Here is a 230686-nt window from a genome sequence, read left to right as displayed (position 1 = left end):
AGTCAAGCTGGGCATCTACCCAGGCTTTGGCGGCACCGTTCGCCTGCCGCGTCTGATCGGCTCGGACAATGCCATCGAATGGATCGCCTCGGGCAAGGAAAACCGCGCTGAAGACGCCCTGAAAGTGGGTGCCGTCGATGCCGTGGTCGCGCCTGAACTGCTGCAGGCCGGTGCTCTGGACCTGATCAAGCGCGCCATCAGCGGTGAGCTGGACTACAAGGCCAAGCGTCAGCCCAAGCTCGAGAAACTCAAGCTCAACGCCATCGAGCAGATGATGGCCTTCGAAACCGCCAAGGGTTTTGTCGCCGGTCAAGCCGGCCCGAACTACCCGGCCCCGGTCGAAGCCATCAAGACCATCCAGAAGGCTGCCAACTTTGGTCGTGACAAGGCCTTGGAAGTCGAAGCTGCCGGTTTTGCCAAGTTGGCCAAAACCTCGGTCGCCGAGAGCCTGGTCGGCCTGTTCCTGAACGATCAGGAGCTCAAGCGCAAAGCCAAGGCCCACGACGAGATCGCTCGTGACGTGAAGCAGGCCGCCGTACTCGGCGCCGGCATCATGGGTGGCGGTATCGCCTACCAGTCGGCGGTCAAGGGCACGCCGATCCTGATGAAGGATATTCGCGAGGAAGCTATCCAGCTGGGCCTTAACGAAGCGTCCAAGCTGCTTGGCAAGCGCGTCGAGAAAGGCCGCCTGACCCCGGCGAAGATGGCCGAAGCTCTCAACGCCATTCGCCCGACCTTGTCGTATGGCGATTTCGCCAACGTCGACATCGTCGTCGAGGCTGTGGTCGAGAACCCGAAGGTCAAGCAGGCGGTGCTGGCCGAGGTGGAAGGGCAGGTCAAGGAAGACGCGATTCTGGCGTCGAACACCTCGACCATTTCGATCAACTTGCTGGCCAAGGCGCTCAAGCGTCCGGAAAACTTCGTTGGCATGCACTTCTTCAACCCGGTGCACATGATGCCGCTGGTCGAAGTCATTCGTGGCGAGAAGTCCAGTGAAGTGGCTGTCGCCACCACGGTGGCCTATGCCAAGAAAATGGGCAAGAATCCGATTGTGGTCAACGATTGCCCGGGCTTCCTGGTCAACCGCGTACTGTTCCCGTACTTCGGTGGCTTCGCCAAGCTGGTCAGCGCAGGCGTCGATTTCGTGCGTATCGACAAGGTCATGGAAAAGTTCGGCTGGCCGATGGGCCCGGCCTACTTGATGGACGTGGTCGGCATCGACACCGGCCACCATGGTCGCGACGTGATGGCAGAAGGCTTCCCGGACCGCATGAAGGACGACCGCCGCTCCGCCGTCGACGCCCTGTACGAAGCCAATCGCCTGGGTCAGAAGAACGGCAAGGGCTTCTATGCCTACGAGACCGACAAGCGCGGCAAGCCGAAGAAAGTCGCCGATGCGTCCGTGCTGGACGTGCTCAAGCCGGTGATCTTCGAGCAGCGTGAAGTCAGTGACGAGGACATCATCAACTGGATGATGGTGCCGCTGTGCCTGGAGACCGTGCGTTGCCTGGAAGATGGCATCGTCGAAACTGCAGCCGAGGCGGACATGGGCCTGGTCTACGGCATCGGTTTCCCTCCCTTCCGCGGTGGTGCGCTGCGCTACATCGATTCGATCGGTGTCGCCGAGTTCGTTGCCCTGGCCGACAAGTACGCCGATCTGGGTCCGCTGTACCACCCGACTGCGAAGCTGCGTGAGATGGCCAAGAACGGCCAGCGCTTCTTCAACTGAACGGCCACGAGCTAGAGCGAGATTATTGATATGAGCCTGAATCCAAGAGACGTGGTGATTGTCGACTTCGGTCGCACGCCGATGGGCCGTTCCAAGGGTGGCATGCACCGCAACACCCGTGCCGAGGACATGTCGGCGCACCTGATCAGCAAGCTGCTGGAGCGCAACGACAAGGTCGATCCGAAAGAGGTCGAGGATGTGATCTGGGGCTGCGTCAACCAGACCCTGGAGCAGGGGTGGAACATCGCGCGCATGGCGTCGCTGATGACCCCGATCCCGCACACTTCCGCTGCGCAGACCGTCAGCCGCCTGTGCGGCTCGTCGATGAGTGCGCTGCACACCGCTGCCCAGGCGATCATGACCGGCAACGGCGATGTATTCGTGATCGGTGGTGTCGAGCATATGGGGCACGTCAGCATGATGCACGGCGTCGACCCGAACCCGCACCTGTCCTTGCACGCTGCCAAGGCTTCCGGGATGATGGGCCTGACTGCGGAGATGCTCGGCAAGATGCACGGCATCACCCGTGAGCAGCAGGACCTGTTCGGCCTGCGTTCGCACCAGTTGGCCCACAAGGCCACGGTCGAGGGCAAGTTCAAGGATGAGATCATCCCGATGCAGGGCTACGACGAGAACGGCTTCCTCAAGGTCTTTGACTACGACGAAACCATTCGCCCCGAGACCACCCTCGAGGGCCTCGCTGCGCTCAAGCCGGCGTTCAACCCCAAGGGTGGCACTGTCACCGCTGGCACCTCGTCGCAGATCACCGACGGTGCCTCGTGCATGATCGTCATGTCCGGCCAGCGTGCCATGGACCTCGGCATCCAGCCATTGGCCGTGATTCGTTCGATGGCAGTAGCCGGTGTGGATCCGGCGATCATGGGTTATGGGCCGGTGCCTTCGACTCAGAAAGCCCTCAAGCGCGCGGGTCTGACCATCGCCGACATCGATTTCTTCGAGCTCAACGAAGCCTTCGCCGCACAGGCCCTGCCAGTGCTGAAGGATCTGAAAGTGCTCGACAAGATGGATGAGAAGGTTAACCTGCACGGCGGCGCCATCGCCCTGGGTCACCCGTTCGGTTGCTCCGGTGCGCGGATTTCCGGCACTCTGCTCAACGTCATGAAGCAGAATGGCGGTACGCTGGGTGTTGCGACCATGTGTGTCGGCCTGGGTCAGGGTATCACCACTGTCTTCGAACGCGTCTGATCGCTTCGCAGGACAGCAGCCGGGGCCTTGTGCCCCGGTTTTTGTTTTTTACAGGATTTGTTCAAGAGGGTGGGCAGCATGCAGATACAACCAGGCGTATACCGGCATTACAAAGGGCCTGAGTACCGTGTCTTCAGCGTTGCGCGGCACTCGGAGAGCGAAGAGTGGATGGTGTTCTACCAATGCCTGTATGGTGACTATGGGTTTTGGGTGCGGCCACTTTCGATGTTCCAGGAGTCGGTCGAGGTTGACGGCGAGCAGGTGCCACGCTTTGCTTTGGTCAAGGCCGAAGAGGGGCTTGCGGCACTGGCCGGGAAGCCTCGCGAGTGAACGACCGCGCTTGACCTCACTCTTTTGCCACTATATATAGCGGTGCCGCGTCCGGCACCTGACGCGTTTTTCATCTTCAGATTCAGGAATACTCCGATCCATGGGCAAATCGCTGGTCATTGTGGAATCCCCGGCCAAGGCCAAGACCATCAACAAGTACCTGGGCAGCCAGTACGTGGTGAAGTCGAGTATCGGCCACATCCGAGACCTCCCCACCAGCGGTTCGGCCAGTACGGCCAAGGAACCGGCGGCCAAGCGCGGCAAGACCGCGAGTGAGGCTCCGGCGCTGACGCCGAAGGAGAAAGCCCGGCGCCAACTGGTGGCGCGCATGGGTGTCGACCCAGAGGCCGGCTGGAAGGCCAAGTACGAGATCCTTCCCGGCAAGGAGAAGGTGATCGACGAGTTGCGTCGTTTGGCCAAGGATGCCGACACCATCTATCTCGCAACCGACTTGGATCGCGAGGGGGAAGCCATTGCCTGGCACCTGCGCGAAGCCATCGGGGGAGACGACAGCCGCTACAAGCGCGTGGTGTTCAACGAAATCACCAAGAAGGCCATTCAGGAGGCGTTTTCGCAGCCTGGGGACCTGGATATCGCCCGGGTCAATGCCCAGCAGGCGCGGCGCTTCCTCGACCGCGTGGTGGGCTACATGGTTTCGCCGCTGCTTTGGTCCAAGATCGCCCGTGGCCTGTCCGCCGGCCGTGTGCAATCGGTGGCTGTGAAGCTGGTGGTCGAGCGGGAGCGCGAGATCCGTGCGTTCAATCCCGAAGAATACTGGGAGGTCCATGCTGACCTGGGCACGGCGAAGAACGCCAAGGTGCGCTTCGAAGTGGCGCGCGAGAACGGTGAAGCCTTCAAGCCGTTGAACGAAGCGCAGGCCATGGCGGCGCTGGAGAAGCTCAAGACTTCCAGCTACAGCGTGATCAAGCGTGAAGATCGCCCGACCAGCAGCAAGCCATCGGCGCCCTTCATCACCTCGACCTTGCAGCAGGCGGCAAGCAACCGCCTGGGCTTCGGGGTGAAGAAGACCATGATGATGGCCCAGCGTCTGTATGAAGCCGGCTACATCACATACATGCGTACCGACTCGACCAACCTGTCGACCGATGCCGTTGAAATGGCGCGCAGCTACATCGAAAGCGAGTTCGGCAAGCAGTACCTGCCGGCCGCTCCGGTCGTCTACGGCAGCAAGGAAGGCGCACAGGAGGCGCACGAAGCGATTCGTCCCTCCGACGTCAACACCCACCCGAGCAAGCTCAGTGGCATGGAGCGTGATGCCGAGCGCCTGTACGAGCTGATCTGGCGCCAGTTCCTGGCCTGCCAGATGCCACCGGCGCAGTACCTGTCCACGAGCGTCACCGTGGCGGCTGGCGATTTCGAGTTGCGTGCCAAGGGCCGTATTCTCAAGTTCGACGGTTACACCCGTGTGCTGCCACAACAGGCCAAGCCGGGCGAGGACGATGTGCTGCCGGAAATGGGGCAGGGCGAGACGCTCAAGTTGATCCAGCTCGACCCAAGCCAGCACTTCACCAAGCCGCCGGCGCGTTTCACCGAGGCGAGCCTGGTCAAGGAAATGGAAAAACGTGGTATTGGTCGTCCGTCGACCTATGCAGCCATCATTTCCACCATCCAGGACCGCGGCTATGTGACCCTGCACAACCGCCGCTTCTATTCCGAGAAGATGGGCGACATCGTGACCGAGCGCTTGTCCGAAAGCTTCTCCAACCTGATGGACTACGGCTTCACCGCCGGCATGGAAGAGAATCTCGATGACGTGGCCCAGGGCGAGCGTGACTGGAAAAACGTGCTCGACGAGTTCTACGGTGATTTCAGCAAGAAGCTGCAGACAGCAGAGTCCAGCGAAAACGGCATGCGAGCCAATCAGCCGACCTTGACCAACATTGCCTGCAAGGAATGCGGTCGGCCGATGATGATCCGCACCGCCTCGACCGGGGTGTTCCTGGGCTGCTCGGGTTACAGCCTGCCGCCCAAGGAGCGCTGCAAGGCCACCGTCAATCTGGTGCCGGGTGACGAGATCGCAGCTGACGACGAGGGTGAATCCGAGTCGCTGGTGCTGCGTGGCAAGCACCGCTGCCCGATCTGCTCGACGGCGATGGACGCCTACCTGCTCGACGAGAAGCACAAGCTGCATATCTGTGGTAATAACCCGGATTGCCCTGGCTACGAGATCGAAGAGGGTAGCTACCGCATCAAGGGCTACGAGGGGCCGAGCCTGGAATGCGACAAGTGCGGCAGCGAGATGCAGCTCAAGACTGGCCGTTTCGGCAAGTTCTTCGGTTGCACCAACCCGGCGTGCAAGAACACCCGCAAGTTGCTCAAGAGCGGCGAGGCTGCGCCACCGAAGATGGACAAGGTGGACATGCCGGAGCTCAAGTGCGAGAAGGTCGACGACACCTACGTGCTGCGTGACGGCGCTTCGGGGTTGTTCCTGGCGGCCAGCCAGTTCCCGAAAAATCGCGAGACCCGTGCGCCGCTGGTGCTGGAAATCATCCCGCACAAGCATGAGATCGATCCGAAGTATCACTTCCTCTGCGATGCACCGCAGAAGGATCCGGACGGTCGTCCGGCGGTGATTCGCTACAGCCGCAAGACCAAGGAGCAGTACGTGCAATCCGAGGTCGATGGCAAGCCGACAGGCTGGAAGGCGTTCTACGACGGCAAGGCGTGGAAGGTCGAAGACAAGCGCTGATTCGTCGGTGTTGCAATTGGGGCCGCTTTGCGGCCCCAATCATTTATGATGCAGCTATTCGCCTTGCTGCCCATGGGAGGTCATCCGAAATGGCCCAGGAACTCTATACCCGCACCAACCAGAAACTGTTCTTTGCAGGCCTGGCTCTTGAGTCCATGGCCAAGGCCGAGCAGAGCCAGGCCATGAATGCCCAGGGCCTGATCCAGGCTGAGCGTGAGGCGGCGGTGTTTCATTTGTATGGGGCGTTGCTCGGGCTGTGCCATGAGATTGCCGGCTTCTATCGTCTGCCCCAGGCGAACGCCGCGCGTGCAGAGCTGTTGCTTGACGATGAAACCCTGAAGACCGTCGCCATTCCGGAAATGGCCGAGATGCTTGAGCTGGCACGCCAACCGCAGACCTGGCTGGCGCAGTTGATCAAGGCTTATGCCGATTTGTTCCAACCACCGGTCGCGAAGAAAGTCGCCAAGACAGATGTCACCCAGCCGTTGATCCAGGCTGTCAATCTCGATGAAGTCGAGGATGTCGTGCTGTCTCGGGCGGAGTTGGAGCGCTGGCGGCAGGACCTAAAAGGGCTTGTAAGACGTTTCCGAGAAGCGTTGAGTGAGTGCTGACAGTCGGCGCGGCTGGTACACTACTCGCCTTTCGTGAACAGCAGGCCCTTTATGTCAACGTCCTTTCTAGAAATTGTCGAATTGCCTGATGGCCGGATCGAACTGCGCCGTGCCGAGGACGAGGGTTCGCTGGTTACCCTGGATTTCTCCGAAGATGCCAAGGCATTTCTTCAGGGGCAGCATGTAGAAGTGGCCAAAGCCATGCTCAGCGTTGGTGTGCAGATGGCAGGTAAGCTGGTCGAAGGTGACTTCGAGCGAGATGAAGGGCCGCGGGTTTTGCACTGAACACGCCAGTTGGGCCATCACTGCAGTGCGTCACAGGCAAAGCCTGGACATCAGCCGAGGCGGATGTTCAGGCTTTGTGCATTTCCGCAGGTGGCGGCACGAACGAGCTGTTGGCGGATGCTGGCATTGACGTTGCCGAGCCAGCTGACCACCGTGTGGCTATGACCCAGGCGCAGCGCTTCGCAGGCCAGTTGCAGGGCGCTCTGGTTGCTTCCGGGTTGCAGTAGCAGGATGCGTTCGCGATTAAGGCCGGCGTCACGTAGCCAGGTTTGCGTGAGGCTCGCCGGCGGCGCGATCAGTGTCAGCCAGCGTGCGTCATCTTCTTCGCTCAGCTCGCGCAGGATAGGGGCCAACAGGCTCTGGCAGTGCCCTGGCGCGCCGCGCAGGGACAATTCACTGAACAGTTCTGGTTGGCCGGGCTTGCGCGACTGCTCGCGACTTTTCAGGCCTGGCAGTACCGGCTGTGCGAGAAAGGCTTCGAACAATGGCAATTGTGCGGGCTGCGATAAATGGGCGGACTGCTGCATGACGCCTCCTGGATCAGCGGCGAATGACGCCGACGCTCAAGCCCTCGATCACCAGTTCCTGATCTTTCAGGTCGACTTCGATGGGGGCGAATTCGGGGTTTTCGGCAATCAGCCAGACCTTGCTGCCCTCGCGCTTGAAGCGCTTGACGGTCACTTCGTCACCGATGCGGGCGACCACGATCTGGCCGTTGCGGGCTTCGCGGCAGGTGTGCACGGCGAGCAGGTCGCCGTCGACGATGCCGATATCCTTCATGCTCATGCCGTGAACGCGCAACAGGTAGTCGGCGCGAGGATGGAAGAAGGCTGGATTGATATTGCAGGATTCCTCGATGTGCTGCTCGGCGAGGATCGGGGCACCTGCTGCAACACGGCCGATGATCGGCAGGCCGCTGTCGTCAGGCTTGGCTTCGAGACCAGGGATGCGAATGCCGCGGGAGGCGCCTGGTGTCATCTCGATGGCGCCCTTGCGCGCCAAGGCCTTGAGGTGCTCTTCGGCGGCATTGGGCGATTTGAACCCTAGCTCTTGTGCGATTTCTGCGCGGGTAGGCGGGAAGCCGTTGTCTTCAAGGCAACGTTTGATGAAGGCCAGGATCTCGGCTTGGCGTGGCGTCAGTTTCAGCATGGCGAGTGGCTCTGTCTTTTTATACAGTGACTGGGATTATATACAGTACAAGGCCTGCTGCAAGCACCACGCTTGAAGAAAATCGCCTCGGTCTTCCGAGCGTCGTGCCCAGCCCTTGATATTTGTGGCTTGCAGCTTGAGCCCCAGCGCTTTAAAAAGGGCGACCGTCGGGTCACCGAACCTTGACATGCGCGTGCTTGAAACGTATGTTTCAAACAACTGTTTGTCAGGCGGATAAGTCATGGCCCAATCGGAAACCGTTGAACGCATTCTCGATGCTGCCGAGCAGCTGTTCGCGGAAAGAGGTTTCGCGGAAACTTCGTTGCGTTTGATCACCAGCAAGGCCGGGGTCAACCTGGCGGCGGTGAACTACCATTTCGGCTCCAAAAAGGCGCTTATCCAGGCGGTCTTCTCGCGCTTCCTCGGTCCGTTCTGTGCCAGCCTGGAGCGTGAGCTCGAGCGCCGTCAGGCGCGCCCCGAGCAGAAGCCGACGCTCGAAGAACTGCTGGAGATGCTGGTGGAGCAGGCCTTGGCCGTGCAGCCGCGCAGCAACAACGACCTCTCGATCTTCATGCGCCTGCTGGGCTTGGCCTTCAGTCAGAGTCAGGGCCACCTGCGCCGCTATCTTGAAGACATGTACGGCAAGGTGTTCAGGCGCTACATGCTGTTGGTCAACGAAGCGGCACCGCGTATTCCCCCCATCGAGTTGTTCTGGCGCGTGCATTTCATGCTGGGTGCCGCGGCGTTCAGCATGTCCGGTATCAAGGCGCTGCGCGCCATCGCTGAAACCGATTTCGGCATCAACACTTCGATCGAGCAGGTCATGCGTCTGATGGTGCCGTTCCTCGCCGCCGGCATGCGTGCCGATAGCGGGGTAACCGACGAGGCCATGGCGGCCGCTCAACTGCGGCCACGCAGCAAGAGCGCAGTCACCGGCGCGCCAGCCAAGGCCTGAACACTGGGCGGGGCAGGGCGCTTCGGCTAAGCTAGCGCCCATGCCCGACCTTGATTTCCTGCACATCTCCCTCGCTGACCAACGCCTTTACGGATTTTCCCGGGGGACGTTGTGCGTGCGCCTGGACGTTTCCACTGCGCGTCTGGGGGCGGGTGAACTCAAGGGTTCTGGCTGCACGCCGCGTGGCCTGCATCAGGTCAGGGCGAAGATCGGCGCTGGATTGCCGCAAGGGGCTGTGCTCAGCAGCCGACGCTGGACCGGTGAAGTCTGGTCGCCCGCCTTGCACGCGCAATCTCCAGGCCGTGACTGGATCCTCACCCGCATCCTCTGGCTCAGTGGCTGTGAGCCAGGCGTCAACCGCCTGGGACGGGTCGATACCTTTCGTCGCTACATTTATCTGCACGGCACGCCGGACAGCGAACCGCTGGGCGTGCCGTTGTCCCATGGCTGCGTGCGCCTGCGCAACCGCGAGCTTTTGGACCTGTTCGAGCGCGTGCCGGTCCATTGCCCAGTGCGCATAAGCGAGGCTGCCTGCCCGCAATGGGCCTCTCTGGATATTCAATGAAGGACACCCTATGACTGCCAGCCTGCAAGGCTCCCTGATGGTGGATATCGCCGGTCAATGGTTGACCGCCGAGGATCGTCACCTCCTGCGCCAGCCCGAAGTGGCCGGTCTGATCATCTTTGCCCGTAACATCGACAGCCCACGCCAGGTGCGCGAGCTGTGCGCCTCGATCCGTGCTATTCGTCCTGACCTGATCCTGGCGGTCGATCAGGAAGGTGGTCGGGTCCAGCGTCTGCGTCAGGGCTTCGTGCGTTTGCCGGCCATGCGTGCCATTGCCGACAATGCCAACGCTGATTACCTGGCCGAACAATGCGGTTGGCTGATGGCCACCGAAGTTCTGGCGGTCGGCCTGGACCTGAGTTTCGCACCGGTACTGGACCTTGATCACCAGCGCAGCGCGGTCGTTGGCAGCCGTGCCTTTGAAGGGGATCCGCAGCGTGCCACGCAACTGGCCGGTGCCTTCATTCGTGGCATGAACACGGCTGGCATGGCGGCTTGCGGCAAGCACTTCCCTGGGCATGGCTGGGCGGAAGCCGATTCGCACGTGGCGATCCCCACCGATGAGCGCAGCCTGGAGCAGCTACGCCAGGCTGATCTGGTACCGTTCACTCGTCTCAGCGGCCAACTGGCAGCGGTGATGCCGGCGCATGTGATCTATCCGCAGATCGACAACCAGCCGGCGGGCTTCTCGCGGCGCTGGCTGCAGGACATCCTGCGCGGCGAGCTGGGCTTTGAGGGGGTGATCTTCAGTGACGACTTGTCCATGGCTGGCGCGCATGTGGTGGGCGATGCCGCCAGTCGCATCGAGGCAGCGCTGAGTGCCGGTTGCGACATGGGGCTGGTGTGCAATGACCGAGCTGCGGCGGAACTCGCGCTGAGTGCGGCGCAGCGCTTGAAGGTGCGGCCGTCGCCGCGCATCGCCGGAATGCGTGGGCAAGGCTTCGCACGCACCGACTATCGCCAGCAGCCGCGCTGGCTTGAGGCGCTGGGGGCGTTGAAGGACGCGCAGCTGGTGGATTGACCGCGGTGTTCCCTTCGCGGGCAAGTCGGGACGCGAAGGGGACGCCCCGGATTCAGCGCCCTCGCTTGCCCGGCAGCGGGGCGAACAGTGCCTCGATTTCTTCATCCCCCAGCCGCCACTGACCGGCCTGCCCGCCATCGAGCAGACCGGCCGCCAAGGCGGCTTTCTCTTGCTGCAACTGCTGGATCTTCTCTTCCACCGTGCCGCGGGTGATCAGCTTGTAGACGAACACTGGCTTGTCCTGGCCGATACGGTACGCGCGGTCGGTGGCCTGGTTCTCGCTGGCCGGGTTCCACCAGGGGTCGTAGTGAATCACCGTATCGGCAGCGGTCAGGTTCAGGCCTGTACCACCGGCCTTGAGGCTGATCAGGAACACTTCGCTGTCGCCGTTCTGGAACTGTTGAACCGGCGCGCGGCGATCGCGGGTGTCGCCGGTCAGCAGGCTGTAGCGAATGTCGCGCTTTTCCAGTTCCTGCTCGATCAGTGCGAGCATCGAAGTGAACTGGGAGAACAGCAGCACTCGGCGACCTTCGCTGAGCAGTTCCTCGAGCATTTCCATCAAGCTGCCCAGCTTGCCCTTGTCGGCTTGATTGCCCTTGGCTTCCACACCCTTGACCAGACGCAGGTCACAGCACACCTGGCGCAGCTTGAGCAAGGCATCGAGGATGACGATCTGGCTGCGTGAGGCGCCATTGCGGGCGATTTCATCGCGCACCTTCTTGTCCATGGCCACGCGCACCGTTTCGTAGGTGTCGCGCTGTGCATCGCTGAGGTCCACCCAGTGAACCATCTCGCTCTTGGCCGGCAGCTCTCGGGCCACCTGCTCCTTGCTGCGGCGCAGCAGGAAAGGGCGTACTCGGCTGGCCAGGTGGGCCAGCCGCTCGCGGTCGCCATGACGTTCGATGGGGGTGCGGTAATCCTGGTTGAAGCGTTTCTGATCGCCCAGCCAGCCGGGCATCAGGAAGTGAAAGATCGACCATAGCTCACCCAAGTTGTTCTCCATGGGGGTGCCTGTCAGGCAAAGGCGCTGGTTGGCCTGCAGCTCCCGGGCGGCCTGGGCGGCCTTGCTGGTACTGCTCTTGATGTTCTGTGCTTCGTCCAGCACCAGCACGTGCCAGGGTTGGGCCTGCAATGGCTCGAGGTCGCGTGGCAGCAGGGCGTATGTGGTCAGGATCAGGTCGTATTCGTGCAGTGCACCAAAGAACCGGGTGCGTCCGGGGCCGTGCAGGGCCAGAACGCGCAGATTGGGTGCGAAGCGCTGTGCTTCGTCCAGCCAGTTGGGCACAAGGCTGGTGGGCATCACTGCCAGGGCTGGATGGTTCAGGCGCCCGGCTTCTTTTTCCAGCAGCAGATGGGCAAGGGTCTGCAGGGTCTTGCCCAGACCCATGTCGTCGCCGAGGATGCCACCGGTGCCCATCTCGCGCAGGGCTTGCAGCCAGTTCAGGCCCTGCTGCTGGTAGGGGCGCAAGGTCGCGGCCAGCCCCCTGGGTGGCTCGACCTCCAGGTCACGCGCATCGCGCAGGCGCCGGCCGAGATCGCGCAGTTGTTCGCCACCTTCCCATTGCAGGGGCAGGTGCTCGATATCGTTCAGGCGTGCCGCATCGGCGCGCTCCATGCGCAACGTCGGCCCGCTGGCATCCTCGTGCAGATACAGCTCGCCGAGGGTGCCCATCACTGCCTTGATCCGGCCGTAGGGCAGGGCGACCCGCATGGCCGGGCTGTCCAGGCGACCACGGTTGAGGTCGATCAACAGGTGTTCATCGTCGCCGCGCCGCGCAAGTTCGCTGGGGCGCAGCAGTTCGGGGCTGCTGCGCAGCAACTGCAGGACGATCGGCAGCAGGCTGTGGCGCTGGCCGTCGACGACGATGCCCAGTTCCAGATCGAACCATTCGTGGCCGGGGGCTTCCTGAATGTTGGCGTACCAGTCTTCCACGTCGTGAAGGTTGAAGGCGAAGTCACGGTGGACGTCCACCTTCCAGCCTGCCTCGCGCAGTCGCAGCAGGTCTTCGCGGGCGAAGCGCAGCCAGGTCTCGTCGTCGGGCAGTTGGAACATTTCGCCGGCGCTGTCGGGCAGGGCCTTGCTCTGACGTGTGGCAGGCTTGAAACCGAGCTTGTGCAGGGTGTCGCGCAGGCGCTTTTCATGCTGTGGCTGGCGGCGAATATGCTGGCTGGTACTGTCCACCAGGCGGCTCAGCGGCTTGTCTTCGGGGCCGCTGGCGCGCAGCCCGTCGTAGTCGAACGACAGCGCCGCGCGATGCTGCATCTGGCGCTGCATGCGTCCGGTCTTGGGCGTGTAGGCGCTGAATTCCAGGCTGCCAAGGGTGAGGTGTGGTGTGGGCTCGATGTTGTCGAGCAGTTCCTGCTTGACCGTTGTCGGGGTCGGCAGTTGGTGGTTCAGGGCGTTGAGCTTGTGGCTGAGTGGCACGATCAGGTGTTCCGGTACATCGGGTGCGAGCGAGAGCTGGATGGCGGTGTGCGGGTCGAGACTGTGGGCGACGGTACCGACTTCTCTGGTCATGACGTCGAAGTAAAACAACGGCACCAGCGGCAGGACGCAGAGCAGCGGTTTGTCGGCGTTGTACCACATGCCGCGGTATTCGCCGCTGTCCAGGCGCACCCAGCGAAATTCCGCCTGGCGCTCCTGGCCGCGGCGCAGCAGCGGCAACTCGTCCATGTACATCAGGCGTCCGGTTTCCAGCACCCGTTGCAGTAGCTCGCCGCCTTCCTGGCCTTTTAGCACGTAGCCGCGCTCCTGGCCGTAGGGGGCGTTCTGTGCGGACAACTGGCGCAGGATGCGCAGGTCTTCTTCCTTGACGAACTTGGGCGGCTCGTAGAGCAGTTCATACAGCGATTGCACCCGGCTGTAGCGTATGTCGCCATCGGTGCGAGTGCCCTTGCGCACGCGCAGGGCGCAACCTTGATCGCCCAGCAGCATGAGCTGGTAGCAGACCATGCGGCCGCGTTTGTCTTCGTCAGGCTGGCGTGGGGTGGCGCGTTGCTCGAGGCCCTGCAGCCAGTGTTGCAGGTGGTGCGGCAGGTGATCGCTGGCCGCCGGTTGTGCCGCATGGCGGTGGGCTAGCGTGTAGAGCACGGCGGCGCAGTGCTTGCAGTTCTCGCCGACCGGGCAGGTGCACTGGCCGCGAACATGACAGTGTCCGGCGGAGTTGAAGGTGATGGTGATCCGCTGACGATAACGGTTGTCGCCGTTGCCGCTGCAGGTTGCCTCGATGCGTGCGTCGCCGTGGGAGAGAATCTCTACCCTGCCTTGCTCGGAATAGCGCTCACCGCGCTGCAGAGCGCCGGCGTCGAATTCGCGCTTCCAGCTCGGGTTTTCCGCAACCTGCTTCTGCACGTCACTCACGTGTCACTGCTCCATCATCTCCGGGTCCATCGTTGGCAGCTTGCGCATGCCAGCCGGTGCGACCCTGATCAGCAGCGCCAGGTGGCCCCCGTCGAGGAAGGTCAGCTGGCCGTTTGTCACGTTGCTGTTGCTTTGCTTGAATTGCTCGCTGCGCAGCACGCTGCCATTGCCGTCCAGGTCGTTGACCCAGAAGTTGGCCTCGATGCGGATGAAGCGGCCCTCGGCGATGCTCAGGTTGCCCTCGATGGGGAAGTGCCCGAACTGCTCGTCACCGGCGCCCACGGCGATGCGGCTGGGCTCGCTGCCCACCTGCTGCTGCCAAGCCTTGTGCAGCAGCACAGTGTAGTCGGCAGTGGCTTGCAGGCGGGTGGCTTCGTCGACCAGTGCCGGTGGGCGTTCGGCATCCTTGGCCAGGCGTGGGGCGCCGGCGCTCCAGTTCTCGGGGGCGAACGGGCTGGTCACGGCAGGCACTGCATTCTGCCGCAGGAGGAGGATTTCCACCTGATAAGGGCCTTCGGCGAAGGCCGTCACTGGCGCGATGAGCGACAGCAACAAGGTCAGGCAACGAATGGCACGCATGGAGCTTCCTTAATTTGACTGTGGGGCCAGGCGCTCGAACAGCGCCTCGAGGGTGTTGAAGCGTTCTTCCGGGCGTTCCATCGGCACCAGGAAGCGGAACTGGGTCGCGCCTTCGAACTTGTAGCGCTTGGGCTGGCCCTGGATCAGCTTGATCAGGGTCAGTGGATCGACCGGCGTTTCGGCCTCGAACTCGAGCTTGCCGCCATTGGGGCCGGCATCGACCTTCTTGATGCCAAGCTTCTCGGCCTGCAGCTTGAGCAGCGTCAGGCGCATGAGGTTCTTGGTCGGCTCGGGCAGCAGGCCGAAGCGGTCGATCATCTCCACCTGCAGGTCCTTGAGGCCTTCCTCGTCGGCCGCCGAAGCGATGCGTTTGTACAGGATCAGGCGGGCGTGCACATCGGGCAGGTAGTCCTCGGGGATCAGCGCCGGCAGGCGCAGGTTGATCTCCGGGCCGCCGCCCAGTGGTTGCTCGAGATTGGGTTGGGTGCCCTTGCGGATCGCCTTGACCGCACGTTCGAGCATCTCCATGTAGAGGGTGAAACCCACTGCCTGGATCTGCCCGCTCTGGCCTTCGCCGAGCAACTCGCCGGCGCCGCGGATCTCCAGGTCGTTGGTGGCCAGCACGAAGCCTGCGCCCAGGTCCTGGGTGTTGGCGATCGCCTCCAGGCGTTTCTCGGCATCGCCGCTGATCTGTTGGCGTGGCGGGGTGAGCAGGTAGGCGTAGGCCTGGTGGTGGCTGCGTCCGACCCGGCCGCGCAATTGGTGCAACTGGGCCAGGCCGAACTTGTCGGCACGTTCGATGACGATGGTGTTGGCACTGGGCACGTCGATGCCGGTCTCGATGATGGTCGAGGCAATCAGCACGTTGAAGCGCTTGTGGTAGAAGTCGCTCATCACCTGTTCGAGCTCGCGCTCGCGCATCTGCCCGTGGCCAATGCCAATGCGCGCTTCGGGCACCAGCTCGGCGAGATCGGCGGCGCATTTCTCGATGGTCTTCACGTCGTTGTGCAGGTAATAGACCTGGCCGCCACGCAGCAGCTCGCGCAGCAGTGCTTCCTTGACCGTGCTCTTGTTCTGCTCCATGACGAAGGTGCGCACCGACAGGCGTCGAGCCGGCGGGGTGGCGATGATCGACAGGTCGCGCATGCCGGCCACGGCCATGTTAAGGGTGCGCGGGATTGGCGTGGCGGTGAGGGTGAGGATGTCCACCTCGCTGCGTAGCGCCTTGAGCTGTTCTTTCTGGCGTACGCCGAAACGGTGCTCTTCGTCGATGATCGCCAGGCCCAGGTCCTTGAAGCGCACATCGTCCTGCAGCAGCTTGTGGGTGCCGATGAGGATGTCGATCTTGCCTTCGGCAAGGTCTGCGGCGGCGGCGGCCACTTCCTTGGCGGACTTGAAGCGGCTCATCACCTCGACCGTCACGGGCCAGTCGGCAAAGCGATCGCGGAAGCTGTTGTAGTGCTGCTGGGCGAGCAGGGTGGTAGGTACCAGGACCGCGACCTGGCGGCCGCTGTGCACCGCGATGAAGGCTGCGCGCATGGCCACTTCGGTCTTGCCGAAGCCGACATCGCCACACACCAGTCGATCCATGGGCTTGGCGGCGAGCATGTCGAGGCGCACGGCCTCGATGGCAGCCTGCTGGTCGGGCGTCTCTTCGAAGGGGAAGCCGGCGCTGAAGGTGGCGTAGTCGGCGGCCGGGTCGGCGAAGGCGTAGCCCTTGCGCGCAGCACGGCGGGCATAGATGTCGAGCAGCTCGGCGGCCACGTCGCGCACCTGTTCGGCGGCCTTGCGCTTGGCTTTCTGCCAGGCTTCGGAGCCGAGTCGGTGCAGCGGCGCCAGGGCGTCGTCGCTGCCGGTGTAGCGGGCGATCAGGTGCAGGTTGGCCACCGGCACATAGAGCTTGGCGCCCTCGGCGTATTCCAGGGTGAGGAACTCGGCGGCCTGGCCGTCGATCTCCAGGGTGGCCAGGCCCAGGTAGCGGCCCACGCCGTGATCGATGTGCACCACAGGGGCGCCTTCGCGCAGCTCGGTGAGGTTCTTGATGACTGCATCGTTGGCCGCTTCGCCGCGCTTGTCGCGACGTCGGCGCTGCATCACGCGCTGGCCGAACAGCGGGCTTTCGGCCACAAGGGCCAGGCTCGGGTCATCCAGCAGCAGGCCGTCATCGAGCGGGGCGATGGTGATCGCCAGGCGCTCGCTGCCCGTGATGAAGTCGGCCCAGCCTTCGACGGTGTGCGGGCGCAGCTTCAGGCGTTCGAGCAGCTCCAGCAGCACTTCGCGGCGGCCTGCCGATTCGGCGGTGAACAGCACCCGGCCGGGGAACTGGTCGAGGAAGTTCGACAGCTCTGCCAGCGGCTGGTTGGCCTTGGCTTCGATGGCAAGGTTGGGCAAGGCGCGGGCCGGGAAGCGCTCGCGGCCTGCGCCCTGTTCGATTTCGTCGGCGCTGACCACCACGCGCGGCCATTGCTTGAGGCGGGCGAAGCAGTCCTCGACCGGCATGAACAGCTCGGCCGGTGGCAGCAAGGGGCGGCTGAGGTCGCCGCGGCGCTCTTCGTAGCGCCCGCGTACGTCGTTCCAGAAGTGTTCGGCGGCCTGCTCGACGCCGGGCAGGGAGAATACCTGGGTGTCTTCCGGCAGGTAGTCGAAGAGTGTCGCGGTCTCTTCGAAGAACAGCGGCAGGTAGTATTCGATGCCGGCCGGAATGATGCCGCTGGTCAGGTCCTGGAAGATCGCGCTGCGCCGGAAGTCGACGTCGAAGCGCTCTCGGAAGCGGGCTTTGAAGCGTGTCACCTCATCCTTGTGCATGGGGAATTCGCGGGCCGGCAGCAGGCGGATCGAGTCGACCTTGTCGATCGAGCGCTGGGTCTCCGGGTCGAAGGTGCGCAGGGTTTCGATCTCGTCGTCGAACAGGTCGATGCGATACGGCGCCTTGCTGCCCATGGGGAACAAATCGATCAGCGCGCCGCGCACGGCGAATTCACCATGCTCGTAGACCGTGTCGACGCAGCGGTAGCCGCTGGCTTCCAGGCGGGTGCGCATCTGCTCGACGTCGATCTTCTGGCCCACGTCCAGCACCAGGCTGCTGCCCAGCAGGAAGCGGGTCGGGGCCAAGCGGTGCAGGGCGGTGGTGATCGGCACCACGAGAATGCCGTGGTCCAGCTGTGGCAGTCGGTAGAGGCTGGCAATGCGCTGGGAGATGATGTCCTGGTGCGGCGAGAACAGGTCGTAGGGCAGGGTTTCCCAGTCTGGGAACGGCAGCACCGGAAGCTGCGGGGCGAAGAAACGCAGCTCCTGTTCCAGGCGATCGGCGGCCTGGCTATCGGCAGTCAGCAGCAGGGTGAAGCGCCCGGCGCTGCTGGCGGCCTCGGCGATGGCGAGACTGAGGGCGGCACCTGGCAGGTTGCCCCAGGTTTGTTTGCCGGCCGTGGCCGACAGTTGCGGAAGGCGCAGAACTGACACGGAAGATCCGACTCCAAGCGTTGCGGCAAAGAGGTCAAGTGTACCGGCGACGCTGCTCGCTGTCAGGCTCGAAAGGGCATGACGGCTGGCTTTGCGGGTAGCGACAGGCGCTCATTGCCCGATACGCATCGGGGCGTCATAATGTAGCCCCTTTTTTCTGTCCCTACATGTGGAAGGTTCCCGTGACTCAGAAGCCCGACCAGTGTCTTGGTGAGTGGATCGATCGTGAAGCCCTGGCTGAAGCGATGATCCCGCTTATCGGTCAGCTCTACCGCAACAACAACGTGGTGAGCTCGATCTATGGCCGCAGCCTGATCAACCGTTCGGTTATCTCGATCCTCAAAGCCCATCGCTTTGCACGTCACCGTCAGACCGACGAGACCGAACTGTCCGTACACGAGACATTCCCCCTGCTCAAAGCCATGAGCGAGCTGAAACTGGGCGCCGCTTCGGTCGACCTGGGCAAGCTGGCCAACAAGTTCAAGCAGGAAGGCAACGGTCGCACTGCGGAGCAGTTCGTCCGTGAAGAGCTGGCTGAGGTGGTTGGCCAGCAGAACGCTTCGGCGCGCAAGGGCACCGACGTCGTCCTGTACGGCTTCGGCCGCATCGGCCGCCTGCTGGCGCGCATCCTGATCGAGAAGACCGGTGGTGGCGACGGCCTGCGCCTGCGCGCCATCGTCGTGCGCAAGGGCGCCGAAAACGACCTGGTCAAGCGCGCCAGCCTGCTGCGCCGCGACTCGGTTCACGGCCCGTTCGACGGCACCATCACCATCGATGAAGCCAACAACACCATCACTGCCAACGGCAACCTGATCCAGGTCATCTACGCCAAGAGCCCGAGCGAAGTCGACTACACCCAGTACGGCATCGACAACGCACTGATCGTCGACAACACCGGCGTCTGGCGCGATGCCGACGGCCTGGGCCAGCACCTGGCCTGCCCGGGCGCTGCCCGTGTCATCCTCACCGCACCTGGCAAGGGCGCGCTGAAGAACATCGTGCACGGCATCAACCATGGCGATATCGCTGCCGATGACAAGATCATCTCCGCGGCATCCTGCACCACCAACGCCATCGTGCCGGTGCTCAAGGCCATCAACGATCAGTACGGCATCGTCAACGGCCACGTCGAAACCGTTCACTCGTTCACCAACGACCAGAACCTGATCGACAACTTCCACAAGGGCAGCCGTCGCGGTCGTGCCGCGCCGCTGAACATGGTCATCACCGAAACCGGCGCCGCCACTGCCGCTGCCAAGGCACTGCCAGTGCTCAAGGGCAAGCTGACCGGCAACGCCATTCGCGTACCGACGCCGAACGTGTCGATGGCCATCCTGAACCTGAACCTGGAAAAGGCGACCAACCGCGAGGAGCTCAACGAGTACCTGCGCCAGACCGCCATGCACTCGGAACTGCACAAGCAGATCGACTACGTCAGCTCTCAGGAAGTGGTTTCGACCGACTTCGTCGGCTCGCGCCACGCCGGTGTGGTCGATGCCGAAGCGACCATCTGCAACGATAATCGTGTTGTCCTGTACGTCTGGTACGACAACGAATTCGGTTACAGCTGTCAGGTCGTTCGCGTGATGGAAGAGATGGCCGGTGTGAACCCGCCAGCGTTTCCACGCTGATAGGCTTGTAAGGCCATGAAAAAACGGGAACCTTCGGGTTCCCGTTTTTTTATGTCGTGTCTGTGCCGGCACTGCCACGGTAAACGCTGGTCCCACGGTAGACGCGGCACAGGCAACCGAGAGTCTGAATCTTGCGCAAAGCCTTGCTGTTTATCCTGATGCTGCTATCGGCCTGTGACCAGCAACCCACGCTGGAGCGCCTGGGCGGTCCGACCATGGGCAGCAGCTACAGCATCCAGTATGTTCGCAACCCCGGCGGCCCGGCGCCGGACCAGGTGCGCGAAGCTGTCGAAACCATCCTGCACGGTATCGACGCGTATTACTCCACCTACCGTGACGACTCTGTCGTCAGTCGCTTCAACCAGTTGCCGGCCAATCAATGCCTGACCATCCCGCAGGACATGCTCGAGCTGGTCACCTTCGGCCAGCACCTGGCGGATGTGAGCGAGGGGGCTTTCGACCTCAGTGTCGAGCCACTGCTCAACCTGTGGGGCTTCGGCCCGCAGGCGCGTCAGGAGCAGGTGCCCGATCCTCAGGCCCTGGCCTTGGCCCGTCAGCGCGTAGGTTATCGTCACCTGCACATCGATGGCGATCGCCTGTGCAAGGATGTCGCGCTGGAGCTGGACTTCAACAGCATCGCTGCCGGTCACGCCGTTGACCTGATCGCCGAGCGCCTGCGGGCGATGGGTGTCGACAGCTTTGTCGCCGAAGCCACCGGGGAGTTGCAGGCCGCAGGCCGCAAGCCTGATGGCGGCCCCTGGCGCATTGCACTGGAACTGCCGCGCGAGGATCGCCAGATCGCCCGCCAGGTAATTGCCATCGATGGCCTGTCGGTGTCGACCTCGGGTGACTACCGCAACTATTTCGAGGACAATGGCCGGCGGTATTCGCACACCTTCGATGCCCGTCTGGGGCGTCCGGTCGCCCACGGTCTGGCTGCAGTCACCGTGCTTGACCGCTCGGCACTGATCGCTGACGGTTACTCGACGTTGCTGCTGATTCTCGGGCCCGAGCGCGGCTGGGATTTTGCTGTGGCCCACGGCATCGCTGCCGTACTGGTGACCCGGGTCGAGGGTGGTTTCGTCTCCCGTTCCACACCCGGTTTCCAGCGGGTGTTGAAAGGCGGGTGAAAGGCAGGGCACGGATGATCGCGGCCAGGGAAGCGGCGAAATGACATGTAGTGCAGGCAAAGATGGCCTACGACGCGACCAAGGGTTAATGTGCGCGGCGTTCACGCTTGATTAGACTGCACCCGAATTTTTTCATGGCGCCCCGGCGACATGATGAGCCCCGCGGCCAGCCGGCCGGCGGGCCAGTTCTGAAGGAGTACGCATGGCTGTCTACAACTACGACGTAGTGGTGCTGGGTTCCGGCCCAGCCGGAGAAGGCGCGGCAATGAACGCCGCCAAAGCGGGGCGCAAGGTCGCGATGGTCGACAGCCGTCGCCAGGTCGGCGGCAACTGCACCCACTTGGGCACCATTCCGTCCAAGGCACTGCGTCACTCGGTGCGGCAGATCATGCAGTTCAACACCAACCCGATGTTCCGTGCCATTGGTGAGCCGCGCTGGTTCTCCTTCCCTGACGTGCTCAAGAGCGCCGAGAAGGTGATTTCCAAGCAGGTTGCCTCGCGCACCGGCTACTACGCGCGCAACCGCGTCGACGTGTTCGTCGGCACCGGCAGCTTCGCCGATGAGCAGACCGTCGAAGTGGTCTGCCCCAACGGCGTGGTCGAGAAGCTCAACGCCAAGCACATCATCATCGCCACCGGCTCGCGCCCTTATCGCCCGGCCGACATCGACTTCCACCACCCGCGCGTCTACGACAGCGACACCATCCTCAGCCTGAGCCACACGCCGCGCAAGCTGATCGTCTATGGTGCCGGGGTGATCGGTTGCGAATACGCCTCGATCTTCAGTGGCCTGGGTGTGCTGGTCGAATTGGTCGACAACCGAGGCCAATTGCTGAGCTTCCTGGATTCGGAAATCTCCCAGGCGCTGAGCTACCACTTCAGCAACAACAACATCACCGTACGCCATAACGAGGAGTACGAGCGTGTCGAGGGGCTGGACAACGGGGTGATCCTGCACCTGAAGTCGGGCAAGAAGATCAAGGCCGACGCCTTGCTGTGGTGCAACGGCCGTACCGGCAACACCGACAAGCTGGGCCTTGAGAACATCGGCATCAAGGTCAACAGCCGCGGCCAGATCGAGGTCGACGAGAACTACAGCACCAGTGTGCCGAACATCTATGGTGCCGGTGACGTGATCGGTTGGCCGAGCCTGGCCAGCGCCGCCCACGACCAGGGCCGTTCGGCGGCCGGCAGCATCGTCGACAACGGCAGCTGGCGCTTCGTCAACGACGTGCCGACCGGCATCTACACCATTCCGGAGATCAGTTCGATCGGCAAGAACGAGCAGGAGCTGACCCAGGCCAAGGTGCCGTATGAAGTGGGCAAGGCGTTCTTCAAGAGCATGGCCCGTGCGCAGATCGCCGGCGAGCCTCAGGGCATGCTGAAGATCCTGTTCCACCGCGAAACTCTGGAAATCCTTGGTGTGCATTGCTTCGGCTACCAGGCTTCGGAGATTGTCCACATCGGCCAGGCGATCATGAACCAGCCGGGTGAGCTGAACAATCTCAAGTACTTCGTCAACACCACCTTCAACTACCCGACCATGGCCGAAGCCTATCGGGTAGCTGCCTACGACGGTCTGAACCGGCTTTTTTGAGCGGCTCCGACCGGTGGCCTGAGCCGGTCGGGGAGACCGATTTCAGCCCTACCCGAGGGTGGTCTTGGCCAAACCGGGAAAGTCTGTAATCAGGCTGTCCACGCCAAAATCGGCGAGTCGGCGCATCAGCGCCGGCTCGTTGACCGTCCACACCGACACATGCAAACCCTGCTTCTGCGCCTTGAGCAGGCGTTCGGGGGTGCACAGCGTCCAGTTCAGCGCGAGCATCTCGCAGCCGTAGTTCTGTGCCACTTTCAGTGGGTCGAGCCAGGCGTATTCGGCAACCAGCCCACGCGCGATGTCGGGCACCAGTTCCTGCGCTGCTCCCAGCACTTCCCGCGAGCTCGAGGTGATGGTCACCTTGTCGAGCAGGCCGTATTGTTGTGCCAGCTCGCGAATGGCCAGCACCGTGCTTGCTGCACGGGTGCGCGAAGCACTCTTGACCTCCAGCTGCCAGTGGGCAAAGGCGCACTTCTCGAACAGTTCTTCAAGGCGCGGGATAGGGCAGGGCTGCACATGTCCGGGGCCGCCCTTGCGCGCGTCGTAGGTAACCAGGTCCGCTGCCGAGTGTTCGACGACCTTGCCGCGTCGGCCGGTGGTGCGCTTGAGGGTCGGGTCATGGATCACCATCAGCTCGTTGTCGGCCGACAGGTGCAGGTCCAGCTCGCAACGGTCGACGCCGTGCGACAGGCACTGGCGGAAGCTGGTCAGGGTGTTCTCGGGCGCTTCGCCCTTGGCGCCGCGATGGCCGTAGATCAGGGTCACGTTCGTTCCTTCAGGTCTAAAGGGAAAAGGCTCAGGATGCCGGGTCGTCGTGTTCGAGTTGCTGGCGCCGCTGTTGTTGCTGACGCTGCAGGATATAGCGGGCCAGGAGCTGGCGCTGGGCATCGGTCATGTCGATGAATTCGGTGCCAACCTCGAAGTCGCCTTCGGGACGTGGGTCGCAGTGGGTGACGCGGCCACGCAGCAGCAGGCCGTGGGCGCGAGGCATCAGTACCATCTTCACCTTGACCCGGGTGCCGGGCGCGATCTGCTGCGCCTGGGCGAATTCGACACCGCCTTCGGAGATGATCACCCGCTGCGGCTGGCCGATCTCGCCGATCAGCGTTTGTGCGACCACCGCGCTGAGCAGGTCGAGGCGTTTGTTCTGGGCGCGCAGGAAGGCGGCCAGGGTGCGGTCCTTGTCGCTGAGCTGGCGCAACAGGTGCTGGGATTCGAAGTCCGACAGGTGCAGCTCGCTGAGCAGGTTGAACAGTGGTGAATCATCCTGCAACAGTTCTGGTTCAAGGGCTTCGGCCGCGCTCAGGGGGCTGATTTCCAGTGCGATCCTGTCTTCGATGCGGTAGTATTCCCGGCGATCTTCTTCGTCTAATGTCGTCATGGCGAACCCATGGTTGCGGCGGTGGTCCGAGTGTAAAGCCGCCGTAGGCGCCTCGCCACCAGGACGTTCCCTTTCATCCGAACAAGCCCCGACATGTTCAGACCTCTCTTCGTATTCATCGGTACGCGTTACACCCGTGCCAAGCGACGCAACCATTTCGTCTCGTTCATTTCCCTGACCTCGATGATCGGCCTCGCCCTGGGCGTGGTGGTGATGATCGTGGTGCTGTCGGTGATGAATGGCTTCGATCACGAGATGCGCACCCGCGTCCTTGGCATGGTCCCCCACGCCACCATCGAGGGCGACCAGCCCATCGGCGACTGGCAGGCCCTTGCTCAACAAGTAAAGCAGAATCCGCACGTGCAGGCGGTCGCGCCCTTCACGCAGATGCAGGGGCTGCTTACCCATGACGGCAAGGTGCAGAAGATGCTGCTCAACGGCATCCAGCCGGACCGCGAGCGCGAGGTGTCGATCATCGACAACTTCCTGCAGCAGGGCAGCCTCGACCAACTGGCGCCCGGCGAGTGGGGCATCCTCATCGGTGACAAGGCCGCCACCAAGCTGGGCGTCAAGGTCGGTGACAAGGTCACCTTCGTCGCGCCCGAGGTGAGCATCACCCCGGCCGGGATGTTCCCGCGCATGAAGCGCTTTACCGTGGTCGGCACCTTCCACGTCGGCGCAGGCGAGATCGATGGCTACCTGGGGCTGACCAACCTCTCCGACCTTTCGCGCCTGCACCGCTGGAAGGCCGACCAGGTGCAAGGCCTGCGCTTGAAGTTCGACGACCTGTTCAAGGCACCGCGCGAGGCCTGGAGCATCGTCCAGCAGTTGGGCGAGCACCAGTACTACGCCCGCGACTGGACCCGCACCCAGGGCAACCTGTACCAGGCGATTCGCATGGAGAAGTCGATCATCGGCCTGCTCCTGCTGCTGATCGTCGCGGTGGCCGCGTTCAACATCATTTCCACCCTGGTGATGGTGGTCAATGACAAGCGCGGCGACATCGCCATCCTGCGTACGCTCGGCGCCACGCCCCGGCAGATCATGGCGATCTTCATGGTCCAGGGCACGGTGATCGGCGTGGTCGGCACGCTGATCGGCGCAGTGGTCGGGATCATCGCCGCGCTCAACGTCAGTGCGGCGATCGCTGGCGTCGAGACCCTGATCGGGCACAAGTTCCTCAATGCCGATGTGTACTTCATCGATTACCTGCCGTCGCAGATCATCGCCCAGGACGTGTGGATGGTCTGCGGTGCGGCGCTGGTCCTGAGTTTCCTCGCCACCCTGTATCCGGCCTGGCGTGCAGCGCGCACCCAGCCTGCAGAGGCGCTACGTTATGAGTGAGTCGCGCATGAGTGATAAAGCCGTACTGAGTTGCCGCAACCTGGGCAAGTCCTATGACGAGGGGCCGGAGTCGGTGCAGGTGCTGTCGGGCCTGAGCCTGGAGCTGCACCCAGGGGAGCGGGTGGCCATCGTCGGTAGCTCCGGCTCGGGCAAGAGCACGCTGCTCAACCTGCTTGGCGGCCTCGACACGCCAACCCAGGGCAGCGTCTGGCTGGCCGGGGAAGAGCTTTCGGCGCTCGGCGAGCGTGATCGCGGCCTGCTGCGCAACCGCGCCCTGGGTTTTGTCTACCAGTTCCACCACCTGCTGGCAGAATTCACGGCCCTGGAAAACGTCTGCATGCCGCTGCTGATCGGTCGTACACCCATCCCGGAGGCGCGCCAGCGCGCAGAGGCGCTGCTCAAGCGTGTAGGCCTCAGCCATCGCCTGAATCACAAGCCTGCCGAACTGTCTGGCGGCGAGCGCCAGCGCGTGGCGATTGCCCGTGCGCTGGTCAATCAGCCAGGCCTGGTGATGCTCGACGAGCCTACCGGCAACCTTGATCACCATACCGCGCTGGGTATCCAGGAACTGATGCAGGAGCTGTCGACGGCGTCGCGCACGGCGTTCCTGGTGGTGACCCACGACCTGAGCCTGGCACGCAAGATGGACCGTGTGCTGAGCCTGGAAGACGGTCGTCTGATCTCGATCTGATTGCATGGGGCCGCCTGCGCGGCCCCAATCCACTGTTCAACTGGGTGTTCGCGTACATGTTCAGACCCTTGCCCTTGTTCATCGGTGCCCGCTACACCCGTGCCAAGCGCCGCAATCACTTCATCTCGTTCATCTCCATGACCTCGATGATCGGCCTCTCTTTGGGCGTGCTGGCGATGATCGTGGTGTTGTCGGTGATGAACGGTTTCCAGCGTGAAATGAGCTCGCGCGTGCTGGGGCTGGTGCCGCATGCCAGCATCCTTGGCGTACAGCCGCTGGATAACTGGCAGCGTGTTGCCGAGGCCGCGCTGAAGAATCCGGCGGTGATCGCCGCGGCGCCCCTGACGGAAATGGAAGGCATGCTCTCCTACAAGGGGGCGATGCAGCCGATCCAGGTCAGCGGTATCGATCCGGCGCAGGAGGGCAAGGTCTCCATTGTCGGCCAGCATATCGTTCAGGGTGCCCTGCAAGCGCTGCAGCCCGGTGAGTATGGCGTGGTGCTCGGGGAGCTGACGGCGCGCCGTTTTCGCCTGAACACCGGCGACAAGGTCACCCTGATCGTGCCGGAAGTGAGCAGTGCGCCCGGTGGTATTACCCCACGCATGCAGCGCCTGACCGTGGTCGGCATCTTCAAGGTCGGCGCCGAGCTGGACGGTTCGCAGGCCTACATCCACATGGCCGACGCCGGCGAGATGCAACGCTGGGCACCGGGCCAGGTGCAGGGCGTACGCCTGAAGCTGCACGACCTGTACGCTGCGCCGCAGGTGTCCAAGGCGATCGCTTCGGGCCTGGGCGATGCCTTCCGCGCCGATGACTGGTCGCACACCCAGGGCAGCCTGTTCAGCGCGATGAAGATGGAAAAGACCATGATCGGTCTGCTTTTGTTGATGATCATTGCCGTGGCGGCGTTCAACATCATCGCCACCCTGGTGATGGTGGTGAACGACAAGGGTGCCGACATCGCGATTCTACGCACCATCGGCGCGACGCCGGCGCAGATCATGGGGACCTTCATGGTCCAGGGCAGCCTGATCGGTATCGTCGGCACCCTGATTGGCGGGGTGTTGGGCGTGATCGGTGCGCTTAACGTCAGCGCCATCGTCGGTTGGCTGGAACGCACCAGCGGCCAGCATATCTTCACCTCCGACATGTACTTCATCAGCAGCCTGCCATCGCAGTTGCAGTGGGGTGATGTCGCGATCATCTGTATCGCCGGCCTGGTGATGAGTTTCCTGGCCACGTTGTATCCGGCGTATCGCGCATCGCAGATCGAGCCTGCGATGGCATTGCGTTACGAGTGACGTCGTGGTCTGCGCATGAAGGTGGGCGCGATCCCTGCGCTGGCGCGAGCGTAAACGAAGCCCGCGCCAGCCGTTGCACTGCCTCAGCGCTTCGGGGGCAGGTCAATCACAAAGCGTGTCCATCCCCCTTCACAGTGGGCGTGAATCCCCCCGCCATGGGCCTGCACGATGGACCGGGTGATCGCAAGCCCCAGCCCCGCATGTTCGCTGCTGCCTTCATGGCGTGTCGGATCCTCTCGATAGAACCGGTCGAACAGGCGTGGCAGGGCCTGCGCCGCAATCGCGGGGCCGGTATTGGCGATCTCTATGTGCAGCCCCGGTGACAGCGTCACTTCGATGGTCCCGCCAGGTGGGGTGAAGCGCAGTGCGTTGTCCAGCAGGTTGGACATGGCCCGGCGCAGCATGTGCCGGTCGCCCTCTGTCTGTGCCTCACCGCGGCGTCGCAGGATGATGCCGGCATCTTCGGCCAGCGGCGCGTAGTACTCCAGCAGAGCATCGGTCTCGATCGCCAGGTCCAAAGCCTGTCGGCTGGGCATCAGCAGACCATGGTCGGCCTTGGCCAGGAACAGCATGTCGTTGACCATCTGCGCCATGTGTTGCAGTTCCTCGAGGTTGCCGTGAAGGGCTTCGCGGTACTCCTCCAGGCTGCGTGGGCGGGTGAGGGTGACCTGGGTGTGGGTGAGCAGATTTGACAGCGGCGTGCGCAGTTCATGGGCGATGTCGGCGGAAAAGGCCGAGAGGCGCTGAAAGGCATCGTCCAGGCGTTGCAGCATGGCGTTGACGGTGTGGCCGAGCTCGGCGAGTTCTTCAGGCAGTTGCGCCACTGGCAGGCGTGTGGTCAGCGAGCGCGCATTGACGCTGGCGGCCACCGCGCCCATCTGGCGCAACGGTTGCAATCCGCGGCGCGCAGCCCAGGCGCCGAGGAGGGCTGTAGCCAACGCGCAGAGCCCGACGGTCAGCCAGATCAACTGCTGCATGCGTTGTAGAAAGTGCTGGTGGTGGGTGATGTCGAGAAACAAGGTGACCTGGGCGTTTGGCAACGCCTGGCACAGGCTGCGGTAGTCCATGCCGTCACTGTGCAGGGTGGCCAGGCCCGGCTGACGGGGTTCCTGCGGCAAGCCTGTGCGGCTGTCGAACCACAGCGTACCGTCGTTGCCGCGGATACGCAGGGCCAGGTCCGACTGGTGGCTGAGCTCGCTGCGCAGCGTCGGCAGGTGGACGTCCAACGCGGTGCGGGAGTCGACATCGGCCAGGTGCGCACGCAATTGCGAGAGGCGGGCGCTGAGCAACTGCTGGTCGAGCTCGACGAAGTGACGTTCACTGGCATGGCTGAACAGCAACCCGGCGCTCAGCGACACGGCGGCGGTGCAGGCCGCGAACAGCAGGGCCAGGCGCCCGCTGAGGGAGAGTCGGGGCATCAGTCGTGGCGCTCCTCGAGCACGTAGCCCATGCCGCGCACGGTATGGATCAGCTTGTTGGGGTGGTTGTCGTCGATCTTCAGGCGCAGGCGACGGATCGCGACCTCGATCACATTGGTATCGCTGTCGAAATTCATGTCCCACACCTGCGAAGCGATCAGCGATTTGGGCAGCACCTCGCCCTGGCGCCGCAGCAGCAGCTCGAGCAGGGCGAATTCCTTGGCGGTCAGGTCGATGCGGCTGCCGGCGCGCTCGGCGCGGCGACGGATCAGGTCCAGGCGCAGGTCGGCCAGGGCCAGGGTGGTGTCCTGGGAGGGGCTGGCGCCGCGGCGCAGCAGGCTACGTACCCGGGCCAGCAGCTCGGAGAAGGCAAAGGGTTTGACCAGATAATCGTCGGCCCCCAGCTCCAGGCCATGGACGCGGTCTTCGACAGCGTCACGCGCGGTAAGGAACAATACCGGCGTGTCCAGCCCCGCCTGGCGCACCGCCTGAAGGATCTGCCAGCCATCCCGGCCCGGCAGCATGACATCCAGGATCAGCAGGTCGTGGTCGCCGGTGAGCGCGAGGAATTGCCCCGTTTCACCGTCATCGGCCAGTTCCGTGGCAAAACCGGCCTCGCTCAGGCCCTGGCGCAGGTATTGGCCGGTCCTGGCCTGGTCTTCGACGATCAGCAGTTTCATGCACTGTCCATTGTCAAAAAGGTAAGCGCACAAGCACTCCAGTTTTCATAGAACAGCCCGGAGTGTCGTGCCGCAGCATTGGCTCAAATGATACGTGACGATCGGCAAGCGCGCCCAAGCTGACAAACTTGTAATCTGCCTGTCAGCTAGCCGCCAGTCCCATGACCCTAGAGTGGCTCCATCTCTAGCGCACAAACCGGAGTTGCCATGAAACACCTGATCCTCGCCGCCACCCTTGCCGTGGCCAGCCTGCCGGTCTTCGCCGATGGCGCCAAGACCTTCGGCTTCGGCGAACCGGCGCCGGCCTCCAAGGCCACCCGTACCGTCGATGTGGTGCTCAAGGACATCGCCTTCGAGCCCAAGAGCCTGCAGGTCAAGGCCGGCGAGACGGTGCGCTTCGTGGTGATCAACGAAGGCAAGCTGGCTCATGAGTTCAACCTGGGTGACAAAGCCATGCACGTCGAGCACCAGAAGGAGATGGCGGCCATGGCGGGCATGGACCATGGCAACATGGCCGGGATGGACCACAGCCAGATGGGCCATGGCGGCAACGGGCATGATCAGGGCAACACTGTGCTGGTCCAGCCCGGGCAGCGCGCCGAGCTGACCTGGACCTTCCGCAAGTCGGCGCCCATCGAATTCGCCTGCAACGTACCGGGCCACTATCAGGCGGGCATGGTCGGTCAGTTGACCATCGAGTGACATCATCCCCAAGGCGGGGTGCAAAACCGGTAGAATGGCGCCATTCCCGCGCTCTCAGGTCAGATACATGCATCCCGCCGCCGAACACTCCCCGCTGGGCAAGTCCAGCGAATACATCGCCACTTACACCCCGTCGCTGCTGTTTCCGATCCCACGCACGGCTAAATGGGCCGAGCTGGGTGTGACCGCGCAGACCCTGCCGTGGCAGGGCGTGGACTACTGGAACTGCTTCGAGCTGTCGTGGTTGCTGCCCTCCGGCAAGCCGGTGGTGGCCATCGGCGAGTTCGCCATTCCGGCCGACTCGCCTAACATCATCGAGTCCAAGTCGTTCAAGCTCTACCTCAACTCGTTGAACCAGACGGTGTTCGCATCGAGCGGCGAGCTGCAGGCGTGCCTGGAGAAGGACTTGTCCGCTGCTGCAGGCAAGCCTGTGAAGGTTCAGGTTCGAACGCTGGGTGAGGTCGAGCAGCAGGGTGTGGTGGCCTTGCCGGGCCAGTGCATCGATGGGCTGGACGTGAGCATCAGCAACTACGAGCAACCGCAGCCTGAACTGCTGCGCTGCGACTCGCAGCGTATCGTCGAGGAAACCATGCACAGCCACCTGCTCAAGTCCAACTGCCCGGTCACCGGCCAGCCTGACTGGGGGAGTGTGGTGGTCGAGTACAAGGGGCGCGCGCTGGATCATGCCAGCCTGCTGACCTATCTGGTGAGCTTCCGCCAGCATGCCGACTTCCACGAGCAGTGCGTCGAGCGGATCTACCTCGACCTGCTGCGCCTGCTGCAGCCGGAGCATCTGACGGTGTATGCGCGTTATGTGCGTCGGGGTGGGCTGGACATCAACCCCTACCGCAGCAATCGGCCGATCAGTCCGAGCAACGGGCGGTTGGTGCGCCAGTAAGCGCAATGCTTGGGGGCGTTATACCCCCAGCGTAGCGCGAGGCCGCTCCCGCAGGTGATAACTGCAGGGGCGGCTCTTGGTGATGAAATCAGATCCCCATGCTGTGCAGCGAGTTGGCAATGCTGCGCAGCGTCGCCGTGAGGTCCGGGTGATCGGCTTCGAAACGCTCGATGGCCAGATTCACGCCATCGACCAGGTTGTTGTCTGGCGTGGCCTCTTCGAGCTTCAGTTGCGCTTCGATCTGTCGCGCTTCCTCATGCAGGCTGGCAAGTTCTTCTTCCGACAGCGGTACGTTTCGATCCAGTTGCTCGCGCAGGCTGTTCAGGCGCTCTTGCAATTCGCGGGCGGGCATTGGCTGTTCTCCATCAATGACTTGGCAAGCCATGGACCTCGGCGAAGCGGCAAAGGTTCTGGCCTGACCTCAAGCGTAATCCACTTGCTGGCGCTTTGCATGACCGGCATCAACGACGCTGTGTCAGGGTTTTTCACCCTTGCGTCGGCGCTGAGCGATGTCCGCAAGGCAGGTGTCCAGTGACTCCAGGTGGTCAATCACCGAGTGCACGCCCAGGCCGAACAGTTCGAGGGTAGCCTTGCCGCGGGCCAACTCCTGCTCCTGCGTGCTCATGGCTTGCCACCGACTCGATGCCAGGTTGCAGGAAGGGCTGCAGGCGGCAAGGCCGACCGTCCACAATCCGGCGTTCAGGGCCGACTGCAACAGGCGCGGCTCGCCACTGACCAGCACGCAGCCATCGAGGCGATCGCTGTTCAATGACATCAATGCCTGCCAGCAAGCATTCGGTGAGGGCCATGGTGAACCGTTGGCAACCTGGCCGGGCAGCCAGTCGGGGAGCACGCGGGCAAGGTGCTCGCCCTGATGGTCGCTCAGGTCGTCCAGCCAGATGCAAGGTACTTGCTGGCGCCGCAGTTGTTGGAGAGTGTCCAGGGCACCTGGGGCGGGTAGGGGGCTGCCGTTCGCGGCCTGGACCAGGCAGCCGCGCAGGCCGAACAGCACAGCAGTGAGGGCGGGCGCTTCGTGCATGGCAACATCCCTGAAATACACCGCAGGCTAAACGCCCTTCATGACGGTCGGATGACAGTTGGAAGATGAAACTCTTGTTCACAAAATGTTGAACAAAGGTGTGTAATGCTGGCTGCCTGCCAGATTGCCTTTATACTGGCGCACTATCCAGCAGCGCCTTCAGGCGGCTGCCACCGTGAAATCCGATGGAGAAACATCTATGCAGAGGATCGGTGCCGGTGTGATCGAGCGAATCACCCAGGCCTGTGTCTGTGCCACTCTGTTGCTGGCGCCTGTGGCCGCCACCCAGGCGGCCACCGAGGAAGATCCCTGGGAAGTGGTCAATCGACCGATCTTCAGGTTCAACGACACCATTGATACCTACGCCCTCAAGCCGTTGGCCCAAGGCTATCAGGCGGTCACCCCGCAGTTCCTCGAGGACGGCATTCACAATGTCTTCCTGAACCTGGGCGACGTCGGCAACCTGGTCAACAATGTCCTGCAGCTCAAGCCTCGCGCGGCAGGCATCGACACGGCGCGGCTGATCGTCAATACCACGTTCGGCCTGGGCGGCTTCATCGACGTCGGCACCCGCATGGGGCTGCAGCGCAACGACGAAGATTTCGGCCAGACCCTCGGCTACTGGGGCGTGCCCAGCGGGCCATACGTGGTCATTCCGCTGCTGGGGCCGAGCACTGTGCGTGACGGCCTGTCCAAGTACCCGGACTCCTTCACCGAACCCTACCGCTATATCGATCATGTACCGACCCGCAACTCGATCTTCGCCCTGGACGTGATCGACACCCGCGCCAGCCTGCTGTCGGCAGAGAAGCTGATGCAGGGCGACAAGTACATCTTCATCCGCAACGCCTACCTGCAGAACCGCGAGTTCAAGGTCAAGGACGGGGAAGTCGAAGACGACTTCTGAGTCAGGCAAGCAGAAGAAGGCGACCGCAAGGGTCGCCTTCTTCGTTTTGGCGCAGTGTGAAAGTGATGCACCGTACGTTCAGCTTCTCCCTGATTGACGGCACAATGGCCGTCGTTCTCATTCTCAAGGGTGGCTGGCCCCATGGCGGCATTCAAGCGCTCCGATCTGGCGGACCTGAACGTATTCTTCACCATTGCACGTCGCGGCAGTTTCGTCGATGCCGCCAACGAGCTCGGACTGACCGCCTCGGCGTTGAGTCATACGATGAAGAAGCTCGAAGATCGCCTCGAAGTCCGCCTGCTCAATCGCACCATCTGCTCGGTTGCACTGACCGCCGCCGGCAGCGACCTCATGCAGTCCCTGGCCCAGGGCTTCGAAGCCATCGGCCACGGCCTCAATGCCCTCGAAGACCACCGTAAGGCGCCCGTCGGTCGCCTGCGCCTGAACATTCCCCATGACGCGGGGCGCCTGCTGATCCTGCCGGTGCTTGATCGGTTCCTGTCGCGCTTCCCCCAGGTGCACCTCGATCTGGTGATGGACGATCGCATGCTCGACATCGTTGCCGAAGGCTTCGATGCCGGCATCCGCTTCGGTGCAACCGTGCCCCAGGACATGATCGCCATCCCGCTGACCGGCGCGTTGCGTTGGGTTGTGGTTGGCGCGCCGGCATACCTGGACAAGCACGGCCGGCCTACATCGCCCGCCGAGCTCATGCAGCATCGCTGCATCCAGATGCGTATCGGCGACGATTCGGTCTACCCCTGGGAGCTGGGTGACGGGGAACGGCAGGTGCGCATCGAAGGGCCGGGGCCGCTGCGCCTGAACGCCAGCGACATGGCCATTGGCACCGCAGTTGCGGGGTTGGGCCTGGCGTACTGCCTGGAAATGCGCGTGCGCGAAGAGCTGCGCAGCGGTGCGCTGGAAGTGGTGATGCCGCAATGGGCCTCCAGCGACGAGCCGCTGGTGATGTACTACCCCAGCCGCCGCCAGACGCCACCCGCCCTGCGTCAGCTGATCGAGCTGATTCGAGCCGATCAGGGCCTTTCATGAGCCTGGTCTGACCAAATGATGAAAATGGTTCAGCATGGCGCTGAGTTCTTTTCTGTCTGAAGTTCGCGCGTTTGCTGATTGAATGGATTCAGCGGTGGTCGCGCCGACAGGCTGCGCACTGCCTAGCATGTAACCAGACCAAGAGGTGAACTTGATGACTTATTTTGCCGATCCCGGTCGCTATGAGGGCGCCATGCCCTATCGTCGTGTTGGGCGCAGCGGCCTGGTACTGCCGGCCATTTCCCTGGGCCTGTGGCAGAACTTCGGCGGCGTGGATCAGTTCGAGACCGGTCGCAGCCTGCTGCGCCGAGCCTTCGACCGTGGTGTCACGCACTTCGACCTGGCCAACAACTACGGCCCGCCTGCCGGCTCCGCCGAAGAACACTTCGGGCGCTGGATGGCCCAGGATTTTGCCGCCTACCGCGATGAGCTGGTGATCTCCACCAAGGCCGGCTGGCACATGTGGCCGGGCCCTTACGGCGGCCCGACCGGCTCGCGCAAGCACCTGATCGCCAGTTGCGAGCAGAGCCTGCGACGCATGGGCCTGGATTATGTCGACATTTTCTATTCGCACCGGGTCGATGCCGACACACCGCTGGAAGAGACCATGGGCGCGCTGGCGCAGTTGCACCGCCAGGGCAAGGCCCTGTACGTGGGCATCTCCTCCTATTCGCCGGAATTGACCCGCGAAGCTTCAGCAATCCTGGCTTCTGAAGGCGTGCCGCTGCTGATCCACCAGCCCAACTACTCGATGCTCAACCGCGATATCGAGCAGGGCTTGCTCGGCACGCTCGACGATCTGGGTGTCGGCTGCATCGCCTTCTCGCCGTTGGCCCAGGGCATGCTCACCGACAAGTATCTGCAGGGCGTGCCAAGCGAATCGCGCGCCACCCGGGGTGGTTCGCTGCCGTCGCGCATGCTCGGCGATGACAACCTGGCGCGAATCCGCGGCCTCAACGACATCGCCCAGGCCCGCGGCCAGACCCTGGCGCAGATGGCGATCGCTTGGGTGCTGCGTGATTCGCGGGTGTCCTCGACGCTCATCGGCGCACGTACGCTGGCACAGCTCGACGATTCCCTCAATGCGGTGGGCAATCTGCAGTTCACCCCTGACGAGTTGGCCGCCATCGACCGTCATGCCACAGACGGTGGTGTCGACCTCTGGAGTGTGTCGTCGCACATCGGTCGTCGCTGAAACCTGATCTTCTCCAGACCTGCCCGCGAGTAGCCTCAGGCATTTACATCCTGTAATTGTCTGGCCGCTCAAGGGCTTTTCTATACCCAACCGTATGCCAAACGGCCCTGTCAAATAACCGCTGGTGATTAGCACAGCGAACTCGACCCTCGTATGCTTGAAACGCCCCGCGGATGGGAGTACCGTCTGCGCCTTACAGGGCACCACTGCGATTTGCCGGACAGGTTTTCTTGTCCTACACCTCAAAGAGAAGTGGTCACAGAGTATTCCAGTAGCCGTCCGTCGCCCTTGCCGATGTCCGCTACGCCAACCAATCGGCGCCGTTCGCCCACATGCAGAAAACCAGTGCAACGCTGCTGATCATCGATGACGACGACGTGGTCCGTGCAAGCCTCGCCGCCTATCTGGAAGACAGTGGCTTCAGCGTCCTCCAGGCCGGTAATGGCCAGCAGGGGCTCCAGGTCTTCGAAGAACACCAGCCCGACCTCGTGATCTGCGATCTGCGCATGCCGCAGATGGGCGGCCTCGAATTGATCCGCCGGATCACCGAGCACGCTCCGCAGTTGCCCGTGATCGTGGTATCCGGTGCGGGCGTCATGAGCGATGCGGTCGAGGCCTTGCGCCTGGGCGCGGCCGACTACCTGATCAAGCCGTTGGAAGACCTTGCCGTGCTCGAGCACTCGGTGCGCCGTGCGCTCGACCGTTCGCGCCTGGTGCTCGAGAACCAGCGCTACCGCGACAAGCTCGAAGCTGCCAACCGGGAGCTGGAAGCCAGTCTGCACCTGCTGCAGGAAGACCAGACCGCCGGTCGCCAGGTGCAGATGAACATGCTGCCGGAAAAGCCGTGGACTGCGGGCGATCTGTCGTTCGACCACCAGATCATTCCCTCGCTCTACCTCTCCGGCGATTTCACCGATTATTTCCGCGTCGACGAGCGCCGCATCGCCTTCTACCTCGCCGACGTGTCCGGCCATGGCGCGTCTTCGGCCTTCGTCACCGTGCTGCTCAAGTTCATGACCACCCGCCTGCTGTTCGAATTCAAGCGCAACGGCAAGATGCGCGAGTTCAAGCCGTCGCAGGTGTTGGCGCACATCAACCGTGGCCTGATCAACTGCAAGCTGGGCAAGCATGTGACCATGGTCGGCGGGGTGATCGACGAAGACACCGGCCTGATGACCTACAGCGTCGGCGGCCACCTGCCGCTGCCTGTGCTCTATACCCCGGGGCAGGCCCGCTATCTGGAAGGCCGTGGCCTGCCGGTGGGGCTGTTCGATGAAGCCACCTACCAGGACCATGTGCTCGAGCTGCCGCCGCGCTTCAGTCTCACGCTCATGTCCGATGGCATCCTGGACCTTTTGCCTGGGGATACACTCAAAGATAAGGAAGCGGCCTTGCCGGAAATCGTCAAGACCGCGGGGGGCAGCCTGGACGGGCTGCGCCAACGATTCGGATTGGCTACGCTTGGGGAGATGCCGGATGATATCGCCCTATTGGTGTTGAGCAGGAACCTTCAATGAGTACCGGTAGAATCCAGTTCGCCGAGCAGAGCGGTACCTTCGTGCTGAAATTCGTCGGTGAAGTGCGCCTGACCCTGTGTTCGGCGCTGGATGCGACGATCGAGAAGATCTTCACCGCACTGAATTTCTCGGCCATCGTCATCGACCTGACCGAAACCGAAAGCATCGACAGCACCACCCTGGGCCTGCTGGCCAAGCTGTCGATCCTGTCGCGGCAGAAGGTCGGCCTGCTGCCGACCGTGGTCACCACCAACCCGGACATTTCCCGGCTATTGCAGTCGATGGGATTCGACCAGGTATTCAACATCGTCGACCGTCCGCTGCCATGCCCGGATTGCCTGAGCGACTTGCCATCGCAGGATCAGAACGAAGAAGTGGTGCGCTCCAAGGTGCTGGAGGCGCACAAGATCCTCATGGGCCTGAACGACTCCAACCGCGAAGCGTTTCGTGATCTGGTGAGTGCGCTGGAGCGTTCCTGATTCGGCGCCAATGGCGCCCCGGGATCCGCTAGCGGTCCCTCTCACCACACCGCACGAACTCCGTCGCTTCATCGCCCTCGGCACTCAGCTGGACAACCCGCGCCGGCCGCCCCTGCTCGTCGAAGAATACCTGCCCCAGGCCCGCACCATTCCACAGCCGCTCCCCGGCCTTGCTTCGGCTTGGCACGCGCGGCACCACCTCCATCGATCGGCGCTGGGTGAACCAGTTGAGCGGCGAGCGCGGTGAGTACAGCCAGCGGTTCAGACGGTCGAGCACATCCAGCAGGCGCACTGGAAAGGTGTTCTTGATCCCGCTGCTGGTGACCTGCCACAGGTGTGGGCTGCGTTGGTGGTGGCGGATCAGCACTTCGTAGACGAATGAATAATGCACGTCCCCGGACAGGATCACATAGTGTCCCGGTGTGCGGGAATGGCGGAAGATATTCAGGATCACCTGAGCGGCGCCGCGATGGGCCATCCAGTTCTCGGCATCCACCAGCAGCGGGTAGCCCAGTGCAGTAAACACCCGCTGCACCGTCTCGATCAGCTTGACCCCGAAAATCGGCGCCGGTGACACGATGATCGCTGACGGATGATCGAGCAGGGCCTGCTGCAGTTCGCACAACGCTTCCCAGTCAAGCAGCCCGGACGGCTTGCCCAGCTTGCTTTCGCTGCGCCAGCGTCGGGTGCGGGTGTCCAGTACGCGTAGCGGTGGGTCGCTGGGCAGGTCGTACTGCCAACCTTGGAAACGCAGCAGATCGCCGATCAGTGTATCCAGGGCCTCACCGTCCAGTGCGCCCTGCGGTGCATTTGCAGTCAGTGCCTGCAATCCCTCGACCAGCGTTGTGCAGCCCTTGGGGTCGTTGCCCCAGCCTTGGCACAGCAGGTAGCCGAGCAGGGCGTTGCCGATGATCCGGCGCGAGAAGGGGTGGCCATAGGCGGTCTGCTCCCATTGCGCCGACAGGTTCCAGTCATCGGTGATGTCGTGGTCGTCGAAGATCATCAGGCAGGGCAGGTGCGCCATGACGCGCGCCACCTGGCCCAGTCCGTCGCGGAACGCCTCGATCAGCGGCAGTTCGTCCTGGTAGCGCTGCTGGCGCGTGACAGAGAGTCCTTCGGGCGCCTCCAGCCCCACCAGTGTCCAGGGTATGGGCGACCAGACCAGCAGGTACATGGCCATGACCTCGGCGAAGGTCACCAGATGATTGTCGGCATTGCTCGACGAGAAGATCGGCTTGCGCTTGCCCCGGAAGAAACGCCGGCGCAGCGGCTCATTGCCCTGCTGGGCTGGCAGCAGGTCGGCGCGATGGTAGTAGCAGGCGGGATGACGATAGAGCGCCTGGCCGCTGTCGACCAGCGCGCCGTCGAGAGGCTCGTCGAACAGCTTCAGGCGTTCGATCAAGCCGTGGATGGCCTTGAGGGTGGGGCCGGCCACATCGTCGGCATACACCTGGTCGCCGGTCATCATCAGCAGTGCCGGGCGTTGTTCAGGGGGTGGGTTGTCGAGCAGCAGGCGGTCGGCGCAGAGCAGGCCGTCGGCGGCGGGGTGATGGGGTTTGCGGCACGAGCCGTGCAGCAATGGATCGATACGCTTGCGCAACACGAAGCTCGGACGACTGGCACCTGGGTACAGCAGGTGCGGCGCCCAGTCGGCGATGCTCTGATCATTGTCCAGGTGCAGGTCGTACTCCAGCAGCACATCTTCGGGCAAGGGCTGGTCGAAGTGCAGGCTCAGCAGGTGTACATGAGCATGTTCGCCTATGGCGACGACCTGGCACTCCAGTTGGCTGCCGACGTGCGGGCAGTCCAGCACGAACTTGGGGTTCAGTGATCGTGAAGCGACCAGCCAGATGGCCAGGCGTTGCGGTTCCAGGCGGCGCAGTACGGGGCCGGCTAGGACGAGGGGGAGGGTGGTGGTCATTGCTTCCATCTGTTGGGAGGCTGCCGGCCCCATCGCGGGACAAGCCCGCTCCTACAGCAGCACCTATTCCGTGGCAGGGCACATGCTTCTGTGGGAGCGGGCTTTTACCGCGATGGGCCGGCAGCTTCTTTTTCGAATACACAAACGCAAACGGGCGGGAAATACTCAGTACTTCCCGCCCGTTCCACAACTCGGATATGTGTCAGCCTTTGTCGGCCATCAACGCCTCGAGCTTCTCCTGGTCGCGTGCAAACTGGCGAATGCCTTCGGCCAGCTTCTCGGTGGCCATGGCATCCTCGTTCATCGCCCAGCGGAACTGGCTCTCGTTCAGCACTTGCCTGGCTTCGCCGGTATTGCCCGGCTTGAGGATGCGCGGCAGCTCGCCTTGGTCGTCGCTCAACTGTTGCAGCAGTTCCGGGCTGATGGTCAGGCGATCGCACCCGGCCAGTTGCTCGATCTGCCCGACGTTGCGGAAGCTCGCGCCCATGACCACGGTGTCGTAGCCGTTGGTCTTGTAGTAATCGTAGATGCGTGTCACCGACTGCACGCCTGGATCCTCGGCGCCGACGTACTCTTTGCCGGTGCTCTTCTTGTACCAGTCGTAGATACGGCCCACGAACGGCGAGATCAGGAACACCCCGGCATCGGCACAGGCCTGGGCCTGGGCGAAGGAGAACAGCAGCGTGAGGTTGGTCTGGATGCCTTCCTTTTCCAGTTTCTCGGCGGCGCGGATGCCTTCCCAGGTGGAGGCCAGCTTGATCAGCACGCGATCCTTGGAAATGCCGGCAGCTTCGTACAGCGCGATCAGTTGGCGTGCCTTGTTCAGCAACGCCGGCTCATCGAACGACAGGCGTGCATCCACTTCGGTGGAGATACGCCCGGGGATGACCTTGAGAATGCCCGCGCCCACGGCCACCGCGAATTTGTCGCAGGCCAGGTCGACGTTGCCCTTGGCATCAGCCTTGACCTGTTTGAGCAGGTCGGCGTAACCCGAGATGGCCGCGGCCTTGAGCAGCAGCGACGGGTTGGTGGTGGCATCGACCGGCTTGAGGCGGGTGATGGCATCCAGGTCCCCAGTGTCGGCGACCACGGTGGTGAACTGCTTGAGTTGTTCCAGCTTTGAGGTCATGGGCGTGCTCTGTCCTGATGCTCTGTCCTGTGAGTGTCTTGACATTACCCGAGCCCTGGCGGCCACTCAAGGCCAAACACCGGCTAAGGCTATCCTGCGTCATGCGGGCGCGGGCTGGCCCCGCGATGGCCACATGGCAGCCCCTGGATGGGGCATCGACTCCCCCTTCGAGTCCAGCCCCCGCCCAGGGTTCCCCTAGCGTCCGGCCAGCAACTCTGCCGCTTGCTCGACCACCTTCAGCGGCTCGGCCGCCTTGTGAATGTCTGCCGACAGCAACTGGCGGAACCGCCGCGCCCCCGGGAATCCCTGGCCCAGGCCGAGGATATGCCGGGTGATGTGATGAATGGCCCCGCCGCTTTCTACATGCGCCACCAGATACGGCATCAGCCGCGCCATCGCCTCGCTGCGCGTCACGACGGGCGCGTCGCTGGCGAACAGTTGTTGATCCACCTCGGCCAGCAGGTACGGGTTGTGGTATGCCTCGCGCCCCAGCATCACGCCGTCGAAGGTCTGCAGGTGCGTGCGGCATTCGTCGAGGGTCTTGATACCGCCGTTGAGCACCAGCTCAAGGTCCGGGAAGTCCTGTTTCAACTGCGCCGCCACCTCGTAGCGCAGCGGCGGCACTTCGCGGTTCTCCTTCGGCGACAGGCCCTCGAGGATCGCGATCCGTGCATGCACGGTGAAGCTGCGACAGCCCGCGTCGCGCACCTGGCCGACGAAGTCGCACAGCTCGGCATAGCTGTCGCGGCCATTGATGCCGATGCGGTGCTTGACCGTCACCGGAATCTCGACCGCGTCGAGCATCGCCTTGACGCAGTCGGCCACGAGCGCCGGGTGGCCCATCAGGCAGGCGCCGATCATATTGTTCTGCACCCGGTCGCTGGGGCAGCCGACGTTGAGGTTGACCTCGTCGTAACCCGCCTCCTGCGCCAGACGAGCGCAGGCGGCGAGTTCAGCCGGGTTGCTGCCGCCCAACTGCAGGGCCAGCGGGTGCTCGGACTCGTCATGACGCAGGAAACGCGCCGCATCCCCGTGGAGCAGGGCGCCGGTGGTGACCATTTCGGTGTAGAGCAGGGCGCGTTGGGAGAGCAGGCGCAGGAAGTACCGGCAGTGGCGGTCGGTCCAGTCCATCATGGGTGCAACGCTGAACCGGCGGGAGGGTTCAGGGCGCGTGGTTTGTGGGTTTGAGGCTTGTGAAGCAGTGCGTTCGTTCAACGTATTCAGTACCGATTACCGACAATTTTGTCGCGTTGTACCCTTCGCTCGGGGCGCTGTACCAACAAAACAGCGACAGGAGGCGTTCAAGACGCCAGTTTACCAAGAGCACCACGTATTTGCCTGTATAGCCTTGCTTGCCGCGGCCCCGGTGGTCAGTCCGGTATGGAACCATTGCCTGCGAAACAACCTACGGCTTGGGTAGCTCCCAGCTGATTTTGCCGAACGTTCGCCTTAAGATAAGTTATTCGTCCCAACCAACCCGCGCCATGTCGAAACCCACAAACAGCCCGCACCGAAGGGAAGACTCATGCATCCATACGACATGCCCCAAGCCGAAGCGGAGAAGATTCACGTCGAAATCGCCAAACTGATGGCAGAGACTCGCAAGCTCAATGCCGAAGCAGGCAAATTGACCCGAGAAACCTTCTGGTACCCGATCGGCATCGCGACCGGTCTGGTGACAGCAGTGGCGGGCATCACCGCATTGACAATCAAGGCCTTTGCCTAAATCTCCGGCCCCGCAATCGCGGGGTCTCCTGCATCAAGGCCAATGGCCTGCATTTCATCAAATGGTCTACAAAGCTGGCGCCAGCGCCATCGATGGTCAAAGCTGCAGGTTCCCCTTGCATTGATAAAGGACTTCGCATGCCCATCCGACGCTCACCGATCGCCGCTGCCATCGCCTTGTCATTCCTGTCGTTTTCCGCCCTTGCCGCCAACCTGACTCCCGACGCGCTACTGAAAAAGGCCGAAGCCGAGCAGAAGGCCTATCTCGCGACCGTCAAGCAACTGGTCAATGTCGATACCGGAACCGGCCAGGCGCCGGGGCTGAAAACCGTCAGCGCTCTGCTGGTCGAGCGGCTCAAGGCGTTGGGTGCCGAGGTCAAGACCAGCCCTGCAAGCCCCTCGGCGGGCGACAATATCGTCGGCACCTTCAAGGGCACCGGCAGCAAGTCGTTCCTGCTGATGGTCCACTACGACACGGTGTTCCTGCCGGGCACCGCTGCCAAGCGGCCGTTCAAGGTCGAGGGCGAGCGTGCCTATGGTCCTGGCGTGGCCGATGCCAAAGGTGGTGTGGCGATGATCCTGCATTCGCTGAAGCTGCTGCAGGACGAGAAGTTCAAAGGCTTCGGCACCTTGACCGTACTGTTCAACCCGGATGAGGAAACCGGCTCCAGCGGCTCGAAGGCGATCATCGCGGAGCTGGCGCGCAAGCATGACTACGTGTTCTCGTACGAGCCCCCGGACAAGGATGCGGTGACGGTCGCGACCAATGGCATCAATGGCGTATTTCTCGAAGTGAAAGGCAAGTCTTCCCACGCAGGCTCCGCACCTGAGGCTGGGCGTAATGCCGCCATGGAGCTGGCCCACCAGATGCTGCAGTTGAAGGACCTCGGTGACCCGGCCAAAGGCACCACGGTCAACTGGACGATGGTCAAGGCGGGCGACAAGCGCAACATCATTCCCGCCAGCGCCACGGCCGAGGCGGACATGCGCTACTCGGACCTGAGCGAAAGTGACCGGGTGCTGGCCGACGCGCAACGCCTGGTGCAGAAAAAACTCATCGAGGGCACCGAAGTGACGGTGCGCCTCGACAAGGGCCGCCCGCCGCTGGCGAAGAACGCCGGCTCCGAGCAGCTGGCGAAAACCGCCCAGGCGCTCTATGCGAAGATCGATCGCAACATCGAGCCAATCGCTATGCGTTTCGGGACTGATGCGGGCTATGCCTACGTGCCCGGCAGCGAGAAGCCGGCAGTGCTTGAAACCATGGGCGTGGTGGGAGCGGGATTGCATGCCGATGACGAGTACATCGAGCTGTCGAGCATCGCGCCGAGGCTTTATCTGACAGTGGCATTGATCCAGCAATTGTCTGCGGCGGCGAAGTAAGCGCGCGTAGGATCAGGTGGTTATAGTCCTGCTGTCACTGACTACGCCAGTTTGATTTGCCGGGGTGTCTGCTTCGATGGCAAGTCGGGGCGCCGAACTGCCGCCCCTACAGGGGCGGGCAGTGTATTGCAGGCTATGTGGCCGCCGCAGTTACTCAAGGCGAGTGATTTCTGGCGACTTCCAGGTCGTTCATCAATGCTTTGGCCATGGCGCTCAGATATCTCAGGGCGACCATGGTCGCAGGCGTGATTGATTCATCACCCATTTCGCTCAGGTCGCGCACGCATCCCAGTAGTAGCGAGACTTCGTCGAAAGCCTGGCCGACGGGAATGCCGGGTTCCACGCGGAATATCCCTAGCGCAGTGGCGATGCCGGGTGTGGTGCCTTCATTCATCGGCAAACCTCTTTCACATCCGCCTCAGTGCATGTTCGATCAAGGCGCGAGCCGTTTCTGCGGCGTGCGCTGCGTTGGCGAGCATGTTCAGGCCAGGAGTACCGGCCAGGGCCCGGCAGTGCTCGTCGAGGGTTTCGCTGACGCCGCGCAACAGTTCGCTGGCGTGAGCCAAGGCGTCGGGCGGAATGAGGTCGGAATGGATGGAGAAGTAGCGGTTGTTGACGAGTTTGAGTCGGGGTGGATCGGGGACGATCTTTTTCATGGCTAACTCCCATTAAGCAAAGTAGCCACCTTCATCATCCCTCTCACAGGATAAGGGTGGCAGCGGTGCGTGGGGTGAGAGACCGGCGAGAGTTAGCAAAAACCGGCCAGGCAGAAGCCTGCCCACGCACTGCTGCCATAGCAGTGCCGCCAACTCTTCAGTAAAGCCGGGCTCTCACCCCCGGTCGCCATAAGGGCGACCCGGGGAAATTAGCCCTGATGCTTATCTTCAACAACAGAGAAACGGCTGCGTGCTGCGTAGGATAATTCCCAGGCGGCCTTGAGCTGAAGTATTGGCGGAGAGATTCGGAATTTTCTGGGGTGTAGTGGAGGGCAGCGGCGGTTCAGCGCCCCGACTTTTCCTGGGAACACGGGCGTAGCCCGTGCCTGGCAGCGCGGTGTTTTTTTCGCGGGCAAGCCCGCTCCCACAAGGCCCACGCAGGTTTTGACAACCTTGCATCGCAGGCCAGCAGGCGCGGGCAGCCTTGCCTCAGCCGTAGGCGAAGTTGTACTCCTCGTCGCGATCCTCCTGGGTGATCGGTCCGCCGGTCAGGTCGTACTTGTCCAGCACCGGCTTGAGCTCGCCGAAGAACTGGTCCTGCATCTTCTCGCGCTTGGCTACTTCGATGATCGGCAACACGATCCCGGCTACCAGCCCGATACCCGCCGTGGCCCAGCCCAGTACGCCGGAGAAGGCACCGGCGATGGCGCCGACATCGGCCAGACCGAACAGGCCCGCACCGCCTTCGATGATCGAGGTGATCGCCGCACCTGTGCCCAGCGCGCCGGTGGTCAGCGAGAAGCCGGCCCCGACCTTGTCACCGGCGAAGGCGCTGTTGACGCCGCTGATCAGGCCCAGCACGCCGCCGATGAAGCTGCCCGCACCGCCGATGACCTTGCCCAGGTTGCCCAGGCGGTTGATACCGTCGGTGTTCTGCACCATCTTGCCGGTCGGGAATTCGCCGATCGGCGCGGGTTTGGACGGATCGACCGGGGTAGGTTTCCAGACCATGCCATAACCGGCTTCCTTGGCGTACTTGGTGCCGCCCTCGATGATCAGGCCGGCGAATTGCATGCCTGCCGAAACCCGCGAAGCGTTGTCGGTCGGGCTGTTGCCACCGGTGGCGGAACGGGCAGCCAGCACACCACCGGCGAGCAGGGCGCTGCCGATGTGCAGCAGGCCTTGCTTGTAGGACTCGCTGACATTGAGCTTCAGACCGTCGATCGACTTGGGCAGGACGTCGCTGATCTTCTCGCCTTGGCGGTTGGTGTCCCACACCGAGCGCAGCATCGAGATCACATCCTGCGGGCGGATCGGCGTACCGCTGGAGTCCTTGAACATGTCCGGATCGTCGGCCATGGCCTTGTCGATGATGGCCTTGGCCTTGTTTTCATCGAAGTTGCCGCTGCCGTCGCCAAAGATATCCTTGAGCGTGGTGTTGTCGGCACCGTCGATCAGTGAATCGGACACTGCCTGGTTGATGCGCTGGCCGACTTCGGAGGCTTCCTGCGGCGTCACCTTGTCACCGAGGAACTCCTTGAACAGCGCGGCATTGGAGGCGTACTGGCCGATGACGGTCATCGGGTCGCCGCCTTTGGACAGGCCGTCCTCCAGGCCCTTGCCGTTGAGGATGTGCTCGCGGAAATACTGCTCGATATCCCCGGACTTGCCCGACTTGTCGGCGATCGATGCCAGGTCGACGTTGCCGTCGCCGCCCAGGGCGAGGTCGGTCAGGGTGGCATCGGTACCGGCCATGGCGAGGGCGTCGGGCAGCGACAACCGGTTGCCATTGGCATCCTTGGTGGCCAGGGCGGTGTTGATGATGTTGCCGCTGTTGATCTGGCTGTCCTGGCTGTGCTGTAGCGCTTTCTTCATCGCCGGGTCGGCGTTGATGATGTCGCGCATGCCCGGGCCCTGGTTTGCGGCCATGTAGGCCTTGACGTCCGCGTCGTTGCCCAGCTTGGAGATGGCATCGTCCAGCTGCTTCATGACCTTGGACTTGGTCGGGTTGAGGTGGTATTGGCTGTCGGCGGTGATACCGGCATACAGGTCGCCGTCGACCTTGTCGCTGGCCTGCAGGCGCGCACGCGCGTCGGTGATCTCCAGCATGGCCGCGGCCTTGGTCTTGCCGTCGTAGTTCTCGGGGTGCTCGAGCACGTCCTTGGTCAGCTTGGAGGTGTCCACGCCCGCCAGGGAGCCGCGAATCGAGGCGTTGCTGAGCATCATCAGCACGCCGTGGTCGTCCTTCGGCGCCTGGTTTTCCAGCCAGGCGCCGATGTTCTTCTGCTGGACGATGCCGTCGGAGGAGGCGGTCGCGGGGTGGTCGCCGGCCGAGTCCATCACGTGCCACATGCCCGGGTTGGACCAGTAACCGGCAGCGCCGGTCAGCTCGGGGCTCAGGCCGCTGTCGGACTTGATCGCGTTGAGGTTGTCGGTGGTCAGGCTGCCGTTGTTGGCACGCTGGTTGTCGCCCCACATGGCCGGGCCGGCGCTGCTGACCAGCGAGATGTTGGCCATGACGATGGCTGCGGACTTGGCGTTTTCCTTGGCCAGGTCGGAAGCGCCCGGGTTTTTCGAGAGAAACTTCGAATAGGAAGAGGAGGCAGCCGACAGATCCTTGTTCTGCTGGCTGATGAACTTGTCGACATCGGCGTGGGTGATGACCCCATCGCTCTTGCCCAGGCCCCCGCTGTCCAGGGCGTTCATCAAGCTCGGGCTGCCCGCCAGGTACTTGAGCGTGGCCTGCGCCTCGGGCGGCAGGTCGCTGGGTGGGTTGGCGAAGTCGATCTTGCGGTCGTGCAGGCCCCATTTGTCCCAGTTGTCGCTGAGCATCTTGGCGGCGGCGCGCGGACGCTCCAGGTCTTTTTCGGCCTGGGTGGGCTTGTCGCCGCCCTTGTTGCCGGTGATGGTGTCCCAGTCGCGCACACCGCTGGCGTACTTGGAGTTGTCGATCCAGCTGGTGTCGACCGCGCCGTCGACACCGAAGATGCCGTTGGACTCCTTGCTCATCGAGGCATAGAGATCCGGGCTGATGCCTTGGGAGACGATGATCTTCTCGCCGCTTTCGGTTTCGTAGCGGATCAGGCCGTGGCCCAGTTCCTCGGGCGTACCGATGGCCTTGATGCCATCGGCGGGCTCGTCGGCCTTGGCCAGGCGATAGCCTTCCTGCTCGCTCTTGTTGATCAGGGTGAGGGCTTCGCCGTCGGACTTCACCTGGTCGAACAGGGCATGGTTGGTCTCGTTGGCGACGATCACCTTGTCGCCGGACTGGGTTTCGTAGCGAATCAGGCCGGGGCCGACCTCGTCGGCAGGGCCGATGAACTTGTAGTCGTCCATGCCCGGTGGCACATCGCCGGCCTGGGCGATGCGATAGCCCTCGGCCTTGCTCTTGTTCAGGGCGTCCACGGCGTCGGTCTTGCTGGCCATGCCGTCGAACAGGTAGGGGGTCATCTGCTTGATGATGACGATGTCGCGCCCGTCGCGGGTCTTGAGGTCCAGCACGTTGTCGGAGAGCTTGGTGATCGAGGCGATGTTGGCCAGCGGGATGCCGGTGTTGCCGATATCGGCGAGGTTGGGATCGTTGAGGTGCTTGATGACTTCCGGGTCGTTAGTGGCCAGTGCGGCGGCGATTTCCGCTTCCTTCTTGTTGTCGACCGCGGCGGCGACGACGAAGCGTTTGTTGCCGGCCGGCGTGGGGTCTGGCGTGTCCTTGAAGTTGGAAAGCGAGCGGGTGACCGCAGTTTCGAAACGGGCGAGGGGATTGTCCGAGGACGTTGTGCCAGGGGCGTCGGTGTTCGAGGTTTTCATGGGGCCGGACCTAGTGATACAGGAGGATTCCGACGATAAGGAGGCAATAAGTCATATTTGTTTCAAATTGTAAAATAAACGTGCGAAGCGTGAGTTCATTATCGTTTTCACGCGTTTGCTAAATGATGTGATTGCCGCGGTGGAAGTTGTGAATTTAGTTGCCTGTCAAGTGAAGTGTTGTTTGGTAAATAGCCATTGTTGTCGGCAAGCTATTAACTAAGTGAAATGTTGTGAAATTACTCGTAACTATCTTTCCCGGATTGGCACTGCGCTTGTGGAGGTGAGCTTATGTGCAGTCTCGCATGCGTCGGTTTCAGGATGTGCCCTGTCGCTTGCACGCTACCGTTTTCGGCCAACGGTGCCATTCTTATCAGGATGTCCGACGACCGAGTGCGCACAGACGCACCGGCTTGGGCGAGGAGGGCGACCGTGACCCTGTGACCGTGACAGGCCCGGAACGCCGCAGCAGAACACCGCCGGACACCTGCCCGCACCCTCGGGCGGCTCCGGGTTGCCGAGGTCCGCTGTATGCCTGAAGAGACGCTTGACCTGCCCTTGATCCAGCGCGTGCTGGACAACCACAAGGAGGTGCCCGGCGCGCTGTTGCCGATCCTCCACGCCATCCAGCAAGGCCTGGGCCATGTACCCGATGAAGCAGTCCCCGAGATCGCCCATGCGCTGAACCTCAGCCTCGCCGAGGTGCGTGGGGTGATCAGCTTCTACCATGATTTCCGCACTTCGCCCCCGGCACGCCACACCCTGCGCCTGTGCCGCGCCGAGTCGTGCCAGAGCCGCGGCGCCGAAGCCCTGGCCGCGCAATTGCGCGAACAGCTCGGGCTGGACGACCATGGCACTACTGCCGACGGAGCATTGAGTCTGCGCCCGGTGTACTGCCTCGGCGCTTGCGCCTGCTCGCCGGCGCTGGAGCTGGACGGCCAGGTGCATGCGCGGCTCACGCCGGAGCGTCTGCAGGCTTTGGTGAACAGCTGCAGGGTGGAGGCGGGCGCATGATCAAGCTGTGTATTTCCTGCGATTCGCTGGCTCGCGCAGTGGGCTCCGACCAGGTCGCCGAGGCGTTCGAACGTGAGGCCGCGAAGCGGCAACTGCCGCTGCAGATCCAGCGCACCAGCTCGCGTGGCCTGTATTGGCTCGAGCCATTGCTGGAGCTGGAAAGCGCCGAAGGGCGCCTGGGCTTCGGACCGGTCATGCCCGAAGACGTGCCGGGCCTTCTGGAGGCCCTGGACAAAGGGGCTGAGCATCCACTGGCATTGGGCCCTGTCGAACAGATCCCTTACCTGAAGACCCAGCAGCGCCTGCTGTTTGCCCGCGCAGGCATCACCCGGCCATTGTCGCTGGATGACTATCAAGCCCATGGGGGCTTCGAGGGCTTGCGCAAGGCTGCATTGATGGACGGCGATGCAGTGGTTGCCGCGGTTCTGGATTCCGGCCTGCGTGGCCGAGGCGGGGCTGCGTTTCCAGCGGGTATCAAATGGCGCACCGTGCGCCAGGCACCGGCCGGGCAGAAGTACATCGTCTGCAACGCCGACGAAGGCGACTCCGGCACCTTCGCCGACCGCATGCTGATGGAAGGCGATCCGTTCCTGCTGATCGAAGGCATGATCATCGCCGGCCTCGCGGTCGGTGCTAGCAAAGGCTATATCTATGTGCGCTCCGAATACCCGGACGCCATTCGAGTGCTCGACGAGGCCGTGATGCTGGCCCGCGAAGCCGGTTATCTGGACGTCACCGGCAGCGGCGTGGCCTTCGAGCTCGAAGTGCGTGTGGGGGCTGGCGCCTATATTTGTGGCGAAGAGACGGCGCTGCTGGAGTCGATCGAAGGCAAGCGCGGCATCGTGCGCGCCAAGCCGCCACTGCCGGCGCTCGAGGGCCTGTTCGGCCAGCCGACGCTGGTGCATAACGTCCTGACCTTGGCTTCTGTGCCGATCATCCTGGCAAGAGGTGCAGCGTTCTATCGCGACTTTGGCATGGGCCGTTCGCTGGGCACCTTGCCGTTCCAACTGGCGGGCAACGTGCGCCAGGGCGGGTTGGTCGAGCGTGCCTTTGGCCTGACCCTGCGAGAGCTGGTCGAGGGGTATGGCGGTGGTACCGCCAGTGGTCGTCCGCTGAAAGCTGCGCAGGTCGGTGGCCCGCTGGGTGCCTGGGTGCCGCCGTCGCAGTTCGATACGCCGCTGGACTACGAGGCCTTCGCTGCCATCGGCGCGATGATCGGCCATGGTGGTGTGGTAGTCGCCGACGACACGCTGAACATGGCCGGCATGGCGCGTTTCGCCCTGCAGTTCTGCGCCGAGGAATCCTGCGGCAAGTGCACGCCCTGCCGCATCGGGTCGACCCGCGGCATGGAGGTGGTGGATCGCCTGATCGCCAGCAGCGACCCTGCTGCGCGCGAAGACCAGGCGCACCTGCTGCGCGATTTGTGCGACACGATGCAGTACGGCTCGCTGTGCGCCATGGGCGGGATGACCGCTTACCCGGTGGCCAGCGCCCTCAAGCACTTCCCCGCCGATTTCGGTCTGGCCAGCTCGGAGGCCGCGCAATGATCAACTATTTCGACCCCGCCAACAGCGACATCGACCTGGGCACGCCTGCCCGCGACAGTGAGCTGCAGGTCAGCCTGAACATCGACGGCCGTGCGATCAGTGTCCCCGCAGGCACCTCGGTGATGCGCGCCGCCGCGCTGCTGGGCACCAGCATCCCCAAGCTGTGCGCCACCGACAGCCTCGAAGCCTTCGGCTCGTGCCGCATGTGCATGGTCGAGATCGACGGTATGCGCGGCTACCCAGCTTCATGCACCACGCCGGTCAGCGAAGGCATGGTGGTGCGCACCCAGACGCCGCGCCTGGCCGACCTGCGGCGCAATGTCATGGAGCTGTACATCTCCGATCACCCGCTGGACTGCCTGACCTGCTCTGCCAATGGCAACTGCGAGTTGCAAACGGTCGCCGGCCAGGTGGGCCTGCGCGAGGTGCGCTATGGCTATGACGGCGCCAACCATCTTGACGAGGCCAAGGACGTCTCCAACCCGTACTTCGACTACGAGCCCAGCAAGTGCATCGTCTGCAGCCGCTGTGTGCGTGCCTGCGAAGACATTCAGGGCACCTTCGCCCTGACCATCAGTGGTCGAGGCTTCGAGTCGCGGGTGGCAGCGGCCGGTGGCGAGAATTTCCTCGCCTCCGAGTGCGTGTCGTGCGGCGCCTGCGTGCAGGCCTGTCCGACAGCGACCCTGACTGAGAAGAGTTTGGTCCAGCTCGGCCAGCCGGAGCGTGCGGTGATCACCACCTGCGCCTATTGCGGGGTGGGCTGCTCGTTCCGCGCCGAGATGAAGGGCGATCAACTGGTGCGCATGGTCCCGGACAAGAACGGCGGCGCCAACCACGGTCACGCCTGCGTCAAGGGGCGCTTCGCCTGGGGCTACGCCACCCACCCGGATCGCATCACCACGCCGATGATCCGCAAGCGCCTTGAAGACCCATGGCAGGAAGTCAGTTGGGATGAGGCGCTGGCCTATGCCGCCAGTGAGTTCCGACGCATCCAGCTCAAGTACGGACGCGACTCGATCGGCGGTATCACCTCCAGCCGTTGCACCAATGAAGAAGCCTATCTGGTGCAGAAGCTGGTGCGTGCCGCCTTCGGCAACAACAACGTCGACACCTGCGCGCGGGTCTGCCATTCGCCGACCGGTTATGGCCTGAAGCAGACCCTGGGCGAATCGGCCGGTACCCAGAGCTTCGACTCGGTCATGCAGGCCGACGTGATCCTGGTGATCGGCGCCAACCCGACCGACGCTCACCCGGTGTTCGGCTCGCAGCTCAAGCGCCGCCTGCGCCAGGGCGCGCGGCTGATCGTCATCGACCCGCGCCGCATCGACCTGGTCGACTCGCCCCACGCCCGCGCCGAGCTGCACCTGCAACTGCGTCCGGGCACCAACGTTGCCATGCTCAATGCCTTGGCCCATGTGATCGTCGATGAAGGGCTGCTCGACCAGGCCTTCATCGACGCGCGCTGCGAGAGTGCCGAGTTCACGCGTTGGCGTGAGTTCGTCAGCCTGGCCGAGAACTCACCCGAGACGCTTGGGCCGATCTGCGGCGTGCCTGCCGAGCAGATCCGCGAGGCGGCACGGTTGTATGCGGGCGCTGGCAATGCGGCGATCTACTATGGCCTGGGCGTCACCGAACACAGCCAGGGCAGCACGGCGGTGATGGGCATCGCCAACCTGGCCATGGCAACCGGCAACATCGGTCGCGAAGGCGTGGGCGTCAATCCGTTGCGCGGTCAGAACAACGTCCAGGGCTCATGCGACATGGGTTCCTTCCCTCACGAATTGCCAGGCTACCGGCATATCTCCAACGAGACCGTGCGCAGTGAATTCGAGCAGGCCTGGGGCGTTACCTTGCAGCCTGATCCTGGTCTGCGCATTCCCAACATGTTCGAGGCCGCGCTCGATGGCAGCTTCAAGGCGCTGTACTGCCAGGGCGAGGATATCGCCCAGAGTGACCCGAACACCCAGCACGTCACTGCGGCACTGATGGCCATGGAGTGCGTGGTGGTGCAGGACATCTTCCTCAACGAAACCGCCAAGTTCGCCCATGTGTTCCTGCCAGGCAGCTCGTTCCTGGAAAAGGACGGTACCTTCACCAACGCCGAACGCCGCATCTCGCGGGTGCGCAAGGTGATGGAGCCGCTGGCCGGCAAGGCCGACTGGGAGGCGACCGTGGCCCTGGCCAATGCCTTGGGCTACCGCATGGACTACCGGCATCCGTCCGAGATCATGGACGAGATCGCCCGCCTGACGCCGAGCTTCCACCGCGTCAGCTACGCGGAGATCGATCGTCATGGCAGTCTGCAATGGCCATGCAACGAAGCCGCGCCCGACGGCACCCCGACCATGCACATCGACCAGTTCGTGCGCGGCAAGGGGCGATTCATGCTCACCGGTTATGTACCCACCGACGAGAAGGTCAATGCCCGTTATCCGTTGTTGCTGACCACCGGCCGCATCCTCAGCCAATACAACGTCGGCGCCCAGACCCGTCGCACCCACAACGTTGCCTGGCACGATGAGGATCGCCTGGAGATCCACGCCAGCGATGCCGAAAGCCGCGGCATCCGCGACGGCGACTGGGTTGGCGTGGGCAGCCGTGCGGGGCAGAGCGTGTTGCGTGCGCGGGTCAGTGCGCGGGTGGCGCCGGGCGTGGTGTACACCACCTTCCACTTCCCCGAGTCCGGTGCCAACGTGATCACCACCGACAACTCCGACTGGGCCACCAACTGCCCCGAGTACAAGGTCACGGCGGTTGAGGTGGTGCGGGTGTTCCAGCCCTCTGAATGGCAGAAGCGCTATCAGCATTTCAGTGACGAACAGCAGCGCTTGCTCAAGGAACGGCGCCAGGCCGAGGGCCAGGAAAAAGCCGAGGTGCGCCGATGAGCAGTGACAACCTGGTCAAGATGGCCAACCAGATCGCCCACTACTTCGACAGCGAGCCGGACCGGGCGCTGGCGGTGCAGGGGGTGAGGCAGCACTTGCAGAATTTCTGGACCCCAGCGATGCGCCGGCAGTTGAGCGAATGGATCGAGTCCCATGCGGGGGAAGGACTCGATTCGAAGGTGCGGGAGGCGTTGGGGTAGTGATCTGGCCTCGGCATGACCCATGCCGAGGCCGCGCAGGCATTAGCCGTTTTCGCTATAATCGAACTTCCATCACCCCGTGAGAGGCGTTGAACGGTGAAAGGCATTAGCTTGGAAACCAAAAAAGCAGCTTGGGAAAAGACTCGCCGCTCGAACTACGCAGCCAGTCTGCGCCTTGAGGGTTTTGATGTCACGCCTGACTCCGCGGAGCGTAAGCTCCCGTCCAAGGAAGAGTTGTTGCGTCACTACCGCAAGCAGGCTTGATCCTTGGATAAGTAAGGTGTCGGACAGGACGCCTACTGTTATTCCGGTACGGTCGTCCTGTGCAATCTACTGGATCTTCGTGATGATTCAGCGCTTGCCAGGGCCGAGCGGGACTTTTCCGAGCTCGCCGCCAGCCAGCTCCCATTCGAGCTCCCTCCTTATGATCTTCCCTATCTCCAGAGGCTTCATCGCGCGCTTTTTCAGGATATTTATGCGTGGGCTGGAGAAATTCGCACGCTCGATATTTCCAAAGGCCACACGCGTTTCTGCAATATGAGTCGCATTGAAGCCGAAGCTTCAAAAGTATTCAGCAGCCTTGCAGGCAAAGCTGGTATGAGGGCTATTCGCGTGCGGATCTGATCCGCGCCGTGGCAGAAAGCTTTGGCGATTTGAACATGGTCCATCCATTTCGCGAGGGAAATGGGCGAGCTCAGCGGATTCTTTATGAACACGTGATCTTGAACGCGGGTTTTGAAATCGACTGGTGGTCGGTCGATCCTGATGAGTGGGTGGCTGCGAACATAGCGGCAGTTGTTTGCGATTATTCGCCGCTGGAAGCGGTTTTCGACAAGTGCATCGGGCGGACCATCATCGGCTTGTCGCCTGTTTAGTGTTCATGGCGACGCCCAACATGAAACCTCCGTCATCTTCGCCAACCCCGGCCGGTGCTAGGCTCGAGTAAATACTCGCCACGGAAACCCCACCATGGAAATGAACTGGCACCAGGCCCTGCAAGAGAGCCTGAGCTGGCTTGCAGTCGCTTCATTGATCACCCTTGTCGGCTTCACCGCCGCCGCTTTCCTGGCGGTGCGCTTCACTCGCTGGGGCCAGCAGTTCTGGCAACTGGCAGGCGATTACTTCAGCTTCAGGCGCAGTTGGCGTCCGCTGTTGGTGTTCGCCCTGCTGCTGTTCCTGGCGCTGTTCTCGGTGCGCATGAACGTGCTGTTCTCGTTCTGGTACAACGGTTTCTATAGCGCCCTGCAGGGCATGGACCAGACGGCGTTCTGGTACCTGCTCGGGGTGTTCGCGGTACTGGCAACCATTCATGTGCTGCGTTCTCTGTTCAACTATTACGTCACCCAGTCGTTCAACATCCATTGGCGGGTCTGGCTGACCGAGCGCCTGACCGCCGACTGGATGCACGGAGATGCCTACTACCGCGGGCAATTCCTCGAAGAGCCGGTGGACAACCCGGACCAACGTATCGAACTGGACGTCAACGCCTTCGTTACCGGCTCGGTGTCGCTGGCCCTTGGGGCAGTGAGTGCGTTGGTCTCGCTGGTTGCCTTCACCGGTATTCTCTGGGGGCTGTCGGCGCCACTGGCAGTGGCTGGGGTCGAGGTGCCACGGGCGATGGTGTTTGCGGTGTACGTCTATGTGCTCATCGCCACCTGGATCGCTTTCCGCCTCGGGCGGCCGTTGATTCGCTTGAATTTCCTCAACGAGAAGCTCACGGCGAACTTCCGCTACGCACTGATGCGCTTGCGCGAGAATGCCGAGAACATTGCCTTCTACCAGGGCGCGCAGGTCGAGCGGGGCACGTTGCTCGGGCGCTTCTTCGCCTTGATCGGCAATGTCTGGGCGCTGGTCTGGCGGAGCCTGAAGTTCAACGGTTTCAACCTGGGTGTCAGCCAGGTGGCGGTGGTGTTCCCGTTTATCCTGCAGGCGCCGCGTTTCTTCAGCGGAGCGATCAAGCTGGGTGACGTGATGCAGACGTCGCAGGCGTTCGGGCAGGTGCAGGATTCGTTATCGTTTTTCCGGGAGTCCTACGACACCTTTGCCAGCTACCGCGCGACCCTCGATCGTCTCACCGGTTTTCTCGATGCCAACCACCAGGCCAGCGAGCTGCCGCACGTGGCAACTCGCGAGTTGCCGCGGGCCCTGGATATCGCAGGTTTGCAGGTGCTGCGCCCGGATGGCCACCGGTTGATTGCCGACCTGAGCCTGAACCTGCAGGCCGGGCAGGCATTGCTGATCAAGGGGCCTTCGGGCAGCGGCAAGACCACGCTGCTTCGGGCCCTGGCGGGATTGTGGCCTTATGCAGAAGGGGCGGTCGCGAGGCCTTTGGGGGCGCAGGCGCTGTTCCTGTCGCAGCGGCCTTACCTGCCGTTGGGGGATCTGCGCACCGCCATCGCCTACCCGGCCCAGGTCGGTCAGGAGCAGGATGCACGGATGCAACAGGCATTGCGGCAAGTGAACCTGGCGCATCTGGCCGAGCGCCTGGAGGAAAGCCGCGACTGGACGCGCATCCTGTCGATCGGCGAGCAGCAGCGCCTGGCGTTCGCCCGAGTATTGTTCAACCAGCCGCACGTGGTGTTTCTCGATGAGTCCACTTCGGCGATGGATGAAGGTTTGGAACATGCCTTGTATTCGCTGCTGCGCAACGAAATGCCGGAAACCTTGCTGGTGAGTGTCGGGCACCGCAGCACGCTGGCTGGCTTTCACAGCCACCGGCTGGAGGTCGATGGAAAGGGTGGTTGGGCGTTGTTCGAGCAGGACGCGGTGGTGCTGTCCTGAGTATCGGCAGCAGATGAAAAAGCCCCCTGGCATCGCTGCCAGGGGGCTTTTTTCATGCGGCGCGGGCCTTACATGTTGGGGTAGTTAGGGCCGCCGGCACCTTCTGGGGTGACCCAGGTGATGTTTTGCGACGGATCCTTGATGTCGCAGGTCTTGCAGTGCACGCAGTTCTGCGCGTTGATCTGGAAGCGCTTGCTGCCGTCTTCCTGGGTGACCACTTCGTAGACCCCGGCCGGGCAGTAACGCTGGGCCGGCTCGTCGTACAGCGGCAGGTTGGTGGCGATCGGCACGTTCGGATCGGTCAGCTTCAGGTGGCAGGGTTGTTCCTCTTCATGGTTGGTGCTGGAGAGGAACACCGAGCTGAGCTTGTCGAAGCTGAGCTTGCCGTCGGGCTTGGGGTAGTCGATCTTTTTCGCGTCGGCAGCCAGCTTCATGCAGGCGTAGTCGGGCTTGGTGTCGTGCAGGGTGAACGGCAGCTTGCCGCCGAACCAGTTCTGGTCGACATAGTTGAACGCAGCGCCGAACAGTGGCCCGAACTTGTGCATGGCCGGGCCGAAGTTGCGGCTGGCGTACAGCTCTTCATACAGCCAGCTGGCCTTGAACGCCTCGACATAGCTGTTGAGGGCGTCGCCACCTTCGCTGCCGGCGAACAGGGCATCGGCCACTGCATCGGCGGCCAGCATGCCGGACTTCATCGCCGTGTGGCTGCCCTTGATCTTGGCGAAGTTCAGGGTGCCCAGGTCGCAGCCGATCAGCGCGCCGCCGTTGAACACCATCTTCGGCAGCGAGTTCAGGCCGCCCTTGCAGATGGCACGGGCGCCGTAGCTGATCCGCTTGCCGCCTTCCAGGTACTGGCTGATCACCGGGTGGTGCTTCAGGCGCTGGAACTCGTCGAACGGCGACAGGTAGGGGTTGGCGTAGGAAAGATCGACGATCAAGCCAACTACTACCTGGTTGTTCTCCAGGTGATAGAGGAACGAGCCGCCGGTGTTCTCTGCGCTCACCACATCCAGCGGCCAGCCGGCGGTGTGCACCACCAGGCCTTGCTCGTGCTTGCTCGGGTCGATCTCCCAGATTTCCTTGATGCCGATGCCGTAGTGCTGCACGTCGGCTTCGCTGTCCAGGTCGAAGCGCTTGATCAGCTGCTTGCCGATGTGGCCGCGGCAACCTTCGGCGAACAGGGTGTACTTGGCGCGCAGCTCCATGCCGGGGGTGTACAGGCCGTCCTTGGGCTGACCTTCGCGGTCGACGCCCAGGTCGCCGGTGACGATGCCACGGACTACGCCGTTCTCGTCGAACAGCGCTTCCTGAGCGGCGAAGCCCGGGTAGATTTCCACGCCCAGGTTCTCGGCCTGCTGGGCCAGCCAGCGGCACAGGTTACCCAGCGAGATGATGTAGTTGCCCTGGTTGTGCATGGTCTTGGGCACGAACAGGTCCGGCACCTTGACCGAACTGCCCTGGTCCTTGAGCACATAGATGTCGTCGCGCTTGACCTCGGTGTTCAGCGGGGCGCCGAGTTCTTTCCAATCGGGGAACAGCTCGTTCAGCGCGCGGGGTTCGAAGACCGCGCCGGAGAGGATGTGGGCGCCGACCTCGGAGCCTTTCTCGACCACGCAGACGCTGATCTCGTTACCGGCTTCGGCGGCCTTCTGCTTCAGGCGGCAGGCGGCAGACAGGCCCGCCGGGCCTGCCCCGACGATGACCACGTCGAATTCCATGTATTCGCGTTCCACAGGTTCTCTCCTACTCAAGGCTCATCGCGTTGCTTGTCTTATGGGTGTCGGATGCCCGCTCACGGTCGGGGCAGCTGTAGCCGTGCCGGTGGCGGACTACACCGTTTTGTCTTGGCCGCGCATTATATCTACACCACTTGGCGGGTCCAATACAAACGTTTGTTTGAATTTGCCGCAGCCCAGTAAAATCACAGGAGGGCGGCTGGAGGCTGGCCAATTTGCCGTATTGACCGGATTGGGTGTTACGGTCAAGATACGAGCGGTTTTACGCTCGCCGTAGGCTGACCGTCGGGCGCAGGTGCACCTCTAAAAACCAGGCGTAGAGCAGGGAATAAAGGCCGAAACCCTTTTTGTAGTGGAGTCTACACGCCACGACAGAAAATGACCCGCGGGTTTTGCCCCGCCAGTCCGTACAGGACTGATCGGTCATGGCAAATTTCGCTCGACCCGGAACGTTTTCAGAGGTGTCCTTGTACCCACGCGCATTCGCCGGGCACGCCCCAGGCGACATTCTTTTCACCGGAGAGTAACGAGGAATCCATGAAGGTTCTTGTAGCTGTCAAACGAGTGGTCGACTACAACGTCAAGGTTCGCGTCAAGGCGGACAACTCCGGCGTCGACCTTGCAAACGTCAAGATGTCCATGAACCCCTTCTGCGAAATCGCCGTGGAAGAAGCCGTACGCCTGAAAGAGAAGGGCGTTGCGACCGAGATCGTCGCCGTTGCCGTCGGCCCGACCGCCGCCCAGGAGCAACTGCGTACCGCCCTGGCACTGGGTGCCGATCGTGCCATCCTGGTCGAGACCAGCGAGGAACTGAACTCCCTGGCCGTGGCCAAGGCGCTGAAGGCCATCGTCGATAAAGAGCAGCCGCAGCTGGTCATCCTCGGCAAGCAGGCCATCGACAGTGACAACAACCAGACTGGCCAGATGCTGGCTGCGCTGACCGGCTACGCCCAGGGCACCTTCGCCTCCAAGGTCGAAGTGGCTGGCGATAAGCTGAGCGTCACCCGTGAGATCGATGGCGGCCTGCAGACCGTCGCGCTGAACCTGCCGGCGATCGTCACCACCGACCTGCGTCTGAACGAGCCGCGCTATGCGTCGCTGCCGAACATCATGAAGGCCAAGAAGAAGCCGCTGGAGACCGTGACTCCAGATGCGCTGGGCGTATCCACCGCCTCCACCACCAAGACCATCAAAGTCGAAGCGCCTGCTGCACGCAGCGCCGGTATCAAGGTCAAGTCGGTGGCCGAACTGGTCGAGAAGCTGAAGAACGAAGCGAAGGTAATCTAAATGACTATCCTGGTTGTCGCTGAACACGAGAACGGTGCCGTAGCCCCGGCCACCCTGAACACTGTCGCTGCTGCCGCCAAGATCGGTGGCGACGTCCACGTGCTGGTCGCAGGCCAGAACGTCGGCGGCGTAGCCGAGGCTGCGGCCAAGATCGCTGGCGTTGCCAAGGTGCTGGTCGCTGACAATGCGGCCTATGCCCACGCCCTGCCGGAAAACGTCGCGCCACTGATCGTCGAGCTGGCCAAGGGCTACAGCCACGTGCTGGCCCCGGCCACCACCAACGGCAAGAACATCCTGCCGCGCGTCGCTGCGCTGCTGGACGTCGACCAGATCTCCGAGATCGTCTCGGTCGAATCCGCCGATACCTTCAAGCGTCCGATCTATGCCGGTAACGCCATTGCCACCGTGCAATCGAGCGCTGCGGTCAAGGTCATCACCGTGCGTACCACCGGCTTCGACGCCGTGGCCGCCGAAGGTGGTTCGGCTGCGGTGGAAGCCGTTGCTGCTGCCCACGACGCCGGCAAGTCGGCTTTCGTTGGCGAAGAGCTGGCCAAGTCCGACCGTCCCGAGCTGACCGCCGCCAAGATCGTCGTTTCCGGCGGCCGTGGCATGGGCAACGGTGACAACTTCAAGCACCTGTACGCCCTGGCCGACAAGCTCGGCGCCGCTGTCGGCGCTTCGCGCGCTGCGGTCGACGCAGGCTTCGTGCCGAACGACATGCAGGTCGGCCAGACCGGCAAGATCGTCGCGCCGCAGCTGTACATCGCCGTCGGTATCTCCGGCGCGATCCAGCACCTGGCGGGCATGAAGGACTCCAAGGTGATCGTCGCGATCAACAAGGACGAAGAAGCCCCGATCTTCCAGGTTGCCGACTACGGCCTGGTTGCCGACCTCTTCGAGGCGGTGCCGGAGCTGGAAAAGCTGGTCTGATCCGAGCGCTTCACTTATAAAGAAGCCCGACCCTCGTTACAGGGGTCGGGCTTTTTTTTGCATGGCTGGCAAGGAGCAAGGTAATGGCGTTTGGCAGAACGGGTCGGTTGCTGACCTGCATGGTGGCCTTGATATCCTCGCAGGCGATGGCCGCCGGCAAGTGTGAAAAGCTGGTGGCCACTGGCAGCCCGGATGCGCCGCCGTACTCCTGGCAGGACCCGAAAGACCCCCGGCACCTGATCGGTGCCAATGTCGACCTGTTGCGCCAGGTGGCGGGCGAGTTGGGGGTGAGGGTCGAGGTGCTGCATGCCGGGCGCCGCGAGCAGGCGCTGGAAGAGGTGCGCAGCGGGCGCATGGACCTGTTGTTGGACACGCCGATGCAAGTCGGCCAGTTGACCGCGCTGGACTACATCCATCCCCCCCTGCAGCTCAACGAATACCTGGTCTGGACTCGCCATGATTCGGCATTGGATTTCGACGGTCCGGCGGATCTGGCCCGCTATCAGGGCAGCCTTTCGGAGAAGGCCCGGCTGACTCCGGCGTTCGAAGCGTTCGCCAAGTCCCAGCTCAAGCTGGTGCCTGCGCAGAATCTCACCCAGGCCTTCCAGAAGCTGGTGCTGGGGCAGGTCGACTACGTATTGGCGGGACGCTATTCGGGGATGGCCATGACCCAGAGCCTGGGCATGAGCAACGACCTCGTCGCGCGCGGCCTGCCGGTGGATCGTCCGGGGCTGTACCTGGCGGTGTCGCACAATTCGGCCTGTAACGATGCCTGGCTGCGTGGGCAACTGGCGAAAAAGCTGACAGAATTGCCGATCTCTGGCGCCTCCGAGGCGGTGCTGCAGCGGAATGTGGAGCGCTGGAAAGCGCAGATGCAGATGACCGGGGACGCCCCCAAACAGTAGGAAGAATGCGTGAGAATCCAACCACTGATCCTGGTCCTGGCTGTTGCAGCCCTGGCCGGTTGTGCCAACGATCCGGCTCCTCATGAGCAGATGCGCCTGTCCGAGCAGGCGCTGGAGCAGGCCAAGGCTGTCGGCGCGACTGAGCAGGTCGAGGCGTTCAAGCTGGCCGAAGACAAGTTCGCCCGAGCCAAGACCAACATGGTCAGCGAAGACTTTCGTGATGCGCGCATGCGCGCCGAGCAGGCCGAGCTGGATGCACGCCTGGCCGAGGCTCAGGTGTTGACCCAGAAAAGTGAAGAACAGTTGAAGGTGACCGAGTCGCGTATCAAGCGCCTGCGCAAGCAACTGGAGGTGCAGCCATGAGCCGTACATTCAAGCCCGGCGCTGCCCTGGTCGTGTTGGCGTTGGCCGTCGGTCTGCAGGGTTGCGCGAGCCAGCGCAGCGAGTCGGCGTTGGACGATGCCACGGCTGCGTTCCAGAAGGTCAAGGACAACTCCGACGTGCTGCGCAGTGCACCGCGCGATGTGATCCGTGCCGGTGAGTCGCTGGCGCGTGCAGAGCGCCTGGCCAGCTATGTCGGCAGCGGCACCGATGTACGTCACTATGCCTATCTCAGCCAGCGCTACAGCGAGATCGCCCGCGAGCACGCCAATCTGGCACTGAACCAGGAGCGCCTGGCCAAGCTCGATCTGGAGCGCCAGCGTCTGCAACTGGCGCTGCGTGAGGCGAAGCTGGCCAGCGTGCAGCAGCAGGGCAAGTGGGTCGAATCGCAGATCGCCGCCCTGGCATCGGAGCAGGCCGATCGCGGCCTTGTAATGACGCTGGGGGACGTGCTGTTCGACACCGGCGAGGCGGATCTCAAGAACTCCGCCAGTCGCACGGTGCTCAAGCTGGTGCAGTTCCTGCAGCTCAACCCGCGCCGCGTGGTGCGGATCGAGGGCTACACCGACAGCACCGGGGCGTCCGAAGACAACCTGAAGCTGTCCCGTGACCGTGCGCAGTCCGTGGCGGACATGCTGGTCGACCTGGGCATCGATGAAAAGCGCATCGAGGTCGAGGGGTATGGCGATCAGTACCCGGTCGAGGTCAACGCCTCGGAGCGGGGCAGGGCGCAGAACCGCCGTGTGGAGATCGTGTTCTCCGATGAGAAGGGCAAGCTCGCGCCGCCGCGCTGAGTGCTGTTCGGGTGCTGCCTGGCACCCGCGCTGACGGTTCGTCTGTTCGCCGCTGTCAAGCAAGTGTAATGTCGACTATTCTCGGAACTGTCCCAGTACACTTTGCAACTGTTACGGTATTCTGTCTCGACTGTGAGTCGTACAAGAACAACGAACCCGTCCGCGCTTCGAGAATCACCATGACCAACCTGCTGTTGTACCAGCGCATTGCCCAGCAACTGGCCGATGACATCCGTCGCGGTGTCTACCAGCCAGGCGAGCGCGTGCCTTCCGTGCGCAAGATGAGCGCCCAGCTCAATGTCAGTCATGCCACGGTGCTGCAGGCCTACGCCAACCTCGAGGATCAGGGGCTGATCCGTGCCCGCCCGCAGTCTGGCTACTATGTCCACCAGACGCCCGCCCTGACCGCGCAGACGCCGGATATCGCCCGGGTCGAGCGCCCTGGGTTGGTCACCCGGGCCAGTATCATCCAGCAAGTGCTCACTGAAGCGCGCCGCGATGGCGTGTTCCCGTTTGGCGCTGCTGTTCCCCATGTGGACTACCTGCCGGTTCGGGCCCTGCACCAGCAGATCGCCAAGGTGACGCGGTTCCACAGCCCGCGTGCCTTCAGCTACATGTTCAGCCCGGGGTTCGAGCCGCTGCGCCGGCAGATCGCCATTCGCATGCGTGACGCTGGCGTGCTGGTCGACCCGCGCGAGGTGATTGTCACCCATGGCTGTGTCGATGCCTTGCAAATGGCGCTGCGCGTGTTGACGCGTCCTGGCGACCTGATCGCCGCCGAGTCGCCGACCTACTATGGGCTGCTGCAGTTGGCGGACTTGCTGGGCCTGAAGGTGATCGAGATTCCCAGCGACCCGTCCACCGGCATCAGCCTCGAAGCGCTGCAATTGGCTGCCAACCAGTGGTCGATCAAGGCCCTGGTGCTGACGGCGCGCCTGAGCAACCCTCTGGGCGGGACCATTCCGGAAGAGCGGCAGAAACAGTTGCTGCGCCTGGCGTCAGACTTCGATATCCAGATCGTCGAGGACGATATCTATGGCGAACTGATGTTCGAGCAGGGGCGAACCAAGGCGCTGAAGGCGTTCGACCGGCTGGATCGAGTGATTTACTGTTCGAGCTTCTCCAAGACGCTGTCGCCAGGGGTTCGGGTCGGCTGGATGATTCCTGGGCGCTACCAGGACGAGATCCAGCGCTTGCAGACCTTCACCACGCATTCGGCCTGCAGTGTCACCCAGATGGGTGTGGCGGCCTATCTCGAGAATGGCGGCTACGACCGCCACCTGCGCTTCATTCGCCAGGAGTACCGCAAAAATCTCAGTGCCTATCAGCTGGCGGTGCAGCAGCACTTCCCGGACGGCACGCAGATGACTCGGCCTACGGGTGGGTTCATTCTCTGGGTCAGCCTGCCGGGGCGAGTCAATACCCAGGAGTTGCATGTGCGGGCGCTGGAGCAGGGCATCAGCATCGCGCCTGGTCTGATCTTCAGCAACACCGAGCAATTCAACCACTGCATCCGCCTCAATTGCGGGATTCCCTGGAGCAAGGAGGCAGAGCGGGCGGTGATGACCTTGGGGCTGCTGGCCCAACAATTGTGTCGAGAGTCCGCTGTCTCGATTTTGTAGCTTGTCATAAGGGCGGGGAACAGGGAGCATAGGCATTTTGATGCCATGCTCTTGATGCCCATGAATGCGTTTCGCCCGATTGCCCTGATCCTGTGTCTTGCGCTGCCCTGGTTGCCGGGTGCGTCGGTGCAGGCTGCGCAGGTGCAGGCCAAGAGCGAAGTCTCCCAGAGCAAGACCGCCAAACCGGCGGTCAAGACCCCGGCGAAGACGGCCAGTAAACCTGCAAGCAAGCCTAAGCCAAAGCCGAAGAGCAAGCCGGTCAGCAAGGCGGCGAGCAAGCCACTGCCCAATCCCAAGCTCGATCTGAGCCTGCCGACCGAGATGGTGAAGAACCTCAAGCCGGATGTCGGCAATGCCTCGTCGACGCGCAAACCCCTGCTGCCATCGATGTTCCCCGAAAAGCCCGCGTCCGATGACAGTCCGTTCCAGCTCAACGGCCGGCTCATCAGCAACGAAATGCAGTTGCAGTTGCGCAACGACAGTCGCCGTGATGTCGAGGGTGCCGCCATCGATTTCGAATTTCGCAACTGACTGCCGAGTCACCGCGGATTTCATCGGTTCGGTAATTTCAAACATATGTTTGAGCGGTTAGTATCCAGGGATGTCCGTCCCGTCCAGTTCCAGGGAGTCCAGTTGTCATGAAATGCCGCGAGGGCTGCGGTGCCTGCTGCATTGCCCCTTCCATCAGTTCGCCGATCCCCGGTATGCCCCAGGGCAAGCCGGCGGGCGAGCGTTGCCTGCACCTGTCCGTGGACTATCTCTGCGCCTTGTTCGGCAAGCCCGAACGGCCAAAGGTCTGTGGCGGGTTCAAGGCCGAGGTGGATGTCTGCGGCAGCGATCGCGACGATGCGATCAGGATCATTGGCTGGCTGGAGCAGATGACGGCGGCGTGACGTTTGGATCTTCGACAAAAGGAACAAGATGATGAGATCGATCAAGCGCGTTGTACTGCTGTGTGGCATGGGTGTCTTGCTGGCGCCGGCGGCCTGGGCCGAGAGCTGGCAGGTGGCCAAGGACGAGGAGGGCATCAAGGTGTCCCTCAGCGAGGTGTCGGATTCCAAGTACAAGGCCTACCGTGGGGTGACCGTCATCAAGGCGCCGCTGGCCAAGGTCAAGGCGCTGCAGGAGGATGTAGCCGGCGCCTGCGCCTGGGTGCATGAGTGCAAGTCGCAGAAGCTGCTCAAGCATGAGGGCGACCAGAGCTGGACCTACACCCAGTTCAATACGCCCTGGCCAGTGACGCCGCGCGATTCGATCCTGCGCGTGACCACGGTGCAGGAGGCCGACGGCAGCCTGACCCGCAAGCTCGAGGGCGATCCGAAGTACCTGCCGGAGGAGAAGGGCTTCGTGCGCGTGGCGCAGGTCGAGGGCTTCTGGAAGCTGGTGCCCAAGGGCGACAGCACCGAGGTGACTTATCAGGTGCACACCGAGCCGGGTGGTAGCGTGCCTTCGTGGTTGGCCAACAAGTTCGTGGTGGATGCGCCGTTCAATACGCTGAAAGGCTTGCGTGAGCGGGCCGAGAAGAACTGAGGTTCTCTCGTCGAATGGCCCAATGAAAAAGGCTGCCCGAGGGCAGCCTTCTTGCGTTCAGCCTGGGCGGCTTACTTGCGGTCTTTCAGTGCGGTGATGTCGCGCTGCGGCTCGCCGGTGTACAGCTGGCGCGGACGACCAATCTTGTACGGGCCGGAGAGCATTTCCTTCCAGTGCGAGATCCAGCCCACGGTACGTGCCAGGGCGAAGATCACGGTGAACATGCTGGTTGGAATGCCGATCGCCTTGAGGATGATCCCCGAGTAGAAGTCGACGTTCGGGTACAGCGAGCGCTCGATGAAGTACGGATCGGTCAGGGCGATCTCTTCCAGGCGCATCGCCAGTTCCAGCTGCGGATCGTCCTTGATGCCCAGCTCGCGCAGGACTTCGTCGCAGGTCTGCTTCATCACGGTGGCGCGCGGGTCGCGGTTCTTGTAGACGCGGTGACCGAAGCCCATCAGTTTGAACGGATCGTTCTTGTCCTTGGCCTTGGCGATGAACTTGTCGATGTTCGAGACATCGCCGATTTCATCGAGCATGGTCAGGACCGCTTCGTTCGCACCGCCGTGGGCAGGGCCCCACAGTGCGGCGATACCGGCGGCGATACAGGCGAACGGGTTGGCACCCGAGGAGCCGGCCAGGCGCACGGTGGAGGTGGAAGCGTTCTGCTCGTGGTCGGCGTGGAGGATGAAGATCCGGTCCATCGCCTTGGCCAGCACCGGGCTGATCGGTTTGATCTCGCACGGGGTGTTGAACATCATGTGCAGGAAGTTTTCTGCGTACGACAGGTCGTTGCGCGGGTACATCATGGGTTGGCCCATGGAGTACTTGTATACCATCGCTGCAAGCGTCGGCATCTTCGCGACCAGGCGCACGGCGGAGATCTCGCGGTGCTGCGGGTTATTGATGTCCAGCGAGTCGTGATAGAACGCCGAGAGGGCGCCGACCACGCCGCACATGACGGCCATCGGGTGGGCGTCGCGGCGGAAACCGTTGAAGAAGGATTTCAGCTGCTCGTGGACCATGGTGTGGTTCTTCACGGTGCTGACGAACTGGGCCTTCTGCTCTGCGTTCGGCAGTTCGCCGTTGAGCAGCAGGTAGCAGGTTTCCAGGTAGTCCGATTGCTCGGCGAGCTGTTCGATCGGGTAGCCGCGGTGCAGCAGCACGCCCTTGTCGCCGTCGATGTAGGTGATCTTCGACTCGCACGAGGCGGTCGCCATGAAACCGGGGTCGAAGGTGAAGTGACCGGATGCCCCCAACCCGCGGACGTCGATAACATCGGGACCAACGGTGCCGGTTAAAATGGGCAGCTCTACGGGGGCTGCGCCCTCGATGACCAACTGCGCTTTTTTGTCAGCCATGTGGCCTCCTATTAATGCTTGAAATCATCAGACAGACCCCCCACGCAGGGCCCGCACCACTATAGAGGGATAAATTCGAATGTCAATTTGCCTAAAGGCTGGTTGAAACACCCTCCAAGCCCATGATTTTCACGAAATTGCCGCCCGTTTACGCCTTTTGTTCGCTAAAGGCAATGCGCTATTCGGGCTAGCCCCTTACGTTGTCATAAGCAGCCTAACTGTCTATACTCGGCAGCCGACTCCCAGGGGCTTTCCAGCCCGCCCTGCTGGGTGTCGTGTTCTCTTCGGTGGTGGGTACCTGACCAGTACACTTACCAACAACTTTGCCCTGTTCGCTAGGGGCTCTTCAGTGTGAAAAAAGCCGTGAAAAGCCAACGACCTGTAAACCTAGACCTAAGGACCATCAAACTCCCGATCACCGCGTACACGTCCATTCTTCACCGTATTTCCGGCGTCATCCTGTTCCTCGGCCTTGCCATCATGCTGTACGCATTGGGCAAGTCGCTGGGTTCCGAGGAAGGCTTTGCCGAGGTGAAGGCGTGTCTGACCAGTCCGCTGGCCAAACTGGTGACCTGGGGCCTGCTGTCCGGCCTGCTGTATCACCTCGTCGCAGGTGTTCGCCACCTGATCATGGACATGGGTGTCGGTGAGACGCTGGAAGGCGGCAAGCTGGGCTCGAAAATCGTGATCGTCATCTCCGTGGTGCTGATCGTTCTGGCGGGAGTTTGGGTATGGTAACTAATGTCACGAACCTGTCGCGTTCGGGCCTCTATGACTGGATGGCGCAGCGCGTCTCGGCGGTCGTTCTCGCGGCTTACTTCATCTTCCTGATCGGCTACCTCGCGATCCACCCGGGCATCGACTATGCCCAGTGGCACGCTCTGTTCTCCAACAACGCGATGCGGATCTTCAGTCTGCTGGCACTCGTTGCCCTGGGCGCTCACGCCTGGGTCGGCATGTGGACCATTGCCACCGACTACCTGACGCCGATGTCGTTCGGCAAGTCGGCGACTGCGATTCGTTTCCTGTTCCAGGCGGTATGCGGCGTTGCGATGTTCGCTTACTTCGTCTGGGGTGTGCAGATTCTCTGGGGTATCTGATTCATGGCTAACATTCCAACCATTTCCTTCGACGCCATCATCATCGGTGGCGGCGGTGCGGGCATGCGCGCAGCACTGCAGCTGGCTCAAGGCGGCCACAAGACCGCAGTAGTCACCAAGGTGTTCCCGACCCGTTCGCACACTGTATCCGCCCAGGGCGGCATCACCTGCGCCATCGCTTCGGCCGACCCGAACGACGACTGGCGCTGGCACATGTACGATACCGTCAAGGGTTCCGACTACATCGGTGACCAGGACGCTATCGAGTACATGTGTCAGGAAGGCCCGGCTGCGGTTTTCGAGCTGGACCACATGGGCCTGCCGTTCTCGCGTACCGAAACCGGCCGTATCTACCAGCGTCCGTTCGGTGGCCAGTCCAAGGACTTCGGCAAGGGCGGCCAGGCTGCGCGTACTTGCGCCGCGTCCGACCGTACCGGTCACGCCCTGCTGCACACCCTCTATCAGGGCAACCTGAAGGCGGGCACCACCTTCCTCAACGAGTACTACGCCGTTGACCTGGTCAAGAACCAAGACGGCGCTTTCGTCGGTGTGATCGCGATCTGCATCGAAACCGGCGAAACCATGTACATCAAGTCCAAGGCCACCGTTCTGGCCACCGGCGGTGCGGGCCGTATCTACGCCTCCACCACCAACGCCCTGATCAACACTGGCGACGGTATCGGCATGGCCCTGCGTGCAGGCGTGCCGGTGCAGGACATCGAGATGTGGCAGTTCCACCCGACCGGTATCGCCGGCGCCGGTGTACTGGTCACCGAAGGTTGCCGCGGTGAGGGTGGCTACCTGATCAACGCCCACGGCGAGCGCTTCATGGAGCGTTACGCGCCGAACGCGAAGGACCTGGCTGGTCGCGACGTGGTCGCCCGTTCCATGGTCAAGGAAATCATCGCCGGCAACGGCGTGGGCCCGAACAAGGACCACGTACTGCTGAAGCTGGACCACCTGGGCGAGGAAGTGCTGCACAGCCGCCTGCCAGGCATCTGCGAGCTGTCCAAGACCTTCGCCCACGTCGACCCGGTGGTCGCGCCGGTTCCGGTCGTGCCGACCTGCCACTACATGATGGGCGGCGTTGCCACCAACATTCATGGCCAGGCCATCACCATGGACGCCGAAGGCAAGGATCAGATCATCCCAGGCCTGTTCGCTGTGGGTGAAGTGGCGTGCGTATCGGTTCACGGTGCCAACCGCCTGGGCGGCAACTCGCTGCTCGACCTGGTGGTATTCGGTCGCGCTGCCGGCCTGCACCTGGAAAAGGCACTGAGCGACGGCGTCGAGTACCGCGACGCGAGCGACACCGATGTCGACGTTGCCCTGAACCGCCTGAACAAGCTCAACGAGCGCACCACTGGCGAAGATGTCGCAAGCCTCAAGCGCGAGCTGCAGAGCTGCATGCAGAACTACTTCGGTGTATTCCGTACTGGCGAATACATGCAGAAGGGTATCGAGCAGTTGGCCGGCCTGCGTGACCGCATTGCCAACGTCAAGATCAACGACAAGTCCCAGGCCTTCAACACCGCGCGTATCGAAGCGCTGGAGCTGCAGAACCTGCTGGAAGTTGCCGAAGCGACCGCCATCGCAGCCGAAGCCCGTAAAGAGTCCCGCGGCGCGCACGCCCGTGAAGACTTCGAAGACCGTGACGACGAGAACTGGCTGTGCCACACCCTGTACTACCCGGGTGAGAAGCGCGTCGCCAAGCGTGGCGTCAACTTTGCGCCGAAGACAGTTCCTGCCTTCGAACCAAAAGTCCGGACTTACTAAGGGTGGCCGCTATGTTGAAAGTCGAAGTTTATCGTTACAACCCGGACACCGACTCGGCGCCCAAGATGGAGTCGTTCGACGTCGATACCGGTGGCAAGGACCTGATGGTGCTGGACGTACTGGCGCTGATCAAGGAGAAGGACGAGGGCTTCTCGTACCGTCGCTCCTGCCGTGAAGGCGTTTGCGGTTCCGATGGCATGAACATGAACGGCAAGAACGGCCTGGCCTGCATCACCCCGCTTTCGGGTGTGGTCAAGGGCAACAAGCTGGTCCTGCGTCCGCTGCCAGGTTTGCCGGTCATTCGTGACCTGGTCGTCGATATGAGCATCTTCTACAAGCAGTACGAGAAGGTGAAGCCATTCCTGCAGAACGACACTCCGGCTCCGGCCATCGAGCGTCTGCAGTCGCCGGAAGATCGCGACAAGCTGGACGGTCTGTACGAGTGCATCCTGTGCGCTTGCTGCTCGACCTCCTGCCCATCGTTCTGGTGGAACCCGGACAAGTTCCTGGGCCCCGCCGCGTTGCTGCAGGCCTATCGTTTCCTGGCCGACAGCCGTGACACCAAGACGCAAGAGCGTCTGGCGTCGCTGGATGACCCGTTCAGTGTGTTCCGCTGCCGCGGGATCATGAACTGCGTGAACGTCTGCCCGAAGGGTCTGAACCCGACCAAGGCGATCGGCCACGTACGTAACATGCTGCTGCAGAGCGGCACCTGATTCAAAAATGTTGCACCAGCAGTAAGCCGAAGCGCGGGTGGTGAGCCCGCGCCGAGGTAAAACCCGAGCAAGGGCCCAAAAAGCCCGCGCTCATTACCTATGAAGATATGAGACCAGCAGGGGCTTCCGGGCTGGTACCCGGAAAATCTGCAGGATCCAGGTGGCGTGGTTAGTCGCTGTGTTCGGACTTTTCCAGGTTTGCGTGGTTCTTGCCGATCCGTCCCCTAACCGAGGGTGACCAAGCATGCAAGAAAGCGTGATGCAGCGCATGTGGGAAAGCGCCCACCTTTCAGGTGGTAACGCTGCATATGTGGAAGAGCTCTACGAGCTCTACCTGCACGACCCTAACGCTGTGCCAGAAGAGTGGCGCACCTACTTCCAGAAGTTGCCCGCCGACGGCAGCACCGCTACCGACGTATCGCACTCTACGATCCGCGACCATTTCGTACTGCTGGCAAAGAACCAGCGCCGCGCCCAACCGGTTTCCGCCGGGAGCGTGAGCAGTGAACACGAGAAGAAGCAGGTTGAAGTGCTGCGACTGATCCAGGCCTATCGTATGCGCGGCCATCAGGCTGCCAAGCTCGACCCGTTGGGGTTGTGGCAGCGCCCTGCGCCTGTAGACCTGTCGATCAATCACTACGGCTTGACCAATGCCGACCTTGATACGACCTTCCGTGCCGGCGACCTGTTCATCGGCAAAGAGGAAGCGAGCCTACGCGAAATCTTCGAGGCGCTGCAGAAGACATATTGTCGCACCATTGGCGCCGAGTTCACCCACATCGTCGATTCCGAGCAGCGCAGCTGGTTCCAGCAGCGTCTCGAAAGCGTTCGTGGCCGTCCTGATTTCTCCGTTGACGTGCAGACTCACCTGCTCGAGCGCGTTACCGCGGGTGAAGGCCTGGAGAAATACCTGGGCACCAAGTACCCGGGTACCAAGCGCTTCGGTCTGGAAGGCGGCGAAAGCCTGATTCCGATGCTGGACGAAATGATCCAGCGTTCCGGCTCCTACGGCACCAAGGAAGTCGTGATCGGCATGGCCCACCGTGGCCGTCTGAACGTGCTCGTCAACACCTTCGGCAAGAACCCGCGCGAGCTGTTCGACGAGTTCGAAGGCAAGAAGATGAACGAGCTGGGCTCCGGTGACGTGAAGTATCACCAGGGCTTCTCCAGCAACGTCATGACCCCTGGTGGTGAAGTCCACCTGGCAATGGCGTTCAACCCGTCCCACCTGGAAATCGTCTCGCCAGTGGTAGAGGGTTCGGTTCGTGCCCGCCAGGACCGCCGCAACGACACTGTCGGCGACAAGGTCCTGCCGATCTCGATCCACGGCGACGCGGCCTTCGCAGGCCAGGGCGTGGTCATGGAAACCTTCCAGATGTCGCAGACCCGCGGTTTCAAGACCGGCGGTACCGTGCACATCGTGATCAACAACCAGGTCGGTTTCACCATCAGCAACCCGCTGGACGCGCGCTCCACCGAGTACGCCACCGACGTGGCCAAGATGATCCAGGCGCCGATCCTGCACGTGAACGGCGACGATCCGGAAGCTGTGCTGTTCGTGACGCAATTGGCCATCGACTACCGCATGCAGTTCAAGCGTGACGTGGTGATCGACCTGGTCTGCTACCGTCGTCGCGGCCACAACGAGGCCGACGAGCCGAACGGCACCCAGCCGCTGATGTACCAGCAGATCACCAAGCAGCGCACCACCCGTGAGCTGTACGCAGACGCGCTGATTCAAGCCGGTCGCATCGACGCCGAGCGCGCTCAGGCCAAGATCGACGAGTACCGCAACGCGCTGGACAACGGCCTGCACGTGGTCAAGAGCCTGGTCAAGGAGCCGAACCGCGAGCTGTTCGTCGACTGGCGTCCGTACCTGGGCCATGCCTGGACCGCGCGTCACGACACGCGCTTCGACCTCAAGACCCTTCAGGAGCTGTCGGCCAAGCTGCTCGAGCTGCCGGAAGGTTTCGTCGTCCAGCGCCAGGTCGCCAAGATCTACGAAGATCGCCAGAAGATGCAGGCCGGTGGCTTGCCGATCAACTGGGGTTACGCAGAGACCATGGCCTACGCCACTCTGCAGTTCGAAGGTCACCCGATCCGCATGACCGGCCAGGACATCGGCCGTGGCACCTTCTCGCACCGTCACGCGGTGCTGCACAACCAGAAGGACGCCAGCACCTACGTTCCGCTGAAGAATCTGTTCCCGGGCCAGCCGAAGTTCGAACTGTACGACTCCTACCTCTCTGAAGAAGCTGTACTGGCCTTCGAATACGGCTACTCCACCACCACGCCGAACGCGCTGGTGATCTGGGAAGCTCAGTTCGGTGACTTCGCCAACGGTGCGCAGGTGGTGATCGACCAGTTCATCACCAGCGGCGAGCACAAGTGGGGTCGTCTGTGCGGCCTGACCATGCTGCTGCCACACGGCTACGAAGGGCAGGGTCCCGAGCACTCCTCGGCGCGTCTGGAGCGCTACCTGCAGCTGTGCGCCGAGCACAACATTCAGGTGTGCGTACCGACCACGCCGGCGCAGATCTACCACCTGCTGCGTCGTCAGGTCATCCGTCCGCTGCGCAAGCCGCTGATCGTGCTGACGCCAAAGTCGCTGCTGCGCCACAAGCTGGCCATCTCGACGCTGGAAGATCTGGCAGAAGGTTCGTTCCAGACCGTGATCCCGGAAATCGATGCCATCGATCCGGCCAAGGTCGAGCGCCTGGTGCTGTGCAGCGGCAAGGTCTACTACGACCTGCTGGAAAAACGCCGTGCCGAAGGCCGCGAAGACATCGCCATCGTGCGTATCGAGCAGCTGTATCCGTTCCCTGAGGACGACCTGGTCGAGATCCTGGCGCCTTACACCAACCTCAAGCATGCAGTGTGGTGTCAGGAAGAGCCGATGAACCAGGGTGCCTGGTACAGCAGCCAGCATCACATGCGCCGTATCCTGGGCCGCCACAACAAGGCGCTGGTCCTGGAGTACGCCGGTCGCGACGCTTCTGCCGCGCCAGCCTGTGGTTACGCATCGAAGCACGCCGAACAGCAGGAAAAGCTGCTGCAAGACGCGTTCACTGTCTAATGCCTTCGCGCACCTGAAACCGAATTTAAGGAAACACTGATAATGGCTATCGAGATCAAAGCCCCAACCTTCCCGGAATCGGTTGCCGATGGCACCGTTGCCACCTGGCACAAGAAGCCGGGCGAAGCCGTCAAGCGTGACGAGCTGATCGTCGACATCGAGACCGACAAGGTCGTCCTGGAAGTCCTGGCCACCGCCGATGGCGTGCTGGGCGACATCGTCAAGGGCGAGGGCGACACCGTCCTGTCCGACGAAGTCCTGGGTTCGATCGTTGAAGGTGGCACTGCTGCTGCAGCTCCTGCTGCCGCCGCCGCTCCTGCTGCCGCTCCGGCCGCTGCTGGCGCCGACGCTGGCGAAGACGACCCGGTTGCCGCCCCTGCCGCGCGCAAGCTGGCCGAAGAGAACGGCATCGACCTGGCGACCGTTTCCGGTACCGGTAAAGGCGGTCGCATCACCAAGGAAGATGTGGTGGCTGCAGTCGCCAACAAGAAGTCGGCCCCTGCCGCACCTGCTGCCAAGCCGGCTGCTGCTGCCGCTGCTCCGGTTGTCGTCGCTGCTGGCGATCGCACCGAGAAGCGCGTGCCGATGACCCGCCTGCGCGCCAAGATCGCCGAGCGTCTGGTCGAAGCCCAGTCGAGCATGGCCATGCTGACCACCTTCAACGAAGTCGACATGACCGAAGTCATGGCCCTGCGTTCGAAGTACAAGGACCTGTTCGAGAAGACCCACAACGGCGTACGCCTGGGCTTCATGTCGTTCTTCGTCAAGGCTGCCACCGAGGCGCTGAAGCGCTTCCCGGCAGTCAACGCTTCGATCGATGGCAACGACATCGTCTACCATGGCTACGCGGACGTCGGCGTTGCCGTCTCCAGCGACCGTGGCCTGGTGGTACCGGTGCTGCGCAATGCCGAGTCGATGTCGCTGGCCGAGATCGAGAACGGCATCGCCACCTTCGGCAAGAAGGCCCGTGACGGCAAGCTGTCGATCGAAGAGATGACCGGCGGTACCTTCACCATCACCAACGGTGGTACCTTCGGCTCGATGATGTCGACCCCGATCGTCAACCCGCCGCAGGCCGCGATCCTGGGTATGCACAACATCATCCAGCGTCCGATGGCGATCAATGGCCAAGTGGTCATTCGCCCGATGATGTACCTGGCGCTGTCCTATGACCACCGCCTGATCGACGGCAAGGAAGCGGTAACCTTCCTGGTGACCATCAAGAACCTGCTGGAAGATCCGTCCCGTCTGCTGCTGGACATCTAATCACGCAGCTGCACGCTGCAGGCGACAGGCTCCCGACCGGAGCAGGTCGCCTTGCCGCGTGCGGCTTGTAGCTTGAAGCTGATAAGGAATCTTTTATGACCCAGAAATTCGACGTAGTGGTGATTGGTGCGGGTCCTGGCGGCTATGTTGCTGCCATCAAGGCTGCCCAACTTGGTCTGAAGACTGCCTGTATCGAGAAGTACACCGACGCCGAGGGCAAGCTGGCCCTGGGCGGCACCTGCCTGAACGTAGGTTGCATTCCTTCCAAGGCGCTGCTGGACAGCTCCTGGAAATACAAGGAAGCAAAAGAAAGCTTCAACGTCCACGGCATCTCCACTGGCGAAGTGAAGATGGACGTCGCCGCGATGGTTGGCCGCAAGGCTGGCATCGTCAAGAACCTGACCGGTGGCGTTGCCACCCTGTTCAAGGCCAACGGCGTTACTTCGATCCAGGGCCACGGCAAGCTGCTGGCTGGCAAGAAAGTCGAAGTCACCAAGGCTGACGGTACCACCGAAGTCATCGAAGCCGAGAACGTGATCCTGGCCTCCGGCTCGCGTCCGATCGACATTCCGCCGGCTCCGGTCGACCAGAACGTCATCGTCGACTCCACCGGCGCCCTGGAATTCCAATCGGTACCCAAGCGCCTGGGCGTGATCGGCGCTGGCGTCATCGGCCTGGAGCTGGGCTCGGTCTGGGCTCGCCTGGGTGCTGAAGTGACCGTGCTGGAAGCGCTGGACACCTTCCTGATGGCTGCCGACACCGCCGTCTCGAAAGAAGCTCAGAAGACCCTGACCAAGCAAGGCCTGGACATCAAGCTGGGCGCGCGCGTCACTGGCTCCAAAGTCAACGGCGACGAAGTCGAAGTCACCTACACCAACGCCGAAGGCGAGCAGAAGATCGTCTTCGACAAGCTGATCGTTGCGGTCGGCCGTCGTCCTGTGACCACTGATCTGCTGGCTGCCGACAGCGGTGTGAACATCGACGAGCGTGGCTACATCTTCGTCGACGACTACTGCGCCACCAGCGTGCCGGGCGTCTACGCCATCGGCGACGTGGTTCGCGGCATGATGCTGGCACACAAGGCCTCGGAAGAGGGCATCATGGTCGTCGAGCGCATCAAGGGCCACAAGGCTCAGATGAACTACGACCTGATCCCTTCGGTTATCTACACCCACCCGGAAATCGCGTGGGTCGGCAAGACCGAACAAGCATTGAAAGCCGAAGGCGTTGAGGTTAACGTGGGCACCTTCCCGTTCGCGGCCAGCGGCCGTGCGATGGCTGCCAACGACACCGGTGGCTTCGTCAAGGTCATCGCCGATGCCAAGACCGACCGCGTACTGGGTGTTCACGTGATCGGCCCATCGGCTGCCGAGCTGGTTCAGCAAGGCGCGATCGCAATGGAATTCGGCACCAGTGCCGAGGACCTGGGCATGATGGTCTTCAGCCATCCGACCCTGTCCGAAGCGTTGCATGAAGCAGCGCTGGCTGTGAATGGCGGTGCCATTCACGTGGCCAACCGTAAGAAGCGTTAATTATAAAAACCACGGCGGGCTGCCCGTCGTGGGTCTTGCGTGCAAGATCCACCGCGGAATGTCCGCCGGACCGGGCCACCGGAAAAATCCGGGGTTAACGGTCACAGGTGGCGCGGCTCTGGAAACAGCGCAGCGCCGAAGCGCAGTACCTAACGAAGACGGTAAAAAGCATGAATCTTCACGAGTATCAGGGTAAACAGCTGTTCGCTGAGTACGGCCTGCCAGTTTCCAAGGGTTTCGCTGTAGATACCCCTGAGCAAGCCGCAGAAGCCTGCGACAAGATCGGCGGTTCCGAGTGGGTTGTCAAAGCCCAGGTCCACGCTGGTGGTCGCGGTAAAGCGGGCGGCGTCAAGCTGGTTCGCAGCAAGGAAGACGCCAAGGCGTTCGCTGCGCAGTGGTTGGGCAAGAATCTGGTTACCTACCAGACTGACGCCAACGGTCAGCCAGTCTCCAAGATCCTGGTCGAATCCTGCACTGACATCGCCAAAGAGCTGTACCTGGGCGCTGTAGTGGATCGTTCGAGCCGTCGTATCGTGTTCATGGCTTCCACCGAAGGTGGCGTGGACATCGAGAAAGTCGCTCACGAAACTCCTGAGAAGATCCTCAAGGCTACCATCGACCCGCTGGTCGGCGCTCAGCCGTTCCAGGGTCGCGAGCTGGCATTCCAGCTGGGCCTGGAAGGCAAGCAAGTACAACAGTTCGCCAAGATCTTCGTAGGTCTGGCCAAGCTGTTCAAGGATCACGACCTGGCCCTGCTGGAAGTGAACCCGCTGGTGATCAAGGCCGACGGCGACCTGCACTGCCTCGATGCCAAGATCAACATCGATGCCAACGCCATGTACCGTCAGCCTAAGCTGAAGACCTTCCACGACCCGTCCCAGGACGACGCCCGTGAAGCCCACGCTGCCAAGTTCGAACTGAACTACGTAGCGCTGGAAGGCAACATCGGCTGCATGGTCAACGGTGCCGGTCTGGCCATGGGTACCATGGACATCGTCAACCTGCACGGCGGCAAGCCAGCCAACTTCCTCGACGTTGGCGGCGGCGCTACCAAGGAACGCGTTACCGAAGCGTTCAAGATCATCCTGTCCGACAGCAATGTCGCGGCCGTTCTGGTCAACATCTTCGGTGGTATCGTTCGTTGCGACATGATTGCCGAAGGCATCATCGGTGCAGTGAAAGAAGTCGGCGTGAAAGTACCGGTCGTTGTCCGCCTCGAAGGCAACAACGCCGAACTGGGCGCTAAAGTACTGGCAGAAAGCGGTTTGAACATCATTGCGGCAACCAGCCTGACCGACGCTGCTCAACAAGTTGTCAAAGCTGCGGAGGGCAAGTAATGAGCGTCCTGATCAATAAAGACACCAAAGTCATCTGCCAGGGCTTCACCGGCTCGCAGGGCACTTTCCACTCCGAACAAGCCATCGCCTACGGCACCAAGATGGTCGGCGGCGTCACCCCAGGCAAGGGTGGCACCACCCACCTGGGCCTGCCGGTGTTCAACACCGTCAAGGAAGCTGTGGAAGCAACCGGCGCTGACGCTTCGGTCATCTACGTTCCGGCTCCGTTCTGCAAAGACTCGATCCTGGAAGCGGCCTTTGGCGGCATCAAGCTAATCGTCTGCATCACCGAAGGTATTCCTACCCTCGACATGCTGGACGCCAAGGTCAAGTGCGACGAGCTGGGTGTCACCCTGATCGGCCCTAACTGCCCAGGCGTCATCACTCCGGGCGAGTGCAAGATCGGCATCATGCCAGGTCACATTCACTTGCCAGGCAAGGTCGGTATCGTTTCCCGTTCCGGCACCCTGACCTACGAAGCGGTCAAGCAGACCACCGACGCCGGCTTCGGCCAGTCGACCTGCGTCGGCATCGGCGGTGACCCGATCCCAGGCTCCAACTTCATCGACATCCTGAAGCTGTTCCAGGAAGACCCGAAGACCGAAGCGATCGTCATGATCGGTGAGATCGGCGGTTCGGCTGAAGAAGAAGCTGCTGCCTACATCAAGGCCAACGTCACCAAGCCTGTCGTTTCCTACATCGCTGGCGTTACCGCACCTGCGGGCAAGCGTATGGGCCACGCTGGCGCCATCATCTCCGGCGGCAAAGGCACTGCAGACGAGAAATTCGCTGCACTGCAGGACGCTGGCGTGAAGACCGTGCGTTCCCTGGCTGACATCGGCAAGGCCTTGGCCGAGCTGACTGGCTGGGAAGCCAAGAAGTAAGTAACACGCTATACCCCCCACGCGCACAGAGGCCACCTTCGGGTGGCCTTTGTCGTTCTGGGTCGTCCCGCGATGGGCCCGGAAATGACAACTCAGATTATTCGATCGGGCCCATAGGATTTTTCCAGCAGACGATGGTTTCAATCCGAGGATAATCCAGCCATCCTCGGTCACGCAGACGACAAACACATACGCACATCGGACAACCAGCACCATTGCAGTGCGTTTGCCCGGCAAATTCTGTAACCTACGCGTTCACTCTGTGCCCGTACCCCAAAAGGGAACGACACGCTAAACGGGTCTGGCTCATCAAGCCGGGCAGCATTTCCCTCATCCATGTGGAAATCCCTTCTCGAATCCCGATTTCAGCAGTGTGGTACTTCCTTAAATGAAAGTGTTAAAAGGCCAGGATATCCTGGCGCTTGGCTTTATGACGTTCGCGCTTTTCGTCGGTGCGGGCAATATCATCTTCCCGCCTATCGTTGGCCTGCAGTCCGGTCCGCACGTGTGGATGGCGGCGCTGGGCTTCCTGGTCACCGCCGTGGGTCTGCCAGTCATTACCGTGGTTGCCCTGGCGAAGGTCGGTGGCGGGATGGATGCCCTGAGCAGCCCGATCGGCAAGTTCTTCGGCGGCCTGTTGGCGGCAGTCTGCTACCTCTCGGTCGGCCCGCTGTTCGCTACCCCGCGCACCGCGACCGTTTCGTTCGAGGTGGGTGTGGCGCCACTGACCGGTGAAAGCCCGCTGGCGCTGTTCATCTACAGCCTGGTGTACTTCGCTGTGGTGCTGGCCGTGTCGATGTATCCGGGCAAGCTGCTCGATACCGTCGGTCGCTTCCTGGCACCGTTGAAGATCATCGCCCTGGCGGTGCTCGGCATTGCTGCCTTCGCGCTGCCAGCGGGCTCGATTGGTGACGCGCAGCCGGCTTACGTCGCAGCTCCGTTCTCCCAAGGCTTCATCAATGGCTACCTGACCATGGATACCCTCGGTGCCCTGGTGTTCGGCATCGTCATCGTCAACGCCATTCGCTCGCGCGGTGTGGAATCGCCCAAGCTGATCACTCGCTATGCCATCATCGCCGGCCTGATCGCCGGTGTAGGCCTGGCCCTGGTGTACATCAGCCTGTTCCGCCTCGGCGCCGGCAGCCATGAGATCGCTGCGAATGCGAGCAACGGTGCTGCGGTTCTGCATGCCTACGTGCAGCACACCTTCGGCTCGCTGGGCAGTGGTTTCCTGGCCGTGCTGATCGCGCTGGCCTGCCTGGTCACTGCCGTGGGCCTGACCTGTGCCTGTGCCGAGTACTTCAGCCAGATCCTGCCGCTGTCGTACCGCGCCCTGGTGGTGATCCTGGCAGGCTTCTCGTTGCTGGTCTCGAACCTGGGCCTGACCAAGCTGATCATGTTCTCGATCCCGGTGCTGACCGCCATCTACCCGCCATGCATCGTGGTCGTGGGCCTGAGCTTCGTGAAGGACCTGTGGAACTCGCCTGTACGCATTCTTGCGCCGGTCATGCTGGTTTCGCTGCTGTTCGGCATGGTCGATGCGATCAAGGGCAGCAGCCTGGCGCACATCCTGCCGGACGCGGTGGCGCACTTGCCGCTGAGCGAGCAGGGCCTGGCCTGGCTGGTACCTTCGGTGATCGCCCTGGCCGCGGCGGTGGTCTGTGACCGTCTGCTCGGCAAGCCACGCGAGGCGCTGGCCTGATGGGTTGAAGCCTGCAGCAGGTGCTGGCCACAAGCCCATTGGCACTTGCTGGGTGTTTGAACCCGAAGCCCCGTATCCGAAAGGATACGGGGCTTTTTGTTGGCAATGAGGTTTTCAGAGCCCAAGTGTGCCTTTCGGCGATGGCCAGCGTCGAATTCGGACTCTAATCTCTCTATGCACCGGCCTCGGAAACCCTGCATGACCTTCATCCAAAGCAATCTCCACAACCTGCTGGCCATCGCCTGGTTCGCGCTATGCTGGGGCGGCTACACCCGCTACGCCACCTGGAAGGGGCGCGACACTGCGTGCCTGGCCAGCGTCCTGCATCTCTACCGGGAAGATTGGATGCGCCGTATGTTGCTGCGCGACAACCGCATCGCCGACGCCAGCGTGATCGGCAACCTGGAGCGCAATGCCTCGTTTTTTGCCTCGAGCACCCTGATCATCCTGGCAGGTATCCTCACCGTGCTCGGCGCCTCCGATCGCGCGCTGTCGCTGCTGGCCGACCTGCCGCTGGTGCAGCAGGCCTCGCAGGGGATGTCGGAGATCAAGCTGCTGTGCCTGGCGCTGGTGTTCGTCTATGCCTTCTTCACCTTCAGTTGGTGCATGCGCCAATACAATTTCGCCGCGGTGTTGGTGGGTTCGGCGCCGATGATCGGTGAGCGGCAGGTCAGCGAGTTGGAGCGCAAAGCCTTCGCTTCACGTGCGGCGAGAGTGCTTTCGCTGGCGGCCAACCAGTTCAACCTGGGGCTGCGCTCGTATTACTTTGGCATGGCCATGCTCAGTTGGTTCGTCAGCCCGTGGATGTTCATGGTGCTGAGTATCGGAGTCGTATTCATTCTGTACCGCCGGGAGTTCCATTCCCATGTACTGGAAGTGATGGTCTTCACACCCACCGAAAGTATGCAAAGCGAAGCGGGCAAGGACTCTTCGGTAAATATGAATTGATAGACGCTAACTGAAGCGTTTCATCAGTTAATTGCAGGCACAAAAAAACCCGACGCGAGTCGGGTTTTTCCGTTCAGCATAATTACTGCTTGGCAGGTTCGGCCGGAGCAGTGGAAGGTGCCGGAGTGGAAGGCTGGGCTTCCTCGGCGGCTTTCTGCTGCGCTTCGGCCTGATCTTTGGCGGCTTCGGCGTTTTCCTTGGCGGCCTCGTTCACTTTATCCTGAGCCTCGCCCATCTTCTCCTGGGCTTGCTCGGCATGTTGCTGTGCGTCCTGGGCTTTGTCTTCGCTCGCCTTGTCGCAAGCAGCCAGGCCCATGGCAGCGGCCAGCATCAGAGCAAAAGCAAAAGGTTTACGCATGGGGTGTTTCTCCTTGGTGGAATAACTTACTTGAAACCTTCGAGTCCATCCGCCAGCCATAAGTTCAACGCAGGTTGCAGATATATAACACCCCGTTCTATATCGACTTTTCCGTTGATTTGTGAAATGTCGAGTCGGCAAGGAGTACGCGGACCATGAGTGAGACGGCCTTGATGGCGATGGCTGGACGTTTTCTTTCAGCGCTCAGGCATTGCCAGGTGTTGCAGATGCGTGTCCATCACGCTGATGCCGAGGGCATGACCCTGATACTGCCCTGGTCGGCAGCGATCGTTGGCAATCCACAGACTGGCGCTGTCCATGGCGGCGTGCTGACCACGCTGATGGACACCACCTGCGGCATGGCCACCCTATGTGTACTGCCGCAGTTCGAAGTCTGCCCGACCCTGGACCTGCGTATCGACTATATGCATCCTGCGCAGCCTGGCAAGGACATCCATGGCCATGCCCAGTGTTATCGCGTCACGCGTGATGTGATCTTCACCCGCGGCACGGCCTATCAGGACGATCCTGCTCAGCCGATCTGTCAGGTGGTCGGCACCTTCATGCGTCTTGGGCAGGAAGCCCGTGGTGGTATCCGTTTCGGCAGCGGCCTCAAGGAGGGCAGGGCATGATTCCCGAGGAAGTTCGCAAGCAGCTGACTCAGGCCCATGCCCGCGGCGACTATGCGCCGTTGCTGGCGCTGATTCCCTATGCCGGGCTGATCGGCATCGAATGCGAGCGCCAGGGCGATGATCTGCTGTTCCGCCTGCCGGCCAATCAGGACAACATCGGCAACCCTTTGCTGCCGGCCATCCATGGGGGCGTCATTGCGGGTTTCATGGAGCTTTCGGCAGCGCTCTATCTGCTGATTTTCAGCGAGAGCCTGAGCATTCCCAAGATCATCGATTTCTCCATCGACTACCTGCGCGCCGGGCACTACCGCGACACGTATGCCCAGTGCCAACTATGGCGCCAGGGCCGTCGAGTGACCAACGTGGCGATTACCGCCTGGCAAGGCGATCGCGACTCGCCTATCGCCACTGCCCGGGTGCATTTCAAGATCGAACCGCATAAGCCCTTGAAATAGTCGGACCTGCCCCCATCTGCTGAACATCTGCCCGGCCATGCGCAATTGCCGTCGGGTGCAATGACCAACAGATCGGAGTTTGAAGACGATGAGTGTGGAGACTCAAAAAGAAACCCTGGGCTTCCAGACCGAGGTGAAGCAACTGCTGCACCTCATGATCCATTCGCTGTACTCGAACAAGGAGATCTTCCTGCGCGAGCTGATCTCCAACGCCTCTGACGCTGCCGACAAGCTGCGTTTCGAAGCCCTGGCCAAGCCTGAGCTGCTCGAAGGCGATGCCGATCTGAAGATTCGCGTCAGCTTCGACAAGGATGCTGGCACCGTGACGCTGGAAGACAACGGTATCGGCATGAGCCGCGCCGATGTCATTGCGCACCTGGGTACCATCGCCAAGTCCGGCACCGCCGACTTCATGAAGAACCTAACCGGCGACCAGAAGAAGGACTCGCACCTGATCGGTCAGTTCGGTGTGGGCTTCTACTCTGCCTTCATCGTCGCCGACAAGGTCGATGTCTTCAGCCGTCGTGCCGGCGCACCTGCAGCCGAAGGCGTGCACTGGTCATCCAAAGGCGAGGGCGACTTCGAAGTCGCCACCATCGACAAGCCGCAGCGCGGCACTCGCATCGTCCTGCACTTGAAGAAGGACGAGCAGGAGTTCGCCGACGGCTGGCGTCTGCGCAACGTGGTCAAGAAGTACTCCGACCACATTGCCTTGCCGATCCAGTTGCCCAAGGAGCAGGCTGCTGCCGCCGAAGGCGAAGAACAGCCGGCCGAGGAATGGGAAACCGTCAACCGCGCCAGCGCCCTGTGGACCCGTTCGCGTACCGAGATCAAGGACGAGGAATACCAGGAGTTCTACAAACACATCGGCCATGACTTCGAGAACCCGCTGGCCTGGAGCCACAACAAGGTCGAAGGCAAGCTCGAGTACAACTCGCTGCTGTACGTACCGGCCCGCGCCCCCTTCGACCTGTACCAGCGCGAAGCGCCGCGCGGCCTGAAGCTGTATGTGCAGCGCGTGTTCATCATGGACCAGGCCGAGTCGTTCCTGCCGCTGTACCTGCGCTTCATCAAGGGTGTGGTCGACTCCAACGACCTGTCGCTGAACGTGTCGCGTGAAATCCTGCAGAAAGACCCGATCATCGACTCGATGAAGTCGGCCCTGACCAAGCGCGTATTGGACATGCTGGAGAAGCTGGCCAAGAACGAGCCCGAGCAGTACAAAGGCTTCTGGAAGAACTTCGGCCAGGTGCTGAAGGAAGGCCCGGCGGAAGACTTCGCCAACAAGGAGAAGATCGCAGGCCTGCTGCGCTTTGCCTCCACCCACGACGACAGCGGCGAACAGAGCGTCAGCCTGGCGGACTACCTGGCCCGCGCCAAGGAAGGCCAGGACAAGATCTACTACCTCACCGGCGAGTCGTATGCGCAGGTCAAGAACAGCCCGCACCTGGAGGTCTTCCGCAAGAAAGGCATCGAAGTGCTGCTGCTGACCGATCGCATCGACGAGTGGCTGATGAGCTACCTGAGCGAGTTCGATGGCAAGGGCTTCGTCGACGTCGCCCGCGGTGACCTGGACCTGGGCAAGCTGGATTCCGAAGAGGACAAGAAGGCCCAGGAAGAAGTCGCCAAGGACAAGGAAGGGCTGGTCGAGCGTCTGAAGAGTGCGCTGGGTGACAGCGTGGCTGAAGTCCGCGTTTCCCACCGCCTGACCGACTCCCCGGCGATCCTGGCCATTGGCGAGCAGGACCTGGGCTTGCAGATGCGCCAGATCCTCGAGGCCAGCGGGCAGAAGGTGCCGGATTCCAAGCCGATCTTCGAGTTCAACCCGACTCACCCGCTGATCGAGAAGCTCGACAGCGAGCAGAGCGAGGACCGCTTCTCGGAGCTGTCGCACATCCTGTTCGACCAGGCGGCCTTGGCTGCAGGTGACAGCCTGAAGGATCCGGCGGCGTATGTACGTCGCTTGAACAAGCTGCTGGTCGAGCTGTCGGCCTGAGTTCGAGCTTCATGAAAAAACCCGCTTCGGCGGGTTTTTTGTGCCCGTTCACACTTATCAATTACAGGCTCGCTTTTTTCTAATGTGACCTTTCTGGTAATCATGAAGATCGTCAGCATCGGCTAGCCTTTTGCACCGGGGTCCGTACACACTAGGGTTGTGATACGGAACAGTTCCAGGTTCAGGAGGAGTTTGATGAGCAAGGTAATCGTCGAGTCGCTGGTCTATCACGTTTCCGGCAGAGGCTATGAAAGCCGTCTGGTTTACGAGCCGGGGGCGTTGGGGCGACCAGGGCTGGTGATGGCGCCGAATTGGATGGGCATCGGCGAAGGTGCCGAGCGAATCGCCAAGGAAGTGGCCGAGAAGGGCTATGTGGTGCTGATCGCCGACCTGTATGGCCAGGGCGTGCGTCCGTCGAACGCCGATGAGGCCGGTGCGGCGATGATGCCACTGAAAAATGACCGCGCCGAGCTGCGCAAGCGCATGCAGGAAGCCCTGGCGCAATTGCTCGGGCAGTCCAAGGCGCTGCTGGCGCCGGGCAAGGTAGGTACCTTTGGTTTCTGCTTCGGCGGCTGCTGCGCCCTGGAGCTGGCGCGTACCGGCGCTGATCTGAAAGCGGCGGTGTCGTTCCACGGCACCCTGGACACGCCGAACCCTGAAGATGCCAAGCGCATCAAGGGCTCGGTGCTGGTGCTCCACGGTGCTTCCGACCCGCTGGTGCCCCAGGAGCAACTGCCGGCGTTCGAGGCTGAAATGAACGCTGCCAAGGTCGATTGGCAACTGTTGAGCTATGGCGGTGCGGTACATTCGTTTACCGACCCGAATGCCAACGTGCCGGGCAAGATGCAGTACGACCGTCGCACCTCGGAGCGGGCCTTCCGCGCGATGCACAATCTGCTGGAAGAAGTGTTTTCACACTGACGGTGTATTGGGGCTGCTATGCAGCCCTTCGCGGTCAAGCCCGCTCCCACAGGTGCAGCGCTGCTTGTCAGGGTTGCTCCACCCTTGTGAAGCGGGCTTGCCGGCGAACGGCCGCAAAGCGGCCGAACCTAGCGAGGTAGCTCGATCCGGGAGGTCTCCCCCGGCACCTGCGGCCAGTCACCTGCCGCCCAGCGTGCCCGGGCCTGTTCGATCAACTGCGGATCACTGGCAACGAAATTCCAGTTCATCCGCCGAGGTCCGTCCAGCGGCGCGCCGCCTATCAGCACCAACTGGCACTCGCCTTCGGCATACAGCTCCACTGCTTCGCCCTCTGGCAGCACCACCAGGCTACACGCCTCTACCTCGTCGCCGTTTAGCACCAGCTCGCCGTCGAGCAGGTACAGTGCCCGTTGTGCGTGCTCGTTCGGCACGATCAGCGAGGTTGCCGCCTGCATCTGCACCTGGGCGTAGAGGGTAGGAGAGAGCACCGGTACTGGCGACTCCAGGCAGAATCCGTTGCCGGCGATCAGGCGGATGCGTACCCCCAGGTTGTCACTCACCGGCAAGCTGCTTGCGGGGTGGTAGCTGTAGCTCGGATCGCCTTGTTCGTGCGTCTTGGGCGATGCCAGCCACACCTGCAGGCCGTGCAGCCGCGAGCCCTCGGCGAAGGCTTGTGCCGGCGTACGTTCCACATGTGCCACGCCGCGTCCGGCAGTCATCCAGCTGACGTCACCTGGCAACACGCGCTGGTTCGAGCCGAGGCTGTCCTTGTGCAGGATCTCTCCGTCGAACAGGTAGGTCAGGGTCGACAGGCCAATATGCGGGTGCTGGCGGATGTCCATGCCGTTGCCGGGTGCGTAGTCGGTTTCCAGCATGTGGTCGAAGAACACGAAGGGGCCGACGCTGCGGCACTGAGCCGATGGCAGCGGGCGCAGGATCGGTTGGCCCTCCACCGATTCGGCACGTGGGCGGATGATCAGGGGGCTGCTCATGGTCGGGCTCCGGACGGGCAGGGGGTGCGCCTAGCATAGCGGGTCGCGGCGGCGTGCTGAACCGTCTTGCAGCCGCGCGGGTCTACCCTGTTCCTGACTGGAACAAGGAAGCTGCTCCATGATTGCCAGAGTGCTGGCCTGCATCGTGTTATCCGGGTGCCTGTGCCAGGCGGCGCAAGCGCGCGACTATCGCTACAGTGACGCCCATCTGCATTACGTCGACTTCTTCCAGGAAACCGAAGGCATGCCTGCACTGCTGAAAGCCATGGACGAGGCCGGCGTCGAGCACGCGATGATTTCCGGTATCCCGGTGGCGAAAAAATGGCATGAGGATGAACCCAAGCGCCCACGCTATTACGCGGGCGACGACGCTGATGCCTACTGGTTCAGTGCTACCGATATCCATGTAGTGGCAGCGGTGCAGAAGTTGTCGGCCGAACAGCAGAAACGCTTTCATCCATTCCTGTCGGGTTTCAACCCGGTGGACAAGAACGCGGTCAGTCACATTGAGCGCATGCTCGACTTGCATCCGGGGTTCTGGCAGGGCATCGGTGAGGTGTTCACCCGGCATGATGACCTCACTGCACTGACCAGCGGAGACACGCCGAGAGCCAACAACGAAGCGATGACACGCATCTATCACCTGGCAGCCGAGCGTGACTTGCCGGTGCTGGTGCATTCGAACATCACCTCCAAGCGTGAGCGTAACCCATTGTACCTGGCGGAGATCGAGGAGCCGCTGCGCAATCACCCCCATACGCGTTTCATCTGGGCCCATGCCGGTACCAGCATGGAGATCCATCGTCACCAGACGCAGATGGACTTCATCCTGCCAACGCTTGCGCGCATGCTCGAGGCTTATCCGAATCTGTACATCGACCTGTCGTGGAGTGTACTGAAGCCCTATCTGCTGGATGAGCAGGGCCAGCCCCGCAAGGCGTGGCTGGCGCTGGTCGAGCGCTTCCCCGATCGATTCATGCTGGGTTCGGATGTGGTGGGCAAGTTCGGCAGTGTCGGCGAGCAGATGCACGGATTCGCGCCGTTTCTGGATGCGTTGCCTGAAGCCGTGGCGCGCAAGGTGGCGAGGGATAATTTCCTTGCGGTGCTGCCCAGGCAGCGTTGAACTGCCGACCCTTTCGCAGGCAACACAAATGAAAACGCCCCGAACCAGTCGGGGCGTTTTCGTTGTCGCAGCAGCGTCTTACTTGCCAGTCCAGCGCTTGAGCACCAGGGTGGCGTTGGTGCCGCCGAAGCCGAAGCTGTTGCTCATGACCGTGTCGATCTTGGCGTTTTCTTCGGTCTGACGCAGTACCGGCAGGTCGGCGACCTCTGGGTCCAGTTCGTCGATGTTGGCGGAGCCGGCGATGAAGTTGTTTTCCATCATCAGCAGGCAGTAGATCGCCTCGTGCACGCCAGCGGCGCCCAGCGAGTGGCCGGACAGGCTCTTGGTCGAGCTGATCTTGGGTGCCTTGTCGCCGAACACTTCGCGCACGCCTTTCATTTCAGCGACGTCGCCGACCGGCGTCGAGGTTCCGTGGGTGTTCAGGTAATCGATCGGGGTGTCGACGGTGGACAGCGCCTGCTGCATGCAGCGGATCGCGCCTTCGCCACTTGGGGCGACCATGTCGTAACCATCGGAAGTCGCGCCGTAGCCGACGATTTCGGCGTAGATCTTGGCGCCACGGGCCAAGGCGTGTTCCAGCTCCTCGACCACTACCATGCCGCCACCGCCAGCGATGACAAAGCCATCACGGTCAGCGTCGTAGGCGCGCGAGGCCAGCTCAGGGGTTTCGTTGCGCTTGGTCGACAGGGCGCCCATGGCATCGAACAGGAACGACTGACTCCAGTGCTCTTCTTCACCGCCGCCGGCGAAGACGATGTCTTGTTTGCCCCACTGGATCTGCTCCAGCGCGGTGCCGATGCAGTGTGCGGAGGTGGCACAGGCCGACGAGATCGAGTAGTTGATGCCCTTGATCTTGAACGGGGTAGCCAGGCACGCCGATACGGTGCTGCCCATGGTACGGGTGACACGGTACGGGCCGACACGCTTGACGCCTTTCTCGCGCAGGGTGTCCAGTGCTTCCATCTGGTTCAGGGTCGAAGCGCCGCCGGAACCTGCAACCAGGCCGGTGCGTGGGCTGGACACCTGCTCTTCGGTCAGGCCTGCGTCCTTGATCGCGTCCTGCATCGCCAGGTAGGCGTAGGCGGCGGCGTGACCGACGAAGCGATAGACCTTGCGGTCGATCAACTCTTCAAGGTTCAGGTCGATAGAGCCGGAAACCTGGCTACGCAGCCCCATTTCCTTGTATTCCGGGTTGTAACGGATACCCGGACGGCTGTTGCGCAGGTTTTCGGTGACGGTAGCTTTGTCATTGCCCAGGCACGAAACGATGCCCAGACCAGTGATAACGACGCGGCGCATGCGAATAACCCTTAGAAATTGTCAGTGGAGGTGAACACGCCGACCCGCAGGCCTTCGGCGGTGTAGATCTCGCGACCGTCGACGCTGACCGAGCCATCGGCGATGGCCATGTTCAGCTTACCTTTCAGGACGCGCTTGATGTGGATGTTGTAGGTGACTTTCTTGGCGGTAGGCAGCACCTGGCCGAAGAACTTCACTTCGCCCGAACCCAGTGCGCGACCGCGGCCCGGCAAGCCTTGCCAGCCGAGGAAAAAGCCAACCAGCTGCCACATGGCGTCGAGGCCCAGGCAGCCCGGCATCACCGGATCGCCTTCGAAGTGGCAGGCGAAGAACCACAGGTCTGGAGTGATATCCAGCTCGGCGACCAATTCACCTTTGCCGAACTTGCCGCCTTCCTCACTGATGTGGGTGATGCGGTCTACCATCAGCATGTTCGGGGCGGGCAGTTGCGCATTACCGGGGCCGAACAGCTCACCGCGACTGCAGCGCAGCAGGTCTTCCCGAGTAAAGGCGTGTTGTTTGGTCATGCGAGCTCCTCAATAACCCCCTGTGGCAGGGGATGAATCTTCCCGGCCAACCCGAAATCCTAGAGAGTCCGGGCGGCAGCCTACAGGTAGACTATTGCGTTGTGGTGAAAGTCACAGCGCACCTGGCAAAAGAAGTACAGGTGTGCACTGAAAGTTTTATTTTCAGGGCCAACGACGGCCCTGTCCAGTCTTTAAGACTGCCGCACTTTATCATTAATCGCCAGTCGCGGCTGTCCGGCCGGGCAACCAGCGCTGCAGAATGCGTTGCAGATCGGTACGTTTGAACGGTTTGCTCAGGTAATCGTTCATTCCTGCAGCCAGGCAGCGTTCACGATCGCCCTGCAGGGCATTGGCGGTCAAGGCGATGATCGGCAGTTGCGCGCCGTGCTGGCGGATGCGGCGTGTGGCTTCGTAGCCGTCCATCTGGGGCAGGCGACAGTCCATCAGGATCGCCGCAAAACTTTGCTGGCCCGCCATTTCCACCGCTTGCGCGCCGTCCAGTGCCACGCTGACCTCGAAGCCCAAGCTGCGCAGCATGGCTTCGATGACGCTCTGGTTGACCGGATTGTCTTCCACCAGCAGGACGCGCTGGCCGTCGCCACCCAGCAGTGCGTCATGCTCGTGACCGAGCAGGCGCGCTGCTGGCTTGCTCGACAGCATCAGAGGGACTTCCAGGGTGAAGGTCGAACCCATGCCCTCGCGGCTTTCGCCGCGCAACTTGCCGCCCATGCGCTCGGCCAGGGTACGGGCGATGGACAGGCCCAACCCGGTGCCGCCGTAACGCCTTGAAATAGAACTGTCGGCTTGCTGGAAGGCGACGAACATCGTTTCCAGGCGATCGCTGTCGATACCGATGCCGGTATCGCGGACCGCGCAGGTCAGCCAGAGCAGCTGACGGTCGAGCATTTGCCAGCGGGCCTCGATCTCCACTTCGCCGCGCTCGGTGAACTTCAACGCATTGCCTACCAGGTTCAACAGGATCTGGCGGATGCGTGTCGGATCGCCGATCACTTGCAGGCGGTCCATGCCCGGCGGCAGGTGCAGGTGCAGGGCCAGGTTGCGCTGTTGAGCGCTGTGCTGGAACGATTGCACGCTGCTGGCAATCAGCTCGCCAAGGTTGAAATCGATGTGCTCCAGTTCCAGGCTGGTGCGTTCGATACGCGAGAAGTCGAGGATGTCGTTGATCACCTTGAGCAGGTGGCCGGTAGACTCGCTGGCCACGGCCGTGTATTCGGCTTGCTCACCGGTCAGCGGGGTGGTTTCCAGCAACTGCAGCATGCCGAGTACGCCGTTCATCGGGGTCCGCAGCTCATGGCTCATCATCGCCAAGAAGTCGGACTTGGCGCGGTTGGCCTGCTCGGCCTCCTCGCGAGCCTGGGTCAACTGGGCAATGGCCTGGTTCTGCTCGTGGCTGGCCTGGTCCAGGGCGCTGGCAAGGTTGTTGATGTGGCGTGCCAGGTGGCCCAGTTCGCTATCGTCGACCACCGGTAGCGGGGCGTTGAACTCTCCCTGCTGGATGGCCTCGACCGCATGCCCCATGTCACTGATCGGCTTGGACAGGCTCCTGGCCAGGCGCCGGGCGAGAAGAAAGGTGAACAGCAAGGCGAACAGCGCGAGAATGCCGGCCTTGATCACGATCTCCTGTTGGCGTTCGCTGAAGGCGTCGTCGGACATGCCGACGATCACTCGCCCCAGGTAATCGTCGCCAATGCTGGGGGGCGTCTTGCCTTCCTGCAGGAAGTCGTTGTCCAGGCGGATCTGTTGCAGGCGAATGGGCGCCTGGAACACCTCGACGCGCTGGGCGCGGCTGACGCTTTCACCCGACTGCTCGACGTAGACCAGGATGTGGTTGCGGCTGTCTTGCACCTCGAGAAAACGCACGTGAGGGATGCTCAGGGTCGCCCGCATCAAGCTTTCGAGCACCTCGTTATTGCCTGAGATCACCCCGTATTCGGAGGCTGGCGCCAGTTGGTTGGCGATCAGTTGACCGGTGTGGTTGAGCTCCTGCCGCAAGTCCTGGATACGCACGAAGGTAAAGAAGCTGATCAACAGCAGGGTCAGCAGCAGCGCGGGCCCCAGGCTGATGATCTGGGTGCGTGTGTGGATGTCCCAGCTCAGGCGCTTGGTCATGGGGTGGGTTCTCCTTCGGCCAGGGCCAGGGCGGCGGCGTTCGGATCGATGGGTTCCAGGCCCAGGGCGCGGGCGACCTGCTGGTTGCCGCTGACCCCGTAGTGTTCGGGATAGAGACTACGGGGCCAGTGTGCCGGTGGCTGGTCGAGCAAGTCGTCGAGTACTGCCAGCCAGTCGTCCTGGTCGCTGTAGGTGCTCGCCAGGGCGCCAGCGCGAACGAAGCCGGCGTTGGGGCCGATCAGCGCCATCTGTCGGCCATAGCTGCTGAGCAGGACGTTCTTGGCGGTCTTGGAGTTGTACAACTCGGGATCGTCGATTCCCAACAGAACGTCGCTGTTGCCCAGCAGGTGCTGCAACGGGCGGCTGTCACGCAGGTCGGCCCAGTCCTGGGCGACGATCTCCAGACCCAGGCCACGCGCAGCCTGGCGCAGCTCATCGATCAGAAAGCGGCTGCCGGGGCCGTACAGCACGCCAATGCGTCGCGCTTGCGGTAGCAGGTAGCGGGTCAGGCGCAGTTGCCGTGGCAGTGGCGGGTCGCTCCACAGCAGGCTCAGGTAGGAGGGGCGCGACTTTCCCAGGCGCTGTTCGGCCTGCACGCGGCTGACCCGCAGGACCAGCGCCGCAGGACCTGCGGTTTCGCCCATGCGCCAGTCGAGTGCGACGTTGTCCAGCAGGATCAAGCGGGTCTCGGGTTTGAGCAACGCTGGCCGGGGCAGTTGCGCCACGGTCTGGAAGCGCACGTGGTCGTGAGGGCGGCGTGCCTCCAGTGCGGCGACGAAACTGCGCACACCGGGCTGGTCTTCGCTGCCCACCAGCAGGATTTCGCTGGCCGAAAGCGCGCCCATCGGCCACAGGCACAGCAGCAACAGGCGCAGCAGGCGCAGCATCAGAACTCCAGCTCCGCGCTGAAACTCAGGCGATGGCGGCTGTCGTAGCGGTTCTGCTCGATGGTGGTGGGCTGGTCGTCCAGCCGCTGCTGCCACAGCGCGGCGAGCTCCAGCGAGCTGCCATACACCCGCAGGCGCTTGGCCACGCGCAGGTCTATACGCTCGTAGCGGTATTGGTTGAGGGCGTCGTCACCATAATAGAAGAGGGCACTCGACCATCCCTGCCCCCAGTCGCGCATCCAGCCGGCCGAGCCGCTGTTGCGTGCGCTGAGGCGGCGGTCGTCGGGGTTGCTGGCCCAGGCGTCGACGTAGGCATACGTCAGGCGCAGACGGTCGCGCATGCTCAGGCGCCAGTCCAGTTGTGTCTCGGTGCCGCTGAAGCGGGACTTGTTGGCATTGCTGGCGATGTACTGGTTGTTCTTCAGCGGCTCGCTGATCATCCCGGTGATTTCGTCGTAGAACAGCTTGACGTCCAGGCTCAGGTCGATGTCCGCGAAGTAGCCGTTGTAGCCCAGCTCGCGCGAGCGCATGCGCTCCTGGTCGAGGTTGCCCGGGCCACGGGTCTTGACGAAGTATTCACCGTTCTGCAAACCCAGCGCGTTGGGCGTGAGGTTCTTGACCGTGTAGCTCCAGTTGACGTTGTTCTCGAACATGTCCGGCGAACGTACGGCCTCGGAGTACACCGCACGCAGGCCGTGGCGCGGGGTGATCAGGTAGTTGACCGCCACGCGCGGAGTCAGCGAGCTGCCGGACAACTCGCTGTCCTCGAACATGGCCCCACCCTGGAGGATCCAGTGTTCGTCGGCGCGCCATTCGAGCTGTCCGAACAAGCGCCAGGTGCGGTCGTCGAGGCTGCCGTTGAAGTAGGTCTGCGAGTCGGCACGGTCATAGCGGTAGTTGAAGCCGCTGAGCAGGCGCAGGGTGTCGGTGAGGCTCAGGGTATCCTGGATTTCCAGGTCGTAGCGGGTTTCGCGTGTGCTCTGGTCGACATCACCGCAGACTTCACGGTTACCGCCGTTGTCCCACTGGCTCTTGATCTGGTTGCGCAGGCTCTGCAATACCGGGTCGTTGTTGTTGGGCGGGTTGTTGGCGTTGCGCGCCACTTGTTCGGCGTAGTCTGGATTGAGTTGCCACAGCCGGGTCAACTCGGGGCTGAAAGCCAGCGTCGCATCGCAAGCACGCCATACCTGCTGGCGGTCGAACTGCTGCGCCGAGCCCTGTACGTACAGGCTGTGCTCGGGGCTGAAGTCGATGTTCCAGCGCACCGAGCCCGCGTAATCCTTGGCGTTGAGGTCGGCGTTGTCGCCACGCCCGGTGATGAAGGGGAACACCGGGGTATAGGTGTAGGGGCGTTGGTTGCTGCCTTCCTTGGCCGCCAGTTGCCATTCGAGGGTCTGGTCGGGCGCCAGGGTGTGGCTGGCGCTGAGGTTGAAGCGGGTCAGCCGGCGGCTGTCGCGGTAGTCCTGGCCGTACTGGTTCTTGTCGAAGCCATCGTCCTGCATGCCGGACATCGACAGGCGCAGATCGCCGCCTTCCCAGCCGAAGCCCTGGCTGGCATAGAAATCGTTGATGCCATCCTGGCCCTGGGTGATCTTCAGTCGCGTGCCGTGGCTGTCGGCGGGGCTGCGGGTGAGGATGTTGACCACGGCCATCAGGGCGTTGGCACCATAGCTGACGGTATTGGGGCCGCGGAACACCTCGATGCGTTCGATATCCTCGATCGCCAGCGGGATATCGCTCCAGTCCACGGTGGCGAGGCCTGCGCGGTACACCGAACGGCCGTCGATCAGCACCTGCATGCGCCGGGCGTCGTTGACGTTGCTGCCATGGTAGTTGACGGTCGGCTGGTTACCGGCGCCGTAGCCGATCATCATGCCGGGCACCAGGCGCAAAAGCTCGGGGATGTCTCGCGCGCCGCTGGCGCGGATCAGTTCGCTGTCGAGCACGGTCATGCTGCCGGGCACTGCGGCCGGGGATTGTTTCAGACGTGTGGCGGTCAGAACCTGCGGCAGGTCCTGGTTGTCGATGAACAGGTCATCGGCCATGGCCGAACCCCCGAGCAGGGCGGTCAGCAACAGCAGGCGGGGTGCAGGAGGCGTGCCTGGGAACACGTGACGGCCTTGTGTGCGGGATAAACCAGGCATGGTAACCGACCGTGGGGGTTTTTCCAGTGATCTGCGCTGGATTTGCCACCCTCTTTCGGATAAATCCCTTCTGGCAAGGCATGCGTGCGCGCGCCGTGCAGGCGGCTTTGCCTGTGAAGAGGCTGGTGCCGACACTGGTTCTGTAGCAGACGAGCCGTATAATGCCTGCGTCGCCACTCAACTTAATGGCTTTAACGGATTGAATATGACTGAACAGCAACCTGTTGCAGTTCTGGGAGGCGGGAGCTTCGGCACCGCCGTGGCGAACCTGCTGGCTGAAAACGGCAATCCGGTGCGTCAATGGATGCGCGACCCGGAGCAGGCCGAGGCCATGCGCGCCAACCGCGAGAATCCTCGTTACCTCAAAGGCATTCGCCTGCATGATGGCGTCGAGCCGGTCAATGACCTGCTGGCGACCCTGCAATCGAGCGACCTGGTGTTCGTCGCGCTGCCGTCGAGCGCCTTGCGCAGCGTACTCGCGCCACATGCCGAGCTGCTGCGCGGCAAGTGCCTGGTCAGCCTGACCAAGGGCATCGAGGCGCAGACCTTCAAGCTGATGAGCCAGATTCTCGAAGAGATCGCACCCCAGGCGCGTATCGGCGTGCTGTCCGGGCCGAACCTGGCCCGTGAGATCGCCGAGCATGCCTTGACCGCCACTGTGGTTGCCAGTGAGGACGAGGCGCTGTGCCAGCGCGTGCAGGATGTCCTGCACGGGCGCACCTTTCGCGTCTATGCCAGCGCCGACCGCTTCGGTGTGGAGCTTGGAGGCGCGCTGAAGAACGTCTACGCGATCATCGCCGGCATGGCCGTGGCGCTGGAGATGGGCGAGAACACCAAGAGCATGCTGATCACCCGGGCGCTGGCCGAAATGACCCGCTTCGCCGTGAGCCAGGGCGCCAACCCCATGACCTTCCTGGGGCTGGCAGGGGTGGGTGACCTGATCGTCACCTGCTCCTCGCCCAAGAGCCGCAATTACCAGGTCGGACATGCCCTGGGGCAGGGGTTGAGCCTGGAAGAGGCAGTCAGCCGCCTGGGCGAAGTGGCCGAAGGGGTGAATACCTTGAAAGTGCTCAAGGCCAAGGCTCAGGAAGTGCAGGTCTACATGCCGCTGGTGGCCGGGCTGCACGCGATTCTGTTCGAGGGGCGAACCCTGGCCCAGGTGATCGAGCACCTGATGCGTGCCGAGCCCAAGACCGACGTCGATTTCATTTCCACCAGCGGTTTCAACTGAGCCGTCAGCGGCTCCAAATCAGAGCAAGGAGCGACACATGAACGATACGCCCGAGCGCGCCCAGCGCGAGTCGATCATCCTGCGGGTGCTGTGGATGCTGGTGTTCCTGGTGGTCTGGCAACTGGCCGAGCTGCTGCTTGGCGGGCTGGTGCTGGTGCAACTGATCTACCGCCTGGTGTATGGCGCGCCGAGTGCCAGCCTGATGAACTTCGGCGACAGCCTCAGCCAGTACCTGGCGCAGATCGGTCGCTTCGGCACCTTCCACACCGACCAGAAACCCTGGCCGTTTGCCGACTGGCCTGGCCCCCGTGCCCCTGAAGGCGAGGCGCCGCATGCGGTTGCCCCGGCGCCGCACCCGGTGCGCGACGAGGAGCCCAAGCTGTGAAGCTGTGGATCCTGCGCCATGGCGAGGCAGAGCCACGGGCCAACACCGACGCCGAGCGTCGCCTCACGGCCCATGGTCGCGAGCAAGTGCTGCACAGCGCCGCACGACTGCTAGGCCAGCCGTTGCAGGCGATCATTGCCAGCCCTTTTGTGCGCGCCCAGCAGACGGCTGCGCTGGTGCATGACACCCTTGGTTTCATCGAGCCGGTACGCACCGTGCCGTGGCTTACGCCGGAAAGTCGGGTGGAGGAGGTCATCGCAGAGATCGAGCGGTTGGGGCTTGAACATGTGCTGTTGGTCAGTCATCAGCCATTGGTGGGCGCGCTGGTGGGAGTGCTGGAGCATGGGCATTTGCAGCAGCCAGCACATATGAGCACTGCGAACCTGGCAGAACTTGAAGGGGATTTGCCACCTCTCGGTGTGATGACATTGCTGAGACAGCGTGTCGCCCCCTGATTTTATCTTCAGGTCCTGCGCTTGCGTGGTGGGAGGCCGATAACGACGATGCATTCGGCCTTCTGTGTACGTAGTATGGATCCAGTGCGCCTCAGCGACTGAATATTCCCCAACCCACAGCTGTATCTCCACCGATATTCGTTGCACGCAAGGACACCCTGTTGCCGTTGGCAACGTCTATCGCATAGCGTCTGCCTGTTCCCGCCGAGTCCGCACTCCACGCCCGATCATTGATGCCTGGGTTGTTGTTGTAGCAAGCGCGCATCGCATCCCATTCTGCAAGCGTAGGTAATGTTCCACCTCTCTGCGCGGCCAGATCTCGGCACCAATACCACACATTGAACGAGCCCAGGCCTTCAACCCGCCTGACATTGGATACGGTCACCGGATAGCTGGCACGGGCACCGGCGGTATCGGTTACGATCACCTCCGCCGTCCCGCTGCCATAAGACACCGCTAGCCCCGTGGAAGCATTGACTTCGACCACGTTGCCGTTGCTCGTTGAGTAGGTATACGGTGGTTTCCCGCCGGAGGCGGTGCGCTGCACGAATGCATTGGGGGGTGGGTTGGTCACTGGGTTGGCGTTGCGGTGGATACTGCCATTGAGCGTCGCGGGCGACGTGTCGATAGTCAGGGGCGGAGTCACCACGTTGATCCGCAGGTTCACGGCAGGCGAGGGGACCGCCGCCCCTCCAGAGACTCGAGTGACCAGGTACTGCACAGCCACCGTTCTGCCCGCATTGGCGTCTACCTGAGCCTTGGGAACAGAAAACGTGAGCCGACTTACGCTGCCAACAGTCTGCGGGGCGCCAGCGATTCCCGCAAAAGTCACCGACACCACATCACCGATGGCCATGCCACCGTAGACTTCGACCAGGACGGGCAGGCCGGTGGAGGGGACGGCTTGAGGTGGTAGTACATCGCCTGGTGCCAGGGGAATGACCGGTCTTGCAAGGACCAGCTCCTGGATCCTGTGTACGGTCCATACATCAGACTCAGGATTGCCTGCGTAGAGGCCCCGGACTTTGAAGTCATAGGTCTTCACGCCCAAGCTTGTCAGTGTGCTTGTCCAACTGCCGTTCGCTGCGACAGGCTCGGGGCTTATCACGCTGGCGCCGTCGAGCACTTCGACCTGCTGGTTGGCTGATGCCTGACCGCTCAATACCAGGTTCGGCGAGGTCGTCGAGCTGCCGTGCGGCACCTCTAATCCGTTGTTGTCTTTCACGGAAACGATGGTGGGCCTGACCGCGATGATCTTCTCGAGCGTGTAGAGCACGTCCGGGAAAACTCGGGCCTGTCCCTCGTTGTTGCTGGCGTCGAATGTTACCGACACCGTTGCCGTGAGGCTGGAGCCATGCTTGAGCGCCTCCAGTTCGCTGCGTTGCAAGATCAGGTCCAGTCCTGCGGCTACCTGGTCCGCGGTGACCTCTGCGCCTCGGGCCAGGTAAAAGGTATGGGTCGAGCCATTTTCGAGGGTCCCGTCCAAGCGGACCCATACTCGTTGACCCACCGCGATCAATGGCCATGGTTCAACCTTGACCTGTGCATCACCGGTGAAGTTGTTGAGGTCGAGTACCTTGGTGGTTGCGTTGGCCTGGGGGATCACAGGCGCAGGCAAATGGGCTTGCGCCAGGGTTCCTACCGCCAGCAGCAGTGGCAAGGATAATTTCGCGGCCTGGCCACTGCGTACTACTGCGTAGCGCAGGGTGACCGTCTTGCCCTGGCTGGCAGCCACCACGCTGACAGGCGCCTGGAAATCGACATACCCAAATAGACTTCCGGGTTGTTGGTCGCTCTGCCAACTGTCTGCAGCAGTATTCCCGGCCCAGTCCGCCGCCAGAATGTCACTGGGTAGCATGGTCGGATACTGTGCCCTTACGGTAGCGCCGTTGAGCGCGTCGATGGGATCGAGCCTGTCACCCGTTGCCTGCAGTACGGAAGGTTTGGGGTAGTCTGTCTCGGCGCTGCGTGTGACCTTGAAAGTTAGAGGCCGCGAGACCGGGTTTTGTGTATGCAGTTGCTGCTTGCCCTCAGCGGTTGACATCGCCAACTCCTCAGGTTTCCGGGGGTTTATGGCTCAGTGTGAACCAGGCAAGAAACGGGTGAAACTGATAGAAATACTAGGTATCGCTTTGGCGCAACGGGGCTTTGCGTCGCCTCGATAGCGCGACGTGACCTGATAGCCCTTGCCGATGACCTTTCAGAACGTTGCCGCCAACCGGCAGGTTGCTGACAATGGGCTATCACTCTCCAGTCGGACCAGGCGGTCATGTCGCAGCAGATCTTCTTCGCCCATGCCAACGGTTTCCCTTCAGCCACCTACGGCAAGCTGTTCGCGGCCCTGGCCCCGGACTACCAGGTCTGTCACCTGGAGCAGCATGCCCACGACCCGCGCTTTCCAGTGGATGACAACTGGCAGAACCTGGTCGATGAGCTGCTGCACCATCTGGCGCAGCAGCCGGCGCCGGTCTGGGGTGTCGGTCATTCCCTCGGTGGTGTGCTGCACCTGCACGCCGCCCTGCGCCGACCCGAGCTCTACCGCGGTGTGGTGATGCTCGATTCGCCGGTGCTGACCCGCGCTGACCAGTGGCTGATCCGCACCGCCAAGCGCTTCGGTTTCATCGACCGCATCACGCCAGCCGGGCGAACCGAAGGACGGCGCGAGGCGTTTCCTGATCGCGACAGCGCACGCAGTTATTTCGCCAGCAAGACGCTGTTCCGCCAGTTCGATCCCGATTGCCTCGAAGCCTATCTCGAGCACGGTTTGCAAACGGTGGAGGAGGGTGTTCGTCTGCGCTTCGACCCCAGCACCGAGATGCGCATCTACCGCAGCATTCCCCATGTCAGCCCGGCCCCTGCGCGTCAACTGCAGGTGCCACTGGCCATGGTGCGTGGCGATCGCAGCCGGGTGATCCGCAAACACCACGCCCTGGCGGTGCGGGCGATGCCGCGGGGGGAGTATCACAGCGTTCCGGGCGGGCACATGTTTCCACTGGAGCGGCCTACCGATACTGCCAGCCTGATCAAGGGCCTGTTCGATCGCTGGAGCCAGGCATGAGTGCGCAGGTCGAGGAGATTCGCCTGAGCCTGGGGCATATCGAACTGGCCGCACACCTGTTCGGCCCTGCCGACGGCCTGCCGGTGATCGCTCTGCACGGCTGGCTCGACAACGCCAACAGCTTCGCCCATCTGGCCCCGCGCCTGAAAGGCCTGCGCATTGTCGCGCTCGACCTGGCCGGGCACGGCTATTCACAGCATCGTCCAGCCGGGGCGAGCTACAACCTGGCCGATTATGCCCATGACGTGCTGCGGGTAGCCGAGCAACTGGGCTGGGAGCGCTTTGGCCTGCTCGGGCATTCGCTGGGGGCGATCATCTCGGTGCAGCTGGCGGGCGCACTGCCTGAACGGATCAGCCATCTGGCGTTGATCGATGGCGTCATCCCGCCTACGGTCGCCGAGCAGGATGCCGCCGAGCGCCTGGGTATGGCACTGCAGGCGCAACTGCGCCTGGATGGCAAGCGCAAGTCGGTGTACCCGAGCCTGGAAGAGGGCGTGCAGGCGCGGATGAAGGGCATGGTCGCAGTCAGTCGGGAAGCCGCCGAGCTGCTCGCCCAGCGTGGGCTCATGCCGGTGCCTGGCGGTTACAGTTGGCGCAGCGACAGTCGCCTGACCTTGCCGTCGCCAGTGCGCCTGAACGAGGCGCAGGCCATGGCCTTTGTGCACCGGGTGAGCTGCCCCACCTGCCTGGTGATCGCCGAGGACGGCATGCTGGCGCGCCACACAAGTCTGCTGGAGCAGCTACCCTTCGAGCAGGTGACCTTGCCCGGTGGTCATCATCTGCACCTGAACGATGCGCAGGGCGCGGCCCTTGTCGCAGACTGTTTCAATCGCTTCTTTGGCTTTGCTTGACTTGCACCGGACAAGTGTCGAGGCTTGGCGGGTTGAACAGGGAGACAACCATACATGCCAGACATTCACGATCTTCGCCACGGCGCCCGGCGCCGCAAGGACGGCCGATGAGCGCGCCGTTCCTCGTTCGCAGTGCCATCGCCGCCTGCTTCACACTCGCCAGCCCGCTGCTGTGGGCCGGGAGCCTGCCGGTGCCGGCCGACGCCAAGGTGGTCGACCAGCGTCCGGTCGTGGCGGGGGAGAGGGTCTACCCCATGGGCCCGGTACGCAAGATCAGCGGTCGCCTGCGCGTCGAGGGCAAGGTCGAGAGCCGTGGCCAGGTCAGCTCGGTCACCTACGAACTGCCGGTGGAGCGCACTGCCCGGGAAGCCTTTACCAGCGCACGTGAGGAGCTGCAGCGCGACGGTGGCTATCCGCTGTTCTGGTGCCAGGGGCGTGACTGCGGCGAGGCCAGCATCTGGGCCAACGATGTGTTCAACAACGCCCGTCTCAATGGCGGCGACGAGCAGCAGGCCTTCATTCTTTTGCGCCGCTCGGCCGAAGAGGCCGATACACTGGTCGCCCTGTACAGCGTCACTCGCGGCAATCGCCGCGCCTACCTGCATGTCGAGGAATTCGTCGCTGACAGCCCGCTGGGCGAAGTGCTGCCGACACCCGCCACGGTGCTGCGTGAGATGCGCGATACCGGCAAGCTCGACTACCCTGACCTGAGCGCACCACAGCCTGCGTGGGTTTCGCTGCTGGCCCGCAGCCTGAACCTGGACAGCACCCTGCGTGCCAGCCTCAGCGGCCAGGCGGCCGAAGCCTGGCGCGAGCAACTGGTCAAGGCCGGTGTACGCAGTGCCCGTCTCGAAGTGGGTACGGCGCCTACCGATGGCCTGCATCTGGAACTGATTCGTTGAACGAGGGCCATCATGGCCAACAATGACCGTCTGCTGGTCCAGATTCTGTTGCTGGCGCTGCTGGGCGCCGCCTTGTGGGTCATGGCGCCGTTCATCTCGGCGCTGCTCTGGGGGGCGATCCTGGCCTTTGCCAGCTGGCCGCTGATGCGCTTGTTGACGCGCCTGCTGGGTGGGCGCGAAACCCTCGCGGCCAGCATCCTCACGACGGTGTGGATCCTGGTGGTCGCGTTGCCGCTGGTGTGGCTGGGCTTCAACTTGGCCGACCATGTGCGTGATGCCACCAACTTCGTGCGTGACGTGCAGTTGGAGGGTTTGCCGGATGCGCCGGAGTGGGTGCGTGGCATTCCCTTCATCGGCGAGCGCCTGGTCAACTGGTGGGAGTCCCTCGACCAGCAGGGTGCGGCGCTGATTGCCTCGGCCAAACCGTACCTCGGCCAGGTCGGCAATTGGTTCCTGGCGCGTAGCGCCCAGATCGGCAGCGGCGTGCTGGAGCTTACGCTCAGTATCGTCTTCGTGTTCTTCTTCTACCGCGACGGCCCACGCCTGGCCGCGTTCGTGCAACGCTTGCTGCAGCGCCTGGTGGGCGAGCGCGCCGAGTACTACATCGACCTGGTGGCCGGTACCGTACAGCGGGTGGTCAACGGTGTGATCGGTACCGCCGCAGCGCAAGGGCTGCTGGCGTTGATCGGCTTCCTGATCGCCGGCGTGCCCGGGGCGATCGTGCTGGGCCTGGTGACCTTCATGCTCAGCCTGATTCCGATGGGGCCGCCACTGGCCTGGATTCCTGCCACCGGCTGGCTGGTGTGGAAGGGCGAGTACGGGATGGCGGTGTTCCTCGGGATATGGGGCACCTTCATCATCAGTGGCGTGGACAACGTGCTCAAGCCGTATCTGATCAGCCGGGGGGGCAACCTGCCGCTGGTGATCGTGCTGCTCGGCGTGTTTGGCGGGTTGATCGCGTTTGGCTTCATCGGGCTGTTCATCGGGCCGACCCTGCTTGCCGTCGGCTACAGCCTGCTGCTGGACTGGAGCCGACACTCGGGGCAGGTTCAGCGCTGACCTGCAGCGTTCTCTTCGCGGGCAAGCCCGCTCCTACAGGCACCGCGATCTGCTGTAGGAGATTCTGTCTTGCTCAAAATTTAAAGACCAGCCCAATCCCTGCAGGAGCGGGCTTGCCCGCGAAGAGGCCGGTATTGATGATCCAGAAACCAAACTTTACGCATTCTTTATTCCCATCCCGCCCCCCCGATCTCGTCCCTTTACGCCCCCCGCCCCGACAATTCCCCCAAAGCGGCCGACGCCGCAAGACGGGGAGATCCACCGATGAACATGCTCGACGGAGTGTCACTGCTGCTGGCAGTGGCGTTGGCCATTTACCTGCTGGTTGCGCTGCTGCGCGCCGATCGCAGCTAGGGAGCGGCCATGCACAGCTACGACTTCGCATTGCTGCTGGCGTTTCTGGCCCTTGTGCTGCTACCAGCACCCTGGCTTGGGCGGTTCTACTACAAGGTCATGGAGGGTCAGCGTACCTGGCTGTCGCCGATCCTCGGCCCGGTAGAGCAGGGTTGCTACCGGTTGTCCGGGGTGCGCGCCGAGCAGGAGCAGAACTGGAAGCAATACACCCTGGCGCTGCTGGCCTTCAACCTGGTGGGCTTCCTGGTGCTGTTCGCCGTGCTCCTGCTGCAGGGCTCGCTGCCGCTCAACCCGCAGCACCTGCCGGGCCAGGAATGGTCGCTGGCATTCAACACCGCTGTCAGCTTCATGACCAACACCAACTGGCAGGCCTATAGCGGTGAGGCCTCGCTCAGCTACTTGAGCCAGATGATCGGCCTGACCGTGCAGAACTTCGTCAGCGCCGCCACCGGCCTTGCCGTGCTGGTCGCCCTGTGCCGTGGTATCGGCCGGCGCTCCACTCACAACCTGGGTAACTTCTGGGTCGACATGACCCGTGCCACCCTCTATGGCCTGCTGCCACTGTGCATCGTGCTGGCGTTGCTGCTGGTGTGGCAGGGTGTGCCACAGACATTCGCCGACTACGCCCATGCCGTCACCCTGCAAGGTGCCGACCAGAGCATCCCGCTGGGCCCTGCCGCCAGCCAGATCGCGATCAAGCAACTGGGCACCAACGGCGGCGGCTTCTTCGGCGTCAACTCGGCGCATCCGTTCGAGAACCCGACAGCCTGGAGCAACCTGTTCGAGGTGACTTCGATCATTCTGATTCCGGTGGCACTGGTGTTCACCTTCGGCCACTACGTCAAGGACCTGCGTCAGAGCCGGGCGATTCTCGCCTGCATGCTCGCGCTGTTCCTGATCGGTGGTGCCGTCGGGCTGTGGTCCGAGCACCAGCCCAATCCGACCCTCGACAGTGCCCAGGTACAACAAGGGGCGCCGATGGAAGGCAAGGAGAGCCGCTTCGGTACCACCGGTACGGTGTTGTGGACGGTGACTACCACGGCTGCCTCCAACGGCTCGGTCAACGCCATGCACGACAGCCTCAATCCGCTGACTGGCATGGTGGCGATGGTCAACATGATGGTCGGCGAGGTGATCTTCGGCGGCGTCGGTGCAGGCCTCTACGGCATGCTGCTGTTCGTGCTGATCGCGGTATTCCTGGCCGGGTTGATGATCGGTCGCACGCCGGAATACCTGGGCAAGAAGTTGCAGGCCCGCGAAGTGCAATTGTTGGTGGCGACACTGCTGGTGATGCCGGTTGGCGTGCTGGTGCTCGGCGCCATCGCCGCCAGCCTGCCGGGGCCGGCAGGTGCGGTGAGCAATCCGGGGCCGCATGGTTTCAGCCAGTTGCTGTATGCCTACACCTCCGGCACCGCCAACAACGGCTCGGCTTTCGGCGGCTTTGGTGCCAACACGGTGTTCCACAACCTGATGATCGGCCTGGCCATGCTGATCGGGCGCTTCGGCTACATCCTGCCAGTGCTGGCCCTTGCAGGCAGCCTGGCCGCCAAGAAAAGCGCGCCGCAGGGCCAGAACAGCTTCCCCACCCATGGCCCGCTGTTCGCCGGCCTGCTGTTGGTGACCATCCTGCTGGTCGGCGGGCTGACCTTCCTGCCGACCCTGGCCCTGGGGCCGATCGCCGAACAGCTGAGCCTGGGTTTCTGAGGATCCGAACATGAACATGCCCATTTCTGAAGTGAAAGCTCCCCGCGCCGTCGACCAGACCCGCTTCGCCGCGCTCTGGCGCCCGGCCCTGATGCAGGCCTTCGTCAAGCTCGATCCGCGCCAGCTCAAGCGCTCGCCGGTGATGCTGGTGGTCGCCCTGACGGCTGTGCTGACCACGGTCCTGTGCCTGGTGCCCGGCAGCGGTGTGAGCACCGGCGTGGCGGTGCAGATCGCCCTGTGGCTGTGGTTCACCGTACTCTTTGCCAATTTCGCCGAAGCCTTGGCGGAAGGCCGGGGCAAGGCCCGTGCCGATAGCCTCAAGGCCGGCAGCCAGGGCCTGACCGCTCAGCGCCGTCTGGCCAATGGCAGCTTCGAAACCGTCGCTGCCACCGCATTGCGCAAGGACGATGTGGTGCGCGTGGTGGCCGGTGAGCTGATACCGGGTGATGGCGAGGTGCTCGAAGGCATCGCCGCCGTCAACGAGGCGGCGATCACCGGCGAGTCTGCGCCGGTGATCCGCGAATCCGGTGGTGATCGTTCGGCCGTGACCGGCAATACCCGGCTGGTTTCCGACTGGTTGCTGATACGCATCACCAGCAACCCCGGTGAGTCGACCCTGGACCGCATGATCGCTCTGGTCGAAGGCGCCAAGCGCCAGAAGACCCCCAACGAGATTGCCCTGGATATCCTGCTGATCGGCCTGACCCTGATTTTCCTGATCGTGGTGGTGACCTTGCAGCCGTTCGCCCATTTCGTGGGCGGCAGCCTGCCGCTGATCTTCCTCGCCGCGTTGCTGGTGACGCTGATCCCGACGACCATTGGTGGCCTGCTGTCGGCCATCGGTATCGCGGGTATGGATCGCCTGGTGCGCCTTAACGTCATCGCCCGCTCCGGGCGTGCGGTGGAGGCTGCGGGCGACGTGCACACGTTGATGCTCGACAAGACCGGCACCATCACCTTCGGCAACCGCCGCTGCAGTGCCCTGCACGCAGCGCCCGGTGTTACCCCCAAGGAGCTGGGGGAGGGAGCCTTGCTTGCCTCGCTGGCCGACGACACGGCCGAGGGCAAGTCCATCGTCGACTACCTGCGCCAGTTGCACGACTTCGACGAGCCGGCTGCCGCGCAGTACAGCGCCATCGCCTTCAGCGCCGAGACGCGCCTTTCGGGTATCGACTTCGGTCAGCGCCGCTACCGCAAGGGCGCGGTGGATGCGGTGCTGGCGTTCGTCGGCTTGCAACGCCTGGAAATGCCGGCTTCGCTGGCCCGTGAAGTCGAACGCATCGCCCAGAGTGGCGGCACCCCCTTGCTGGTATGCGTCGACCGCCACTTGCTGGGGGTGATTCACCTCAAGGACGTGGTCAAGCCCGGCATCCGCGAGCGCTTCGCCGAGTTGCGCAAACTGGGTATCCGCACCGTGATGGTGACCGGCGACAACCCGCTGACCGCTGCGGCCATCGCCGCCGAGGCCGGTGTCGATGACGTGCTTGCCGAGGCCACCCCCGAGAAGAAGCTGGCGCGCATTCGCCAGGAGCAGAATGACGGCCGCCTGGTCGCCATGTGCGGTGACGGTGCCAACGATGCCCCGGCCTTGGCCCAGGCGGATGTCGGCATGGCCATGAACGACGGTACCCAGGCGGCGCGCGAGGCGGCCAACATGGTCGACCTGGACAGCGATCCGACCAAGCTGCTGGATGTGGTCCAGGTCGGCAAGGAACTGCTGGTGACCCGTGGTGCACTGACAACGTTCTCCATTGCCAACGACGTGGCCAAGTACTTCGCCATCCTGCCGGCGCTGTTCGCTTCGATCTACCCGCAACTGGGTGTGCTCAACCTGATGCGCCTGAGCAGCCCGCAAAGCGCGATCCTTTCGGCGATCGTCTTCAACGCGCTGATCATCATCGTGCTGATCCCCCTGGCCTTGCGCGGAGTGCGCGTGCAGGCGGCAAGTGCCGCGCACCTGCTGCGGCGCAACCTGCTGATCTACGGCGTGGGCGGCATCCTGGTGCCGTTCGCCGGGATCAAGCTGATCGACATGCTGCTCACTGCACTGCACCTGGTCTGAAGGAGAGACGAACATGAGCACCTACGTACGCCCGGCCGTGAGCCTGGTCCTGCTGATGACCCTGGTCACCGGCGCGTTGTACCCGCTGGCGGTGACCGGTATCGCCCAGGTCGCCTTCCCCGAGCAGGCCAATGGCAGCTTGGTGCGCGATGAGCAGGGGCAGGTTCGCGGCTCGGCGTTGATCGCCCAGGAATTCAAGGGCGACGGCTGGTTCCAGTCGCGCCCTTCGGCCGGCGCCTTCGCGACGGTATCCAGCAGCGCGAGCAACCTGGCACCGAGCAATCCGGTGCTGGCAGAGCGGGTCAGGAGTGATGCCGCCGCCCTGTACCAGCCTGAGCTTGGGCCGGTGCCGCAGGCCCTGTTGACCACCTCCGGCAGCGGGCTCGACCCGCAATTGCCGCCGGAGGCGATCGCCTACCAGTTGCCGCGCGTTGCGGCGGCGCGGCAGATCCCCATCGAGCGCTTGCAAGCGCTGGTAGATGAGGCCACTCTGCGGCCATTGGTCGGCCCGCCGGTGGTCAATGTGTTGGCGTTGAACCAGGCGTTGGCGCGGTTGGCGCCTGTTACTGAGCGCTGATAATCCAGGCCGTGTCGCGGCCATCGCGGGGCAAGCCCTCCCCCAGGTTCACCGGCGTTCACAAGAACGGCGCAGGACCTGTGGCTTGCCCCGTGATGGCCTGCGAAGCAGGCCCCTGGCCCCCTTACCAAAGGATCAAGCATGAGTGATTCCGCCCGCGCCGATGCGCTGTTGGCGAGCCTGCCCCGCAACGGTCGCGGCAGGCTTAAAGTATTTCTGGGCGCAGCTCCCGGCGTGGGCAAGACGTTCGCCATGCTCCAGGCCGCCCATGCCCAGCAGCGCCAGGGGGTAAAGGTGCTGGCGGCGGTGGTGGAGACCCATGGCCGGGCCGAAACCGAGGCGCTGCTCGGTGGCTTGGCGCAGCAGCCCTTGCTGCGCAGCGAGTACCGCGGCGTCATCCTCGAAGAAATGGACCTCGATGGCCTGCTCAAGGCTGCACCACCGCTGGCGCTGGTCGACGAGCTGGCTCATACCAACGCCCCAGGCAGCCGTCACGCCAAGCGCTGGCAGGATGTTCAGGAACTGCTCGCTGCCGGTATCGATGTGTATACCACGGTCAATGTCCAGCACCTGGAAAGCCTCAACGACAAGGTTCGCGACATCACGGGCGTTCAGGTGCGCGAAACCCTGCCCGACTGGGTGCTGCAGGAAGCCTTCGAGCTGGTGCTGATCGACCTGCCGCCACGTGAACTGCTCGAGCGCTTGCGCGAAGGCAAGGTCTACGTGCCTGAGCAGGCACGGGCGGCGATCGATGCGTTCTTCTCCCAGACCAACCTCACCGCCTTGCGCGAACTGGCCATGCAGACCGCTGCAGCCCAGGTCGATGCCAACCTTGCCCATGGCTACCGCCAGCGCGGCGAGCAGGCGCCGACCTTGCGAGGGCGCCTGCTGGTCGGGGTCGATGGCGATGAGCAGGCCGAGCGTCTGGTGCGCCATGCCAGCCGCGTCGCCCAGCGTCGGCATTTGCCGTGGAGCCTGGTGCATGTCGACAACGGCAAGCTACGTGACGAGGGCGCTCGTCAGCGCCTGCAGGCCGCACAGCAACTGGCCGAGCGCCTGGGCGGCGAAGTCGTGGTACTCAGGGCCGGGGAGGTGGCGCGCACGCTCATCCAGCATGCGCTGGAACGGCGGGCGAGCCTGGTGCTGGTCGGCCAGTCCCGCGACCGTCTGCGCCGCCGCGTGCTCGGTGCGGGCGTCGCCGCACGCTTGCTGCGCGACAGCCGGGGGCTGGAGATCAATGTGCTCGACCGCGACGCTCAACCTGTACCGACAGGGGCGGTGGTCAATCGAGTGTGGGTCTGGCGCCACTATTGGCTGGCGCTGCTGGCGACCATGCTGGCGGCAGGGCTGGCCTGGGCCGTGTCCAGTGTGCTGGCCTTGCCGAACATTTCGCTGGTGTTCCTCGCGGCGGTGCTGCTGGTCGCGGTGCGCAGCAGCCTGGGGCCTGCGCTGGCCTGTGCGGCGCTGTCGTTCCTGACCTACGACTTCCTGTTCATCCCGCCGAGCTTTTCGTTCAGCATCCAGCGCGAAGAGGATGTGCTGACCCTGGTGTTCTTCCTGCTCATGGCGGCCCTGACCGGCAATCTCGCCGCTCGTCAGCGCCGTCAGTTGCAGGCGCTGCGCGAAACCCAGGGCGAGACCCGGCAACTGCTCGACCTGTCGCGTCGCCTGACCGTGGCCACGGATCGCCAGGCGGTTTTCAGTGCCGCCGGGCAGCACCTGGACGATTGGCAGGGTATCCAGATCTGTCTGCTCGAGCGCGATGCCGAGGGCTTGTTGCAGGTCGCCAGCGGCGGGCCGCAGGTCTTTACCGACAATGAGCGCGCCGCTGCCGAATGGGCCTGGCAACATGGCCAGGCAGCAGGGCATGGCAGCGATACCTTGCCCCATGGCCGCTGGTGGTGGTGGCCGCTGGCGGTCGACGAGACTCCCTTGGCCTTGCTGGGGGTGCAGCCGGCCTCGGGCGAGCCGTTGAGCGCGCAGCGCCGTCGCTTGCTGACGGCGCTGGCCGAGCCGCTGGCCCAGGCCCTGGCCCGCGCGCGCCTGGGCGAGCAGCTCGAAGCCGCGCGCCTGCATGGCGAAACCGAGCAGTTGCGCAGCGCCTTGCTTGCCTCGGTGTCCCATGATCTGCGCACCCCGCTGACCGCCATGCGCGGTAGCATCGACAGCTTGCTGGCACTGGGCGATGCGATCCCTCCGGACGATCGCCGTGAACTGCTCGAAGGCACACGCAACGAAGCCGAGCGCCTGGATCGTTACATCCAGAACCTGCTCGACATGACCCGGCTGGGCCATGGCGGCTTGAAGCTTGCGCGTGACTGGGTGTCGCCCGGCGATATCATTGGCAGCGCTCTCAACCGTCTGCGCGCGGTGCTGGCACCGCTGCGCGTAGATACCGAGGTGCCTGCAGAGCTGCCCCTGCTGTTCGTGCATGCAGCGCTGATCGAGCAGGCGCTGGTCAACGTACTGGAGAATGCCGCACGTTTCTCGCCGATAAATGGTCGCCTGGCGCTGCGTGTGGCGGTGCAGGACGAGCGCCTGTGCTTCGCGGTCGCGGATCAGGGCCCGGGCATCCCAGTGGCCGAGCGCGAGAAGATCTTCGACATGTTCTACACCGCTGCCCGCGGCGACCGCGGCGGGCAGGGCACAGGCCTGGGGCTTGCGATCTGCCAGGGCATGATCGGCGCCCATGGCGGCAGCATACTGGTCGGCGAGGGCATCGATGGCCAGGGCACCTGCATCACTCTATGCTTGCCGTTGCCTCTTCAACCCGACAGCGACAGTGAAGCCCCATGAGCCAAGCCGCCACCCTTCTGGTCATCGACGACGAACCGCAGATCCGCAAGTTCCTGCGCATCAGCCTCGTGTCCCAGGGCTACAAGGTGATCGAGGCTGCGACCGGCGGCGAAGGCCTGGCCCAGGCGGCGCTGAGCAAGCCTGACCTGGTGGTGCTCGATCTCGGCTTGCCGGATATGGACGGCCAGCAGGTGTTGCGCGAACTGCGCGAGTGGAGCGCCGTGCCGGTGATGGTGCTCTCGGTGCGAGCCAGCGAGGTGCAGAAGGTCGACGCGCTGGATGGCGGTGCCAACGACTACGTGACCAAGCCGTTCGGTATCCAGGAGTTCCTTGCCCGGGTGCGCGCGCTGTTGCGGCACAAACCCCAAGCTGGCTCCGGGCAAGCGGCCAGTGCCAGCTTCGGTGCGCTGGTGGTCGACTTCGCCTATCGCAAGGTCACGCTCGACGGCGTCGAGGTGGCACTGACACGCAAGGAGTACGCGCTGCTGGCGCAACTGGCCGGGCATCCGGGGCGGGTGATCACCCAACAGCAACTGCTCAAGGATATCTGGGGCCCGACCCATGTCGACGACACCCACTACCTGCGCATCGTGGTGGGGCATCTGCGGCACAAGCTGGGCGACGATCCGACCGCTCCGCGGTACATCATCACCGAGGCGGGTGTGGGCTATCGGTTGGTGGCGCCGCCATCGGTTTGAATGCTGCGGGCGATCCGTCAGGCTGCAGCCCATCTCGCGATATAAGCCCGGTCAATGGTGGCAGACGTCTCGCACCTTACCCTCTAGATTTCGTCAGGCGTGCTGGAAGCCCTGAATAACGATAACGAGGGACCCGACCATGACCACCGCCCCCCAAGCGTCCAACGCCTGGCGCATCTTGTTCCTGCTGTTCCTGGCCAACCTGTTCAACTTCTTCGACCGCACCATCCCCGCGATCATCATCGAACCGATCCGCCTGGAGTGGCACCTGAGCGATTTCCAGATCGGCCTGATCGGCACCGCTTTTACCCTGGTATACGCCATCGCTGGCCTGCCGCTGGCGCGCATGGCCGATACCGGCTCGCGCGCCAAGCTGATGGGCTGGGGCCTGGCGGCCTGGAGCGGGCTGACGGCGGTCAACGGCATGGTCGGCAGCTTCTGGAGTTTTCTGCTGGTGCGCATGGGCGTGGGTATCGGTGAAGCCAGCTATGCGCCGGCCGCCAACTCGCTGATCGGCGATCTGTTCCCGGCCGAGCGACGGTCGCGGGCGATGGGCATCTTCATGCTCGGCCTGCCGCTGGGCCTGTTGCTGGCGTTCTTCACCATCGGTGCCATGGTCCAGGCATTCGGCAGCTGGCGTGCGCCATTCTTCATCGCGGCGGTACCCGGCCTGGTGTTGGCGCTGTTCATCTTCCTGATCCGCGAACCTGCGCGGGGCGCTGCGGAAACCGTTGCCATCTCCCAGGCGCCGATCGATCGCCCGCTGCGTCGAGTGCTGAGCGTGCCCACGTTCGCCTGGCTGGTACTGGCGGGGCTGACCTTCAACTTCGCTTCCTATGCCTGCAACTCGTTCATGGTGCCGATGCTGCAGCGCTACTTCGCCTTGCCCTTGCACGATGCGGCCGTGGCAACGGGGATGATCGTCGGTCTGAGCGGCCTGGTGGGGCTCACGCTAGGGGGCTGGGTGGCCGACAAGGTGCACCAGCGTTTCGCCAATGGGCGTCTGTTGTTCGCCGCGCTGAGCATGTTGGTGGCCACTCTCGCCACCGCCTGGGCACTGCATGCCGGGCGTATCGAGCTGGGGCTGTTCGTCGCGGTGTTCGGCGTCGGCTGGCTGTTCTCGTACAACTTCTACACCTGCGTGTACACGGCGATTCAGGATGTGGTTCAACCGCGCCTGCGGGCTACCGCCATGGCCCTGTACTTCGCCGGGCTGTACCTGCTCGGTGGTGGCCTGGGGCCGGTGGTGGTCGGCGGGCTGTCGGATCATTTTGCCGTGTCGGCCATGGAGGCGGCGGGACAGGTGGTGATGAGCGAGGCGTTCAAGGCCCAGGGGCTACATGACGCGATGTACCTGATCCCGGTGGCGCTGCTGCTGACCCTGGTGTTTCTGCTGGCGGCGTCGCGTTGCTTTGTGCGTGATGCGCAGAAGATGCGCGAGGGGATGGTGCTTGAGGGCGAGGCAGTGACTGCCCGCGCCGCCGAAGCCTGAGCGCTAGCCGACTTAAGCCTGCTCACTCCTATCAGGGCTGAGCAGGCTCTTGGGTTTTGAACGCGTTAGTCGCTCTTTGTCATTGCACAAAGGGATCAACTGTTCGCCGTCTCCAGAAACGCCGCCTCCAGCAACTGACGCGTATACGGATGCTGCGGCGCATGGAAGATCTCCTGCGCATCGCCTTGCTCCACCACGTGCCCGTGCTTGATCACCATCAATTGGTGACTCAACGCCTTGACCACCGCCAGGTCATGGCTGATGAACAGGTACGTCAGGTTGTACTTCAACTGCAGGTTACGCAGCAGCTCCACAACCTGACGCTGTACGGTGCGGTCCAGCGCCGAAGTCGGTTCGTCCAGCAGGATCAACGCCGGCTTCAACACCAGTGCGCGGGCGATCGCGATCCGCTGGCGCTGCCCGCCAGAGAACTCGTGCGGATACCGGTGCCGTGTGCGCGGGTCCAGCCCCACTTCCTCCAGCGCCGCAATGATCGCGGCTTCCTGCTCGGCGGGGGTGCCGATCTTGTGAATCCGCAAGCCCTCGCCAACGATATCGGCCACGCACATGCGCGGGCTCAGGCTGCCGAACGGGTCCTGGAACACCACCTGCATTTCGCGGCGCAGCGGCCGCACGTCCTGCTGCTTCAGCCCTTCCAGCGACTGCCCGTGGAAGCGAATCCCACCCTGGCTTGCGATCAAGCGCAGGATCGCCAGCCCCAATGTCGATTTGCCGGATCCGCTCTCACCAACGATGCCCAGGGTTTGCCCCTGCGGGAGGCTGAAATTGATCCCGTCGACGGCTTTCACATGGTCGACAGTGCGGCGCAGCAGGCCCTTCTTGATCGGGAACCACACCTTCAGGTCGTTGACTTCCAGCAGCGGTTTGCCGATCGCGTTCGCCGCCGGGCCACCGCTGGGTTCGGCATTGATCAGCATCTGCGTATAGGGGTGCTGCGGGGCCTTGAACAGTGTCTCGCAGTCGGCCTGTTCGACGATCTTGCCGCACTGCATCACGCACACGCGGTGGGCGATACGCCGCACCAGGTTGAGGTCGTGGCTGATCAGCAGTAGCGCCATGCCCAGGCGCGCCTGCAGGGACTTGAGCAAATCGAGAATCTTGAGCTGCACGGTGACGTCGAGCGCGGTGGTGGGCTCGTCGGCGATCAGCAGTTCGGGTTCGTTGGCCAGGGCCATGGCGATCATCACGCGCTGGCGCTGGCCGCCGGAGAGCTCATGGGGCAGGGCCTTGAGGCGCTTCTTCGGGTCGGGAATGCCGACCAGTTCGAGCAGCTCCAGGGTGCGCGCGGTGGCCTGCTTGCCGGTGAGGCCTTTGTGCAGCAGGAGGATCTCGTTGATCTGCTTCTCGATGCAATGCAGTGGGTTCAGCGAGGTCATCGGCTCCTGGAAAATCATCGCGATGCGATTGCCGCGGATGCGCTGCATGGGCTTCTCGCCCAGGTGCAGGAGGTCCTTGCCGTCGTAGTGGATGGTGCCGCTGGGGTGGCGGGCGAGCGGGTAGGGCAGCAGGCGCAGGATCGAGTGCGCGGTGACTGATTTGCCTGAGCCGCTCTCGCCGACCAGGGCGAGGGTCTCGCCCTTGCGGATGTCGAAACTGATGCCATCGACGACGCGGTTGACCTGCTCGCCGGTGACGAACTCCACCGCCAGGTCGCGCACTTCGATCAGGGTGTCTTGGCTCATGTCATTTCCTCGGGTCGAAGGCATCGCGGGCGGATTCGCCGATGAACACCAGCAGGCTCAGCATGACGGCCAGCACGGCGAAGGCGCTGATGCCCAGCCACGGCGCCTGCAGGTTGGACTTGCCCTGGGCGACCAGTTCGCCCAGCGACGGCGAGCCGGCGGGCAAGCCGAAGCCGAGGAAGTCGAGGGCGGTGAGGGTGCCGATGGCGCCGGTGAGGATGAATGGCATGAAGGTCATGGTCGAGATCATGGCGTTGGGCAGGATGTGGCGGAACATGATCGGGCCGTTGCGCATACCCAGGGCGCGGGCGGCGCGCACGTACTCGAGGTTGCGTCCGCGCAGGAACTCGGCGCGCACGACATCCACCAGGCTCATCCATGAGAACAGCAGCATGATGCCGAGCAACCACCAGAAGTTGGGCTGCACGAAGCTTGCGAGGATGATCAACAGGTAGAGCACCGGCAGGCCCGACCAGATTTCCAGGAAACGCTGGCCAGCCAGGTCCACCCAGCCGCCATAGAAGCCCTGCAGGGCACCGGCGATGACGCCGACGATGGAGCTGGCGATTGTCAGCGTCAGGGCGAACAGCACCGAGACGCGGAATCCGTAGATCACCCGGGCGAGCACGTCGCGCCCCTGGTCGTCGGTGCCGAGCAGGTTGTCGGCCGAAGGCGGCGCGGGGGCAGGGACCTTCAGGTCGTAGTTGATGCTCTGGTAGCTGAACGGGATCGGCGCCCACAGCACGAAGCTGTCCTTTTTTTCCAGCAGTTCGCGGATATAGGGGCTCTTGTAGTTGGCTTCCAGCGGGAATTCGCCGCCGAAGGTGGTTTCCGGGTAGCGCTTGAACGCCGGGAAGTACCACTCGCCGTCGTAGCGCACGGCGATGGGCTTGTCGTTGGCGATCAGCTCGGCACCCAGGCTCAGGCCGAACAGGATGAGGAACAGCCACAGCGACCACCAGCCGCGACGGTTGGCCTTGAAGCGCTCGAAGCGCCGGCGGTTCAGGGGAGAGAGGGCCATGTCAGTGCTCCCGGCTGGCGAAGTCGATGCGCGGATCGACCAGGGTGTAGGTGAGGTCGCCGATCAGTTTCACCACCAGCCCCAGCAGGGTGAAGATGAACAGGGTGCCGAACACCACCGGGTAGTCGCGGTTGATGGCCGCTTCGAAACTCATCAGGCCCAGGCCGTCGAGAGAGAAAATCACCTCGATCAGCAGGGAGCCGGTGAAGAAGATACCGATGAACGCCGACGGGAACCCTGCGATCACCAGCAGCATGGCGTTGCGGAATACATGGCCGTAGAGCACGCGGTTGCGGCTCAGGCCCTTGGCCTTGGCGGTGATCACGTACTGCTTGTTGATCTCGTCGAGGAAGCTGTTCTTGGTCAGCAGGGTCATGGTGGCGAAGTTGCCGATCACCAGCGCGGTGATCGGCAGCACCAGGTGCCAGAAGTAGTCCATCACCTTGCCGGTGGTGGACAGCTCGTCGAAGTTGTTGGAGGTCAGGCCCCGGAGCGGGAACCAGTCGAAATAGCTGCCACCGGCGAACAGCACGATCAGCAGGATGGCGAAGAGGAACGCGGGGATGGCGTAGCCGACGATGATCGCCGAGCTGGTCCAGACGTCGAAGTGGCTGCCATGGCGCACCGCCTTGGCAATCCCCAGCGGGATCGACACCAGGTACATGATCAGTGTGCTCCACAACCCCAGCGAGATCGACACGGGCATCTTCTCGGCGATCAGGTCGATGACCTTGGCATCGCGGAAGAAGCTGTCGCCGAAGTCGAGCTGGGCGTAGTTCTTGACCATGATCCACAACCGCTCTGGGGCTGACTTGTCGAAGCCGTACATGCGTTCGATTTCAGCGACCAGCGCCGGGTCCAGGCCTTGGGCGCCGCGGTAGTTGGAGCCGGCTACCGATACTTCGGCACCGCCGCCGGCAATGCGGCTGGTGGCGCCATCGAAGCCTTCGAGCTTGGCGATCATCTGCTCGACCGGGCCACCGGGGGCGGCCTGGACGATGATGAAGTTGATGATGAGGATGCCGAACAGGGTCGGGATGATCAGCAGCAGGCGGCGCAGAATGTAGGCAAGCATGTCAGTTCGCCTCGTCCACGAGTGGCACGCGCGCTTCGCTGACGGCCGGGGTCACGTCGGGCTTGATCCACCAGGTATCGATGCCGATATCGTATTTGGGTGACACCTTTGGATGGCCAAGGTGGTTCCAGTAGGCGACCCGCCAGGTCTTGATGTGCCAGTTGGGAATGACGTAGTAGCCCCACAGCAGCACACGGTCCAGCGCGCGGGTGTGGGCGACCAGGCTCTGGCGCGAGTCGGCATTGATCAGGTCTTCGACCAGTTGGTCGATGGCCGGGTCGCGCAGGCCGATGGTGTTGCGGCTGCCCGAGCGGTCGGCGGCGGCGCTGGTCCAGTACTCACGCTGTTCGTTGCCCGGCGAGTTGGATTGCGGGAAGCCGCCGACGATCATGTCGAAGTCGCGCGAGCGCAGGCGCGTGATGTATTGCGAGACGTCGACGCGGCGGATGGTCAGGTCGATGCCCAGGTCGGCGAGGTTGCGCTTGAACGGCAGCAGGATGCGTTCGAACTCGGTCTGTGCCAGGAGAAACTCGATCGACACCGGCTTGCCCTGGGCGTCGACCATCTTGTCGTTCTCGATCTTCCAACCGGCGTCCATCAACAACTGGTAAGCCTTGCGTTGCTGCTCGCGAATCATGCCGCTGCCGTCGGTGACGGGATTGTGGAACGCCTCGCTGAAGACCTGCTCGGGAATCTTGCCGCGCAGCGGCTCGAGAATCTTCAACTCGTCGGCGGAGGGCAGGCCCGTAGCGGCCATCTCGGAGTTTTCGAAGTAGCTGCCGGTGCGGGTATAGGCACCGTTGAACAGCTGCTTGTTGGTCCATTCGTAATCGAGCAGCAGGCTCAGGGCCTGGCGCACGCGGATGTCCTGGAACACGGGCTTGCGCAGGTTGAAGATGAAGCCCTGCATGCCGACCGGATTGCCGTTGGGCAACTCTTCCTTGATCAGACGCCCGTCGCGCACAGCGGGAACATTGTAGGCGGTGGCCCAGTTCTTCGCGCTGACTTCCAGGGCATAGTCGAACTGCCCGGCCTTGAGTGCTTCGAGGGCGACGGCAGTGTCGCGGTAGGAGTCGAAGGTCATGGCGTCGAAGTTGAACATGCCACGGTTGATCGGCAGGTCCTTGGCCCAGTAGTCCTTGACCCGCTCGTAACGGATCGAGCGTCCGGCCTTGACCTCGGCGACCTTGTACGGGCCGCTGCCCAGCGGGATCTCGAGGTTGCCGCGGGTGAAGTCGCGGGTCTCGTACCAATGCTTGGGCAGCACTGGCAACTGGCCTAGGATCAGCGGCAGCTCTCGGTTGTTGCTGTGCTTGAACTTGAACAAGACGCGCAGCGGGTCTTCGACGATCACCTCGGAGACATCACCGTAGTACTGGCGGTACAACGGCGCGCCCTGCTGGGTGAGGGCGTTGAAGCTGAACACGACGTCTTCGGCGCGGATGGGGTGGCCGTCATGGAAGCGTGCTTCAGGTCGCAGGTAGAAGCGTACCCAGCTGTTGTCAGGGGCCTTCTCGATCTTGCCGGCGACCAGCCCGTACTCGGTGAAGGGCTCGTCCAGGCTCTGGCGCATCAGGGTGTCGTAGATGATGCTGATGTTGTCGGCCGATACGCCCTTGTTGATGAAGGGGTTGAGGCTGTCGAAACCGCCGAAGCTGGACTGGCGGAAGGTCCCGCCCTTGGGGGCATCGGGATTGACGTAGTCGAAATGCTTGAAGTCGGCGGGGTACTTGGGCGGTTCGTCGTAGAGCGTCAGGGCGTGTTGCGGGGCGGCCAGCGCGGGTAGGCTCAGGCAGGCGAGCAACAGGCTGCAGGCCAGGCGCAGGCGAGGCGTCGGCATCATTTGGCTTTCTCCGAAGTCTTGAGCCACCAGCTGTTCAGGCCCAGGGTGTAGGGCGGCGTGGTGACGAAGGCGAACCGGTTGCGGTAGGCCAGGCGATGGTTGTCCAGGTACCAGTTGGGAATCATGTAGTAGTGCCACGACAGCACCCGGTCCAGCGCGCGCGCAGCGGCGACCTGATCATCGCGGGTGCGGGCGGCCATGAGCGTGTCGAGCAGGTGATCGACCACAGGGTCCTTGATGCCCGCGTAGTTCTTGCTGCCCTTGACGGTGGCCTGGCTCGAGTGGAAGTACTGCCACTGCTCGAGGCCGGGGCTGAGGGTCTGGTTCAGGGTCATCAGGATCATGTCGAAGTCGAATTGGTCCAGCCGTTGTTTGTACTGGGCTCGGTCTACCGTGCGCAAGCGCGCGTCGATGCCGATGCTGGACAGATTTTCGACATAAGGTTGCAGGATGCGTTCCAGATTCGGGTTTACCAGCAGCAACTCAAGGCGCAACTGGCGGCCTTTGGCGTCGACCAGGCGCTGCCCGTCGAGCTTCCAGCCGGCTTCGCCGAGCAGGCCCAGGGCCGTTCGCAAGGTCTGGCGGTCGATGCCGCGCCCGTCGGTCTGGCTGACCTGGTAGGGCTCGGTGAAGAGCTTGGCGGGTAACTGTTCGCGAAACGGTGAGAGCAGCAGCCATTCCTTGCCGATGGGCAGCCCGCTGGCGGTGAATTCACTGTTGGGGTAGTAACTGGTCGAGCGACGGTAGGCACTGCTGAACAGGGCACGGTTGGTCCACTCGAAATCGAGCATCAGCCCCAGCGCCTGGCGTACCTTCGGGTCGGCGAAGGCGTCGCGGCGGGTGTTCATGAACAGACCCTGGGTCTGGGTCGGGATCCGGTGCGGGATCTGTGCCTTGATCACATCGCCACGGCGGATCGCCGGGAAGTTGTAGCCGTTGGCCCAGTTCTTGGCCTGATGTTCGATGTAGATGTCGAACTCGCCAGCCTTGAACGCTTCGAAGGCCACGGTCGCGTCACGATAGAACTCGAACTCCACGCGGTTGAAGTTGTACTTGCCGCGGTTGACCGGCAAATCCTTGCCCCAGTAGTTCTTCACCCGGCTGAACACCAGTCGCCGACCGGGCTGCACCTCGGTGATGCGGTACGGACCGCTGCCCAGCGGAGGCTCGAAGGTGGTGGCCTTGAAATCACGATCTTGCCAGTAGTGCTTGGGCAGCACTGGCATTTCGCCCAGGCGCAGGATCAGCAGCGGGTTGCCGGCGCGCTTGAAGACGAAGCGGATACGCAACGGCCCCAGGATGTCGACGCGCTGCACTTCCTGCAGGTTGGTGCGGTACAGCGGATGACCTTCCTTGAGCAGGGTGCGGTAGGAGAACGCCACGTCGGCCGAGGTGATGGGGTGCCCGTCATGGAAACGCGCCTCGGGACGCAGGTTGAACACCACCCAACTGCGGTCTTCGCTGTACTCCACCGAGCGGGCGATCAGGCCGTAGCTAGAGGTCGGTTCGTCGCCGGAAGGGTCGTATTGGCCGGTGCCGACCATCAAGGTCTCGTTCAGCTCGTTGACGCCGTACTGCTGGAAATTCGGTGTCGAAACGGGGCTGGTGCCCTTGAAGGTGTAGGGGTTGAGCGTGTCGAAGGTACCGAATGCCATGGCCCGCAAGGTTCCGCCTTTAGGCGCCTGCGGATTGACCCAGTCGAAATGGGTGAACGTGGCCGGGTACTTGAGCGTGCCGAACTGCGCATACCCGTGGCTTTCGGTCACGGTCGCGACTACGGGGAAGCTCAAGGCCAGGCTCAGTGACAGGAGGAGGGGTCTTATCAAGTCTGGAATCCGGTCAAGGCGGCGTTGGGCTTGGTCCGGCGTACAGTAACAGCTTGTCTGGAATGGAAAAAGGGTATGGCGGGGGCGGTTGTGGAAGCGGGCTGGCCCGCGAAAAGTACACCGCGGTGCATGGCGCCGGCTCGCCGCCCTGACAAGCCCGCGCCTACGCAGTCAGCGCGTCAGGTAGACGGTGAGTGTCTGGCCGGGCTTGAGTGCCTGGCCGCTGCGCGGGTTCCAGCGCTTGAGGTGTTTCATCTCGACATTGAACCGTTTGGCCACCAGATAGTACGAGTCGCCCTTGCGTACCTTGTACTGGGTGGAGCGCTGCTTGGCTGCCGCGACGCGGTTGGCTGAGGCGCTCGGCGCGTTACCGCCACGCAGGGCCAGAACCTGGCCGACTTTCAGGTTGCTGCCCGACAGGCGATTCCAGCGCTGGATGTCCTTGACCGACACACGGTTGGCCTTGGCGATGGCGCCCAGGTTGTCGCCGCGCTTGACTCGGTAACTGCTGGTTGCGGCCGGTGCCTTGGCCTCGGCGAGGGCGGCCTGGAACACGGCCTTGTTCGGTTGCAGGCTGACCAGTTGCTCAGGCTTGAGGTTGGACAGGCTGCTGGTCAGCAGTTGCGCCTTGGCGGTAGGAACGAGCAGTTGCTGCGGGCCATCGACCGTCATGCGTTTCTTGAACGCGGGGTTGAGCTGGATCAGTTCGTCTTCGTCGATATTGGCGAAGGCGGCGACGCGGGTCAGGTCGAGGCGCTCGTTGATGGCGACGGCTTCGAAGTAGGGCTCGTTGGCGATGGGGCTGAGGTTGACGCCATAGGCCTGTGGTGTCAGGACCACCTGCGACAGCGCCAGCAGCTTGGGCACGTAGTCGCGGGTCTCCTGAGGCAGCGGCAGGTTCCAGTAGTCGGTGGGCAGGCCGAGGCGCTCGTTGCGCTCGATCGCCCGGCTGACGGTGCCTTCACCAGCGTTGTAGGCGGCCAGGGCCAGCAGCCAGTCGCCATTGAACATGTCGTGCAGGCGGGTCAGGTAGTCCAGCGCGGCGTTGGTGGACGCGGTGATGTCGCGACGACCGTCGTAGAAGTTGGTCTGGCGCAGGTTGAAGTGGCGCCCGGTGGACGGGATGAATTGCCACATGCCTGCCGCATGGGCGCGGGAGTAGGCCATCGGGTTGTAGGCGCTTTCAATGGCCGGCAGCAGCGCCAGCTCAAGAGGCATGTCGCGTTCTTCGAGGCGCTCGACGATGTAGTGCAGGTAGAGGCTGCCACGCTCGCCGGCGTTCTCGAGGAAGCTCGGGTTGCTGGCGAACCACAGGCGCTGTTGCTCGATACGCGGGTTGACGTCGATGCTGTCTTGCAGGGCGAAGCCCTGGCGCATGCGCTCCCAGACATCCTCGGGCGCTTTTTGCTCGGCCGGCTTGATCATCAGCGGCGCTGGTTTGTGCTTGATCCGGGCTTGGTAGTTGTGTGCGCGAACGCTGTCGGATTCGTCGACCTGACGGGTGCTCTGGCAGCCCACGAGAGTGGCGGCCAAAGCGAGTGCGCTGACCTGGGCCAGGCGCGTCAGGGCGGCGGAATGAGCGGTGCGGCGGCTACGGGAAGACATCGGCGGACACGGTTTTCCGGGCAAAAAATTTCGGCGATTCTAGAAACCGCATCCAGTCGGGTCAACCTTGGATGTCATCCTGCGATATATCGTGAGGTTATCAGAAGCTGTCTTTCCAAGACCTCAAGGCAGCAAAAACAGCGGGTTGGGATTCGTTTGAATGTCCCTTCCATTCGTCTGCTTTTTGTTTAACGGATGTTTCAGTTGTGCGAAGAAACGGATTGGTCAAGCGCTCCACGCCGATGGTCGAGGGCAGAGTGATGCGATTGTCGGCGCGCAGGCGGGTAACGGCTTCGAAGCGTTGGATAACATGCGGGTTATCCGGCTCCACAGCCTTGGCAAAGCGCAGGTTGCTCAGGGTGTATTCGTGGGCGCAGTAGACGGCGGTGGCCTCGGGTAGCGCGGCCAGGCGCTGCAGCGCAGGTTGCATCTGTTCGGGTGTGCCTTCGAACATTCGCCCGCAACCGGCGGCGAAGAGGGTGTCGCCGCTGAACAGCAGCGGGGTCGGTGTTTTTGCACTGTAATAAGCAATATGGCCGAGGGTGTGCCCAGGTACGGCAAGCACCTCGAAGGTCACGCCCAGCGCCGTCACGGTGTCGCCGTCGTCCAACGCCACGTCGCGGCTCGGAATGCATTCGTTGGCCGGGCCGTAGACCTTGGCGCCGGTCTCCTGCTTGAGCTGTTCCACTCCGCCGACATGGTCATTGTGGTGGTGGGTGATGAGGATATCGGTGAGCGTCCAGTCGGTGTGTTCCTTCAGCCACTGCAGCACCGGACCGGCGTCGCCGGGGTCGACCACCACGCACTGGCGTTTGGCAGTATCCTGTAACAACCAGATGTAGTTGTCGGAGAAAGCGGGAAGGGCATCGATCTGTATCATGGCGCGGATCCGAATCATCTGGCGTGGGACATGAAGGCATCTTAGCTGCGATGGCGTGGCCGAAGAAACCTTCGAGGGAGAATGCAATGACCGACCAAGCCTTTGCCCAGGCCGACCCCGAGTGGGTGGAGCTGATCAGCCTGGCCCGTGACTGGTTCGCCGGGCCCATCGGGCAACTGATGCTCAAGGAGGAAGAAAAACTGCTCGAGGATGAGCTGGGCCGCTTCTTCGGCGGTTTTCTCGTGCACTATGGGCCGAGCGCCGATACACCGCCCAGCGCGCCGCAGGTGCAACGCACGGTGCGCCTCGGCGCGCCATTGCCGGGTGTGGAGGTCGTCTGCGAGGAACAGGCCTGGCCGTTGTCCGAGCATGCGGCTGATGTGGTGGTGCTGCAGCATGGCCTGGATTTCAGCCTCTCGCCCCACGGTCTGTTGCGCCAGGCTGCCAGCGCGGTGCGTCCGGGCGGGCACCTGTTGATCGTTGGCATCAATCCCTGGAGCGCCTGGGGGGCGCGGCACTTTTTCGGCCGCGGAGCGCTGCGCAAGGCGCGCTGCATCTCGCCATCGCGAGTCGGCGATTGGCTCAACCTGCTGGGCTTCGCGCTGGAGAAACGCCGCTTCGGGTGCTATCGTCCGCCGCTTTCCTCCCCGGTCTGGCAACAGCGCCTGGCGGGGTGGGAGCGGATGGCCGGGGGATGGCAGACCGCAGGCGGGGGTGTTTACCTGCTGGTGGCGCGCAAGATGGTGGTTGGCCTGCGACCGCTGCCCATGGAGCGCCGCGAGCCGATGGGCAAGCTGTTGCCCCTGCCGCTGGCCAAGGTCAATCGTCGTCACAGCGAGCCCTGACCGCGCCGTCCATGGTCGATAACCTGCAAGCGAACGAAGGCGGTACATGAGCGATAGCGTCGAGATCTACACCGATGGTGCCTGCAAGGGCAATCCTGGCCTGGGCGGCTGGGGCGCCCTGATCGTCTACAAGGGCGTCGAGAAGGAGCTGTGGGGCGGCGAGCGCGACACCACCAACAACCGCATGGAGCTCATGGCTGCGATCTGCGCGCTGATGGCGCTCAAGCGCGAATGCGAAGTGGTGCTGACTACCGACTCGCAATATGTGATGAAGGGCATCACCGAGTGGATGGCCAACTGGAAGAAACGCGGCTGGAAGACCGCTGCCAAAGAGCCGGTGAAGAATGCCGACCTCTGGCAGTTGCTCGATGAACAGGTCAACCGGCACAAGGTGACCTGGAAGTGGGTGCGCGGGCATATCGGGCATCCGGGTAACGAGCGGGCCGACATGCTGGCCAACCGCGGGGTGGATGAGCTTCGCGCCAAGCGTTGAGGCACCTGCAAAGCCAGTGGCCGGTTTGATGTATACTCGCCTCCTTTCCCAGAAGTCGCTTGGAGCCCCCGCGTGGAGCAGCAGAACACCCGACTGGTCGTCCTCGATACCGAAACCACTGGTATGCCGGTCAGCGAAGGCCACCGGATCATCGAGATCGGTTGCGTCGAGGTCATCGGCCGGCGCCTGACCGGGCGCAACTTCCACGTCTACCTGCAGCCAGACCGCGAGAGTGACGAGGGCGCCATTGGCGTTCACGGCATCACCGACGCGTTCCTGGTCGGCAAGCCGCGTTTCGCCGATGTGGCCGAAGAGTTCTTCGAGTACATCCAGGGCGCGCAACTGGTCATCCACAACGCGGCGTTCGACGTTGGCTTCATCAACAACGAATTCGCCTTGATGGGCCGTCAGGACCGCGCCGACATCTCCCAGCACTGCACCATCCTCGACACCCTGATGATGGCGCGCTCGCGCCATCCGGGCCAGCGCAACAGCCTCGATGCGTTGTGCAAGCGCTATGGCATCGACAACTCTGGCCGCGACCTGCACGGCGCGCTGCTCGACTCGGAACTGCTTGCCGACGTCTATCTGGCGATGACCGGTGGCCAGACCAGCCTGTCGCTGGCCGGCCAGGGCGCTGAAGACAACGAAGGGCAGGGCGGCAATGGTAGCGAGATCCGCCGTATCGTCGGGCGTCAGCCGGGGCGTGTGATCATGGCCAGCGAAGAGGAGCTCGAGGCACATGCCGAGCGTCTGGCGGCGATCGCCAAGTCGGCGGGGGCACCGGCAATGTGGCAGGCACTGAGCGAAACGCCAGCAGGCTGACACCGCCCATACAGTTGCCCTGAGGCTCGACTACCCTGAAATGGACACGCGTCCTTCGGAGGTAGCGGCCTGATGTACAAGGACCTCAAGTTCCCCATCCTCATCGTCCACCGTGCGATCAAGGCCGACAGCGTCGCCGGTGAGCGCATACGGGGTATCGCCGAGGAGCTCAAGCAGGATGGCTTCGCCATCCTCGCCGCCGCCGACCATGCCGAAGCGCGTCTGGTCGCCGCCACTCACCACGGCCTGGCCTGCATGCTGATCGCCGCCGAAGGCGTCGGTGACAATATCCATCTGCTGCAGAACATGGCCGAACTGATCCACCTGGCGCGGCTGCGTGCACCGGCTCTGCCGATCTTTGCCCTGGGTGAGCAGGTTACCCTGGAAAATGCCCCTGCCGAGGCGATGAGCGAGCTGAACCAGTTGCGTGGCATCCTCTACCTGTTCGAAGACACTGTGCCCTTCCTGGCCCGGCAGGTGGCGAGGGCTGCGCACAATTATCTCGACGGCCTGCTGCCTCCGTTCTTCAAGGCGTTGGTGCAACACACTGCGCAATCGAACTATTCCTGGCACACGCCTGGCCACGGTGGTGGCGTGGCTTATCGCAAAAGTCCGGTTGGCCAGGCCTTTCACCAGTTCTTCGGCGAAAACACCCTGCGCTCGGACCTCTCGGTCTCGGTGCCGGAGCTAGGGTCGTTGCTCGACCACACCGGGCCGCTGGCCGAGGCCGAGGCCAGGGCTGCGCGCAATTTTGGTGCCGATCATACGTTCTTCGTCATCAATGGCACCTCGACCGCCAACAAGATCGTCTGGCACGCCATGGTCGCGCGTGATGACCTGGTGCTGGTGGACCGCAACTGCCACAAGTCGGTGGTGCATGCGATCATCATGACCGGGGCCATCCCGTTGTACCTGTGCCCGGAGCGCAACGAACTGGGCATCATAGGGCCGATCCCGCTCAACGAGTTCAGCCGTGAGTCGATCGAGGCCAAGATCCAGGCCAATCCACTGACCCGTGGCCGCGCGCCGCGCATTCGCCTGGCGGTGGTGACCAACTCCACCTATGACGGTCTGTGCTACCACGCCGGCCAGATCAAGCAAGCTCTGGGCGCGAGTGTCGAGATACTGCATTTCGACGAGGCCTGGTTTGCCTACGCCGCGTTCCACGACTTCTTCAGTGGGCGTTATGCCATGGGCACCGCCCGCGAGGTCGACAGCCCGCTGCTGTTCAGCACGCACTCTACCCACAAGCTACTGGCTGCCTTCAGCCAGGCCTCGATGATCCATGTAAAGGACGGCGCCCTTCGGCAGCTTGATCGCGATCGCTTCAACGAGGCGTTCATGATGCATATATCGACCTCGCCTCAGTACAGCATCCTGGCATCGCTGGATGTTGCCTCGACCATGATGGAAGGCCCGGCCGGGCGATCACTGCTGCAGGAGATGTTCGACGAGGCCCTGAGCTTTCGTCGTGCGCTGGCCAACCTGCGTGCGCACATCGCGACCGATGACTGGTGGTTCAGCATCTGGCAGCCACCGACGGCCGAAGGTATCCAGCGCCTGGCCGCGCAGGACTGGCTGCTGGAGCCCGGCGCCCAGTGGCACGGTTTTGGCGAGGTGGCGCACGACTACGTGCTGCTCGATCCGCTCAAGGTGACCCTGGTGATGCCGGGGCTGACCGCCGAGGGCGTGCTCGGCGAGCATGGGATTCCAGCGGCGGTGGTGAGCAAGTTCCTCTGGGAACGTGGATTGGTGGTAGAGAAGACCGGGCTGTACAGTTTCCTGGTGCTGTTCTCCATGGGGATCACCAAGGGCAAGTGGAGCACACTGCTGACCGAGTTGCTCGAGTTCAAGCGCCACTATGATGCCAATACCGTCCTGCAGCTGTGCCTGCCCAGCGTTGTGGCCGTCGCACCGTTGCGTTATCAGGGGCTGGGCCTGCGCGATCTGTGCGAGCAATTGCACGACTGCTACCGTGCCAACGCTACGGCCAAACAGCTCAAACGCCTGTTCACACGCTTGCCGGAAGTGGCCATGAGCCCAGGGCAGGCTTACGACCGAATGGTGAAGGGGGAGGTCGAGGCGGTGCCGATCGAGCAACTGCTCGGGCGTATCTCAGCGGTGATGCTGGTGCCTTACCCGCCAGGTATTCCGTTGATCATGCCGGGCGAACGCTTCACCGAGGCGACCCGTTCGATCCTCGACTACCTGGCCTTCGCTCGAGCCTTCGACAGGGGCTTTCCCGGATTCGTTGCCGATGTCCATGGCCTGCAGCATGAAGGCGATGGGCCTTACACGGTGGATTGCGTCACGGAATGCGAATGATCTCGACGCCGCTCTGGGCCAGTTCGAAGCGGTCTTCACCCAGGTAATTGACCCGGTCGCCGATGGCCAGGCGATAGGTGGTGATCGGCGCGCCAAGGGTGCTGCCGTCCGCCTGCAAGGTCGACTCCTGGAACTCATGCACCGGGTAGATGCGGCCTTCGGCGTCGCGGGCGTGGAATTGGCCGACCAGTACTGCTGCCATGTAGGTTGAAACCTCTGAAATATGGAGAAATATCTGCAGTCATAGACCAGCGAAGGGGGCGGGAAGTTTTCTTGTTACGGAAAAAAACCTCGAGGGTGAAGCAGGGTCATCTATAACTACACAGTTCCCCTTCCCCAGCAGAGGATGCAAATCGCCATGAGCCAGGTCTATTCGGTAGCGGTCGTTGTCGGCAGCTTGCGCAAGGACTCCTACAACCGCAAGGTGGCTCGCGCCCTTTCGGAGCTGGCGCCGTCCAGCCTTGCGTTGAAAATCATCGAGATCGGTGATCTGCCGTTGTACAACGAGGACGTCGAGGCCGCGGGTGTACCGGCGCCTTGGCAGCGTTTTCGCGATGAGATCCGCCGCAGCGATGCGGTGCTGTTCGTCACTCCGGAGTACAACCGCTCGGTACCGGGGGCATTGAAGAACGCCATCGATGTTGGCTCGCGACCTTACGGGCAGAGTGCCTGGGGCGGCAAGCCGACGGCGGTGGCCAGTGTCTCGCCGGGGGCGATCGGTGGCTTTGGTGCCAACCATGCGCTGCGCCAATCGCTGGTCTTTCTTGACATGCCCTGCATGCAGATGCCCGAAGCCTACATCGGAGGCGCGGCGACACTATTCGACGAGGCGGGCAAGCTCAGTGACAAGACTCGGCCGTTCCTGCAGGCATTCGTTGACCGGTTTGCCGCGTGGGTGAAGCTGAATCGGGCGGTGTGATCGCGCTCGTTGTCCTTTTCGCGGGCAATTCGCAGCGGCGAACCGCTGCGAATTGCCCGCCAATGAATCACCGCCAGGCCATCAGACCCCCTGCGGCATCTCCCCCTTGGCCAGTCGCCGATTGATATCGGCAACCACCTCCGGCAGCTCATTGATGGTGTCGATCAAGTAATGCGGTCGCGAGCCCTCGAACAGCGCATGGATCCGCTTGCGTTCCTGCTCCAGTCTTTCGGCACCCAGCGCCTGGTATTGCTCCCAGGTCAGCCCCAGGGCATTGCCCGAGCACACCAGCGCCACTGTCCACATCCCGGCACGACGACCTTCCAGTATCCCCGGTACGGTGTCGTCCACCTTCACGCACGCGGCGACATCGTCGACTCCCAGCGCAATGACGTTGGCCAGGGCCTGGGCCGGCCATGGGCGACCATTGGGCGTTTCGTCGGTGGCCACCACGTGGTCGGCGACATAGCCATTGCGCGCAGCCAGCGCTACCACCTTGTCCATCACCACTTTCGGGTAGCCCGAGCACGAGCCGATCTTCAGGCCATCCTTGCGCAGCCCGGTGAGGGTCTCCAGTGCACCTGGAATCAACGCGGAATGCACGGCGATCTTCTCGATCTGCAACGGCATGAAGCGTTCGTAGATGGCCGTGACGTCGTTGTCGGTCGGGGTACGGCCAAACACCTTGCGGTACCGCTCGGCGATTTCCGGCACATCGCACAGGGTGCGGATATGGTCCCATTTGCCCATGCCCATCGGGCCGCGGGCCTCCTCGATGGACACCGCGACATCGAACTCGGCAAAAGCTTCGACGAAGATCTGGGTCGGGGAGAAGGAGCCGAAGTCGACGACGGTACCGGCCCAGTCGAGGATGGCGGCTTGCAGCTGGGTGGGGTTGCTGTAGTTCATGTGCACGATTTCCATCAATGGGGTGGGCAAAGAGGTCAGATATCCAGCACTTCCATTTCCCGCAGCACCTGGGCCACGGCATCGACGGCGGCCTGCATGCCTGCCGAACCGACCACACCGATGCAGCCGACGCGGAAGGTTTCGACCTGGGTCAGCTTGCCTGGATAGAGAATGAAACCCTTGGCCTTGACCCGCTCGTAGAAGTCCTTGAACTGGTAGCGGGCGTCCGTGGGTGCGTGGAAGGTGACGATGATCGGCGCCTGGATATCGGTAGGCAGGAAGCTGCGCAGGCCGATCCTGGCCATGCCGTCGAGCAGGGTTCGGCAGTTGTTGGCGTAGCGTTGGTGGCGCGCTGGCAGGCCGCCTTCTTCAGCGTACTGTTGCAGTGCTTCGTGTAGTGCCGCGACCACGTGGGTAGGCGGGGTGAAGCGCCACTGGCCAGTCTTGGCCATATAGGTGTGCTGGTCGTGAAGGTCCATGGCCAGTGAGTGGGCGTTGCCTTCGGCAGCGGCCAGGGCATTTTTCTCGGCGAACACGAAGCCCATCCCAGGCACACCTTCCAGGCATTTGCCGGAGGCGGCGATCAGGGCTTCGAACGGCACCTCACGCGCATCGATGGGCAGGGCGCCGAACGAACTCATGGCATCGATGATCAAGCGTCTGCCGTGGTTTTTGACGACCTGGGCGATTTGGGCGAGCGGGTTGAGAATACCGGTGCTGGTTTCACAGTGGATCAGTGCGACGTGGGTCACGGCCGGGTCGGCGGCGAGCAGTCGGTCGACATCGGCGGCGGTGGTCGGTTGGTCCTCGGCGGTTTCGAAGGTGCTGTAATTGCGGCCCAGCACCTTGCAGATCTTTGCCAGGCGCTGGCCGTACGCACCGTTGATCAACACCAGGACCTTGCCATCACGCGGCACGAGGGTGCCGATGGCCGCTTCCACGGCGAAGGTGCCGCTGCCTTGCAGGGGCACGCAGTGGTGGCTGGCGCTGGCGTCGAGAATCGCCAGCAATTGTTCGCAGACGCTGGCGGTCAGCTGATTGAAGTCACGATCCCACGAGCCCCAGTCCACCAGCATGGCCTGGCGGGTGCGGATCGAAGTGGTCAGTGGGCCGGGGGTCAGCAGAATCGGGGCGCTGGTCATTGCGGTGCTTCCTCGCAGGCAGTGGGCTGAAACGACGGGGCTAGGTTGCAATTCGCTCAATCATCAATCAAATTGTTTGTTGTTATGCCAGCCATAAGTCAGGCCGATAAATGAACCTCTTCCAGCTCCGTGCCTTCGATGCCGTCGCCCGCGAGGGCAGCTTCACCCGTGCCGCGGCGCGCCTGTTCATCAGCCAGCCGGCGGTGACCGGACACGTCAAGGCGCTCGAGGAGCATTACCAGATCACCCTGCTGCGCCGCACTGCGCGGCGTGTCGAGCTGACCGAGGAGGGCACGCGTCTGGCGGCCATTACCCGGGCCATGTTCGGGCTGGCCGAAGAGGCCCAGGCGATGCTCGAAGCGAACCGTCAGCTGCTGACCGGGCGTCTGGAGGTCGCAGCAGACGGACCGCACCGGGTCATGCCGATGCTGGCGCTGCTGCGCGCACGCTACCCTGGCATCACCGTCAACCTGCGCTTGGGCAATGCCCAGGAGACCCTGGCGGCGCTGTTGTCCGAGCACGCCGATGTGGCGGTGCTGACCGAGGTGGAACCGCGCAAGGGCCTGTATCTGCAGAGTTTGGGCGAGTCGCACCTGTGCGCCTTGTTGCCGGTCGGTCACCCCTGGGCCGTCGAGCCTGGGGAGCTGGCGCTGAGGGCTCTGGACAAGCAGGTCATGGTGCTGCGTGAGCCCAGCTCGATCACCCGGCAGACCTTCGATCGGGCCTGCGCTGCGGTCCATGTGCAGCCCCGAGTGCTGTTGGAGCTGGACAGTCGCGAGGCGGTAACCGAAGCGGTGGCCGCGCAGCTTGGCATCGGGATCGTCTCTTCGGCGGAGGTAGCGCATGATCCACGGGTAGTGGCACGCCCCATGGCGGGCGCAGGGCTACTCAACCGGCACATGATCGGCTGCCTGGAGCGGCGTCGCCCGTTGCGCTTGATCCAGGCCTTCCTGGGGTTGGCCGGTATGTCCGAAGAGGACGGGAGCAGTTCCGGCTGTGCCTCGCTGGGGTGATTGGCAAGAGTGGTCCTGGTTATCTTCCAGGAGCCTCCTATGCCCACCCTCAGACTCGATCACACTGACAGCTTCATCGTGGACAACCTGCCTGTCTGGCTGCATGCCGCTTCGGCCGAGCAAATCACGACCTTGCGACGCCGATTCGACGAGCACCGTGCGGTGGAAGCACGTCTTCAGGCCGCGTTCAAGGCGCTGAAGGCTCCCCAAGACTTCGCCTGTAGCCTCCTGAATACGGCAATGGAAAACACGCTGAAGGTCCGGTTGGACTTGCGCAATAGCTTATGGCGCCAGCGGTGGGACAATTACAGCCTTTTAGGTGGAGAGACGCTGGTCAATCATTTCACCTTTGAACCTGCGATGAACCACCTGATGCAGAACTTCGTATCGGGGCTTAACTTTGACCACCGCACTGGTCTGATCAAGGCCGGACCCCATGCGTCTCTGACCAGCGAGAAGCTGCTCGTGGATACCGCCCGGTTGGCACAGGTGTGTCGCCAAGTTGATGCTGGCGCGCATTACCAAACGCATCTTGAGCAGGTACTGGATGATTCGGTCAGCGCATTGCTGGCCGAGGAGAAAGCCAGGCGCCTGGCGCTGGCGGCTCAGCTTGCGGTTGTGCAGGGTCGCATCGAGGCGGCCGAGCTGGCGGCGCTGGAGCCCCTTCTGGGAAGCGTGTCGACAGTGAATCCGACGCTCCCGAGTGTGAAGGTGAAGCACCTTTATCTGCTGGGTCACGCGGTATTGGGCGCCTTGCTCATAGAGCTGTCGGAGCATGCGAATGCATCGGGACCTTCCGATAGCGCGGGCATATTGCTTTTTTTGCCTCATCGACCACTGCAGCGATTTGCCGATTTGAACGGCGTCGTTACTCATCTGGTCACGATGCTCGCGACCCCGCGCGAGCATGAAGCCTTGCTCGCGCTGATTGCCCTCGACAGTCGCATCGGCTTCCAGGCGATGTTGAAAAAGCGTCTGAGCGATGCGGTGCCTGACCTGGAGGTCCTCGGCAGGGGCTGTGGCAAAGCCCTGTTCGCCGAGCTCGCCGAGTTGCAGGTGAAGCAGATCAAGGATGATGCCCGTTACCTGCTGGTGCCAGTGGCGGACGTCGATGACAAGGTCAAGTGGCAACGGTTGCTGACACTGGAGTCCGTCGGCATGAACTTGCTACAGGCGGCATCGCTGTTTGTGCCAGGGCTGGGTCAGTTGTTTCTCGCGGCAACGGTGGTGCAGGTGCTTGACGAGGTCTACGAGGGCGCTGTCGACTGGTCGCGCGGTCATCAACACGAAGCCTTGGAACACATGCTTGGCGTCGCCGAACTGGTTGCTGTCAATGCGTTGGGGGCTGCGGGTGGGGCGGCGGTAGCCCGAGGTTTCCAACGTAGCGGTTTCGTGCAGGAATTGGCTCCTGTCGAGCCACGGCCAGGCACAGGGCGATTGTGGGCCCATGAGCTGGCACCTTACCGCGCCAGGAATGTGCCGCAGCACGCGCAACGCGGCCCCGATGGCCTGTACCGACATGGCGACGAGCGTTGGTGGCTGCATCAAGGCCACCTTCACGGCGTTCGTCGTGATATCGCTGCAGCTCAATGGCGGCTGCAACGAGGCGACGGCAAGTCGGGCTTTGCTCCAGCGTTGCAATGGAACGGTGAATACGGTTGGCGCCTGGCCTGGCAGCGCCCGCAGGAATGGCAGGGCGAGTCGTCTTTGCTCGGACACTTGTGGCCGCTGGCCTCCGAATTCGATGAGCAGCGGATCAAGTCGATTTTGTCGATCGCCGATATTGACCACTCGACCTTGCGCCGCCTCGTCGCCGAGCAACGAGCGCTTCCTGCTGGGCTGCGTGACACCCTCAACCGGTTCGCCGCTGATGGAAGAATCGACCAGTTCTTTCTCGCGTTGCATCATAGCCCGCAAACTGCTGAGGTGGACTTGATGCGTTTTTGCAGCAATCGCCTCAAGCTTGAGCAAATGACGTCTCAGGCTCGTGTACAAGCCATGCTTGATGACGCTGCCATGTTGCGTGAGGAGCTCATGGCACATTTGACCGAGCAGCCGGGCGGGCGCACGGACACTGCCTTGATACAGCGTGATTTCCCCGGCTTGCCTGATGTGTATGCCGCCGATCTGCTTGACCGTGTAAGCCCCGTCCAGCAACAGCGCTTGCGAAGCAGCGGACGTTTGGACCTGGCATTGGCGGAACGCGCGCGGCTGGCGTTGCACGAGGCGTGGATTTGCCGATTATTGCAAGGGTTGTACCTCAACAACGCCTACCAGCAAGAGCTGCCGAGACTGATATTCGCGTTGCTGCGCAGGGAGCCGGCCTGGCCCCGCGAAATCAACTTCGAGGTACGCCAAGGCGCTGTCGACGGACGGCTCATCACAAGCCTGTACCCGGCTGATACAGGGGGCAAGCCCAAGGTACTGGTATGGCTCGCAGGGCAGATGCACGTGTTCGAGGATGGCACGCGTCTGCTCGTCGAAACCGAGGGCGCGGGTGGGCTGTTGGAGTGCTTGTGGCATTTTCTGCCCGAGGCAGACCGCCAGCGGCTGGGATGGACGGGCCAGGCAGCCATCGAAGCAATGCGTGCCGACCTCCGGCGCCGTCTACCGAACAGCCGGACCCAGGTACTCGAACTGCTGAATGTGCAGCCGCCCAAACCGACGTTCCGCCCACCGGTCCGCCTTCCGGACAGGCGTTTTGGCTATTTGATGAGTGGCCGTGGTGGGCGCGGCAGTCATGTGGCCGAACGCACGCTGGAGGATCGGGTGCGCAGCCTCTATCCAGGGTTCAGCGAAAGGCAGCTGGATCTTCCTTCACAGCCTTGCTCGAGCAGGAGCAAAGCTATGTGCAACTTGACCGTGACCTGCAGAGCTGGGCCGACGATGAAGACGGTGCAGCGACGCGTCGACAGCGACGTCAGGTGGCTGATGAAATCCGTCGCTGCTGGCGTTTTCAAGGATTGGCTGGCAGGGCGCATAGCAACGGCGACCCTGGTATGGTGCTGGTACTGTCCGGTCTGGATGCGGCCGAGCTGCCGGATCTCTCCGGGCATGAGGGGTTCAGTCACGTCAGTGAGATGACCCTGTCGCACATGCAACTGCGCGATCTTCCCACGGGCTTTCTACAGCCATTTGGCAGTTTGCTGACCCTGAATCTGGACAGTAACAGGTTGACCGTAGTCCCCCCGGCGCTTTCTGCATTGCCGCATCTACGTGAACTGACGCTTTCGCGAAACGAGCTCCACATCGATGCAGCAGGCCTTGCCTTACTCGGGCAGATGCGCCAACTGCGTATGCTGGACTTGAGCGAAAACCCGCTCGGGATGTTCGGGCTGGCGCTGGATCAAATGCCGCGTCTGCGTCAGTTGGGTCTGCGCAATGTTGGTCTGACCGAGGTCCCGCGACATCTGGCACTGGGGGTCTCCCTGGACTATGTCGATCTGCGCGACAACCAAATCACCGCCTTGCCGCTGAGCCTGCGCAACCGGGCTGGGCAGTGGCGGCGAAGGCTCGCGCTGGTGGGGAATCCGCTACCCGAGCAGTACCGTGACCTGTGGATCGACCCGAGCTGGACGTCTGAGAGCGAGGCCGAGAGCGACGTACACGATGGCACGCGCTGGCTGGAGCGGCTCGACGATGCGTCACGGGTCACCCGCGCCGCGCAATGGGACCGCCTGCAGGCGGAACCGGGAAGCGCCGATTTCTTTGGCTTGATTCACGCACTGGCGGACACCAGCGATTTTCGCTTGGCGCGGGCGCACCTGGAGGCCAGGGTATGGGCCATGTTCGACATGGTCGAACGGAATACGGCTGTGCGTGAACAGTTGTTTGCGCTTGCGAGTGAGCCACGCACCTGCGTGGACAGTGTGATTTCGACCTTCGGCCTGCTGGAAGTCAAGATGCTCAGTACTGCCGTCGAGAGCGGCTCAGCGGACGAGGTCGAGACGCAATTGCTGGACCTGGCACGGAGGTTCTTCCGTCTCGACCAAGTGGAAGCCTACGCCCGAGAGGACGTCAGGCAGCGCCGCGCCGGTGGGCGAGGCGTCGATGAGGTGGAGGTGAGCCTGGCCTACAGGGTAGGGTTGGCGCAAGCCCTCGACTTGCCAGGCCAACCGCGTACGATGCAGTTCGAGACCATCGCCGGGGTGAGTCAGCAAGATCTGCAGGCGGCGCAGGCCGCCGTGCTCGAGGCAGAGGCCAGTGATGCGCTGGCGGTGGACATCAGCCATAGAAGCTTTTGGCTTGATCGCTTGCAAAGACATCACGAAGCAGCCTTCGGGTTGATACGCGAACCGTTCGTGACGCGAATGGAGGCTGTGTTTGCCCGTCGTCACAGCCTCACGGATGCCGAGTACGACGCTCAAGGCAGAGCGATCATTGCGGAGTGTGAGTCGGCAGTAGATGCCAAGGCGCTCGAGCTGACCCGCCAGGCACTGGCACGTCAGACCGAGTGAGGCTCAGCAGACCCGGTACATGAATTGTTCAGGAGCTGGCCTTTTTTCGTCATGGCCCTAAGATGGCCTGCATTGGGCAATCTGGATAGCCAATGAGCGACAAAGATACGATTTCCATGCAATTGGTGCGCGAAGCGCTGCTGCAGACCTGCCCGCAGGGCAAGGCTGACGCAGCGCTGCTGCGGCGTGCGGGAATCGATGAACGCAGCTTCGAGCAAGCTGAAGCGCGCGTTGGTGCCGATGCCTACGCGCGTCTCTGGCGCTTGCTGGCACGTCGATGTAACGACGAATTCTTCGCGATGGACCCGCGCGGTCTGCGTAGCGGCAGCCTCTCGTTCATGTGCCAGGCAAGCATGGCGCAGCCCACGCTTGGCGCAGGGTTGGAGACTGCGTTGGGGTTTCTCTCGTTGATGCTCGAAGACCTGCAGCCCGGGCTGGTGCGCCAGCAGAGCCTGGCCGAGATCACTATCAACGAACCGCGCGATGAGCCCCGGCGTGCGTTCACCTACTTTACGTTCTGGATGATTGTCCATGGCGTTGCCTGCTGGCTGGCGGGCCGACGCATTCCCATTCTCGCCATTGACCTGCGTTGTGCTGAGCCGCCGTTTTGCGACGATTACCGGGTGATGTTCTCCGAGAACCTGCAGTTCGAGCGCCCGCGTACGCGCATGATCATCGCCGCCGATTGTCTTGAGCTGCCCCTCAGGCGCACGCCCGAGGAGTTGCAGAAATTTCTCGCCGAGGCTCCGGGCAATATCCTGGTCAAATACCGAGATCCCGACAGCCTCGCCCGACGTGTGCGTCGCATCCTGGGGAAGCTCGACCCCGGCCAGTGGCCCGACGCCGAACGTCTGGCCCGCGACCTGTGCCTGTCGTTATCGACCTTGCGCCGTCGCTTGGCAGAGGAAGGGCAGACCTACCAGGGGCTCAAGGATAGCGTACGCCGACAGCTGGCGATCGACTGGCTGAGCGAGGGCTCGCTGGCGATGAGCGATATCGCCGAACGCCTGGGGTTTGCCGACGCCAGTTCGTTCTATCGCGCGTTTCGTAAGTGGTTTGGCTGCAACCCAGGAGGGTATCGGGCCTTCGTATTGGGTGGCTCGCAGGTACAAGGCAAGAATTCCGGCTGAATGCCGAGTGGTGCCTGCACCAAGGTGGTGGTTCCCAACATGAGGTACCTTCGATGACCACCCCTCTGGCGGCACCCAAAGCAGACCTTGTTGATGAGTTCATTGGCGAAAACCTACCCGACTGGCTTAGCAAGGCGCAGCCGGCGCAGATCAAGGCGCTGCGAGACGGCTTCGCAGCTCATCGTCAAACCGAGCAGGGCTTGGCAACAGCCTTGCTGCGCCTGGTGCCTCTGCAAGCGTTTGCCCTGCCATTGCTGCAGCTGACACTGGAACGCGATCTGGGCCTGAAGATCGACCTGCTGTCGGTGTTGTGGCGTGAGCGCTGGACCAAGTTCTCGTTGCCGGGAAACCAGGCGTTCAATACCTACCAGTCTCATCATCCGGCGCTCTACCATCTGCTGCAGAACTTTCCTGACGATGCCGAGTTTGGCGAGGGCACTGGGTTCGTCGCCGAGCAGTCCGATGACCGCAATGCTCCGGCGTTGTTCACTGACGCCAAGGGAGTGGCTAGGGCTTGTAACCGCTTGGATATCGGCAAACGCTATCAGGCCCACCTGGCGGAGGTGTTCGACTCGTCCACCGTTGCGCTGTTGGCCGAAGACAAGCGTCAGCGCTTCGACCTCGCCATCGAAATTGCCGCGTTGAAAAAGTCATTGGTGCGAGCCGACCTTGATCTGCTACGCCTGGTCAGTGCCGGCAAGCCCGCGGTTCACGCCAGCTACGACATCGTCAGGGTGCGGCAATTGGCATTGCTCGGCCACCCGTTGGAGGGGGCCTTGACCGTCGAATTGGCCAACGTCTGGCCGCGTGGGGTGCGGGCGAGCCTGCGCGTCCAGGCAGTCCTGCTGTACCTGCCAGACCAGCCGCTATGCCGATTCGACTCTTGGCATGCATTGCAGGATGCGTTGGTGAAGCGCCTGCAGAACCCCGCGAACCAGGCGAAGCTCATCGAACGCATGGCTCTCAAGGATCGGGCGAGCTGTCTGCAACGGTTGAGTGTCCGCCTGAAAGATGCCAAACCCGATCTGGAGCCGGAGGGCGAAGTACTGGCAGGCAATGTCTTCGTCGCCCTGGCCGACGGGCAGGTAAATAGGCTGCGTAGTGATGCGCGCTATCTTGCGGTTCCCACCCAGGACGCCAATACCGAGCGCAAATGGGCCAAGCTCCGTGCCCTGGAGAGTGTGGGTGAAACATTCGTGCAGTTGGGGGGATTATTAGTCCCGGCACTTAATGCGATGTTGATCGGCGCACAGGTGGTACAAGTACTGGGGGAGGTATTCGAAGGCGTCGATGACTGGGCACGCGGTCACCAGCATGAGGCACTGGAGCACCTGCTCGGAGTGGTCGAAAGCGTCGCGGTCAATGCTGCACTGGCAGGTGCGGGGCATTACGTCGCACGGGCCTTCAGCCGTAGCGCTTTTGTCGATGAGCTGGTGCCGGTGTCTACCCAGCCTGGCACCCACCGCCTCTGGCATGAAGACCTTTCACCTTTTCGCGAGCAGGCCTTGCCCAGCGGGGCGGTGCTGGACGAAAACGGCTTGTACAGCGATGGCGTGAATCACTGGTGGCAGCAGGAGGGGTACTTCCATTCTGTGCATCAGCCCGACAATTCCGATGAATGGCAACTGCGCCGTACCGATGGTCGTGCGGGCTTTGGGCCCATGCTGTTCGGCAATGGCGAGGGCGCCTGGCACCTGGCTTGGCAACGGCCAGGAGAGTGGCAGGGCGCGCGCACCCTGCTGACGCACTTGTGGCCGCGTGCGGCCGAGCTCGACGACGTGGGTATCACTCAGGTTCTACGAATCAGTAGCATGGACGAGGCCGCTTTGCGGGGGCTCGCCGTGGAGCGGCGTCCCCTGCCCGCAGTGCTTCGCGATACGTTGCTGCGCTTCACGGCCAGCGCACGCATCGATAGGTTCTTCAACGCCCTTGAGCAAGACATTGCCCATGGCGCGGACTCGTCGTTGTTCGACTACTGCCTGGAGCAACTGGTGGACCCGGCGTTGGACGGAAGTGAACTTGCCGGACAGATTAGCGACGATGCGCCGCGACTACGCCATGCGCTGATGGCGCATTTTTCTACGCCAGAAGTGCCGGAGGGTGTAGACCTGAGTTTGATTCAACGTGACTTTCCCGGATTGCCCGAGGCCTATGCGCTCGACCTGCTGTCCCAGGAGAACGCCGCGCTCGTTGAGCAAATGAACAGCCGTAACCGCATCCCGCTGGCACTCGCCGAGCAGGCGCGCGAAGCCTTGCAGTCGGCACGGATTGCCCGGGCGATCGAGGCACTGGTGCTTGGCAACACTTACAGCAATGATCTGCCTGAACTGGTGTTTGGCCTGCTGCGTCGCCATGCTGGATGGCCTATGCGGATCAACTTCGAGGTGCGTGAGGGCAGTGCTTTCGGTCGTTTGACCAGTCGCCTGTTCCCCTCTTCTACGGCGGGTGAGCTGTGGACACTGGTCTGGGCAGAAGGAGGGGTGCGTGTATACCAGGATGGCCTCGAGGCAGTTGATGCACCTGAGTCGCCCCGCGATCTGTTTGCAAGCCTGCTGGCCTACCTGCCGGGCGAGCACCTTGATCGCCTGGGCTGGTCGGGTGAGGCGGGAGCGACGGCGATGCGCCGGGATCTGCTCAGCTGGTTGCCCGCCGGGCGTGACAAAGTGATCAGTTTGCTGGGGATGAGCGAGATCCGTCCCAGCTTGCGCCCAGGCAGGCGCATGCCTGATGGTCGCTACGGTTATCCCCTCAGCGGTCGTGCCAGTTCCGGCTCCTCGGCGGCGCGGACCTTGCGCGACCGCGTGCGGGCGTTGTATCCGGGGTTCAGCGATGGGCAGGTCGAGACCTATGTCGAACTGCTCGGGAATTCGCCGGGTTCGGCGTTCACCAACCTGCTCAGTGAGGAGCTGGAATTTCGCAGCTTGAATCGCGCCTTGCGAACCTGGGTTCAGGATCCCCCGCTCGCCTCGGCGAGAAGTGCGCGTCAATTGCTGGCCGATGAGTTGTTGCGCAGCTGGCGTATCGAAGGTCCAATCGTACGGGGTGGCAACAACGAGCCAGGCATGCGCCTGAGCTTAATTGGTGTGCCGGTTGGTGAACTGCCGGTCCTGCCAGCAGGCACCAATTTTCGGCATGTCCTGGAGCTGAACCTGATCAATCTGGGGCTTTCGGCATTGCCTGCTGGGTTCCTCAGAAACTTTGGCCATCTGCGCAGCCTCAACCTCAGCAACAATATGTTGTCCGAACTGCCTGGCGAGATGCACCTGCTGACCAGCCTGCGCACACTCAATCTGTCACGCAACCAACTGCAGATGGATGCCACCGCCTACTCGGCGCTGGAGGGGCTGCAGCGCTTACGTATCCTGAATCTCAGTCGCAATCCGTTGCAGACGTTCAGCTTGTCGTTGCGACCGCTTCAACGTCTTTACGAGCTCGAGCTGCGTATGACTCAATTGAGCGTGTTTCCTGCGGACCTGGTACAGGCCGAACTGCTGGAGTATATCGATCTGCGCGACAACGGCATCAGCGAACTCCCTGACGCGCTGTTGCAAGCGCCTCTCTCTGTGCGTCAGGCGTTGCGACTGGAGGGCAACCCCTTGACTGGCGATTATGCTGAGCGACTGTCGGGCCATGTGCCTAGCCAGGCCGTGCCTTCGACCTTCAATGCTCGGGAGTCCTGGCTAGAGCACCTTGAAGAGGGCGAGCGTGAGCGGCGAGCAGCGCAATGGGATCGGCTTTCTGAGGAAGAGGGGAGCGAGGAGCTGTTCGCGTTGCTCGGACGACTGGTGCAGAGCAGCGATTTCCGTCTGGCCCGCACAGATCTCGAGCAGCGTGTCTGGGCGCTGCTGGACGGCATAGAGCTTGATACGCGGTTGCGTGAAGACATCTTCAACATTGCGGCAAACCCTACCACCTGCGTCGACAGCGTGGCTTCTTGCTTCAGCGCTCTTCAGGTGCGGGCGTTCATTGCCAACGGTTTGCGCGATGTGCCCGCAGCGCAAGCCCAAAGTACCCGACTGATGCTAGGGCGCAGGCTGTTTCGTCTCGACAGGGTCGAGCAGTACGCTCGGGACGATATGGTGCAGCGGGTCGAGAATGGGGCCGGGGTCGATGAGGTCGAGGTGAGCCTGGCCTATCGGGTGGGGTTGGCCCGTGAACTTGACCTTCCAGGCCAGGCACGGAGCCTGCAGTTCGAGACGATTGCTGGCGTGACCCGTGCTGATCTCGACGCCGTGGTGGCACGCGTTCGTGAAGCGGAGGCAGGTGATGAGCTGGCGCAGTTCATCAGCAAACGCGACTTCTGGCTCGACTACTTGCGAGAAACCGAGCCCGCACAGTTTGCGGCCATCGAAGCGCCCTCGGACGAGCAGATGTCGGCACTCGACGAACGAAGGGACGAGCTCGCCGATCTGGAGTACGTGACCGAGGCCAAAGCGTTGAAGCAGTCGCGTGAGGCCGACTTGCAGGCATTGGCGTTGCGCTTGACCCGCGATGCACTGGACGCAGGTCGCTAGGCCGATCAGCCGCAGGCCATGACCGGAGCTCATTCCTCCTGCCATGGCCCGGACGGTCCAGCGAAAGTGCATGACGCGATTTGCGAAAGGAGCCTCTCCCATGACATCTATCCCTCCCTTGACCGTCGGTAAGCCCAGTGTTGCCGATGCAGTCGATGACTTTATCCGCACCGGGTTGCCCGAATGGCTCAAGCGTGCCTCACCTGCCCAGATCAACCGTCTGCGCGATCGCTTCAAGAGCAGCCGGGTCAGCCAGGACAAGGTGCGTGCGGCAACGCTCGACCTGATCCCGCTGCACACCTTCGTACTTGAGCAATTCACAGCTCTGCTCGGCGACCGGTTGCCCAAGGACTGTAAGCTCGATCAGTTGCAGTGGCTGGATGTCAGGCGCGAGTTCGGCCTGGTTCCGGGAGTGCATTGGCCGTTCTATCGACCGGGTTACGTGCGACAGCCAGGGTTGCTGCGACTGATGCAGAACTTTCACGCCGACGACGCCGCGCTCGAGGGCAGTGGGCTTGTGCATCCGGGGGCTGATGTTGTGTTGTCAGGTCCGGCGAACGATCTGGCACGCGACTGCCGCAAGAAAAATGTCGGCAGCCTTTACCAGGCTCAGCTAGCGCAGGTTTTCAGTGCATCGAACTGCGCGCTGCTGGCCGAGGACAAGCGCTCGAGCCTGAGCCTTGTGATCGAGATCGCAGCGCTCAAGGGAGAGATATCGGCGCTTGAGCAGATTGCTTTGCAGGATATCGCCCAAGGTGTGCCCGAGCAGCATGAGACGCTGCTGCGAGGTTATTCCGGCATGCTGACGGTGCTGGGTTGCAGTATCACTGATGGCCTGACCATCGCACTGCGGGACGCTGCAGGTGTGAGCAAGGGTGTCATGCTGTACCTGCCCAGTGACCCGCAGCTTGCTCTGCGGCGTTATGACTCGTGGGAAGACCTGAGTGCGGCTATGGTCACCGCGCTCGAGGACAAGGCTTACCTTGAGTTCTTCAGTGGTCTGGTTGCGTTTGAACAGCGGCCGACGTTCCTGCAGACACTGGGCAAACGTCTGGCCGATGCCAGCCCGGATCTACAGATCGAAGGCAGGACAGTGCAGGGCGAGTTGTTCGCGGAGCTGGTGGCGCAGCAGGTGCAGCGGGTGAAGTCCGACGCACGGTACGTGCTGGTCCCGACCGCTGACGCGGATCATGCTGCGACCCAGTCACGCCTGCAGGCGTGGCAGTCGATCGGGCTTGGCTTGGCCAATCTGGCAGGGCTGTTCATTCCTGCGATCGGTGCGATTTTGTTTGGCCAGTTGGTGGAGCAGACGCTCTCGCAGGTGTTCGAAGGGACTGCGGACTGGACCCGTGGTCATCAACATGAAGCCCTTGAGCATCTGCTCGGTGTGGCCGAGACCGTTGCGGTCACGGCGGCGCTGGCTGGGGGGGCTGCGGTGGTTGCACGGGGGTTCGCCCGCAGCAGCTATGTTGATGGTCTGAAGCCTGTCGACGTGCAAGGCGTCGGCACGCGTCTTTGGTCAAGCGCGCTGGATACTTATGTTAACGAGCCGCTACAGCCGCGCTTGCAGGATGACGGGCTGTATCGCACTGCCGACTCGCGCTGGCTGCGGGTTGGCAATCGTTTCTTTGCCGTGCACCAACCGTCGGCTCAAGGTGGCTGGCGCGTGCGTCACCCGCGTCGTGTGGCTGCCTACGGTCCTGCGCTGGAAACCGTCGGCGAGCGTGGCTGGCGGCTGCGCCTGGAGCGACCGCTGGAGTGGTCGGACGAGGCTCGGATGCTGCAGAGCCTATGGCCCCTGGACCCGGCGTTGACCCGCACCGATGCCTTGGCCGTTCTCGACATGGCGGACATCGATGTCGAAGAGTTGCGTGGCTTGCTGGTGGATAGCCGTGAGGTTCCGGCCAACCTGCGCGAGACGTTGCGGCGCTTCGATGCGGACCGACAGGTATCGGCGTTCTTCAAGGCGTTGGCCGAGGACCAGCTACCTGTGGACGATGCACGTATCGAGGCGTGGTGCCTGGCGTTGCCAGGCTTGCACAAGGCGGACAGTGCCGGGCTGCGTGTTGCCTTGCTGGCGCAGGAGCCGGTGCTGCGCCGCGATCTTTTCCAGTATCTGGTTACCGAAAACCCGCCTGCAGACCCGCTGTGTGCGCTGTTGCAGCGTGACTTTCCCGGGTTGCCTGCACGGTATGCCGTGCAGGCAACCGCCCAGGTGTCGAGCCGTCTGCGCACGATCGCCGAGGTTGAATCACGCGTACCGCTGGCAGTGGCGAACGACGCCCGGTCACTGCTGCAACTGGCTCGCTTGAGCCGCGCCTGCGAGTCGCTTTACCTGGATAATGTATACAGCGACGAGGGTGCCGAACTGGTTCTGGCGCTGGCAGCACGGCTACCCGGATGGCCGCAGACGTTGCGCCTGGTGCTGCGTGAAGGAACCCTTGATGGACGGGTGGTCAAGGCCGTCGGACCTGTTGCCGACACTGGCTCGCAAGTCACACTGGTGCATAAGGATTGCCAGTTCCAACGCTACGACCATGGCGGTCGGAAGCAGGGTGAGCCCGCGTTTTCTATGGCACAGGCGCTGGTCGACGCGCTACCGGTCGAGGTACGGACCTCACTGGGGCTCACAGGTACGAATGCAGGTCTGCTGCTGCGTGCGGCGTTGCGTGCGCAACTACCGAGCACACGCAGTGAGCGTGTAAGTCTGCTGGGCTGGACCCCACGTAAATCCTGGTTCAACCCTGGACGGCGCATGGCTGATGGGCGTGTTGGGTATCCGCTCAGTGGACGCGGGCAGCCTGGCTCCTCCTGGCAGCCGCTACTGGACCGTCTGCGCGCGATCTATCCTGATCTTTTACCCGCGCAGCTTGAGGCGCGACTGAGTCGGATGCAGCAAGCGCCTGGGTCCCTTTACCGGCGGCTGGCCGAGCTTGAAGGCGATTATGAGCGACTGGAGAGGGCACTCTCGGGTTGGCTCAGCGCCGGGCTTGGCGGCCGTAGCCACGCTGCCCGCGTCCAGGCTGCCGAGCGCATGCGCCAGGCCTGGCGCCTTCAGGACGGGCAGCAGACCCTGGTGATCAGTGGCGTACAACTGCAGACCTTGCCCGAGTTCGTCCACCCGACGACGTTCGCCAACGTTACCACGCTGGTCATCAGCGACACCTCGCTCACTCATGTGCCGACCGACTTCCTGCATTGCTTCAGCGCTTTGAGGGAGCTGAACCTGAGCGGCAATCATCTGCTGGCCTTGCCACGAGGTATCGTTCACCTGGTTGAGCTGCGTCGTCTGCGACTGGCGCGTAACGACATTCGCCTCGATGAAGCAGGTGTCCAGGTGCTGACGGGCCTGCAACATCTGAACGAGCTGGACCTGAGCCACAATCCGTTAGGGGCGTTGATCTTGCGCTTCAATCACCTTCCGCAACTGCGCGAAATCAGTGTGCGCCATTGCCGATTGGGTGCCTGGCCGGACGGTTTGGAGCAGTGCGGATTTCTTGAGCGCGCCGACCTGCGCGACAACCAGATTCCTGTCGTGCCAGCGGCCATCCTGCAGATGCCGAATGTCTTCCGCCGCGGTTTCATGGTCGAAGGCAATCTTTTGTCGAGCGTTGAGCTGCGAGGGCTCTATGCTCTCGACGCGATCCAGGAGCATCTGCACCTACCAGAGCGACTGACCCGGCAGAATGTCGACGTGGTGCGCGCTTCGTGGTTGGACAGCGGCGATTCGGCCTTGTACAACGCGCAGCTGTTCCAATGGGACACGCTGCAGGCGATGCCGGACAGCGATGGGTTCTTCCAGTTGCTGGGGTGGCTGACGCTCACGCAGGACCATGCTCAGGTGCCAGCGGTGCTGTCGACGCGTGTTTGGTCTCTGCTCAATGCCATCAACGCCGACACTGACCTGCGCAACCATCTTTACGCGCTGGCCGACGACAACCTGACCTGCCTGAATGCGGTCAGTGACCGTTTCAGTGATTTGCAGCGCTGCGCCGCGATTGCGCGTGCCGATGCCAACACCTTGCATGAGCGGGGCAGTGAGCTGATCACACTCGGTCAGGGGCTGTTTCGCCTGGACCAGTTGGACGCGTTCGCTCGTGCCGACATCCGTCGCCGGATCGAAGCCGGCGATAGTGTCGACCAGCTTGCAGTGCGCTTGTACTACCGAGTGAGCCTGAGGGAGCGCCTGAGCCTACCGTTCACTTCGCGGTTCATGGACTATGCCTCGGCGGCCGAGGTGACTGACAGCCAGCTTCAGGATGCGCTGGTGGCGGTGAGGGCAGCGGAGTCGATCGAAGCCCTGGGTGAAAGCATGAGCCGGCAGGCGTTCTGGCGGCGCTATATGCTTGAGCGCCATGATGCGGTCTTCGAGCGCGTCGAAACAGACCATCAGACACGATTGGCGGCGCTGCAGGCCAGGGCCGACCAGATTTCGGCCGAGAATCTGGCCCTGGAGATCGAGGCGCTGGAGAGTCGGCGGGACGTCGAGGAGCTCGAGATGATACGTGAACTGACCCGGCAAATGCTGATTGGCCGGGAGCGGGGGCTTGGCTGAACGCTCAGGGCGCTGAGGCTACAGTGGCCAAACCGATCATGCCTGATGAGCGCTTTTGCCATTGTCCACAAGCGCTGGCGGCGCGACTATCGTCGGACCTAGGGTTCAACTCCAACAACAAGAAATCAGGAGTCCGACGATGCGTGATTACGCCGAGGCCGCGCGAGCATTCGAATATGACCGGGTTGCCGCAAACGCCTTGCAGGGCAACCTGCAAGCACTTAACGCCTGTGTCGAGTGCTGCGACCGGCATGTCGGCCGCAACCTGCCTGCGCTGATCTGTGAAGACCAGGAAGGTAACGGCGCGCGCTACAGTTTCGAGCAGCTGCAGGTCATGGCGGCTCGCATGGGCAATGTTCTGAAGGAACAGGGCGTGGGGCCCGGGGACCGGGTCGCCGGCCTGATGCCACGTACCGTAGAACTGCTGGTGACGATTCTCGCCACTTGGCGACTGGGGGCGGTATACCAGCCGTTGTTCACCGCGTTCGGTCCCAAGGCCATCGAGCACCGTCTGGAGCAGTCCCACGCCCGGGTGGTGGTCACTGATCGCAACAACCGCGCCAAGCTGGACGATGTCAGCGGCTGCCCGACGATCATCACGGTCGGTGCTGCGGCGCACGAGCTGGATTTCCAGCAGGCGTTGGAGGCGGCAAGCGATCACTGCGAGCCGGTAATGCGCAGCGGCGACGACCCCTTCCTGTTGATGTTCACGTCCGGCACCACAGGGCCGGCAAAACCACTCGAGGTCCCGCTGCGGGCGATTGTCGCCTTCCAGGGCTACATGCGCGATGCCATCGACCTGCGCCCTGACGATAGCTTCTGGAACCTGGCCGATCCGGGCTGGGCCTATGGCCTGTACTACGCGGTTACCGGCCCCCTGGCGCTGGGGCACGCCACCACGTTCTACGATGGTCCGTTCAGCGTCGAGAGCTGTGCACGGATCATCGACAAGCTGGGCATCAGCAACCTGGCCGGCTCGCCCACCGCCTATCGCTTGCTGATCGCAGCCGGTGAGGCGTTCTCGGCACCGATCAAGGGGCGTCTGCGGGTGGTCAGCAGCGCCGGTGAGCCGCTCAATCCCGAAGTGATCCGCTGGTTCGCCGACGCCTTGAACGTGACCATCCACGACCACTATGGCCAGACCGAGCTGGGCATGGTGCTGTGCAACCACCATGGCCTGGCGCACCCGGTAAACCTGGGGTCGGCGGGCTTCGCCATCCCCGGGCATCGCATCGTGGTGCTGGACGAAGCTGGCAACGAGCTGCCTGCCGGTCAGCCGGGGATACTGGCAGTCGACCGCGAGCAGTCGCCGCTGTGCTGGTTCGGCGGCTACCACGGCGTTCCCACCAAGGCGTTCATCGGCAAATACTACCTTTCCGGCGACACCGTCGAGCTCAACACCGATGGCAGCATCAGCTTCGTCGGCCGCAGCGACGATGTGATCACCACCTCCGGCTACCGCGTCGGTCCGTTCGATGTGGAGAGCGCGCTAATCGAACACCCGGCGGTGATCGAGGCGGCGGTGGTGGGCAAGCCTGACCCCCAGCGTACCGAGCTGATCAAGGCTTTCGTGGTGCTGGCCGCAGGGCATAGCGCCAGCCCTGAACTGGAAGAGGCCTTGCGCCAACATGTGCGCCAGCGCCTGTACGCCCACGCTTACCCGCGTGAAATCGAATTCGTCGGCGAGCTGCCCAAGACCCCGAGCGGCAAGCTGCAACGCTTCATCCTGCGCAATCAGGAAATTGCCAAGCAACGCGCTGCGCAGGCCACCCCTGCTGGCGCCTGAAGGAAGACCTCAATGAACGTTCAACGCAAAAGTTTCATCGTCACCGGCGCCGCCTCCGGGCTGGGCGCCGCTACAGCGCAAATGCTGGTCGAGGCCGGCGCCCGTGTGATGCTGGTCGACCTCAACGCCGAGGCGGTCGAAGCCAAGGCGCGGGAGCTGGGTGACAACGCCCGCTTCGCAGTGGCCGACATCAGCAGCGAGCCGGCCGCCCAGGCAGCGGTCGAGGCGGCCGTCAGCGCCTTCGATGGCCTGCACGGGTTGGTCAATTGCGCGGGGATCGTCGGCGCCGAGAAGGTCCTGGGCAAACAGGGGCCGCATGGCCTGGCAAGCTTTGCCAAGGTGATCAATGTCAACCTGATTGGCAGCTTCAACATGCTGCGCCTGGCCGCAGCGGCCATGGCCGAAGGCCCTGCGGACGAGTGCGGTGAGCGGGGTGTGATCATCAATACCGCCTCCATCGCCGCCTATGACGGGCAGATCGGCCAGGCGGCCTACGCCGCCTCCAAGGGCGCGATTGCCAGCCTGACACTGCCGACCGCCCGTGAACTGGCGCGCTTCGGTATCCGCGTGATGACCATCGCTCCCGGCATTTTCGAGACGCCGATGATGGCCGGGATGACCCAGGAAGTGCGTGATTCGCTCGCCGCCGGGGTGCCATTCCCACCACGTCTCGGCCGCCCGCAGGAATATGCGGCACTGGCCCGCCACATCATCGAGAACAGCATGCTCAACGGCGAGGTGATCCGCCTCGACGGTGCACTGCGCATGGCTGCCAAGTAAGGAGAAGAGCTCATGAGCCTCGTCAATGATCCGATCGTCATCGTCAGTGCCGTGCGCACGCCCATGGGTGGCCTGCAGGGCGACCTGAAAAGCCTCACTGCACCGCAGCTGGGCAGCGCAGCGATCCGCGCCGCAGTCGAGCGTGCAGGCATCGATGCCGCCAGCGTCGAGCAGGTGTTGTTCGGTTGCGTATTGCCCGCCGGGCTTGGCCAGGCGCCGGCGCGCCAGGCCGCACTCGGGGCGGGCCTGGGCAAGCACACCACCTGTACCACCCTGAACAAGATGTGCGGCTCTGGCATGCAGGCGGCGATCATGGCCCATGACCTGTTGTTGGCCGGCAGTGCCGATGTGGTGGTGGCGGGTGGCATGGAGAGCATGACCAACGCTCCGTATCTGCTGGACAAGGCCCGCGGCGGCTATCGCATGGGGCATGGCAGGATCATCGACCACATGTTCATGGATGGCCTCGAGGATGCCTACGACAAAGGTCGCCTGATGGGCACCTTCGCTGAAGATTGCGCCCAGGCCGGGGCCTTCAGCCGCGAGGCCCAGGATAACTTCGCCATTGCGTCGCTGACCCGTGCCCAGGACGCGATCAAGAATGGCCGCTTCAGCGCCGAGATCGTGCCGGTGGAGGTCATCGAGGGCAAGGAGAAACGGCTCGTCAAGGACGACGAGCAGCCGCCCAAGGCGCGGTTGGACAAGATCCCCCAGCTCAAGCCGGCATTCCGCGAGGGCGGCACGGTGACGGCCGCCAACTCCAGCTCTATCTCCGACGGCGCTGCGGCCCTGGTACTGATGCGCCGCAGTGAAGCCGACAAGCGTGGCCTCAAGCCGCTGGCGGTGATCCACGGTCATGCAGCCTTCGCCGATACGCCGGCGCTGTTCCCGACCGCACCGATCGGCGCCATCGACAAGCTGATCAAACGTACTGGCTGGGATCTTGCCCAGGTGGACCTGTTCGAGATCAACGAAGCCTTTGCCGTCGTCACCCTGGCCGCCATGAAGCACCTGGACCTGCCCCATGACAAGGTCAACATTCATGGCGGCGCCTGTGCCCTGGGCCACCCGATTGGTGCCTCCGGTGCGCGCATCCTGGTGACGCTGCTTTCGGCGCTGCGCCAGAACAACCTGCGCCGCGGTATCGCGGCCATCTGCATCGGCGGCGGCGAAGCCACGGCGATCGCGGTCGAATGCCTGTACTGAGGTGAACCATGCTGGTAACTGACGAGCAACAACAGATCGCCGATGCGGTAAAGGACTTCGCTCAGGAGCGCCTCAAACCGTTCGCCGAGCAGTGGGACAAGGAGCATCGCTTCCCGCGTGAAGCCATCGACGAGATGGCCGGGCTTGGCCTGTTCGGGATGCTGGTGCCGGAGCAGTATGGTGGCAGCGACACCGGCTATGTCGCCTACGCCATGGCCCTGGAAGAAATCGCCGCCGGCGACGGCGCCTGTTCGACCATCATGAGCGTGCATAACTCGGTGGGCTGCGTGCCGATCCTGAAGTTCGGAACCGAGCAGCAGAAACAGCGTTACCTGGTGCCGCTGGCCAGCGGTGCGATGATCGGCGCCTTCGCCCTCACCGAGCCCCAGGCGGGCTCCGACGCCAGCAGCCTGAAAACGCGCGCGCGTCTGGATGGCGATCACTATGTGCTAAACGGCAGCAAGCAGTTCATCACTTCCGGTCAGAACGCCGGCGTGGTGATCGTCTTTGCGGTCACCGATCCCGAGGCGGGCAAGCGTGGGATCAGTGCGTTCATCGTGCCCACCGATTCGCCGGGCTATCAGGTGGTGCGGGTTGAAGAAAAGCTTGGGCAGCACGCCTCCGACACCTGCCAGATCGTTTTCGATGACGTGCGGGTACCGGTGGACAATCGCCTGGGCGACGAGGGGCAGGGCTACAAGATCGCTCTGGCCAACCTCGAGGGCGGACGTATCGGCATCGCTTCGCAGGCCGTCGGCATGGCCCGTGCGGCGTTCGAGGTCGCGCGCGACTACGCCAAGGAGCGCCAGAGCTTCGGCAAGGCGCTGGTCGAGCACCAGGCTGTGGCTTTCCGTCTGGCCGACATGGCCACGCGCATCGCCGTGGCCAGGCAGATGGTGCTGCATGCCGCCGCCCTGCGCGATGCCGGGCGCCCGGCGCTGGTGGAGGCGTCGATGGCCAAGCTTTTCGCCTCGGAAATGGCCGAAAAGGTCTGTTCGGATGCCTTGCAGACGCTCGGCGGATATGGCTATCTGAAGGACTTCCCGCTGGAGCGCATCTATCGCGATGTGCGGGTTTGCCAGATCTACGAAGGCACCAGTGACATTCAGCGCATGGTCATTGCGCGCAATCTTTGAAGGAGCAGCTTGCATGGCATTCGAAACAATCCTGCTGGACATCCACGGCAAGGTCGGCCTGATCACCCTCAACCGTCCCCAGGCGCTCAATGCCCTGAACGCGCAGATCGTGGCCGAGATCAATCAGGCCCTGGACCAGCTCGAGCGTGATCCGAACATCGGTTGCGTGGTCCTGACCGGCTCTGCCAAGGCCTTCGCCGCAGGTGCCGACATCAAGGAGATGGCCGAGCTCAAGTATCCGCAGATCTACGTTGACGACCTGTTCAGCGACGCCGACCGCATCGCCAATCGGCGCAAACCGATCATCGCCGCGGTGTCGGGGTTCGCCCTGGGCGGCGGCTGCGAACTGGCGATGATGTGCGACTTCATTCTCGCCGCTGACAACGCCAGGTTCGGCCAGCCGGAAATCAACCTCGGCGTGCTGCCGGGTATGGGCGGCACCCAGCGCCTGACCCGTGCCGTGGGCAAGGCCAAGGCCATGGAACTGTGCCTGACTGGCCGCCTGATGGGCGCAGAGGAGGCCGAGCGGGCAGGGCTGGTGGCACGCGTGGTGCCCCAGGCCGAGCTGCTGGAAGAGGCGCTGAAGGTGGCGGCGACCATCGCCAGCAAGTCGATTCCGGTGAGCATGATGGTCAAGGAAAGCGTCAATCGTGCTTTCGAGGTGAGCCTGAGCGAGGGTGTGCGTTTCGAACGTCGCGTGTTCCACGCGGCGTTTTCCACGGAAGATCAGAAGGAAGGCATGGCAGCGTTCATCGCCAAGCGCGAGGCGCAGTTCAAGGACTGTTGAGGTTGAGGGGTAGCGCCAGGGCGCTGCCCCGCTGTTTCAGTCAGTGAAGAAGTACTGTTTTGCGTCGGCCAATGAGATCGGGCTGCGGTACACCTCTTCTTGATTCGGCGAGTGCGGGTTGGTGACCATCTTGCCCTGGGCAAAGCGTTGACTGGCCAGTTTCAGATGGCCGGCAACGAAATCCTCCCTGGTGGCGGTGCTTGAGCGATAGTGGAAGTGGGCATACCAGATCGCCTGCCCGTCGTGCTGCACGACATATTCGTCCAGGAAATCAGCAGGCCTGCCCTTGACCTTGGTCAAGGCTTTGCGCGTGCCGACAGGCTTGATCGTTATGTTGGTCTGCTCGATCAGAAATTGCAGCTCACCCATGCGCGGTTTTTGCTTGAGTGCCGCTTTGGTGCGCAGCCTGATGCTTTCGGTCGTGAGCTGTGCCGTCAGGTCCTCGATCTCCTTGATGACGATCGCCGCGTCGCCGCCTGCACTCGCCTCATCGGTGGCATTGTCCGCAGTGAGGCGGCGTTCTATGGACTCGCGGGCACTGTCGAGACGGCCGCGATGGTCCTTGAGAATTTCCTCTATCTCCACCGGCAGGTAGTCGTTCAAGTACGACTTGCTCAGGCGCGCCAGCTCCTTGCGCGCCGCAGTCATGCACGACCTGCCGTTCTTGAGCAGGCGCTTGAGCTTGGGCGGTTGTGCGGCAACAGGCGCCTCAGGTACAGCGGCTTCGAGCTCGACCCAGCGATCGTCCTTGAGTGGGTAGCTGCGAGTGGGTGTTTCACTGGCGGGGGTGGGGATGTCGACGATGCTCGGTTCGCCTTCACGTACCGTACCCAGCAGGATGCCATGCTCCTGTGTCTCTATCAGCCCGGGCAGTTGTGCGCGCAATTGCTGGACTGTGCTGACCGGGATGAACTCAGGCAGCTCGTCGGCCTCCCTGGCGACATCGTCGGCGAACGCGTCGAAATCCTGCTCCATACGCTTGAATTCATCACGGCTGCGCTCGGGATCCATATGTCTGATCAGATTGTTCAGCTGTCGCCGAGCTGTTCTGAGCTGGCCAGTGATACTGCTCAGGACCCTGGCAGTCACTTCCTCTCCCGGGCTCTTCAATCTGGCCAGTTGCAGGTGCTGCGTGATGCTCATCTGCAGGTTGTTCCAGGCGCGCTGAATCCAGAAGGAGCTTTCCTCATCCAGTTGCTGGAGCATGGTCATGCGGTTGATGCAGGCCTCGATGCGCATCCAGCGCAGTACCAGGTTCGAGGAGGGCTTGATGCCACCTTTGTCCACCACCTCGATGTAGCCGCTAATCTCGGTCTGGTGCTCGCTACGCAGCTTTTCGAGTTGTGCCCTTTGCTCAGTGAGCAGGGGGCCGTGCTCCACCATCTGGTCCAGTAGCAGCAGTATCTTCTCGATGCATTCAGCGAGGGTGGTGGCCTCTGCAGGGGTTATCTCATGACCACTGTTCTGCCGATCGTATATTTCGAGCATCTGAGCGCGCAGTGGGTCATGCAAGCGATTCAGAGCACGAAAGACTTCCTGTTCGCAGCGCACTTGCTGGCATAGGGCAAAGGCACGGCGCACCTTGTACTTCTCCAGTACCGCGCGCTCGTTGCGTTGCCTTAGGTGCTCGAGGTGCTGTGCCCAGAACGTCGAGCACTCCTTGGCGGTGCTCAGGTATTTATGCAGCGAGGGTTCATCTTCCTTGCCCTCGGCGTCCTTCAGTGCATCGATCAGCATCTGCTGGCGGCTTTGAGACTGTGCTCGTTCCTCGATGATTGTTGCATTCAGCGTTGTCAGGGCCTTTGCGTTCTCGGCCTTGAGTTGTGCGATTCGCTTGCCCAGGGGCATGCCGCCCTTGAGATGCAGGCGCAGATCCAGCTCCCAGCGGCCACTCTCTTCATGGCGAAGCCAGGGGCCCGGCTTGTCCGGGTTGGCGGCGTCGATGATACGCTGACGTTGTGCTATCGGATCCAGCTGCACCTCGTAAACACCGCTGTCCAGTGAGACCCAGGTGCGTGCCTCATGCAGGAAAAGGCCCTGCAACGCACCGTGAGATATCGGAGGCCCCAGTTCAGCGACCTTATAGGGCGCACGCAGCGCCAGCAGCGATTGACGCTGGGCGCTGTCAAGCTTGAACAAGGGATTGCTCCAGGAAAAATCGAACAGTGGATCGGGGGCGCTGCTCACCAGTGTCGGCAACTGATCGACGGTTGGGGTGGCCAGCGGGTCGACGGTGGGGGCTTCCAGCGGTCGTTGCAGGTCGATCCTGCGACGGGCGTGGGCGAACAGCAGCGTGGCGAGGTTGAGTAGCAGCTCTACCAGGGTGGCAGCGCGATCACTGGTGTTCTGTGGCCGGTCGCTGGTTGCCTGGAGAAAAGAGCTCTCCATCTGAATGATCCAGCCCGCGGTGGCCACGGACTCGGGGGCGAAAGGCAGTACCGTATTGAGTAACAGCCAACCCAGTGTCTGCCAGCGTGCCCAGCGTGTCTGTTCGCTGCTTTGTGCATGGCTGCTGAATTGGGTAATGGTTTCCTCCACGCAGGCCTTGTACAGCGCTGATGCGGGGTCTAGGCAGGGCGGTTCGATCGACAGCGATGCCGGGGCGGGTTTGCCGAACGGCACTGCCCAGTCGTCCTCTCCTGGATGGAACAGGTGCGGTTCGCGAAAACCACCGTAGGCGTATACCTTGCGCGCCTGCTCCGGGAGCCGTTGCAGGATGTCATCCTGCAGGTCGCCAGGTGTGGCAAGCGCCTCGAACAGTGCTATACGGTCCTGGAAGTAAGATAGGGGCGTGGCCAGCAGTGGGCGATAGAGCAGGCATGGGCCGTCATTGCCGGCACTCTTCTCGATCAGCCAGGTATTGCTCACATGATCAGGGCTGGCATCGAGGCTAGACTGCAACGCGAATGGCCGAAGGTACCACTCGACCGACTGGGGCTGCGGGTTGGTAAACAGTTGGCCAATCTCTTTGGAGAGGTCAGGGCCCGACGTCAGGCCCCGCAGGTTCAGGTCCATGACCAGCAGCGGCAACTGGCTGCGCAACTGCTTGCGCAACAATGCTGTGCGACGCTGTGCTGCTTGCGGGTCGTCGAGCAGCTTGGCGCGCAGCATTTGCGGATAGTGCTTGGCGATGTCTGCCTGGGTGATCAGTGCGCGCAGGTAGGTTTCGTCGAACCATGGCGGCACGCCACTGCCATCGACAGATTCGACCACCACCTTGCCAGGCTGCAGCAGCCCTAGGTTGGCAATGGCCAACTGCGCGAGATCGAATCGTTCGACATGAATGCTGCCACTGGTCTCCAGCGCACCTGCCCCGGGTATTGCGACGGCTGTGACCTGATGGTTCGCGGCACGCAGTTGCTTGAGGTCAAGGTCGAAATCGGGATGATCCTTGAGGATCCACTCGTAGAGCTTGGCATAGGCAAATGTCTGTGCGTCGAGGATTCCGTCCAGCCAGCCCTTCTTGCCGGCGCCCTCGTAGGTCTGGGCGATATCCGTGAGTACCAGGGCATAGCGCTGCAGTTGCCCTGGTTGCGCATTGCGCAACCACTCCGGCAACTCGGCGGCCAGGCGATCATGGGCCGCAGTGTCGTCGATGCCACACAGGCTCAACATCGAGGTGGTGCGGTCGAGCGCGAGCGCCAGTTCGTCGGGTCTCTGGAGTTGATCGGGTATCGAGCTGACAATGAGTGAGCCATGCAACTGTTGCTGCAACAGACCGCTGGCCTGATTGTCGAATGGCCGCCCGGGGATTCTGATCAGGCGCATCACTGTCTTTGCAGGCGGCAATGAGGCGGGCAGTCGTCGCCTGCCCCTGGCCAGCATCGCGTTACGGCTTTGATACTGCAGTAACCGACCACTGGTGGTGAACAGCAAGGTTACGGCCTCCTTACCCTCAGAGGCCGGGCTTTCGATCAACAAGGCACTGGCAAGGTCCGGGTCGAGTTGCCAATTAATCAGCATGTCCAGGCGCACGTTGTGCAGAACGAGACCCGGGTTATCCGAGGTGTTGTCCAGCAGTTGTTGGGCAACCGCCAGCGTTCTGTCATCCATGGATTGCTCTTTGCGATGGCCGTCCAGCGCGGTTTTGTAGCGCTCGCGCAGGTACTGGCTGCACCATTGCCACGGCGACTTGCCGTGATGCTTGTCTGCATCCGTCCAATAGTCGGTCAGCGCCTGACAATATTCCTTGAGCAGAAACGGCGCGGTTTCGTCGATCAGGGTCTCGATCGGGTGGAGTGAGGAGTCCAGGGTCTTGTCGGCGAGGCTTGGCTGGGTTTGGATCAGTATGTCTTGCAATGGTGTGAGGTTGAGGGTCGTCTTGAAGATGTAGCGCTGTATCAGCAAGCTGACCAGCGAGCGCTGGTAGGGCTCCGTACCGGGCTTGCCTGTGCTGCGAATGAATAGGGTCGCCGGATCGAGTGAGGGATCCAGCATGCGGGCCAACCATTGCTGCTTGAGCATGCGACTGGCCACATCTTTAAGCGAGGGGCGCGTCTGGAAGTGTTTGGCAATCTCGCAGTCCAGATCACCGACCTGTGGGCGGGGGGTAGAAAGGCTCATGATTGAGGTTCCTTTACGAAGGGGAACCCCCAGATGATCATCGTCGACAGGTGGCGTAGAGGTAGCCTGTCACTACCCCGAGCCAGAGCGTTCGGTATTGTAGCTGCAGGCTGACAGCAGGGCGGCTGTTGTTGCATATTAATGGGGCTGCGCCGCTGTCCGTGATGGTGTTCATCCCCGAGTATGGTCCCGGGGCAATCCGTCCGATTCGGCAGATTCCTCTGTCATTTCTGTTGCCCCACGGGGCCGGGCACCTTAGACTGCCGCCCCCTGTAAAAGAGTGCCGGTTGGCGCTTGAAGAATTCCGCTGCCTGCGAGCCATCGCCGGCGGCACCCGAATCGCCCAAATGCACATTTTTTCATAGAGAAATCGATGACCAAGGAACAGTTGCTGGCCATGTCGGCCGATGACTACATGAATGCCGATCAGCTCGGGTTCTTCACCGCGCTGCTGCAAGCGATGAAAGTCGAGACCCATGAGCGCATCGAGCTGAGCCGCGCCACCATCGAAAGCCTGGATACGCCCTCTGACCCGGCCGATGTGGCTTCGGTCGAGGAAGAGCGTCATTGGCTGGTCAACGCCATCGAGCGCGACCAGCGCCTGCTGCCGCAGCTGGAGATGGCCCTGGGCCGTATCGCTGACGAGAGCTTTGGCTGGTGCGACGACAGCGGCGAGCCGATCGGTCTGCAACGCTTGCTGATCAGCCCGACCACCAAATACTGCATTGAAGCCCAGGAGCGTCACGAGCAGCTCGACCGCCATCAGCGGCAGATCTGACCGGAGACACTCGGCGCAAGGCCCTGCGGAGCAATCCGTGGGGCCTTTCGCGTTTCCGCAGGAGCAGAAAGCATTTCGATTTGTTGCGATTGATGCAATACAGCTCTACCGGCAAGCGCTTTTTCCCGGCCTTGGCGGGTCGTATTCTATCCATGTAGTTAGCTTGCTAATTAAATGGAGAGGGTCATGCAATCCCGGGTCAATGTGGCAGTGATGATAGGCTCTGGTGTACCTGCGATGCTGCAGGCACAGGGACAGCGGGCATGCTGGGTAGTGTTGGTCGATGGCGAGCGTCGCGGTACGGCCTTCGCCAGCCGGGCTGAAGCGCTGGAGTGTCAGGCTGCCTGGCTGCAGCAACTGGCGAAGGGATAGGCGGCTTAGATATCCAGGCTTAGCGCCAGTTCGCAGGCTGCCAGGTGGCTGCGGCGAAAGCCCATGACTCGGCCAGTGGCACGCTCGGTGATGTGGAAGAACGCGACGCCGGCGGGAATGACCACGAAACGCGCGATGTTGCGCACAGGTCGGATGTAAGAAATGTTCGAGACCTCTCGACGGATTTCGGTGTTTTCGTGCATATTCTTTCCCCTGTAAATGCATGGATGAATGCCGGACCCATTCTGCCGAGGGGCCTGGCTTTATCTATTGCATCTTTTCTGGCGGCATTGTTGTCAGACAATATTGTTCCCCCTGTGGGATCTATGCTGAGCGTTCTCTTGGGGTTTTGGCTGGCGTGCGAGGGTGAAAGATCCTGCCTGCCGTATCGACGAGCCCCGCAGACGTTTCAAGCATCATGTCACTAACCTTTCAGACTTCGCTTTGAAATGGCCGCCGCGTCACGCTTTCACGACTTCGTGTGGCGGCGGGAAACAACCGGTTCGAGGATCACTTCATTGGCAGTCAGTACTCTGGATACCCACGCCCTGTTCGCCCTGGGCGACTTGCGGGCCAAGTTGGTCAAGCTCTTTCAGGGCCGTTTCATCTACGTCACCGAGCAGAACCCCGATGGCCTGTACATGGCCGAGATCGATACCGACAACGCGATGGTCGTCGATGACAAGCAACGTCTGGAACTGAAGGTCGGGGATCACTTCCGGGCCGCGGTCCTGCCCAGTCGCGAGGGTGGCAAGCTCGAGCTGCGCTTTCGCGACATAAAGTTCAACGTATATGGCGTGGGTGACTATGCGTTCGTCTCGGTACCCGAGGGCGATGGCATTGTTTTCCGTGACGGGCAGGGCGTGATGCTCGTGTTCGCTGCCCAGTCCCAGGTGGCGGAAGGCCTGGGCAAACTGCTCAAGGCGGTGACCGGCAAGGTCGCCAAATGGCGCAAGGGCGAGCTGACCACCTTCAAGGCCAGTGAATGAGTGGCCACGATGAGCTGCCTGCGGGGCGCGCCGAGTTTCACCAGCGCCACAAGGCGCAAGCAATCCTGGACGCCGAGCGCCTGATGGCCTATCGAGCACAGTTGAAGGATGGTTGGCTGGCCTGGGTGGCGGGGGAGCTCTATCGGCTCGGCCCGCCTCCTTATGTGGCCATGGTTCGGCGCGAGCTGCAGCGCCTTACCCAGCACTGACAGCGTTTTCCAGGCGGCTTCAGCGGGCGCTCAGTTGCCCCGATCGCCACCGCTGCTGACCTCATCCGGCACCTGTTCTCCCGACATGCGTTTGCGGAACAAGGCGGCCCGCGCGAGCAGAAGCGTCGTGACCGGTACGGTAATCGACAGCAGGATCGGTATCAGCCAGGCATGCAGCACCGGCCCCTGCTTGAGACCGGAAAAGTACAGGATCGAGGCGAGGCTGACGCACCACGCGCCAATAGTCGAGGCCAGTGCAGGCGGATGCATGCGCTGGAAGTAGTCCTTCAGGCGCACCAGGCCGATTGCACCGATCAAGGCGAACAGGCTGCCTATCAGCAGCAGCGCGGCCGTGGCCAGCTCCAGCCAGAACGGAAGTTCGACGGTCTGCATCATTCGATCACCTCCCCACGCAGCAGGAACTTGGCCAGGGCAAAGGAGCCGACGAAGCCGAACAGGGCGATCAGCATCGCGCCTTCGAAGTAGGTATCACTGGCATAGCGGATGCCTAGCACCAGCATCATCAGCATGGCCAGGATGTACAAGTAGTCCAGCGCCAGGACCCGGTCCTGCGCCGAAGGGCCGCGGAACACCCTGACCATCGCCAGGGCCATGGCGATGATGAAGATGAACAGGCTGGCGAGAATGGCGTTGGCGAGCAGGCCAGTCATTCGAAGATCTCCATCAGCGGGCGTTCGTAGGTGTGCTTGAAGTGTTCGATGAAGGTGGCTTCGTCGTCCAGGTCGAACACATGCAGCAGCAGGATGCTGCGATCCAGGGCCAGCTCCGACCAGACCGTGCCGGGTACCACCGTGGTGATCATCGACAGGGCGGCCAGGCCATGGGCGTCGCGCAGTGACAGGGGGATGTGCACGAAGGCAGAGCGCGGTGGATGGCCGCCGGCTCGTAGCACGCCCCGGGCAACTTGCAGGTTCGAAAGAATAACATCCAGCCCCACACGGCCGATCAAGCGAGCAATCACCAGCGGGCGGCGGATATGCGCATGCTGCGGGCGCAACGGCGCCATGAGCACGGGTGCGAGGATGCCCAGGGCGGCGCCAAGCAGCAGATTGCCTGGGCTGACGGAAAGGTTCAGCACCAGCCACAGCACGAACAGCGCCAGCGACAGCAGCGGGGCGGGGAACAGCCGGTTCATGGTTGCACCTGCGTCATGGTGGTCGGCCCAGGCACGGGGCGGGTTGACAGGACCGCCTGGATATAGGCGTCGGGTGCCTGCAGGCCGGCGGCGGTGTCCTGGGTGTAGCGCAGCAGCGGTTCGGCCTGGATGCTGAGGACGATACACAGCCCCAGCAGTACCACGATCGGTATGCATTCATAGCGACGCAGCAATGGCGAGGGCCGCTCCTCAGGCTTCCAGAAGCGCTGGATGCCCACTCGGCCAAAGGCGATCAGCGATGCCATGCCCGATAGCAGCAACAGAGCTACCAGGCACCAGCCGGCGGCTGACAGAGGCTGCTCGGCCGCCATGCCCAGACCTTGCGGATTGAACAGGGCGCTGATCAGGTTGAGCTTGCCGATGAAGCCGGACAGCGGCGGCATGCCAATGATCAGCAGGGCGCAGGCGATGAAGCTCAAGCCGAGGAATGCCATGGTCCAGGGGATGATCTGACCGATCACTGCCTTCTGTTCGTCGTCGAGGTTGATGCCCTTGGGTGGATGCAGGGATTCGAGCGGCGGCGGGATGGCGTCCTCTTCGTCGTCCAGGGGCACTTCGTTGGCCGAGCGCGAACGCTCGATAAGTTCTGCCAGCAGGAACAAGGCGCACAAGGCCAGGGTGGAGCTGGTGAGGTAGAACAGTGCCGCGCCGGTGAGGGCCGCCTGACCGAAGCCGACCGACGCCAGCAAGGTGCCAGCCGAGACCAAAATGCTCAGCGCGGCGAGACGCTCCAGGCGCTGGGCGGCGAGAATCGAGACGGCAGCCACCGCGAGGGTGACGAGGCCGCCATACACCAGCCATTCCCCACCGAAATTCGCCGAAGCGCCTGCCTGGCCCGAGAACAAAAGTGTCCACAGCCGCAGCACTGCATACAGACCGACCTTTGTCATGATGGCGAACAGTGCTGCGACCGGTGCGCTGGCCGAGGAGTAGGCCGGCACCAGCCAGAAGTTCAGCGGCCAGACCCCGGCCTTGACCAGGAATGCCATGGCCAGGATCGCCGCTCCGGCGTGCAGCAAGCCACGATCGGCTTCTGCGACCAACGGGATCTTCAGCGCCAGGTCGGCCATGTTCAGTGTGCCCGTCACGCCATAGAGCATGGCGGCGCCAACCAGGAACAGCGAAGAGGCGAACAGGTTGATGGCGATGTAGTGCAGCCCGGCCCTGACCCGCGCGCGTCCCGAGCCGTGCAGCAGCAGGCCATAGGACGCCGCCAGCAGCACTTCGAAGAACACGAACAGGTTGAAGAGATCGGCGGTCAGGAACGCACCGTAAAGGCCCATCAGCTGAATCTGGAACAGCGCGTGGAAGCTGGCGCCGGCGCCGTCCCAGCGGGCGCGGGCGAACAGCAGGGCGCTGACGCCGATTACACCGGTCAGGGTAAGCAGCAGTGCGGACAGGTGATCGAGTACCAGCACGATACCGAACGGCGCCGGCCAGTTGCCTGGCAGGTAGACACCGATGGACTCGGCCTGACCCTGGCCGCGTACCCACATCAACAGCGTCACGGCGACACCCAAGCCGATCAGGCTCGACAGCAGGTTCAGGCGGGCCTTGAACTGGCGGTGTTTTTCACCGATCAGCAGCATGATCGCAGCGGTTACCAGCGGTAGCAGGATCGGGGCGACAATCAGTTGATTCATCCAGCTCATTCCTCACGCTCCCGGCCATCGACATGGTCGGTGCCGGTCAGGCCGCGCGAGGCCAGCAGGACCACCAGGAACAGGGCGGTCATGGCAAAGCTGATGACGATGGCGGTCAACACCAGCGCCTGTGGTAGTGGGTCGGTGTAGTTCAGCAGGTCCTGTGGGACGCCCTCCTTGATGATCGGCTCCTTGCCGATGAACAGGCTGCCCATGCTGAAGATGAACAAATTGACGCCGTAGGAGAGCAGGCACAGGCCCATGATGACCTGGTAGGTCCGTGGGCGCAGTACCAGCCAGACTCCGGAGGCGGCCAGTACGCCGATGGCGACTGCGATGACTTCTTCCATCAGGCGGCTCCTGTCTGGCTGGATTTCGGATGGCCCGGGCGATAGGCGCGCACCGATTGGTGTGCCAGGGCGGTCAGGATCAAGAGCGTGGAGCCGACAACCACGGTGTACACGCCGATATCGAAGAACAAGGCGCTGGCGACATGGATGTCACCGAGCAACGGCAGATGCAGGTGCGCAGTGTGGGTGGTGAGGAACGGATAACCCAGCAACATGGCGCCTATGCCGGTAAGCGTGGCGCACAGCAGGCCGGTGCCCATCCAGCGCAGCGGTCGCAGGCTCATCTGGGCCTCGACCCACTGGGTGCCTGCGACCATGTACTGGAGGATGAATGCCACCGACATCACCAGCCCGGCGACGAAGCCGCCGCCTGGTTGGTTGTGGCCGCGCATGAACAGGTACATCGAGACCAGCAGGGCGATCGGCAGCAGCAGGCGTACCAATACTGCTGGCACCATCATGAAGCCCAGCGCGGTATCGGTGACATGCCGTGGATTGACCAGGTCGGTGATTACGTCCGGCGCCAGCTGGCGCTGTTGCGTCGGCAGCTGCATGCTCTCTTTCGGTGGGCGGAAGCGGCGCAGCAGGGCGAAGACCGTCAGCGCCACGGCGACCAGTACAGTGATTTCACCCAATGTATCGAAGCCGCGGAAGTCCACCAGCATCACGTTGACCACGTTGGTACCGCCACCCTCGGGGAGTGCACGGCTCAGGTAGAACGATGAGATGTCGTTGGGTGTCGGACGGGTCAACATGGCGTACGACAGCAGTGCCATACCGCCGCCGACCAGCACTGCCAGCAGCAGGTCGCGCAGGCGTCGCAAGCGTGCACGCTCCTGGCTGCCGGGCAGGGGAGAGACGCCTTCGATTCGGCGCGGCAGCCAGCGCAGGCCCAGCAGGATCAACACTGTGGTGACGACTTCGACCACCAGTTGCGTGAGTGCAAGGTCAGGGGCAGAGAACCAGACGAAGGTGATGCACGTCATCAGGCCGCAGACGCTGACCATGATCAGCGCAGCCAGGCGGTGGTATTTGGCCTGCCAGGCTGCGCCGATGGCACAGGCAATTGCAATCAGCCACATGGCGACGAATACGCCGGACCCCGGAATCTTGGGGCGGTCCCCCCAGCTGATGCCGCTGTACAGCATGGGGGTGAGGCCGGCGAGGAAGGCGGCGACCACCAGCATGAATAGCTGGGTCTGCAGGCGGCGGCTGGTCAACAGTCCTTCGAGGTGCCGGGCCAGCAGCATCAGACGTACCAGTCCGTGCTCGAACAGCCGCTTGCCATTGAAGCGTTCGATCAGTGGCGGGTAGGGGAAACGGCCCAGGCGCAACTGTTTGCGCAGCAACAGGTAGAGCACCACGCCGCCGCACATGGCGATCAGGCTCATGATCAGGGGGGCGTTCCAGCCATGCCAGATAGCCAGGCCGTATTCCGGCAGGGTGCCGCCCACCACCGGCAACGCTGCGGCGGCGAGCAGCGGGCCCACCGACTGGGCAGGGAAGATGCCGACTACCAGGCAGGTCAGGACCAGCAGTTCGACCGGCGCGCGCATCCAGCGCGGGGGTTCGTGGGGGGTATGCGGAAGGTCCTGGGCGGTCGGGCCGAAGAACACGTCGACCGTGAAACGCAGGGCGTACGCAACGCTGAACGTGCCTGCAAGGGTGGCGATCACCGGCAAGGCGGCCTCGACCCAGGCACTGGAGCTGATGAATACGGTTTCGGCGAAGAACATTTCCTTGGAGAGGAAGCCATTCATCAGAGGTACGCCGGCCATGGACGCACTGGCGACCATGGCCAGGGTGGCGGTATAGGGTACCAGGCGTATCAGGCCGCTGAGACGGCGAATGTCGCGGGTGCCGCTTTCATGGTCGATGATGCCGGCGGCCATGAACAGCGAGGCCTTGAAGGTGGCGTGGTTGAGGATGTGGAACACTGCCGCGACAGCGGCCAGCGGGCTGTTCAGCCCTAGCAACAGGGTGATCAGGCCCAGGTGGCTGATGGTCGAATAGGCCAGCAGCCCCTTGAGGTCATTCTGGAACATCGCCGCGAAGGCACCCAGCAGGAGGGTACAGGCACCTGCCCCGCCGACGATCCAGAACCACTCCTCGGTGCCCGACAGCGTTGGCCATAGGCGTGCCAGCAGGAACACCCCGGCCTTGACCATGGTCGCCGAATGCAGATAGGCCGAGACCGGTGTGGGTGCAGCCATGGCATGCGGTAGCCAGAACTGGAAGGGGAACTGCGCGCTCTTGCTCAGGGCGCCAATCAGGATCAGCGGCAGCAATACGGGATAGAGCGCGTGCTGGCGGACGGTTTCGCCAGCGGCCAGGACCTTGTCCAGGTCATAGCTGCCGACCACATGGCCCAGCAGCAAAGCGCCGACCAGCAGGCACAAACCCCCTGCACCCGTGACCATCAGCGCCATGTAAGCGCCGCGGCGGGCATCGCTGCGGTGATGCCAGTAGCCGATGAGGAGGAAAGAAAACAGGCTGGTCAGCTCCCAGAAGAACACCAGCTGAATCAGGTTGCCGGAAATCACCAACCCGAGCATTGCGCCCATGAATGCCAGGAAGAAGGCAAAGAATCGTGGCACGGGGTCTTGGGGTGACATGTAGTAGCGCGCATACAGCGACACCAGTGTGCCGATGCCCAGCACCAGCAACGAGAACAGCCAGGCGAAGCCATCCATGCGCAGCACGAGGTTGAGCCCGAGGCTGGGCAGCCAGAGGAATTCTTCGCGGATCACGCCGCCATGGGCGATCTGCGGGTACAGCAGCGCTACCTGGACAGTGCTGACCAAGGCCACGAGCCCGGCGAGAATGGACTCGGCGTTACGCGCATTGTGCGGCAGCACGGCTGCCAGGCAACTGCCGATGAAGGGCAGAAGCAATAGCACTATCAAAGACATAGCGTTCTAATCTACGGAGGTTTGCCATGGATCATACGTGTCACGCTGGTGATCACCAACACGCAAGCTGTGGCAGAATCCTACAAAAGCGCTGTGACAAGCTGTTTTTTTATAACAGTTTTTTTCAGAGCATAGCCGCTGATCAGGAGTTCAACGCCCTGTCTCGCTTTCGCTTGGCGTCAGGCCTTGCGGCTCTGGAAGGGGATCGCGATCGCGGCGAATCTTCAGTTCGCTGACGACCACGGCGATCACGATCAGCAGGCCACCAATAAGCGCCACGCCTGGCAAGCGGTCCCCTGCGATACGACCAACGATGCCGGCCCAGACCGGTTCGCCGGCATAGATCAGCGTGGCACGGGTTGGCGAGACAGATTTCTGCGCCCAGTTCATCGCCACCTGGATTACCGCGCTCATGGCGCCCAGGCCAAGGGCGCTGGCCAACAGCAGCCAGGAGAAATCCGGGATGCGCTCCTGGGTCGGAATGATCATCAGGAATGATAGCGCCGAGGCAGTTGCCAGTTGCACCACGGTGACCCGCCGCACATCGACCTTTCCGGCATAACGGCTGATCAGGATGATCTCGCCGGCGATGGCCACGGCGCTGACCAAGGTCACGATTTCGCCTTCGCTGAAATTCAGCGCACCACCCTCAGGGCCGGCCAGCAGCATCAGGCCGACAAAGGCCAGGCAGATACCGATGCTTGGCATCAGGCCGGGCCGGCGCCCCAGCACCAACCATTGCAGCAGCGGCACGAAGGGTACGTAGAGGGCCGTGATGAAGGCCGACTGGCTGCTGCTGATGGTTTGCAGGCCCATGGTCTGCAAGCCGTAGCCGAGCATGATCGATACACCGATCAGCACGCCGGCTTTGAGTTCGGTGAACGTTAGGCCCGACAGCGCTCGCGCCGATACCAGCCCGACGAACAGTGCCGCTGCCGCGAATCGCAGGCCGACGAAGAACATCGGTCCGCTCACGCTCATGACGTTGTGCACGATCAGGAAGGTGCCGCCCCAGAGCATGGTGATGAACACCAGCACCCATTCGGCTTTGCTCAGGCGAAAGGATACGGACGGCCGCGGGCTGCTGCTGGTGTGGGTCATGGTCTTGCGCACTCGGAAGGGGCGGCGCACAATCGCCGCTAAGTGGGCAGTATACTGCGCAACCCCTACCAGTGAGCAATATAGTGCACAAAGATTCCTCGCACCGCGCTTCGGTGCTGCAGCACGTCAGTCAGAACATCCGCCGCCTGCGTAACGACAGGGGGCTGAGCCAGACCGCCTTGGCCGAAAGCTCTGGTGTCAGTCGGCGCATGCTGGTTGCCATCGAGGCAGGCGAGAAGAACGTCAGCCTCACCACCCTCGACCTGATCGCCGAAGCGCTGGGTGTGGCGTTCAGTACGCTGATCCAGGCGCCCGAGCATCGCGATCCTGCACGCATCAATGAGCTGGCCTGGGCCGGTGAGCAGCCGGACAGCCGCGCGGTACTGCTGGGTAGTAGCCCCGCGCGGCGCGAGGTCGAGCTCTGGGAGTGGACCCTGGCACCGGGCGAGCACTATGCCAGTGAGGCTGATGCCGAGGGTTGGAGCGAGCAGATCTATGTGACCGAGGGCTGTCTGACGCTGCTGATCGAAAGCGGTGAACTGCGCCTGCGCGCTGGGGAGTTCCACATCTTCCCCAGCGACTGCCGCTACGCGTACCGCAACGACGGCGACCAGCCCACGCGATTCGTGCGCAATGTGGTGATCTGATCCACCCAGCCTACTTGGCCAGCAACGTATCGGTACTCTCGACGGCGGCAAAGGCGAAAGCTAGCGCCGCCATGGCCGAGTCGTGCACGTGCGATGCGGGCACCGTCTGTCCATTGAACTCCAGGGCCAGCGTGGCGCAGGCGTCGTGCGCCACCGAGACCTGGTAGCCGAAGTCTGCGGCAGCGCGGGTTGCCGAATCGATGCACATGTGGCTCATGGCGCCGACGATGGTAAGGTTTTTTACCTCATGCTTGTCGAGGAGCGACTTGAGCTCGGTGTCGCGAAACGCGTTGACTTGATGCTTGAGCACCACCGGCTCGCTGCTGATCGGCAGTACCTTGGCGTGGATCTCGGCGCCTGGCGAGCCAGGGGCAAAAAACGGCGCATCGGCTGATTCGAACTCATGGCGCACATGCACGACCAGGTCGCCGCGCTCGCGGGCAGCGGCGAGCAGGCGGGCGGCGTTGTCGGCCGCCGCATCGGCGCGGTCGAGCGTCCATTTGCCACCGGGGAAGTAATCGTTCTGGATATCGATGAGAATCAGGGCCTGCTTGCTCATGTTGCGCGCCTCCTTGGGCGTGGTCGTGGTGTGGCGATAGTTATAGGCTTGAACGACCGACATGGGGATTGGCGCGACCGACACAATGAGGGCAAAAACTGACATGGGTACAGGCTTGGAAATCGGTGTGCTGGTCTATCCCGATGCGCAGCGTGCCGCTGTACATGGGCTGACCGACCTGTTCACGGTCGCCAATCAGGTCGCCTGTGAACTCGGTGATGGGAAGCTGCTGCCGATCCGTATCAGCCACTGGCAACTCGATCAGGCCGGTGAACTCTGCGAGGTGTACGACAGCCTGCCGGGCGCGCGCCATGACCTCAAGGTGCTGGTGGTGCCGCCCAGCCTTGGGCCGGCACCTGCACCTGCGCTGCTTGAGCGACACCGCGCGCACTTGTGCCAGTGGCATGCACGCGGCACTGTGCTCGCTTCGGTGTGCATCGGCGTGTTCTTCATTGCTGCCAGTGGCCTGCTGGACGGGCGTTCGGCGAGTACCCACTGGAATTACGCCCAGACCTTGGCCGAGCGCTACCCGCAAGTACGCGCCGATGCCAGCGTAGCGGTACTGGACGATGGCGACATCATGACGTCGGCCGGGCTGATGGCCTGGACCGAGCTCGGGCTGCGTCTGCTTGAGCGTTTCCTGGGTGCCACCCTGGCGCGCGAGACTGCACGCTACCTGGCGGTCGATCCGGTGCCGACCCCGCTGCCCGGTGCGTTGTTCACACCGAGGCTGGATCACGGCGATGAAGCCGTGCTGAAGGTGCAGCACTGGCTGCAGGGGAGTGGTGCGCGAGAGGCCAATCTGGCAAACATGGCTGGATGTGCCGGGCTCGAAGAGCGTACGTTTCTGCGGCGTTTTCGCGCGGCGACCGGATTGCGTCCTACCCAATACTGCCAGCAGGTCCGGGTAGGACGTGCCTGCCGCCTGCTGGAGTTCACCCGGCGCAGCGTCGACCAGATTGCCTGGGGCGTGGGCTATCAGGACCCCGGTGCCTTTCGTAAGGTGTTCCAGCGTGTCACCGGCCTGACACCCAGTGACTACCGGCGACGTTTCGCCGTGGTTGCCTGAGCGTCTGGGCCTAACGGGTGTGGCCCCGGGCCTTCCGCGGCGAGGCGGTCGCTATGGTTGCGCAGCGGACATTCCTTCAATGACATGCAGCCGCAGCCAATGCAGCCATCCAGCTGGTCGCGCAGCATCATCAATTCTTCGATGCGCTGGTTCAGGTCTTCTCGCCATCGTGCGGAAAAACGCTGCCAGTCTTCAGCGGTCGGCGTGTGCCCTTTGGGCAGGGTATCGAGCGCTTCGGCGACTTGCGCCAGCGGTACTCCCAGGCGCTGCGCCATCTTGATCACTGCCACCCGGCGTAGCATGGCTCGCTCGAAGCGGCGCTGGTTGCCGTTGTTGCGGGTGCTGTGGATCAGTCCCTTGCTTTCATAGAAGTGCAGCGCGGTCACCGCGACGCCGCTGCGCGCGGCCAACTGGCCTACGCTGAGCAGGCGTTCCGGCGCCGTCACGTCCTTGCTGGGCATGTCGAAATATTCCTTGACCTTGACTTAACTCGAGGTTTTACCCTGCTCGCCATCACGCTGCAAGTACCCCGAGCAAGGAGACTGTTCATGGTGGCCACCCCTCATTCCCTATGGTTTACCCAGATGATCGAGTACGAAGTGCCGGCGATTCGGCAGCAGGCCCTGGCCGAGGCTTTGGTCCTGCGGGCGGAGGAGATCGCCAGCCGTTGCGATGGTCTGCTGGGTGTCAGCATTCAGGCCAGTGTCGATGGCAGTCGGGTGTTGCAATACCTGCGGTGGCAATCGCGCCAGGAGTGGGCGGCTGCCGCGCCCTGTTTCGTCGAGGAGCCGTTCCTCGACCTGTTGCAGCGTCACCAGGCACGCGGTGTCAATTTCACGGCCTACCAGACCTTGCGCAGCCTGGTGCGAGGCAGCGACGGCGGCTTGCATTGCGAGGTCGGTGAGCCTCAGGCGTACCAGGGAGCGTAGTGCGGGTAGCGGTCTAGCCGTGCGCCGATGACCATTTCTCCAATCCATGTACCCAGGATCGAACTGTAGGCTTTCTGGCTTTCCTCGCTGGACAGCGCATGGTCGGCCCCGTCGACGATGCGATGGGTCAGTGAATGGGCGCCGACGAACGCGGAGCGATAGCTCATCAGGGTGTTGTGCGGCACATAGTCATCGTGCTCGGACTCCACCAGCAGGACATCGCCAGCGAACTCGGCGCAGGCGGCCAAGGCACGATTGTCGGCCGGCCCCAGAATGCGTTGGCGATAGTGATTCAGGCGCTGGCGGTCGAGTGCTTGCTTTGGAGTGTCCCATTCATCGTCCCAGTACAATGCAGGTACCCGCATCGCCAGCCATTTCACGGGTCTATGTGCGGTCAGCAGGGTGGCCAGATAACCGCCATAGCTGCTGCCGATCAGCGCAATGGCGCCGGGATCGACGGCAGGGTGCGAGGCCAGTCGATCGTAGGCGGCCAGCAGGTCGGTGAGGTTCTGCTCACGGGTCACCGTCAATCGCTGGCTTTCGGTCTTTTCGTGTCCGCGCAAGTCGAAGGTCATGCACACGCAGCCCAGCCCGGTAATCTGTCGGGCGCGGGCCAGGTCTCGCTGCTGGCTGCCGCCCCAGCCGTGGACGAAGAGAATGCCGGGCATCTTGCTGCCAGGACTGACCAAAGTACCGGCGATACTTTCGCCCTCGACCTGTAGCTCGACCTGTTCACTCTGAATGGCCATGCTCGCGAATCCGTGCAAATTTGCAGAATTGTCCGAGTTCACTGTCGTCCCCCTCATAGAAAAGTGTGGCGTCGGCCGGAAGTTCAGGCGTGCCGAACACCTCGTGGGTGGATGCGCGTACCTGCTGCAGCGTCGGATCGTCGGCGAAGGCGCGCACGGCAAGGAGCTCTGCGCTGCTGGCGCCACCCTGGCGCCACGATTGCTCCAGGACGCCGCTGCGCAGGTGGCCACGTGCGTCGAGGCCACGGGCGATGTCGTAGTTGCGGCGTGAGGCGATGAAACCAGGGAAGTGTCGTTCCGCCGCTTGCTCGTAGGTCATGGCCTGATTGATAGCCAGGCGCAGATAATCTTCCAGCGGTCGCTGCAGCAGCGCCTGATAGTCGCCGCGTACTACCATCAGATCGGAGCCACCGTAGACTTGTTGGCCTTGATGGTCCCTGGTGAGTTGCTGGGTGCCGTAATAGCTGCAGGTGAGGCCAGCGACGCGCACCTGGCCAACACTGAAGGTTTCTACTTCATGCAGGTCCTCCTCCAGCACCAGCCCCCAAAGGCCAAGTGCCTTGTCGTCCAAGGTCGCGAGCAAGGGGTCAAGTGCGTCAAGGGTATCGATTACCTGCTGGCCGCGACCGGCACGGGCCAATACGGGTTTGACTCGAACGGGGCCGCTGCGCAATAGCAAGTCGGCTGCTCGTCGAGCGTCGTCCTTGGAAAAGACCGTGTAGCCGCGCAACAGGGCACCGCTGGCCTGTTGCGCGAAGGCGTCAGTCCAGCCCGGCGGAAAGACTGCATTGGCGGGTAGTGGGTGGGAAATGGCTTTGGTCGCCATGTAGGGATGGCTTACCAGGCCGCCGAACAGGTCCTGTTCACTGCGGATGCCCTGCTGCTGGCCGATCAAGGTTTCCGTGGGCAGGTAATAATAGTGGTTGGCCTGGCCGGCCGGTTGTCCAGGGTTGAAGACGGGTATCCCAAGCAATTGCGCCAGGATCTCGGCGAGCTTCTGGCGAGTGGCATATTCATGGTCCGGGGTGCGTTCGCGGGTGTCGAGGAGTACGACGGCGATTTTCGACTCGTGGAGGTGGGCCATGTGCGATCTCATCCGCTGGGGCTGTACGAACTGTGAAATTCCAGACAGCTCGAAAGTTCAGCCCGTTGGACTGGCGGCCGAGGCGCTCCAATCTATCGCAGGCTCTTTGTGGGGGATCCGATTGCGGGCGTTCGCAGCCTGTTCCATTATCCCGACCTGGAACCGTCCAAGATGTGATCGCAGGAGAGCGCATGAGCAGTCTGAACCCCCTTAAGGAATCCATACCGGCACGCCTGGCGCGTGTGCGCGATGTCATGGCCAGGGAGGGTGTCGATGCCCTGTTGGTGCCCTCTGCCGATCCGCACCTTTCCGAGTACTTGCCCGGCCATTGGCAAGGACGCCAATGGCTGTCTGGCTTCCAGGGCTCGGTCGGCACGCTGGTAGTGGCCGCGGAATTCGCCGGGCTGTGGGTCGACAGCCGCTATTGGGAGCAGGCAGAGAAGGAATTGGCGGGCAGTGGCATCGAGCTGATGAAGCTACTGCCAGGTCAGCCGGGGGCATTGGATTGGCTGGGTGAGCAGGTTGCCAGCGGCGGTGCCGTGGCGGTTGATGGTGCGGTCATGGCGCTGGCCTCTGCCCGTCAATTGGCAGAGCGCCTGAGCGCTCGCAATGTAAGACTGCTGACTGACCGAGACCTGCTGGTTCAGGTTTGGGGCGATCGTCCGGCCTTGCCTGGCAACCCCGTCTATCAGCACCTGCCTCCCCATGCGACTGTCAGTCGTGCGCAAAAACTCGGAGAGTTGCGTCAGGCCCTGGCCAGCAAGGGCGCCGACTGGCATTTCATCGCAACTCTGGACGACATTGCCTGGCTGTTCAACCTGCGTGGTAGTGATGTTTCGTACAACCCGGTGTTCGTTTCCTTCGCCTTGATCGGCCGTGATCAAGCCACGCTCTTCGTCGGTCAGGACAAGATCAATACTCATCTGCGTCAAGTACTGGCGGCCGACGGTATCCAGGTGCGTGACTACGCGGAAGTTGGTCAGGCACTTGCGAGCCTCGTTGACGGTACCCGCCTGCTGGTCGATCCGGCGCGTGTCACCCAGGGCCTGTTGGACAAGCTCGACGAGCGTGTCGCGTTGGTCGAGGGCATCAATCCGACTACGCTGAGCAAGTCGCGCAAGGGCGAGGCGGACCTGGTTCATATTCGTCAGGTGATGGAGCAGGACGGTGCCGCCCTGTGCGAGTTCTTCGCCTGGTTCGAGGCCAACCTTGGGCGCGAGACCATCACCGAACTGACGGTCGATGAACAACTGAGCGCGGCACGTGCACGGCGCCCTGACTTCGTCTCGCTGAGCTTCTCGACCATCGCGGCCTTCAATGCCAATGGCGCGATGCCCCATTACCGTGCCACCGAAGAGTCGCATGCGGTGATCGAGGGCAATGGCCTGCTGCTGATCGATTCGGGCGGCCAGTATCTGGGCGGGACTACCGACATTACCCGGATGGTGCCGATTGGTACACCCAGCCTGGAGCAGAAGAAGGACTGCACGCGGGTGCTCAAGGGAGTGATCGCGTTGTCGCGGGCGACGTTCCCGCGGGGCATTCTTTCGCCGCTGCTCGATGCCATCGCCCGGGCGCCTATCTGGGCCGATCAAGTCGACTACGGCCATGGCACTGGGCATGGCGTAGGCTACTTCATGAATGTGCACGAGGGGCCGCAGGTCATTGCCTATCAGGCGGCAACTACGCCGCAGACAGCCATGCAGGTCGGGATGATCAGTTCGATCGAGCCGGGCACCTACAGACCTGGAGCCTGGGGCGTGCGTATCGAGAATCTGGTGGTTAATCGGGAGGTGGGCAACAGCGCTTTTGGCGACTTCCTGGCGTTTGAGACCCTGACGCTTTGCCCGATCGACACCCGATGCTTGCTGCCCGAGTTGCTCGATGTTTCGGAGCGCCAATGGCTCAACCGTTATCACCAGACCGTGTATGAGCGATTAGCGCCCCTGTTGCAAGGCGACGCACTGGCCTGGTTGAGACTGCGTACGCAGCCGGTCTGATCGACTGGAACGAGAAAGGGCAGCCTGGGGCTGCCCTTTCGTTTATTTGCAGATGACGATCATGCTGCGGCTGGTATAGCCGGCTGGGTTGATTCCGAACACGTAGTCGCCCGGCTCTTCGTCGCTGTCGCTGGAGCGCGCGATTACCTTATAGCCTTTGCTGCCGCATGACGCTTGCGCATTGGCGTAGCACTTGTCCCAGGATGATGAAAGCCCGGAGCAGTTGATGTGCAAGCCCTTCTTCCCTCGCTTCACCTCGGTCTTGGCTGTAGCGGCACACCCAGCAATGGCCAAGATGGCCAGGATGAGAAAAATACGTTTCATTCCTGTCCTTATCTGGGCGGTGAGCATTGTCCGCCCTTGTAGTGATGACTGCGTTCTGCCTGAAACTCCCCTGCTTCCGTGCCCGGCTCAGTAGATCGTCTGAAGGTGATGATGCTGTGACAGCTTAAACAGCCTTATAGGCGGGTACAAGGCTGAAGCTGTTCAAATGAAACTATTTCTCAAATCAGTCAGCCGCTACGGGAGGGCTGCTTTCCTTGCGCATCGACAGTGTGGCCCCGACCGAGGCGGTAATGATCGCCAGGATCGCCAACCACTGGGTCAAGCTGAGAACCTCTCCAAGGAACAGAAGCCCCGACAGTGCACCGAATGCGGGCTCGATACTCATCAGTGTGCCGAAGGTTCGCGCGGGCATTCGCGTCAGTGCGACCATTTCCAGGCTGTAGGGGAGGGCGGTAGACAGGATCGCCACGGCAAGTGCGACCGGAATCAGTGCTGGAGTGAGCAAGGCACTACCGGCGTGGGCGATACCGATGGGAGCCACGAACAGCGCCGCGATCAATACGCCCAATGCCGCGGTCTGGATACCGTTTTCCGCGCCCGCTCGCTGGCCATATAAAATGTAGAGCGCCCAACAGACGCCGGCACCCAAGGCGTAGGCCGCGCCGGTCAGGTCGAGGGATGCCCCCGTCTGCCCTGTCGGGATGAGCAGTAGCAGGCCGACGATGGCGAGCGCGATCCAGAGAAAGTCCAGGGCGCGGCGCGAAGCGAAGATCGCTACCGCCAGCGGGCCGGTAAACTCCAGCGCCACGGCGATGCCCAGCGGAACGGTGCGCAACGACATATAGAAGAGGAAGTTCATGCCGCCCAGGGCCAGCCCATAGATGATGACGCTGCGCAGGGTGCTGGCATTGAACCTGGCGCGCCACGGGCGCAGCAATGCAAGCATGATGATACTGGCGAAGATCAGGCGCAGCGTTGTGGTGCCCTGAGCGCCGACAACTGGAAACATGCTCTTGGCCAGTGACGCTCCAGACTGGATGGAAGCCATGGCAATCAACAGCAGGCCGATGGGAAACAGCGTTGCGGCCAGGCTGCGGGGCTGGGTGTTCATTTGGGTGGGACAGTCCTAAATAAGTAGAAGGGGCGAGCTGCGCAATATAGTGCGCAAATCCCAGTGGCAGGCGCAACTGCTCTTGAGCAATGCGCGAGTTAAGCCCTTCATTTCGATTAAGATTTTATGAAATAAAAGGTTGACGCCCTCTCAGATCCCCTTATAATGCGCCCCACTTCCGCAGCAAACGGAACGCAAAACTCCTTGTTAATCAAGGATTTAAGCGAGTTCGGCGAGGCGTGAAGGGCTTCGATCACCTGATCGGCAGCGGTGAAAAAAGGCAGTTGACAGCATCTTCGAGTGCTGTATGATTCGCCTCCCGCTACGAGAGATCGCAGCGAGTCAAGTGTTTGAAGCTAAACGAGTTTCTCGCAAAAAACTTCAAAATAAACGCTTGACAGCAAGTGAGGAAAGCGTAGAATGCGCGCCTCGGTTGAGACGAAAAGCTCTTAACCAACCGCTCTTTAACAAATCGAATCAAGCAATTCGTGTGGGTGCTTGTGAGTACGGACTGATAGTCGCCAAGATTATCAGCATCACAAGTGGCCATGCGAGAAATCACATAGTCATTTGAGATTGCTGAGCCAAGTTTAGGGTTTCTTAAAAACCCAAGCAGTATTGAACTGAAGAGTTTGATCATGGCTCAGATTGAACGCTGGCGGCAGGCCTAACACATGCAAGTCGAGCGGATGACGGGAGCTTGCTCCTTGATTCAGCGGCGGACGGGTGAGTAATGCCTAGGAATCTTCCTGATAGTGGGGGACAACGTTTCGAAAGGAACGCTAATACCGCATACGTCCTACGGGAGAAAGCAGGGGACCTTCGGGCCTTGCGCTATCAGATGAGCCTAGGTCGGATTAGCTAGTTGGTGAGGTAATGGCTCACCAAGGCGACGATCCGTAACTGGTCTGAGAGGATGATCAGTCACACTGGAACTGAGACACGGTCCAGACTCCTACGGGAGGCAGCAGTGGGGAATATTGGACAATGGGCGAAAGCCTGATCCAGCCATGCCGCGTGTGTGAAGAAGGTCTTCGGATTGTAAAGCACTTTAAGTTGGGAGGAAGGGCAGTAAGCTAATACCTTGCTGTTTTGACGTTACCGACAGAATAAGCACCGGCTAACTCTGTGCCAGCAGCCGCGGTAATACAGAGGGTGCAAGCGTTAATCGGAATTACTGGGCGTAAAGCGCGCGTAGGTGGTTCGTTAAGTTGGATGTGAAAGCCCCGGGCTCAACCTGGGAACTGCATCCAAAACTGGCGAGCTAGAGTATGGTAGAGGGTGGTGGAATTTCCTGTGTAGCGGTGAAATGCGTAGATATAGGAAGGAACACCAGTGGCGAAGGCGACCACCTGGACTGATACTGACACTGAGGTGCGAAAGCGTGGGGAGCAAACAGGATTAGATACCCTGGTAGTCCACGCCGTAAACGATGTCAACTAGCCGTTGGAATCCTTGAGATTTTAGTGGCGCAGCTAACGCATTAAGTTGACCGCCTGGGGAGTACGGCCGCAAGGTTAAAACTCAAATGAATTGACGGGGGCCCGCACAAGCGGTGGAGCATGTGGTTTAATTCGAAGCAACGCGAAGAACCTTACCAGGCCTTGACATGCAGAGAACTTTCCAGAGATGGATTGGTGCCTTCGGGAACTCTGACACAGGTGCTGCATGGCTGTCGTCAGCTCGTGTCGTGAGATGTTGGGTTAAGTCCCGTAACGAGCGCAACCCTTGTCCTTAGTTACCAGCACGTTATGGTGGGCACTCTAAGGAGACTGCCGGTGACAAACCGGAGGAAGGTGGGGATGACGTCAAGTCATCATGGCCCTTACGGCCTGGGCTACACACGTGCTACAATGGTCGGTACAGAGGGTTGCCAAGCCGCGAGGTGGAGCTAATCTCACAAAACCGATCGTAGTCCGGATCGCAGTCTGCAACTCGACTGCGTGAAGTCGGAATCGCTAGTAATCGCGAATCAGAATGTCGCGGTGAATACGTTCCCGGGCCTTGTACACACCGCCCGTCACACCATGGGAGTGGGTTGCACCAGAAGTAGCTAGTCTAACCTTCGGGAGGACGGTTACCACGGTGTGATTCATGACTGGGGTGAAGTCGTAACAAGGTAGCCGTAGGGGAACCTGCGGCTGGATCACCTCCTTAATCGAAGACATCAGCCTGCTGATGAGCTCCCACACGAATTGCTTGATTCATTGTGAAGACGATCAAGACCCTATATAGGTCTGTAGCTCAGTTGGTTAGAGCGCACCCCTGATAAGGGTGAGGTCGGCAGTTCAAATCTGCCCAGACCTACCAATATGCGGGGCCATAGCTCAGCTGGGAGAGCGCCTGCCTTGCACGCAGGAGGTCAGCGGTTCGATCCCGCTTGGCTCCACCACTTACGCTGTACCTTGATCAGAACCTAGAAATGAACATTCGTTGATGAATGTTGATTTCTGGCTTTTGTCAGATCGTTCTTTAAAAATTCGGATATGTGATAGAAATAGACTGAATGCCAGTTTCACTGCTGGTAATTCAGGCTAAGGTAAAATTTGTGAGTTCTCACGAATTTTCGGCGAATGTCGTCTTCACAGTATAACCAGATTGCTTGGGGTTATATGGTCAAGTGAAGAAGCGCATACGGTGGATGCCTTGGCAGTCAGAGGCGATGAAAGACGTGGTAGCCTGCGATAAGCTTTGGGGAGTCGGCAAACAGACTGTGATCCAGAGATCTCTGAATGGGGGAACCCACTCAGCACAAGCTGAGTATCTTGTACTGAATCCATAGGTGCAAGAGGCGAACCAGGGGAACTGAAACATCTAAGTACCCTGAGGAAAAGAAATCAACCGAGATTCCCTTAGTAGTGGCGAGCGAACGGGGACCAGCCCTTAAGTTGATTTGAGATTAGTGGAACGCTCTGGAAAGTGCGGCCATAGTGGGTGATAGCCCCGTACACGAAAGTCTCTTTTCAATGAAATCGAGTAGGACGGAGCACGAGAAACTTTGTCTGAACATGGGGGGACCATCCTCCAAGGCTAAATACTACTGACTGACCGATAGTGAACCAGTACCGTGAGGGAAAGGCGAAAAGAACCCCGGAGAGGGGAGTGAAATAGAACCTGAAACCGTATGCGTACAAGCAGTGGGAGCCTACTTTGTTAGGTGACTGCGTACCTTTTGTATAATGGGTCAGCGACTTATATTCAGTGGCGAGCTTAACCGAATAGGGGAGGCGTAGCGAAAGCGAGTCTTAATAGGGCGCTTTAGTCGCTGGGTATAGACCCGAAACCGGGCGATCTATCCATGGGCAGGTTGAAGGTTAGGTAACACTGACTGGAGGACCGAACCGACTACCGTTGAAAAGTTAGCGGATGACCTGTGGATCGGAGTGAAAGGCTAATCAAGCTCGGAGATAGCTGGTTCTCCTCGAAAGCTATTTAGGTAGCGCCTCATGTATCACTGCTGGGGGTAGAGCACTGTTTCGGCTAGGGGGTCATCCCGACTTACCAAACCGATGCAAACTCCGAATACCAGCAAGTGCCGAGCATGGGAGACACACGGCGGGTGCTAACGTCCGTCGTGAAAAGGGAAACAACCCAGACCGTCAGCTAAGGTCCCAAAGTCATGGTTAAGTGGGAAACGATGTGGGAAGGCTTAGACAGCTAGGAGGTTGGCTTAGAAGCAGCCACCCTTTAAAGAAAGCGTAATAGCTCACTAGTCGAGTCGGCCTGCGCGGAAGATGTAACGGGGCTCAAACCATGCACCGAAGCTACGGGTATCACCTTTGGTGATGCGGTAGAGGAGCGTTCTGTAAGCCTGTGAAGGTGAGTTGAGAAGCTTGCTGGAGGTATCAGAAGTGCGAATGCTGACATGAGTAACGACAATGCGAGTGAAAAACTCGCACGCCGAAAGACCAAGGTTTCCTGCGCAACGTTAATCGACGCAGGGTTAGTCGGTCCCTAAGGCGAGGCTGAAAAGCGTAGTCGATGGAAAACAGGTTAATATTCCTGTACTTCCAGTTATTGCGATGGAGGGACGGAGAAGGTTAGGCCAGCCTGGCGTTGGTTGTCCAGGTTTAAGGTGGTAGGCTGAAATCTTAGGCAAATCCGGGATTTCAAGGCCGAGAGCTGATGACGAGCGCTCTTTAGAGTGCGAAGTGGTTGATACCATGCTTCCAAGAAAAGCTCCTAAGCTTCAGATAACTGGGAACCGTACCCCAAACCGACACAGGTGGTTAGGTAGAGAATACCAAGGCGCTTGAGAGAACTCGGGTGAAGGAACTAGGCAAAATGGCACCGTAACTTCGGGAGAAGGTGCGCCGGCGAGGGTGAAGGACTTGCTCCGTAAGCCCATGCCGGTCGAAGATACCAGGCCGCTGCGACTGTTTATTAAAAACACAGCACTCTGCAAACACGAAAGTGGACGTATAGGGTGTGACGCCTGCCCGGTGCCGGAAGGTTAATTGATGGGGTTAGCGCAAGCGAAGCTCTTGATCGAAGCCCCGGTAAACGGCGGCCGTAACTATAACGGTCCTAAGGTAGCGAAATTCCTTGTCGGGTAAGTTCCGACCTGCACGAATGGCGTAACGATGGCGGCGCTGTCTCCACCCGAGACTCAGTGAAATTGAAATCGCTGTGAAGATGCAGTGTATCCGCGGCTAGACGGAAAGACCCCGTGAACCTTTACTATAGCTTTGCACTGGACTTTGAGCTTGCTTGTGTAGGATAGGTGGGAGGCTTTGAAGTGGGGACGCCAGTTCTCATGGAGCCATCCTTGAAATACCACCCTGGCAACCTTGAGGTTCTAACTCAGGTCCGTGATCCGGATCGAGGACAGTGTATGGTGGGTAGTTTGACTGGGGCGGTCTCCTCCCAAAGAGTAACGGAGGAGTACGAAGGTGCGCTCAGACCGGTCGGAAATCGGTCGTAGAGTATAAAGGCAAAAGCGCGCTTGACTGCGAGACACACACGTCGAGCAGGTACGAAAGTAGGTCTTAGTGATCCGGTGGTTCTGTATGGAAGGGCCATCGCTCAACGGATAAAAGGTACTCCGGGGATAACAGGCTGATACCGCCCAAGAGTTCATATCGACGGCGGTGTTTGGCACCTCGATGTCGGCTCATCACATCCTGGGGCTGAAGCCGGTCCCAAGGGTATGGCTGTTCGCCATTTAAAGTGGTACGCGAGCTGGGTTTAGAACGTCGTGAGACAGTTCGGTCCCTATCTGCCGTGGACGTTTGAGATTTGAGAGGGGCTGCTCCTAGTACGAGAGGACCGGAGTGGACGAACCTCTGGTGTTCCGGTTGTCACGCCAGTGGCATTGCCGGGTAGCTATGTTCGGAAGAGATAACCGCTGAAAGCATCTAAGCGGGAAACTTGCCTCAAGATGAGATCTCACTGGGATCTTGAATCCCCTGAAGGGCCGTCGAAGACTACGACGTTGATAGGTTGGGTGTGTAAGCGCTGTGAGGCGTTGAGCTAACCAATACTAATTGCCCGTGAGGCTTGACCATATAACACCCAAGCAATCTGCCTTGCAGATTGCGGTGGTGAAGACGAAACGAACCGAAAGTTCGAAGCGACCCACAAAGATCACATATCCGAATTGGCTGGCGTGTCTGCAAAGACGCACTGGCAACCGAATTTCTTGACGACCATAGAGCATTGGAACCACCTGATCCCATCCCGAACTCAGCAGTGAAACGATGCATCGCCGATGGTAGTGTGGGGTTTCCCCATGTGAGAGTAGGTCATCGTCAAGATTCATTTCGCAAAACCCCTATCTGCGCGAGCAGGTAGGGGTTTTGTCTTTCTGGCCGTCCAAAATAGCGACTGAAAAGCCGATCTGTATCGCAATCAACCGCGCGCCAACTCGGCCAGGTGCGTCGTGGCCTCCTCGCTCTTGAGCACCAGTACATCCCCCTCGAGTGAATCAAGCACCACCTCGGCGGTGTTGCCGATCAAGGCGCCAGATATTCCCGTGCGCGCCACGGTACCGACGATGGTGACCACCGCATCGATCTGTTTCTCGGTATAGGGAATCAGTACATCGGCAGGCCCCTCGGCGACATGCAGGCGATCTTCGCTGATATCGAACTCCGCCTGGAATGCCGAGCACGCTTCGCGGTAACGCTTTTCGATGGTTTCGCTGAGCTGATACACCGGGTCGGACGCCGACAGCATCGGCGAGGGATGAGCACTGATCACATGCAGCTCGCCTTTGGCCAGGCTGGCGATCGCATAGCCATGGTCGATGATGCTGGCATGTAGCCGCCGATGATCCCCGTCCTGATTCCCCACATCCACCGCTGCGAGGATCTTGCCGCTGGTCCAGGGCCGTTCGCTTTTGACCATCAGCACGGCGCAGGGGCATTGGCGCAACAGTTTCCAGTCGCTGGGTGTGAGCAGCGCCTTGCGCAGCGGATTGTCCGGACGATGCTCCTTGATCACCAGTTCGCACCCTTCGGCTTGCTGCACACTGATAATCGACTCATGCAGCGTGTCATGCCAGGCCTGCTCATGGGTGACATTGTCGTAGCCATCATCATGCAGCTGGCTACTGAGCAGGCTGAGCAGGGCGCTATGGTCCTGCTTCTTGTCGCACATCAGCAGATGCAGGCGTGCGCCGGTCACCCCGGCGATCAGCTTGGCCCGGGTCAAGGCCCGGCTGTGGGCGTGCTCGGGGTCGAGTACGACGAGGATGCTGCGAACGGCTTGCATGGGCATGACTCCGTTGAGATATGAAGGCCAATGCCTGACTATAGTCGGCGGTCTGTGTCGCGCCGTTTGATGTGTATCAAGCATAGTCGCTGGCGATCGGCATCGCCCTCGGTATAATCCGCGCTCCTGCGATGCTACCCAGCTGTGAGCTTATGTCCCTGACCCCTGAAATCGACGCCTTCCTTGGCTGCCCTACGCCTGACGCCTGGATCGAAGCGGCGCTCGCCGACCAGGAAACCCTGCTGATCGACCACAAGAACTGTGAGTTCAAGGCCGCCAGCACCGCGCTCAGCCTGATCGCCAAGTACAACACCCATCTGGACTTGATCAACATGATGTCGCGCCTGGCTCGTGAGGAGCTGGTGCACCATGAACAGGTTCTGCGTCTGATGAAGCGTCGTGGCGTCCCCCTGCGGCCTGTTTCGGCAGGACGATATGCCTCGGGCTTGCGCCGTGTCGTGCGTGCTCACGAGCCGGTCAAGCTGGTCGATACCCTGGTCGTCGGCGCTTTTATCGAGGCGCGCAGCTGTGAGCGTTTCGCAGCGCTGGTGCCACACCTGGATGAGGAGCTTGGCACCTTCTACCACGGCCTGCTCAAGAGTGAGGCACGTCATTACCAGGGCTACCTGAAACTGGCGCACCACTATGGTGAAGAAGCTGATATCGCGCGGGTGGTGGAGAAGGTGAGGGAAGTGGAAGCCGAGCTGATCAGCTCGCCAGATATGGAGATGCGCTTTCACAGCGGCATCCCGATGGCCCAGCCCGCCTGAGGGCGAGCGGGCCCGCGGGGGCGCGTCAGCTTACTGACGGCGGCCGAGCAGCAAGCCGACCACCAGCCCGAAACCTGCGGAAATCGCGACGGTCTGCCACGGATGACCACCAATGTACTCCTGCGTGGCATCTACCACCGGCTGTGCCTTCTGCCCCAGACGACTGGTGGCCTGGCGTGCCTGACGCAGCTTCAGGCCAAGCTGGGCGCGCAAGGTGTCGGCTTCTTCGCCCACCAGTGAGGCGCTGTCGTCGAGAAGCTTTTCGGACTCCTCGATCAAGGCCTGCAGCTCACTGAAAACCTGGTCCTTGATCTGATCGCTGTCGACTGTTGCGGTGGATTTCCTGGCCATGAACACGTCCTCGTAGATGGATTGACTTGTACAGTGGATAACGGCGTGCGTCGAAAGTTGCACCGGCATACCAGCGCCTCGCCGCTAGGTGTAAGATAGCGCTCATTTTCAAGCGGCAGGAAAGACCATGAGTTTCAATCTGGCCAACAGAGATTTCGCCGAACGCGCGCAGATCGAGGCGGAAAAAGCCCGACTGTTTCAGCTTTGGCAAAGCAACCTCGGCAAGGCCAAGGGTGAAGCAGCCCGAATGATCGCCGAGAAACCCCGACGCAAGGGCAAGTGGGCCGAATGGGTCCGTGCCGAGCTGGAGGGTATGTCGCCTCCGGAGTTCGCCGACATGGTTCGCAGCGAAGTCAACAAGATAATGGCGGCAGCCAGCGCCAACCGCTGATCCTCACCAGCCTGCACCCCCAGGCTGCGGCAGATCGAGCTTGCCTTTATCGGTGAAGCGCACCGTACCCAGCGGTCCGCCGGCCAGCTTCCCACGCAGCACATAGGGCAATCCCTGTAGCGATTGGGTTTGGCTCAGGCCATACGCCTGGCGCAAGAACGAAAACGCGGTGATGCTCACCGGGACCACGATCACCGCCTCGTCATAACGGCCGATATGCCCGCGCTGGTCGCTGACACCTGCCGCCAACGGTTGATCGTTCACTTCCAGATTCAGTGCAATACCGTTGAAGTCCACCGGCGTCTCGTTGGGGTTCTGCACGCGTATCTTCACTGCCATGCGCAACTCCAGGTCCTGCCCGGGCAGGGGTTCGATACCGATGACATTGATGTTCAGCGGATCGCGGTTTTGCAGCAGTGCGCAGGCATTGAGAGCGAGGGCCAGCAGCAGGGCCAGGCACAGTCGGGCTGAGTTACGCAAGCAGGCGGTCATGTCAGGGGGCCTTGGCTGTAGAGGGCCCTTGAGTGTGGCAAATACATTCCATCGGTGAAACCCTCGCTGTCGCTCCGAGCGCTTCCGGCCTGAAGGAAACATCACGAATCAACTCCATTGGTTTTCATGCTTTTGTCGCGAACCTGAAGCGCCTTAGGCTATCCAACGCTCGGGCGCGACTTTTTGTACCGGAGATGAAGGATGAAACCTACACTGCCTTTCCTCGCCATCAGCCTGCTGCTGTGCCTTCCCGCGCACGCGGCCCCCGTGCAGATGCCCTTGCTTGCCGCCAGCGACCGCAATAATCCCTACAACAGTCCGATTCAGCGCGCCAACCCCAATAGCCGCCAAGGCGGTGTGCCTGCGACGCCGCCGGTACGCGGTCCCTCGACCCAACCGATTGTGCGGCCACCTGCGCTGGACAACCGCGGCATCGGCAACGGTGACAACCTGCGCCGTCAGCAACAGACCCCGAACCTGGAACCCACTCGGCCACCGCGCGATTCACAACGTGCGCCCTGAGCCTCTTGATTGGAAGGATCCCCGCATGACGTCACGTATCTGGATGACCACCCTGGCTGCAGCCGCGCTGTTTCCGCTATTGGCGCAGGCTGCCGGCGACAGGCAGTTTCCGAGCGAAAAAGGGCAGTTGACCGTCAGTACCGTTGCTGATGGTCTGGTCAACCCGTGGGCTTTGGCATTCCTGCCGGGGGGCAAGGATATGCTCGTCACCGAGCGCTCAGGCAACCTGCGCATCGTCGGGGCCGAAGGCAAGGTCGGGCCGCCGCTGTCAGGGGTGCCCAAGGTCTGGGCGCAAGGGCAGGGCGGTCTGCTGGATGTGGTGCTTTCGCCGGAGTTCACCCAGGATCGCACGGTCTACCTGTCGTATGCCGAGGAGGGCGCGGACGGCAAGGCAGGCACGGCGGTCGGACGTGGCCAGCTGTCGCAGGACCGCGCGCGCCTGGAAAACTTCACCGTGATCTTCCGCCAGCAACCCAAGCTGTCTGACGGTAACCACTTTGGTTCGCGACTGGTGTTCGACCGCGAGGGGTATCTGTTCATTGCCTTGGGCGAGAACAACCAGCGCCCCACCGCCCAGGATCTGGACAAGTTGCAGGGCAAGCTGGTCCGCATCCTGCCTGATGGCGAGGTGCCCAAGGACAACCCCTTCGTCGGCCAGAAAAATGTGCGTCCGGAAATCTGGTCGTACGGCCACCGCAACCAGCAGGGCGCGGCGCTCAACCCTTGGACAGGCAAGCTCTGGACCCACGAGCATGGCCCACGCGGCGGCGATGAGATCAACATTCCCCAGGCAGGAAAGAACTACGGTTGGCCGATCGCGACCCATGGCATCAACTACTCGCTGATGCCGATCCCCGAGGCCAAGGGCAAGCATGTCCAGGGTATGGAAGATCCGCACCATGTGTGGGAGAAGTCCCCAGGTATCAGTGGCATGGCCTTCTACGACAGTCCGACCTTCAAGGCGTGGGATCACAACCTGTTCATCGGTGCGTTGGCCACCCAGGAGCTGATTCGTCTGCAGCTCGACGGTGACAAGATCGTCCATGAAGAGCGCCTGTTGGGGGAACTCAAGGCGCGTATTCGTGATGTGCGGGTGGGGCCGGACGGTTACCTTTACGTGCTGACCGACGCCAAGGATGGGGCGCTGCTGAAGGTGGGCCTGAGCGGGAGTTGATGGCGGATCCGGGAAACCCCCATTACCATGGCGATTTGCCCACGACCCATCGCCATGACGCCCTACGCCCTTTATCAGCAAGCCATCCTGCAGCAAGGCTTTGCCGCCGATCCTGCACAGGCTGAGGCTGTTGCCGCCCTGCAGCATTGCTTCGAGGTGCTGGAGCAGGGGCGTAGCGGCCAGGGCGTCTACCTGTGGGGCCCGGTCGGACGTGGCAAGACCTGGTTGATGGATCAATTCCAGCAGTGCCTTGCGGTTCCTTCCCGGCGACAGCATTTTCATCACTTCATGGCCTGGGTGCACCAGCGCCTGTTTTTGCTGAGTGGCACTGCCGACCCACTGCACGCGTTGGCCCAAGAGCTGGCCAGGGATATCCGCGTACTGTGCTTCGATGAGCTGTTTGTCAGCGATATTGGCGACGCGATCATCCTGGGGCGCCTGTTTCAGGTGCTGTTCGACCAGGGCGTGGTCATCGTCGCTACGTCCAACCAGCCGCCCGACCAGTTGTATCTCGACGGATTCAATCGGGAGCGCTTCTTGCCGGCCATCACCGCGATCCAGCGGCACATGCAGATCGTTTCCGTGGCCGGTGAACAGGACCACCGCCTGCACCCCGGCGAACAACGCCAGCGCTACTGGATTGCCGAGGCGGGCAAGCCCGGCGCAATGGTCGAGGTATTCCGGCAACTGAGCGCGGATGACCCCGGCACCGACCAACCGTTGCAGGTCGGTTCGCGGCAGATCCAGGTGATTCGCCGCAGCGAGCAGGTGATCTGGTGCTGCTTCGCCGACCTGTGCGAGCAACCGCTGGCGGCGACTGAGTTCATGGCCCTGTGTGACCGCTATACGGCCATCCTGCTAGAGGGGCTGCCAGCACTGGGCGGGGTGCAACGTGCCGGGCGCATCGCCCGCGGAACCGAGGACGGCGCCCGGCGTGTAGTGGCCGGTGATCGCCAGTTACCGGCGCTGTCGCCCCGCGATGACAGTGTGCGGCGCTTCATCGCGTTGGTCGACGAATGCTACGACCGTCGGGTCGCCTTGCACCTAGAAGCTGAGGTTGCGCTCGAAGCGCTCTACACTCAAGGGTATCTGGCGTTCCCGTTCAGGCGGACCCTGAGCCGGCTGCGGGAGATGCAACTGCAACGCTTCGCCTGAAGGAGCCGACCATGGAGCTGCTGTCGCACCATCTGCTGACCCAGGCCTACAACAATGGCTGGGCCAACCATCGCCTGTACAAGGCATGCCTGCAACTGAACCACGACGAGTTCGTCGCCCCCCGTTGCAGCTTCTTTCCCTCGATCAAGGCCACGCTCAATCACCTGCTGACGGTGGACTGGTTCTACCTCAATGCCCTGGAGTGCGAGCAGCGCGGTGAAGCCCCCGAGGCGGATGGCGAGCGCTTCTTCGAGCCTGAACAGCCGTTTGCTACTTGCACCGACCTGCACACCCAGCAGGCCCAGGCCGACCAGCGCCTGATCGCGTATTGTCGACTGTTGCGTGACGACCAGTTGCGGCGCTATGTGAGTATCGTGCGGCCTGACCGGGTCCAGCGCGAGCAGCGCCTGCGCCTGCTCGCGCACCTGTTCGAACACCAGATCCATCACCGCGGGCAGGTGCATGCGATGCTCAGCGACACCTCGGTGCGCCCGCCGCAGCTGGACGAATTCTTCTGCGAGGAGGAAGCGCCCCTGCGTGCGGATGATTTTGCCGAACTGGGGTGGAGCGAAGAGCAGGTCTGGCGGGCGTGACAGCTTTGCCCGCGCCGTCTGTTCAGGAGCGGCCTTGTGGCCGTAGCAGGCCGCTCCCAGCTTGCCGCAAGGCGAGAGCTACTGCTGCAACCAGTTGATCAAGGCTTTGTGGAACGCTTCAGGTTCCTCGATCTGTGGGGCATGTCCCATGCCCGCGAAGGTGACCAGTTGCCCCTGGGGAATCAGCTTGGCCACCTGCGGTCCGAGCTCTGCGTATTTGCCCAGGCGGGCCTTGACCTCTGGCGGGGCGATGTCGCTGCCGATGGCGGTAGTATCCTTGTCGCCGATCAGCAACAGCGTCGGCATCTTCAAGTCCTTGAACTCGTAGACCACAGGCTGGGTGAAGATCATGTCGTAGATCAGCGCCGAGTTCCATGCCACTGCCTCGTGCCCTGGCCCTTTGTTCAAGCCCACCAGCATCTGTACCCATCGCTCGTATTCCGGTTTCCAGCGCCCGGCGTAGTAGGTGTTGCGCTCGTAGTTGCGCACGCCTTCGGCATCGAGCTTGAGTTCACGCTGATACCATTGATCGACACTGCGATACGGCACGCCCAGGGCTTTCCAGTCTTCCAGGCCGATCGGATTGACCATGGCCAGTCGCTCCACCTGCTGTGGGTACATCAGCGCATAGCGGGTGGCGAGCATGCCACCGGTGGAGTGGCCCAGCACGTTGACCTTGTCGATGCCAAGCTGTTGAAGCAGTGCATGGGTGTTGTCGGCCAGTTGCTGGAAGCTGTACTGGTAGTGCTCCGGCTTGCTCGAGGTGCAGAAGCCGATCTGGTCCGGGGCGATGACCCGGTAGCCGGCCTTGCTCAGGGCATTGATGGTGGTTTCCCAGGTGGCGGCGCAGAAGTTCTTGCCATGCATCAGCACCACGCTGCGGCCGTTGGCCTTGCCCTGCGCAGGGACATCCATGTAGCCCATCTGCAGGGCTTGGCCCTGGGAGGTGAGAGCGAAGTGCTTGAGCGGGTGAGGGTAGGTGAAACCTTCGAGCTGTTTGCCGTAGGTGGGCGACTCGGCGGCGATGGCCGAGCTGCCGACGAGGCAGGCCAGGGCCAGGGCGGTTGCGCGCAGCATCGGGGTACTCCGTGTAGGTTCAAGTAGGAAAAGGCGACTGTAGCAGTCAGTTGACCTTCGGAACCGTGAAAGGTGTTACCCGTTGTGAAACCAGCCCAGGGTGATCATCGCGACCACCAGGTAACGTCCGGCCTTGGCCAGGGTGACCAGTAGCAGGAAGCGCCAGAATGGTTCGCGCATGATGCCTGCGATCAGGGTCAGTGGATCGCCGATAACGGGCATCCAGCTCAGCAACAGCGACCACTGCCCCCAGCGTTGGTAGCGTCGTTGCGCACTTTGCAGCTGGCTGGCGCTGAACGGAAACCAGCGTTTTTCGCGAAAGCGCTCGATCGCTCGGCCCAGCAGCCAGTTGACCAGCGAGCCGAGCACGTTGCCCAGGGTCGCTACCAGCAACAGCGTGAGCCAGGCGTCGGGGTCGCGCAGGAGCAAGCCGACCAGCACCGCCTCGGACTGCAGCGGCAGCAAGGTGGCCGCGCCAAAGGCGCTGAAAAACAGCGCCCAGAGACTGAGCATCAGTATTCGGCGACCACAGTGTCCTGGCCGTCCTGGGTCAGGCCGATGACCTGATAGGCATCCTTGTGGTCACCCATTTCCATGCCAGGCGAGCCCATGGGCATGCCCGGCACGGCCAGCCCCTTGAGATCGCTGCGTTTGGCCAACAGGCGCACCTGTTCGGCGGGCACATGCCCCTCGACGAACTTGCCGTCGATCACGCCGGTGTGGCAAGACGCCAGGCGTGGTGCGACGCCCAGGCGCTGCTTGACCGCGCTCATGTTCGGCTCGACATGGTCGTTGACCGTGAAACCGTTGTCGCGCAGATGGCTGATCCACTGTTTGCAGCAGCCGCAGTTGGGGTCGCGGTAGACATCGATGACGTCGGCGGCCTGGGCCAGGCCACTGATGGCCAGCAGTCCAAAGGCCATCAGGTGTTTGTGTAGCATGGTCGAACTCCTTCAAAAACGCAGGCGCACACCTGCGACCAGACGGGTCTGCGCGGGGTCGTCGCCGTCTTCACGGGCCTGGTCGGCGCGTGTACCGTGCACGCGGTTGAAACTGACGCCGACATAGGGCGCGAAGCTGCGGGTGATTTCATAGCGCAGGCGCAGGCCTACCTCGCTTTCGGCCAGCCCCGAACCTTGTTCGCGCCCGGCGTCGTTACGGCCGAAGAAGTTGGCTTCGATGTTCGGTTCGAGGATCCAGCGATTGGTCAGCAGCATAGCGTAACTGGCCTCCAGGCGCAGCGCGGTCTGCTGTCGCTCGCCGGCATAGGCGGTGGCTTCGAACTCCAGCCCATACAGCGGCGTACCTTGGATGCCGAACGCTGCCCAGGCCTGGCCGCTGGCAGGTTTGAAGTCCTGGCGTATACCACCGACCAGCTCCCACCAGGGGCTGATGGCATGGCCCCATAGCGCCTGCAGTTCGGCCTTGTGAGTGGTGCCCTGTTCACGTTCGCCTTCGCTGCGCAGCCACAGGCGATCGATGTCGCCGCCGATCCATGCGGTGGCATTCCAGTTCAGCACCCCGCTGTTGTCGAAGTGCTGGTATTCGAGTTGATCGACGATCACCGCGCCGTTCAGCGCAGCGTCATGTACCTGGTGGCCCGGCAAAAGGGGGAAGGCGGCGCGGCGGTCGGCATCGGTGATGACCGGTAACGCCGTGCTGGGCTGGGTCGGGTTCTGCTGCGCGCGCGCCTCTTCGCTGGCCAGTAGCACCAGCAGTGTGATGCTGGTCAGGATCCAACGGCTGTTGAGCTCATTCATCGACCCGTACCTCGCGGAACATGCCGGTCTCCATGTGGTAGAGCAGGTGGCAGTGGTAGGCCCAGCGGCCCAGGGCGTCGGCACTGACCCGGTAGCTGCGACGAGTGCCGGGCGGGATATCGAGGGTGTGCTTGCGCACCATGAAGTTGCCCTGTTCATCCTCCAGGTCGCTCCACATGCCATGCAGGTGAATGGGATGGGCCATCATGGTGTCGTTGACCAGGGTGATGCGCACCCGCTCGCCATAGGTAAGTCGCAGCGGCTGGGCGTCGCTGAACTTCACGCCGTCGAATGACCAGGCAAAGCGCTCCATGTGGCCGGTCAGGTGCAGTTCGATATCGCGTGAAGGCGGGCGGCCGTCGGGGTCTTCGAAACGGCTGCGCAGGTCGGCGTAGGTCAGCACCCGGCGGCCGTTGCCGCGCAGGCCGATACCGGGGTCGCCCAGGTTTGGGCGGGGCGCCATGGTCTGCATGTCGACCAGCGGGTTGTCAGTCTCGCTGGGCGGGTGTGGCTGCATGGCGGCCATTGCCGCGTGATCCATGCCGGCCATGCTGGCGTGGTCCATGCCAGGCATGTCTGCCATTGCGGTGCCGTCCATGCCGCCGTGCCCCATGTCGTTCAAGGTCAGGCGGGGGCGTGGGTCCGTTGCGGGGACGGGCGCCTGCTGGCCGTGAGCATGTGCCAGGGTGCCACGGGCAAAGCCGGTGCGGTCCATGCTCTGGGCGAACAGCGTGTAGGCTGGCGCATCGCCCGGCTCGACCAGTACGTCGAAGGTTTCGGCCACGGCGATGCGCAGTTCGTCGACCGTCACCGGCACCACGGGTAGGCCGTCTGCGGCGATCACCGTGAGTTTCAGGCCGGGGATGCGGAAGTCGAAGTAGGTCATGGCCGAGGCGTTGATCAGGCGCAGGCGTACCGTCTCGCCGCGGCGGAACAGGCAGGTGAAGTTGCCGTCCGGCGGCTGGCCGTTGAGCAGGTAGCTGTAGGTGGCCGCGCTGATGTCGGCAAGGTCGGTGGGGCTCATGCGCATGCTGGCCCACATCAGGCGCTCGTCGACGGTCTTGCGCCAGCCGTCGCGAGCGACATCCTCGATGAAGTCACCCACGGTGAGCTTGTGGTAGTTGAAGGCGTCGGACTGCTTCTTGAGGGTTGCCAACAGTGCTTCGGGGGCCTGATCGCTCCAGTCGCTGAACAGCAGCACATGGTCGCGCTGGTAGGCGTGTGGCTCGGCCTCGCGCGGTTCGATGACGATTGCCCCATAGACCCCCGCCTGCTCTTGCAGCCCGGAATGGCTGTGGTACCAGTAGGTGCCACTCTGGCGCAGGGTGAAGTGGTAAAGGTAGTCGCCGCCGGGTTCGATGCCGGCGAAGCTCAAGCCCGGAACACCGTCCATGTTGGCGGGCAGGATGATGCCGTGCCAGTGGATCGAGGTGGGTTCGGCCAGGCGGTTGCGCACGCGCAGGGTCACGCTGTCACCTTCGCGCCAGCGCAGCAGCGGGCCGGGCAAACTGCCGTTGACGGTGAGGGCAGTGCGGGGGCGGCCGGTGATGTTGACGGCGGTCTGGCCAACGTACAGTTCGAAGTCCTGACCCTGCAGCGGTTGGCCTGGGCGATGGCCTTCGACGGCGCTGGCCAGTGGGCGCCAGAGGCCCAGGCCGGCCACTGCGGTGGCGGCGCCGAGGCCTTTGACGAAGGTGCGACGGGAGGGGCTGTGGGGCATAAACGGCCTCAGGCAGGGCTTGAGTAGAGGCCTTGTCGCGATCGGGCGCGCCTTTCGTAGCCCTGGGCTTGCCTGCGAACGGCCTTGGAATAGCCCGATGATCCACCACCGTTCCTGTCAGCCAGCTGAGGCTGTCATTACAGCGTTGTCAGCCCAGGGCCTCCTGCACAGGCAGGTCGCGCATCAGCAGCCCGAATTCGAGCGATACCTGCTCCGGAACCGGCAGGTACACCAGGTGCCCGTCGCCTGGAGCCACCTCGATGGCCTGGCCTTGGCGATCACCCAACCGGTCGAGCTCGAAGTGGTAGTTACCGCGAGGGGTCATCAGTTCGAGGGTGTCGCCCAGTGCGAAGCGGTTCTTCACCTTCACCTCGGCCAGCCCGTCGATACGCAGCCCCGTCAGTTCGCCAACGAACTGTTGGCGCTCCGAGACCGAGTTGCCGCGCTGGTAGTTCTGGTACTCGTCGTGCACATGGCGGCGCAGGAAGCCCTCGGTGTAGCCGCGCTGGGCCAGGGACTCGAGGTTTTCCATCAGGCTGCGATCGAAGGGCCGACCGGCGACGGCGTCGTCGATCGCCTGGCGGTAGGACTGCACGGCACGGGCGCAGTAGAAGTGCGACTTGGTCCGTCCTTCGATCTTCAGCGAGTGCACGCCCATCCGCGTCAGGCGCTCGACGTGCTGTACCGCGCGCAGATCCTTGGCGTTCATGATGTAGGTGCCGTGTTCGTCTTCGAACGCCGGCATCTCTTCGCCAGGGCGGTTGCCCTCCTGCAACAGGAACACCTGTTCGGTGGGCGCGCCAATGCCCAAGGTCGGTTCGCACTCACGCACGATGTCGCCGGTGGCGTTTTCCCCTGCCGGGGTCGCCTGGTACTTCCAGCGACAGGCATTGGTGCAGCTGCCCTGGTTGGCGTCGCGCTTGTTCAGGTAGCCCGACAACAGGCAGCGCCCGGAATAGGCCATGCACAGTGCGCCATGGACGAAGACCTCCAGTTCCATGTCAGGTACTTGCTGGCGGATTTCCCCAATCTCTTCCAGCGACAGCTCGCGCGACAGAATCACCCGGCTCAGGCCCAGCTGTTGCCAGAACTGCACGCTGGCCCAGTTCACTGTGTTGGCCTGCACCGACAGGTGCACGGGCATCTGTGGGAAATGCTGGCGCACCAGCATGATCAGCCCGGGGTCGGACATGATCAACGCATCGGGTGCCATCTCGATCACGGGCGCCAGGTCCTTGAGGAAGGTCTTGAGCTTGGCGTTGTGCGGCGCGATGTTGACCACCACGTAGAAGCGCTTGCCCAGGGCGTGCGCTTCCTGGATGCCCAGGGCCAGGTTGGCGTGGTCGAATTCGTTGTTGCGCACCCGCAAGCTGTAGCGCGGCTGGCCGGCGTAGACCGCATCGGCGCCATAGGCGAAGGCGTAGCGCAGGGTCTTCAACGAGCCGGCGGGGGCCAGCAGTTCGGGCTTGGCAAGAGGGTTCATGGGGGCACCGGGGCAAAAGGTGCGGATGCTACGACCGGGCCCGGAACGCGGTATTGACCTGGATCAAGCGCTGCTGATGGCACTTTTGCCTCTACGCTGTGCACTAAGGTCCAGGACAATCGAGGAAAGCCCATGAATCAAACTGCTCTACAGAACAGAGCCCTGGCCGTATTGCTGGCGCTGGTCACCATCGCATTCTTCTGGATACTGCTGCCGTACTACGGCGCGATCTTCTGGGCCGTCATCCTCGGCATCCTGTTCGCACCGCTGCAGCGCAACCTGCTGCTGCGTTTCAACCGTCGGCGCAACCTGGCGGCCGGCGCTACCTTGGCCACCTGCCTGATGATTGCGATCCTGCCGGTGATCATCATCAGTGCCCTGCTGGTCCAGGAAGGGGCAACACTGTACCAGCGCATCGAAAGCGGCCAACTGGATATCGCCGGCTACATCGAGCGCGGCAAGGACATGCTGCCGCACTTCGCCCAGAACGGCCTGGACCGCATGGGCATGGGCAATCTCGATGGCCTGCGCGACAAGATCACCAAGTGGGCGACACAGGGTAGCCAGTTCCTTGCCAGCCAGGCTTTCAGTTTTGGCCAGGGCACCTTCGACTTCCTGGTGAGCTTCGGCATCATGCTCTACCTGCTGTACTTCTTCCTGCGTGAAGGGCCGGAGCTGGCGCGCAAGGTCCGTCAGGCCGTGCCGCTGCCCGAGCAGCAGAAGCGCCGCTTGCAGTTGAAGTTCAACCGTGTGGTGCGGGCCACGGTGAAGGGCAACCTGTTGGTGGCGATCACCCAGGGCGCGCTGGGCGGCTTGATCTTCTGGGTGCTGGATATTCCCAGTGCGCTGGTGTGGGCGGTGCTGATGGCGTTCTTGTCGCTGTTGCCTGCGGTGGGGGCCGGGATCGTCTGGGGGCCGGTTGCGGTGTATTTCCTGCTGACCGGCGCGATGTGGCAGGGCATCGTGCTGACGGCGTTCGGCGTGCTGGTGATCGGGCTGGTGGACAACCTGCTGCGCCCGATCCTGGTGGGCAAGGATACGCGCATGCCCGACTACCTGATCCTGGTGTCGACCCTGGGCGGGCTGGCGGTGTTCGGCCTCAACGGCTTCGTGATCGGGCCGTTGATCGCCGCGTTGTTCATTTCCAGCTGGACGATCTTCACCGAGACCACACCGCAGGTGCAGTTGCCGTCCTGACTCGATCTACCCAAGGGCAGGAGCAGCGTAATGCTGCTCCTGCAGGGTGCATGTTCAATTGCCCCGGCTAGTCGCTAGCGAAAGCTGTACGAAACCCCCGCATACATCCCGAACCCTTCTCCCGGGGTCGAGCGCGCAGCATCCAGCCCGACATCGTCGTACCCTGGTGTCACCGTCGCGGCGTAGCGCTTGTTGGTCAGGTTGCGCAGGTCGAGCCAGGTCTGCCAGTCGCGCTTGGGCGAATCCCAGCCCAGACGCGCGCCCAGCAGGGCGTAGGCATCGGCGTGATAGCTGTTGGCGTAGTCCACCTGCACCTTGGAGGCCAGTTGCGTGTTCACCCCGGCGTAAAAACCGCTCGGCCAGTCGTAACGTAGCTCGGCCTGGTAGTAATGCATGGGGATGCCCGGCAAGCGGTTGTCGCCGAAGCGGTCATCGTCGCGGTAATGGAAGTCGCTGAAGGTATAGGCCTGGCGCAGCGACAGCTTGCCACTGCCCGGCTGCTCCCACAGCGTGCTTTCCAGGCCGGCTTCGATGCCCTGATGCACGGTGGCGCTGGCGTTGAACTCCTTGAACGGCTGGCCCGGCACGATCTCCACCGCCAGCAGCTCGTGACGCACCTGCGAGTAGTACCAGGCCAGGTCCCAGCGCCCCAGCGCCGAGTCGCCGCGGGCTCCCAGCTCCAGGGTGGTGGCCGTCTGGTTCTGCATCTCGATCGGTTGCGTTGCAACGGTCGAACTCCAGATCAACGACCAGGGGTGCGGTGGTTCGACGGAGCGACTGAGGTTGCCGTAGACCTGGGTCTGCGGATCGATGTCGTAGCGCAGGCCCAGGCGTGGTGCGTAGTCCCAGTCGTGCTGGCTGACCTTGCCGCCGTTGGCGGGGAAGGTGACGGCACTTTCGCGGCGGGTGTAGATCATGGCAAGGCCCGTGGTCAGCCACAGGTTGGGGACCAGCTCCAGATCGTTGCCCAGGTGCAGCACGGTGTCCGAGCCCTGGTAGCTGAAGTCGCGGCTGCGCGGGCCGAACACATCGCCATTGCGGGCGAACTGCGAGGCGCCGCTGTTGGGCAGGTGCTTGGTGGTGCGCCAGCCAACGGTGGTCTTGCTCTCGTGGCCGAACAAGGTGTCGCGACGCATATAGTTGAGCGTGCCGCTGACATCGGTGTAGGCCACCTTCAGGCGCATCGGGCCTTCGCGCAGGTCCATCGGGTAGTCGTGGTAGACCAGCCCGGCCTCCAGGCGTGAGTCGTCGTCGAGGAAGAAGGTGGTCTTGTTGCCCACCCAGGTGCTGCCGGGCTGGGGACGGCTGTCATCGCGGGCGAGGTAGGCTGGGTTGGCGGCGCGCGGGTGGTGCTTGATCTGCTCCTTGGTCAGGCGCCCGGCCAGATCGTTCTCGGTTTCCCGGTAGCGCAGGTAGAAGCGCGTTTCCAGATTCGGGTTGAAGCGATAGCCGACATTGGCGGCGATGCCCTTGGCACTGCCGCTGCTGTGTCGCTGGTAGCCGTCGTACTCGGCGTCGGTCAGCGCCACGTAATAGTCGAGGTTGCCCAGCACCTGGCCAGAGCTGATGTGCCGGCGCTGGTAGCCGTGGCTGCCGACCTCATAGCGCAGTTGCAGGGGGGCGGCGTCATGGCCGGTGTGGGTCACGTAGTTGATCGCACCGCCCAGAGCCAGGGCGCCCTGGTCGAAGCCGTTGGCGCCGCGCAGTACCTCGGCGCGGCTCAGCCACAAGGGTTCGAACAGCTCGTAGGGTGTCCCGCCGGGGCCGGTCAGCGGCAAGCCGTCGAACATCGTGTAGACCCCCGAGCCATGGGCGCCAGGCGCGCGGTTGATACCCGAGCCCCGGATCGACAGCTTGATCCCGTCGTTGCCCGCCGACTGGGCGAACACGCCTGGCTGGTAGGCCAGCACATCCTGGTTGCTGGCCACGCGTCCCTGGCCGACGGTTTCCATATCCACCAGGTTGCTGGCGCCAGGGATCTCGCGCAATCGTTCGGCGGCGGCCTCCTGCTCGGATTGCTGGCGGTCCTGGATCAGCACCTGTTCGAGCTCGATGCGCTCGGCGGCATGGGTGGCGGTGCTGACCAACAGGGCCAGTAACGAAAGTGGAAGGGTCGGACGCATGGGCAGGGGTTCCAGAGCGGGTGCGCAGTTGTGACGCTACAACTGTCAGACGAAGCACAGTGGTCGATCTGCAGAGCGCAGTCCTGGCGCCTGCGTGTTAGCCTTGACAGGTTCCAGCCGCTTCGGACGCCCTATGGCCAACCACAAGATCGAGATCCGCCGTCGCAATATCGAGAAGATCCTCCAGGCAGCCGAGCAGGTGTTCGCCGAACAGGGCTACGGCGTCACCTCCATGGGCGACATCGCCGAGCGTGCGCAGTTGCCGCGTTCCAACCTGCATTACTACTTCAGTACCAAGGACGAACTCTATCGAGCGGTACTGCAGGACCTGCTGGACGTCTGGAAGCAGGATGCCCTCTGTTTCGAACGCTTCGACGACCCGCGCGTCGTGCTGACCAGCTATATCCGCGCCAAGATGGGGCACTCGCGCTCGCGGCCGCTGGGCTCGAAGGTCTGGGCCGAGGAAATCCTCCATGGCGCGCCGCTGCTGGGAGGCAGCCTGGACGATTCGCTGGTGCCTTGGGCGCAGTTGAAGGAAGCCAAGATCCGGCGGTGGGTGGAGGAGGGGCGTATCCTCCCGGTCGAGCCGTCGGCGCTGCTCTACATGATCTGGGCTTCGACCCAGCATTACGCCGATTTCGGTTATCAGGTGGCTTTGCTCAATGATGGGCAGCCGCTGTCGGACATGGCGTTCGAGCGGGCGGTGCAGACGGTGACCAGCGTGATTCTGCGGGGCATCGGGCTGGAGCCTTGAGCCTGCCGGGGTGCATGACAACCCCGGCGGGCGATCGTGTAAGCGGCGGTTCGGCGCCCCGTTCGCGGGCAAGCCCGCTCCTACGGGTCAGCTCGCTTCACGATAGGGGTTGCGCGGATCCTGGGTCCAGTTCAGGTACGGCTTGCCGGTCTCTTGCGCCACCATGTCGATGCAGTTTTCAACCGGGCAGGTGATCTGGCACAGGTTGCACCCCACGCATTCGGCCTCGATCACGCTGTAGACGTGCGTCCCATCGGCCTGCAGGGTGTTGGCGATGGCCTGGTGCGAGGTGTCTTCGCAGGCGATGTGGCAGCGTCCGCAGCCGATGCAGGCATCCTGGTCGATATGCGCCACCGACTTGTAGTTGATGTCCAGGTACTTCCAGTCGGTGGTGTGCGGTACGGCCTGGCCGCGGAAGGCTTCCAGGGTGCGGTGTCCGTGCTGGTCCATCCAGCGCGCCAGGCCATCTTTCATGTCTTCGACGATGCGAAAACCGTGCAACATCGCCGCCGTGCACACCTGCACCGCACCGCTGCCCAGTGCGATGAATTCCGCGGCATCGCGCCAGTTGCCGATACCACCGATACCACAGATCGGCAGGCCACGGGTTTCAGGATCGCGCGCAATCTCGGCGACCATGTTCAGCGCGATCGGTTTGACCGCCGAGCCGCAGTAACCGCCGTGGGTGCTCTGGTCACCGACGATGGGGTGGGCGACCATGCGGTCCAGGTCGACACTGGTGATCGAGTTGATGGTGTTGATCAGCGACACGGCATCGGCGCCGCCTCGATGTGCGGCGCGGGCCGATTGGCGGATGTCGGTGATGTTGGGCGTGAGCTTGACGATCACCGGCAGTGAGCAATACGTCTTGCACCAGCGGGTGACCATTTCCACGTATTCCGGCACCTGGCCGACCGCCGCGCCCATGCCGCGCTCGGGCATGCCGTGGGGGCAGCCGAAGTTCAGCTCGATGCCATCGGCGCCGGTGGCTTCGACCAGCGGCAGGATGAACTTCCACGACTCCTCGACGCACGGCACCATCAACGACACCACCAGCGCCCGGTCGGGCCAATCCTTCTTAACCTGGGTGATTTCACGCAGGTTGATCTCCAGCGAGCGGTCGGTGATCAGCTCGATGTTGTTGATGCCCTGCACCTGGCGGTTGGCGCCGAAGTGCGCCGAGTAGCGCGACGACACGTTGACCGCCGCCGGGTCCTCGCCGAGGGTTTTCCAGACCACGCCACCCCAGCCCGCCTCGAAGGCGCGAACCACGTTGTAGGCTTTGTCGGTCGGTGGCGCGGACGCCAGCCAGAAAGGGTTGGGTGCCTTGATACCGGCGAATTCGATGGACAGATCGGCCATTTACGCTGCCTCCACATTGAGCATGAGTTGGGCATGGATGGCTTCGGCGGCCAGCTTGCCATGTTGCACGGCCTGGACGGTGAGGTCCTGGCCCAGGGCGGTGCAGTCGCCACCGGCATAGACGCCAGGCAAGCTGGTGCGCATCTGCTCGTCGACGCGGATGCGTTCGCCATCGCGCGCCAGTTGCGCCGCCACCGGGTCCTTGAGCCCTGCGTCGTCGAAGCACTGACCGATGGCCTTGAAGATCCCGTCGGCGGGCAGCTCGAAGGTTTCGCCGGTATCGGCCAGTTTTCCCTCGACCTGTTCGGTGCGGACGAAGCGCATCCCCTTCACCCGGCCCTGCTCATCCAGCAGCACCGCATCGGGCCGCGCCCAGGTATGCAGGCGCACCTGGTTGGCCTTGGCGATGTCCTGCTCGTGGCCGGTGGCGCCCATGTCGGCGGCGCCGCGGCGGTAGACGAGGTTGACCTCGCGCGCACCCAGGCGGCTCATCTGCACCGCCATGTCGATGGCGGTATTGCCCGCGCCGATCACCAGGCAGCGGTCGGCCAGCGGCAGTTGGCTGAGGTCGTCGGCCTGGCGCAGTTCACGGATGTAGTCGGTGGCGGCCAGCACGCCAGGGGCCTCTTCGCCCGGCAGGCCGAGCTGGCGCACGGCATTCAGGCCAAGGCCCAGGAATACCGCGTCGTACTGGTCCCGCAGCTCGCCGAGGGTGAGGTTGTCACCCAGGCGTTGGCCATGGCGGAGCTCGATGCCGCCGATGCCGAGCAGGAACTCCACTTCACGCTGGGCGTAGTCGTCGACCAGCTTGTAGCGGGCGATGCCGTATTCGTTGAGGCCGCCAGCCTTTTCCTGCGCCTCGAAGACCACCACGTCATGACCATGCAAGGCCAGGCGATGTGCACAGGACAGCCCGGCGGGGCCGGCACCGACCACTGCGATGCGCTTGCCGGTGCTGGGCGAGCGCTTGAAGGGGTGTTCGCTGAAACCGGCGTTGTCCAGGGCATAGCGTTGCAACTGGCCGATCAGCACCGGCGCGCACTCCCGGGCGTTGTTGCGTACGCAGGCTTGCTGGCAGAGGATTTCGGTCGGGCATACGCGGGCACAGCTACCACCGAGGATGTTCGCCGACAGGATCCGCTCGGCGGCGCCCTGCAGGTTTTCATCACTGATGCGGTGGATGAACGAAGGGATGTCGATTTCGCTCGGGCATGCATTCACACAGGGGGCGTCGTAGCAGTACAGGCAGCGCGCGCTTTCCACGGCGGCCTGGCGTGCGGTCAGGGGAGGGGCGAGGTCGGTGAAGGCGTCGGCGAGCTGCTCGGCGCTGGCCCTCGGGCGCGGCAAGTGGTTCAGGGTGTCGATCACGGTTGTAGCCTCTCTCTTTTTTATGGGGGCAGGCGGCGGTTCCTCGCCCGTCCGTTTCGGGATGGCAGTCAACAGGTGTCTCTGGATTGTTATCGCCGGAGGCGCTGCGGCCCCCGGCTGTTATGGGCTGCTCAGCGGCTGACCGGTATCGGCCGCTGCTGCTCGGCCCGTCGCCCGAGGACCTCGTACACCGAGGGGTAGGCGGGCCTTTCCACATAGCGTCCCGCGCCCGGCTCGGCGCGCAGGTCGCCATCGGCCCAGAGCACTCGCCCCTGGCTGATGGTGTGGCTGGGAATGCCGCGCACCGTGCGACCTTCGAAGATGTTGAAGTCGACCTTCTGGTGATGGGTGCTGGCAGAAATCGTGCGTGTGCCCTGCGGATCCCAGAGCACCAGGTCGGCGTCGGCTCCCACACGGATCGCTCCCTTGCGCGGGAACAGGTTGAAGATCTTGGCCGTGTTGGTCGAGGTCAGCGCCACGAACTCATACATCGACAAGCGCCCGCTGTTCACGCCGGCGTCCCACAGCACCGCCATGCGGTCCTCGATGCCGGCGGTGCCGTTGGGGATGCGGCTGAAATCATCACGGCCCATGGCTTTCTGCTCGGCGCAGAAGCAGCAATGGTCGGTGGCGGTGGTGTGCAGGCTGCCCGATTGCAAGCCGCGCCACAGGGCTTCCTGGTGTTCGCGGGGACGGAATGGCGGGCTCATCACATAGCCGGCGGCGGTGGACCAGTCGGGGTTGCGATAGACGCTGTCGTCGATCAGCAGGTGCCCCGGCAGTACCTCGCCATACACCGGCTGGCCCTTGGCCCGGGCGTAGGTGATCTCATCCAGTGCTTCCTTGCTGGAGATGTGCACCAGGTACAGCGGGGTGCCCAGCGTTTCGGCTATACGGATGGCGCGGCTGGCCGCCTCGCCCTCGACCTGCGCCGGACGCGACAGCGGATGGGCCTCGGGGCCGGTGATGCCCTGGGCCAGCAGTTTCTTCTGCAGGTGGTACACCAGCTCGCCGTTCTCCGCATGCACGGTGGGCACCGCGCCCAGCTGCAGACAGCGCTCGAAGCTGGCGACCAGGGTGTCGTCGGCGGCCATGATCGCGTTCTTGTAGGCCATGAAGTGCTTGAAGCTGTTCACACCGTGATGGGCGACGAGCTCGCCCATCTCCTGGGCGACCTGCTCGCTCCACCAGGTGATTGCGACGTGAAAACCATAGTCACTGGCCGACTTCTGCGCCCAGCCGCGCCAGGTGTGGAAGGCCTCCAGCAGGGACTGCTGCGGATTCGGGATGACGAAGTCGATGATCGAGGTGGTGCCGCCGGCCAGGCCTGCGGCGGTGCCGCTGAAGAAGTCCTCGCTGGCCACGGTGCCCATGAATGGCAACTGCATGTGGGTGTGCGGGTCGATGCCCCCTGGCATCAGGTACTGGCCGCTGCCGTCCAGGACCTGGCAACCGCTGGGCACTTCGAGGTCTTTGCCAATGGCGCGGATCAGGCCATCGGCACACAGGACATCGGCGGGATAGCTTTCTTCGTGGGTGACCACGGTGGCGCCACGGATCAACAGGGACATACCGTCTTCCTCGCAGGCTGACCGGTCGTTTTGCCGGTTCTTGAAATTGTTTTGAGCCAGCGGCTGGAGGCTGCGTTGCAATCCTGTCAGCGCTGACAAGATTGGAATCTAGATGCTGATCAAGGATTGATCAAGAAAAAATTTTATGAGCTTATTACTTTTATAACTTAATGAAATATAAGTGTTTTCTTTATAAATCACCAAAATGGACAGGCTGCTCACCATTTTGACGCACTTGACAAGAAGCAGATTTGGTCAAGATTTTCCATGCGAAATCAGCCGTTTGAAACCTGGCTTGCCGGCGCGAACCACGCCACGCAAAAACCAGGCTGCACCAGATTGAAACCGAGTGCGCAGGCCAGGGCGGGCCGCCACCAGCAAGACGGCAGGGCAGGGCATGACCGTACCTTTCCCTGGCGCTAATCAATGCCTTGCAAATCAGTGAATTACCTCCAGTCGGCGGTGGCCGGCAGGGTTGGCCCGGGCCAATCCGGCACGCAATTTGAGTGCGGCCACAACCGCCAGGCCGGACCGGAGGTGCAGTACTGGTGAGGTGTGTAACTCCGGCCATCGATTCAGCCGATGAGCGAATAACTAGAACAATCTGGAGAAGGCCCCATGCAACAGAGCAGATCGCAAGTGATCGAGCAGCACGGGCTGTACGAGCTGTCCGAAGGCACTGATGTCCTCGACAGCCCTCGCTACAACCACGACATCGCACCGACCAAGGTGCACCAGCGTACCTGGAACAAATGGCACATCACCGCCTTGTGGGTCGGCATGTCCATCTGCGTCCCTACCTACACCCTCGGCGGGGTCCTGACCGCCTACTTTGGGCTGAGCGTCGGCGAGGCGCTGCTGGCGATCTTGCTGGCCAACCTCATCGTGCTGATACCGCTGACCCTCAACGCCTTCCCCGGCACCAAGTACGGCATTCCCTTTCCGGTGCTGCTGCGCGCCTCGTTCGGCATTCTCGGCTCCAACGTGCCGTGCCTGATCCGCGCGGTGGTGGCTTGCGGCTGGTTCGGTATCCAGACGATGTTCGGCGGCCTTGCCATCCACCTGTTCCTGGGGTCGCTGTTCGACGGTTGGAAGAGCCTGGGCGGAACCGGCGAGGTGATCGGCTTCATGCTGTTCTGGCTGCTCAACCTGTGGGTGGTGCTGCGCGGCTCGGAGTCGATCAAATGGCTGGAGACCCTGTCGGCACCGCTGCTGGTGGCGGTGGGCGTAGGCCTGCTCTTCTGGGCGCTGCCGCACATGTCGATGAGCGAACTGCTGGCCCAGCCGCCCAAGCGCCCGGAGGGGGCCAGCGTGGTCGGCTATTTCTGCGCGGGGCTGACGGCAATGGTCGGGTTCTGGGCCACGCTGTCGTTGAATATTCCCGACTTCAGCCGCTACGCCAAAAGCCAGAAGGACCAGATCCTCGGCCAGATCTTTGGCCTGCCGCTGACCATGTTCCTGTTCGCTGCCCTGGGCGTGATCATGACCGCCGCCTCGGCATCGCTGGTGGGCGAAACGGTCTCGGACCCGGTGAGCCTGATCGGACGTATCCAGAGCCCCGGCTGGGTGGCGCTGGCCATGGCGCTGATCATCATCGCCACGCTGTCGACCAACACGGCGGCGAACATCGTCTCACCGACCAATGACTTCCAGAACATCGCCCCACGCCTGATCGGGCGCAGCCGCGCGGTGTGGTTGACCGGGTTCATCGGCCTGGCGCTGATGGGGCACGAATTGCTGAAAAAGCTTGGCTGGATCGTTTCCGACCTGAGCCTTGAGAGCGTGTATTCCAACTGGCTACTGGGTTATTCGAGCCTGCTCGGGCCGATTGCCGGGATCATGGTGGTGGACTACTTCCTGATCCGCCGCCAGCAACTGGACCTTGCCGGGTTGTACCGCGATGACGTGTACCCGGCCTGGAACTGGGTCGGGTTCCTGGCGTTCGCGGTGCCGGTGGCGCTGACCGTGATGTCGATCGGCAACAGCAGCTTCAGTTGGTTCTATGACTACGGCTGGTTTACCGGTTCGCTGCTGGGGGCGGGGCTGTATTACGTCCTGAGCCGAGTCGCGGTGCGTGGAACGGCGCGCCTGGCCAAACCATCACCCTGAATCTGGCTGGCCGCTACAGCCGAATCACCAGAACAAGAAATCGCCTGAGGAGAGTCCCGATGAAACCGATCAAGGAAGTGCTGCACTCCACCGACCGCCATGTCGACAGCGCGCGCCTGTGGCAATCGCTGATGGACCTCGCGCGCCTGGGCGCCACGCCCAAGGGCGGGGTCTGCCGATTGGCGCTGACCGAACTGGACCGCCAGGCCCGCGACCTGTTCCGGCAGTGGTGCGAGGCCGCAGGTTGCAGTGTCAGCGTCGATGCGATCGGCAACATGTTCGCCCGGCGTCCCGGACGCAACCCCAAGCTGCCACCGGTGATGACCGGCAGCCACATCGACACGCAGCCCACTGGCGGCAAGTTCGATGGCTGCTTCGGGGTGATGGCCGGCCTGGAGGTGATCCGCACCCTGAATGACCTCGGCGTGGAAACCGAAGCGCCGCTTGAGGTGGTGGTGTGGACCAACGAGGAAGGCTCGCGCTTCCCGCCGTGCATGATGGGATCGGGGGTGTTCGCCGGCAAGTTCACCCTCGAAGAGACGCTGGCCAAGCGCGACGCCCAGGGGACCAGCGTCGGTGAGGCGCTGCAGGCCATCGGTTATGCCGGCCCGAGGGCCGTGCTGGGGCATCCGGTCGGGGCGTATTTCGAGGCGCATATCGAGCAGGGGCCGATTCTGGAGGATCAAGGCAAGACCATCGGCGTGGTGCTCGGCGCCCTCGGCCAGAAGTGGTTCGACCTGAGCCTGCGCGGCGTCGAGGCGCACGCCGGGCCGACGCCGATGCACCTGCGCAAGGATGCCCTGGTCGGCGCGGCGGCAGTGGTCGAGGCCGTCAACCGCACCGCACTGGGGCATCAGCCACATGCCTGTGGCACGGTCGGTTGCCTGCAGGCGTATCCGGGGTCGCGCAACGTGATTCCGGGTGAGGTACGCATGACCCTGGACTTCCGTCACCTTGAGGGAGATCGGCTCGATTCGATGATCGCCGAGGTGCGTGAAGTGATCGACAGCACGTGTGCCAAACACGGGCTGAGTTTCGAGCTGACGCCAACGGCGGATTTCCCGGCGCTGTATTTCGACCGCAACTGTGTCGATGCCGTGCGTGAGTCGGCCAGGAGCCTTGGCTTGGCGCACATGGATATCGTCAGCGGGGCAGGGCACGATGCGATCTTCCTGGCCGAGCTGGGCCCGGCAGGCATGATTTTCGTGCCGTGCGAGAACGGCATCAGCCACAACGAGATCGAGAACGCCACGCCCGAGGATCTGGCGGCGGGTTGTGCAGTGTTGCTGCGGGCGATGCTGGCAGCGTCGGAGGCGATTGCCCAAGGGCGATTGGCGGCCTGACTGCGAGCGGTGCCTGGCATCGGCTCAGCCGGTGTCAGGCACTGGACATGCCCCCTTGCCGACGTGACCGTGCTGGCCGGGCGCTGGGCGTTGCACAAGCGCGGCGATTACTGACGCCCGGCCTGCCTGGTTCAGATCACGCCGCAGGCCACGCGGTCGCCGCCACCGCCCAGTGGCATGGGCATGTCGGCGTGGTTGTCGCCACCGGCATGGATCATCAAGGCGTGGCCCTTGATTTCGGAAATCGTCTTCAGGCGCGGCGCCAGGACCGGATAGGTGGAGGTGCCGTCGGCGTTCACATAGAGCGCCGGCAGGTCACCCAGATGGCCATTGCCATAGGGGCCCAGGTGCTTGCCGGTCTTGGCCGGGTCGAAGTGCCCGCCCGCGGCCAGCGCCGCCACTGCCTTGCCATCTTTCATGCCTGGCGCACAGCTGCCGTTCTCATGCACGTGGAAACCATGCACGCCTGCGGGCAGGCTGTTCAGCTTGGGGGTGAAGATCAGCCCGTAGGCCGACTCGCTGATGCTGACCTGACCGATGGGCTGTGCTTTGCCATCGGCGCTGACCAGGTTGACCGGTACATCAAGGGTAGCGGCGTGGGCGCCGAGTGACAGGGTGCCCAGCAGGGCGAGCCAGAGGTGTCGTTTCATGTTTGCCTCTTCAATTCAATGACAGGAAAGCGGGGTGGCGGGAACCTGAAAGTTGTTCCGTCGGGGCAAGAATAGAAAGGGCTGAGCGCGAGAGTCCAACTAAAATTGGTAATTAAAAAAAACAGAAAAAGCTATGGAATAAACGGCGTGAGATAAGTGTTATGGGCGTTTTTATTGCCTGAAAGTATGAGCTCATGAAACAAGGACGATAAATAACAAGATGAGTTCCCTTCACTTGTAAAAATAATGGCTTCGGCGCACTGTATGAAAAATCAACAGGCCGAAAGTTGCCGAGCAGTTTCCCAGGAGGGCGTATGCAAGTGCCTGGCAATGCGTACGAAGGTTCAGGTGCGCAGCAGGTCGCGGCCAGGCGCCGAGGGCTTGGGGGTGTCATTGAGCAGCGTGCCAATCGTTTGCCTGGCGCGGGACAGCCGACTCATGACCGTGCCGATAGGCACCTCCAGGATGTCGGCGGCTTCCTTGTAGCTGAAGCGCTCCACCGCCACCAGCAGCATCACTTCGCGCTGGCCCTCGGGCAGGCTGTTCACTGCCGTGAGGATCTGCTGGTGCATCAGATCGGTTTCCGGGGTGGGCGCGGCAGGGTCGGTCACCGACTCGATGACGCTGTCGTTCCACTCCGAGCGCGAGCGGCTGCGCACGTTGCGCGAGCGCACCTCGTTGATCCAGGTGGTATGCACGATGGCGAACATCCAGCTCAGCGGGGCAGTGTCCGGCCGCAGTTGGTGGGTACGTTCGAGGGCGCGCACGCAGGCGAGCTGGACCAGGTCTTCAGCGTCGTGCCGGTCGCCCGAGAGGCGCAGGGCAAAGGCCCACAGGCGCGGCAACATGCCAGGGAGCAGTGCAGGGAGGTCGGCACCGGTGATCGACATAGTTCCTCGTTCTTGTACTGGGTGGACTGGAAGTCAGTTGCTTCTCATGCGGCCGCCGTACGCTCCGGCCGGCGGATTCCCTCGCATGTCTTGGACTTCATTGTCGCTGAGCCGATACACTGCGCGGATTGTGCCACCACCTACGCTAAAAACCTATCCGAGTGCGTTTCAAAATCGATTTATAATGCTGGCTGTGTCGCATTTGCCGACTTGTCAGCGCTAGGTAAAGCTGCTTGCGGCTGTTTCAGTGATATTAATATGATGGCGAGCTGACTACCCCTTCGCTCGCAGGTCGGCCCACAAGGCCGCAACGATGCCGTAACAGAAGTGCGAAGTACCATGAATAACGGAGACCGGGAATTGACCACCACCGTCGCGGATGATGCCCTGCTGATGGCCTATGTTGACGGCGAATTGTCGCCGCAACAGTGCGAGGAAATCGAGCAGCTCATGAACGCTTCGCCCGAAGTGGCCGAGCGTGTCGCGCTGTTGATGTCGTCTGCCCTGCCATACGCCGAGGCCTTCGCCCGCCAGGCACTGCCCCCGGTCCCTGACAGCCTGGTGCACAACGTCGATGCGTTGATCGCCCGGCACGCCGCCCCGGCCAGCGCGGCGCCCTCGCGTCCGGCAGCCGAGCCTGAAAGCCTGCTCACCCGTCTGTTCGGTCGCCCCAGGTTCGGTTGGCTGGCCGTGGCCTTCGCCACCGGTGCGGTGTGCTACGGCCTGGTGCTGCAGGCGGGTTTCATCGGTGGTGCGCTGAACACCGACCGCGCGCTGCAGGCGCCCAGCGTCGCCCAGGTCCAGGCCTCGCCCTGGGTGATGCAGGCTGCCAGCTACCAGCAACTGTACACCCGCGACACGGTGAACTACGTCACACCTGACACCGACGATGTGCGCAAGACCCTTGCCGACATCCGCCAGATCGACGGCCTCGAGTTACGTGTGCCAGACCTCAGTGCCGCTGGCCTGACCTTCAAGCGCGTGCAGCGCCTGCGCTTCAACAACAAGGCGCTGATCCAGCTGGTGTACCTGCCGCAGCAGGGCGATCCGGTAGCCCTGTGCGTGATGAAGGAGCCCAAGCCCGACCAGTCCATCGCACAGTTGAACGTCGCTGGCATGGAGGTTGTGGTCTGGCGTCAGTCTCAGCTAGGCTACGCGCTGATCGGCGCCCCGGACGGCGTCGACCTCGATGCCGTGGCGCGCGTGGTCGCGGACCGCAGTTCGGGCCAGTTGTATACGGCCAATGCCAGCCTGCCATCGCCGTTGTGGTTCGCCGATATCCGCCAATAAGGACCCTGGTGACGGGCGACCGGATTCTTGGATCGCCTGAATGCCTGCTCAGCACCGCCGCCACGTCCTCCTTGCCCTGTTCCTGACACTGTCCGCCGGCCTTGGCTGTGCACTGCTCGTCGAGCGCAATGGCTGGGCAGCCCCCTCATCGTTATCCTCTCCTGCCGGCGCTGCCCACATGGTCGATGCGTTCGAAGCCGTATCCGGCCCGCAGCCGGGCTTTCGCCGCAATCACGCCAAGGGCCTGTGCGTCAGCGGTCGCTTCGACAGCAACGGCCAGGGTGTCGCACTGGCAAACACCGGGTTGTTGCGCACTGGCAGCTACCCCGTGACAGGGCGCTTCTCGGTGGTCGGTGGCAACCCGTCGGTCAACGATACCCAAGGGGGCATGCGCAGCCTGGCGCTGGACATCAGCAACGGTGGGGAAACCTGGCGCATGGCACTCAATTCAAGCCCAGTGTTCTTCGTGCGCACCCCCGAGGCGTTGCTGGAGCAATTGCAGGCCTCGGTGCCGACCGACGGTCGTGAGGCGCGCATTCGGCATTTTCGTCGCGACCATCCCGAGAGCCAGGCCTTCGAGGACTGGATGGCTGCGCACCGGCCATCGACGGGGTTCGACAACGCGGCGTACTTCAGCGTCAACACCTTTCGCTTCAATGCCGCTGACGGGCAAGAGCACCTGGTGCGTTGGCATCTGCAGCCAGAAACGCCCTATGCGCCGCTCAGCGATGAGCAGATCGCGCAGAACGACCCCGACATGTTGTCCTATGGCCTGGCCTCCCGCCTGGCCGAGGGGCCGCTGCGCTGGCACCTGATCCTCACCCCGGCGTTGCCGGGCGACCCGGTCAACGATGCCACGCAGTTGTGGACTCAGCCAGGTCACCAGGAGATCGATGCCGGGGTGCTGGTGATCGACGCCCAGCAGCCGCAGATGGACGGCCCGTGCCGCGACATCGATTTCAACCCATTGATATTGCCACCTGGCATCACCCCCTCGGACGACCCGCTGTTGCAGGCACGCGGGGCGGCCTATGCCGAATCGCATCGGCGCCGGATGCGGGAGATGGCGGGGCAGTAGCTCGCCAGTTGCGGTGCCTGTGGTGGGCCTATCGCGGGACAAGTCGGGGCGCCGAACCGCCGCTCCCACAGGTTCACCGCTTGATCTGGGAGCGGTGGGGTATCTTTAGGAGCAACGGTTTGGCGCCCCGACTTGTCCCGCGATAGGGCCATCACAGCCCCAAAAAAATAATTTCCCACCCCCCGGAATAATCCCCAGCCCCCACCTGTTATCCCCTCAGAACACGCATTCCGATGGGGTCCTTCGATGTACCTTAACCATTTGGCCGAACCGCTGACCGCCGACGCCCCCTGTGGCGAAAGCCTGGAATACGATGCCGACTACCTGGCCCTCGAGGAAGAGGTCCAGGGCAAGCCGGAAGTCGAATATGGCAGCACCCTGACCCAAGCCACCGCCGCCGACTGGAAGCGCGTGCACCACCTGTCCCTGGCCCTGGCCGAGCGCAGCCGAGACCTGCGTCTGGCCGCGCACCTGACCCGCGCCGAGCTCAACCTCAACGGCTTCCCTGGTCTGGCCGCAGGCCTGGCACTGATCGAAACCCTGCTTGCCGACCAGTGGGCCCACCTGCACCCGCAACTGGACCCGGAAGACGACCACGACCCGCAACTGCGCGTTAACACCCTGGCCAGCCTCTGTGAAACCGCCGGCCTGCTGCACGACCTGCGCACCACGCCGCTGGTCGATGCCGCGCCGCTGGGTAGCGTCAGCCTGCGCGACATCGACCTGGCCAACGGTGAAGCCAGTGCCACGTCCGATTCGCAAAGCCCGTCCCTGGCCATGATCGAGGCCGTCTTCCAACAAGCCGCCCCCGAGCACCTCGCCGACACCCTGGCCACCCTGGAGCATGCCTGGCACAGCAGCCAACGCATCGAGGCGCTGCTGACCGAGCACGTCGGTTTCACCAGCGCCATCGACCTCAGCGCGTTGTCCACGGCGCTGCGCCGCGCTGCCGAGGTCCTGCGCCAGCGACTGCCCGCCACGCCCGTCGACACACCGCAGGCCGTCACACCACAGGCCCGCACCACCGGGGCCAGCCCGCGTGGCGAGATCGCCAGCCGCGAGGACGTGCGCCAGACCCTGGATCGACTGTGCGCCTACTTCGCCGTACACGAACCCGGCAGCCCGGTGCCGCTGCTGTTGCAGCGTGCCCGCAAACTGCTGGATCTGAACTTCATCGAATTGCTGCAAGACCTGGCCCCCGATGGCCTGGCGCAGATGGCCATGGTCAGTGGCGTGCGCGGCGACCCGCGCAGCGACGACTGATCGACACACCCCGTTAACCCAGCACAGGAGCAGTCCCGTGGCAGAAAACAGCCAGAAGTTCATCGCCCGCAACCGCGCCCCACGGGTGCAGATCGAATACGACGTGGAGATCTACGGCGCCGAGAAGACCGTGCAATTGCCCTTCGTCATGGGCGTGTTCTCCGACCTTTCCGGCAAGCCTGCCGAGCCGCTGCCGCCGGTGGCCGAGCGCAAGTTCCTGGAGGTCGACGTCGACAACTTCGACGAGCGCCTCAAGTCGATGAAACCGCGCGTGGCCTTCCAGGTGCCCAACACCCTTACCGGCGAGGGCAACCTGCCAGTGGAGATCACCTTCGAGAACATGGACGACTTCAGCCCCGGCGCCGTGGCGCGCAAGGTGCCGTCGCTGGATGCACTGCTCACCGCACGCAACCAGCTGTCCAACCTGCTGACCTACATGGACGGCAAGGTCGGCGCCGAGGAACTGCTCGCCCGCGTGCTCGCCGACCCTGCGCTGTTGCAGGCCCTGGGCAGTGCCCCGAAGCCGACTGCCGACAGCAGCGACTGACCCCAACCCCCTGATCGAACCCTGACACCCGGCTGGGCCTTCGCGGCACCGGCAGGTAGACCCTTTTGCCCAAAAAACGAGGGATGCTGCAATGTCCACCCCACAAGCCCATGAGGCAACGGCCCCCGCAGCGGCCCGCGAAGTCGACCTCGATGACTTCGCCAGCCTCTTGCAAAAAGAGTTCAAGCCCAAGACCGACAAGGCCCGCGACGCCGTCGAGAACGCCGTGCGCACCCTGGCCGAGCAGGCCCTGCAAGGCACCCGGCTGATCACCGGCGACGTGCTTGGCACCGTCGAAGGCATGATCGCCGAGCTCGACCGCAAGCTCTCCGAGCAGATCAACCACATCCTCCATCACGAGGAATTCCAGGGCGTGGAAAGCGCCTGGCGCGGCCTGCACTACCTGGTGAACAACACCGAGTCGGACGAGTCGCTGAAGATCCGCGTGATGAACATCTCCAAGGCCGAAGTGCATCGCACCCTGCGTAAGTTCAAGGGCGTGGCCTGGGACCAGAGCCCGATCTTCAAGAAGCTCTACGAAGAGGAATACGGCCAGTTCGGCGGCGAGCCATACGGCGCGTTCGTCGCCGACTACTACTTCAACAACAGCGCCCCGGACGTCGAGCTGCTGAGCCAGATGGCCAAGGTCAGCGCCGCCGCCCACTGCCCGCTGATCACCGCCGCCGACCCCAGCGTGATGCTGATGGAATCCTGGCAGGAGCTGGCCAACCCGCGCGACCTGACCAAGATCTTCCAGACCCCCGAGCACGCCGCCTGGCGCAGCTTCCGCGCCTCGGAAGACTCGCGCTACGTGGGCCTGGCCATGCCGCGCTTCCTCGCCCGCGCGCCCTACGGCGCCAAGACCAACCCGGTGGAAGACTTCGACTTCGAGGAAACCACCGACGGCGTCGGCAGCAAGGACTTCACCTGGGCCAACGCCGCCTACGCCATGGCGGTGAACATCAACCGCTCGTTCAAGCACTACGGCTGGTGTTCGCAGATCCGCGGCATCGAGTCCGGTGGCGCGGTCGAAGGGCTGCCGGTGCACACCTTCCCGACCGACGATGGCGGCGTGGACATGACCTGCCCGACCGAAATCGCCATCAGCGACCGTCGTGAAGCAGAACTGGCCAAGAACGGCTTCATGCCCCTAGTGCACAAGAAGAACAGCAACCTGGCGGCCTTCATCGGCGCGCAGTCGATGCACAAGCCCGCCGAGTACGACGACCCCGACGCCACCGCCAACGCCAACCTGGCCGCGCGCCTGCCGTACCTGTTCGCCACCTGCCGCTTCGCCCACTACTTGAAGTGCATCGTGCGCGACAAGATCGGCTCGTTCAAGGAACGCGCCGACATGCAGGTGTGGCTGAACAACTGGATCGGCCGCTACGTCGAGCACAACCCGGCCACCGCCACCGAATCGGACAAGGCGCGCAAACCGCTGGCCGGCGCCGAGGTGGTGGTCGAGGAGGTCGAGGGCAACCCCGGCTACTACCACTCCAAGTTCTACCTGCGCCCGCACTACCAGCTCGAAGGGCTGACCGTGTCGCTGCGCCTGGTTTCCAAGCTGCCGTCGGCCAAGACCTGACGCCGCGCGTTCCCCAGCACCCTCACTGACCCACCGAAAAGGTACAGACCATGATCCTGCTCAACTTCAACGGCAAGAAAATCAAAGGCACCTCGACCGTCTCCGGCCACGCCGACTGGATCACCATCGACGCCCTGCAGATGGGCGTCGGCCGCGCCATCTCCACCAGCGGCGGCGGCGCCGACCGCGACACCAGCAACCCGTCGTTCTCGGAGATTTCCCTGACCAAGGCCACCGACCTGGCGTCCGCCGACCTGTTCATGGAAGCGGTGTGCGGCAAGAGCCTGGGCAAGGCCGAGATCCACTTCATCCAGACCGGCGGCGCCGAGAAGAAAGAACAGGTGTTCCTCAAGCTCGAACTCGAGGAGGCGATCATCAGCTCCTACTCGGCCAGCAGCAACGGCGAGCGCCCGAGCGAAACCTTCTCGATCAACTTCACCAAGATCAGCTACCAGTACGACTCCTTCAGCGGCGAGAAGATCACCACCGGCACGCCGAAGAAGTGGGACCTGGAAGCCAACGCCAAGATCTGACCTGGCCCCGTGGCCGGCCGGTGCCCAGGTGCCGGCCCGGCCCTTCGACCTGGAGTGTCGCCCATGACCCCCTTCATCTTGCCCGGCGCTGTCGATCATGGCTGAGCTGACCAGCAGTGAGCGTCTGCAACCCTCGCTGCTCGACCGCCTGAGCGACGACGCCCGCGACCAGTCGCACGAGCCCCGCGAGCAGCGCGTGCTGTCGATGCGCGCGCTGCGCAAGGCGGTACTGCGCGACCTCGGCTGGCTGCTCAACGGCACCAGCCTGGGCAGTGTGCAGGACCTCACCGCCTACCCGCTGGCGGCGCGCTCGGTGCTGAACTTCGGCCTGCCCGACCTGTCCGGCAAGACCGCCACCGGCCTTGATCCGCAGGCCCTGGCGCGGCGCATCGAGCAGGTGATCGTCGATTTCGAGCCGCGCATCCTGCCCGCCAGCGTGCGCGTCACGCCACTGGCCCGGGACCGCGAACAGGCCAGCCCCAACCAGGTGGCGTTCGAGATCCACGGTGAGCTGTGGGGCCAGCCGCTGCCCGAGCGCCTGTACCTGAAGACCGAACTGGACCTGGAGGCGGGCGATGTGAAGCTCTACGACATCGACGCCGGAGGTGTGCGATGAACCCCAAGCTGCTGCGTTACTACGAGCGCGAACTCCAGCACCTGCGCGAGATGGGCGGTGAGTTCGCCCGCGATTTCCCCAAGGTCGCCGGGCGTCTGGGGCTGGAAAGCCACGCCTGCGCCGACCCTTACGTCGAGCGCCTGCTGGAGGGCTTCAGCTTCCTCGCGGCGCGGGTGCAACTGAAGATCGACGCCGAATTTCCACGCTTCACCAATCACCTGCTGGAGCTGGTCTACCCCCACTACCTGGCACCCACGCCAGCCACGGCCTTGGTGCAACTGCAACCGGACCTCGCCGAAGGCAGCCTGGCCGCAGGCTTCACCGTACCGCGCGGCACGGCGCTGCACAGCCTGTTGGGCAAGGGCGACCAGACCGCCTGCGAATTCCGCACCGCGCATGACGTCACCCTGTGGCCGATCGAGCTCACCGAGGCCCGTTACTTCGCCTGCTCCGGGCAGGTCGGCGGTGTCGAGCTGGCGCGCCTGGGCCCGGTCAAGGCAGCGCTGCGCCTGCGCCTGAAAGTCGGCGCCGGGCTGACCTTCGACAAGCTCGCCCTCGAGCGTTTGATGCTGCACCTGCGCGGCACCGAAGGGCTGGCCGGGCGCATCCAGGAGCAACTGCTGGCCCAGGCCGCCGGGGTGCTGGTGCAACCGGTGCAGGCCGACAACCGCTGGCACGCCTTCATCGACGCCTCGGCGCTGCGCGCCCAGGGCTTTGACGACGACCAGGCCCTGCTGCCGGTGGCGCCGCGCACCTTCCAGGGCTACCGGCTGCTGCAGGAATACTTCGCCTTGCCGCAGCGCTTCCAGTTCGTCGAACTGGGCGGACTGGGCCCGGCGGTGCAGCGTTGCGACGTCAGTGAACTGGATGTGACGGTGCTGTTCAAGACCTTCGTGCCAGCGCTCGAAAGCAGCGTGTCCGCCACGCAGTTCGCGCTGCACTGCACCCCGGCGATCAACCTGTTCCCCAAACGCGCCGACCGCGTGCACCTGTCCGACCAGCAGGTCGATTACCACGTGGTGCCCGACCGCACCAGGCCGATGGATTTCGAGATCCATCAGGTCACCGGCGTCACCGGCCACGGCAGCGGTGCCGAGGCCGAGCAGCGCTTCGAGTCGTTCTACCGCGCCAACGACCTGCACGACCCTCGCCAGGGCGCCTGGTTCCAGGTGCGCCGCGACACCCGCGTGCTCAGCGCCCAGCAGCGTCGCCAGGGGTCGCGCTCCAGCTACATCGGCAGCGAGATCTTCCTGACCCTGGTCGACGCCCACGAGGCGCCGTACCGCAGCGACCTGCGCCAGCTGGGCGTCGACACCCTGTGCAGCAACCGCGACCTGGTGCTGAGCATGCCGGTGGGCGTGGGCAAGACCGACTTCACCGTCGAGTCCGGCGCGCCGGTGCAGGCGGTGCGTTGCGTGGCCGGGCCGACCGCGCCGCGAGCCTCGTTCGCCGAGGGCGAAACCGCCTGGCGGCTGGTCAGCCACCTGTCGCTGAACTACCTGTCGCTGCTCGACCAGGACCCGGAGCAGGGCGCCAGCGCCTTGCGCGACCTGCTGCGGCTGTACTGCGGCGTCAGCGATACGCCGGTACACAAGCAGGTCGACGGGCTACGCTCGGTGAGCGCGCGGTCGATCGTGCGACGCTTGCCGATCCCAGGCCCGATCACCCATGGCCGTGGTTTGCAGGTGTGCGTCACGGTCGACGAGAGCGCCTTCGAAGGCGCCAGCCTGTTCGTCTTCGGCGCGGTGCTGGAGCAGTTCTTCGCCAAGTACGTTGCGCTCAACAGCTTTACCGAAACCCAGCTGCACAGCACTACGCGCGGCTTGATCATGCAGTGGCCGGCGAGGGTAGGGCGATGCGAGATCCTCTAGCGCTGTTGCAGCGGCTCGCGCAGAAACCGGCCTCGTTCGACTTCTACGCCGCCCTGCGCCAGCTCGAATGCGCCTTCGCCGACCGCCCACGGATCGGCCAGGCCAGCCGCCCTACTGACGAGCCGCTGCGCTTCGGCCAGCAGCCGTCGCTGGCCTTCGAACCGGCGATGCTGGCGGGCCTGCAGGCGGGCGACGGGCACCAGGCGCCGCGCCTTCTGCTCAATGGCTTCGGCGCACTGGGCGCCAACGGGCCACTGCCGCTGCACCTGACCGAATACGTACGCGATCGCCAGCGCAATGTCGACGACCCGACCCTGGCGCGCTTCCTCGATATCTTCCACCACCGCCTGATCAGCCTGTTCTACCGCGCCTGGGCCAGTGCCCAGCCAGCGGTCAGCCTCGACCGCCCCGGCGCCGATCGCTTCTCCGACTACGTGGCCTCGCTGATCGGCCTGGGCATGCCCTCGCTGCAAGGCCGCGATGCCGTGCCGCAACTGGCCAAGCAGCACCATGCCGGGCGCCTGGCGCCGCACATGCGCAATGCCGGTGGCCTGGCCGCGCTGCTCAGCGACGACCTCGGCGTGCCGGTGCAGGTGGAGCAGTTCGTCGGCCACTGGATGACCCTGCCGGCCGATGGCCTGTGCGCCCTGCGCAGCGGGCCGAGCGCCGAGCGCCTGGGCGTGGGCACGGTGCTCGGGCGCAAGGTGTGGAACGCCCAGGGCAAGTTCCGCCTGCGGGTCGGCCCGCTGAGCATGGCCCAAGTGCGCCGCTTGCTGCCGGGCCAGCCCGGCCTGCGCCGGCTGACCGACTGGGTGCGCCAGTACGCGGGCCTGGCGCTGGACTGGGACGTCAACCTCATCGTCGCCCGCCAGCACCTGCCCGGCACCCGCCTGGGCCGGGATGCCCGGCTTGGCTGGAGCAGTTGGCTGAGCAGCGCACCGCCGAGCGAAGACGACCGCCAGTTGCTCATCAACCCGCGCCTTACCCCTTCCGTTTCCCCCTCATCGCAAGGATCAGATCATGGCTGAGATCAGTCGAGTGGCCCTGTTCGGCAAACTCAACGGCCTGTGCTACCGGGCCATCGAAAGCAGCACGGTGTTCTGCAAGCTGCGCGGCAACCCCTACGTGGAACTGGCGCACTGGCTGCACCAGTTGCTGCAGGCGCAGGACAGCGACCTGGTGCGCATCGTGCGCCACTACAGCCTCGACCCGGCGCGCCTGGCCGCCGACCTGACCACGGCGCTGGACCGCCTGCCGCGTGGCTCCACCTCGATCACCGACCTGTCGTCGCAACTCGAAGACACAGTCGAGCGCGCCTGGGTGCATGCCACGCTGATGTTCGGCGAGGCCCAGGTGCGCTCCGGGCACCTGCTGGTCGGCCTGCTCAAGGACCGCGCCCTGCGCAATGCGGTGCTGGCGTTGTCCGCCGAGTTCGCCAAAGTGCGCGTCGACGACCTGACCGAGTGCTTCGCCACGGTGCTGGCCGACTCACCCGAGGCCAACCAGACGGCCAGCGACGGTTTCCAACTGGCACCGGGGGAAAGCTCCGGCGCGCTGCCCAGCGCCGGCCCGAATGGCCAGGAGGCGCTGGCGCGCTTCACCGTCGACCTCACCGGGCAGGCGCGCAGCGGCACGCTGGACCCGATCGTCGGGCGTGACGACGAGATCCGCCAGGTCATCGACATCCTCATGCGCCGCCGGCAGAACAACCCGTTGCTGGTCGGCGAGGCCGGGGTCGGCAAGACCGCCGTGGTCGAAGGCCTGGCCCAGCGCATCGTGCGCGGTGACGTGCCGCCAGCGCTGCGCACGGTGCGCCTGCTGGTGCTCGACGTCGGCCTGCTGCAGGCCGGGGCGAGCATGAAGGGCGAGTTCGAGCAGCGCCTGCGCGCGGTGATCGACGAAGTGCAGGCCAGCGTCACGCCGGTGATCCTGTTCATCGACGAAACCCACACCCTGGTCGGCGCTGGCGGTGCGGCGGGCACCGGCGATGCGGCCAACCTGCTCAAGCCCGCGCTGGCCCGTGGCACGCTGCGCACGATCGGCGCGACCACCTTCGCCGAGTACAAGAAGTACATCGAGAAAGACCCCGCGTTGACCCGGCGCTTCCAGACCGTGCAGGTCGACGAACCCGACGAGGCCCGGGCGCTGCTGATGCTGCGCGGCATCGCCGAGAGCATGGCACGCTACCACCAGGTTCAGATTCTCGACACTGCGCTGGCTGCGGCGGTGCGCCTGTCGCACCGCTACATCCCCGCGCGCCAACTGCCGGACAAGGCCATCAGCCTGCTCGACACCGCCTGCGCGCGGGTTGCCATCAGCCTGCACGCCACCCCGGCGGCGGTGGACGACAGCCGTCGCCGACTCGAAGCGCTGGACACCGAGCAGGCGATCATCGCCCGCGAGCGCGCGCTGGGAGTGGACACCGACGCGCGCCAGGCGGCCCTCGACGCGCAGCGCACCCGCGAGCGCGAGCGGCTCGATGGCCTGGAGGCGTCCTGGGCCAGCGAGCAGGAACAGGTGGCGGCGATCGTCGAACTGCGCGGGCAACTGGGCGGCGAGGGCGCGAGCGACGACGCCTTGGTTGAGCTGCGCAGCCGCCAGCAAGCGCTGGCCGAGGCCCAGGGCGAGACGCCGTTGATCCTGCTCACCGTCGACGAGCAAGCGGTGGCCGCCGTGGTGCAGGACTGGACCGGCATTCCGGTCGGACGCATGGTGCGCAACGAGATCGACAACGTGCTCAACCTGGCTAGCAGCCTGTCGCGCCGCATCATCGGCCAGCCGCATGCCCTGGAAGCCATCGCCCGGCGTATCCAGACCGCGCGCGCCGGGCTCGACAACCCAGGCAAGCCGGTGGGCGTGTTCCTGCTCGCCGGCACCTCCGGGGTGGGCAAGACCGAGACCGCCCTGGCCCTGGCCGAGGCGCTGTATGGCGGTGAGCACAACCTGGTGACCATCAACATGAGCGAGTACCAGGAAGCGCACACGGTCTCCAGCCTCAAGGGCGCGCCACCCGGCTACGTCGGCTACGGCGAGGGCGGCGTGCTGACCGAGGCGGTGCGGCGCAAGCCCTACAGCGTGGTGCTGTTGGACGAGATCGAGAAGGCCCACCCCGATGTGCACGAGCTGTTCTTCCAGGTGTTCGACAAAGGCTGGATGGAGGACGGCGAGGGCAGGGTGATCGACTTCAGGAACACCCTGATCCTGCTCACCACCAACGTCGGCACCGAGACCATCAGCCACCTGTGCCAGCGACCGGAGCGGGTGCCGGACCCGGAAACCATCGCCCGCGCCCTGCGCGAGCCGCTGCTGCAAGTCTTCCCGCCCGCGCTGCTCGGGCGGGTGGTGACCATCCCGTATTACCCGCTGAGCGACGCCATGCTCGCCAGCATCATCCGCCTGCAACTGGTCCGCATCGAGCGGCGCCTGGCCGAGCGCCACGGCGTGCCGTTCAGCTGCGACGAGGCAGTGGTAGCGCTGATCGCCAGCCGCTGCACGGAGCTCGAGAGCGGCGGGCGGATGATCGACGCGATCCTCACCCACTCGGTACTGCCCGCCATCAGCCGCGAATTCCTCGAACGGATGCTGCGCGGCGAAGCAGTCACCCGCGTGCACCTGGGCGTGCGCGACGGCGCCTTCGACTACACCTACGACGAGGAAGCGGCATGATCATCACCATGCACCTGTACACCGGCCTGTTCGTCTACGGCGACGCCATCGCCCAGATGCGCACCTTGCTGGCCATGCCCAAGGGGCGCGAAGGGTTCTTTCGCATCGACCTGATCCTGAAGCCAGGCGAGGGCGTGGCGGCGAGCCTGCTGATGTCGCGCAAGTCCCTGTACATCGATGCCTTCCTCGGCGCCGATGGCACCTGGTACCACTTCGCCGATTCCGAGCCGCCGTTCGCCCCGAAGCTGGGCGTGGGCGGCAACAACAATCGTCTGCGCAAGATTGACCTGAAGGGCACTCATTCGGCCTTGCGCACCAACACCACGGCCACCACCTACTCGGCCTTCACCCGCATGGACCTGGTAGCGCTGCGCCAATACAGCGGCGGCGGCTACGACCACCTCAGGCTGCCGCTGTCGTTCGCCGTGGTGGCCTGCGCCGAAGCGGTGCGCTTCAAGGAAACCGAGCTGCGTATCGAACGCCTGCTGGCCAGCGAGCACGACGCCTACAAGCCGCTGAGCGACTGGCAGACATTGTTCAAGGACTGGGAAAAGCTCACCGAGGTGCAAAGCGCCAAGGTGTGGGTGCGCCACGCAGGCTGACAGGGGAGACAACGAGCATGTCCGAGCGCGACGGCAAGAAAAGCAGCTACGAGTTCATCAAGGCCTTGGAAGAGGCGGCCGACCCTGATTGCGTCAAGGCCTGCAAGCAAGGGCCGATCCTCGACCTGTACCGCATCGATTTTCGCTACCTGCCGGTGGACGCGCGCATCAAGCAGTTGATGCGCACCTTGATGCAATCGGCGGCGCCCTACGATTGCAGTGCCATCGCCACCTCGATCGGCGACGACACGCTGGGGGCGATGCGCCAGATCCATTCCAACACCCCCTGCTACCTGCCGCAGTTGACGGCGCAGCAGCCGGCCTCGGCACGCGGGCAGCTGTACCACACCTACGCGCAGGCCAACAAACACCACTCGGCCGACCGCGGCGGCGGCAACTGTGCCACTGGCTACGTCGAGTACACCGCGGGCGACCTGGACGCCTACGGCTGGGGCGGCAACCGCTTTCGCATTGTCTTCGACTACCTCAACGCGCGGCTGTACTTCGCGCCGCTGCACTACGCCTCGTGGCGTTTCAGCGGCAGTCAGCTGGAGACCGTCGACAAGCCGGCGGCGTTCTCTGGCCATCCGAACCCGTTCTTCTGGATTACCGACATCAAGTGAACCCAGGCCTGCCGGCCTTCGAGAGCCTTCCATGAACAAGAAACAAGATTTCGCATTTTCCTGTGGCGCGGCATCGCTGTTGTGCGCGGCGGCGGAGCTGGGCGTGACCACCCTGCCGAACACCGGCGCGCGCAGCACCGGCCAGGCCTTGCAGGTCAACTATTTCTGCGAGGCGGCGCTGTACCAGATCACCTCGGGGTCCGTGACGGGCGGGCGGCTGGACAAGGAGCAGGCCGACCTGAGCAAGCTGGGCTATTCCTTCCCGCACAACGTGGCCATCGCTGCCCGCGAGTTGGGATTGGATGTGAAGATCTACATGAGCGGGATGATCGCCAGCGCGTTGTCGACCTTCTACCCCGATGCCGAGACCAAGTGCGTGCGGGCGGGCTTCCCGATCATCCATTCCGAGCCACCGGCCCTGGCGGCCAACCGGCGGGCGCTGAAAATCGTGATGACCTTCGGCATCGGCCTGCACTACGTGATGCAGCGCCCGGACGGCACCTACATGGACCCGGGTGACGGCAAGGACTTCGCCGACTTCAAGCAGATGAACCTGTGGAGCAAGTGCTACAACGCCACCGGCATCACCCTGGTGCTGGAGCGGCTGGTGTCTACCGCCGCGGCCTGATCGCGTCGCCTGGCACGGGCTACGCCCGTGATCGCGCGGCAAGTCGGATCGCCGCACCGCCGCCCACATGTACAGCGCCGTTCTCAGGGACAGCGCCATCCTTGTGGGAGCGGCGGTGCGGCGATCCGACTTGTCCCGCGATAGGGCCATCCGCAGCACCCTCGCTCTCACCCCACACGCTTTTTCATCCCCCCACGGAATAAACCCCGCTCCCCACCTGTTGTATCCCCAAGGCCGACCCTTGCGGCCACCCCGCGTGAAGGAGCCCTGGATGCCCGTTACCCAAGCCAACCGCGAAATTGCCGTCACCTGCGTGCTGGCCCCCGACACCCTGCTGTTCAGGCGCATGACCGCCCGCGAAGGCCTGTCGACCCTGAGCGAATACCACATCGACCTCTACAGCGAACGCACCGACCTGGACCTCGACGACCTGCTCGCCACCCCCCTGACCGTTGCCGTGGAACTGCCCAAGGGCGGCCAGCGCCACTTCAGCGGCCTGGTCACGCGCTTCGCCTACACCGGCCGCCAGGGGCGCTTCGCCACCTACCACGCGGTGGTGCGCCCGTGGCTGTGGCTGCTGACCCGCAGCAGCGACTGCCGGATTTTCCAGCAGCGCAACGTGCCGGACATCGTCCAGGCGGTGTTCGCCCCTTACACCCTGGCCGACGTCGATACCTCGGGCCTGAGCGCCAGCTACCCGGCCCTTGAGTACTGCGTGCAGTACCGCGAAAGCGACTTCGACTTCGTCAGCCGCCTGCTGGAGCAGGCCGGCATCTACTACTTCTTCCGTAGCGCGGCCGGCCGCCACACCCTGGTGCTGGCCGACGGCTACGGCGCCCACGCGCCCGCCCCAGGCTACGCACAGGTGCGCTACCTGCCAGCCGAGGACCAGGCCATGCGCGACAGCGAGGTGATCTACGACTGGCGCATGAGCGGCGAAGTCGAGCCCGGCGCCTGGGCCCTGCAGGACTACGACTTCGAAAAACCTTCGGCCAACCTGCTGGTCAAGTCGACCCAGGCGCGCCCCTACGCCCAGTCACGCTTCGAGCGCTACGACTACCCCGGCAAGTACCGCGAGCGCCCGCAGGGCGAGACCCTGGCCCGCCATCAGCTCGAAGCCCGGCACACCAGCTACCGTCGTATCGAGGGCGCTACCCGCGCGCGCGGGCTGTTCCCCGGCGCGCTGTTCACCCTCAGCGAACACCCGCGCGGCGATCAGAACCAACAGGTGCTGGTGCTCGCCGCCGAATACGAGCTGTCGTCCGACACCTACGAACCGACCCGCCCCGAAGACCCGGCGCCCGTGCTCACCTGCCGCTTCACCGCACTGCCGCGCCAGCAGGACTACCGCCCGCCATGCCTCACCCCGCGTCCGCTGGTGCACGGCCCGCAGACCGCCAAGGTAGTGGGCAAGGCCGGGGAGGAGATCTGGACCGACCCCTATGGCCGGATCAAGGTGCAGTTCCACTGGGACCGCGAAGGCCAGGAAAACGAGAACAGCTCGTGCTGGATCCGCGTCGCCCAGGGCTGGGCCGGCAAGCGCTGGGGCAGCCTGTTCCTGCCGCGCATCGGCCAGGAAGTGGTGGTGAGTTTTCTCGAAGGCGACCCCGACCGCCCGCTGGTCACCGGCAGCGTCTACAACGCCGAGGTGATGCCGCCCTACAACCTGCCCGAACAAGCCACCCGCTCGACCCTCAAGAGCCACTCCAGCAAAGGCGGCAACGGCTACAACGAACTGCGCTTCGAAGACCGCAAGGGCGCCGAGCAGGTGTTCATCCACGCCGAGCGCAACTTCGACCAGCGCATCGAGCGCGATGCCCTCGATTGGGTGGGCGGCGAGCGCCATTCGCGAGTGGCCAAGGACCTGCGCGAACGCATCGGCGGCGACCGCCACCAGCATGTGCTGGGCGATCGCACCGAGAAGGCCGTGGGCAGCGTGTCCCAGGCCGCCGGCCGGGACCTGCAACTGGACGGCGCGCTCAAGGCCAGCCTCAGCGGCGGCACCGATGTGCACATCAAGGGCGGCATGAACGTGGTGATCGAGGCGGGGGCGAGCATCACCCTCAAGGCCGGCGGCTCGTTCCTGACCCTCGGCCCGACCATCATCGCCTCGATGCTGCCGCTGCCGTTGCCCCAGGCCTCGGCCGCCGCCAACGCCCTGGTGCTGGCCTCGCGGCCCGGCCCGGTGGGCCAGCCGCTGGAGCCCAAGGAGGCCGACGATGGCCGCCAGTGAACCCCGCCACCTTCCTGCCGAAAGGAACCTGACATGCCTGTGAAACTGTGGGTCGAACGTTATCGCGGGCAGCCGCCCGCAGCTGAGCTGGCGTGCCTGATCGACGTCGCCGGCACCTTGGGCCGCGCGCCCGGCAACGACCTGGTGCTGGACGATCCGGGCAAGTACATCTCCCGCAGCCACGCCCGCGTCGAGCGGCGTGAGGGCGGCTACTACCTCACCGACACCGGCAGCAACCCCAGCGTGATCAACGAGCGCCTGCTCGGCCATGGCCGCGAGACGCTGCTGCAGGCCGGCGACCAGTTGGTGATCGGCGACTACCAGATCGGTGTGGCGCTGCTCGCGGTGGAGCAGGCCGACCCCGACCAGACGGGGGTTGGCGCCACCCAGACCCTGGCGGTGTTCGTGCCACCGGCGCCGGTCCAGCCGCCGCCACCACCGCCGCTGGAAGCCCCCGTGGCACCGCGCAGCGAGCCGGGCTTCAGCCAGCCACGGGTGGACACCGACGCCCTGGCGGCGGCGAGCATCCTGCAAGGCGAGCCAGTGTTCGAGCCGGCCCCGATGCTGGACGACCCGCTGGGCCTGAACCTGTTCGGCGGCCAGCGCCCCACGGCGGCCTTCCTTGGCACCCCGGCCGATCACCTGTCGCCGGAGTTGCAGGCCCTGCCGGCCTTGCCTGTCAGCCCAGCCCCCCAGGCGCCGGAAGCGGCGTTGATCCCCGATGGCTACGACGCCCTGGCCGACCTGCTGGCGACGCCTGCCGCCCCAGCCAGCCTGGCGCCTGCACCCACCCCAATCGCAACACCGGCCCCCGTTGCCGCAGAACCCACGGCGGCCGGCGAAGACCCTGTGCTCCAGGCCCTGCTCGAAGGCCTCGGCCTGCCGCACCTGCGCGCCTCGCGCAGCCCCGAAGAGCTGGCCCGGCTGGTGGGGGAAATGCTCCGCGCCGCCACCGGCGGCACCATGGGCGTGCTGATGGCGCGGGCGCTGACCAAGCGCGAAAGCCATATCGAGATGACCATGATCGGCGCGCATTCGAACAACCCGTTGAAGTTCTTCCCCGACCCCACCAGCGCCCTCAGCCAGATGCTCAGCACCGACGCCCCGGCCTATCTGCCCGGCGTGCAGGCGCTGCACGCCGCCTTCGACGACCTGCGCGCCCACGAGATGGCGGTGATCGCCGGCATGCGCGAGGCCCTGGGCGAGGTGATGCAGCGCTTCGACCCGGTGCGTATCGAACGTCGCCTGGCCGCTCCCGGCGCCCTGGAACGCGTGCTGCCCTCGACGCGCAAGGCCCGCCTGTGGGCGCGTTTCGCAGAGCTGCACGCCGAGCTTGCACGCGATGGCGACGAAGACCTGCAACGCCTGTACGGCGAGAAATTCTCCGTGGCCTACCAGCAGCAGGTCAGCCGCCTGCGCGACACGCCCTGAACCCCTTTACCCGAGATCGCATTCATGTCCTGGAACAGCAAAGTCGTCTGGTCGGAAGGCATGCTCCTGCAGCCCCAGCACCTGCAGCAGCACGACCGTTTCCTCAATGCCCACCTGGAGGCCCGGGTCGCGGCGCTGCGCCCCTACGCCTGGGGCTTCTCGCGCCTGGAGCTCGACGAGCAGCACCTGGCCTTCGGCAAGCTGGCGCTCAAGGCATACAGCGGGGTGCTGCCCGATGGAACGCCGATCGGCCTGCCATTCGACGAGATGCCGTTGCCGCTGGAGATCCCCGTCGACGCTCGTGACCTCGACGTGGTGCTGGCGCTGCCCACCGCCCGCCATGGCGTGGCGGAAGTGGACGACCGCGTGAGCGCGGAGAACTTCGCCCGCCATCGCAGCGTCGAGTACGAGGCCTGGGACAGCAACGGCCTGGACAACAGCGCGCTGATGAACGTCGGCAAGCTGCGCCTGCGCCTGGCCCTGGCCAGCGACGTCGCTGACGCCCACGCGGTGTTGGGCGTGGCGCGGGTGCTGGAGCGCCGCGCCGACCAGCAGGTGTTGCTCGACCCCGCCTACTGCCCGCCGAGCCTCACTTTGCAGGCCGCACCGCGCCTGGCGGCGTTCGTCGACGAACTGCTGGGCCTGCTGCACCAGCGCGCCGAGGCCATGGCCACGCGCCTGGCCCAGCCGGGTGCCAGCGGCGCGGCAGAGATCGCCGACTTTTTGCTGCTGCAACTGCTCAACCGCAGCGAGCCGCTGGTGCGCCACCTGGCCAGCATGGCCGGGCTGCACCCCGAGGCGTTATATCGCCAACTGACCGCGTTGGCCGGCGAGCTGGCGACCTTCACCCACGCCGACAAGCGCGCCAGCCGCTACCCGGTGTACCGCCACGACGCCCTGGCCGAGACCTTCGCCCCGCTGATGCTCGACCTGCGCCGCGCCCTGGCCACGGTGATCGACGCGCGCGCCCTGCAGATCCCGCTGGAGGAGCGTCAGTTCGGTATCCGCGTGGCGGTGCTGCCCGACCGCGCGCTGCTCGGCAGCGCCACCTTCGTCCTCGCCGTGCACGCGCAGATGCCGGCCGAAGCGGTGCGCAGCGGCTTCCCGCCGCAGGTCAAGCTGGGCTCGGTGGAGAAGATCCGCGACATGGTCAACCTGCAACTGCCCGGCATCGGCCTGCGGCCCTTGCCGGTGGCGCCGCGGCAGTTGCCGTTCCACGCAGGCTTCACCTACTTCGAACTCGACCGCAACAGCGAGTACTGGCAACAGCTGACCCAGTCGGCAGGCTTCGCCCTGCACGTGGCCGGCAGCTTCCCCGGGCTGGACATGCAGTTCTGGGCCATCCGCAACGCCTGATCGACAGCGCAGGTACATCACCGTGAACATGAACGACTCCCTTGAGCCCGGGCAAGACCCGGACCACACCCTGCTGCTGCCGACCCCCGGCGGCCGCCGCCCGGCCTCCAGCGCCGCGCCTGCGCCGGTCGAAGCCGACCTGGCCCTGCGCGGCGCCGGCCTCAACCCGCTGGTGCGCGCCGCCAACCCCTTGCTCGACCTGGTGGTGCCGCTGCGTGGGCTGACCCGCGCACCGGACATGGAAACCCTGCGCGAGCGGCTGGTGCAGGCCGTGCAGCAGTTCGAGGCGCAGGCGCGCAACGCCCGGGTGGAAGCCCAGACCCTCGCCGCGGCGCGCTATGCCCTGTGCACGCTGGTCGACGAAACCATCTCCAGCACGCCTTGGGGCGCCGGGGTGTGGAGTGGCCGCAGCCTGCTGGTGACCTTCCACAACGAGGCCTGGGGCGGCGAGAAGTTCTTCCTGATCCTGCAGCGCCTGAGCCTGGATGCGCGCGCCAACCTCGACGTGCTGGAGCTGATGTACCTGTGCCTGGCCCTGGGCCTGGAAGGGCGCTACCGCGTACTGGACCGTGGCTTCGACCAACTGGCGGCCCTGCGCGAGCGCCTGTTGCAGTTGATTCGCCAGCAGCGCGGCGCGGTCGAGCAGGACCTTTCGCCACGCTGGCGCGGTGCGCCCACTGCGCCGGTGTCGATGCTGCGCCTGGTGCCGCTGTGGGTGCTGGCGGCCTTGGCGGCGCTGCTGCTGGTGCTGTTGCAGGTGACCGGCAACTGGCTGCTCAACCGCGCCTCGGACCCGGTGTTCGCGCAGATGGGCGAGCTGCGCCTGGCCTCGCCGTTGAAGGTCGCCCAGCCCACGGGGCCGGCGCCGGTGCGGGTGTCCGGGTTTCTCGCCGAGGAGATCGCTAAAGGCCTGGTGAGCGTGCGCGAGGCCGCCGACCGCTCGGTGATCACCCTGCGCGGCGACGGCGTGTTCGCCTCCGGCAGCGCCGAGGTGTCGAGCGCCTTCGACGGTCTGTTGACGCGCATAGGCGAGGCGCTCAAGGGCGTGCCTGGCGACGTGCTGGTGGTCGGTCACACCGACAACGTGCGGCCTGCGCTGGGTTCGCGGTTGTCGTCGAACTTCGACCTGTCCAACACCCGCGCGCGCAACGTCGCGCGCCTGCTGGCCGAACGCGCCGGCCCGGCCACGCGCTACCGCAGCGAAGGCCGTGGCGAGACCGAGCCGCTGGTGGCCAACGACTCGGCCGCCAACCGCGCGCGCAATCGCCGCGTAGAGATCACCGTATTTGTTCCTGCGCAGCCGCAGTGAGGACCAGGCGATGTCTTATCTGATCTATCTGTTCGATACCTTCATGCGCGGCCTGCGCTGGCTGGCCAGTTCCTGGCTGCTGTCGCTGCTGGGCGTGGCGTTGATGGCACTGCTGATCTGGTACGAAGGTCCGCTGCTGTCATTCGACGGGCGCGAGCCACTGGCCTCGACCTGGGCGCGCGGCTGGCTGGTGGCGGCGTTGCTGGCCGCGTGGTTGGCCTATTTCGGCTGGCGCGCTTTTGCCGCCTGGCGCGCCAACCGCCTGTTGATGGCCGGGGTCACTGATGAGCAGGCCGGGGAACCCGCCTCGGCGCGCGCCTCGCAGGCCGAGGTGGCGCACCTGGCCGAGCGCATGCGCGAGGCGATGGCCGTGCTGCGCAAGGCCAGCCCCGGCTGGAAACCGGGCGGGCAGTACCTGTACCAGCTGCCGTGGTACCTGTTCGTCGGCGCCCCAGGCAGCGGCAAGACCACTGCGTTGACCCACTCCGGCCTGCAATTCCCGCTCAGTGACACCCACGGCGCCACGGCCATCGGCGGCATCGGCGGCACGCGCCACTGCGACTGGTGGTTCACCGACGAAGCCGTGCTGCTGGACACCGCCGGGCGCTACACCACTCAAGACAGCGACGCCGAGGTCGACAAGGCGGCCTGGCGCGGTTTTCTCGACCTGCTGAAAAAGCACCGCCGACGCAGCCCGGTCAACGGCGTGATCGTCACCCTGAGCGTCAGCGACCTGCTGCAACAAGGCGAGGCCGAGCGCCAGCGCCAGGCTACGGCGATCCGCGCGCGCCTCGACGAGCTGCACGAACGCCTGGGCGTGCGCTTCCCGGTGTACGTGGTGGTGACCAAGTGCGACCTGCTGGCCGGTTTTGCCGAGTACTTCGAGCACTTCGGGCGCGATGAGCGCAGCCAGGTGTGGGGCGTGACCTTCCCGCTGGCCCAGAGCGAGCAGCCGGGAGCGGCGCTGGCGGGCTTCCCGGCCGAGTTCGAGGCGCTGGAGCGGCAGTTGCAGGTGCGCGTGCTCGAGCGCATGCAACAGGAGCGCGACCTGTCGCGACGTGCCTTGCTGTACAGCTTCCCGCAGCAGTTCGCCGGCATGGGCGACGTGCTGGCGGGCTTCCTGCGCACGGTGTTCGAACCCAACCGCTTCCAGGCCCCGACCCGCCTGCGCGGGGTGTACTTCACCAGCGGCACCCAGGAAGGCAGCCCGATCGACCGGGTGCTGGCCTCGCTGGCCGCCGCCTTCGGCCTGGGGCGCAAAGTGCTGCCTGCCGGGTACGCCAGTGGGCGCAGCTACTTCATCACCCGGCTGCTGCGCGAGGTGATCTTCAAGGAAGCGGGCCTGGCCGGGCTCGACCCGCGCCAGGAGCAGCGCCGCCGCCAATGGTTGCGCGCGGGGATGGTGCTGGTCGCGGTGCTGACGCTGCTGCTGGCGCTGGGCATGGCGCTCAGTTACCAGCGCAACCGCGTGCTGGTCGATACCGCCGCGCAACGTACCGCCGAGGTGGCGCAACTGGCCAAGGCGCTGCCGGCTGAGGGCAACGTGCTACAGGCGTTGCCGCTGCTCGACGCTGCCCGCGCCTTGCCCGCAGGTTACGACCAGCGCGGGGAGGGTGTGCCGCTGCTTGAGCGTTTTGGTTTGTACCAGGGTGACAAGCTCGGTGCCGGGGCCGTGGCGCTGTACCACCGCCTGCTGCGCAGCACCCTGCTGCCGTCGATCGTCGGCAACCTGGAGAGCGCCTTGCGCCGGGGCGATGCCAGCAACCAGGACTTCCTCTACGAAACCCTGCGCGTGTACCTGATGCTCGGCCAGCGCCAGTTCTTCGATGCCGCCTCGGTGCAGGCCTGGGTCGATGTCGACTGGCGCCGCGAGCTGCCCCAGGCCAGCGAGGCGCAGCGCCAGCAACTATGGGCGCATGTCGCCGCGCTGCTCGAAGACGCCGACGCCGAGCCGGTACAGCTCGATGCCGACCTGATCGCCAAGACCCGCCTGACTCTGGCGGGCATGCCGCTGTCGCAGCGCATCTACAATCGCCTCAAGCGCCAGGTGGCCCAGGCCGGGCTGGCCGAGCAAAGCGTCAACGCTGCCGGCGGGCGCGATGCCTCCTCGTTGCTGGTGCGGCGCAGCGGCTTGCCGCTGTCGCGCGGTGTCAGCGGGGTGTACAGCGTGGCTGGCTACCGCGCCTTGCTGGCCAGGCGCGAGCGCGCCGTGGCCGACATGGCCCGCGACAGCTGGGTGCTCGACCGCCAGGAAGCGGCCCTCGGCGCGGGCGATGGTGCGCGCCTGGGCGCTGCGGTGCTTGAGCTGTACTACGCAGACTATATCCGCCAGTGGGATGCCTACCTGGCCGACGTGCAACTGGTGCCCCTGGCCAGCCTCGGCCAGGCGGCGCAGGTGAGTAATGCTCTGGCCGCCGCCGACTCGCCGCTGCGCGCCTTCCTCCAGGCCGCCTCACGCGAGACCACCCTCGAAGGCGTGCTGGCCGACACTCCCGGCGACAGCGCCGGCAACCCGGTCGACCGCGCCCTGCGCGAACGCCTCGACAGTGCCCGCAAGCGCCTGGAAAGTGCGTTGTCCGACAGCGCCCCGGCCCCCGCGCCGGCTGCCACCGGCAACCCAGTGGACCAGCACTTCGCCGCCCTGCATGCCCTGGCGGGCAGCGCCACCCCGGCGTCGCTGGACGAAAGCCTGGCCCTGCTCAAGGACGCCGCGCAGTTCTTCGACAGCGCCGAAAATGCCCGCCGCAGTGGCACGCCAGCGCCCAGCGGGGAGGTGCTTGGGCGCATCAAGCGCGCCGCAACCGAGCAGCCAGCCCCCTTGTCCGAGGTGCTGCGCGCAGTCGACAGTGGCGGCGGCGCGCTGACCCTCGGCAACGAGCGCGAACGCCTCAACGCCCTGTGGGTGGCCAATGGCGCGCCGTTCTGCCGCGATGCCATCGCCGGGCGCTACCCGCTGGTGCGCGGCGCCAGCCGCGACGTCACCGCCGACGACTTCGGCCGCTTCTTCGGCCCCGGCGGCATCATGGATGACTTCTTCAGCCGCAACCTCGCGCCCTACGTCGACATGAGCAGTAGCCAATGGCGCTGGCGCGCCAACGGCAGCGCACCGCTGAGCATCCCCCAGGAGGTGCTCGACCAGTTCCAGCGCGGCGCCCGCCTGCGCGATATGTTCTTCGTCGCCGGTGCCCGTCAGCCCTCGCTGCGCTTCGACGTGCAACCCCTGACCGTCGATCCCGCATTGGGCCAGGTGACGCTGGATATCGCTGGCCAGCCGGTGACGTTCGTGCCTCGCGGTGATACCGGATTCACGCCGATCGTGTTGCCCAGCGGCAAAGGCAGCGACCGCGTGCAATTGCAGTCTCCCACCGGTAGCGACCTGCGCAGCGACGGCCCTTGGGCCTGGTTGCGTTTGCTTGACCAGGGGCAGGTCAGCGGCGAATCGGGTGAGCGCTTCCTGCTCACGTTCAACGTGGGGGGGCACAAGGTGAACTACACGCTACGCGCCAGCAGCGTGATCAACCCGTTCCGCCGCGACGCGTTGGAGCAGTTCCGTTGCCCGGCGCGGTTGTGAGGTGAGGCCCTTGGAACAGCGCGATTCGCGCACCGGCTTCTACGGCAAGCTGGTGACCCATGGCGACTTTCTCAGTCGGCGCCTGTCGCCTGCGTTCGTGCGAGGTTGGGATGACTGGTTGCAGGCCGGCCTGCGCGCCAGCCGCGAGCGCCTGGGAGCTGGGTGGAAGCAGGCCTACTGCTGCAGCCCGATCTGGCATTTCGCCCTGGCCGCCGGGGTGTGCGGCGAGCCCGCCTGGGCCGGCGTGATGATGCCCAGTGTCGACCGGGTGGGGCGTTATTTTCCCCTGACCCTGGCCTATGGCGGGCCGGACATTCCAGTGCTGGAGCGCCTGCGGCGCGACGGCGCGTGGTACGCCGAAGTGGAGCGCCTGGCATTGTCGACCCTGGAGACGGGGTTCGTGCTGGAGCGCTTCGACCGCGACCTCAGCCAGTTGCCCGCTCCGTCACGGCCAGAGCCCGCAAGCATCGCGCCTGCGTGGGGGCAGCCGGCGATGGGCGCGATGTGGTTGGCGTTGCCGGAGCAGGACGGAATGGCGCAGGCGGTCGAACAGTGGTTGCTGCAACTGGACGGGCTGGCGGGGCAGCGGTCGTTGGCCGGGCATGCCTTGTTCTGGACCGAGGGCGGGCCGCAGGTAGTGCCGACGCTGCTGGTCAGCCGGGGCTTGCCGGGGGCGGGGTGGTTCGTTGGCATGCTGGGCGGGGAGGGTGGCGGCGCGGCTTGAGCTTTAGACCTGCACCGCCCTCATCGCCGTACCTGTGGGAGCGGGCTTGCCCGCGAAAAAGACACCGCGCTGTCTGGCACGAGCTACGCCCGTGCCAGGCGCCGCATCGAGGCGCAGCGGGTTGCATCAGCAGCAAGCGGCCACCGCATCAATCTCCACCAGCATGCCATCCAGCGCCAGCCGCGGTACGGGGATCAGGGTGCAGACCGGATGCCCGCTTTCCCAGACCCGATTTGCTTCGCTGACCCATTCACGCAAGCGATGCTCATCATGATCGACGATCAACAAGGTCAGCTTGAACACCTGTTGCAAGCTCGCGCCCTGCGACCGCAGAGCCGTGTCCAAATTGGCCAGTGCCTGCCTGGCCTGCGCGGCAAACTCGGCGGGCAGTCGCCCGTCGACATCCTCGCCACCTTGCCCGGCAATGAACAACAGCCTGGCTCCAGGTACTACCGCGGCGACGTGGGAGTACCCGTTGCTGCTCGGGTCATACAGCCCGGGTGGATTGGACAGCGCGAATGCGGGACGGGAATCTGCGGACATGGGATTGCTCCAGAGGATAGAGCGGGCAGTCTGCAACCTCGAGTCAACTTGAGGTCAAGCGTGTTTCAAAGGGCTTGCAGGGCCTCTGTGGGAGCGGGCTTGCCCGCGATCACGGGCAACGCCCGTGCCATGCACCGCATCGCCTCCTTCGCGGGTAAACCCGCTCCTACAGAGTGGGCGTCGCACTTACGAAACGCGATTTTTCAGTGTCCGTAATGGGGCGAAAGCAGTCACCCGCTACCGGCAGCTCCCCCTAAGGCGGTGGGGAATTTCAGGAGTGAGGGTGAATCGTTGATTGCACGATAAACAACGAAACCATCAGGGTCAGCTAGAGTTTTGATGAGTACAACACCGCGAGATAACGATCATGCTAAAACAAGAAGCAGACGACGTGGTTGAGCGTATTCGGG

191 protein-coding genes, 2 tRNA genes, 3 rRNA genes and 1 pseudogene (2 of these 197 running past the window's edge) are annotated in these 230686 nt (G+C 63.2%); 129 read left to right on the top strand and 68 right to left on the bottom strand.

Going from position 1 to position 230686, the window contains the following annotated elements; genetic code table 11:
- From fadB to ACTYOL_RS19085, 6 genes are all read left to right on the top strand, one after another.
- Window positions 1-1729, top strand: partial view of a fatty acid oxidation complex subunit alpha FadB gene (gene fadB / locus ACTYOL_RS19110; protein ID WP_153774552.1) — the 3' portion only. It extends 419 nt beyond the left edge of the window; the window shows 1729 of its 2148 coding nt (coding positions 420-2148); its start codon lies off the left edge, out of view; it ends in the stop codon at window positions 1727-1729.
- A 30-nt stretch (window positions 1730-1759) separates the two neighbouring features.
- Window positions 1760-2935 carry an acetyl-CoA C-acyltransferase FadA gene (gene fadA, locus ACTYOL_RS19105; RefSeq protein ID WP_054894450.1) on the top strand — a complete coding sequence of 392 codons (1176 nt, stop codon included), beginning with the start codon at window positions 1760-1762 and terminating at the stop codon, window positions 2933-2935.
- Window positions 2936-3013: 78 nt separating this feature from the next.
- On the top strand, window positions 3014-3265 hold the full coding sequence (locus ACTYOL_RS19100; RefSeq protein ID WP_054894449.1) for a DUF1653 domain-containing protein: 252 nt from the start codon (window positions 3014-3016) through the stop codon (window positions 3263-3265).
- A gap of 100 nt (window positions 3266-3365) precedes the next feature.
- Window positions 3366-5975 carry a type I DNA topoisomerase gene (gene topA, locus ACTYOL_RS19095; RefSeq protein WP_112898835.1) on the top strand — a complete coding sequence of 870 codons (2610 nt, stop codon included), beginning with the start codon at window positions 3366-3368 and terminating at the stop codon, window positions 5973-5975.
- An 89-nt stretch (window positions 5976-6064) separates the two neighbouring features.
- Window positions 6065-6586, top strand: a complete 522-nt coding sequence (locus ACTYOL_RS19090) for a DUF6586 family protein (RefSeq protein WP_197891604.1) — start codon at window positions 6065-6067, stop codon at window positions 6584-6586.
- A gap of 51 nt (window positions 6587-6637) precedes the next feature.
- Window positions 6638-6871 carry a hypothetical protein gene (locus ACTYOL_RS19085; protein WP_011534820.1) on the top strand — a complete coding sequence of 78 codons (234 nt, stop codon included), beginning with the start codon at window positions 6638-6640 and terminating at the stop codon, window positions 6869-6871.
- Between the two features lie 50 nt (window positions 6872-6921).
- Here the strand turns inward: ACTYOL_RS19085 and sulA are convergent, their stop codons facing one another.
- Window positions 6922-7398 (bottom strand): SOS-induced cell division inhibitor SulA, encoded by a 477-nt coding sequence (gene sulA, locus ACTYOL_RS19080; protein WP_197891606.1) that lies wholly within the window; start codon window positions 7396-7398, stop codon window positions 6922-6924.
- Between the two features lie 13 nt (window positions 7399-7411).
- A complete protein-coding gene (lexA, locus tag ACTYOL_RS19075) occupies window positions 7412-8020 on the bottom strand; it encodes a transcriptional repressor LexA (protein WP_054894445.1) in 609 nt (202 codons plus the stop codon).
- A gap of 241 nt (window positions 8021-8261) precedes the next feature.
- Between lexA and ACTYOL_RS19070 the strand changes: the two genes are divergently transcribed.
- The 3 genes from ACTYOL_RS19070 to nagZ are packed head-to-tail and all read left to right on the top strand — an operon-like array spanning window position 8262 to window position 10561.
- Window positions 8262-8975, top strand: coding sequence for a TetR/AcrR family transcriptional regulator (locus tag ACTYOL_RS19070; protein WP_153774549.1), 714 nt, complete (start codon window positions 8262-8264; stop codon window positions 8973-8975).
- Between the two features lie 40 nt (window positions 8976-9015).
- Window positions 9016-9540 carry a L,D-transpeptidase gene (locus ACTYOL_RS19065; protein ID WP_151925617.1) on the top strand — a complete coding sequence of 175 codons (525 nt, stop codon included), beginning with the start codon at window positions 9016-9018 and terminating at the stop codon, window positions 9538-9540.
- 22 nt (window positions 9541-9562) lie between these two features.
- Complete coding sequence (nagZ, locus tag ACTYOL_RS19060; RefSeq protein ID WP_178117574.1) at window positions 9563-10561, top strand: beta-N-acetylhexosaminidase; 999 nt, start codon at window positions 9563-9565, stop codon at window positions 10559-10561.
- A 52-nt stretch (window positions 10562-10613) separates the two neighbouring features.
- Here the strand turns inward: nagZ and ACTYOL_RS19055 are convergent, their stop codons facing one another.
- From ACTYOL_RS19055 to mfd, 3 genes are all read right to left on the bottom strand, one after another.
- Window positions 10614-13514, bottom strand: a complete 2901-nt coding sequence (locus ACTYOL_RS19055; protein WP_371926323.1) for a DEAD/DEAH box helicase — start codon at window positions 13512-13514, stop codon at window positions 10614-10616.
- Window positions 13515-13925: 411 nt separating this feature from the next.
- Complete coding sequence (locus ACTYOL_RS19050) at window positions 13926-14501, bottom strand: CsiV family protein (RefSeq protein ID WP_197891611.1); 576 nt, start codon at window positions 14499-14501, stop codon at window positions 13926-13928.
- Between the two features lie 9 nt (window positions 14502-14510).
- The gene (gene mfd, locus ACTYOL_RS19045; RefSeq protein WP_197891613.1) at window positions 14511-17960 is read right to left on the bottom strand and encodes a transcription-repair coupling factor; all 3450 of its coding nucleotides are present in this window, start codon (window positions 17958-17960) and stop codon (window positions 14511-14513) included.
- A 167-nt stretch (window positions 17961-18127) separates the two neighbouring features.
- Here mfd and ACTYOL_RS19040 point away from each other — a divergent pair, with 167 nt between their 5' ends.
- From ACTYOL_RS19040 to sthA, 3 genes are all read left to right on the top strand, one after another.
- The gene (locus ACTYOL_RS19040; protein WP_054894439.1) at window positions 18128-19591 is read left to right on the top strand and encodes a glyceraldehyde-3-phosphate dehydrogenase; all 1464 of its coding nucleotides are present in this window, start codon (window positions 18128-18130) and stop codon (window positions 19589-19591) included.
- A gap of 131 nt (window positions 19592-19722) precedes the next feature.
- Window positions 19723-20721: an FAD:protein FMN transferase gene (locus tag ACTYOL_RS19035; protein WP_444756926.1), complete on the top strand. Its 999-nt coding sequence runs from the start codon at window positions 19723-19725 to the stop codon at window positions 20719-20721.
- Window positions 20722-20923: 202 nt separating this feature from the next.
- A complete protein-coding gene (gene sthA, locus ACTYOL_RS19030) occupies window positions 20924-22318 on the top strand; it encodes a Si-specific NAD(P)(+) transhydrogenase (protein ID WP_054894437.1) in 1395 nt (464 codons plus the stop codon).
- Between the two features lie 48 nt (window positions 22319-22366).
- On the opposite strand, the gene ACTYOL_RS19025 is transcribed toward sthA, so the two are convergent.
- The gene (locus ACTYOL_RS19025) at window positions 22367-23083 is read right to left on the bottom strand and encodes a glycerophosphodiester phosphodiesterase (RefSeq protein WP_125929357.1); all 717 of its coding nucleotides are present in this window, start codon (window positions 23081-23083) and stop codon (window positions 22367-22369) included.
- Between the two features lie 31 nt (window positions 23084-23114).
- Window positions 23115-23699, bottom strand: coding sequence for a PilZ domain-containing protein (locus ACTYOL_RS19020; protein ID WP_153774541.1), 585 nt, complete (start codon window positions 23697-23699; stop codon window positions 23115-23117).
- A 93-nt stretch (window positions 23700-23792) separates the two neighbouring features.
- Here ACTYOL_RS19020 and ACTYOL_RS19015 point away from each other — a divergent pair, with 93 nt between their 5' ends.
- Genes ACTYOL_RS19015 through ACTYOL_RS19005 form a run of 3 tightly spaced genes read left to right on the top strand, consistent with a single transcriptional unit; the run spans window position 23793 to window position 27035 of the window.
- Window positions 23793-25043 (top strand): lipoprotein-releasing ABC transporter permease subunit, encoded by a 1251-nt coding sequence (locus tag ACTYOL_RS19015; protein ID WP_065861986.1) that lies wholly within the window; start codon window positions 23793-23795, stop codon window positions 25041-25043.
- 7 nt (window positions 25044-25050) lie between these two features.
- Window positions 25051-25734, top strand: a complete 684-nt coding sequence (lolD, locus tag ACTYOL_RS19010) for a lipoprotein-releasing ABC transporter ATP-binding protein LolD (RefSeq protein ID WP_172964760.1) — start codon at window positions 25051-25053, stop codon at window positions 25732-25734.
- A gap of 56 nt (window positions 25735-25790) precedes the next feature.
- The gene (locus tag ACTYOL_RS19005; protein ID WP_197891617.1) at window positions 25791-27035 is read left to right on the top strand and encodes a lipoprotein-releasing ABC transporter permease subunit; all 1245 of its coding nucleotides are present in this window, start codon (window positions 25791-25793) and stop codon (window positions 27033-27035) included.
- An 83-nt stretch (window positions 27036-27118) separates the two neighbouring features.
- Here ACTYOL_RS19005 and ACTYOL_RS19000 read toward each other — a convergent pair whose 3' ends face one another.
- Together ACTYOL_RS19000 and cinR are read right to left on the bottom strand one after the other, a co-directional pair.
- The gene (locus tag ACTYOL_RS19000; protein ID WP_444758166.1) at window positions 27119-28456 is read right to left on the bottom strand and encodes a heavy metal sensor histidine kinase; all 1338 of its coding nucleotides are present in this window, start codon (window positions 28454-28456) and stop codon (window positions 27119-27121) included.
- Complete coding sequence (cinR, locus tag ACTYOL_RS18995; protein ID WP_065861984.1) at window positions 28453-29133, bottom strand: two-component system response regulator CinR; 681 nt, start codon at window positions 29131-29133, stop codon at window positions 28453-28455. The genes ACTYOL_RS19000 and cinR overlap by 4 nt, the downstream gene beginning before the upstream one ends.
- A gap of 207 nt (window positions 29134-29340) precedes the next feature.
- Here cinR and ACTYOL_RS18990 point away from each other — a divergent pair, with 207 nt between their 5' ends.
- A complete protein-coding gene (locus tag ACTYOL_RS18990) occupies window positions 29341-29835 on the top strand; it encodes a cupredoxin domain-containing protein (protein WP_054894430.1) in 495 nt (164 codons plus the stop codon).
- Window positions 29836-29902: 67 nt separating this feature from the next.
- Complete coding sequence (gene queF, locus ACTYOL_RS18985; protein ID WP_444756925.1) at window positions 29903-30733, top strand: NADPH-dependent 7-cyano-7-deazaguanine reductase QueF; 831 nt, start codon at window positions 29903-29905, stop codon at window positions 30731-30733.
- A gap of 88 nt (window positions 30734-30821) precedes the next feature.
- On the opposite strand, the gene ACTYOL_RS18980 is transcribed toward queF, so the two are convergent.
- Window positions 30822-31085, bottom strand: coding sequence for a DUF4404 family protein (locus ACTYOL_RS18980; protein ID WP_063545619.1), 264 nt, complete (start codon window positions 31083-31085; stop codon window positions 30822-30824).
- Between the two features lie 123 nt (window positions 31086-31208).
- Window positions 31209-31772: a phosphonoacetaldehyde phosphonohydrolase-related protein gene (locus ACTYOL_RS18975; RefSeq protein WP_444756924.1), complete on the bottom strand. Its 564-nt coding sequence runs from the start codon at window positions 31770-31772 to the stop codon at window positions 31209-31211.
- 199 nt (window positions 31773-31971) lie between these two features.
- On the opposite strand from ACTYOL_RS18975, the gene ACTYOL_RS18970 reads away from it, so the two are divergent.
- The 5 genes from ACTYOL_RS18970 to rssC all read left to right on the top strand — a co-directional run bounded on the left by ACTYOL_RS18970 (window position 31972) and on the right by rssC (window position 36920).
- Window positions 31972-32679, top strand: coding sequence for an MlaA family lipoprotein (locus tag ACTYOL_RS18970; RefSeq protein WP_416765493.1), 708 nt, complete (start codon window positions 31972-31974; stop codon window positions 32677-32679).
- 141 nt (window positions 32680-32820) lie between these two features.
- Complete coding sequence (locus ACTYOL_RS18965) at window positions 32821-33729, top strand: LysR family transcriptional regulator (RefSeq protein ID WP_444756923.1); 909 nt, start codon at window positions 32821-32823, stop codon at window positions 33727-33729.
- Window positions 33730-33883: 154 nt separating this feature from the next.
- A complete protein-coding gene (gene mgrA / locus ACTYOL_RS18960) occupies window positions 33884-34924 on the top strand; it encodes an L-glyceraldehyde 3-phosphate reductase (RefSeq protein ID WP_197891627.1) in 1041 nt (346 codons plus the stop codon).
- A 332-nt stretch (window positions 34925-35256) separates the two neighbouring features.
- Window positions 35257-36441, top strand: coding sequence for a two-component system response regulator RssB (rssB, locus tag ACTYOL_RS18955; RefSeq protein WP_054894423.1), 1185 nt, complete (start codon window positions 35257-35259; stop codon window positions 36439-36441).
- Window positions 36438-36920: an anti-sigma factor antagonist RssC gene (rssC, locus tag ACTYOL_RS18950; RefSeq protein WP_054894422.1), complete on the top strand. Its 483-nt coding sequence runs from the start codon at window positions 36438-36440 to the stop codon at window positions 36918-36920. The genes rssB and rssC overlap by 4 nt, the downstream gene beginning before the upstream one ends.
- A 28-nt stretch (window positions 36921-36948) precedes the next feature.
- On the opposite strand, the gene ACTYOL_RS18945 is transcribed toward rssC, so the two are convergent.
- The 3 genes from ACTYOL_RS18945 to dusA form a co-directional block, all read right to left on the bottom strand.
- Entirely contained in the window at window positions 36949-38841 is a 1893-nt protein-coding gene (locus ACTYOL_RS18945) for an alkaline phosphatase D family protein (RefSeq protein WP_444756922.1), read from the bottom strand.
- A gap of 202 nt (window positions 38842-39043) precedes the next feature.
- Complete coding sequence (gene tal / locus ACTYOL_RS18940; RefSeq protein ID WP_444756921.1) at window positions 39044-39970, bottom strand: transaldolase; 927 nt, start codon at window positions 39968-39970, stop codon at window positions 39044-39046.
- Between the two features lie 195 nt (window positions 39971-40165).
- Window positions 40166-41185 carry a tRNA dihydrouridine(20/20a) synthase DusA gene (dusA, locus tag ACTYOL_RS18935; RefSeq protein WP_416765485.1) on the bottom strand — a complete coding sequence of 340 codons (1020 nt, stop codon included), beginning with the start codon at window positions 41183-41185 and terminating at the stop codon, window positions 40166-40168.
- 325 nt (window positions 41186-41510) lie between these two features.
- Between dusA and ACTYOL_RS18930 the strand changes: the two genes are divergently transcribed.
- On the top strand, window positions 41511-41696 hold the full coding sequence (locus ACTYOL_RS18930) for a hypothetical protein (protein WP_444758165.1): 186 nt from the start codon (window positions 41511-41513) through the stop codon (window positions 41694-41696).
- Window positions 41697-41833: 137 nt separating this feature from the next.
- Window positions 41834-43075: a M20/M25/M40 family metallo-hydrolase gene (locus ACTYOL_RS18925; protein ID WP_444756920.1), complete on the top strand. Its 1242-nt coding sequence runs from the start codon at window positions 41834-41836 to the stop codon at window positions 43073-43075.
- 154 nt (window positions 43076-43229) lie between these two features.
- Here ACTYOL_RS18925 and ACTYOL_RS18920 read toward each other — a convergent pair whose 3' ends face one another.
- From ACTYOL_RS18920 to ACTYOL_RS18910, 3 genes are all read right to left on the bottom strand, one after another.
- On the bottom strand, window positions 43230-43469 hold the full coding sequence (locus ACTYOL_RS18920) for a DUF3077 domain-containing protein (RefSeq protein WP_444756919.1): 240 nt from the start codon (window positions 43467-43469) through the stop codon (window positions 43230-43232).
- 13 nt (window positions 43470-43482) lie between these two features.
- Window positions 43483-43731 carry a hypothetical protein gene (locus ACTYOL_RS18915; RefSeq protein ID WP_197891635.1) on the bottom strand — a complete coding sequence of 83 codons (249 nt, stop codon included), beginning with the start codon at window positions 43729-43731 and terminating at the stop codon, window positions 43483-43485.
- A 489-nt stretch (window positions 43732-44220) separates the two neighbouring features.
- Complete coding sequence (locus tag ACTYOL_RS18910) at window positions 44221-47538, bottom strand: type III effector HrpK domain-containing protein (protein WP_444756918.1); 3318 nt, start codon at window positions 47536-47538, stop codon at window positions 44221-44223.
- A gap of 528 nt (window positions 47539-48066) precedes the next feature.
- Here ACTYOL_RS18910 and ACTYOL_RS18905 point away from each other — a divergent pair.
- The 7 genes and pseudogenes from ACTYOL_RS18905 to ACTYOL_RS18875 all read left to right on the top strand — a co-directional run bounded on the left by ACTYOL_RS18905 (window position 48067) and on the right by ACTYOL_RS18875 (window position 55962).
- Window positions 48067-48549, top strand: coding sequence for a formate dehydrogenase subunit gamma (locus ACTYOL_RS18905; RefSeq protein WP_054895549.1), 483 nt, complete (start codon window positions 48067-48069; stop codon window positions 48547-48549).
- Window positions 48546-50096, top strand: a complete 1551-nt coding sequence (locus ACTYOL_RS18900; protein ID WP_444756917.1) for a formate dehydrogenase beta subunit — start codon at window positions 48546-48548, stop codon at window positions 50094-50096. The genes ACTYOL_RS18905 and ACTYOL_RS18900 overlap by 4 nt, the downstream gene beginning before the upstream one ends.
- Window positions 50093-52981 (top strand): formate dehydrogenase subunit alpha, encoded by a 2889-nt coding sequence (gene fdhF, locus ACTYOL_RS18895; protein WP_444756916.1) that lies wholly within the window; start codon window positions 50093-50095, stop codon window positions 52979-52981. The genes ACTYOL_RS18900 and fdhF overlap by 4 nt, the downstream gene beginning before the upstream one ends.
- Entirely contained in the window at window positions 52978-53181 is a 204-nt protein-coding gene (locus ACTYOL_RS18890; protein WP_444756915.1) for a formate dehydrogenase subunit delta, read from the top strand. Before fdhF ends, ACTYOL_RS18890 begins: the two co-directional genes overlap by 4 nt.
- A 96-nt stretch (window positions 53182-53277) precedes the next feature.
- Complete coding sequence (locus tag ACTYOL_RS18885; protein WP_197891646.1) at window positions 53278-53445, top strand: YhfG family protein; 168 nt, start codon at window positions 53278-53280, stop codon at window positions 53443-53445.
- 57 nt (window positions 53446-53502) lie between these two features.
- Window positions 53503-54056: pseudogene (locus ACTYOL_RS18880) on the top strand (Fic/DOC family protein).
- Window positions 54057-54150: 94 nt separating this feature from the next.
- Entirely contained in the window at window positions 54151-55962 is a 1812-nt protein-coding gene (locus tag ACTYOL_RS18875; RefSeq protein ID WP_444756914.1) for an ABC transporter ATP-binding protein/permease, read from the top strand.
- Window positions 55963-56030: 68 nt separating this feature from the next.
- On the opposite strand, the gene ACTYOL_RS18870 is transcribed toward ACTYOL_RS18875, so the two are convergent.
- Entirely contained in the window at window positions 56031-57695 is a 1665-nt protein-coding gene (locus tag ACTYOL_RS18870) for an electron transfer flavoprotein-ubiquinone oxidoreductase (protein ID WP_063545594.1), read from the bottom strand.
- 540 nt (window positions 57696-58235) lie between these two features.
- On the opposite strand from ACTYOL_RS18870, the gene ACTYOL_RS18865 reads away from it, so the two are divergent.
- From ACTYOL_RS18865 to ACTYOL_RS18825, 9 genes are all read left to right on the top strand, one after another.
- Window positions 58236-58985, top strand: coding sequence for an electron transfer flavoprotein subunit beta/FixA family protein (locus ACTYOL_RS18865; protein WP_444756913.1), 750 nt, complete (start codon window positions 58236-58238; stop codon window positions 58983-58985).
- Complete coding sequence (locus ACTYOL_RS18860; RefSeq protein WP_054894265.1) at window positions 58986-59915, top strand: electron transfer flavoprotein subunit alpha/FixB family protein; 930 nt, start codon at window positions 58986-58988, stop codon at window positions 59913-59915.
- A gap of 83 nt (window positions 59916-59998) precedes the next feature.
- Window positions 59999-60820 (top strand): substrate-binding periplasmic protein, encoded by an 822-nt coding sequence (locus ACTYOL_RS18855; protein ID WP_197891652.1) that lies wholly within the window; start codon window positions 59999-60001, stop codon window positions 60818-60820.
- A gap of 9 nt (window positions 60821-60829) precedes the next feature.
- On the top strand, window positions 60830-61183 hold the full coding sequence (locus ACTYOL_RS18850) for a DUF4398 domain-containing protein (RefSeq protein WP_054894263.1): 354 nt from the start codon (window positions 60830-60832) through the stop codon (window positions 61181-61183).
- Window positions 61180-61995: an OmpA family protein gene (locus tag ACTYOL_RS18845; protein ID WP_444756912.1), complete on the top strand. Its 816-nt coding sequence runs from the start codon at window positions 61180-61182 to the stop codon at window positions 61993-61995. The genes ACTYOL_RS18850 and ACTYOL_RS18845 overlap by 4 nt, the downstream gene beginning before the upstream one ends.
- 179 nt (window positions 61996-62174) lie before the next feature.
- Window positions 62175-63617: an aminotransferase-like domain-containing protein gene (locus ACTYOL_RS18840; protein ID WP_054894261.1), complete on the top strand. Its 1443-nt coding sequence runs from the start codon at window positions 62175-62177 to the stop codon at window positions 63615-63617.
- A 60-nt stretch (window positions 63618-63677) separates the two neighbouring features.
- Window positions 63678-64148, top strand: coding sequence for a hypothetical protein (locus ACTYOL_RS18835; RefSeq protein ID WP_200602824.1), 471 nt, complete (start codon window positions 63678-63680; stop codon window positions 64146-64148).
- 107 nt (window positions 64149-64255) lie between these two features.
- On the top strand, window positions 64256-64510 hold the full coding sequence (locus ACTYOL_RS18830) for a YkgJ family cysteine cluster protein (protein WP_054894259.1): 255 nt from the start codon (window positions 64256-64258) through the stop codon (window positions 64508-64510).
- Between the two features lie 28 nt (window positions 64511-64538).
- Window positions 64539-65147, top strand: coding sequence for an START domain-containing protein (locus tag ACTYOL_RS18825; RefSeq protein WP_444756911.1), 609 nt, complete (start codon window positions 64539-64541; stop codon window positions 65145-65147).
- A 71-nt stretch (window positions 65148-65218) separates the two neighbouring features.
- Here the strand turns inward: ACTYOL_RS18825 and gltA are convergent, their stop codons facing one another.
- Window positions 65219-66508 carry a citrate synthase gene (gltA, locus tag ACTYOL_RS18820; RefSeq protein ID WP_054894257.1) on the bottom strand — a complete coding sequence of 430 codons (1290 nt, stop codon included), beginning with the start codon at window positions 66506-66508 and terminating at the stop codon, window positions 65219-65221.
- A gap of 351 nt (window positions 66509-66859) precedes the next feature.
- Here gltA and sdhC point away from each other — a divergent pair, with 351 nt between their 5' ends.
- The 11 genes from sdhC to ACTYOL_RS18765 all read left to right on the top strand — a co-directional run bounded on the left by sdhC (window position 66860) and on the right by ACTYOL_RS18765 (window position 80845).
- Window positions 66860-67246, top strand: a complete 387-nt coding sequence (sdhC, locus tag ACTYOL_RS18815) for a succinate dehydrogenase, cytochrome b556 subunit (protein ID WP_023628897.1) — start codon at window positions 66860-66862, stop codon at window positions 67244-67246.
- On the top strand, window positions 67240-67608 hold the full coding sequence (sdhD, locus tag ACTYOL_RS18810) for a succinate dehydrogenase, hydrophobic membrane anchor protein (protein WP_054894255.1): 369 nt from the start codon (window positions 67240-67242) through the stop codon (window positions 67606-67608). Before sdhC ends, sdhD begins: the two co-directional genes overlap by 7 nt.
- A gap of 3 nt (window positions 67609-67611) precedes the next feature.
- Window positions 67612-69384 carry a succinate dehydrogenase flavoprotein subunit gene (gene sdhA, locus ACTYOL_RS18805; RefSeq protein WP_054894254.1) on the top strand — a complete coding sequence of 591 codons (1773 nt, stop codon included), beginning with the start codon at window positions 67612-67614 and terminating at the stop codon, window positions 69382-69384.
- Window positions 69385-69395: 11 nt separating this feature from the next.
- Complete coding sequence (locus ACTYOL_RS18800) at window positions 69396-70100, top strand: succinate dehydrogenase iron-sulfur subunit (RefSeq protein ID WP_012315348.1); 705 nt, start codon at window positions 69396-69398, stop codon at window positions 70098-70100.
- A gap of 244 nt (window positions 70101-70344) precedes the next feature.
- Entirely contained in the window at window positions 70345-73176 is a 2832-nt protein-coding gene (locus tag ACTYOL_RS18795; RefSeq protein WP_063545586.1) for a 2-oxoglutarate dehydrogenase E1 component, read from the top strand.
- 42 nt (window positions 73177-73218) lie between these two features.
- Window positions 73219-74442: a 2-oxoglutarate dehydrogenase complex dihydrolipoyllysine-residue succinyltransferase gene (gene odhB / locus ACTYOL_RS18790; RefSeq protein WP_054894252.1), complete on the top strand. Its 1224-nt coding sequence runs from the start codon at window positions 73219-73221 to the stop codon at window positions 74440-74442.
- A 95-nt stretch (window positions 74443-74537) separates the two neighbouring features.
- Window positions 74538-75974: a dihydrolipoyl dehydrogenase gene (lpdA, locus tag ACTYOL_RS18785; protein ID WP_054894251.1), complete on the top strand. Its 1437-nt coding sequence runs from the start codon at window positions 74538-74540 to the stop codon at window positions 75972-75974.
- 170 nt (window positions 75975-76144) lie between these two features.
- Window positions 76145-77311, top strand: a complete 1167-nt coding sequence (sucC, locus tag ACTYOL_RS18780) for an ADP-forming succinate--CoA ligase subunit beta (RefSeq protein ID WP_011534748.1) — start codon at window positions 76145-76147, stop codon at window positions 77309-77311.
- A complete protein-coding gene (gene sucD / locus ACTYOL_RS18775) occupies window positions 77311-78195 on the top strand; it encodes a succinate--CoA ligase subunit alpha (RefSeq protein ID WP_016393102.1) in 885 nt (294 codons plus the stop codon). Before sucC ends, sucD begins: the two co-directional genes overlap by 1 nt.
- Window positions 78196-78583: 388 nt before the next feature.
- Window positions 78584-79897 (top strand): branched-chain amino acid transport system II carrier protein, encoded by a 1314-nt coding sequence (gene brnQ / locus ACTYOL_RS18770; RefSeq protein ID WP_444756910.1) that lies wholly within the window; start codon window positions 78584-78586, stop codon window positions 79895-79897.
- 198 nt (window positions 79898-80095) lie between these two features.
- Window positions 80096-80845: a DUF599 domain-containing protein gene (locus ACTYOL_RS18765; RefSeq protein ID WP_444756909.1), complete on the top strand. Its 750-nt coding sequence runs from the start codon at window positions 80096-80098 to the stop codon at window positions 80843-80845.
- Window positions 80846-80927: 82 nt separating this feature from the next.
- On the opposite strand, the gene ACTYOL_RS18760 is transcribed toward ACTYOL_RS18765, so the two are convergent.
- Window positions 80928-81203 (bottom strand): hypothetical protein, encoded by a 276-nt coding sequence (locus ACTYOL_RS18760; RefSeq protein ID WP_054894248.1) that lies wholly within the window; start codon window positions 81201-81203, stop codon window positions 80928-80930.
- A 155-nt stretch (window positions 81204-81358) separates the two neighbouring features.
- On the opposite strand from ACTYOL_RS18760, the gene ACTYOL_RS18755 reads away from it, so the two are divergent.
- From ACTYOL_RS18755 to ACTYOL_RS18740, 4 genes are all read left to right on the top strand, one after another.
- Window positions 81359-81835, top strand: a complete 477-nt coding sequence (locus ACTYOL_RS18755) for a PaaI family thioesterase (protein ID WP_054894247.1) — start codon at window positions 81359-81361, stop codon at window positions 81833-81835.
- The gene (locus ACTYOL_RS18750) at window positions 81832-82290 is read left to right on the top strand and encodes a PaaI family thioesterase (RefSeq protein WP_444756908.1); all 459 of its coding nucleotides are present in this window, start codon (window positions 81832-81834) and stop codon (window positions 82288-82290) included. The genes ACTYOL_RS18755 and ACTYOL_RS18750 overlap by 4 nt, the downstream gene beginning before the upstream one ends.
- A gap of 88 nt (window positions 82291-82378) precedes the next feature.
- Window positions 82379-84286: a molecular chaperone HtpG gene (htpG, locus tag ACTYOL_RS18745; protein ID WP_444756907.1), complete on the top strand. Its 1908-nt coding sequence runs from the start codon at window positions 82379-82381 to the stop codon at window positions 84284-84286.
- Between the two features lie 195 nt (window positions 84287-84481).
- Window positions 84482-85207 carry a dienelactone hydrolase family protein gene (locus ACTYOL_RS18740; protein WP_063545582.1) on the top strand — a complete coding sequence of 242 codons (726 nt, stop codon included), beginning with the start codon at window positions 84482-84484 and terminating at the stop codon, window positions 85205-85207.
- Window positions 85208-85335: 128 nt separating this feature from the next.
- On the opposite strand, the gene ACTYOL_RS18735 is transcribed toward ACTYOL_RS18740, so the two are convergent.
- A complete protein-coding gene (locus ACTYOL_RS18735) occupies window positions 85336-86199 on the bottom strand; it encodes a pirin family protein (protein WP_153774962.1) in 864 nt (287 codons plus the stop codon).
- Window positions 86200-86317: 118 nt separating this feature from the next.
- Here ACTYOL_RS18735 and ACTYOL_RS18730 point away from each other — a divergent pair, with 118 nt between their 5' ends.
- Window positions 86318-87322: an amidohydrolase family protein gene (locus ACTYOL_RS18730; protein WP_153774961.1), complete on the top strand. Its 1005-nt coding sequence runs from the start codon at window positions 86318-86320 to the stop codon at window positions 87320-87322.
- A gap of 78 nt (window positions 87323-87400) precedes the next feature.
- Here ACTYOL_RS18730 and fabB read toward each other — a convergent pair whose 3' ends face one another.
- The 5 genes from fabB to ACTYOL_RS18705 all read right to left on the bottom strand — a co-directional run bounded on the left by fabB (window position 87401) and on the right by ACTYOL_RS18705 (window position 94276).
- Window positions 87401-88621 carry a beta-ketoacyl-ACP synthase I gene (fabB, locus tag ACTYOL_RS18725; RefSeq protein WP_054894239.1) on the bottom strand — a complete coding sequence of 407 codons (1221 nt, stop codon included), beginning with the start codon at window positions 88619-88621 and terminating at the stop codon, window positions 87401-87403.
- A gap of 11 nt (window positions 88622-88632) precedes the next feature.
- Window positions 88633-89148, bottom strand: a complete 516-nt coding sequence (fabA, locus tag ACTYOL_RS18720; protein WP_054894238.1) for a 3-hydroxyacyl-[acyl-carrier-protein] dehydratase FabA — start codon at window positions 89146-89148, stop codon at window positions 88633-88635.
- A gap of 213 nt (window positions 89149-89361) precedes the next feature.
- Complete coding sequence (locus ACTYOL_RS18715) at window positions 89362-91278, bottom strand: response regulator (protein WP_125929384.1); 1917 nt, start codon at window positions 91276-91278, stop codon at window positions 89362-89364.
- Window positions 91275-92165 (bottom strand): ABC transporter substrate-binding protein, encoded by an 891-nt coding sequence (locus ACTYOL_RS18710; protein ID WP_153774959.1) that lies wholly within the window; start codon window positions 92163-92165, stop codon window positions 91275-91277. The genes ACTYOL_RS18715 and ACTYOL_RS18710 overlap by 4 nt, the downstream gene beginning before the upstream one ends.
- Window positions 92165-94276 carry a TonB-dependent receptor plug domain-containing protein gene (locus ACTYOL_RS18705; RefSeq protein WP_153774979.1) on the bottom strand — a complete coding sequence of 704 codons (2112 nt, stop codon included), beginning with the start codon at window positions 94274-94276 and terminating at the stop codon, window positions 92165-92167. Before ACTYOL_RS18705 ends, ACTYOL_RS18710 begins: the two co-directional genes overlap by 1 nt.
- A gap of 238 nt (window positions 94277-94514) precedes the next feature.
- Between ACTYOL_RS18705 and ACTYOL_RS18700 the strand changes: the two genes are divergently transcribed.
- From ACTYOL_RS18700 to sixA, 3 genes are read left to right on the top strand one after another with little or no spacing between them, the layout of a single operon-like run.
- Window positions 94515-95540, top strand: a complete 1026-nt coding sequence (locus tag ACTYOL_RS18700; RefSeq protein WP_112898747.1) for an NAD(P)H-dependent glycerol-3-phosphate dehydrogenase — start codon at window positions 94515-94517, stop codon at window positions 95538-95540.
- Between the two features lie 37 nt (window positions 95541-95577).
- On the top strand, window positions 95578-95925 hold the full coding sequence (locus ACTYOL_RS18695) for a DUF4389 domain-containing protein (protein WP_054894233.1): 348 nt from the start codon (window positions 95578-95580) through the stop codon (window positions 95923-95925).
- A complete protein-coding gene (gene sixA, locus ACTYOL_RS18690; RefSeq protein WP_153774957.1) occupies window positions 95922-96380 on the top strand; it encodes a phosphohistidine phosphatase SixA in 459 nt (152 codons plus the stop codon). The genes ACTYOL_RS18695 and sixA overlap by 4 nt, the downstream gene beginning before the upstream one ends.
- 91 nt (window positions 96381-96471) lie before the next feature.
- Here sixA and ACTYOL_RS18685 read toward each other — a convergent pair whose 3' ends face one another.
- Window positions 96472-98424 (bottom strand): hypothetical protein, encoded by a 1953-nt coding sequence (locus ACTYOL_RS18685; protein ID WP_200602832.1) that lies wholly within the window; start codon window positions 98422-98424, stop codon window positions 96472-96474.
- 225 nt (window positions 98425-98649) lie between these two features.
- Here ACTYOL_RS18685 and ACTYOL_RS18680 point away from each other — a divergent pair, with 225 nt between their 5' ends.
- From ACTYOL_RS18680 to ACTYOL_RS18630, 11 genes are all read left to right on the top strand, one after another.
- Entirely contained in the window at window positions 98650-99438 is a 789-nt protein-coding gene (locus tag ACTYOL_RS18680; protein WP_112898745.1) for an alpha/beta fold hydrolase, read from the top strand.
- Entirely contained in the window at window positions 99435-100289 is an 855-nt protein-coding gene (locus tag ACTYOL_RS18675; protein ID WP_444756906.1) for an alpha/beta fold hydrolase, read from the top strand. Before ACTYOL_RS18680 ends, ACTYOL_RS18675 begins: the two co-directional genes overlap by 4 nt.
- Before the next feature lie 107 nt (window positions 100290-100396).
- On the top strand, window positions 100397-101191 hold the full coding sequence (locus ACTYOL_RS18670; RefSeq protein WP_444756905.1) for a DUF4892 domain-containing protein: 795 nt from the start codon (window positions 100397-100399) through the stop codon (window positions 101189-101191).
- 12 nt (window positions 101192-101203) lie between these two features.
- Entirely contained in the window at window positions 101204-102250 is a 1047-nt protein-coding gene (locus ACTYOL_RS18665) for an AI-2E family transporter (RefSeq protein ID WP_054894227.1), read from the top strand.
- Window positions 102251-102514: 264 nt separating this feature from the next.
- Window positions 102515-102604, top strand: coding sequence for a K(+)-transporting ATPase subunit F (gene kdpF / locus ACTYOL_RS18660; RefSeq protein ID WP_063545570.1), 90 nt, complete (start codon window positions 102515-102517; stop codon window positions 102602-102604).
- Between the two features lie 9 nt (window positions 102605-102613).
- The gene (gene kdpA / locus ACTYOL_RS18655) at window positions 102614-104308 is read left to right on the top strand and encodes a potassium-transporting ATPase subunit KdpA (protein ID WP_444756904.1); all 1695 of its coding nucleotides are present in this window, start codon (window positions 102614-102616) and stop codon (window positions 104306-104308) included.
- A 10-nt stretch (window positions 104309-104318) separates the two neighbouring features.
- Window positions 104319-106370 (top strand): potassium-transporting ATPase subunit KdpB, encoded by a 2052-nt coding sequence (kdpB, locus tag ACTYOL_RS18650; protein WP_200603752.1) that lies wholly within the window; start codon window positions 104319-104321, stop codon window positions 106368-106370.
- Window positions 106371-106383: 13 nt separating this feature from the next.
- Window positions 106384-106947: a potassium-transporting ATPase subunit KdpC gene (kdpC, locus tag ACTYOL_RS18645; protein ID WP_200603753.1), complete on the top strand. Its 564-nt coding sequence runs from the start codon at window positions 106384-106386 to the stop codon at window positions 106945-106947.
- A gap of 141 nt (window positions 106948-107088) precedes the next feature.
- Window positions 107089-109743: a DUF4118 domain-containing protein gene (locus ACTYOL_RS18640; protein ID WP_444756903.1), complete on the top strand. Its 2655-nt coding sequence runs from the start codon at window positions 107089-107091 to the stop codon at window positions 109741-109743.
- The gene (locus tag ACTYOL_RS18635) at window positions 109740-110441 is read left to right on the top strand and encodes a response regulator (protein WP_054894352.1); all 702 of its coding nucleotides are present in this window, start codon (window positions 109740-109742) and stop codon (window positions 110439-110441) included. The genes ACTYOL_RS18640 and ACTYOL_RS18635 overlap by 4 nt, the downstream gene beginning before the upstream one ends.
- Before the next feature lie 139 nt (window positions 110442-110580).
- Window positions 110581-111933: a spinster family MFS transporter gene (locus ACTYOL_RS18630; protein WP_444756902.1), complete on the top strand. Its 1353-nt coding sequence runs from the start codon at window positions 110581-110583 to the stop codon at window positions 111931-111933.
- A gap of 95 nt (window positions 111934-112028) precedes the next feature.
- Here the strand turns inward: ACTYOL_RS18630 and ACTYOL_RS18625 are convergent, their stop codons facing one another.
- The 7 genes from ACTYOL_RS18625 to gloB form a co-directional block, all read right to left on the bottom strand.
- Complete coding sequence (locus ACTYOL_RS18625) at window positions 112029-113636, bottom strand: ABC transporter ATP-binding protein (RefSeq protein WP_200603756.1); 1608 nt, start codon at window positions 113634-113636, stop codon at window positions 112029-112031.
- Window position 113637: 1 nt separating this feature from the next.
- Window positions 113638-114657, bottom strand: a complete 1020-nt coding sequence (locus tag ACTYOL_RS18620) for an ABC transporter permease (RefSeq protein ID WP_054894349.1) — start codon at window positions 114655-114657, stop codon at window positions 113638-113640.
- A gap of 1 nt (window position 114658) precedes the next feature.
- Complete coding sequence (locus ACTYOL_RS18615; protein ID WP_054894348.1) at window positions 114659-115732, bottom strand: microcin C ABC transporter permease YejB; 1074 nt, start codon at window positions 115730-115732, stop codon at window positions 114659-114661.
- A gap of 1 nt (window position 115733) precedes the next feature.
- Window positions 115734-117575, bottom strand: a complete 1842-nt coding sequence (locus tag ACTYOL_RS18610; RefSeq protein WP_054894347.1) for an extracellular solute-binding protein — start codon at window positions 117573-117575, stop codon at window positions 115734-115736.
- The gene (locus tag ACTYOL_RS18605; protein WP_444756901.1) at window positions 117572-119401 is read right to left on the bottom strand and encodes an extracellular solute-binding protein; all 1830 of its coding nucleotides are present in this window, start codon (window positions 119399-119401) and stop codon (window positions 117572-117574) included. Before ACTYOL_RS18605 ends, ACTYOL_RS18610 begins: the two co-directional genes overlap by 4 nt.
- A gap of 171 nt (window positions 119402-119572) precedes the next feature.
- Window positions 119573-121006 (bottom strand): lytic transglycosylase domain-containing protein, encoded by a 1434-nt coding sequence (locus tag ACTYOL_RS18600; RefSeq protein WP_054894346.1) that lies wholly within the window; start codon window positions 121004-121006, stop codon window positions 119573-119575.
- A 100-nt stretch (window positions 121007-121106) separates the two neighbouring features.
- Entirely contained in the window at window positions 121107-121886 is a 780-nt protein-coding gene (gene gloB, locus ACTYOL_RS18595) for a hydroxyacylglutathione hydrolase (RefSeq protein WP_197893463.1), read from the bottom strand.
- Window positions 121887-121972: 86 nt separating this feature from the next.
- On the opposite strand from gloB, the gene ACTYOL_RS18590 reads away from it, so the two are divergent.
- The 4 genes from ACTYOL_RS18590 to ACTYOL_RS18575 all read left to right on the top strand — a co-directional run bounded on the left by ACTYOL_RS18590 (window position 121973) and on the right by ACTYOL_RS18575 (window position 126374).
- Window positions 121973-122731 carry an SAM-dependent methyltransferase gene (locus ACTYOL_RS18590; protein ID WP_153774781.1) on the top strand — a complete coding sequence of 253 codons (759 nt, stop codon included), beginning with the start codon at window positions 121973-121975 and terminating at the stop codon, window positions 122729-122731.
- Window positions 122732-122777: 46 nt separating this feature from the next.
- Window positions 122778-123224 (top strand): ribonuclease HI, encoded by a 447-nt coding sequence (gene rnhA, locus ACTYOL_RS18585; RefSeq protein ID WP_054894343.1) that lies wholly within the window; start codon window positions 122778-122780, stop codon window positions 123222-123224.
- Window positions 123225-123296: 72 nt separating this feature from the next.
- A complete protein-coding gene (gene dnaQ, locus ACTYOL_RS18580; RefSeq protein ID WP_332261760.1) occupies window positions 123297-124049 on the top strand; it encodes a DNA polymerase III subunit epsilon in 753 nt (250 codons plus the stop codon).
- Window positions 124050-124121: 72 nt separating this feature from the next.
- Complete coding sequence (locus ACTYOL_RS18575; RefSeq protein WP_444756900.1) at window positions 124122-126374, top strand: Orn/Lys/Arg decarboxylase N-terminal domain-containing protein; 2253 nt, start codon at window positions 124122-124124, stop codon at window positions 126372-126374.
- Here ACTYOL_RS18575 and ACTYOL_RS18570 read toward each other — a convergent pair.
- Window positions 126358-126576 (bottom strand): hypothetical protein, encoded by a 219-nt coding sequence (locus tag ACTYOL_RS18570; RefSeq protein ID WP_054894341.1) that lies wholly within the window; start codon window positions 126574-126576, stop codon window positions 126358-126360. The two genes, ACTYOL_RS18575 and ACTYOL_RS18570, sit on opposite strands and share 17 nt — an antisense overlap.
- 156 nt (window positions 126577-126732) lie before the next feature.
- On the opposite strand from ACTYOL_RS18570, the gene ACTYOL_RS18565 reads away from it, so the two are divergent.
- Window positions 126733-127293, top strand: coding sequence for an NADPH-dependent FMN reductase (locus ACTYOL_RS18565; RefSeq protein WP_197893461.1), 561 nt, complete (start codon window positions 126733-126735; stop codon window positions 127291-127293).
- Window positions 127294-127374: 81 nt separating this feature from the next.
- On the opposite strand, the gene phnX is transcribed toward ACTYOL_RS18565, so the two are convergent.
- Together phnX and ACTYOL_RS18555 are read right to left on the bottom strand one after the other, a co-directional pair.
- Window positions 127375-128202, bottom strand: coding sequence for a phosphonoacetaldehyde hydrolase (gene phnX, locus ACTYOL_RS18560; protein ID WP_444756899.1), 828 nt, complete (start codon window positions 128200-128202; stop codon window positions 127375-127377).
- A gap of 35 nt (window positions 128203-128237) precedes the next feature.
- On the bottom strand, window positions 128238-129344 hold the full coding sequence (locus tag ACTYOL_RS18555; protein ID WP_054894338.1) for a 2-aminoethylphosphonate--pyruvate transaminase: 1107 nt from the start codon (window positions 129342-129344) through the stop codon (window positions 128238-128240).
- Window positions 129345-129454: 110 nt separating this feature from the next.
- On the opposite strand from ACTYOL_RS18555, the gene ACTYOL_RS18550 reads away from it, so the two are divergent.
- The 11 genes from ACTYOL_RS18550 (at window position 129455) to ACTYOL_RS18500 (ending at window position 150708) form a co-directional block, all read left to right on the top strand.
- The gene (locus tag ACTYOL_RS18550) at window positions 129455-130357 is read left to right on the top strand and encodes a LysR substrate-binding domain-containing protein (RefSeq protein ID WP_444756898.1); all 903 of its coding nucleotides are present in this window, start codon (window positions 129455-129457) and stop codon (window positions 130355-130357) included.
- Between the two features lie 39 nt (window positions 130358-130396).
- A complete protein-coding gene (locus ACTYOL_RS18545; RefSeq protein ID WP_444756897.1) occupies window positions 130397-133441 on the top strand; it encodes a dermonecrotic toxin domain-containing protein in 3045 nt (1014 codons plus the stop codon).
- Window positions 133357-134814 (top strand): NEL-type E3 ubiquitin ligase domain-containing protein, encoded by a 1458-nt coding sequence (locus ACTYOL_RS18540; RefSeq protein WP_444756896.1) that lies wholly within the window; start codon window positions 133357-133359, stop codon window positions 134812-134814. The genes ACTYOL_RS18545 and ACTYOL_RS18540 overlap by 85 nt, the downstream gene beginning before the upstream one ends.
- Window positions 134815-134906: 92 nt before the next feature.
- Window positions 134907-135944: an AraC family transcriptional regulator gene (locus tag ACTYOL_RS18535; protein WP_444756895.1), complete on the top strand. Its 1038-nt coding sequence runs from the start codon at window positions 134907-134909 to the stop codon at window positions 135942-135944.
- 53 nt (window positions 135945-135997) lie between these two features.
- The gene (locus ACTYOL_RS18530) at window positions 135998-140458 is read left to right on the top strand and encodes an NEL-type E3 ubiquitin ligase domain-containing protein (protein ID WP_444756894.1); all 4461 of its coding nucleotides are present in this window, start codon (window positions 135998-136000) and stop codon (window positions 140456-140458) included.
- 100 nt (window positions 140459-140558) lie between these two features.
- Window positions 140559-145013 (top strand): NEL-type E3 ubiquitin ligase domain-containing protein, encoded by a 4455-nt coding sequence (locus ACTYOL_RS18525; protein ID WP_444756893.1) that lies wholly within the window; start codon window positions 140559-140561, stop codon window positions 145011-145013.
- Window positions 145014-145152: 139 nt separating this feature from the next.
- Window positions 145153-146799, top strand: a complete 1647-nt coding sequence (locus ACTYOL_RS18520; RefSeq protein ID WP_197893405.1) for an acyl-CoA synthetase — start codon at window positions 145153-145155, stop codon at window positions 146797-146799.
- Between the two features lie 12 nt (window positions 146800-146811).
- The gene (locus tag ACTYOL_RS18515) at window positions 146812-147579 is read left to right on the top strand and encodes an SDR family NAD(P)-dependent oxidoreductase (RefSeq protein WP_197893404.1); all 768 of its coding nucleotides are present in this window, start codon (window positions 146812-146814) and stop codon (window positions 147577-147579) included.
- 12 nt (window positions 147580-147591) lie between these two features.
- Complete coding sequence (locus tag ACTYOL_RS18510) at window positions 147592-148785, top strand: acetyl-CoA C-acyltransferase (protein ID WP_197893403.1); 1194 nt, start codon at window positions 147592-147594, stop codon at window positions 148783-148785.
- An 8-nt stretch (window positions 148786-148793) separates the two neighbouring features.
- The gene (locus tag ACTYOL_RS18505) at window positions 148794-149921 is read left to right on the top strand and encodes an acyl-CoA dehydrogenase family protein (protein WP_197893402.1); all 1128 of its coding nucleotides are present in this window, start codon (window positions 148794-148796) and stop codon (window positions 149919-149921) included.
- A 13-nt stretch (window positions 149922-149934) separates the two neighbouring features.
- Window positions 149935-150708 (top strand): enoyl-CoA hydratase, encoded by a 774-nt coding sequence (locus ACTYOL_RS18500; RefSeq protein WP_197893401.1) that lies wholly within the window; start codon window positions 149935-149937, stop codon window positions 150706-150708.
- A 36-nt stretch (window positions 150709-150744) separates the two neighbouring features.
- On the opposite strand, the gene ACTYOL_RS18495 is transcribed toward ACTYOL_RS18500, so the two are convergent.
- Entirely contained in the window at window positions 150745-155271 is a 4527-nt protein-coding gene (locus ACTYOL_RS18495) for a hypothetical protein (protein ID WP_444756892.1), read from the bottom strand.
- Window positions 155272-155644: 373 nt separating this feature from the next.
- Here ACTYOL_RS18495 and ACTYOL_RS18490 point away from each other — a divergent pair, with 373 nt between their 5' ends.
- Entirely contained in the window at window positions 155645-156049 is a 405-nt protein-coding gene (locus ACTYOL_RS18490; protein WP_054894328.1) for a TraR/DksA family transcriptional regulator, read from the top strand.
- 186 nt (window positions 156050-156235) lie between these two features.
- Window positions 156236-156421 carry a hypothetical protein gene (locus ACTYOL_RS18485; RefSeq protein ID WP_153774797.1) on the top strand — a complete coding sequence of 62 codons (186 nt, stop codon included), beginning with the start codon at window positions 156236-156238 and terminating at the stop codon, window positions 156419-156421.
- A 5-nt stretch (window positions 156422-156426) separates the two neighbouring features.
- On the opposite strand, the gene ACTYOL_RS18480 is transcribed toward ACTYOL_RS18485, so the two are convergent.
- Window positions 156427-156624, bottom strand: coding sequence for a hypothetical protein (locus ACTYOL_RS18480; RefSeq protein ID WP_063545549.1), 198 nt, complete (start codon window positions 156622-156624; stop codon window positions 156427-156429).
- Between the two features lie 315 nt (window positions 156625-156939).
- Between ACTYOL_RS18480 and ACTYOL_RS18475 the strand changes: the two genes are divergently transcribed.
- Together ACTYOL_RS18475 and ACTYOL_RS18470 are read left to right on the top strand one after the other, a co-directional pair.
- Window positions 156940-157410 carry a hypothetical protein gene (locus ACTYOL_RS18475; RefSeq protein ID WP_054894325.1) on the top strand — a complete coding sequence of 157 codons (471 nt, stop codon included), beginning with the start codon at window positions 156940-156942 and terminating at the stop codon, window positions 157408-157410.
- Complete coding sequence (locus tag ACTYOL_RS18470; RefSeq protein ID WP_444756891.1) at window positions 157407-157619, top strand: hypothetical protein; 213 nt, start codon at window positions 157407-157409, stop codon at window positions 157617-157619. The genes ACTYOL_RS18475 and ACTYOL_RS18470 overlap by 4 nt, the downstream gene beginning before the upstream one ends.
- A gap of 30 nt (window positions 157620-157649) precedes the next feature.
- Here ACTYOL_RS18470 and ACTYOL_RS18465 read toward each other — a convergent pair whose 3' ends face one another.
- From ACTYOL_RS18465 to ACTYOL_RS18435, 7 genes are all read right to left on the bottom strand, one after another.
- Complete coding sequence (locus tag ACTYOL_RS18465) at window positions 157650-158015, bottom strand: Na+/H+ antiporter subunit G (protein ID WP_063545547.1); 366 nt, start codon at window positions 158013-158015, stop codon at window positions 157650-157652.
- Entirely contained in the window at window positions 158012-158290 is a 279-nt protein-coding gene (locus ACTYOL_RS18460; protein WP_444756890.1) for a K+/H+ antiporter subunit F, read from the bottom strand. Before ACTYOL_RS18460 ends, ACTYOL_RS18465 begins: the two co-directional genes overlap by 4 nt.
- The gene (locus ACTYOL_RS18455; RefSeq protein ID WP_054894321.1) at window positions 158287-158775 is read right to left on the bottom strand and encodes a Na+/H+ antiporter subunit E; all 489 of its coding nucleotides are present in this window, start codon (window positions 158773-158775) and stop codon (window positions 158287-158289) included. Before ACTYOL_RS18455 ends, ACTYOL_RS18460 begins: the two co-directional genes overlap by 4 nt.
- Window positions 158772-160448, bottom strand: coding sequence for a monovalent cation/H+ antiporter subunit D (locus tag ACTYOL_RS18450; RefSeq protein ID WP_153774800.1), 1677 nt, complete (start codon window positions 160446-160448; stop codon window positions 158772-158774). The genes ACTYOL_RS18455 and ACTYOL_RS18450 overlap by 4 nt, the downstream gene beginning before the upstream one ends.
- Window positions 160445-160789 carry a Na+/H+ antiporter subunit C gene (locus ACTYOL_RS18445; protein WP_054894319.1) on the bottom strand — a complete coding sequence of 115 codons (345 nt, stop codon included), beginning with the start codon at window positions 160787-160789 and terminating at the stop codon, window positions 160445-160447. The genes ACTYOL_RS18450 and ACTYOL_RS18445 overlap by 4 nt, the downstream gene beginning before the upstream one ends.
- The gene (locus tag ACTYOL_RS18440) at window positions 160789-163701 is read right to left on the bottom strand and encodes a monovalent cation/H+ antiporter subunit A (protein ID WP_444756889.1); all 2913 of its coding nucleotides are present in this window, start codon (window positions 163699-163701) and stop codon (window positions 160789-160791) included. Before ACTYOL_RS18440 ends, ACTYOL_RS18445 begins: the two co-directional genes overlap by 1 nt.
- 150 nt (window positions 163702-163851) lie before the next feature.
- Window positions 163852-164802 (bottom strand): DMT family transporter, encoded by a 951-nt coding sequence (locus ACTYOL_RS18435; protein ID WP_444756888.1) that lies wholly within the window; start codon window positions 164800-164802, stop codon window positions 163852-163854.
- Between the two features lie 83 nt (window positions 164803-164885).
- Between ACTYOL_RS18435 and ACTYOL_RS18430 the strand changes: the two genes are divergently transcribed.
- Complete coding sequence (locus tag ACTYOL_RS18430) at window positions 164886-165449, top strand: helix-turn-helix domain-containing protein (protein WP_444756887.1); 564 nt, start codon at window positions 164886-164888, stop codon at window positions 165447-165449.
- 10 nt (window positions 165450-165459) lie between these two features.
- On the opposite strand, the gene ACTYOL_RS18425 is transcribed toward ACTYOL_RS18430, so the two are convergent.
- Window positions 165460-166008: a cysteine hydrolase family protein gene (locus tag ACTYOL_RS18425; RefSeq protein WP_063545544.1), complete on the bottom strand. Its 549-nt coding sequence runs from the start codon at window positions 166006-166008 to the stop codon at window positions 165460-165462.
- A gap of 85 nt (window positions 166009-166093) precedes the next feature.
- Between ACTYOL_RS18425 and ACTYOL_RS18420 the strand changes: the two genes are divergently transcribed.
- Window positions 166094-167077 (top strand): GlxA family transcriptional regulator, encoded by a 984-nt coding sequence (locus tag ACTYOL_RS18420; protein ID WP_444756886.1) that lies wholly within the window; start codon window positions 166094-166096, stop codon window positions 167075-167077.
- Here ACTYOL_RS18420 and soxR read toward each other — a convergent pair.
- Entirely contained in the window at window positions 167047-167538 is a 492-nt protein-coding gene (gene soxR / locus ACTYOL_RS18415; protein ID WP_153774804.1) for a redox-sensitive transcriptional activator SoxR, read from the bottom strand. The two genes, ACTYOL_RS18420 and soxR, sit on opposite strands and share 31 nt — an antisense overlap.
- Before the next feature lie 87 nt (window positions 167539-167625).
- Between soxR and ACTYOL_RS18410 the strand changes: the two genes are divergently transcribed.
- Complete coding sequence (locus ACTYOL_RS18410; protein WP_054894313.1) at window positions 167626-168006, top strand: antibiotic biosynthesis monooxygenase; 381 nt, start codon at window positions 167626-167628, stop codon at window positions 168004-168006.
- On the opposite strand, the gene ACTYOL_RS18405 is transcribed toward ACTYOL_RS18410, so the two are convergent.
- Window positions 167985-168755: an alpha/beta hydrolase family protein gene (locus ACTYOL_RS18405; protein ID WP_063545542.1), complete on the bottom strand. Its 771-nt coding sequence runs from the start codon at window positions 168753-168755 to the stop codon at window positions 167985-167987. The genes ACTYOL_RS18410 and ACTYOL_RS18405 overlap by 22 nt on opposite strands.
- Window positions 168739-169839, bottom strand: a complete 1101-nt coding sequence (locus ACTYOL_RS18400; protein WP_444756885.1) for a DUF3182 family protein — start codon at window positions 169837-169839, stop codon at window positions 168739-168741. The genes ACTYOL_RS18405 and ACTYOL_RS18400 overlap by 17 nt, the downstream gene beginning before the upstream one ends.
- Window positions 169840-170030: 191 nt before the next feature.
- Here ACTYOL_RS18400 and ACTYOL_RS18395 point away from each other — a divergent pair, with 191 nt between their 5' ends.
- On the top strand, window positions 170031-171839 hold the full coding sequence (locus tag ACTYOL_RS18395; protein WP_444756884.1) for an aminopeptidase P family protein: 1809 nt from the start codon (window positions 170031-170033) through the stop codon (window positions 171837-171839).
- A gap of 42 nt (window positions 171840-171881) precedes the next feature.
- Here the strand turns inward: ACTYOL_RS18395 and ACTYOL_RS18390 are convergent, their stop codons facing one another.
- Together ACTYOL_RS18390 and rhtA are read right to left on the bottom strand one after the other, a co-directional pair.
- On the bottom strand, window positions 171882-172163 hold the full coding sequence (locus ACTYOL_RS18390) for a hypothetical protein (protein ID WP_054894309.1): 282 nt from the start codon (window positions 172161-172163) through the stop codon (window positions 171882-171884).
- Between the two features lie 184 nt (window positions 172164-172347).
- Window positions 172348-173235 (bottom strand): threonine/homoserine exporter RhtA, encoded by an 888-nt coding sequence (gene rhtA, locus ACTYOL_RS18385; protein ID WP_054894308.1) that lies wholly within the window; start codon window positions 173233-173235, stop codon window positions 172348-172350.
- A gap of 620 nt (window positions 173236-173855) precedes the next feature.
- On the opposite strand from rhtA, the gene ACTYOL_RS18380 reads away from it, so the two are divergent.
- From ACTYOL_RS18380 to rrf, 5 genes are all read left to right on the top strand, one after another.
- Window positions 173856-175392 (top strand): 16S ribosomal RNA (locus ACTYOL_RS18380).
- A 76-nt stretch (window positions 175393-175468) separates the two neighbouring features.
- A tRNA-Ile gene (locus ACTYOL_RS18375) sits at window positions 175469-175545 on the top strand.
- A gap of 6 nt (window positions 175546-175551) precedes the next feature.
- Window positions 175552-175627 (top strand) — tRNA-Ala (locus tag ACTYOL_RS18370).
- 222 nt (window positions 175628-175849) lie between these two features.
- Window positions 175850-178742, top strand: a 23S ribosomal RNA gene (locus ACTYOL_RS18365).
- Between the two features lie 133 nt (window positions 178743-178875).
- Window positions 178876-178991: ribosomal RNA gene (rrf, locus tag ACTYOL_RS18360) — 5S ribosomal RNA — on the top strand.
- The 16S, 23S and 5S rRNA genes sit together here with 2 tRNA genes alongside, the layout of an rRNA operon.
- 94 nt (window positions 178992-179085) lie before the next feature.
- Here rrf and ACTYOL_RS18355 read toward each other — a convergent pair.
- Window positions 179086-179949 (bottom strand): universal stress protein, encoded by an 864-nt coding sequence (locus ACTYOL_RS18355; RefSeq protein WP_416767658.1) that lies wholly within the window; start codon window positions 179947-179949, stop codon window positions 179086-179088.
- A gap of 152 nt (window positions 179950-180101) precedes the next feature.
- On the opposite strand from ACTYOL_RS18355, the gene ACTYOL_RS18350 reads away from it, so the two are divergent.
- Entirely contained in the window at window positions 180102-180719 is a 618-nt protein-coding gene (locus ACTYOL_RS18350; RefSeq protein ID WP_444756883.1) for a tRNA-(ms[2]io[6]A)-hydroxylase, read from the top strand.
- A gap of 30 nt (window positions 180720-180749) precedes the next feature.
- Here ACTYOL_RS18350 and ACTYOL_RS18345 read toward each other — a convergent pair whose 3' ends face one another.
- Window positions 180750-181070, bottom strand: a complete 321-nt coding sequence (locus ACTYOL_RS18345; protein WP_054895322.1) for a DUF883 family protein — start codon at window positions 181068-181070, stop codon at window positions 180750-180752.
- A 127-nt stretch (window positions 181071-181197) separates the two neighbouring features.
- Between ACTYOL_RS18345 and ACTYOL_RS18340 the strand changes: the two genes are divergently transcribed.
- Window positions 181198-181461, top strand: coding sequence for a hypothetical protein (locus ACTYOL_RS18340; RefSeq protein WP_444756882.1), 264 nt, complete (start codon window positions 181198-181200; stop codon window positions 181459-181461).
- 3 nt (window positions 181462-181464) lie between these two features.
- Here the strand turns inward: ACTYOL_RS18340 and ACTYOL_RS18335 are convergent, their stop codons facing one another.
- Window positions 181465-181953 carry an LEA type 2 family protein gene (locus ACTYOL_RS18335; protein WP_054895324.1) on the bottom strand — a complete coding sequence of 163 codons (489 nt, stop codon included), beginning with the start codon at window positions 181951-181953 and terminating at the stop codon, window positions 181465-181467.
- A 201-nt stretch (window positions 181954-182154) separates the two neighbouring features.
- Here ACTYOL_RS18335 and ACTYOL_RS18330 point away from each other — a divergent pair, with 201 nt between their 5' ends.
- Genes ACTYOL_RS18330 through ACTYOL_RS18315 form a run of 4 tightly spaced genes read left to right on the top strand, consistent with a single transcriptional unit; the run spans window position 182155 to window position 185397 of the window.
- Entirely contained in the window at window positions 182155-182475 is a 321-nt protein-coding gene (locus ACTYOL_RS18330; protein WP_197893337.1) for a hypothetical protein, read from the top strand.
- A gap of 25 nt (window positions 182476-182500) precedes the next feature.
- Complete coding sequence (locus tag ACTYOL_RS18325; protein WP_197893336.1) at window positions 182501-183649, top strand: PQQ-dependent sugar dehydrogenase; 1149 nt, start codon at window positions 182501-182503, stop codon at window positions 183647-183649.
- 54 nt (window positions 183650-183703) lie between these two features.
- Window positions 183704-184804, top strand: coding sequence for a cell division protein ZapE (gene zapE / locus ACTYOL_RS18320; RefSeq protein ID WP_232233638.1), 1101 nt, complete (start codon window positions 183704-183706; stop codon window positions 184802-184804).
- A gap of 11 nt (window positions 184805-184815) precedes the next feature.
- Complete coding sequence (locus ACTYOL_RS18315; protein WP_151926149.1) at window positions 184816-185397, top strand: DinB family protein; 582 nt, start codon at window positions 184816-184818, stop codon at window positions 185395-185397.
- Window positions 185398-185475: 78 nt separating this feature from the next.
- On the opposite strand, the gene ACTYOL_RS18310 is transcribed toward ACTYOL_RS18315, so the two are convergent.
- From ACTYOL_RS18310 to trhP, 6 genes are all read right to left on the bottom strand, one after another.
- Window positions 185476-186474, bottom strand: a complete 999-nt coding sequence (locus ACTYOL_RS18310; protein ID WP_444756881.1) for an alpha/beta fold hydrolase — start codon at window positions 186472-186474, stop codon at window positions 185476-185478.
- A gap of 75 nt (window positions 186475-186549) precedes the next feature.
- Complete coding sequence (locus ACTYOL_RS18305) at window positions 186550-186987, bottom strand: YqaA family protein (protein ID WP_063545534.1); 438 nt, start codon at window positions 186985-186987, stop codon at window positions 186550-186552.
- The gene (locus ACTYOL_RS18300; protein ID WP_054895330.1) at window positions 186987-187415 is read right to left on the bottom strand and encodes a DUF411 domain-containing protein; all 429 of its coding nucleotides are present in this window, start codon (window positions 187413-187415) and stop codon (window positions 186987-186989) included. Before ACTYOL_RS18300 ends, ACTYOL_RS18305 begins: the two co-directional genes overlap by 1 nt.
- A gap of 12 nt (window positions 187416-187427) precedes the next feature.
- Complete coding sequence (locus ACTYOL_RS18295; protein ID WP_197893334.1) at window positions 187428-188234, bottom strand: copper resistance protein B; 807 nt, start codon at window positions 188232-188234, stop codon at window positions 187428-187430.
- A complete protein-coding gene (locus ACTYOL_RS18290; protein ID WP_444756880.1) occupies window positions 188227-189954 on the bottom strand; it encodes a copper resistance system multicopper oxidase in 1728 nt (575 codons plus the stop codon). The genes ACTYOL_RS18295 and ACTYOL_RS18290 overlap by 8 nt, the downstream gene beginning before the upstream one ends.
- Before the next feature lie 148 nt (window positions 189955-190102).
- The gene (gene trhP / locus ACTYOL_RS18285; protein ID WP_444756879.1) at window positions 190103-191437 is read right to left on the bottom strand and encodes a prephenate-dependent tRNA uridine(34) hydroxylase TrhP; all 1335 of its coding nucleotides are present in this window, start codon (window positions 191435-191437) and stop codon (window positions 190103-190105) included.
- A 132-nt stretch (window positions 191438-191569) separates the two neighbouring features.
- Here trhP and ACTYOL_RS18280 point away from each other — a divergent pair, with 132 nt between their 5' ends.
- Window positions 191570-192634 (top strand): AI-2E family transporter, encoded by a 1065-nt coding sequence (locus ACTYOL_RS18280; RefSeq protein ID WP_054895332.1) that lies wholly within the window; start codon window positions 191570-191572, stop codon window positions 192632-192634.
- A 74-nt stretch (window positions 192635-192708) separates the two neighbouring features.
- Here the strand turns inward: ACTYOL_RS18280 and ACTYOL_RS18275 are convergent, their stop codons facing one another.
- A complete protein-coding gene (locus tag ACTYOL_RS18275) occupies window positions 192709-194757 on the bottom strand; it encodes a TonB-dependent receptor family protein (RefSeq protein WP_444756878.1) in 2049 nt (682 codons plus the stop codon).
- 133 nt (window positions 194758-194890) lie between these two features.
- Between ACTYOL_RS18275 and ACTYOL_RS18270 the strand changes: the two genes are divergently transcribed.
- Window positions 194891-195511, top strand: coding sequence for a TetR/AcrR family transcriptional regulator (locus ACTYOL_RS18270; protein WP_054895334.1), 621 nt, complete (start codon window positions 194891-194893; stop codon window positions 195509-195511).
- An 87-nt stretch (window positions 195512-195598) separates the two neighbouring features.
- Here the strand turns inward: ACTYOL_RS18270 and preA are convergent, their stop codons facing one another.
- The 3 genes from preA to hydA form a co-directional block, all read right to left on the bottom strand.
- Window positions 195599-196873 (bottom strand): NAD-dependent dihydropyrimidine dehydrogenase subunit PreA, encoded by a 1275-nt coding sequence (preA, locus tag ACTYOL_RS18265; RefSeq protein ID WP_054895335.1) that lies wholly within the window; start codon window positions 196871-196873, stop codon window positions 195599-195601.
- On the bottom strand, window positions 196874-198241 hold the full coding sequence (locus ACTYOL_RS18260) for an NAD(P)-dependent oxidoreductase (RefSeq protein WP_200603989.1): 1368 nt from the start codon (window positions 198239-198241) through the stop codon (window positions 196874-196876). It abuts the gene before it with no gap.
- 131 nt (window positions 198242-198372) lie between these two features.
- A complete protein-coding gene (gene hydA, locus ACTYOL_RS18255) occupies window positions 198373-199812 on the bottom strand; it encodes a dihydropyrimidinase (protein ID WP_444756877.1) in 1440 nt (479 codons plus the stop codon).
- Between the two features lie 618 nt (window positions 199813-200430).
- Between hydA and ACTYOL_RS18250 the strand changes: the two genes are divergently transcribed.
- Window positions 200431-201921, top strand: coding sequence for an NCS1 family nucleobase:cation symporter-1 (locus ACTYOL_RS18250; protein WP_197893327.1), 1491 nt, complete (start codon window positions 200431-200433; stop codon window positions 201919-201921).
- Window positions 201922-201980: 59 nt separating this feature from the next.
- The gene (locus tag ACTYOL_RS18245; RefSeq protein WP_444756876.1) at window positions 201981-203264 is read left to right on the top strand and encodes a Zn-dependent hydrolase; all 1284 of its coding nucleotides are present in this window, start codon (window positions 201981-201983) and stop codon (window positions 203262-203264) included.
- A 131-nt stretch (window positions 203265-203395) separates the two neighbouring features.
- Here ACTYOL_RS18245 and sodC read toward each other — a convergent pair whose 3' ends face one another.
- Together sodC and ACTYOL_RS18235 are read right to left on the bottom strand one after the other, a co-directional pair.
- Window positions 203396-203914, bottom strand: a complete 519-nt coding sequence (sodC, locus tag ACTYOL_RS18240) for a superoxide dismutase family protein (RefSeq protein WP_153773459.1) — start codon at window positions 203912-203914, stop codon at window positions 203396-203398.
- A 344-nt stretch (window positions 203915-204258) separates the two neighbouring features.
- The gene (locus tag ACTYOL_RS18235; RefSeq protein ID WP_196759873.1) at window positions 204259-204804 is read right to left on the bottom strand and encodes an RNA polymerase sigma factor; all 546 of its coding nucleotides are present in this window, start codon (window positions 204802-204804) and stop codon (window positions 204259-204261) included.
- Window positions 204805-205143: 339 nt separating this feature from the next.
- Here ACTYOL_RS18235 and ACTYOL_RS18230 point away from each other — a divergent pair, with 339 nt between their 5' ends.
- The 19 genes from ACTYOL_RS18230 (at window position 205144) to tagF (ending at window position 229733) form a co-directional block, all read left to right on the top strand.
- The gene (locus tag ACTYOL_RS18230; RefSeq protein ID WP_232233637.1) at window positions 205144-206094 is read left to right on the top strand and encodes an anti-sigma factor; all 951 of its coding nucleotides are present in this window, start codon (window positions 205144-205146) and stop codon (window positions 206092-206094) included.
- Between the two features lie 40 nt (window positions 206095-206134).
- Window positions 206135-207172 (top strand): catalase family peroxidase, encoded by a 1038-nt coding sequence (locus tag ACTYOL_RS18225; RefSeq protein WP_444756875.1) that lies wholly within the window; start codon window positions 206135-206137, stop codon window positions 207170-207172.
- Window positions 207173-207418: 246 nt separating this feature from the next.
- A complete protein-coding gene (gene tssA, locus ACTYOL_RS18220; protein ID WP_444756874.1) occupies window positions 207419-208435 on the top strand; it encodes a type VI secretion system protein TssA in 1017 nt (338 codons plus the stop codon).
- A gap of 37 nt (window positions 208436-208472) precedes the next feature.
- A complete protein-coding gene (tssB, locus tag ACTYOL_RS18215; protein ID WP_054895420.1) occupies window positions 208473-208982 on the top strand; it encodes a type VI secretion system contractile sheath small subunit in 510 nt (169 codons plus the stop codon).
- Between the two features lie 91 nt (window positions 208983-209073).
- Entirely contained in the window at window positions 209074-210570 is a 1497-nt protein-coding gene (gene tssC / locus ACTYOL_RS18210; protein ID WP_063545520.1) for a type VI secretion system contractile sheath large subunit, read from the top strand.
- 50 nt (window positions 210571-210620) lie between these two features.
- Window positions 210621-211103, top strand: a complete 483-nt coding sequence (locus tag ACTYOL_RS18205; protein ID WP_054895422.1) for a type VI secretion system tube protein Hcp — start codon at window positions 210621-210623, stop codon at window positions 211101-211103.
- 97 nt (window positions 211104-211200) lie between these two features.
- The gene (gene tssE / locus ACTYOL_RS18200; protein ID WP_197893322.1) at window positions 211201-211719 is read left to right on the top strand and encodes a type VI secretion system baseplate subunit TssE; all 519 of its coding nucleotides are present in this window, start codon (window positions 211201-211203) and stop codon (window positions 211717-211719) included.
- Window positions 211716-213590, top strand: coding sequence for a type VI secretion system baseplate subunit TssF (tssF, locus tag ACTYOL_RS18195; protein WP_444756873.1), 1875 nt, complete (start codon window positions 211716-211718; stop codon window positions 213588-213590). Before tssE ends, tssF begins: the two co-directional genes overlap by 4 nt.
- Window positions 213575-214618: a type VI secretion system baseplate subunit TssG gene (gene tssG, locus ACTYOL_RS18190; protein ID WP_444756872.1), complete on the top strand. Its 1044-nt coding sequence runs from the start codon at window positions 213575-213577 to the stop codon at window positions 214616-214618. Before tssF ends, tssG begins: the two co-directional genes overlap by 16 nt.
- Window positions 214611-217256 carry a type VI secretion system ATPase TssH gene (tssH, locus tag ACTYOL_RS18185; RefSeq protein WP_444756871.1) on the top strand — a complete coding sequence of 882 codons (2646 nt, stop codon included), beginning with the start codon at window positions 214611-214613 and terminating at the stop codon, window positions 217254-217256. The genes tssG and tssH overlap by 8 nt, the downstream gene beginning before the upstream one ends.
- A complete protein-coding gene (locus ACTYOL_RS18180) occupies window positions 217253-217858 on the top strand; it encodes a ribosome-inactivating family protein (protein ID WP_153773452.1) in 606 nt (201 codons plus the stop codon). The genes tssH and ACTYOL_RS18180 overlap by 4 nt, the downstream gene beginning before the upstream one ends.
- A gap of 17 nt (window positions 217859-217875) precedes the next feature.
- On the top strand, window positions 217876-218481 hold the full coding sequence (locus ACTYOL_RS18175) for a hypothetical protein (RefSeq protein ID WP_065864803.1): 606 nt from the start codon (window positions 217876-217878) through the stop codon (window positions 218479-218481).
- 31 nt (window positions 218482-218512) lie between these two features.
- Complete coding sequence (locus tag ACTYOL_RS18170; protein ID WP_444756870.1) at window positions 218513-219109, top strand: hypothetical protein; 597 nt, start codon at window positions 218513-218515, stop codon at window positions 219107-219109.
- A gap of 271 nt (window positions 219110-219380) precedes the next feature.
- The gene (locus ACTYOL_RS18165; RefSeq protein WP_065861796.1) at window positions 219381-221342 is read left to right on the top strand and encodes a type VI secretion system Vgr family protein; all 1962 of its coding nucleotides are present in this window, start codon (window positions 219381-219383) and stop codon (window positions 221340-221342) included.
- Between the two features lie 33 nt (window positions 221343-221375).
- A complete protein-coding gene (gene tagH / locus ACTYOL_RS18160; protein ID WP_444756869.1) occupies window positions 221376-222773 on the top strand; it encodes a type VI secretion system-associated FHA domain protein TagH in 1398 nt (465 codons plus the stop codon).
- Window positions 222774-222797: 24 nt separating this feature from the next.
- Window positions 222798-224129 carry a type VI secretion system baseplate subunit TssK gene (gene tssK / locus ACTYOL_RS18155; RefSeq protein ID WP_444756868.1) on the top strand — a complete coding sequence of 444 codons (1332 nt, stop codon included), beginning with the start codon at window positions 222798-222800 and terminating at the stop codon, window positions 224127-224129.
- Between the two features lie 28 nt (window positions 224130-224157).
- Window positions 224158-225438 (top strand): type IVB secretion system protein IcmH/DotU, encoded by a 1281-nt coding sequence (gene icmH / locus ACTYOL_RS18150; protein ID WP_200604062.1) that lies wholly within the window; start codon window positions 224158-224160, stop codon window positions 225436-225438.
- A gap of 10 nt (window positions 225439-225448) precedes the next feature.
- Entirely contained in the window at window positions 225449-229009 is a 3561-nt protein-coding gene (gene tssM, locus ACTYOL_RS18145) for a type VI secretion system membrane subunit TssM (RefSeq protein ID WP_444756867.1), read from the top strand.
- 10 nt (window positions 229010-229019) lie between these two features.
- Entirely contained in the window at window positions 229020-229733 is a 714-nt protein-coding gene (gene tagF / locus ACTYOL_RS18140; RefSeq protein WP_444756866.1) for a type VI secretion system-associated protein TagF, read from the top strand.
- 126 nt (window positions 229734-229859) lie between these two features.
- On the opposite strand, the gene ACTYOL_RS18135 is transcribed toward tagF, so the two are convergent.
- Window positions 229860-230276 (bottom strand): RidA family protein, encoded by a 417-nt coding sequence (locus ACTYOL_RS18135; protein WP_444756865.1) that lies wholly within the window; start codon window positions 230274-230276, stop codon window positions 229860-229862.
- 367 nt (window positions 230277-230643) lie between these two features.
- Between ACTYOL_RS18135 and ACTYOL_RS18130 the strand changes: the two genes are divergently transcribed.
- Window positions 230644-230686 carry the start of a hypothetical protein gene (locus tag ACTYOL_RS18130; RefSeq protein WP_444756864.1) on the top strand. The gene runs 278 nt beyond the window's last position, so 43 of the gene's 321 nt are visible here — the first part of the coding sequence; the start codon lies at window positions 230644-230646; its stop codon lies off the right edge, out of view.

The organism is Pseudomonas sp. A014, assembly GCF_052378495.1.
GTDB lineage: Bacteria > Pseudomonadota > Gammaproteobacteria > Pseudomonadales > Pseudomonadaceae > Aquipseudomonas > Aquipseudomonas machongensis.
The sequence above is the reverse complement of the archived record's forward strand: the minus strand, read 5'-3'. Positions and strand labels throughout refer to the sequence as shown.

Excerpts from the sequence above, each read along its gene's own strand:
- fadA (WP_054894450.1), top strand. The coding sequence starts at position 1,760 with ATGAGCCTGAATCCAAGAGACGTGGTGATTGTCGACTTCGGTCGCACG.
- ACTYOL_RS19100 (WP_054894449.1), top strand. The coding sequence starts at position 3,014 with ATGCAGATACAACCAGGCGTATACCGGCATTACAAAGGGCCTGAGTAC.
- topA (WP_112898835.1), top strand. The coding sequence starts at position 3,366 with ATGGGCAAATCGCTGGTCATTGTGGAATCCCCGGCCAAGGCCAAGACC.
- ACTYOL_RS19090 (WP_197891604.1), top strand. The coding sequence starts at position 6,065 with ATGGCCCAGGAACTCTATACCCGCACCAACCAGAAACTGTTCTTTGCA.
- ACTYOL_RS19085 (WP_011534820.1), top strand. The coding sequence starts at position 6,638 with ATGTCAACGTCCTTTCTAGAAATTGTCGAATTGCCTGATGGCCGGATC.
- sulA (WP_197891606.1), bottom strand. The coding sequence starts at position 7,398 with ATGCAGCAGTCCGCCCATTTATCGCAGCCCGCACAATTGCCATTGTTC.
- lexA (WP_054894445.1), bottom strand. The coding sequence starts at position 8,020 with ATGCTGAAACTGACGCCACGCCAAGCCGAGATCCTGGCCTTCATCAAA.
- ACTYOL_RS19070 (WP_153774549.1), top strand. The coding sequence starts at position 8,262 with ATGGCCCAATCGGAAACCGTTGAACGCATTCTCGATGCTGCCGAGCAG.
- ACTYOL_RS19065 (WP_151925617.1), top strand. The coding sequence starts at position 9,016 with ATGCCCGACCTTGATTTCCTGCACATCTCCCTCGCTGACCAACGCCTT.
- ACTYOL_RS19055 (WP_371926323.1), bottom strand. The coding sequence starts at position 13,514 with ATGGTCTGCTACCAGCTCATGCTGCTGGGCGATCAAGGTTGCGCCCTG.
- ACTYOL_RS19050 (WP_197891611.1), bottom strand. The coding sequence starts at position 14,501 with ATGCGTGCCATTCGTTGCCTGACCTTGTTGCTGTCGCTCATCGCGCCA.
- ACTYOL_RS19040 (WP_054894439.1), top strand. The coding sequence starts at position 18,128 with ATGTGGAAGGTTCCCGTGACTCAGAAGCCCGACCAGTGTCTTGGTGAG.
- sthA (WP_054894437.1), top strand. The coding sequence starts at position 20,924 with ATGGCTGTCTACAACTACGACGTAGTGGTGCTGGGTTCCGGCCCAGCC.
- ACTYOL_RS19020 (WP_153774541.1), bottom strand. The coding sequence starts at position 23,699 with ATGACGACATTAGACGAAGAAGATCGCCGGGAATACTACCGCATCGAA.
- ACTYOL_RS19015 (WP_065861986.1), top strand. The coding sequence starts at position 23,793 with ATGTTCAGACCTCTCTTCGTATTCATCGGTACGCGTTACACCCGTGCC.
- lolD (WP_172964760.1), top strand. The coding sequence starts at position 25,051 with ATGAGTGATAAAGCCGTACTGAGTTGCCGCAACCTGGGCAAGTCCTAT.
- ACTYOL_RS19005 (WP_197891617.1), top strand. The coding sequence starts at position 25,791 with ATGTTCAGACCCTTGCCCTTGTTCATCGGTGCCCGCTACACCCGTGCC.
- cinR (WP_065861984.1), bottom strand. The coding sequence starts at position 29,133 with ATGAAACTGCTGATCGTCGAAGACCAGGCCAGGACCGGCCAATACCTG.
- ACTYOL_RS18990 (WP_054894430.1), top strand. The coding sequence starts at position 29,341 with ATGAAACACCTGATCCTCGCCGCCACCCTTGCCGTGGCCAGCCTGCCG.
- queF (WP_444756925.1), top strand. The coding sequence starts at position 29,903 with ATGCATCCCGCCGCCGAACACTCCCCGCTGGGCAAGTCCAGCGAATAC.
- ACTYOL_RS18980 (WP_063545619.1), bottom strand. The coding sequence starts at position 31,085 with ATGCCCGCCCGCGAATTGCAAGAGCGCCTGAACAGCCTGCGCGAGCAA.
- ACTYOL_RS18975 (WP_444756924.1), bottom strand. The coding sequence starts at position 31,772 with ATGCACGAAGCGCCCGCCCTCACTGCTGTGCTGTTCGGCCTGCGCGGC.
- ACTYOL_RS18970 (WP_416765493.1), top strand. The coding sequence starts at position 31,972 with ATGCAGAGGATCGGTGCCGGTGTGATCGAGCGAATCACCCAGGCCTGT.
- ACTYOL_RS18965 (WP_444756923.1), top strand. The coding sequence starts at position 32,821 with ATGGCGGCATTCAAGCGCTCCGATCTGGCGGACCTGAACGTATTCTTC.
- mgrA (WP_197891627.1), top strand. The coding sequence starts at position 33,884 with ATGACTTATTTTGCCGATCCCGGTCGCTATGAGGGCGCCATGCCCTAT.
- rssB (WP_054894423.1), top strand. The coding sequence starts at position 35,257 with ATGCAGAAAACCAGTGCAACGCTGCTGATCATCGATGACGACGACGTG.
- rssC (WP_054894422.1), top strand. The coding sequence starts at position 36,438 with ATGAGTACCGGTAGAATCCAGTTCGCCGAGCAGAGCGGTACCTTCGTG.
- ACTYOL_RS18945 (WP_444756922.1), bottom strand. The coding sequence starts at position 38,841 with ATGACCACCACCCTCCCCCTCGTCCTAGCCGGCCCCGTACTGCGCCGC.
- tal (WP_444756921.1), bottom strand. The coding sequence starts at position 39,970 with ATGACCTCAAAGCTGGAACAACTCAAGCAGTTCACCACCGTGGTCGCC.
- ACTYOL_RS18930 (WP_444758165.1), top strand. The coding sequence starts at position 41,511 with ATGCCCCAAGCCGAAGCGGAGAAGATTCACGTCGAAATCGCCAAACTG.
- ACTYOL_RS18925 (WP_444756920.1), top strand. The coding sequence starts at position 41,834 with ATGCCCATCCGACGCTCACCGATCGCCGCTGCCATCGCCTTGTCATTC.
- ACTYOL_RS18920 (WP_444756919.1), bottom strand. The coding sequence starts at position 43,469 with ATGAATGAAGGCACCACACCCGGCATCGCCACTGCGCTAGGGATATTC.
- ACTYOL_RS18915 (WP_197891635.1), bottom strand. The coding sequence starts at position 43,731 with ATGAAAAAGATCGTCCCCGATCCACCCCGACTCAAACTCGTCAACAAC.
- ACTYOL_RS18910 (WP_444756918.1), bottom strand. The coding sequence starts at position 47,538 with ATGAAAACCTCGAACACCGACGCCCCTGGCACAACGTCCTCGGACAAT.
- ACTYOL_RS18905 (WP_054895549.1), top strand. The coding sequence starts at position 48,067 with ATGCCTGAAGAGACGCTTGACCTGCCCTTGATCCAGCGCGTGCTGGAC.
- ACTYOL_RS18900 (WP_444756917.1), top strand. The coding sequence starts at position 48,546 with ATGATCAAGCTGTGTATTTCCTGCGATTCGCTGGCTCGCGCAGTGGGC.
- fdhF (WP_444756916.1), top strand. The coding sequence starts at position 50,093 with ATGATCAACTATTTCGACCCCGCCAACAGCGACATCGACCTGGGCACG.
- ACTYOL_RS18890 (WP_444756915.1), top strand. The coding sequence starts at position 52,978 with ATGAGCAGTGACAACCTGGTCAAGATGGCCAACCAGATCGCCCACTAC.
- ACTYOL_RS18875 (WP_444756914.1), top strand. The coding sequence starts at position 54,151 with ATGGAAATGAACTGGCACCAGGCCCTGCAAGAGAGCCTGAGCTGGCTT.
- ACTYOL_RS18865 (WP_444756913.1), top strand. The coding sequence starts at position 58,236 with ATGAAGGTTCTTGTAGCTGTCAAACGAGTGGTCGACTACAACGTCAAG.
- ACTYOL_RS18860 (WP_054894265.1), top strand. The coding sequence starts at position 58,986 with ATGACTATCCTGGTTGTCGCTGAACACGAGAACGGTGCCGTAGCCCCG.
- ACTYOL_RS18855 (WP_197891652.1), top strand. The coding sequence starts at position 59,999 with ATGGCGTTTGGCAGAACGGGTCGGTTGCTGACCTGCATGGTGGCCTTG.
- ACTYOL_RS18845 (WP_444756912.1), top strand. The coding sequence starts at position 61,180 with ATGAGCCGTACATTCAAGCCCGGCGCTGCCCTGGTCGTGTTGGCGTTG.
- ACTYOL_RS18840 (WP_054894261.1), top strand. The coding sequence starts at position 62,175 with ATGACCAACCTGCTGTTGTACCAGCGCATTGCCCAGCAACTGGCCGAT.
- ACTYOL_RS18835 (WP_200602824.1), top strand. The coding sequence starts at position 63,678 with ATGAATGCGTTTCGCCCGATTGCCCTGATCCTGTGTCTTGCGCTGCCC.
- ACTYOL_RS18830 (WP_054894259.1), top strand. The coding sequence starts at position 64,256 with ATGAAATGCCGCGAGGGCTGCGGTGCCTGCTGCATTGCCCCTTCCATC.
- ACTYOL_RS18825 (WP_444756911.1), top strand. The coding sequence starts at position 64,539 with ATGATGAGATCGATCAAGCGCGTTGTACTGCTGTGTGGCATGGGTGTC.
- gltA (WP_054894257.1), bottom strand. The coding sequence starts at position 66,508 with ATGGCTGACAAAAAAGCGCAGTTGGTCATCGAGGGCGCAGCCCCCGTA.
- sdhD (WP_054894255.1), top strand. The coding sequence starts at position 67,240 with ATGGTAACTAATGTCACGAACCTGTCGCGTTCGGGCCTCTATGACTGG.
- sdhA (WP_054894254.1), top strand. The coding sequence starts at position 67,612 with ATGGCTAACATTCCAACCATTTCCTTCGACGCCATCATCATCGGTGGC.
- ACTYOL_RS18800 (WP_012315348.1), top strand. The coding sequence starts at position 69,396 with ATGTTGAAAGTCGAAGTTTATCGTTACAACCCGGACACCGACTCGGCG.
- ACTYOL_RS18795 (WP_063545586.1), top strand. The coding sequence starts at position 70,345 with ATGCAAGAAAGCGTGATGCAGCGCATGTGGGAAAGCGCCCACCTTTCA.
- odhB (WP_054894252.1), top strand. The coding sequence starts at position 73,219 with ATGGCTATCGAGATCAAAGCCCCAACCTTCCCGGAATCGGTTGCCGAT.
- lpdA (WP_054894251.1), top strand. The coding sequence starts at position 74,538 with ATGACCCAGAAATTCGACGTAGTGGTGATTGGTGCGGGTCCTGGCGGC.
- sucC (WP_011534748.1), top strand. The coding sequence starts at position 76,145 with ATGAATCTTCACGAGTATCAGGGTAAACAGCTGTTCGCTGAGTACGGC.
- sucD (WP_016393102.1), top strand. The coding sequence starts at position 77,311 with ATGAGCGTCCTGATCAATAAAGACACCAAAGTCATCTGCCAGGGCTTC.
- brnQ (WP_444756910.1), top strand. The coding sequence starts at position 78,584 with ATGAAAGTGTTAAAAGGCCAGGATATCCTGGCGCTTGGCTTTATGACG.
- ACTYOL_RS18765 (WP_444756909.1), top strand. The coding sequence starts at position 80,096 with ATGACCTTCATCCAAAGCAATCTCCACAACCTGCTGGCCATCGCCTGG.
- ACTYOL_RS18760 (WP_054894248.1), bottom strand. The coding sequence starts at position 81,203 with ATGCGTAAACCTTTTGCTTTTGCTCTGATGCTGGCCGCTGCCATGGGC.
- ACTYOL_RS18755 (WP_054894247.1), top strand. The coding sequence starts at position 81,359 with ATGAGTGAGACGGCCTTGATGGCGATGGCTGGACGTTTTCTTTCAGCG.
- ACTYOL_RS18750 (WP_444756908.1), top strand. The coding sequence starts at position 81,832 with ATGATTCCCGAGGAAGTTCGCAAGCAGCTGACTCAGGCCCATGCCCGC.
- htpG (WP_444756907.1), top strand. The coding sequence starts at position 82,379 with ATGAGTGTGGAGACTCAAAAAGAAACCCTGGGCTTCCAGACCGAGGTG.
- ACTYOL_RS18740 (WP_063545582.1), top strand. The coding sequence starts at position 84,482 with ATGAGCAAGGTAATCGTCGAGTCGCTGGTCTATCACGTTTCCGGCAGA.
- ACTYOL_RS18735 (WP_153774962.1), bottom strand. The coding sequence starts at position 86,199 with ATGAGCAGCCCCCTGATCATCCGCCCACGTGCCGAATCGGTGGAGGGC.
- ACTYOL_RS18730 (WP_153774961.1), top strand. The coding sequence starts at position 86,318 with ATGATTGCCAGAGTGCTGGCCTGCATCGTGTTATCCGGGTGCCTGTGC.
- fabB (WP_054894239.1), bottom strand. The coding sequence starts at position 88,621 with ATGCGCCGCGTCGTTATCACTGGTCTGGGCATCGTTTCGTGCCTGGGC.
- fabA (WP_054894238.1), bottom strand. The coding sequence starts at position 89,148 with ATGACCAAACAACACGCCTTTACTCGGGAAGACCTGCTGCGCTGCAGT.
- ACTYOL_RS18715 (WP_125929384.1), bottom strand. The coding sequence starts at position 91,278 with ATGACCAAGCGCCTGAGCTGGGACATCCACACACGCACCCAGATCATC.
- ACTYOL_RS18710 (WP_153774959.1), bottom strand. The coding sequence starts at position 92,165 with ATGCTGCGCCTGCTGCGCCTGTTGCTGCTGTGCCTGTGGCCGATGGGC.
- ACTYOL_RS18700 (WP_112898747.1), top strand. The coding sequence starts at position 94,515 with ATGACTGAACAGCAACCTGTTGCAGTTCTGGGAGGCGGGAGCTTCGGC.
- ACTYOL_RS18695 (WP_054894233.1), top strand. The coding sequence starts at position 95,578 with ATGAACGATACGCCCGAGCGCGCCCAGCGCGAGTCGATCATCCTGCGG.
- ACTYOL_RS18685 (WP_200602832.1), bottom strand. The coding sequence starts at position 98,424 with ATGTCAACCGCTGAGGGCAAGCAGCAACTGCATACACAAAACCCGGTC.
- ACTYOL_RS18680 (WP_112898745.1), top strand. The coding sequence starts at position 98,650 with ATGTCGCAGCAGATCTTCTTCGCCCATGCCAACGGTTTCCCTTCAGCC.
- ACTYOL_RS18675 (WP_444756906.1), top strand. The coding sequence starts at position 99,435 with ATGAGTGCGCAGGTCGAGGAGATTCGCCTGAGCCTGGGGCATATCGAA.
- ACTYOL_RS18670 (WP_444756905.1), top strand. The coding sequence starts at position 100,397 with ATGAGCGCGCCGTTCCTCGTTCGCAGTGCCATCGCCGCCTGCTTCACA.
- ACTYOL_RS18665 (WP_054894227.1), top strand. The coding sequence starts at position 101,204 with ATGGCCAACAATGACCGTCTGCTGGTCCAGATTCTGTTGCTGGCGCTG.
- kdpF (WP_063545570.1), top strand. The coding sequence starts at position 102,515 with ATGAACATGCTCGACGGAGTGTCACTGCTGCTGGCAGTGGCGTTGGCC.
- kdpA (WP_444756904.1), top strand. The coding sequence starts at position 102,614 with ATGCACAGCTACGACTTCGCATTGCTGCTGGCGTTTCTGGCCCTTGTG.
- kdpB (WP_200603752.1), top strand. The coding sequence starts at position 104,319 with ATGAACATGCCCATTTCTGAAGTGAAAGCTCCCCGCGCCGTCGACCAG.
- kdpC (WP_200603753.1), top strand. The coding sequence starts at position 106,384 with ATGAGCACCTACGTACGCCCGGCCGTGAGCCTGGTCCTGCTGATGACC.
- ACTYOL_RS18640 (WP_444756903.1), top strand. The coding sequence starts at position 107,089 with ATGAGTGATTCCGCCCGCGCCGATGCGCTGTTGGCGAGCCTGCCCCGC.
- ACTYOL_RS18635 (WP_054894352.1), top strand. The coding sequence starts at position 109,740 with ATGAGCCAAGCCGCCACCCTTCTGGTCATCGACGACGAACCGCAGATC.
- ACTYOL_RS18630 (WP_444756902.1), top strand. The coding sequence starts at position 110,581 with ATGACCACCGCCCCCCAAGCGTCCAACGCCTGGCGCATCTTGTTCCTG.
- ACTYOL_RS18625 (WP_200603756.1), bottom strand. The coding sequence starts at position 113,636 with ATGAGCCAAGACACCCTGATCGAAGTGCGCGACCTGGCGGTGGAGTTC.
- ACTYOL_RS18620 (WP_054894349.1), bottom strand. The coding sequence starts at position 114,657 with ATGGCCCTCTCTCCCCTGAACCGCCGGCGCTTCGAGCGCTTCAAGGCC.
- ACTYOL_RS18615 (WP_054894348.1), bottom strand. The coding sequence starts at position 115,732 with ATGCTTGCCTACATTCTGCGCCGCCTGCTGCTGATCATCCCGACCCTG.
- ACTYOL_RS18610 (WP_054894347.1), bottom strand. The coding sequence starts at position 117,575 with ATGATGCCGACGCCTCGCCTGCGCCTGGCCTGCAGCCTGTTGCTCGCC.
- ACTYOL_RS18600 (WP_054894346.1), bottom strand. The coding sequence starts at position 121,006 with ATGTCTTCCCGTAGCCGCCGCACCGCTCATTCCGCCGCCCTGACGCGC.
- gloB (WP_197893463.1), bottom strand. The coding sequence starts at position 121,886 with ATGATACAGATCGATGCCCTTCCCGCTTTCTCCGACAACTACATCTGG.
- ACTYOL_RS18590 (WP_153774781.1), top strand. The coding sequence starts at position 121,973 with ATGACCGACCAAGCCTTTGCCCAGGCCGACCCCGAGTGGGTGGAGCTG.
- rnhA (WP_054894343.1), top strand. The coding sequence starts at position 122,778 with ATGAGCGATAGCGTCGAGATCTACACCGATGGTGCCTGCAAGGGCAAT.
- ACTYOL_RS18575 (WP_444756900.1), top strand. The coding sequence starts at position 124,122 with ATGTACAAGGACCTCAAGTTCCCCATCCTCATCGTCCACCGTGCGATC.
- ACTYOL_RS18570 (WP_054894341.1), bottom strand. The coding sequence starts at position 126,576 with ATGGCAGCAGTACTGGTCGGCCAATTCCACGCCCGCGACGCCGAAGGC.
- ACTYOL_RS18565 (WP_197893461.1), top strand. The coding sequence starts at position 126,733 with ATGAGCCAGGTCTATTCGGTAGCGGTCGTTGTCGGCAGCTTGCGCAAG.
- phnX (WP_444756899.1), bottom strand. The coding sequence starts at position 128,202 with ATGAACTACAGCAACCCCACCCAGCTGCAAGCCGCCATCCTCGACTGG.
- ACTYOL_RS18555 (WP_054894338.1), bottom strand. The coding sequence starts at position 129,344 with ATGACCAGCGCCCCGATTCTGCTGACCCCCGGCCCACTGACCACTTCG.
- ACTYOL_RS18550 (WP_444756898.1), top strand. The coding sequence starts at position 129,455 with ATGAACCTCTTCCAGCTCCGTGCCTTCGATGCCGTCGCCCGCGAGGGC.
- ACTYOL_RS18545 (WP_444756897.1), top strand. The coding sequence starts at position 130,397 with ATGCCCACCCTCAGACTCGATCACACTGACAGCTTCATCGTGGACAAC.
- ACTYOL_RS18540 (WP_444756896.1), top strand. The coding sequence starts at position 133,357 with ATGGTGCTGGTACTGTCCGGTCTGGATGCGGCCGAGCTGCCGGATCTC.
- ACTYOL_RS18535 (WP_444756895.1), top strand. The coding sequence starts at position 134,907 with ATGAGCGACAAAGATACGATTTCCATGCAATTGGTGCGCGAAGCGCTG.
- ACTYOL_RS18530 (WP_444756894.1), top strand. The coding sequence starts at position 135,998 with ATGACCACCCCTCTGGCGGCACCCAAAGCAGACCTTGTTGATGAGTTC.
- ACTYOL_RS18525 (WP_444756893.1), top strand. The coding sequence starts at position 140,559 with ATGACATCTATCCCTCCCTTGACCGTCGGTAAGCCCAGTGTTGCCGAT.
- ACTYOL_RS18520 (WP_197893405.1), top strand. The coding sequence starts at position 145,153 with ATGCGTGATTACGCCGAGGCCGCGCGAGCATTCGAATATGACCGGGTT.
- ACTYOL_RS18515 (WP_197893404.1), top strand. The coding sequence starts at position 146,812 with ATGAACGTTCAACGCAAAAGTTTCATCGTCACCGGCGCCGCCTCCGGG.
- ACTYOL_RS18510 (WP_197893403.1), top strand. The coding sequence starts at position 147,592 with ATGAGCCTCGTCAATGATCCGATCGTCATCGTCAGTGCCGTGCGCACG.
- ACTYOL_RS18505 (WP_197893402.1), top strand. The coding sequence starts at position 148,794 with ATGCTGGTAACTGACGAGCAACAACAGATCGCCGATGCGGTAAAGGAC.
- ACTYOL_RS18500 (WP_197893401.1), top strand. The coding sequence starts at position 149,935 with ATGGCATTCGAAACAATCCTGCTGGACATCCACGGCAAGGTCGGCCTG.
- ACTYOL_RS18495 (WP_444756892.1), bottom strand. The coding sequence starts at position 155,271 with ATGAGCCTTTCTACCCCCCGCCCACAGGTCGGTGATCTGGACTGCGAG.
- ACTYOL_RS18490 (WP_054894328.1), top strand. The coding sequence starts at position 155,645 with ATGACCAAGGAACAGTTGCTGGCCATGTCGGCCGATGACTACATGAAT.
- ACTYOL_RS18485 (WP_153774797.1), top strand. The coding sequence starts at position 156,236 with ATGCAATCCCGGGTCAATGTGGCAGTGATGATAGGCTCTGGTGTACCT.
- ACTYOL_RS18480 (WP_063545549.1), bottom strand. The coding sequence starts at position 156,624 with ATGCACGAAAACACCGAAATCCGTCGAGAGGTCTCGAACATTTCTTAC.
- ACTYOL_RS18470 (WP_444756891.1), top strand. The coding sequence starts at position 157,407 with ATGAGTGGCCACGATGAGCTGCCTGCGGGGCGCGCCGAGTTTCACCAG.
- ACTYOL_RS18465 (WP_063545547.1), bottom strand. The coding sequence starts at position 158,015 with ATGATGCAGACCGTCGAACTTCCGTTCTGGCTGGAGCTGGCCACGGCC.
- ACTYOL_RS18460 (WP_444756890.1), bottom strand. The coding sequence starts at position 158,290 with ATGACTGGCCTGCTCGCCAACGCCATTCTCGCCAGCCTGTTCATCTTC.
- ACTYOL_RS18455 (WP_054894321.1), bottom strand. The coding sequence starts at position 158,775 with ATGAACCGGCTGTTCCCCGCCCCGCTGCTGTCGCTGGCGCTGTTCGTG.
- ACTYOL_RS18450 (WP_153774800.1), bottom strand. The coding sequence starts at position 160,448 with ATGAGCTGGATGAATCAACTGATTGTCGCCCCGATCCTGCTACCGCTG.
- ACTYOL_RS18445 (WP_054894319.1), bottom strand. The coding sequence starts at position 160,789 with ATGGAAGAAGTCATCGCAGTCGCCATCGGCGTACTGGCCGCCTCCGGA.
- ACTYOL_RS18440 (WP_444756889.1), bottom strand. The coding sequence starts at position 163,701 with ATGTCTTTGATAGTGCTATTGCTTCTGCCCTTCATCGGCAGTTGCCTG.
- ACTYOL_RS18435 (WP_444756888.1), bottom strand. The coding sequence starts at position 164,802 with ATGACCCACACCAGCAGCAGCCCGCGGCCGTCCGTATCCTTTCGCCTG.
- ACTYOL_RS18425 (WP_063545544.1), bottom strand. The coding sequence starts at position 166,008 with ATGAGCAAGCAGGCCCTGATTCTCATCGATATCCAGAACGATTACTTC.
- ACTYOL_RS18420 (WP_444756886.1), top strand. The coding sequence starts at position 166,094 with ATGAGGGCAAAAACTGACATGGGTACAGGCTTGGAAATCGGTGTGCTG.
- soxR (WP_153774804.1), bottom strand. The coding sequence starts at position 167,538 with ATGCCCAGCAAGGACGTGACGGCGCCGGAACGCCTGCTCAGCGTAGGC.
- ACTYOL_RS18410 (WP_054894313.1), top strand. The coding sequence starts at position 167,626 with ATGGTGGCCACCCCTCATTCCCTATGGTTTACCCAGATGATCGAGTAC.
- ACTYOL_RS18405 (WP_063545542.1), bottom strand. The coding sequence starts at position 168,755 with ATGGCCATTCAGAGTGAACAGGTCGAGCTACAGGTCGAGGGCGAAAGT.
- ACTYOL_RS18400 (WP_444756885.1), bottom strand. The coding sequence starts at position 169,839 with ATGGCCCACCTCCACGAGTCGAAAATCGCCGTCGTACTCCTCGACACC.
- ACTYOL_RS18395 (WP_444756884.1), top strand. The coding sequence starts at position 170,031 with ATGAGCAGTCTGAACCCCCTTAAGGAATCCATACCGGCACGCCTGGCG.
- ACTYOL_RS18390 (WP_054894309.1), bottom strand. The coding sequence starts at position 172,163 with ATGAAACGTATTTTTCTCATCCTGGCCATCTTGGCCATTGCTGGGTGT.
- rhtA (WP_054894308.1), bottom strand. The coding sequence starts at position 173,235 with ATGAACACCCAGCCCCGCAGCCTGGCCGCAACGCTGTTTCCCATCGGC.
- ACTYOL_RS18355 (WP_416767658.1), bottom strand. The coding sequence starts at position 179,949 with ATGCAAGCCGTTCGCAGCATCCTCGTCGTACTCGACCCCGAGCACGCC.
- ACTYOL_RS18350 (WP_444756883.1), top strand. The coding sequence starts at position 180,102 with ATGTCCCTGACCCCTGAAATCGACGCCTTCCTTGGCTGCCCTACGCCT.
- ACTYOL_RS18345 (WP_054895322.1), bottom strand. The coding sequence starts at position 181,070 with ATGGCCAGGAAATCCACCGCAACAGTCGACAGCGATCAGATCAAGGAC.
- ACTYOL_RS18340 (WP_444756882.1), top strand. The coding sequence starts at position 181,198 with ATGAGTTTCAATCTGGCCAACAGAGATTTCGCCGAACGCGCGCAGATC.
- ACTYOL_RS18335 (WP_054895324.1), bottom strand. The coding sequence starts at position 181,953 with ATGACCGCCTGCTTGCGTAACTCAGCCCGACTGTGCCTGGCCCTGCTG.
- ACTYOL_RS18330 (WP_197893337.1), top strand. The coding sequence starts at position 182,155 with ATGAAACCTACACTGCCTTTCCTCGCCATCAGCCTGCTGCTGTGCCTT.
- ACTYOL_RS18325 (WP_197893336.1), top strand. The coding sequence starts at position 182,501 with ATGACGTCACGTATCTGGATGACCACCCTGGCTGCAGCCGCGCTGTTT.
- zapE (WP_232233638.1), top strand. The coding sequence starts at position 183,704 with ATGACGCCCTACGCCCTTTATCAGCAAGCCATCCTGCAGCAAGGCTTT.
- ACTYOL_RS18315 (WP_151926149.1), top strand. The coding sequence starts at position 184,816 with ATGGAGCTGCTGTCGCACCATCTGCTGACCCAGGCCTACAACAATGGC.
- ACTYOL_RS18310 (WP_444756881.1), bottom strand. The coding sequence starts at position 186,474 with ATGCTGCGCGCAACCGCCCTGGCCCTGGCCTGCCTCGTCGGCAGCTCG.
- ACTYOL_RS18305 (WP_063545534.1), bottom strand. The coding sequence starts at position 186,987 with ATGCTCAGTCTCTGGGCGCTGTTTTTCAGCGCCTTTGGCGCGGCCACC.
- ACTYOL_RS18300 (WP_054895330.1), bottom strand. The coding sequence starts at position 187,415 with ATGCTACACAAACACCTGATGGCCTTTGGACTGCTGGCCATCAGTGGC.
- ACTYOL_RS18295 (WP_197893334.1), bottom strand. The coding sequence starts at position 188,234 with ATGAATGAGCTCAACAGCCGTTGGATCCTGACCAGCATCACACTGCTG.
- ACTYOL_RS18290 (WP_444756880.1), bottom strand. The coding sequence starts at position 189,954 with ATGCCCCACAGCCCCTCCCGTCGCACCTTCGTCAAAGGCCTCGGCGCC.
- trhP (WP_444756879.1), bottom strand. The coding sequence starts at position 191,437 with ATGAACCCTCTTGCCAAGCCCGAACTGCTGGCCCCCGCCGGCTCGTTG.
- ACTYOL_RS18280 (WP_054895332.1), top strand. The coding sequence starts at position 191,570 with ATGAATCAAACTGCTCTACAGAACAGAGCCCTGGCCGTATTGCTGGCG.
- ACTYOL_RS18275 (WP_444756878.1), bottom strand. The coding sequence starts at position 194,757 with ATGCGTCCGACCCTTCCACTTTCGTTACTGGCCCTGTTGGTCAGCACC.
- ACTYOL_RS18270 (WP_054895334.1), top strand. The coding sequence starts at position 194,891 with ATGGCCAACCACAAGATCGAGATCCGCCGTCGCAATATCGAGAAGATC.
- preA (WP_054895335.1), bottom strand. The coding sequence starts at position 196,873 with ATGGCCGATCTGTCCATCGAATTCGCCGGTATCAAGGCACCCAACCCT.
- hydA (WP_444756877.1), bottom strand. The coding sequence starts at position 199,812 with ATGTCCCTGTTGATCCGTGGCGCCACCGTGGTCACCCACGAAGAAAGC.
- ACTYOL_RS18250 (WP_197893327.1), top strand. The coding sequence starts at position 200,431 with ATGCAACAGAGCAGATCGCAAGTGATCGAGCAGCACGGGCTGTACGAG.
- ACTYOL_RS18245 (WP_444756876.1), top strand. The coding sequence starts at position 201,981 with ATGAAACCGATCAAGGAAGTGCTGCACTCCACCGACCGCCATGTCGAC.
- sodC (WP_153773459.1), bottom strand. The coding sequence starts at position 203,914 with ATGAAACGACACCTCTGGCTCGCCCTGCTGGGCACCCTGTCACTCGGC.
- ACTYOL_RS18235 (WP_196759873.1), bottom strand. The coding sequence starts at position 204,804 with ATGTCGATCACCGGTGCCGACCTCCCTGCACTGCTCCCTGGCATGTTG.
- ACTYOL_RS18230 (WP_232233637.1), top strand. The coding sequence starts at position 205,144 with ATGAATAACGGAGACCGGGAATTGACCACCACCGTCGCGGATGATGCC.
- ACTYOL_RS18225 (WP_444756875.1), top strand. The coding sequence starts at position 206,135 with ATGCCTGCTCAGCACCGCCGCCACGTCCTCCTTGCCCTGTTCCTGACA.
- tssA (WP_444756874.1), top strand. The coding sequence starts at position 207,419 with ATGTACCTTAACCATTTGGCCGAACCGCTGACCGCCGACGCCCCCTGT.
- tssC (WP_063545520.1), top strand. The coding sequence starts at position 209,074 with ATGTCCACCCCACAAGCCCATGAGGCAACGGCCCCCGCAGCGGCCCGC.
- ACTYOL_RS18205 (WP_054895422.1), top strand. The coding sequence starts at position 210,621 with ATGATCCTGCTCAACTTCAACGGCAAGAAAATCAAAGGCACCTCGACC.
- tssE (WP_197893322.1), top strand. The coding sequence starts at position 211,201 with ATGGCTGAGCTGACCAGCAGTGAGCGTCTGCAACCCTCGCTGCTCGAC.
- tssF (WP_444756873.1), top strand. The coding sequence starts at position 211,716 with ATGAACCCCAAGCTGCTGCGTTACTACGAGCGCGAACTCCAGCACCTG.
- tssG (WP_444756872.1), top strand. The coding sequence starts at position 213,575 with ATGCGAGATCCTCTAGCGCTGTTGCAGCGGCTCGCGCAGAAACCGGCC.
- tssH (WP_444756871.1), top strand. The coding sequence starts at position 214,611 with ATGGCTGAGATCAGTCGAGTGGCCCTGTTCGGCAAACTCAACGGCCTG.
- ACTYOL_RS18180 (WP_153773452.1), top strand. The coding sequence starts at position 217,253 with ATGATCATCACCATGCACCTGTACACCGGCCTGTTCGTCTACGGCGAC.
- ACTYOL_RS18175 (WP_065864803.1), top strand. The coding sequence starts at position 217,876 with ATGTCCGAGCGCGACGGCAAGAAAAGCAGCTACGAGTTCATCAAGGCC.
- ACTYOL_RS18170 (WP_444756870.1), top strand. The coding sequence starts at position 218,513 with ATGAACAAGAAACAAGATTTCGCATTTTCCTGTGGCGCGGCATCGCTG.
- ACTYOL_RS18165 (WP_065861796.1), top strand. The coding sequence starts at position 219,381 with ATGCCCGTTACCCAAGCCAACCGCGAAATTGCCGTCACCTGCGTGCTG.
- tagH (WP_444756869.1), top strand. The coding sequence starts at position 221,376 with ATGCCTGTGAAACTGTGGGTCGAACGTTATCGCGGGCAGCCGCCCGCA.
- tssK (WP_444756868.1), top strand. The coding sequence starts at position 222,798 with ATGTCCTGGAACAGCAAAGTCGTCTGGTCGGAAGGCATGCTCCTGCAG.
- icmH (WP_200604062.1), top strand. The coding sequence starts at position 224,158 with ATGAACGACTCCCTTGAGCCCGGGCAAGACCCGGACCACACCCTGCTG.
- tssM (WP_444756867.1), top strand. The coding sequence starts at position 225,449 with ATGTCTTATCTGATCTATCTGTTCGATACCTTCATGCGCGGCCTGCGC.
- ACTYOL_RS18135 (WP_444756865.1), bottom strand. The coding sequence starts at position 230,276 with ATGTCCGCAGATTCCCGTCCCGCATTCGCGCTGTCCAATCCACCCGGG.